Below are 227,831 nucleotides of genomic sequence, written 5' to 3' on the forward strand. Positions count from 1 at the left end.
CCAGCGCAACCATGGCGACGTCACGCTGGTGGCGACGGTGACCATTCTGATCATCGTTTTCATTATCCAGTTCTGCGGCGACGTCCTGACCTCACTGTTAGATAAACGATAATCTCTAATAACACACAGGAACCATCATCATGAAAAAAACACTGACACTGATCGCCGCAGCAACCCTGAGCGCCCTGAGCTTTGCCACCTGGGCTGATACCCTGACCGTGGGGGCATCCAACACGCCGCACGCCGAAATTCTGGAGCAGGCGAAGCCTATCCTGGCGAAGCAGGGTATCGATCTGGAGATCAAACCTTTCCAGGACTACATTCTGCCCAACACCGCGCTGGCGGGTCATGATATTGACGCTAACTATTTCCAGCATATTCCTTACCTGAACAGCGTGCTGAAAGATCACGCCGGTGATAAGGATTATGATTTTGTCAGCGCGGGCGCGATCCACATCGAGCCAATCGGGATCTACTCCAAAAAATACAAATCCCTGAAAGATTTGCCGCAGGGCGGCAAAATCATCATGCGTGATGCTGTATCTGAAGAGGGCCGCATTCTCTCTATCTTCGAAAAAGAGGGGGTGATCAAACTGAAGCCGGGCATCGACAAAGTGACCGCGCGTATCAGCGATATCGTGGAAAACCCGAAAAAACTGCAGTTCACGCCTAACGTGGAAGCCTCTCTGCTGCCACAGATGTACAACAACGACGAAGGTGACGCGGTCGTGATTAACGCCAACTACGCGATTGATGCGGGCCTTGATCCTGTACATGACCCGATTGCGGTAGAGAGTGGTGAAAATAACCCGTATGCCAATATCATTACCGTGCATCGTGGTGACGAGAAGAAGAAAGATATCGTCGCGCTGGTGAACGTTCTGCACTCCAAAGCGATCCAGGACTGGATCCGCACCAAATACAAAGGCGCAGTGATCCCGGTAAACAACTAATTTATTGATTTTACGAATGAAGCCCGGCGGGACTCTCGCCGGGCTTGTTTTTTGTATCCGGGCGATGAATCATTTAAGCTGAGAGTTTAGGGCAATGGAGTGATGACGATGGGTAATGTGACCAAAGACGAAGCGCTGTATCAGGAGATGTGTCGTGTGGTCGGGAAGGTCGTTCTGGAGATGCGTGATTTGGGGCAGGAGCCGAAGCATATTGTCATTGCGGGGGTGCTGCGTACGGCGCTGGCGAACCAGCGCGTAAAACGTAGCGAGTTAACCACCCAGGCGATGGAAACCGTGGTCAAAGCGCTGGCCGGTTGAAGCGCCAGCGTTTCGCAAGCTGCTCAAGGGAGCAGCAGAGCAGGTAGTAGACCACACCCGTAAAGATAAAAATGGCTGCCGGGTAAATTTGCACCCGGTTGTTCACCTGGCCGGCCACCGTGGTGAGCTCAGGGACATTCACAATAAACGCCAGCGACGTATCCTTCAGCAGGCTGATAAAAATCCCCACCAGTGACGGCAGAATATTGCGCAGCGCCTGCGGCAGCAGCACGCCCGACAGCGTTTGCCGGGTACTGAAACCCTGAGACAGGGCGGCCTCGTACTGCCCTGACGGTAAGGCGCTGAGTCCGGCCAGTACTGAATGCATAACCGAGGCCGCGGTAAACCAGGCCAGGGCCAGCGTGACGGTGAGCGCCCCCGGGAGATCGCCGCCGGTGATGAGCGGCAGCAGATACCACATCCAGAAAATCACAAAGATTAGCGGGATCCCGCGAATTAATTCCGCCCATACAAAGAGCGCCTTGCGCACAAGCCCCGTAAAACGCCAGGCCAGGCACGCGAGAGCAATTCCACCGGGCAGGGCGAGAGCCGCCGCGCCCAGCGCCATCAGCAATGAGAGCAAGACCCCGCCAGGCTCACCAACCGCCGCACGTCCCCAGAGCAGGTAATCCAGGTTATCGGTAATGACATTAAGTCCGGCAAGCATGGTTTCTCCTCCCTGAGATTGGGCCGAGGCGCACCAGTACCGCCCCCATCAGCATACCGGTAAGCAGGTACAGGACGGTGCCGACGGTAAACGCCTCCAGCGCATGGGCGTTGTAGCTTTCAATCTGTCTCACCTGATAGGTCAATTCGGCAAAGCCAATGCCGCTGGCGAGCGATGAGAGTTTCATCAGATTGAGATACTGCCCGACAACGGGTTGCCAGGCGTTGGCCAGCCCTTGCGGCAGAAGGATGTAACGAAACAAGCGCCACGCGGAAAATCCTTGTGCGAGCGCCGCTTCCCGTTGCCCGGCAGGGACTGAACGTAGTCCCGATGCCACTTCCTCAATCAAGAAAGCCGAGGTGAATACGCCTAACCCCCATGCAGAACATAAAAACTCGGGGGTAAACCACCAGACGTCACCGGGCAAAACGGACCAGCGGTGATCCGCATTCACGGCATCCCGGAACGCCTGTGGTAACCCGTTCCAGGCGGCAAAATACCAGAACAGCAGTTGCACCAGCAGCGGCGTATTGCGAAACAGCGACACCCAGCTACTGACGACTACGTTCCCGACACGTCCACCCGTCAGGCGAAGAAGCAGAAAAAGCAGCGCGAGCAGGGTTGCCAGCAGCATCCCCGCGAGCGTCACCCACAGGGTGGTGAGAAATCCGGATACGATCCACTGCAGGGGCTGTCCGGTCAGCACGCCCTGCCAGTCAAGTGCGGGCATTAGAGATGCTCCTGATGCAGCGGATTCAGGACTTTTTGCAGGAATCGCTGAGCGCGTGGGTGCGACGGTTGCCTGAAAAATTGCTCCGGTGGCGCGGTTTCAAGAACGTGCCCGGCGTCGATAAACACAATCCGGTCGGCAATTTCCCGGGCAAATTGCATCTCATGCGTCACCACAATCATGGTGATCCCGCTGTGCGCAAGCGCCTTCATCACGAACAGCACTTCGCCAATCATCTCCGGGTCAAGCGCGGAGGTCGGCTCATCGAACAGAATGATTTGCGGTGAAGAGGCCAGCGCGCGGGCAATCGCCACGCGCTGTTGCTGACCGCCGGAAAGTTCGGCAGGGAAATGGTGTGCTTTTTCCAGCATCCCCACTTTTTCCAGCAGTGCCAGCGCCCGCGCCTGAGCTGGCTGGGCCTTCCAGCCGTGAACATGCTCCAGCGCCAGAGTGATGTTTTGACTGGCGGTGAGGTGGGCGTAAAGATTGAACTGCTGAAACACAAACCCGACGCGGCTGCGTAACTGACGCAGCGCGGTACCGGAGAGCCGTCCGGTGGGTTTGTTATCGATCAGGATCTCGCCACCGCTCAGGGTTTCAAGCTGATTGATAAGCCGGATCAGGGTGGATTTACCGGAACCCGAAGGCCCGAGAATGGCCACCACTTCACCTGGCGTGATGGTGAGGTTAATGCCCTTTAAGACCTGATGGTTACCGTAATGTTTCTGTACATCTCGAAACTCGACGCTGGCGTGTTCCAGATGTGAAAAATCCGCGGCACCGGCCGCGGAGTGTGAAAAAAGCGCTGAGAGCATATTACTGAGCTTCTATTTTAAAGGCACGAGGCTGTGGGGAGGGGGTATCCGGACCGAACCAGACGTCATAGATTTTTGCCGCCTGACCGTTCTTCTCAAGGTTAACAAGCTCGTCGTTGACGGCTTTCAGCAGTGCGGTTTCGCCTTTTTTTACCCCCACGCCAATCTCTTCTTTGCTGAGCAGATCGGGCAGGATTTTGAAGTTCGCCTTGTCCGGCGCCTGCGCCAGCAGACCGGCCAGAATCGTACTGTCCTGAGTGATAGCCTGCACGTTACCGTTGCGCAGGGCCGTCAGCGCCAGCGGAATATCGTCATAAGAGAGCACGCGGGCGTGCGGGAAACGCTGGTGCAGCGCCTGCTCACCCGTTGTGCCTTTTACCGCGCCAATGCGCGCCCGGCTATAGGCCTCAAGCGTATCGGCAGCTTTTACCGGTACCAGGAACTGCTGGCCGGTCACGAAATAGGGAAGGGAGAAATCAACCACCTGCGCCCGTTCCGGGGTAATGGTGATATCTGCCACAATCAAATCCGCCTTACCGGACTGCAGGAGGGGAATGCGGTTAGCGGGGTTGGTGGCGACCAGTTCAAGCTTCACGCCAAGTGCACTGGCGAGCGCTCTGGCGAAATCGACGTCGTAGCCGACAATCTCATGGGTCTTTGCATCGATGGAGCCAAACGGCGGATTGGCATCAAAGGTGGCAACTTTGACCACGCCTGCGGCTTTAATATCCGCCAGTTGATCGGCCTGCACCTGCATCGAGAACAGACCGCCTACCGCCAGTAAGCCCAGCACCAGTGTCCTTTTTTTAAACCCTTTCGTGTTTGCTGCCATAGTGATTGTTCATCCCGTTGTTTTTGTTTTACCCCGTTACGCTCCCATAAGCGAAAGCTCTCGCCAAATAAGAAATCGTTCTTTGCTATTAGCAAAAAAGCATTAGTGAACAAGGTGTTAATGGTGAGTAAAAGAATGGAGGGCTATTTGCAAATCCTGCACATCGACAGTGGATTTTGGTATTTCCCCTGTGCGGGTGTTGGGTGTTTAACTTAGGACAAGTGAAGCGAGAGGGGGAAAGACGATGAAAAAGTGGATAAACACGTTACGGCGGTTTTTTGCGACCCGACCAGCGAATGCGGAGAACAGCGCGCAACGTGTTCTTGAGTCCGTACTGCCTGTCGCCAGCCTGTATGGCGTGGACGTTGCCAACATTGATCCGGAGTGGTTCCATGATAAAACGTCACGCTGAACTGCGCCGCACGCGCGAAATGTACTGGAATGAGCTGTGCGAAATTTTGTTCTGACAACGGTTAACTGCTAATGTCGGCAGGATGAATCTCCTGACCCGTTAATGGAATGAATAACACTCTTTTCAGGCGCACGATTATTGTCTGGCTGCTGGCGTGCCTCATCAGCGGCGTTTTGCTCTATGCCGAACAGATCCGCCGCCAGTTCTGGGAACGCGATCGTGAGTTTTCGACACGCTATTCCACCCTTAGCGCCGTGCTGACGCAAAATGAATCTGTTTTGCCGTTACTCAACGGTGAGGAAGACCTCGCGGCTCTGCGCAAAAAATTCCCGCACATCCTCGCCCTTGAGAAAACCTCAGGCCGTGCGCTGAACGCTGCCCGTGTGGAATCGACCCGCGATTGTCAGTACTGGCTGTATAATCCCTGGCGTCAGATCCGCGTACTTATCGATCTTGCGCCGCTGCTCAGCACCCAACATACCTTTGATGCACTTGCCATTCGCTTCAATGACGCAGATAACGCGCCCCCTGCCGGGGCTTTCTGGCACTGGCAGCGGACCTTCACGCAACCCACACAACCTTTTACCCTTATGGCCACGGCAAAGCCGCACTGGCTGGCCGTCTCCTGGTGGGTATATCCGTTCCTGTTCTTCGGCTGGGCAGTGCTTATCGCCGCGGCCAGCCTGCTGCTCTGGCAACGGCGGCAGCGCCAGCACGCCGAACAGCGCGCACACTATTACCAGCATGCAAGGCTCAACACCCTGGGAGAGATCACCGCTGGGATCGTGCATGAGATTAACCAGCCGCTGACTGCCGTTCAGACCTGGATCCAGGGTGCTCAGCGCCAGCAACAGCAGGCGAATCCGCAGGCCGTATCGCAAGCGCTGGCTGCCGCGCTGGTACAAACCCAGCGTATCAGCGCGCTCTTAACCCGCTTTCGCGAACATGTGGTTCAGGAAAAAGTCACCTTGCGCGACATCGATCTGAAACCGTGCTGGCAGCAGGTGGTCGATCTCCTGGAACATGAACGCCGCTCTGAGCATATCGCGGTGAGCCATGCGTTCGCGGCAGGTGCCACGCGGGTTCTGGCAGACCGACTCTGGCTTGAACAGGTGCTGCATAATCTGCTCAGTAATGCCATTCAGGCCCAGCAAGAGTGCGCGCAAGGGTGGGTGAAAATAACCAGCGAGAAACGGGAAAACTGGATTTATATCACCCTCACCGATGGCGGACCTGGCTTTAGCCCGGAGGCCTTGCAGAACGCCTTTATGCCGTTTTACAGCGGGCGGACGGAAGGAATAGGGCTGGGAATGACGTTAACGGAGTCGTTGATGACGCGCATGAACGGATCAATTACGCTGGGCAATGCGGCCCAGGGCGGGGCGCAGGTCCGGTTACAACTGGCGAGTGGAGAGGTAAATACGCGTGGATAACACAGTCTGGCTGGTTGATGACGATGAATCCATCCGTGAGTCGCTGGCCTTCTTACTCTCGGGAATGGGCTGGCAGGTCAATGGGTTTGAAAGCGTTGACGCGTTTACGTCAGCGCACGGTGGGCGCGCGGCGCTCGTCGGCTGTCTGCTGCTGGATATGCGCATGCCGGGAAAAGGCGGGCTGACCTGGCTGGAGGAGGGCAAATGGCCCTGGCCGCTGTTGCCGGTTATCGTCATGACCGGACACGGCACCGTTGATGCCTGCCGCCGCGCCTTTCGCAATGGCGTCTTTGAGTTTTTCACCAAGCCGCTGGATGCCGATAAGCTCATTGAAACGGTGGGGCTCGCCTTCGAAGAGAGCCAGAGACGACTGACCCGCTGGCAGGAAACGTCGCGGATTAAAGCGCGTTTCGAACAACTGACGGCGCGTGAGCACGAGGTGCTGGCGGTGCTGATGGAAGGATGCAGCAATAAAGAGGTGGCCCTGCAGCTGAACCTCTCGCCCAGAACGGTTGAAGCGCACCGGGCCGCGGCGTTCGCCAAGCTTGGCGTGACCAGCCTGGTGCAGGCAATCCGCGATTACGACAAATTACAATCCGTATAACTACCAGGATAATTGCGTAATCAACCGAATTACGCTTCATCGCGCGTCTGAGTACGATCGAACGGTATTCAATCATTCGAGGACGTGCGATGAAAAAAGTAATGATGGCAGCCGCGCTTGTCGCCGGTAGCGTAAGCCTGACGGCACAGGCCGACGCATTGAACCAGAAAAATCTCTCCCTGGCGCAGGCCAACGCGCTGGCGACCTCCGCCATTCAGGCCTGCGTAGCGAAAAACTACCAGGTGACGGTAACCGTGGTGGACCGCGCCGGTGTGGTCAAAGCGGTGCAGCGTACCGACAATGCCGGGCCACACACGGTAAAAGCCAGCGAAATGAAAGCCTATACCGCGCTGAGTGCAAAAAATGCGTCAGGCAAGGTTATGGAAGCCGCGCAGAGCAATGCCGGCGCACAAAACATGCGTGATATTCCGGGCTTCCTGCTGCTGGCCGGTGGTCTGCCGGTGAAAGAGGGGGATGAGGTGATCGGCGCAATAGGGATCGGCGGTGCGCCGGGTGGTCATCTGGATGAAGCGTGCGCGCAGGCGGCGATTGACGGGCTGAAGAAATAATATAAAAAAGCACCGGGTTTTCCGGTGCTTTATCATCAGATCTTGCAGGCATCACCGCAGTCGTCATCGGCGATAATCGACTGCGCTTTTTTATCAGCGTCGTCGAGACGTTCCGCGTTACGCTCTTCAGCTTCATCCAGCCCGTTAAAGACCAAGTTTTCGAGATCAATTTCCATATGGCACCTGCTTTGTTCGGTTTTTGATACTGGCACAGTATAGGGCAAAAAGAGCCGGCAATGTACCGCGCAGCACATAACGATAATCCCTGCCATACTCAGTGCTTTATCGCTGAGGAGAGCTCATGATTACACTGTGTAAAACCTGCGGTACCTCTTATGACGCAACGCCGGCGCGATGCCCTGTGTGCGAGGATGAACGCCAGTATGTTCCGGCCAGCGGCCAGGCGTGGAGTGATTTTGCGACGGTGACGGCCACACACAGCAATAAATGGCAGCAGCTGGAGCCGCAGCTGCTCAGTATCAAAACGGTGCCCGCTTTTGCCATCAACCAGCGCGCGCTGCTTCTGCGTACCCCCCACGGCAATATCCTTTGGGATTGCATTGCGAATCTCGACCCGGCAACCAGAACCGTCATCACGGCGCTCGGTGGCATCAGCGCGATCGCGATTTCACATCCTCACTACTACACCACAATGCAGGAGTGGGCCGGGGCTTTCGATGCGCCGGTTTACCTGCACGCGAACGATCGCGAGTGGGTTATGCGCGACAGCCCGATGCTCCACTTCTGGCAGGGCGATACGCTGGATATTTTCCCCGCGGTAACGTTATTACGTCTCGGAGGACATTTCGCTGGCGGAACGGTGCTGCACTGGCAGGAGGGTGGTGGTGTCTTGCTGGCAGGCGATATTCTACAGGTCACGCCGGGCAAAGATGCCGTCTCGTTTATGTGGAGCTATCCGAATATGCTGCCGTTGCCCGCCCGCAGCGTCGAAGACGTGACCGGGCGGCTGGTGGGGAAAAAATTCGCTCGCCTGTACGGCGCTTTTGAAGGGCAAAATATCCTGGCGAATGCGGATGAGATTGTGCAGCGGTCGGGCCAGAAATATATTGCTTGTCTGAAGTAAAGTCCGGTGGGTAAACTTTACTTGTGTGATCCCGATCATACCTAAACTAAAACAGATAAAAGAGAAATTGCTATGCAACATATTATTGAAGGTTTTCTCAGCTTTCAAAAAGAGATTTTCCCGCAACGTAAAGAGCTCTTCCGCAGTTTAGCGTCCAGCCAGAATCCCAAAGCGCTGTTCATCTCATGCTCTGACAGCCGTCTGGTCCCAGAACTGGTCACTCAGCAAGAGCCAGGACAACTCTTTGTCATTCGTAATGCTGGCAATATCGTGCCACCGTTCGGCCCTGAGCCAGGCGGTGTCTCCGCAACGATTGAATACGCGGTTGTCGCGCTGGGCGTGACCGATATTGTTATCTGCGGCCACTCCAACTGTGGGGCGATGAAAGCCATTGCCGACAATGCGGACCTCGAACCTATGCCGGCGGTTTCTCACTGGTTACGCTATTCCGATGCGGCAAAAGCGGTGGTTGAGAAGAAAACCTGGGATAAGCCAATAGATAAAGTGAATGCGATGGTGCAGGAAAACGTGTTTGCGCAGCTGAGCAACATTAAGACTCACCCGTCAGTGGCGGTGGGCCTGCGCAACAACGCCATCCGTCTTCACGGCTGGGTGTATGACATTGAAAGCGGCAAAATTCTTGCACTGGATAAAGAGACGAAAACCTTCGTCTCTTTATCCGATAACCCGCAGGTTTACTTCGAGTAATCCCGCGTTGCAGGGCACGGATGCCCTGTCAGTCATCACTGTACGGTAATTTCCTTCTTGAACCCGATGCGGTTTTCTCTGCGGCTTTTGCCATCGCCTCTGCTATCTCTGCACATTCCGCCAGTCCCTGAACAAAAGGGTGATCGTGCATCAGCCACGGGATTGCGCCAAATGCAATGCGTCCGCGAAGCGTTTCCGGCGCTTTTAACGTGTAATCCTCGCCAATATCCGGGATCTCATCGCCCGTCGCCTGTAGCTGTTTGCGCAGCGTCGGGAAGGGCAGATCTTTTGTTTTAAGCGGCTTTTGCCCGCGGGCATCAATAAAGACGTCGAAACGGTAGGTTGTTTCTTTTGTGGTGATGACCGTCTGCGCGCTGCCAATATCCAGCGTGTAATCATCACCCAGCGCCACAACGCTAATGATGCCGGCCTCACGAAGCGCGAGAAGCCTGCGAATCGACTGCGGGGGAATGGCGGCATAGTTGTCGATAAAGACGCGCGCCAGCCCGTTTTTAAAGCGTTCAGCGTCCTCCTCGGTAAGATGAGGAACCATCTCCTGAACCACTTCATGCAGCCGAAGCACGGTGTAGCGCCAGGCCACCGTGCGCCGGTCACGTTTGTTCCGCTCGACTTCAATCAGGTTCTCTTCAGCCCAGGTAAACGGACCGTGCTGTTTTCGATCCTCAAACCACGCTTCGCGAAGGCTGTCCGCCGTCTGCATGCGCAGCGATATTTTCTCACACCAGGCCGGGTCGGCGAGTTCAAGCTCTTTCACCATCAGGGCGAAAATGCGGTCAAGCAGACCGTCTGATCCTTTGGCGATTTCGGCTTCGAGTACCGATTCGGTTAATACCGACAGCGGTTCGTACGGAATAGGGCAGTAAAAATCGGCCTCTGGCAGAATCCCGGTCCTGGACATGAGTACAATTTTTAACGCTTCACTTCCTTTATCGAGGAGGAACGTGCCGTCGCGAAACTCACCGTGCTGCATCACCACGGCCATCGCCGCGTCCAGCCCGCTTAAGGATGTTCCCATAATACCGACGCGGCAGGGGCGGATGCGGGCATCCATCAACCCTGACCACGGGCTTGGGAAATACGCGCGCGTGGCTTCCTCTTCTTCTGGCCAGACATGCCCGGTGGCGATCACGGCGAGATCAAATCGTTCTGGAAACGGTGTGTCATTGACCGAAAGCGTCACGCCGGAGGAGGACGGGGCAACATCGGTGACGGTGGCAGACGTGTGGATCTCAACCTGAAATCCCCGCCTCTTAGCTTCCTGGACTATCGTCTGGAAACTGTCGCGAAAATACTCGCCCAGCAGAATACGGGGCAAAAACTGTCTGTCATGCAAGGTGGCTTTATCAACCTTAAAGCGCGCCAGATGGGCTTCACTCTGGCGCTTAAGCCAGTCGAGGTAGGTCATAAAAAGGGGCGGGATTTCAATGCTGGCAATGTTCGCCAGCATCAGGCGAGAGTTATCGTCGTCGTTGTAGGGCATTCCCACGCCAGCTTCGTCTGCCTGTTCAAAAACGGAGACAGAGAGCGGCAACGCGTTCTTAAGAAGAGAATAAAAGGTGTAAATCCCTGTAGGGCCGGAGCCGATAATGGCGATTTTCTTCATCGACAGTCTTCCTGTTTTTTTTCCATAAGAAAAGCGTAGCAGGAGAATAATGATGAAATTGGGGTATTAAGAAAAATCAGGGGTTAAGAAGAGGATTTGCACCATTTCAGGACTGAAATGGTGCGTCCGAGTGGACTCGAACCACCGACCCCCACCATGTCAAGGTGGTGCTCTAACCAACTGAGCTACGGACGCAGAATGGTGCGTTCAATTGGACTCGAACCAACGACCCCCACCATGTCAAGGTGGTGCTCTAACCAACTGAGCTATGAACGCAACGTGTTGTCGGTGACAACGGGGACGAATATTAGCGGCACAGCATCGTTGAGGCAAGAGGGAAAATGCATTTTTCTCTCTGATTTCACGCGATTGCTTTATTACCGCGCAAAGTGAAGAGAAAGTAGCCGCCAGCTGGCGGCTACTGCGTATTTAACGTGCAGCGCGTTGCAATATTACCGAGGATGACTGGCGTTGCAGGAAGCGCATGCGCAGCATCATCATAATTGCCGCAGAGGTTAAGCCGATGATAAAGCCCATCCAGAATCCTGCCGGCCCCATGCGGTCAACCACCAGGTCGGTAAGCGCCAGGATATAACCACACGGCAGACCCAGCACCCAGTAAGCGATGAAGGTGATAAAGAAGATCGAACGCGTATCTTTATACCCACGCAGTACGCCGCTGCCAATCACCTGTATGGAATCGGAGATCTGGTACACCGCGGCAAGCAGCATCAGATGGGATGCCAGCGCCACCACTTCCGGGTTGTCGTTGTAAAGCAGGGCAATTTGCTCACGCAGCGTGATGGTAAACAGTGCCGTACAGATGGCCATACAGACACCGACGCCAAGCCCCGTGCGGGCCGCCGTTTGCGCATCCAGCGTCGAACCTTGCCCCAGACGAAAGCCCACGCGAATGGTCACCGCTGCGGCAAGCGACATCGGCAATACGAACATCAGGGAACTGAAGTTCAGCGCAATCTGGTGACCGGCTACGTTCACAATGCCGAGCGGAGAAACCAGCAGGGCGACCACGGCAAACAGCGTCACTTCAAAGAACAGCGCCAGTGCAATCGGCAGGCCTAACTGCACCAGACGCGTCATGATGTTCCAGTCCGGCGTGCTGAACGAACGTTCATTGCGGATATCGCGCATTGAACGAGCACGTTTCACATAGGAGATCATACTGAAGAACATCACCCAATAGACGGCAGCCGTCGCCACGCCGCAGCCGACGCCGCCGAGCTCCGGCATACCGAAGTGACCATAGATGAAGATGTAGTTCACCGGAATATTCACCAGCAAGCCGATAAAGCCCATCACCATTCCGGGCTTGGTTTTCGCCAGGCCTTCACACTGGTTACGCGCGACCTGGAAGAACAGATAGCCTGGCGCACCCCACAGCAGGGCCCGCAGATAGCCGACGGCTTTGTCAGCCAGTGCCGGGTCAATATTATGCATGGCGCGGATGATATGACCGGCATTCCACAGCACAACCATTATCAGCACGGAGACAAATCCTGCCAGCCAGAACCCCTGTCGAACCTGATGGGCAATACGTTCACGTCGCCCTGAGCCATTTAGCTGAGCGATAACCGGGGTGAGGGCGAGCAGCAGGCCGTGGCCAAACAGGATGGCCGGAAGCCAGATCGAGGTGCCTATTGCCACGGCGGCCATATCGGTGGCGCTGTAGCCACCCGCCATTACCGTATCCACAAATCCCATTGCGGTCTGGGCTACTTGCGCGATGATCACTGGTATAGCCAGTGCCAATAACTGGCGCGCTTCATTCATGTACTTCTGCACGTGAACACCTTTATATTCTAGTTATTTGAGAGACTAAAAAGGCCGCCGTAACTGGCAGCAAGAAGAAAATGCAGGGGGGTGCCAGCTATTGTAGCGGGGTTTAGCTATTTATCTAGTGAAAAAATCGCCACAAAATGCGCTCCGCTGGCAACCTGTTTTTCCAACTGTTATTGTGGTGGGATTAAACGGTGTCACCACCGTCCGGAAAAAACAGGAGTTGTAAGCATGTTTACTGGTATTGTGCAGGGCACCGCCAAAGTGGTGTCCATTGATGAAAAACCTAATTTCCGAACTCATGTGGTTGAGCTTCCGGAATATATGCTTGATGGCATTGAAACTGGCGCCTCGATTGCACATAACGGCTGTTGCCTGACGGTAACCGAAATTAACGGGAACCAGATTAGCTTTGATTTAATGAAAGAGACGCTGCGCATCACCAACCTGGGTGAGCTGGTGGTGGGGGATACCGTAAACGTAGAGCGTGCGGCCAGGTTCAGCGATGAGATTGGCGGCCATCTGATGTCAGGCCATATTATGACCACCGCGGAAGTGGCGAAGATTGTCACCTCGGAAAATAACCGTCAAATCTGGTTTAAAGTGCAGGATCCTTCATTAATGAAATACATCCTGTATAAAGGATTTATTGGTATTGATGGGATTAGCCTGACGGTTGGGGAAGTGACGCCGACCCGTTTCTGCGTGCATTTAATTCCTGAAACTCTCCAGCGTACAACCCTGGGGGCGAAAAAACTGGGGCATCGGGTTAATATCGAAATCGATCCGCAGACTCAGGCGGTTGTGGATACCGTTGAGCGGCTGTTGGCGGCAAAAGAAGCCGCAATAATAAAGACCGCAGAAGAAGAATAAAATGAACCCCGGAAATCCGGGGTTTTTTTAGCGTGCGACCCGCAAACCGTGTTCTATCCCTCGGCTGAAAACAACCTGCCAAAGTTGAATATCACGCGCGCGAAAGGCGCCTGCGCAGGCATTGAGATAATAGCTGAACATCCGTTTAAACCGTTCAGAATAGTTGTCCGCAATTTCTGGCCAGGCTTCCTGGAAACGTGAATGCCATGCCATCAACGTGGTGTCATAATCCGCGCCAAAGTTATGCCAGTCTTCCATAATGAAATGAGGTTCACTGGCGTTAGCAATCTGGCGAACGGACGGCAAACAGCCATTCGGAAAGATGTATTTGTTGATCCACGGATCGACGTTATTGTCGGTGCGCTTAGAACCAATGGTGTGCAGCAGGAAGATGCCGTCAGGTTTCAAGTTACGGTCCACCACGCTGAAGTAGGTGTCATAGTTTTTCGGCCCCACGTGTTCGAACATGCCGACGGAGACTATGCGATCAAACTGCTCGTTCAGGTCGCGATAATCCTGAAGGCGAATATCCACATCAAGGCCCTGGCAGCGCTCCCGTGCCATTTTTTGCTGTTCAGCTGAAATGGTCACACCGACCACGCTGGCACCATAATGCTTCGCCATAAAATAGGCCAGACCACCCCATCCACAGCCGATATCCAGCACACGCATGCCCGGCTGTAGCTGCAGTTTTTCACAAATCAGACGCAGCTTAGCCTGCTGTGCTTCTTCAAGGGTTGAGGCCTCTTTCCAGTAGGCGCAGGAATATTGCATGAAAGGATCGAGCATGCGGCTGAACAGGTCATTACCGAGGTCGTAATGCTCCTTGCCGACGATCCACGCCCGTTTTTTGCTTTGCAGATTAAACAGCCGGGCGGAGGCGACACGTAATGTATCTTTCAGATTGCGGGGGAGCTGGTTTTCCAGACCGGCGCGTAAAACGCTGGAGAAAAACATATCCAGCCGTTCACACTCCCACCAGCCGTCCATATAACTTTCCCCCAGGCCTAACGATCCCTCTCGCAATACGCGTTTAAAAAAGTCGGGATGCTTAACCTGTGGATCGGATGGCGAAGATCCATTAATAGTGATGCCTGCACGACCTAACAGTTCACTGACGATCCGGGACCAGTTATCGTCCGGAACGCTGACTTCTTCTATACACGATGAACTCATAGCTTCTCCATCACCTTACTGTGATCAGAACCTTCAAACAGCGTAGACGCTTTTTATGGTTTGTGAGAAATCTCACGGTATTTCCCCGTGAGGCTAGTATCCGACGTAGAACAGAGGAAGGGAGATAACCCTTGCCGAAATGCCTTCCATGGTAAAACGGGAGCGCTCCGGCTCCCGTTAACACTTAATATTTATCGTATTTAATCGAACCAAATTTAGTATAGGCCTCAAAATTTGGTGATTCAATAGAAAATTCTTAGCAACCTAATCACTGATATTTAACATAATTTCTGGCGCGATTATGCATGCGAGGTTTTCACCTCTGTGCGGTCATCCTGCTCACGTTGTGCCGCTGACTGCATGCGGTATCCCAGAAGGGCCAGCGCAACCGTAACCAGCATGACGCTGGTGGTGGTCAGGAGCGGCGTGGCAATCAGCGCAGAGACCACCAGGCTTGCCAGGAAGCACAGACCCAGCTGCAGGGTATTCTGAAGCGCGGCCGCACGACCTGTTGCCTGTGGGAACGGACGTAATGCCTGGGCTACCACGATAGGGTAAATCGCACCGTTCGCCACGGCCATCACGCAGAAGGGAATCAGAATTTCTGCCAGACCTGCGCCCGGGATAAAGCCCACAGCCCAGGTGGCGATCACGCTCAGCGCGTAGAGTACCAGCAGCCAGGGCAGCATCTGCTGACCTTCCCATTTTTGCAGCGCCGCGCGACAGCCATAGCCCCCGACCAGAAACGCGATGGTCTGCGGGACATAGCTCAGACCGATGGCGGCCGGGCTGTAACCCATATCGTGAAGAATGAACGGCGAACCGGTCAGCCACGCGAAGAAACTCGCCGAGCAGGCGGCATAAATCAGGACATTACCGCGGTACGCTTTGGTGCTCAGCAGAGAGGTGAAGGTCACCGGTGTCGTGTCAGCAGGCGTCTCTTTCTTATGTGCCGCTTTGAGTGTGAATGCCGGGATCATCAGGACCAGCGTGATGGCAAACAGCGTAGCGAAAATGGCCTGCCAGTCGAAATGCGCCAGGATCCAGCTCCCGAGCAGCGGGGCGAGGGCAGGCGAAAGCCCTACCAGCGGCATAATGGTGGCGAAAATGCGGTTTGTACGGTTGGCCGGATAGTAGTCGGTGACCAGCGCCTGCCAGGTCACCGCGGCAGCACAGACGCCAACGGCCTGCACGAAGCGCAGTACCAGCAACCAGGTTGCATCGCGTACCCATAACATTCCCAGACAGCCGACGGCAAAGATAGCCAGCCCTAGCAACAGCACCGGTTTACGACCAAAGCGGTCAGAGAGCGGCCCCCAGAGCAGCTGCGCGAAGGCAAAGCCCGCGAGGAATAAGCTCAGGCTGGCGCTGATGGCTGCCGCCGGGGTCTGTAAATCTTCCTGCATTGCGGCGAAGGCGGGCAGGTACATATCGGTAGCTAAAAAGCCCAGCACGCTTAAACCACCGAGCCAGACTAAAAATCCTTTCCTGGGTTGCATTGTTTTTTTCTCCTGAGGGAGGCAGGTCTATGTTTGCGCAGAGTGTAGGGAGTGCAAAGCAGCTTGTGAAACGCTAATATTTGGCGAGTGCATTCAAAATTTTTGCAGGCAGAAAATGTGGTCAGATTATTCTCTTGAAGTGGTCGATGCTGTTGCACGCAACGGCAGCTTTAGCGGTGCAGCGCAGGAGTTGCACCGCGTCCCCTCGGCAATCAGCTATACGGTGCGTCAGCTTGAGGAATGGCTGGCCGTTCCGCTGTTTGAACGGCGTCACCGTGATGTGGAATTAACGCCCGCCGGGGCATGGTTTTTGAAAGAAGGGCGTTCTGTTATCAAAAAAATGCAGATCACCCGCGAACAGTGTCAGCAGATCGCTAACGGCTGGCGAGGACATCTTTCGATTGCCGTGGATAACATCGTAAAACCGGAACGTACCCGACAAATGATTGTCGATTTCTATCGCCATTTCTCGGATGTCGAATTGCGGGTATCCCAGGAAGTGTTTAACGGCGTCTGGGATGCGCTGGCGGATGGCAGGGCAGAGATGGCGATCGGTGCCACGCAGGCGATCCCGGTTGGGGGACGCTTTGCCTTTCGCGACATGGGCATGCTCAGCTGGAAATGTGTGGTGGCAAGCGATCATCCGCTGGCTGACCTGGACGGGCCGCTCAGCGACGAAACGCTCCGTAACTGGCCATCGTTGGTTCTTGAAGATACCTCGCGTTCGTTGCCCAAACGCATTACCTGGCTGCTGGATAACCAGCGACGGGTGGTTGCGCCGGACTGGGAATCCTCAGCAACATGCCTCAGCGCCGGGCTGTGCGTTGCCATGGTCCCTGGCCATTTTGCGCGGCCCCGAATCGACACCGGTGAATGGGTTGAACTGACGCTGGAAAATCCTTTTCCGGATGCGGCCTGTTGCCTCACCTGGCAACAAAGTGATGTGTCGCCCGCAATGGCCTGGCTTCTGGATTACCTGGGAGACAGTGAGACGCTTAACCGGGAATGGCTACGGGAGCCAGTATAACTGGCCCCGTAAAAGATTAACGACGATAGTCGCGGAACGGACCATCCGCAACGGAACGGCGTTCGATAAGACGCGGGTGAACTTCAATGGACTGAGACTCTTCACGCTTGTTGACGATCCTGTCCATCAGCATATTGAAGGCCGTTTCACCCAGCGAGTCTTTTGGCTGGTGGATGGTGGTCAGCGCCGGGGTAAAGAAGCGCGCGTTGCGCACGTTGTCATACCCGATCACGGAAATGTCCTGCGGCACGCGCAAACCCAGTTCATCGGCGGCACAGAGAGCACCCATTGCCATAATGTCACCGCCACAGAAAACGGCTGTCGGGCGATGCGACTGGGAGACAATCTGCTGCATCGCGCGGTAACCGGATTCCGGTTCAAAGTCACCCTGCACGATCCAGTTTTCCGGCACGGTAATCAGCGCCTCTTCCATTGCTTTCATAAACCCGGCCAGACGTCCGGCACCGGTGTTGCGCTCCAGTGGACCCGGGATCACACCAATCTCGCGGTGACCACGTTCAATCAGATAACGGCCTGCCATATAGCCGCCTTCAAACGCGTTATCGATGACGGAGTCGGTGAAGTCTGCACGTGCTTCGCCCCAGTCCATGACCACCATAGGAATATGGCGGTACTCTTCCAGCATGGAAAGCACGGACTCCGGATACTCTGAACACATCACCAGCAGGCCATCCACACGCTTTTGCGCCATCATGGAGAGATAAGCGCGCTGTTTTTCAATGCTGTTCCACGCGTTGCCCAGAATAAGGGTATAGCCTTTCTGGAAGCAGTTTTTCTCGACCGCTTCAATGATCTCGGCAAAATAGGCCGCTTCACTGCTGGTTGCCAGCAAACCAATGGATTTGGTGTGATTAACTTTGAGGCTGCGCGCCACCGCACTCGGTGAATAGTGTAATTCTTTGATTGCCGCCCAGACGGCGTTGCGCGTCTCTTCCGCCACAAAGCGGGTTTTGTTAATTACATGTGATACGGTTGTAGTGGAAACGTTTGCGCGTTTTGCTACGTCTTTAATTGTTGCCATTAAATGTCACTCCAGACCATATCCTAAACTCCTGAAAAACTTGAAGGTAAACGTTTGCCTTCTCTCACCCTTATCACGCAATCTTGAATTGCGGCACGCCGGGAAAACGACACAGGACGTCAGGAGGGGGTCAATGGCCGGTACGCTAATAAATTTAGCGTGGAATTTTGTCCTATCTTGATGAAAAGGGGAAGAGCTAAAGTGGTTATCAGTTTAAATCCAGGAAGATTTTTGAACTAAACTGTGTAAAAATGAGCAGGCTCACTTTTCGTGGGGAGATTAAAAGGAGAAAAATTGATGAGCTACGATCTGAAGTTTTCGCTGGTGACCACCGTTATTGTACTGGCTCTGATTGTTGCGGCGGGTCTGACGGCTGCATTGCACTGATTTACACGGAGGGAGAGCTCTCTCCCTCTCAGTTTTCCTGATTGTTACGCCTGCGGCAAAAATCTTTTGCCAATTTGTTAACTTCTCATTTTTTGTGATTGATGTCATGCTTTCGGCTTCTTTGTTCTGTGTCACGACATGACACGGCATCCGGAGTTGACGCATGAAAATCAATTTTCCCCTGCTTGCCCTGGCGATTGGCGCTTTTGGGATTGGCACCACTGAATTCTCCCCGATGGGGTTACTGCCTGTTATCGCCCGGGGCGTGGATGTTTCTATCCCGGCGGCCGGGATGCTCATCAGCGCCTACGCCATTGGCGTGATGGTGGGGGCACCGCTCATGACGCTTCTGCTTTCACACCGCGCGCGCCGCAATGCGCTGATTTTCCTGATGGCGATATTTACGCTGGGCAACGTGCTCTCCGCCATTGCTCCGGATTACACCACCCTGATGTTGTCCCGCATTCTGACCAGTCTTAACCACGGCGCGTTCTTTGGGCTGGGATCGGTTGTGGCCGCAAGCGTGGTGCCAAAACACAAGCAGGCGAGTGCCGTGGCAACCATGTTTATGGGTCTGACGATTGCCAACATTGGCGGTGTACCTGCCGCAACCTGGCTGGGTGAGGCGATCGGCTGGCGCATGTCGTTCCTGGCGACGGCCGTGCTGGGTGTTATCGCCATGGTGGCGTTGTACTTCTCCTTGCCGAAAGGCAGCGCTGGTGAACGTCCTGACGTCCGCAAAGAGCTGTCGGTACTGATGCGTCCGCAGGTGCTCTCCGCACTGTTGACCACCGTACTGGGGGCGGGTGCCATGTTTACCCTGTACACCTATATTTCACCGGTGTTGCACGATATCACCCACGCGACGCCTCTCTTTGTGACCGCGATGCTGGTGCTGATTGGTGTCGGGTTCTCTATTGGCAACTATCTCGGCGGGAAATTCGCCGATCGTTCCGTGAGCGGGACGCTGAAAGGCTTTTTAACGCTGCTGATTGTCATCATGATCGCCATTCCGTGGCTGGCGCGTAATGAAGTCGGGGCGGCGATGGCGATGGTTGTCTGGGGGGCTGCGACCTTTGCCGTGGTTCCGCCGCTGCAGATGCGCGTGATGCGCGTTGCCCATGAGGCACCGGGTCTCTCGTCGTCGGTCAATATTGGCGCGTTTAACCTTGGCAATGCGCTCGGTGCCGCTGCCGGTGGTGCCGTCATTTCTGGTGGCCTGGGATACAGCTTTGTGCCGGTGATGGGGGCGATAATTGCCGCGCTCGGCCTGCTGTTAGTAATGATGTCTGGCCGTAAACAGCCGGAAGCAGCGTGCGTTGCTGAATAATGAAAAAACGCAGAAGGGCAAACCCTTCTGCGTGTCTCTTACGCGGCGAAGTTCTTCGCCACAAACGCCCAGTTAACCAGTGCCCAGAAGTGCTCCAGGTAGTTCGGGCGCGCGTTACGGTAATCAATGTAGTAAGCGTGTTCCCAGACGTCCACGGTCATCAGCGGCGTTGCGCTGGTGGTCAGTGGCGTACCCGCGTTCGAGGTGGAAACGATAGCCAGTTTGCCATCCGCGTCTTTCACCAGCCACGTCCAGCCAGAACCGAAGTTCTTGACTGCAGCATCCGTAAACTTCGCTTTAAAATCAGCAAAGCTGCCAAATGCCGCGTTAATCGCGCCAGCCAGTTCACCCGTAGGTTCGCCGCCTGCATTCGGTGCCAGGCAGTGCCAGTAGAAGGTGTGGTTCCACACCTGAGCGGCATTGTTAAAGACACCGCCCTCTGAACTGCGGACGATCTCTTCCAGCGTTTTGCCTTCAAAATCGGTGCCCTTGATCAGGTTGTTCAGATTGGTGACGTACGTCTGGTGATGTTTGCCGTAGTGATACTCCAGGGTTTCCGCAGAAATGTGCGGGGCCAGGGCGTCTTTTGCATATGGTAGTGCAGGTAATTCGAACGACATTGCTTCTCTCCTTATTGTTTTTTATGTTGCCAATAACCACACAGACAACAGGGACAGAATAGCAAATTGAAAGGGTATGCAAAAGAGGAACTTACCCTGCCACGGCTGTGGCAGGGCAGGGGTTAGCGAATGGTTTTTGGCGTCATCACGCGGCGTGCGCCGACATAGTGACGTACCCAGTAGTCTTCACTGAGAGAGGTTATCTGGATGTCCTGGCCGCTACGTGGGGACTGGATAAATTTCCCGTTGCCTACATATACGCCAACGTGGTCAGCCGTGCCGCGCCCCTGAGTGCGGAAGAAGACGAGATCGCCATTCTCCAGTTCACCGCGGTTGACCGGTGACGCGTCGCGCAGGTGATACATCTCATTGGCGGTACGTGGAATTCGGAACTTCACCAGATCTTTATAGGCGTAATAGACGAGGCCACTGCAGTCGAAACCGGTACGCGGTGAGCTGCCGCCCCAGCGATAGGGTTTGCCAATCTGCCCCATCAGTTTGTTCAACGCCGTTTTTTGCGCTTTCTGTACGCGAACCTTATGCACTTCCGCTATTTTCGTGACCTTCGTGCATTTCGCTTTATGACCTTTGCGGGGGATGCATTTTTCCGTCACGAGATTAGCTGCAGTTTGCGAGGCTTTGCTTTTGGTTGCGTGGGCAGTGCGGGAAGGTTTTGTTTTCGTCTTGCTGGAGGCGGTCTTTTTAGTCTGGGTGGTGGTCTTTTTCTTGTCGTTCTTGCTGGTGGTTTTTTTCTTACGGTCTGTGGTTTTGGCCAGATGCGTTTTTTGTACAGCAGAGTGCCGCGCCTGTTGAGAGGCGTTCGCCACTGGCGTGAAAGTGAGTGTTGTAAACAGTAAAGCACAGAGCGTGATCGAGATTTTATTTATCCGCGCCACTGGGCAGTCCCCTGATAAATGCAGGTCATCAATAATACCCGCGAATGATTTACAAAGCCCGTCGATTCTAATCTATAAAAACCCGATAAGTTAATAGCATTTTTCAATCTACAATCCTGTTTCGTTAGCAAGTGCAAAAAAATTCATCAATCTGTCGCACTATTGTTCACTCCCTAAACAAAACCCTGAGTGCCGCAGGGTTAAACACCATTTGCAATGCAACTTTTCATCACTCGCGGTAAAATAAGAAAGACGTGACAAAAATGTTATTTTCCGATGGCAGTCTGAACCGCTACAATGACAGACGAATGCCGTAACAGAAGTTAAAGGAAGCAAGACATGAGCACCACTATTGAAAAAATCCAGCGCCAGATCGCTGAAAACCCGATTCTGCTGTATATGAAAGGTTCTCCGAAGCTGCCAAGCTGTGGCTTCTCCGCGCAAGCGGTTCAGGCGCTGTCTGCCTGTGGTGAGCGTTTTGCTTACGTTGATATCCTGCAGAACCCGGACATCCGCGCTGAGCTGCCTAAATACGCTAACTGGCCGACGTTCCCACAGCTGTGGGTAGACGGTGAGCTGGTCGGCGGTTGCGATATCCTGATCGAAATGTATCAGCGCGGTGAACTGCAGCAGCTGATCAAAGAAACGGCTGCGAAGTACAAAACGGAAGAGCCAGACGCGGAGTAAGTTATCTGCGAAGACAAAAAAGCGACCTCATGAGGTCGCTTTTTTTTATTCTTCACTGTCACCCATCGGCAGTGGCCAGCCGCCCAGACGCTTCCAGCGGTTCACAATTTCGCAAAACAGCTCCGCCGTCCGCTCGGTGTCATAAAGCGCGGAATGCGCCTGCGTACCGTCAAACTCAATGCCTGCCGTAATACAGGCCTTTGATAATACCGTTTGTCCCAACGCCAGACCGCTCAGTGCCGCGGTATCGAAGGTCACAAACGGGTGGAAAGGGTTACGCTTGAGCGACGCGCGCTCAGCGGCGGCCATGGTAAAGGTGTGATCGAACGTGGCGTTATGCGCCACCATAATGGCGCGGCTGCAGTTGCTCTCTTTCATGCCTTTACGCACCATTTTAAAAATGGCGTGCAGCGCGTCATATTCACTTACCGCACCACGCAGCGGGTTATGCGGATCGATGCCGTTAAAGGCCAGCGCCTCGGGCTGTAAGTTGGCCCCTTCAAACGGTTCAACGTGGAAATGCAGCGTGGTGTCCGGTGTAAGCCATCCCTGTTCATCCATCTTCAGCGTGATGGCGGCAATTTCAAGCAGCGCATCGGTTTTAGCGTTAAATCCGGCTGTTTCAACATCGATCACAACAGGATAAAAACCACGAAAACGGTCGCACAGACCGCTAAATTGAGCGTTATCGGACATCAGGGTCTCTTACATGGGGAAAAAAGCAGTGCGCATTATGGCAAATTTTGGATGGGGATGCAGTAAAAGTACGGGCGCATGTTGCGCCCTGCGGGATCAGTTGCCCAGACCGCGACCAGCGTCTTTGGCTTCAATCAGTTCGATTTTGTAGCCGTCCGGATCTTCAACAAACGCGATCACGGTGGTGCCGCCTTTGACTGGGCCAGCTTCGCGCGTCACGTTACCGCCGTTGCTGCGAATACGTTCACAGGCTTCGGCTGCGTTGTCCACTTCCAGCGCGATATGACCATAAGCGGTGCCCAGCTCATAGCTGTCCACGCCCCAGTTGTAGGTCAGTTCGATGACCGCTTCGTCCGTTTCCGGGCCGTAACCCACAAACGCCAGCGAGTATTTATATTCCGGGTTTTCGCTGGTGCGCAGCAGTTTCATACCCAGTACGTTAGTGTAGAAATCGACAGAACGTTGCAGATCGCCAACGCGCAGCATGGTGTGAAGTAGGCGCATAATTTCCTCATTAACCAATGGAATAGAATATCTATTTGAACAGAAACGATGTTTTAGTATAGCGGCGAAAGGTCGCCGCTATCAATGAGCAATGAAGAGATTACAGGGTAGGGTAGTCGGTATAACCTTCAGCGCCGCCGCCGTAGAAGCTTTCCGGACGCTGAGGGTTCAGCGCAGCTTTCTGCTGCAGACGGGCGACCAGATCTGGGTTAGCGATAAAATCGCGACCAAATGCAACGGCGTCGATCAAACCTTTGCTAATCAAATCTTCAGCTTTCTCAGGGGTATATGCACCTGCACCGATGATCACACCGTGGAAGCGTTCGCGTACTTTCTGACGGAAGGCTTCAGTGTAAGGCTGACCACCGGCCCAGTCTGGCTCGGACATATGCAGATACGCGATACCCCGTTTTGCCAGCTCTTCAATCAGATAAAGGGCATCCGCTTCTTCGTCCGGGCCGTTATCAACGTTCTGGAAAGAACCAATCGGGGAAACGCGGATACCAATGCGGTCCGGGCTCCACTCCTGACATACGGCATCCACCACTTCCAGCACCAGGCGCGCACGGTTTTCAACGCTGCCGCCGTACTGGTCGGTACGATGGTTAGAGGACGGTGACAAGAACTGGTGCAGCAGATAGCCATGCGCGGAGTGCAGTTCAACCAGGTCGAAGCCGGCTTCACGCGCATTCGCCACGGCCTGGCGGAAATCGTTAACAATCCCCGGGATCTCGTCCAGTTCAAGAGCGCGCGGCATAGACGTATCAACGCGGATCGCATTGCCGTTTTCATCACGCAGCGAGGTGCGGGTGTTCGCGCTCAGGGCAGAGGCGGAAACCGGTGCCTGACCGCCAGGCTGGATGCTGCTGTGAGAGATACGACCGGTATGCCACAGCTGGACGGCAATACGACCCTCTTCAGCGTGAACGCCAGCCGTGATTTTTTTCCACGCGGCAATCTGTTCCGGGCTGTGCAGACCTGGTGCGCCAGCGTAACCCTTAGCCTGAGCAGAAATCTGAGTGGCCTCGGTGATGATCAGGCCAGAGCTTGCGCGCTGACGGTAATATTCACCCATCAACGGGGTAGGGATATCACCCGGCTCAATGCTGCGCAGACGGGTAAGCGGGGCCATAAACACACGGTTTGGCGCGGTAACGGCACCCACTTTCAAGGGGGTAAATAATTTTTCAGCGGACATAAAGGCTCCTGAGTAGACCAGTCGTCTAGTAATTACGTAAATAAAAACGCCTGCTATACGCGAGGCGTAGTAATGCTGCTTTTTACATGTGCCAGTGCGCTTTCAAGCGGCACCGCACTGCGAGAAATCTTGGCCTGCAGGTTCGCGCCTAACCAGAGGGCGTATAAAACCTGCGCCTGGGTTAAAGGTTCGCCGGGAAAAGTCAGCGTTTTTTCATCGCGGCCTTTCTCCAGCGCCTGTGCCATGAGGGCGATAACCCCGCGTGCCCCTTTATCCATTGCTGTGCGCATATCTTCTGAAAGATCGCACACTTCGGCAGAAAGTTTTACCGTCAGGCAACCGCTGATGATGCCCTGCTGACAGAACTGGTTCAGCGTTTCCTGATAGAAGTGCAGAACACGATCGCGATAATTACCTTCGCCCGTGGCAAAGTGCGCTGCCAGGCGCTGATGGTAGCTGGCATAGTGCCGCTCCAGCATTGCCACGCCAAACGCCTCTTTGGACCGGAAGTAGTGATAAAACGACCCCTTCGGTACCTCAGCGGTTTTTAATAACTCGCTCAACCCCATACCGGTGAACCCGCGATGCATGCAAAGTCGCTCGCCGGTCGCCAGTAAATGTTCTCGGGTATCGTGTTCTGTATTTCTGCTCATGGCCGCACTCTAATAGACCGTTCGGTCTATTGCAAGCGTGTTCAGTGGCGACATGCGTTCAGAATATCCAGCTGTTGTTGATAAACCTTTGATTTAATGTCCATCATACCCAATACGGTAGAGAACAAATTGTCCTGCGAAACCGCATTTTTTGCTGCATGGTCACGTAAACACTGCGCGTTGACGCCGAAATTTTTCGCATAGTCTGGTGATAACCAGAACATAAACGGAATGTGCGTTTGTTGCTCTGGTGCCAGCAGATACGGCGTGCCGTGCAGATAAATCCCGCTTTCGCCCAGCGACTCCCCGTGATCCGAAAGGTAAATCAGGGCGGTATTCATGCTCGCCTGACGCGCTTTCAGGGCATCGATGGTTTTACTGACCATGCTGTCGGTATACAGGATGGTGTTGTCATAGGTATTCATTAGCGCATGGTGATCGCAATCCTGAATTTCATTGGTATCGCAGGTTGGCGTAAATTTGCGGAAATTATCCGGATAACGGCGATAGTATGCCGGGCCGTGGCTGCCCATCAGGTGGATGACCAGTACGGAGTCCTGCTTCAGGCCATCCAGAACATTGTCCAGACGGGTGAAGTTCACATCGTCAATGCAGGAGTTGTCTTTGCAGAACTGATCGAGTTTCCACTGGGTCATGTCGGTATGGGGAACGCGATCGCAGGCGCCTTTACAACCGCCATCATTGTCACGCCACAGCATATTGATCCCCGCATGGGCGAGCACGTCCAGCAACCCTTCCTGGTGATGGGCCAGGTCGGCATCGTATTTACTGCGCGTCATACCGGAGAACATGCAGGGCACGGAAACGGCCGTTTCGGTGCCGCAGGAGGAGGCCTGCGGGAAGTTAATCACATCCTGCTTTTTCAGCTCGGGGTTTGTTTCACGCCCGTAGCCATTCAAGGAGTAGTTCGCGGCGCGTGACGCTTCGCCGATGACCAGCACCAGAACGGTTTTCTTTTGTTGGCCTGCAATCAGCGGCCCTTTATGGGCATCTTCACCGATTCGGACCAGCGTTTGATCGCCTGCAAACCAGCGCATTTTGCTGTATTTGACCATCGCGCTGACATAGTTAGCGGGGGTCACCATTTTGACGATGCTTTTGTTATTGCGAAACAGCGACGCGTAGTCTTTATAAAACAGGGCGGCGATGAGGATGATAACCAGCAGGGCGCCGAGCATTGCGGCAAAACGGGTCAGCAGGGCGTACCACCATTTCCCGGTGCGAATGCGGATCATGGCCAGCACCACGGACGGAACAAGACCGGCAACGACAATCCACAGGATCATCTGCGGCGTCACCAGGGCGGTGGCTTCCTGAGAGTTGGTTTCGAACACGTTAACAATCATGTTCTGATCGATAACCGCGCCGTAGGTATACATAAAGTAAGTCGCGGCGGCGCATCCGACGGTCAAGACAATCAGCAGCGGCTTACGGATAAACGGGATATTAAGCAGACTAAAAACAATGACCCAGCCGCAAAACAGCACCAGTGGAACGGACGCGGCAAAGAGGACGTCATGGATATGCGCGGGCGCGATAATTGCCCAGCTACGCTGAATAAACAGCGCGTTTAATACGGTAAAGAAAAGTGCACAGCCCAGAGTAAATTTTATATCGTTACATTGTAACTTTTTGATTAGCCACATCGATCAGAAAACCTGCAATTTTAATGATGGGGCGAGTATAGAGAACGAAGATTAGTGAAACCTTAATGCCACAAAACTGTGGTAAAGCCCTTGCACGCGGGACGTTTAGCGTCTTCACTGTAGGTGATAGTCGTTATCGGGAGGTGAGTGTGGCAGAGCAACTGGAGTTTTTCCCCATCCAGAGCCCGTGCCGGGGTATTTGTCAGGTGGATGAACGCGGATATTGCCGTGGCTGCATGCGCACGCGCGATGAGCGTTTTAACTGGCAACACTTCAGCGACACGCAGAAACAGGAGGTGCTCCGTCTCTGTCGACAGCGACTTCTGCGCAAAATACGCGCAAACAAAGCCGGTGACACCGAAGAACCCCAGCAACCTTCACTGTTTTAACACGGTAATTGCGTATACTCATGACATCACGTCCTTGAGGAAAATGTTATGGTTCAGCGAATTACCCTTGCCCCCCAGGGGCCAGAATTCTCCCGTTTTGTGATGGGCTACTGGCGCCTGATGGACTGGAATATGTCCCCCCTCCAGCTGGCAAGCTTTATTGAAGAGCATCTCGACTTAGGGATCACCACGGTCGATCACGCTGATATTTACGGTGGCTATCAGTGTGAAGCCGCGTTCGGCGAGGCACTCAAACTGGTTCCTGCGTTACGCGAACGCATGGAGATCGTCACCAAATGCGGGATTGCCACGACGGCAAAACCGGAACATGCTCTCGGCCATTACATTACCGACAGCGCGCACATCATTAAGAGCGCCGAACAGTCGCTGGTTAATCTGGCGACCGATCATATCGATCTGCTACTGATCCATCGCCCCGATCCGTTGATGGATGCCGATGAGGTGGCCGAAGCGTTTCTGAATCTGCATCAAAGCGGCAAAGTGCGTCATTTCGGCGTATCAAACTTTACCCCTGCACAGTTTGCGCTGCTGCAGTCTCGTCTGCCGTTTACCCTGGCCACCAACCAGGTTGAAATTTCTCCGGTTCATCAGCCGCTGCTGCTGGATGGCACGCTCGATCAGCTTCAGCAATTGCGTATCCGTCCGATGGCGTGGTCGTGCCTGGGCGGCGGACGTCTGTTTAATGATGATGAATTCCAGCCGCTGCGCACTGAGCTTGAGACCATTGCCCGCGAACTGAATGCCGGAAGCATCGAACAGGTGGTGTACGCGTGGATCCTGCGTTTGCCGTCAAAACCACTGCCAATCATTGGCTCGGGCAAAATTGAACGCGTACGCGCCGCCATTGCCGCGGAAGAGTTGCAGATGACCCGTCAGCAGTGGTTCCGCATCCGCAAAGCGGCGCTGGGTTACGACGTCCCGTAACCGGTAAAACGTGACTTTCCGGTGAAATCTTTGCCCCTGGTATAAACTTAAGGGGCAAAAAACAACCCGTGGAGGTCATATGAAGCGTTTTACTCTGGCTCTCGTCACGCTGGTGGTCTGTGCAGGTGCGCAGGCGGCCAGTGATGAAGTGGAAATGAATCTCGTCACCTCTCAGGGTGTAGGTCAGTCCATCGGCACGGTGAAAATCACTGAAACCGACAAGGGGCTGGAATTCGCGCCCAATCTCAAAGCCCTTCCTCCTGGCGAACATGGTTTCCATGTCCATGCTAACGGTAGCTGTCAGCCCGCATTAAAAGAGGGTAAAGCCTCGGCTGCGGAGGCGGCAGGCGGCCACCTCGACCCACAACATACCGGTAAGCATGAAGGTCCTGACGGTAAGGGACATCTGGGCGATTTGCCGGTGCTGGTGGTGAATAACGACGGCAAAGCCACGGATCCCGTCGTCGCGCCGCGGCTGAAAAAGCTGGATGAAGTGAAAGGCAAGGCGCTGATGATCCATGTCGGCGGCGACAATATGTCCGATCAGCCAAAACCGCTTGGCGGTGGCGGGGCTCGCTATGCCTGCGGGGTGATGTGATCCCCAATTGTACCCGGAGCCGGTGCCTGTTCCAGCTGCGACAGCGAGCAGTGCAGGCGCCAGATTATCGAGGCTAAATCTCGTGCTGCAGGCGAGTGATGGTGCGCAAGGGTATCGCAAATTCGCTGAAGTTCAGCAAGCGTGGTTTCCAGTGGACGCTGCTGGACACCGCGTTCGCTCATGACATCGCGTAGCAGGGTGATACAGACATCACGAACCTGCGACAGCGGGTCGGACCGTGTTTCCCATGCCCTAAGTTGCCAGACCACGTGAGAGCAGTTCAACAGCACCACGCCCCAGCGCAACAGCCAGCGGCGCGAAAGGGAGTCCTGGCTGTTATTGAGCTGGCTGACATAGTGATAGACCAGCGATTCATACTCACTTTCACGTAAATGCGGTTTTCGACTCAACTGGTCGACAAAACCTCTGCGTAACTCGCGGATATGACGGCGACTCTTGCGCGCATCTGAACCCGGACGTAACACCGCAAATGCCAGCCACGCCAGCCCAACGCCAAGGATCTTCGCCAGATTGTCATTGAGAAAATCGGCGTAGTCATAAACCGGCGGGTTAGTGACGGAGATAAACGAGCCCATAAACACAATCAGCTGTCCCCACAGCCCCGCGAGTTTGGGCATTTGCAGCTTCAGCAGCTGCATGGTAGTTAACAGCGGGAACAGGAACAGAAGGAACTGCCACAGGTCGCTTATCTGCACCATCAACCCAAACTTCACGGCAAAACTAAACAGCGAGAGCAGCACCAGGGTGCGCAGCAGCAGCGTGAGGGAGTTGAACGGTGACGCGGCGACGGAGTACAGCACGCAGCTGATAGCAGCAAGCGTCAGGGCCGCAGGGCCTGACTCCCACTGGGTGGTGATACTCCACGCGCCAACCAGCGTGAGCGCGCAAAAGGTACGAAAACCACTCCACAGTGCCTCCATCGAGTCTGTGTGTCGTGCCAGCGCCGGGCTACCGGGGACAGCGAACTCGGTGACCGGGGTGGCATTTTCCACGGCGTTAATCCAGCGGCTGCTGCGCAGATACAACCGGCAAAAATAGTTGAGACGCTGCCAGAAGGCGCGGTGACGGTAATCATACTCATCTACTGGCGCGAGCGGGGCGATAATCTTCGCGACGGTGTAGATGTCGGCATCCGGGCGTGCAAGCGCCGCGAGCAGCGTTTCAATCACGGCGCGCGTATGTGCAGGGGGTGTAGGCCAGTTGAGCAGCATCCGGCGCAGGCTGGAGATTGAACTGGTCATACGCAGCTGCTGATGCAACAGATAGTTCAGCAGGGTGTTCTGACGACGAAAGCGATAGTGGCTCCAGAAGGCCTGAATGCGTAACAGATTCATGGTCAGGATCTGGCCGATCACCTTTTCGTGCGCAAGACGGATGTCGTCGTTGGTATCCGGTTGCCAGAGCAGGCTTGCGTGCTCCAGTAAACGGGTATGCATGGTCTTCAGGGCGGTAATAAGCGCGGTGCCATCGGAAGTGCTCGGCAGTATCATCATCATGAAACCGCCGCTCAGAATACCGACAATCACTTCACAGACGCGCGCCTGTGCGATGTCCCACAGCTCGGTGGTATCGAGCACATTCACCACCGGAAAGGCGATAATGGCGGCGGTATAGCCGGCCAGCTGGAAGGCATAGGCAACGTTATTCGTAAAGTGCGCGCAGGCCCAGGTACAAAAGCCCAGCCATATCGCCATGCTCAACAAAAAAAGCCACGGATCGTTCAGCGTATGACCTGCAATGATTAACGCTGCGGTGGCACCCAACAGGCTGCCGGCAATACGTCCAAGACTTTTGCTGATCACCCCGCCGACGGTGGGGAAACTCACCACCGCGGCAGAGGTCATTGCCCAGTAGGGCTGATCAAGGTTGAGGTAATAGGCAACAGTCAGCGCAAGACACATCGCAATGCCATTACGCAGCGCATAGCGCCACTGCGGATGTGTCGCTTTCATCCACGGCGTATTTCGCCAGGAGAGGGCCTGCAGGTTCATCAACGGGTCCCGATGGCGACGGTGCAGGTTGTGCCGGAGACCAGCGTTATGCCCTGCGGTAAATGGTCAAACTCCACACGAACCGGTACGCGCTGGGCCAGACGCACCCACGGCACGTTCGGTTTAATGTCCGGTACCAGGCCTGAATCCAATTCAACACTCTGATCGTAGATGGCGCGGCCAATGCTGGAGACGTGACCCTGTAACCTCTGCGAGCCGCTGTAAAGCGTAATGGTAGCGGGAGACCCTTCGCGAATATGGCGAAGCTTGGTCTCTTCAAAATAACCCACCACATAGAACGAGTGGCTGTCGACAAGGGCGAAAACGGGTTGCCCGGCGGTGGCATAATTCCCCGCGCGGGCTGACAGGTTGGTGATCCATCCATCGACTGGCGCGGTAATAACGGTTTGTGTCAGCTCCCACTGCGCCTGTTTGAGCGTAGCCTCCGCGACGTTCACGCTCGCCTGCATGGCCTTAACGTTGATATTGGCAGTATCTAAATCTTCTGCGGAAATATAGTTGCGCGACAAATGCCGGCGGCGATTGGCTTCGTTATTGGCTTTTGCTAAATCAGACTGGGCCTTCGCCAGCTGTGCCTGGGCGTTAAGGATCGCAATATGATAGGGGGTGTCGTCGATACGGAATAACACGTCACCCTTTTTAACGTACTGGTTATCTTTCACGACAAGCGTCGTGATGCTGCCCGATACCTGAGGGGTAATGCTGACCTGCTCAGCCCGCACTTTGCCGTCACGTGTCCAGGGTGACTGCATATAAAAATTCCAGAGCCACCACCCGGCAACCAGGGCCAGAGCAAGAACAATCAGCGTGGAAAAGTACTTCAGCGTTTTCAGGGGCATATTCACCACACAATCAAGACAGCAAGGCCCAGACATACGGAAAGGGCAAACAGGGAGAGGTCCATTAACATGGGGTGCCAAATCTCGCCGGAGTACATCCAGTCGCGAAGCAGGCGATGGGCTATGAGCCAAATCATAAAGCCGACCAGGACGGCCTTAAACAAGGGCGGAAAGTAGACTGACGCACCGAAAATCAGGTCCTGAAGGGGGAGTCCCACGGAGCTTTGAAAAAACGTCACGGGCAGAGATCCTTTGCAGTGAACAAAATGCCGCGAGGGCGAGTCTTAATCTGATGGAACATCACAATTCAGTGTAAGTCATCCTTTTAAGTTCGATGAATGCAGTATTGCATTTGTTTTGCCAATACAAATGCTGCACACTATTCTAAAATCAGTATAATAACTTAGCAAGCTAATTATAAGGAGATGAAATTGGAATCGCCATTAGGTTCTGATCTGGCAAGGTTGGTACGCGTCTGGCGTGCTCTGATTGACCATCGCCTGAAACCTCTGGAATTGACACAGACACACTGGGTCACGCTGCATAACATTCATCAGCTGCCACCCGACCAGTCACAAATTCAACTGGCAAAAGCGATCGGCATTGAGCAACCGTCACTGGTACGTACGCTTGACCAACTGGAAGAGAAAGGACTCATCTCCCGGCAAACCTGCGCCAGCGATCGTCGCGCTAAGCGGATTAAGCTCACTGAGAAAGCGGCCCCTATCATTACTGAAATGGAAGCCGTTATCACCAAAACGCGCGGCGAAATCCTTTCCGGGGTTTCACCCGCAGAGCTTGAACTGCTCATCAGCCTCATTGGGCGCCTTGAGCAGAACATCCATGAGCTGCAGTCACGCGACTGACACCATCACAAGGCCTTGCAGCAGCAAGGCCTTTTTTACCTCGACACAACGACACGGTTACGCCCGGTCTCTTTCGCTTCATACATCGCCTTGTCAGCATTCTCCACGCACGCTTCAGCGGTCGTCGTCGGAGAGGTGGCGGTAAACACCCCCATGCTAATCGTGATGGATTCAGGTAACTGACCTCCGCTGCTGACCTTATCAAAACTGCTCAGCTTTAGCCGTATGCGTTCAGCCACCTGGTACGCTGCTTCCGACGAAGTATTGGTCAGCATCAGGACAAATTCTTCCCCACCAATACGTGCCGCGATGTCCTGCGGGCGGACGGAATCCATCAGCAGGTTGGCGACAAACTGCAATACTTTGTCTCCCTGCAGATGGCCGTAGCAGTCATTGATGCGCTTAAAACGGTCGAGATCGCTGACGATAACCGACACAGGGTGGTTGGTTTTGCTGATGCTGAGTGCCTGATTTAAGGTGTCGTAAAAATAACTGCGGTTGTAGAGGCGCGTCAGCGGGTCGCGGATCGAGTTCTGATAAGACTGCTGATACTTTATGTGCGAGTCGCGATACAGGTTAAAGACGTCGTACAGCAGGACAAAAATAATCATCAGCGTCGCCACGGTTTCGAATAAGCGAGCGTGATACCAGGACGTGTCCTCAGCATGCCCGCCGGCTAACAGTAATGAGAGCGTCAGGACATAACAAACACATAAGAAATTACCGCCAACCCAAAAAAGATTCCGCACCCGGGTAATCGTCATTAACGTTGCTAACGCCACAACCCAGAGAAGAATCAAAAAGATATTTATGACCTGGCTCCAGAGAACCATAAATTGCCGGGTTTCATTATCCACCAGATCCAGCGTTATCAGTGCCGAGTGGCTGGAGCAGAACCAGGCCAGGGCGACCATAGAAACCGTAAACAGCATTGTACCGATAACCACGGCAATATGCGCGGGGCGTGAAAGGGGATAATCCCGAATGGAATAGAGTAACGCTGAGACTATTATCAGCACCGCCATAAGAATATGACGGAACATAAAGAAGATCATGGCGTCGTTATAGTCGACAACATTGAACTGATAGAGATCCAGCCATGACGGGAAGCTGGACAGGGTGCCGGCCATCAGCATCGTCGACCCGACGAAGGCCGAGGCGAGGGCGATAAGGTACAACCGCCGTCTGTCACACCAGTATTTCATGACCATGAAGCAGGCAATAAACAGGTGGAATACCAGCAAAAATATGGTAAGTGTCGGGAATAGCAGCGGTGAGAATGAAGGGACTAATTCGACCAGTTTTACAAAGAGACCTTGTAATATTCCAACGACGACGATGCATCCAAAACAGAATGTAATATAAGGGTTCTTAAAATATCGTTGTAGTGCAAGCATAGGGATTTGACGGAATAATAAAATTAAAAAATGTAAAGTAAGAAAGAGAGTAACAGGCGTGGAGAGTAAATACTTTGCGCAGGAACAAGATATACCGCGCTTAATGATTCATGGCGGGAATGTTTTTTGTAAATATATTGCTGATAATTATATTTTATGTAAATAGATTTGTTTACGGGCTTTGTTAAATGGCTTTGCTAAATGGATTTGTTAAATGGATGTGGTCTGATGACCACATCCAGTTTGAATTAGCGTGGAGAAACGGTGACCTGGCTTCCGTTGCTCGCCAGAACAACGCGCTGGCCGGCAGAGAAACGGGTATTACCTTGTTTCTGTACTACCATGATGGTGCTGCCGTCATCTTTACGGATTTCCAGTTCTACGCCCTGGCTTTTGTTCATTGCACCCTGAACGCCCTGGCCTGCAACACCACCCGCAACGGCACCTGCTGCCGTGGCCAGCGAACGACCCGTGCCACCGCCTACGGTATTACCGAGGAAGCCACCCAGCACAGCACCGCCGATGGCACCCATCACGTTGCTGTCATCGCCACCCTGAATTTGTACAGGGCGTGCGTTAACAACGGTACCGTAAGTGACGCTCTGAACCTGTTTGGCTTCAGAAGCGCTGTACACGTCGCCAGAAAGTGAACTGTCATTCACACAGCCTGCAAGGGTTAAACCGATCAGCGAAACGCCCAGTACACGTAAAATCATTTGAATCTCCTGTTCACCAAAAACGCCCGATGGCGGGCATCCGTTATGGCTAAATTATATGGCATAAGGGGCCATAGTTCATATCTTTGCACTAACAATAAGAAAATTGTACTTGAATTTAACTTAACGAGACATAAACGGGCACCCGGCAGGTTACCTGTCTGAGATTGTTAAAAAATATTATCGCCGGATAGCAAAGCGGCGCTGTTTATGGTTGAGTGGAGAGCATTAGCCCACGCAACGTAAGGAAAGCGCATGAAATCGGGTCGCTACATTGGTGTGATGTCGGGTACCAGTCTGGATGGCGTAGACGTCGTTCTGGCCGCTATTGATGAAAACATGGTGGCACAGCAGGCGAGCCTGACCTGGCCTATCCCCCTGGCGCTGAAAGAGGACATTCTCAGTGTCTGTCAGGGGCAGCAACTGACGCTTTCTCAGCTTGGTCAGCTTGATGTGCGGCTGGGGGCGCTGTTTGCCGATGCGGTACTGGCCCTGATGCATAAAGAAAAGCTTCGCCCGCAGGATGTCGTCGCTATCGGCTGTCACGGACAAACGGTCTGGCATGAGCCGGTCGGCGATGCACCGCATACCCTGCAAATCGGCGACAACAACCAGATTGTGGCGAAGACGGGCGTGACCGTAGTCGGTGATTTTCGGCGTCGCGATATTGCGCTTGGCGGGCAAGGCGCGCCGCTGGTGCCCGCTTTTCATCAGGCATTGTTGACCCATCCGACAGAGCGCCGAATGGTGCTGAACATTGGCGGTATCGCCAACCTGTCTCTGCTTATCCCGGATCAACCCGTACGCGGCTATGACACCGGCCCGGGTAACATGCTGATGGATGCCTGGATCTGGCGTCAGCGTGGTCAGGCTTATGATAAAGACGCGCAGTGGGCCAGCGAAGGCAAAGTGATCATCCCGCTGTTGCAGTCCATGCTAAGCGATCCGTACTTCGCTTTACCGGCGCCCAAAAGCACGGGGCGCGAATATTTCAACTATGGCTGGCTCGAACGTCAGCTGGCGCAGTTCCCGGCGCTTGCACCGCAGGATGTCCAGGCGACGCTCGCCGAGTTAACGGCGGTTTCGATATCGGAACAGGTTCTTCTCAGCGGTGGATGCGAACGCCTGCTGGTGTGCGGCGGTGGCAGCCGTAACCCGTTGGTGATGGCACGTCTTGCTGGGTTATTGCCAGGTACCGAGGTGACGACCACCGATGAAGCCGGCATCAGCGGCGATGATATGGAAGCGCTGGCCTTTGCCTGGCTTGCCTGGCGCACCATTGCCGGGCTTCCGGGCAATTTGCCGTCGGTGACTGGCGCACGTGAGGCCAGCGTCCTCGGGGCCATTTTCCCGGCGAATCCACGTCATAATCAGAGTTAACTGAAATTCAGCGCGGCGTGTGGTCGTTAGAATGGAATGAAACAGGAGGGCAGCCATGCCCTCCAGGACCAGGAAAGTCTTCGGAATACGCCCATGAAAAAACTTCTTCTTATTGCCGCGCCTTTATTGCTGTCAGGATGCAGCGTCTACAACCAGTTCCTTGATCGCATGCAGACCGATACCCTGGAGTATCGCTGTGATGAAAAACCGCTGACCGTTAAGCTGAACAATCCGCGTCAGGAAGCCAGTTTTGTCTACGACAACAAATTGCTCACCCTCAAGCAGGGCATTTCTGCCTCCGGCGCACGCTACACGGACGGAATTTATGTCTTCTGGTCGAAAGGCGACAGTGCCACCGTCTACAAACGAGACCGTATTGTGCTGAACAATTGCCAGCTCGAAAATCCGAAGCGTTGAGATTTTTACAGGGGCGGCGCACAATAGCGCCACCCAATGTCAATGTCAGCTAACGCCATGTCAGATAACGACGAACTGCAGCAAATTGCGCATCTGCGCCGTGAATACACCAAAGGCGGCCTGCGTCGCCAGGATCTTCCCGCCGAACCCCTCGTGCTTTTTGAACGCTGGCTGAAACAGGCCTGCGAAGCGAAACTCGCCGACCCAACGGCAATGGTTGTCGCAACGGTAGATGAAAACGGTCAACCGTATCAGCGTATCGTCCTGCTCAAACATTATGACGAGAAAGGCCTGGTGTTTTACACCAACCTGGGCAGTCGTAAGGCACACCATTTAGAAAACAATCCTCGTATCAGCCTGCTGTTCCCGTGGCATATGCTGGAGCGTCAGGTGATGGTCACCGGCAAAGCAGAGCGTCTCTCCACGCTGGAAGTGGTGAAGTATTTCCACAGCCGCCCGCGTGACAGCCAGATTGGCGCCTGGGTCTCAAAACAGTCCAGCCGTATTTCGGCGCGTGGCGTGCTTGAAAGCAAATTCCTCGAACTGAAGCAGAAATTCCAGCAGGGCGAAGTTCCGTTGCCCAGTTTCTGGGGGGGCTTCCGCATTCCGATCGAGCAGATGGAATTCTGGCAGGGCGGCGAACACCGTCTGCATGACCGCTTTTTATACCAGCGTGAAAATGGCGGCTGGAAAATCGACAGGCTGGCACCGTAATCGCCGAAATTTGTTGATTTAAGCGCTAGCGCAGGCCGCGCTTGCGCTTTATTCTATGTACCTTTCGCATCAGGCGAAAAGTCGTGTACCGGCAAAGGTGCAGTCGTTTATACATGGAGAATTTGATGGCAAGCAGTAACTTGATTAAACAATTGCAAGAGCGGGGCCTTGTGGCTCAGGTGACGGACGAGGAAGCGTTAGCAGAGCGACTGGCGCAAGGCCCGATCGCGCTCTATTGCGGCTTCGATCCTACCGCTGACAGCTTGCATTTGGGGCATCTTGTTCCATTGTTATGCCTGAAACGCTTCCAGATGGCGGGCCACAAGCCTGTCGCACTGGTTGGCGGCGCGACCGGTCTGATTGGCGACCCAAGCTTTAAAGCTGCCGAGCGTAAACTGAACACCGAAGACACCGTGCAGGAGTGGGTGGATAAGATCCGCAAACAGGTTGCGCCTTTCCTCGACTTTAACTGCGGTGACAACTCTGCGATTGCGGCCAACAACTATGACTGGTTTGGCGGCATGAACGTGCTGACCTTCCTGCGCGACATTGGCAAACACTTCTCTGTTAACCAGATGATTAACAAAGAAGCGGTGAAGCAGCGTCTGAACCGTGACGACCAGGGCATCTCCTTTACCGAGTTCTCCTACAACCTGCTGCAGGGTTATGACTTTGCCTGCCTGAATAAACTGCACGGCGTCTGCCTGCAGATTGGCGGCTCTGACCAGTGGGGCAACATCACGTCGGGTATCGATCTGACGCGTCGTCTGCACCAGAACCAGGTCTTCGGTCTGACCGTTCCACTGATCACCAAAGCCGACGGCACCAAATTTGGTAAAACCGAAGGCGGCGCGGTATGGCTTGATCCGAAGAAAACCAGCCCGTACAAATTCTACCAGTTCTGGATTAACACGGCGGATGCCGATGTTTATCGCTTCCTGAAGTTCTTCACCTTTATGGACATTGAGACGATCAATGCTCTGGAAGAAGAAGACAAAACCAGCGGTAAAGCGCCACGCGCTCAGTACGTACTGGCTGATGAAGTGACCAAACTGGTTCACGGTGAAGAAGGTCTGGCCGCGGCAAAACGCATTACTGCAAGCCTGTTCAACGGGACGCTGAGCGATCTGAGCGAAGCGGACTTCGAACAGCTGGCGCAGGATGGCGTGCCGATGGTTGAGATGGAAAAAGGTGCCGACCTGATGCAGGCGCTGGTGGACTCCGAGCTGCAGCCATCCCGCGGTCAGGCGCGTAAAACCATCGCCTCGAACGCTATCACCATTAACGGTGAAAAACAGGCCGACCCGGAATACACCTTCGCTGACAGCGATCGTCTGTATGGCCGCTACACGCTTCTGCGTCGCGGTAAGAAAAACTACTGTCTGGTCTGCTGGAAATAATTAAAAGTATCCAGGGGCGTGGGAAACCACGCCCCTTTTGTTTTTTCAGGGTTTGGTAAGTAAAAATGAAGAACATCCTCGCCATTCAGTCCCACGTTGTCTTTGGGCATGCTGGCAACAGCGCCGCGGAATTTCCGATGCGCCGCCTCGGTGCCAACGTCTGGCCCCTCAATACCGTGCAGTTCTCAAACCATACACAATACGGTCAATGGACCGGCTGCGTGATGCCGCCCTCGCACCTCACCGACATTGTGCAGGGCATTGCCAATATCGATCAGCTAAAACGCTGTGATGCGATACTGAGCGGATATCTCGGTTCGGCAGAGCAGGGAGAGCATATCCTGGGCATTGTCCGCCAGGTGAAAGCGGCAAACCCGGCGGCGAAATACTTTTGTGATCCTGTTATGGGGCATCCGGAGAAAGGCTGTATCGTGGCCCCCGGCGTGGCTGAATTCCATGTGCGTCACGCGCTGCCGGCCAGCGATATTATTGCGCCGAACCTCATTGAGCTGGAAATTCTCTGCGAGCATCCGGTGAATAGCGTAGAAGAGGCGGTAAGCGCCTCTCGCGAGCTAATAGCCCAGGGGCCGGAGATTGTCCTGGTGAAACATCTCGCGCGCGCAGGGCTGAGCAGGGACCGTTTTGAGATGCTGCTGGTGACGAAAGACGAAGCCTGGCATATCAGCCGTCCGCTGGTGGACTTCGGCATGCGTCAGCCGGTGGGTGTCGGTGATGTGACAAGCGGCTTGCTGCTGGTGAAATTACTTCAGGGGGCCACGCTGCGGGATGCACTTGAGCATGTGACTGCTGCGGTGTACGAAATCATGAAGGCGACAAAAGAGATGCAGGAGTATGAACTGCAGGTGGTCGCGGCACAGGATCGTATCGCGAAACCGGAGCATTACTTCAGCGCGACCCGGTTATAACGGTTCACGTTCCTGTCAGCCGGGTAGCGACAGCGCCACCCGGCAATACAGTGCGCCGGTCAGTTCAACCCTTCTGCTTTAAGCGCTGCAGCCACCGCAGGACGCGCGGCTACGCGATCCATGTACGATGCAATGTGGTCCAGCCCGTCCATGTTGAGCTTAATGGCCCGCGCCCAGCGCAGCACGGTGAACAGATAGGCATCGGCAATCGTAAAACGCGCGCCCCCAATCCACTGATCGTCTTTCAGCGATGCGTTAACGTACTGCAGTTTTTTCTCCAGTTGAGCACGTACGGTCGGTTTGTACTCTTCCGGCGTCTCCGGACGGAACAGCGGCGTAAAGCCTTTGTGCAGCTCGGTCGCAATGTAGTTCATCCACTCCAGCGTTTTGTAGCGAGAAACCGTGCTTACCGGTGCCAGCAATTGCCTGTCGGGCACACTATCGGCGAGGAACTGCATAATCGCCACGCCTTCGGTCAGCAGGGTACCGTCATCCAGCAGCAGAGCCGGAACTTGTCCCTTCGGGTTAATAGCAAAAAAATCATCGCCGTTTTCCAGGCGTTTTTTCATCAGGTCAACGCCATCCAGCGTGAAATCTTTGCCGCTCTCGCGCAGGGTAATGTGGGAAGCAAGAGAGCACGCGCCCGGTTTGTAGAACAGTTTCATCGGTAACTCCTTTTTGCTGAGGTTTCAGCTATGTTAGTGCGCGAACGGGTAAAAAAAAAGCCGCTAATACATTAGCGGCTTCTGTTCAGTCGTTTCTCAGTGACATTATGCGGTAGCGGTTTCGGTCGCTTTCGCCGTCTTGTCGTCGTCCTGAGTCATGCGATTCAGCTTCGGCGCAGTCAGCATCATCAGAACCGCGATAACCGCAGTAGCAATACCAATCTGCATGAACACGGTACCGTAGACGTTCAGAGAGACCAGTGGGTCAGTCACGTTATCCGGCACGGCCATCAGGTTTGCAATTTTACCTGCGATGATGGCGGCACCCGCAGTGGTCAGGAACCAGCTACCCATGATGAAGCCCATCAGACGCTGAGGAACCAGTTGTGCAACCATCGCCAGGCCCAGACCGGAGATCATCAGTTCACCGATAGACTGCAGCGCATAGCTCAGGATCAGCCAGTTAACGGAGACGATACCGGCGTCAGTCGCAAATTTCGTACCCAGCGGCAGTACCAGGAATGCGCCAGAACACAGCAGCATACCGATAGCAAATTTGTGCGGCATCGGCAGACGGTCGCCCATTTTGTTATAGATAGCAGCCAGAATCGGGCTACCAATCATGATCCAGAACGGGTTCAGGGCCTGATACTGCTCCGGCTCGAACGCGATACCCAGGATTGAGTGTTCAACGTTACGGATAGCGAAGAAGTTCAGAGACGTTGGCATCTGGCTGTACAGAACGAAGAAGATAATCGCTTCCAGCATCAGGATGAAGGCCACAATCATCTTACGACGAGCGGCACCCTGCATGGCGAAGGCTTCTTTCGCGAAGATGATCACGATACCCAGCGCAACCACACCCAGAACCGCACGCGCGATGCCCTGGTTATGCAGCAGCCAGGTTGCGATTGCCGCGAGGATCACCACGCCGACAATGGTCGCCAGCAGTTTGCCAATGTGAACCGGTTCGAAGTCTGGTTTGGAGCCGTAGTCTTTTACCCAGCGTTTGCAGAAGGCAAAGTTAACCACGGTGATCAGCATACCGACAACGGACAGGGAGAACGCAACGCTCCAGCCGAATTTAGCGGCCAGCCACGGGGTTGCCAGCATGGAGAAGAAGGAACCGATGTTCACGGACATGTAGTACATGGTGAATGCACCGTCCAGACGCGGGTCATCTTTGTTGTAACAGGTAGAGAGCAGGGAAGACGGGTTCGCTTTGAACAGACCGTTACCGACGGCGATAGTCGCCATACCCATATACACCACAGCGGCATCGTGACCAGACCATGCAACCAGCGCATAGCCAACGGCCAGGACAATCGCACCCAGCATAATGACACGTTTAGTCCCGAGGACTTTATCACCCAGCCAGCCGCCGATAGCGACCAGACCGTACACCAGGGCACTGAAAGAGGAGAACAGCGTAATGGAATCTGCTTCGGACATACCCAGCTGTTTTACCAGGTAAACCGCCATGATCCCTTGCAGGCCGTAATAACCAAAACGCTCCCATAACTCGATAGAGAAGATGAGATAGAACGCTTTAGGTTGTTTAAAAGCGTTAAGACTTACGCTTTCATCTGTTGGTTTATTGTTTGCAGTCGACACATATACCTCTTTTTTTACATCCCATATTAACGGGGGTGTTCATCGCGTGATGGCCGTAGTCCATCCGCCTTATAGTTATATTGGGAGGAGAAACGGCGGGTAATGTTCACTATCCTGCACCGTCTGGCAATACGTTTGTAATAATCTGTTACATATAACTGGGCCGCTATAATCGGCGGTTCATACAAATGTTATTCAGCGTTAAATTTCATACGATCTGTAAAGGGAGTTTTTTTGACTGGCATTCACCCATAATTTGCCCTCAATGGCGATATGTTCTGCTATTTGAGGTTTATTGCAGTGATATAGCCCATATTCTGAAAAATAGCTGGTCTTATGTGTTGCTCGTGATGAGTTTGATCTTGTCTGGCAAAGGGTTTACGCCGCTTTTAACAACAAAAATTCAACACGAAGTTATCAGGGTGATCTTGATCACATATGTATAGAAATTTTTGGCTATGAAAAAAGTATTAACCTGTTTGAGCGTTAAAGGCTCGAACAAGTGATAAGGGAAGCGGTAATGAAGGCGGATAAATTATGGTCAAAAGAAGGTCTACTGGTAGACCCTCTCTTGGTAAGGAATTGGCGTTGCGTCAGAAAACGAAAAGCGGAAGATATCAGGGATACACTTTCTCTTTGTACTCGCAGAGATCTTCGATAATACAGGAGCCACAGCGAGGCTTACGGGCAATACAGGTATAACGGCCATGGAGAATGAGCCAGTGATGGCAATCCACCTTAAATTCGGCGGGAACCACTTTTAGCAGTTTCTCTTCAACCTGCTCGACATTCTTGCCCGGTGCGAAGTTCGTGCGGTTAGAGACGCGGAAAATATGGGTATCAACGGCGATAGTCGGCCAGCCAAACGCGGTGTTAAGTACCACATTCGCAGTCTTGCGTCCCACGCCGGGTAATGCTTCCAGCGCGGCGCGATCTTCCGGCACTTCACCCCCGTGCTGTTCCAGCAGGATCCGGCAGGTTTTGATCACGTTCTCAGCCTTGCTGTTAAACAGACCGATGGTTTTGATATAGGACTTCACCCCGTCCACGCCCAGTTCCAGCATCGCCTTTGGCGTGTTGGCGACCGGATAAAGCAGGGCGGTCGCCTTATTAACGCTCACGTCGGTAGCCTGCGCAGAGAGCAGCACGGCGATCAACAGCTCGAACGGGGAGTTAAAATTCAGCTCCGTCGTCGGATGTGGGTTCTCATCCCGCAGACGGGTCAGGATCGCAATGCGCTTTTCTTTATTCATGAGGCCTTCTCGGGTATTCCTTCCTGTACGCTGCGCTCAGCCACGCGGCGCTTACGTTTTTCATCAATCAGGTATTTTATCGCCAGCATCATGCCGAGGCCAATAAACGCGCCTGGCGGCAGCATGGCCAGCAGGAACGGCGTATCGGTGTGGAAGACTTCGATGCGCAGCGCTTTAGCCCAGCCGCCGAGCAGCGCATCTGCGCCATCAAACAGCGTTCCGTTACCCAGGATCTCACGCATTGAGCCGAGCACGAACATGGCACCGGTTGCCCCCATACCAATAGAGAAACCATCCAGAGCCGACATCGCCGGGCTGTTTTTTACGGCAAAAGCTTCCGCGCGCCCGACCACAATACAGTTGGTTACGATGAGGGGAATAAAGATCCCGAGCGACTGATACAGACCGAACGCATAAGCGTTAATCAGCATCTGGACGATACTCACCACCGACGCGATGATCATGACGTAAATCGGAATACGGATTTCCGATGGCGTCCAGCGGCGCAGGGCAGAGATGGACAGATTGGTCAGGGTGAGAACCAGCGTGGTTGCCAGCCCCAGACCCAGCGCGTTGGTGGCGGTGGATGTCACTGCCAGCAGCGGACACATCCCCAGCAGCTGTACCAGCGCGGAGTTGTTCTTCCACAATCCCTGGACGATAACCTCTTTAACCTGGCTCATGATTACTCCTCACAGGCCGGAAGATTGTTCATCTGCGCGGGCAGCGTTTCCGCATACAGCCCGGCTCGTTTTACGGCATTGACCACGGCCCGTGGGGTAATGGTTGCCCCCGTGAACTGGTCAAACTCGCCGCCATCCTTTTTCACAGCAAATGCAGGATCCGCTTCGCCGTGGATCACTTTTCCGGCAAAATGCAAAATCCAGTCGCTCAGACGGGTTTCAATTTTATCCCCCAGGCCTGGCGTCTCATGATGTTCCGTCACGCGCGTACCCAACACGGTACCGGAGAAATCGCTGCCGACCAGCAGTTGAATCGCCCCGGAGTAGCCATCGGGCGCCGTCGCTTCCATTACCGCGCCTACCGCGTTATCCCCCTTACGGGCAATAAAGACGCGGTGCGGGCCTTTGCCTAACTGAGGTGCCTGGACCACGAAGCAACTTTTCTGCAGGTCATTATCGTAGAAATCAGGGGGGATCACCTGATCGAACAGGGCTTTTTGCTGCTTCACCGCCTGTTCGTCGATGGTCGATTTGGTCAGGTTGTTCACCAGGGCCGTCAGTCCGGTGAGGACCGCGGCGAAAATGGCCAGCGTGACGCCATGTTTTTGCATTGTTTTCAGCATCGCGAAACCCTTAACGGTGGCCGTACACGCGCGGACGCGTGTAGTAGTCGATGAGCGGAACGGTGATGTTCGCAAGCAGAACCGCGAATGCCACACCGTCCGGGTAACCGCCAAAGCTGCGGATGAGCCACACCAGCAAGCCGGCCAGTGCACCGAAGATCAGGCGGCCACGGTTCGTGGTAGATGCCGTTACCGGATCGGTCAGGATAAAGAACGCACCCAGCATGGTTGCCCCCGAGAGCAGATGCATCTGTGGGCTGGCGAGCGATTCTGGCGAGAACACCCATCCCAGTGTGGCGCAGACCGCCAGCGTCACGAGGAAGCTGACCGGAATATGCCAGCGGATCGCTTTCTGCTGCAGCAGGAAGAGCCCGCCCAGCAAATAAGCAAGGTTCACCCACTGCCAGCCCGCGCCCGCCAGCATGCCGCTGAAGATGGCAGATTTCATAATCTGATCGACGGAGTGCCCGGCATGCAGGGAGGTTTTAAACGTATCGAGTGGTGTGGCCTGGCTGATGCCATCCACGCCCATACGCAGCGCGTTCATATCCGCACCGAGCGCGGTATGGCCGGTAAAGATAACGTGCAGGGCATCCATAAAGCCGGGTACCGTCGCGGCAATGTCATGCGGCGGCAACCAGCTGGTCATCTGAACCGGGAAGGAGATGAGCAGTACGACGTAGCCAATCATCGCCGGGTTGAACGGGTTATGGCCCAGCCCACCATAAAGTTGTTTGGCAATAATGACTGCAAACACCGTACCGAGCACCACCATCCACCACGGAGCAAACGGTGGAATACTGATTGCCAGCAACAGGCCAGTCAGCAGTGCTGAGTTATCGGCAAGGATGCGGGAAACCGCCAGCTTACGCAGTTTAAGCACCAGGGCTTCTGCCCCTAAGGCGCTGGCACAACCCAGCACTATCTGGAACAGCGTTCCCCAGCCGAAAAACCAGCACTGAACGGCAATGCCCGGCAGCGCCGCCAGGCACACCAGCATCATGATGCGTGATGTCTGGCGCTGATTATGGGTGTAAGGGGAACTTGCGATTCTGAAAACCATTTAATCCTCGTTAACTGCTTGCTGTGCGGCTTTCTTCGCCTGAACGCGCGCAATGGCGGCGGCGACTGCGGCTTTACGTGGGTCGTCGTTTGCGGCCGGCTGCTGTTCTTCCTGCTGTGCTGCTTTGCGGGCCTTGGCGCGGGCAATGGCGGCTTCAACAGCCGCCTTACGCGGGTCGACAGGTGCTTCAGGTTCAGCGGCTTCAGGCTGCGCCGCCGCTTTACGCGCTTTGGCACGGGCAATGGCGGCTTCGACAGCCGCTTTACGCGGGTCGACGGGGGCTTCAGGCGTAGCGGTTTCAGTCTGCGCCGCTGCTTTGCGCGCTTTAGCGCGCGCGATCGCCGCTTCAACAGCCGCTTTACGGGGATCTACGGCCTCCACTTCTTGCTCAACCACCACGTTTTGCTCGCCGGCCTTACGCGCTTTGGCGCGAGCGATCGCCGCTTCAACAGCCGCTTTACGGGGATCTACGGCCTCCGCTTCTTGTTCAACTACCACGTTTTGCTCGCCGGCCTTACGGGCTTTGGCGCGGGCAATGGCGGCTTCAACGGCGGCTTTACGCGGATCGATCTCAGCGTCAGAGGAGGCTGACTGTGCTTTTTCTGCCTGACGGGCGCGCGCAGCCGCTTTACGCGCTTCGCGGGCGGCAATCGCTTCGCTGTTATCCGGTTTTTCACCGGCCGGGATCACCACGGTCTGGGCTGCCGTCGCTTTTTTCTCCCGCACGCGTGCCAGTGCGGCATTAATCGCATCCTGGTCTTTTTCGCCGGGCTGAACTGCTGCCTGTTTGTGACGCGCCTGACGGGCCAGTTTTTCACGCTCCAGGCGCGCCTGACGCGCTTCAAAACGCGCTTTCGCTTCGGCTGCGCGTTTCTCTTCCATGGAGATGGCATAAATCTCGGCCTTCTCCTGGCGGAAGTACTGCACCAGAGGAATGTTACTTGGGCAGACCCAGGCGCAGGCACCGCATTCGATGCAGTCGGCCAGGTTATGGGCCTGCGCTTTATCGTGCAGCTGACCTTTGCTGTACCAGTACAATTGTTGCGGAAGTAAATCCGCCGGACAGGCATCGGCACAGGCGCTGCAGCGGATACAGCCTTTCTCCTCCTGCTCTTCACCCATTTCGGTCGGGGAGGGGGCAAGCAGGCAGTTTGTGATTTTTACTACCGGGACATCGAGCCACGGCAGGGTAAAGCCCATCAGCGGGCCACCCATGATCACCATCTGGTCGCTGCCCGGGCAAAAATCAGCCTGTTCCAGCAGATGACGAACCGGCGTACCCAGACGCGCCCAGACGTTGCCCGGACGTGCGACAGATTCACCGGTCAGCGTAACCACGCGCTCGGTCAGCGGTTCACCGTCCACCACCGCACGTTTCACGGCGTAGGCTGTCCCGACGTTTTGCATCAGCACCCCGATGTCCGAAGAGCGTCCGCCATGCGGAACCTGCTTGCCGGTCAGAATTTGCGTCAGCTGTTTGGCACCGCCAGAGGGGTACTTGGTTGGGATAACGCGCAGGCCGATATCGTGGCTGCCGTTGAGGACGGCACGCAGCATCGAAATAGCCTGTGGCTTGTTATCTTCAATGCCAATCAGCACTTCGCGCGGCTGCAGAATATGGGCAAGAATGCGGATCCCTTCCACGACCTGCGCGGCGCAGTCCTGCATCAGACGATCGTCGGCGGTGATGTAGGGTTCACATTCTGCTGCATTGATGATCAGAGTCTGAATTTTATCGCCGCCGCCGTGCAGTTTGACGCCGGTAGGGAACCCTGCGCCGCCCAGGCCGGCAACGCCGAATTGATGAATACGCTCGATAAGCGCTTCGCGGCTCCGGTTGCGGTAGTCGCTCCAGCCGTCACGTTCTATCCAGCGGTCTTCTCCGTCGGCTTCAATAATGACGCTCAGCTCGGAGAGCGCAGAGGGGTGTGCAACGGTATGGGGGGCGATCGCCACCACTGTACCGGACGTCGGAGCGTGGACCGGCAGCATACGTCCGCGACCGAATGTTAACGGCTGGCCGCGAAGGACGGTATCGCCTTCTTTCACGCACAGTTCACCCTCAGCACCGATATGCTGTTTCAGCGGCATGACGTAACGGGACGCCAGCGGAATTTGGCGCAGCGGCGTGCCGTTGGACTGGGTTTTCATTTCAGGTGGATGGATACCACCGTCAAAGTCCCAAATCTTCTCTTTTCTGAAAGCAGAAAATAACTTAAGCATGTTGTTCCACAGGAATGATGCGAACCGGAATGGTTTGAAGATCCCACTTCCAGCTTTCGGTAGTCGGTTCAACCGGGCGCAACGCGATACATTGCGTCGGGCAGGGTGCCACGCAGAGGTTACAGCCGGTGCACAGATCCGCCACGACGGTGTGCATGGCGCGCGTTGCGCCAACGATGGCGTCGACAGGGCATGCCTGAATGCATTTTGTGCAGCCGATGCAGTTCGCTTCGTCAATCACGGCGAGGGCGCGAACCGGCTCCTGCACATCTTCATCGCCGTCAACAGGTTGCGGGTCAACGTTAAGCAGGGCGGCTATTTTCAGCATTACCGCTTCACCGCCGGGTGCGCAGCGGTTAATTTTTTCACCCTGCACGCCTACCGCTTCGGCATAGGGGCGGCAGCCAGGATAGCCACACTGCCCGCACTGGCTTTGCGGCAGAAGCTCATCGATTTTTTCTACAACAGGATCGTCCTCTACCGCGAAACGGCGGGAGGCGTAACCCAGAATAAGGCCAAACACCAACCCCAGCACGCTGATAGAGGCGATGGCTATCCAGACAGTACTCATTACAACTTCACCAGACCACTAAAGCCCATAAAGGCCAGAGACATTAAACCTGCTGTCACCAGGGCGATCGCGTTACCGCGGAATGGCGCAGGGATATCCGCTGCTGCCAGACGCTCGCGAATCGAGGCGAACAGCACCATCACCAGAGAGAAACCGACGGCGGCAGAAAAACCGTACAGCGCCGATTGCATGAAATTATGCCCAAGGTTGATGTTCAGCAGCGCCACGCCAAGTACTGCACAGTTGGTGGTAATCAGCGGCAGGAAGATACCCAGCAGGCGATAGAGAGCCGGGCTGGTTTTACGCACCACCATTTCTGTGAATTGCACTACCACCGCGATGACCAGAATAAAGGACAGCGTACGCAGATAGATTAAATCCAGCGGGATGAGGATCCAGTTATCAATCAACCACGCGCAGATAGACGCCATCGTCATCACGAAGGTGGTGGCCAGCCCCATGCCCATTGCAGTTTCCAGCTTTTTGGAAACCCCCATAAATGGACACAGGCCAAGGAACTTCACCAGGACGAAGTTGTTAACCAGCACAGTGCCGACAAAGAGCAGTAAGTAATCGGTCATTATTTAGCCTGAAATAAAAAAGCCGCCTATTATCGGACAAACCACCGCAGGCGACAACAGGTTATCTGTAAGGTTATTACGGGTTCACAAAGGTGTTCTTCACCCGCGTCGAACGCTTGAAATAGGGCACCAGCAGCGCCGCAGCCAGTAACGGAAAAAGCAGCTGGCGAACGGCCAAGGCATCAGAAACTGGCGAAAAAGCAAAGGCTTTCACCGCCAGCAGGACCGAAATCAGCAGCCAGATAATGTAGTGTTTAGGGACACCCTTACGGCGCTTAAAGAAGGCAATGGTCAGCCATAGCGTGTAGTACCACATCCCGATTGCAAAAACGAACGACACAAACCACATCGTAATATTAAGCACACTTTGCGACATCAGGGTCTGGATTGCATGAGGTGTAATCAGTGCGGTGGTATAAAGCAGCAGCGCAAGTGATGCGCTTAATAAGGCAACCAGCAGCCATGCCAGTGGGGCGATTAACCAGCCTCCAATTCGTTCTCCAGGCGTTGCGGTCATGAACTCTCCCATAATCTGCGCGAAATGTTGTACAGCCAGTTTGCAGGGCGGAGAGTATATAACATTTCGCGCGGATGGCTACTTTCTTATAAAACGTAGCGCCATACAGACTTAGGCACTTCACCGACGTTGAACAAACGGCCACCGGAGACCAGCTCCGCACGGCGGTGGTCAGCGGCGCGATACATATTGATGATTTCCTGATTATCCGACAACGTGTAGTTCAGATGGTCAAACAGTTTTTCCAGGCTCTCAAGCGAATTGATCTTGCGAAATTTTAATAAATAGTCCTGAACTGTCATATTAATAAGTTTCCATATAAAAGTGAGTAATACCAGTTAAGGTAATTCGTCCGAATAATAAACGGATTAATAAAGACGTAAACAGCCCACTCAGATAACGCGACTAAATTAGGAGTTTTCTTTGCTGAAAGTACAGGCATCAGACGATGCCTGGAAGAGAAGGTTAACCGTGTTCACCAGGGCTGGCAATAAGTAACTGACATATTATGTCACTCTTTATTGCGGTAACCGGTTACTTAGGTTGGGCGACGGTGACAGGCTCCGGCGGCTGGTAGTTATCGATATGGCTGGCAACGCCAAGCAAAATGACCGATACCCCAAGGACAATCCATCCCGCTAATTCAATGATTCGATTAATAATTGACGTCATGACTGGTACGTGTAATTTATCCATAAATACAGGTTGCAAATGTTACAGCGCCGTTTCCCCCGCGGCAAGTGCTTTGGGAACGGTTCCCCTAAACAAAATCAGAACGTTAAATCTATGTAACAAAAACAACCGGCATAGCCTGCTATTTTACGTCATATGGCACATGATTAATCTGTAAGAACGTCAGAGTAGCCAGTGTGAAATAAGATAGTCATAAAAGAGGGCAACATTATGAGTGATAGCATCCGCGTCGGGCTTATTGGTTACGGGTACGCGAGCAAGACTTTTCATGCGCCTCTGATTGCCGGGACGCCGGGCATGGCGCTGGCGGCAGTTTCCAGTAGCGATGCCACGAAAGTGCATGCCGACTGGCCCTCCGTGCCGGTTGTTTCTGAACCTAAGCATCTTTTTAACGACCCTAATATTGATCTGATCGTCATTCCCACCCCCAATGACACGCATTTTCCGCTGGCAAAGGCCGCACTGGAAGCCGGTAAGCACGTTATTGTCGATAAACCCTTCACAGTGACGTTGTCACAGGCGCGCGAACTGGATGCGCTGGCAAAAAGTTTTGGCAGAGTGCTTTCGGTATTTCATAACCGTCGCTGGGACAGTGATTTCCTGACGGTAAAAGCGCTCCTTAATGAAGGTACGCTGGGCGAAATCCTCTTTTTTGAATCGCACTTTGACCGGTTCCGCCCTCAGGTCCGAAACCGCTGGCGTGAGCAAGCCGGGCCGGGCAGCGGCATCTGGTACGATTTAGCGCCGCATCTTCTCGATCAGGCCGTAAATTTGTTTGGCCTGCCGGTCAGTATGACGGTCGATCTGGCCCAGCTCAGACCCGGAGCGCAAACCACTGACTACTTTCATGCCGTCTTGAGTTACCCGCAGCGGCGTATTGTACTGCACGGGACAATGGTGGCAGCCGCCGAATCAGCGCGTTATATCCTCCACGGTACCCGCGGGAGCTTTGTGAAGTTTGGTCTCGATCCTCAGGAAGAACGCCTGAAAAACGGCGAGCGTTTGCCGCAGGAAGACTGGGGCTATGACATGCGGGACGGGATTGTGACGCGGGTGGAAGGCGAGGAGAGGGTTGAAGAAACGTTACTGACGATCCCGGGTAACTATCCGGCGTATTATGCCGCTATCCGTGATGCGCTAAACGGGACTGGGGATAACCCGGTTCCGGCCAGCCAGGCGATTCAGATTATGGAATTGATTGAACTGGGGATTGAATCAGCCAAACACCGCGCAACGCTCTGTCTGGCGTGATTCTGGCAAAGCCGGGTAAGGCGAAGCGCCCACCCGGCAACGGGCTTAGCCGCGGGCGACCTTATCCCTCAGCGCCTGTTTCTCTGCTGGCGTCAGGAAAGCGATGTCCAGGCCGTTAATCTGCGCCTGGCGGATCTGATCCTGACTCAGGCCAGCCTGCGGTGCGGCGACGGTGTACTCATGAATAATATCCACGCCCTGTACTGCCGGATCGTCCGTGTTCAGTGAGGCCAGAACACCGTGCTCCAGGAAGGTTTTCAGCGGGTGATGCGCCAGTGATGCCACTGTGCTGGTCTGAATATTGGACGTCAGACAGGATTCAATACCAATACGCTGCTCGGCAAGGAAATCCATCAGGGCGCGATCTTCAACGGCTTTGACACCATGACCGATACGCTCTGCACCCAGCTCACGGATGGCCTGCCAGATGCTTTCAGGGCCTGCCGCTTCACCGGCATGCACGGTAATGTGCCAGCCGGCGTCACGCGCGCGGTTGAAATGAGAAAGGAACAGACTGCCCGGGAAGCCGAGTTCATCACCCGCCAGGTCAACGGCAGCGATCGCATCACGATGCGCCAGTAACCCTTCAAGCTCCTGCAGACAGGCCGCTTCACCGAAGGTGCGGCTCATAATGCCAATCAGGCGAGCCTGAACGTCGAAGGTTTTACACCCTTCGCGCACGCCGTCAATTACCGCTTCAACCACGCCTGCAACGGGCAGGTTGTGGGTCATCGCCATATAGCCTGGCGAAAAGCGCAGTTCAACGTAGTGCAGGCCATTACGGGCGGCATCTTCAATATTTTCGAAAGCAACACGGCGGCAGGCATCCAGCGAGGCCAGCATCTTCACGCCCCAGTCGAGTTTGCTCAGGAAACTGACCAGATCCGGTTCATTTGAGGTGACCTGAACGTGGGGGATTAGGGTCTCAATCGTTTGAGCAGGGAGCGTGAGATTGTACTGGCGGCCAAGATCGAGGATGGTTTGGGCACGAATGTTACCGTCAAGATGGCGGTGAATATCAGTTAGTGGCAGGCGTGTATCAATCATGGTCGCACTCTTTTCTGGTTAAAGTGCGTCATATTATAAAAACAAAACGAGGTAAAAAGCTATTTGCGCAAGGGAATATTCCGTTGCGCAATCTGATTACAGGAGCGTCGTTATGCCGGCGATCAGCCGCTGAACCCCTTGCTCAAGCTTGCTACGCGGGCATCCCGCGTTCAGACGGACAAAACCGTTACCCTCTTCGCCGTAGGTGTATCCCGGCATGATGGCGACCTTTTGCTGCTCAATCAGGACTTTTTGTAGCATTTTATCGTCAAGGTTGAGTGGGCGTAAATCGATCCAGGCCAGATACGTGGCTTCGGGTGGCTGCCAGTTGAGCGTCGGAAACGCGTGGTGTAATTCGCGTGCAATGTACGCCAGATTTTCCTCCAGATACGCCCGCAATGCATCCAGCCATGGCTCTCCCTGCTGATAGGCAGCAATGTGGGCCGTCAGCGCCAGTACGGAAGGGGAAGAGAGCCCGTCACGACCTTTTAATGCGCTGAGGTAACCGTTATGGCTCTCTTCATCGCCAATCAGCCCCCAGGCACCGGTGAGCGCCGGTATGTTAAAACTTTTTGAACCAGAGCTCAGAAGTGCCCATTTACCGCGTGCCACTTCATTCCACGGCGTATGGCGACGGCCTCCCCACACCATGTCCATATGAATTTCATCGCTGATCACCGCCACGTCATAACGGGCGCACAGTTCTGCCATGTGACTCAGCTCTTCACGCGTCCAGACTTTACCCGTGGGGTTTTGCGGGCTGCACAGCAGCAAAATTTTGTTTTCCGGTTTTGCCAGCGCCGCCTCAAGTGCGGCCCTATTTCCCTGCCAGCCCGTGGCATGTTTTTCCATCGCCACGCCGACCACCTGGCGGGCATTCCCCTCGATGGCCTTATAGAACGCATCGTAAGCGGGGGTATGGACCACCACGCCGTCGCCGGGAGTTGACCAGAGGCGAATCAGTTCGGACACCATATAAATAACGGAAGGCCCGTACACGAGCGATTCGGTATCAATGTGGCTGTTAAAGCGCTGCCGGAACCAGTGCGCCACAGCGGCGAGAAACTCTTCATTTTTCCAGCGGCTGTAGCCAAACACCCCGTGATGAATACGCTGGTGCAGCGCTTCGGTGATGCAGGGCGCGGTCGCGAAATCCATATCGGAGATGGTGAAGGGCAGCAGATCGGCCGCGCCAAAGCGGTCGGCGACATAGTCCCACTGCGTGCACCAGGTGCCGTGTCGATCCACGACGGTTGAAAAATCGAACATGACTCAAGTCCTTAAAGAAAAACCCCCTCAGCGCGAGGGGGTGAGGCATCAGGCTTCCACTGTACGCATCAGGGTTGCCAGCTCATCTTTCACTGACTGAACCTGCGGGCCGATAACCACCTGCAAATTATGTTGATTTAACTGTACCACGCCGATCGCCCGGTTGGCTTTCAGGGCGTTGGTGTCCACTTTCGACATATCCGCCACCGACAGGCGCAGTCGGGTGATGCAGTTATCCAGAGAGGTAATGTTATCCGCACCACCCAGCGCCGCCAGAATAGCAGGGGTGTTATAGCCGGACTTACCCACGGTACCTGCAACAGCCTGCTCAACGCTGCTGGCGGTATCGGTATCCCGTCCAGGCGTTTTGAGGTTAAAGCGGGTGATGGCGAAGCGGAAAATGCCGTAGTACACCGCGAACCAGATAGCGGCGACCACCGGTACCAGGTACCACTTGGTCGACAACCCGTGCAGGATCCCGAACACTACAAAGTCGATGACGTTGCCGTCGGTATTCCCGATGGTGACGCCCAGCACCGCCATCACAGTGAAGCCCAGACCGGTCAGTACCGCGTGGATGAGATACAGCACTGGCGCGACAAACAGGAACAGGAATTCGATTGGCTCCGTTGTACCGCCCACGACACAGGCGATGACCCCGGAAATCAGCAGCCCTTTAATTTTATGGCGGTTTTCCGGACGAGCACAGTGATACATGGCCAGCGCCGCACCCGGCAAGCCGCCGAGGAAGGCCGGCATTTTACCCTGTGACAGGAAGCGGGTCGCACTTTCAGAGAAGCCGTGCGTGGTCGGGCAGCTCAGCTGTGCCTGGAAGATGGTCAGCGCACCGCTCACATCGTGTCCGCACACCTCCATTGTGCCGCCCGCTTCGGTAAAGCGGATCAGCGCCACCAGAATATGTTGCAGACCAAACGGCAGCAGCAGACGTTCGCCGGTTCCGAAGATCATCGGACCAAAATCGCCCGCACCGTTGATGATGCGGCCAATCCCGTTAATCCCCAGCGCAAAGACTGGCCAGATCAGCGGAATAATAAGGCCAAACAGACCCATGACCACAAGGGTTACAATGGGTACAAAGCGGGTGCCCCCGAAGAACGCCAGCGCATCAGGCAGGCGGATATTGTGGAAGCGCTCATGCAGCATCCAGATAATCACCCCGGCGATCACCGCACCGAGGATCCCGGTATCAATGGACTGAATCCCGATAACGCTCTGAATGTTGTTCGCTTTAAGCACGGCGGCATCGGTGGTGGGCAGAATGCCTTTTGCCGTCAGCCAGAAGTTCACCGCAAGGTTCATTACCGCATAACCGACAAACCCGGCAAAGGCGGCCACGCCTTTGTTCTCGCGTGCCAGACCCAGCGGGATAGCAATACAGAACATCACCGGCAGGAAGCTAAAGGCGAAGGAGCCAACTTTACTCATCCAGATAAAGATCGCCTGCAGCACAGGTGTCCCGAGGAACGGGATCAGCGTGATGACGTCCTTACTGCTCAACGAACTGCCGATCCCGAGCATGATCCCGCAGAACGAGAGGAGTGCCACGGGCAGCATAAAGGTTTTACCCAGTTGCTGGAAAAATTCCCACAGCGATATTTTTTGTGCTGCTTTCGCCGTCATAAAACGACTCCTTTATTGTTAAAATCAGTTTATCTGCTTCAATGCTGCGAGAAGATAAAACGTTTTATCAAAGTTTAGTGCGCTCTGAATCACATTCTCAGGCTTTGACTGGTAGTATAAAGATTACATATTGATAAAACGTTTTACCGATCTCATTTCAGGGAGTCACGCCGACACATGGCTGTAGCGAAAAAAATCACCATCAACGATGTCGCGCTGGCGGCGGGGGTTTCCGTCAGCACCGTTTCACTGGTGCTCAGCGGGAAAGGACGCATTTCTCCCGCGACCGGGCAACGGGTTAACGAGGCGGTTGAGCAACTGGGCTTTGTACGTAACCGCCAGGCATCAGCGCTGCGCGGCGGCCAAAGCGGTGTGATCGGTTTGATTGTGCGTGACCTGACCTCTCCCTTTTATGCCGAACTGACCGCGGGCCTGACCGAAGCGCTTGAAGCGCAGGGACGGATGGTCTTTTTGCTTCACGGCGGTCGCGAGGCCGATCAGCTCCTTTCCCGTCTGGATATGCTGCTTACGCAGGGCGTCGACGGGGTGATCGTCGCCGGCGCATCGGGTGTGAGTAATGACTTGTGCGAGCGCGCCGCCGAAAAAGGCGTGCCGCTGGTGTTTGCCTCGCGCGCCAGTTATCTGGACGAAGCCGATACCCTGCGACCGGACAACATGCAGGCCGCACAAATGTTGACGGAGCATCTTATTCATCGGGGGCATCAGCGCATTGCCTGGCTTGGCGGAAAAAGCTCGTCCCTGACGCGAGCCGAGCGGGTAGGCGGTTACTGCGCGACGCTGATTAAATACGGCCTCCCGTTCCACAGCGAATGGGTGGTGGAATGCGAATCCAGCCAGAAGAAAGCCGCGGAAGCGATAAACGCGTTATTACGGAGTAGCCCGACGATAAGCGCCGTGATTTGCTATAACGAGGTGATTGCGATGGGGGCCTGGTTTGGCCTGATCCGCGCCGGGCGTCAGAGCGGCGAGGGTGGGGTTGAAACCTTCTTCGGCCACCAGGTGGCGTTAGGGGCATTTGCCGACGTTGGTGAAAACGCGCTGGACGATCTGCCCATTGTCTGGGCCACCACACCTGCCCGGGAGATGGGTTACACGCTGGCGGACAGGATCATGCAGCGCATCGAAAAAGCAGACGTGCAGGCCGGGCACCAGATTGTGTCGGCACGGTTAGTGACGGTGAAATAGTATTTCGTGGCACCAGGCTGAGTACCTGCAACCGGTAATAAAAAACCCCTCAGAGAGGGGTTTTGATGATTACTGCTGTGGTGCAGCGGGTGCAGCGGGTGCAGCGGGTGCAGCAGGTGCTTCAGGCACGGCCGGCGCTGCAGGTTCAGCCGGTTCCGGCATCCCCAGGGCAGGCATACCAAACATCCCGACAAAATCTTCCAGCGGCATTTTATCGCCGTTCAGCGTGACCTGACCGTTGGCATACTGCAGGCTGGTGGAAATGGTGTTGTCTTCCATCTTCGTGATGCGGAACATCTGGCCCATTGCCGCCAGGCCTTTCACCTGCTGGCTCGCCAGCTTGCCGGCATCTTCATCACCATACCCTTCAAGCTTCGCAATCTGGGTCATAAACTCGGTCGCCATATCCACAGGGATGGTCAGCTTGCTGTCGAGTGACTTCACGCTGCGATCCACTTCCTGCGCCAGGGTCTGAGGTTCACCCGTTGCGGTTGCCGGGTCTTTCAGGAACAGGGACAGATTAAAGTTGGTTTCGCCTTTGCTGTTTTTCCAGCTCAGCGGGGCCACGGTGATAACCGGCTCGCCTTTCAGCAGGATGGGCAGGTTGTTCATCAGCACCGCCATGGCCTGCTGCTGGTAAACTTCCGGATTCTGCTGCAGCGCGGCATTGCTCAGCAGTGCCTGGCTCTCTTTGCTGTATTTCTGGCTAAATTCATGCCATGCCTGACCGTCGATATTGCCAATCTTCAGCGACAGTTTGCCGGTCCCGAGATCCTGGTTCTGCACTTTCAGGCTCTTCAGGGCGTAATCCAGTTGGGTATTGATGCTCTTACCGTCTTTAGACACGTCGGATTTGCCGTCCACCTCCATGCCTTCCAGCACGGCCATCTCTTTCCCTTCAACCGCGATAGCAATCTTGTCGAAAGAGAGTTTCTGATTACCGATACGCTCTTTAAAATCGGTCATCTTGCTGTCGCCATCGGCTTTCAGGTTATTGAACGTCAGCTGAACCTTTTGACCGTATTCATTGACGGCATTGATCAGGCCGCTCTCTGCTTCACCGGTCAGGGAGAAGACATTTCCATCGCGGTCAGCATCAACCTTGAAATTCCCCCCGCTAAAGGTCACTTTCTCGTTATCTTTCTCGTAGTTCAGTGCTTTCAGATCGATACTGGAACGTGTGTCACCGGCGTAGCTGATGCGGGTGTTAACCTCGAAAGGTGACTCATTCTTTGCCAGATCAAACAGCGGTTTGGTTAAGTCGTTATTCACCAGTACAGTATGAACGGACGCCATCGACGGGATCAGGTTAAAAGACGTTAACTGTGCCAGCGGGAACGGACCATGGCTGACCACTTCATCCAGCACCACGCTTTGGCCCGGTTTCAGCCAGCCATTTTCATTACCGGCAACAGGCTTGACAACCACCTGCATATGGCTGGTAAAGATACCACGCTGATAATTCTGGTAGGCAAGCTCCACGCCTGCTTCCGGCGCGCCACGCTTAAGCTCTCCGTTAGCCTGTGCCACCATCTCAGCCAGACGGCTTTCCAGCTGTTTCCCGGTAAACCAGGAGGCACCTGTCCAGACCACGCCTAACGCTACAATCACTCCTACCGCTACGACCGATTTTTTCATTGCGACTATCCCTAAAATGAAACCAGGCGGTAGAAACCGCCCGGCGATGTAAAGTCTTCAACTAGCTTAGCAAGAGTTGTTAAAAAATTCAGTAAGTGCTTATAGCTTATTAAAAACACGCGCCAGACGACCGGTACCGCTCACGCTCACCGGCGACTCGTTTGCCGCTACAAATGCCGATTCGCCTGGCTTGAGCACCAGACGCTCGCCACCTTTATGCAGCGTTGCTTCACCCTCAACGCAGAACAGGATTGCTGCGCTCTCCTGCGCGATGGCGGTTTCTGCCGGGCTCAGGTCATGCAGTGAGAAGGCAAAATCATCCACCGGGATCGGGAAGTCCAGCTCCGCACCCTGTTTAACAGGCTGAGTCAGCAGGTGATCCGCAGGCTTCGCCTCAAACTTCACGTTGGCAACCAGCTCAGGGATATCAATGTATTTCGGCGTCAGGCCTGCACGCAGTACGTTGTCTGAGTTGGCCATCACCTCCAGCGCCACGCCCTGCAGGTAGGCGTGCGGGGTTTCAGCAAACAGGAACATCGCCTCGCCCGGGTTCAGCTTCACCACGTTCAGCAGCAGAGGGGAGAACAGGCCGCTGTCGTCCGGGTAGAATTCAGAAATCAGGCGGATAGTATCCCACGGCTCACCGTGCTGGCTGTCCAGCGCCGCTTTCAGCACCGCCAGGGCGTGAGATTTCTCTTCTCCCTGCATGTTCAGCAGGCTGGCGAAAAGCTGGCTCAGGCCTTCTGCATTCGGGTTTTCCAGGAAGTGGGCAATAGCGTTGTTAGCACCCGCCACCGGCTGCAGCAGGGAGATAATTTCTGAGAACTCGCGAAACGCGTTCATCGCCAGGAAGGGGGTCAGCGCAAAGACCAGCTCCGGCTTGTGGTTAGGATCTTTGTAGTTACGCTCGGCGGCATCTAACGGAATACCGGCCGCGTTCTCTTTCGCAAAGCCCATCTCAGAGGCTTTTTTATTCGGGTGCACCTGGATCGAGAGCGGCTGGTCGGCGCACAGCACTTTAAACAGGAACGGCAGCTCACCAAAACGGCTGGCAACCTTGTCACCCAGCAGGGTGGCTTTGTCGGCATCAATCACGTCGCGCAGAGAGCGAACCTGGCCGCTTGCGTCTTCAATTTTTGAGCTGCTCTTCGGGTGCGCACCCATCCACAGTTCTGCCATTGGCAGGTTGTTTGGGTTCGCGATACCGTAGAGATCCGTTAACGCAGTTTTACTTCCCCAGGCGTAGTTTTGCACTGAGTTAATGAGTTTTTGCATTATCAAGCCCTGATTCAATGGTGGAATTAACTCCGGGTATTAAAGCAATAAACCACATGGAAGTAACCTGTGGATGTAAAAAGTCGTACTAGTCTCAGTTTTTGTTAAAAAATTGTGTAGGATAAGCTGACTCGCTTTTAAGCGGGCAGCGGAACATCTGCCCAAATAATCAGACTGAAGCAGTAAGTGAGAGAACAATGTCGAACAAACCCTTTCATTATCAGGATCCTTTCCCCCTCAGTAAGGATCAAACCGAATATTACCTGTTAACCCGCGATCACGTCTCCGTCTCTGAATTCGAAGGGCAGGAGATCCTCAAGGTCGATCCGCAGGCGCTGACGTTACTGGCGCAGCAGGCTTTCCACGACGCCTCGTTTATGCTCCGCCCTGCGCACCAGCAGCAGGTTGCCGATATCCTGAGCGATCCGCAGGCCAGCGAAAACGACAAATACGTCGCCCTGCAGTTCCTGCGTAACTCGGATATCGCGGCGAAAGGTATTTTACCTACCTGCCAGGACACCGGCACGGCCATCATTGTGGGTAAAAAAGGCCAGCGTGTCTGGACCGGCGGCGGCGACGAAGCGGCGCTGGCGCATGGCGTGTACAACACCTACACCGAAGACAACCTGCGCTACTCGCAAAACGCGGCGCTGGATATGTACAAAGAGGTCAACACGGGCACAAACCTGCCTGCGCAGATTGACCTGTATAGCGTGGACGGTGATGAATACAAATTCCTCTGCATCGCCAAAGGTGGCGGTTCAGCGAACAAAACCTATCTCTACCAGGAAACCAAAGCGCTGCTCACACCGGGCAAGCTGAAGAATTACCTGGTTGAGAAAATGCGCACGCTCGGCACCGCTGCCTGCCCACCGTACCATATTGCCTTTGTGATTGGCGGTACGTCAGCAGAGAGCACCCTGAAAACGGTGAAGCTGGCGTCGACCAAATATTATGACGGCCTGCCTACCGAAGGGAACGAGCACGGCCAGGCGTTCCGCGATGTTCAGCTCGAACAGGAACTGCTGGAAGAAGCGCGTAACCTCGGCCTGGGCGCGCAGTTCGGCGGCAAATATTTTGCCCATGATGTGCGAGTGATCCGTCTGCCGCGCCACGGTGCCTCCTGCCCGGTCGGGATGGGGGTCTCCTGTTCTGCGGATCGTAACATCAAGGCGAAGATCAACCGCGAAGGCGTCTGGATCGAAAAACTGGAGAACAACCCAGGGAAGTACATTCCTGAAGCGTTGCGCAAAGCGGGCGAGGGTGAAGCCGTTCACGTTGACCTGAACCGTCCGATGAAAGAGATTCTGGCGCAGCTGTCTCAGTATCCGGTGTCGACCCGTCTCTCTCTTAACGGAACCATCATCGTTGGTCGTGACATCGCTCACGCGAAACTGAAAGAGCGTCTGGACAATGGTGAAGGGCTGCCGCAGTACATCAAAGATCACCCGATTTACTACGCAGGCCCGGCCAAAACGCCAGAAGGCTACGCCTCTGGCTCGTTAGGCCCGACCACCGCAGGCCGTATGGACTCGTATGTTGACCAGCTGCAGGCCAACGGCGGCAGCATGATCATGCTGGCAAAAGGAAACCGTAGCCAGCAGGTGACGGATGCCTGCCATAAACATGGTGGCTTCTACCTGGGCAGCATCGGCGGTCCGGCTGCCGTACTCGCGCAGGGCAGCATCAAGAGCCTGGAGTGCATTGAATACCCGGAACTGGGTATGGAAGCTATCTGGAAAATTGAAGTGGAAGATTTCCCGGCGTTTATCCTTGTGGATGACAAAGGTAACGACTTCTTCAGGCAGATCCAGTCCTCTCAATGTTCGGCGTGTGTGAAGTAATCTACTATAGCCGGGTGGCGTTCACGTCACCCGGCACATCAAAGAGCGCACAAAGCGCCATATCTTTTCTGTAAAGCAATCAATACTTATCTCTGAAGCATGTGAGCAATCCCGACAGTGTTATCAAGGAGAAAGTAATGACTACGGTACGCCGTGAGAAAGACTCTATGGGCGCGATCGACGTCCCGGCTGACAAGCTATGGGGCGCGCAAACCCAGCGTTCGCTGGAACATTTCCGTATTTCGACCGAGAAAATGCCCGTCTCGCTGATTCAGGCGCTGGCGCTCACTAAACGTGCGGCAGCCAAAGTGAATCAGGATTTAGGCCTGCTGGCGGCAGAAAAGGCCACCGCGATTATCACTGCTGCCGATGAAGTGCTGGCCGGCAAGCATCCTGATGAATTCCCCCTCGCCATCTGGCAGACCGGTTCTGGCACCCAGAGCAACATGAATATGAACGAAGTGCTGGCGAACCGGGCAAGCGAACTGCTGGGCGGCGTGCGCGGTATGGAGCGTAAGGTTCACCCGAACGATGACGTAAACAAAAGCCAAAGTTCGAACGACGTCTTCCCGACGGCGATGCACGTGGCGGCGGTGATTGCGCTTCGTGAACAGCTGATCCCGCAGCTCAACGTGCTTAAAACCACCCTTGGCGAGAAGGCGCAGGCTTTCAGCGATATCGTCAAAATAGGACGTACTCACCTGCAGGATGCCACGCCGCTGACGCTCGGCCAGGAGATTTCCGGCTGGGTGGCAATGTTAGAACATAACCTCAAGCACATCGAGTACAGCCTGCCGCATCTTGCAGAGCTGGCGCTGGGCGGAACGGCGGTCGGTACGGGGTTAAATACCCATCCGGAATATGCGGTGCGCGTTGCCGACGAGCTGGCGGCCATCACCGGGCAGCCGTTTATCACGGCGCCGAATAAGTTTGAAGCGCTGGCCACCTGTGATGCGCTGGTTCATACCCACGGTGCCCTCAAGGGGCTGGCAGCGTCGTTGATGAAAATCGCCAATGATGTGCGCTGGCTGGCCTCGGGTCCCCGTTGCGGTATCGGTGAAATTAGCATTCCGGAGAACGAGCCGGGTAGCTCAATCATGCCGGGCAAAGTAAACCCGACCCAATGTGAAGCCATGACCATGCTCTGCTGTCAGGTAATGGGTAACGACGTTGCCGTTAACATGGGCGGCGCATCCGGTAACTTTGAGCTGAACGTCTATCGCCCGATGGTGATTCACAACGTGCTTCAGTCCATACGCCTGCTGGCGGACGGTATGGAGAGTTTCAACGAGCACTGTGCGTCAGGCATTGAGCCAAACCGCGAGCGCATCAGCCAGTTGCTCAATGAGTCGTTGATGCTGGTGACCGCGCTGAATACCCATATCGGCTACGACAAAGCCGCCGAGATTGCGAAAAAAGCGCATAAAGAGGGGCTGACGCTGAAAGCCTCCGCTCTGGCATTGGGTTACCTGACGGAGGCTGAGTTTGATGCATGGGTACGCCCGGAATCGATGGTCGGCAGCCTGAAATAATCACTGCGCCACATACAGGTGCAGCCGCGGAATAATCAGCTGCAGCGGTTGCGCCTGAGGTCTGTAACGATGCTGGACATTTTCAGCATCGTAATTCAGCAGTTCGCCAATATCCGGCACAATGGCCCCCTGATCGGCATCATAAAGAGCGATCAGCGGCGTCGGGCAGGCATACTGTACCTGCTTTTGCTGGCCGGAATACCAGACGCGTGCGATAGGCTGCACCTTCACCGGGCGCTTAATCTTAAGCCGTGTATCCGCCGGCAGTGAGGCGATGCTGTGGTACTCCTGCTCAAGCCGTTCAATCCACTGCTCGCGTGACCACGGTGCGACAGTCCGCGGTGCCTTCAGACTCTTTTCCAGCTGTGCCAGAATGTCATCCCGGGTGAAGTTTTTAATGATGTGCTTGTTGGCCCAGCCGAAGCGAAGCGTAGCGGGATGACGCAGTAGCGTCAGCGTACGGTAGGCATTCAGGGTGATTAATCCCGGTAGCTGTCGGTGTACCCATTCAAAACGGGCGGCAGGGGCCAGACCTGACTCTTCAGTGATGATCTTTTCAAACGTCGCCTTAAGCGTGTTGATATGCGCAATTTGGTTTTCCAGCGCTTCTCGCGTTGTCGCATCAGTTTGCAGGCAGATTACGCCCGGCAGACGAACGGCCGCCTTACTGCTGCGGTTTTCTGACTGCTGCTGGATAAACAGGCGACGGTAGTGTCGCAGCGTCAATTCCAGCGCCGCTTTGCCGATATGCTGCTGTACCTCTATGGTTTCCAGCGGGTCGTGTTCAGCGCCTTTAACCACATCCGGCAAGGTGAAGACGCGCGCGGCTAACAGACGGCAGGTCTGCAAACGTTCGGTCAGAGTCAGTAACTCGTGTTCAATGTCGCGGAACGTGCTGTTCAGCCTTTCGATGAGATCGTACGTCGCCATGATAACTCTTCATTAGTTACAACATACTTATCATATAGCACAGCACGCCGGGTCAGGCCAGCGTGCGATAAAGGTCAGGCAGGGACGGGAAGGGTGATGTTGTGATATACCGGCCAGCTAAAGCAGAAGCGCGCGCCGCCGAGTGCGCTCTCTTCACAATGCACCGTGCCGCCCATCGCCTGCGCAATGGAGTAAACAATTGCCAGCCCGAGGCCACATCCCCCCGTGGCACGATCGCGGCTGGGGTCGAGGCGTACAAACGGCTCAAACACCGTTTCACGCGCTTCCGGGGCGATGCCCGGTCCGTCATCCTCAACCGTCAGACAGGCCTGACTACCCTGTAAATCTAAGCCAATCTGCAGCGTGCTCTCGCTATAGCGCATGGCGTTGTTCATCAGATTATCCAGCACGCGTTCCATCAGACGCATATCCAGTGCGCCATAATCGCCGGGCGTGACGTGTGTCAGCAGGGTACGTTGCGGGTTTACGCTCTGGACATCATCAATATGGGTTTGTAACCAGCCGGGCAGGTCCGGCGTACTGAGGTTCAGTTCGTTTTGCGGGCGATCGAGGCGCGCGTAGGTCAGGAGCTCCTCAATGAGGCCCTCAAGCTGACCAATGTCGCGGTTCAGCGCCTGAGACTCGGCCTCCGTCAGGTTTTCGCTCATCTCCAGCCGATAGCGCAGGCGTACCAGCGGCGTACGCAGCTCGTGAGCAATTCCGTCAATGAGCTGTTTTTTACTGATAATCAGCGCATTGATGTTATCAGCCATCTGGTTAAACGCCACGCCAAGACGTTCGAAGCTGGAACCGCTGTCGAAGTGAATGCGCTCGGTAAAATGCCCGTCACCAAAACGCTGCGCAGCAGATTCCAGTTTCAGCATGTCCTGCCAGTGTGGCCTCATCCAGATAAAGACCGGGAAAGCGAGCGAAATGGCAATGAAAGCCAGCAGGGCAAGGTCCAGCAGACGCATCTGGTGCAGATAATAGAGATAAGGTACCGGCCCCACGGCCAGAACGTAATGGCTCCGTGGAATGCGCTGGATAAAGGTATATTTCTCATCCAGCGCTACAATGTCCCCGTCACGCAGTCGCTGCATGGCGGGTGGCTCTAAATCGAAATCCTTCATCGGCTCGATGCGCAGATCAAACGACAGGTTCAGATCCAGCTCTTTTAAGGTCTTGGCCCAGTCGTGTGGCGGGATCTCTCGCAGCTCGCTGCGCATCAGGTAGAGCGAGCTTTTCATTAAATCATCCAGTGACTGCCTGCCCGCACGTTCGGCGGTGAATTTATAGACCAGCCCAACCAGCATGGTCATCACCAGGAAGCAGACAAACAGCAGGAGATAAAACTGTACGAACAGCTTTTTCATTCAATCTCACCGAAAATCAATACGTTAACAACCTGCGTCGAAGACAAACACGCAAACCCAAACTAGTTACACATACCGCTCGGTTTTTTACGGGGCCCGCATTGTGAGTAATTCCACAGAACGTACCCTTTTGATTTCATACAGTCTTCTATTTTTTTGATCCTGGAATCTTGCTGTTCTATCGTTTCGCCCGGCAGCAGGCGGTTACGACTGAAGTTTTCGTCCCATGAATTGAGCGAATACTTTCGATCAACGCCGCAGGCGTACAAATCCTCACGGCGTTGTTGCACATTGGTATGGCCCGGGGTCCTGGGATTCTGGATAGTCTGAATATACGGAACATAGTCATAATGACTTGAGTCCATATCTGCGACAACGCACCCGGTTAACCCAAAACAGCAGATCAGGCTGAGTGTTCTTATTTTATGCAACTGTCAGACCTCGTCTGCGTAATGTTTTAAACAGTGTCGTTCGGGGAACCGGCATCAGGTTTCCCAGGCGTGAGGCGCGAACAGATAGCCCTTGTTACGCACGGTTTTAATGCGGTACGGCTCAGTGGCATTATCCTGCAGTTTTTTACGCAGGCGCGAAATAGCCACGTCAACGCTGCGATCCATTCCGTCGTAGCTGACGCCGCGCAGGTTTTTCAGTAATGCATCGCGGTCCATGATCTGCCCGGCGTGGGTTGCCAGTTCCCAGAGCAGGTCAAAATCTGCGGTGGAAAGGGCGATAAGCTCGCCAGAAAGCAGAACCTGACGGTTAATCGGATCAATAGACAAGGTACCAAAACGCATCGCTTTGTGCGGGGTCAGCGACTGAGCAGGCGCTTCACGTTCAACGCTGGCACGCTGGCGTAAATGAAGGCGCAGACGAGCAAGGAGGACGGCAGGGGGCGTGGTTTTCAGAATGTAGTCATTGGCACCCATTTCGAGTGACAAAATATGGTTCATGTCGCTGTCCAGCGAGGTCAGCAGCACGATAGGGCCCTCCCACCGGGCGCGCAGATCGCGGCAGACCGTCATGCCATCTTTGCCGGGCAGCATAATGTCCAGCAGCACCAGGTCCGGGTTTTCACGTAAGACCACCTCTTCGGCACGATCGCCACGAGGCTCAACAATGACGTCCATATCATGTTTACCCAGATAGGCGGCGATCAATTGCCCCACTTCGGGCTCGTCTTCAACATAAACAATCTTATTCATACAACGTCTGTTATCGCGAAAAAAGCCAACATACACCGCACAACCTTAACGTTCCATTAATCTTTCATAATTAACGCCAGTTCCGTTATTCTGGCTCATAGTGTTATTTGATTGTTATAGGGAAAAAGATGGGGCTGGTGATAAAAGCCGCGTTGGGTGCGCTGGTGGTGTTACTGATTGGTGTTCTGGCTAAAACCAGGAATTATTATATTGCCGGGCTGATCCCACTCTTCCCGACCTTTGCGTTAATAGCGCACTATATTGTCGCCTCAGAACGAGGCACGGAAGCATTGCGTACGACTATCGTGTTCGGGATGTGGTCGATCATCCCTTATTTTCTCTATCTTCTTTCGCTCTGGTACTTCACCGGTTTTATGCGACTTCCCCTGGCGCTGAGCGGGGCCGTTGTCTGCTGGGGGCTCAGCGCCTGGGTGCTTATCTTCTTCTGGAGCCGCTTTCACTAGCGCAGCGGTCGACCGCCGTCCACGGCAAAGGTTCTGCCAGTGACATAGCAACTGGTGAGCAGATAATCGATAAGATCGATAACCTCTTTTTCACCTGGCGCAATTTTCATCAGCGATTTATTTAGCGCCTGCTGGCGATACTCCGCATCATCGTCTTCGTTGAATAAAATCATCGCCGGGGCGATGGCGTTCACCTTAACTTCAGGGGCAAGTTTACGGGCGAACGAGCGCGTCATGTTATCGAGTGCGGCTTTACTGGCCGCATAGGCGATGTGCTTGTCGCTGCCGCGCTCCACGACGTAATCGGTGAAATGAATAATATCACCCGCCGCATGTCCGTGACCGCGCAGCAGGTCGAGCAGGGCATGGTTCAGCAGATAGGGCGCATTGACGTGGATCTGCAGCATGCAGGAGAGCGTTTCGCTGAGTGGCGTACCGGATTTTTCGGGAAGCCAGGCGCTGGCATTATGGATAATGGCGCGCAGCCCGGGGGTGGTAGATTTCACTTTATCAGCGAAGGCCAGAATACCGTCATCGGTTGAGAAATCGGCCTGAATGCAGATCGCACCGGCTTTGCGTAGCCCCTCAACCGAGGGATATTCGCTGCGGTAACTGATGATGACCGGATGGCGAAGATTGAGAAAGTGATGGGCAAGGGCGAGGCCGATACGACGGCCTCCACCAGTAATCAGTATTGGGCGTTGCTGCGCGTTTCCCATCGTGTTCTCCTTTTCAGTTCAACAATGGGAAAGGCGATTCTATCCCATTAACATCCAGGTTGCCGGTACGGCAGCAACCAGTAACAGCCCGATTAAGGCCATCTCACGGCGTCTAAGCGCGTTCTCTAACTGATGCGTGCGGCGGGCGTAGATAAACACCAGCAGGCCCGGTGCATACAACACCACCGACAGCAGCAGATGCATAGGCCCGGAAGCATACAACAACCACAGGCCGTAAATACAGGCTCCGACGCCCACCACATAGTGCGCCGGACGTGTGGCGATTTTTAACAGATATGCACCCACTAAGAAATAGGGTACCAGAATCATCTCCGAGGCGATGGTCAGCAGAGTGTTATAGTCTGAACCTGTGAGCCAGATCAGCACCAGACAGACCTGAACGCTGATGTTGGTCAGCCAGAGTGAGGCCGACGGCGCGCTGTTTTTGTTTTGACGAGCAAACAGGCGTGGAAATGCTTTGTGCGTTGCGGCCAGAAACGGCACTTCTGCCGCCATAATGGTCCAGCTCAGGTACGCGCCGCACACGGAGATAATCAGCCCCGCGGCAATCACCACGTCACCCCACGGTCCGAACATTTTCACCATCAGGCCCGCCATCGACGGGTTACGCATTTCGGCCAGTTCAGGACGCGCGACCACCCCCAGCGACAGCAGCGTCACCATCAGATACACGCCCAGCGCCGCCAGTACCGCCAGCAGCGTGGCGCGACCCACATCGCGCTTATTCCGCGCCCGGGCAGAGACCACGACGGCACCTTCAACACCGATGAAGACCCACAGGGTGATCAGCATGGTGTTTTTGACCTGCTCCCAGACCGGTACGCCCAGCGCGACACCGCTGAAATCGAGACTGAACACATCGAGACGGAACGCCATAAAGGCCAGCACGATAAACAGGCCGAGCGGAACCAGTTTGGCCAGGGTTGCCACCAGGTTAATGCTGGCCGCCGTCTGTACGCCACGTAGAATCAGCCAGTGAACAACCCACAGCAGTACCGAAGCGCCCACAATGGACTGCCAGGTATTGCCGTCGCCAAAGAACCGCAGTTCAGGGGTATCGGTAAAGAAACTGAGCGCCGAAAAGACGATCACCAGGTAGGAGACGTTTGCGATGACCGCACACAGCCAGTAGCCCCATGCGGAACAGAAGCCAATCAGTTCGCCGAAACCTTCACGGGCGTAAGTGAAAATCCCCCCATCCAGATCCGGGCGGATGCGGGTCAGCAGCAGCATTGCGAACGCCAGCAGCAAAATCCCGGCCCCCGTGATGCCCCACCCTATAAGCAGTGCGGCAGGGCTGGCGACCGCCGCCATATTCTGCGGTAAGCTGAACACGCCCGCACCCAGCATTGAGCTCAAAACGAGTGCAGTCAAAGCACTCAGGCCTAGTTTCTTTTCCATTGGCTTCCTGTTATGAAAGGTCCAAATCCAGAATAATTATTTCGCACAGGCGCATAAAAATGGTGGATCACACTAAGGCGCGGGATTTTACGGAGTGTCACGAAAGCATGCAATGACGTGGGGCCGAATTTCAAAAAAAAGTAACAAAAAAGGCGGCATTGCGCCGCCTCGGGTCAACCGTTCTGTTACTTGTACAGGTCGGCGCTGATGGTCACGTTGTTACCACGTTCCTGCCACTGGCGGGTGATGTGGTAATACTTCGCCCCTTTCTTCGCCGCACGTTTCGCGACCTGATAAGAGACTTCCGTCATGTTGCCGTAGTTGCCGGTAAATTTAATGCTGTCGAACGGCACCATCTGCGCTGCAGTGGCTTTGTTCAGCTCTTCAATTTTGGTTCCGTCTGGCAGGGTAACGGAGTAACGGCCACCTTTGGTGGATTGCGTTTCGAAGAAACGGCCCACTTCAGCGCTTGGTGCGGCAGAGGTGGCTACGCCTGGAATTTCCACTTTCTTCGCTTCTTCGCCGCCTTTCGCTATCGCCGCACGACCCGCTTCGGAATCAGCAGGGATGGCGTCCGGGCTTTGCAGAACGCGTTTTTTCGCATCTTCTTTATAGATGAACGCGGTAATGCGCTGGTTGCCACCCTGGTTAGCATCGACCTGACGCACGATAAAGAAAGAGTACGCGCCTTTTTCTTTTGCGGCTTTGGTGATGGCATCGTTCACTTCAGGTTGGCTGCGATAGAAGCCCTGCACGGTGACGGTGTCATAAGGTTCCAGCTCAATCGCCTGATCTTTTGGTAATTCAACGACGCCGTTAATCACGCGGTTTTTCGGTGCGTCAGCTTTCGGCGCATTGTCTTTATACAGCGCAATGGTCACGCGCTGGTTACCGCTGTTGCCGGAGTCAGACTGATCAACAACGTAAAACGAGGCCGCACCGTTTTTATCGGCGGCTTTTGATGCGGCGGCGACGGCATCGCCAATAGAATTATAACGACCCACAATGACCGTATGGTCAAAAGGTTTTAACGCTGCCGCTTGCTCCGGCGTTAACTCTGTCGCGGCATTCGCAGACAGGGCGGTCGCGGAGAGAAGTGCGGACGCCAGGAGTGTGTTCTTAAGCTTCATAAAAATAATCCTTCGCCTTGCGCAAACCATGTACTGGTATTGTTGTTAATTTGAGACGGTCCCGATTATGGCATTTAAAACCCGTCGCTGTCTGCGCCATTTTTCACAGCCTGTGCTCACTGAATCATCTGATTTGATAACATTTAGTGATATGTTGAAAAAACAGGCGTCTGACAAGCAAAACTGATAAAGCTTATGACTTTTACAAGTTAATTTAATGTTAATAAGTTGTTCTCTAATGGCGCTATATCATGTTTTTACCGCTTCGCTTGCGCTATTTATCGGTCTCAGCGATGAATTTAAGGTAAATATCACTGTCAGCGACGCAGATCACTTATTTTTCACAGATAAAGTAAGAAATAGTGTTTTCTGGCGGTAGATCACGGGCGTTATTTTCAGTAGGTTATAGAAAGTTTGTTACTGTTTTATTTTCTGGGGTTAATCATATGTCGTCGCTGTCCTGCTGGCGAAAGTTGATACAAACCGCGGGCATTTATCGACAAACCATCATCAAAAACCGATGGAAGGGAAAACTATGCGTATTGGGGTACCAAAAGAACGGTTAGCCAATGAAACCCGCGTAGCGGCAACACCGAAAACGGTGGAGCAACTGCTTAAACTGGGTTTTACCGTCGCAGTTGAACGCGGCGCGGGCAAACTGGCGAGTTTCGATGACGAGGCCTTTATTCAGGCTGGCGCGGAAGTGGTGGACGGTGCTGAAGTCTGGCAGTCGCCCGTTATTCTCAAGGTTAATGCGCCGGAAGAGAGCGAGATTGAACTGTTGAATCCTGGCACGACGCTGGTGAGCTTCATCTGGCCTGCACAGAATCCTGAGTTGATGGAGAAGCTGGCAGCACGTGGCGTGACCGTGATGGCCATGGACTCCGTGCCGCGTATTTCGCGCGCGCAGTCGCTGGATGCCTTAAGTTCCATGGCGAATATCGCCGGTTACCGCGCGATTGTTGAGGCGGCGCATGAGTTTGGTCGCTTCTTTACCGGTCAGATCACTGCGGCAGGGAAAGTGCCTCCGGCGAAAGTGATGGTGATTGGCGCGGGCGTGGCGGGTCTTGCGGCTATCGGCGCAGCAAACAGCCTGGGCGCTATCGTACGCGCTTTTGACACCCGTCCTGAAGTAAAAGAACAAGTACAAAGTATGGGTGCCGAATTCCTTGAGCTGGACTTCAAGGAAGAAGCGGGTAGCGGTGACGGTTACGCGAAGGTCATGTCCGAAGCTTTTATCAAAGCGGAAATGGAACTCTTCGCCGCGCAGGCCAAAGATGTCGACATCATTGTCACTACCGCGCTTATCCCCGGTAAACCCGCGCCGAAGCTGATTACCCGTGAGATGGTTGACTCAATGAAGTCGGGCAGCGTGATCGTCGACCTGGCGTCGCAAAACGGTGGCAACTGTGAATACACCGTGCCAAATCAGGTGACCACCACTGCTAACGGCGTGAAGGTGATCGGGTATACCGATTTGCCGGGCCGTCTGCCAACGCAGTCTTCTCAGCTGTACGGTACCAACCTTGTTAACCTGCTGAAACTGCTCTGCAAAGAGAAAGACGGCAACATCACCGTTGATTTTGACGATGTTGTTGTGCGTGGCGTAACGGTGGTGCGTGAAGGCGAAATCACCTGGCCTGCGCCACCGATTCAGGTGTCCGCGCAGCCTCAGGCGGCACCGAAAGCGGCGCCTGAGCCTAAAGAGCCAGCTAAACCGGCTTCTCCGTGGCGCAAGTACGCGATCATGGCGCTGGTCATTATTCTGTTTGGCTGGCTGGCAGACGTCGCGCCGAAAGAATTCCTCGGCCACTTTACCGTCTTCGCGCTCTCGTGTGTGGTGGGGTACTACGTCGTGTGGAATGTCTCCCATGCGCTGCATACGCCACTGATGTCGGTCACTAACGCCATCTCCGGGATTATCGTGGTCGGGGCGCTGCTGCAGATTGGCCACGGCGGCTGGGTAAGCTTCCTGAGCTTTATCGCGGTGCTGATCGCCAGTATCAATATTTTCGGTGGGTTCACCGTGACTCAGCGCATGCTGAAAATGTTTCGTAAAGGCTAAGGGGTAGCATATGTCTGGAGGATTAGTCACAGCCGCATACATTGTTGCTGCAATCCTGTTTATTTTCAGTCTGGCGGGACTTTCCAAACACGAAACGTCTCAGCAGGGAAATAACTTTGGTATCGCCGGTATGGCGATTGCGCTGATTGCCACCATCTTCGGGCCGGACACCGGCAACGTTGCATGGATCCTGGTGGCGATGATCATCGGTGGCGCGATTGGTATTCGCCTGGCGAAACGCGTTGAAATGACCGAGATGCCGGAGCTGGTGGCCATTCTGCACAGCTTCGTGGGGCTGGCGGCGGTGCTGGTGGGCTTCAACAGCTATCTGTACCACACACCCGGTCTGGAACCGATTCTGGTCAACATCCATCTGACGGAAGTGTTCCTCGGCATTTTCATTGGTGCGGTGACCTTCACCGGCTCAATTGTCGCGTTCGGCAAACTGCGCGGTAAGATCTCTTCTAAACCGCTGATGCTGCCAAACCGTCACAAGCTGAACCTGGCGGCGCTGGTCGTGTCCTTTGTGCTGCTGGTGGTCTTCGTGCGCACTGAAAGCGTGGGCCTGCAGGTGCTGGCGTTACTGGTGATGACCCTGATTGCTCTGGCCTTTGGCTGGCACCTGGTGGCCTCCATTGGGGGTGCCGATATGCCAGTGGTTGTCTCCATGCTGAACTCCTACTCCGGTTGGGCCGCGGCGGCAGCAGGCTTCATGCTGAGCAACGATCTGTTGATCGTCACCGGTGCGCTGGTCGGTTCTTCTGGTGCGATCCTGTCTTACATCATGTGTAAGGCGATGAACCGTTCGTTTATCAGCGTTATCGCGGGTGGCTTTGGTTCTGATGGCTCCTCAACCGGTTCTGACGAAGAAGTGGGTGAGCACCGTGAGATCACCGCGGAAGATACCGCAGAGATGCTGAAAAACTCACACTCGGTCATCATTACCCCAGGCTACGGCATGGCGGTGGCACAGGCTCAGTATCCGGTTGCGGAGATCACCGAGAAGCTGCGTGCGCGCGGTATCAAGGTTCGCTTTGGCATTCACCCGGTAGCGGGGCGTCTGCCAGGCCACATGAACGTGCTGCTGGCGGAAGCGAAAGTGCCTTACGACATCGTGCTGGAGATGGATGAGATCAACGATGATTTCACCGATACCGACACCGTCCTGGTTATTGGTGCCAACGACACCGTTAACCCGGCGGCGCAGGACGATCCGCGTAGCCCAATCGCCGGTATGCCGGTTCTGGAAGTGTGGAAGGCGCAGAACGTGATTGTCTTCAAACGTTCCATGAACACCGGTTATGCAGGGGTTCAGAACCCGCTGTTCTTTAAAGAGAACACGCACATGCTGTTTGGCGATGCAAAAGCCAGTGTCGATGCTATTCTGAAATCGCTGTAAATCAGCGACAAAAAAACCGCCGTTTCCGGCGGTTTTTTTATGTCTGAACTTAGTCGTCTTCCGGGTCGTCCAGTTCAACCGGTGTCTGATACTCATCCGGCTTGATGACCAGCAGGTCACAGCGCAGATGGTCGATCACCTGTTCGGCGGTATTGCCCAGGAACGCGGCAGAAATACCGGTCCGGCCAATGGTACCCAGTACCACAATCCCCGCCTGCAGATGTTCTGCTAAATCCGGGATCACCTCTTCAGGTAACCCTTTTTCCACATGTGTCATTTTCTCATCAATGCTGAATTTCTGGCGTAACGCCTTCATGGCCAGCAGGTGCTGCCCCCGGATCGCATCGTTATACACGCTCGGGTCAAATTCAGGCAGCTCGATAGCAATATTAATCGGTGTTACCGGGTAAGCGCCCACCAGATGGACTTCAGTGTGGTTAACCTGTTCGGCAAGCTGGATCGTCTCCTTGACCAGCTTTTCATTGAGCGAATTGTGGTAATCCTCCTCGCTCGCCAGGTTGACCGCCACGACGGCCTTGCCGCCTTCTGGCCACGGCTGGTCTTTTACCATCCACACCGGGCAAGGGCATTTACGCAGCAGGTGCCAGTCGGTAGGGGTAAAGATCACGGATTCCAGCTTGTCGTGCTGGTGCGCCATTTTCAGCAACAGGTCGTGCCCACCGGCGACCACTTCCTGGATAATGGCTTCGAAAGGTCGGTTATGCCAGACCACTTTAATATCGATAGGAACACCCGCTTCCAGGTAATATTTGGCCTGTTCACGGATCCACGCGGTACGCTGGCTGATCACTCCCTGACGCATTGCGGTGCGTTCGTCAGGCGACAGAAGGGTGGTCATCTCATATGAGAAGTCATAGATCGGCAAAAACGCTTTGATTTTGCCACCAATCCGTTGATGTAGATACACAGCACGTCGTAATGCCGGCTGATCGTCCTGGTTAGGATCGATAGCCACCAGCATGTTTTGATACTTTGCCATACAGGTCTCCTTACTACTGTCACCACAGTCTGTAATTAAAAGAGTAACCTATATATCTTGAATGAAACAGGGGGGAAGTTTTTGTCAGATCAATAAATCATGAAAATCTGTCACAGAAACAGAACCGTTGTCGTTACCGCGATAAAGGCAATCAGCAGCAGTACCATCACCGCAATCGCAAACGTCGTTGAATCCTGTACGTAGGTTTTTTCTTCACCCTTCATTGGCCCGACAAGCATGATCCAGATGAATATGAAGGTCACTGAGGCGATAACGACTGAAACGAAAAATAAACTTTCTCTCAATTCATAACCTCAACAAGAACCTTTCAGGGACTGAGTGGGGCGGTGCCAGGGAAACGTGGTGAAACGGAAGTGGTGACGTACCAGACCAATAAATCATAAAAATTTATCGGTCTGGCATCAATCATGCGGGGGCGTTATGCCACGTTGCGGGAGTGACCGGCAAGAACGGCCAGAGCTTCACCGTTTTCGATGGTAATGTATTTACCCTTAACGGCCAGCATTCCGCTTTTCTGGAAACGACCCAGCAGGCGGCTGATGGTTTCCACGGTCAGGCCCAGGTAGTTACCGATATCGCCACGTGTCATGGTCAGACGGAATTCACGGGGGGAGAAACCGCGCTCCGCGAAGCGGCGTGAGAGGTTATAGATAAACGCGGCCAGGCGTTCTTCTGCATTCTTTTTGGAAAGCAGCAGAATCATGTCCTGATCGCCTTTGATCTCACCGCTCATCAGACGCATCATCTGCTGACGCAGATTGGGCATTTTGCCTGAGAGATCGTCCAGCGTTTCAAACGGGATTTCGCAAACCATTGAGGTTTCCAGCGCCTGAGCAAAGCTCGGGTGATGGCCAGTACCGATGGCATCAAAGCCAACCAGGTCACCCGCCAGATGGAAGCCGGTGATCTGCTCATCACCCTGTTCAGTGATGGTGTAGCTTTTGATGGTGCCAGAACGGATAGCATAGAGCGATTTCAGTTCGTCTCCCGCTTTAAACAGCGTCTGCCCTTTCTGAATAGGCTTTTTGCGCTCGATGATATTATCAAGCTGATCGAGTTCATGCTCATTCAGGGTAAACGGGATACAGAGCTGGCTGATGCTGCAATCCTGGCAATGGATAGCACAACCGCCAGACTGAATGCGTCGTATAATTCGCTTTTCCGGGATCATAGGTTTGCTCAAGCCTTAATTGATATTGGTCAATTTTAACATCTTTTTGGTAAGTACGTAAGCCTGCCAAACCATCAATAAGGACAAGAGACGGCAACCTGTTGCCATCTTCTTGAAATTCCACAGCTTGATTATGGATTTTTAGCCTAACCGGAAGAAAATTAAGCACTAAAAGCCTGGAAACTAGAGCAGGAGATACCCCTCGTGACGCAGTAACCACTCCTTGCGCTGCACGCCACCGGCATAGCCGGTCAGGGTGCCGTTGCGGCCAATCACGCGGTGGCAGGGGACCACAATACTGACGGGGTTAGCGCCATTTGCCGCGCCGACCGCGCGGGCCGCGCCGGCACGGCCGAGCTGCCCGGCGAGCTGGCCGTAATGCATGACCTGTCCGCACGGAATACTGCGCAGCGCCTGCCACACTTCGCGCTGGAAAGGTGTGCCTGCCGTGGCGGTCGGCAGGGTGTCAATGATGCTGAGATCGCCCTCGAAGTACGCCGTCAGTTTGTCGCTCAGGCCGCCGGGGTTGGTGGCGCTGATACGTTCATAACCCTGCGCGCGATAGTGCACGTTGAGCAACGTGTCCATCCTGTCGCTGTGTTCTTCCCACTCAACGGCGCGCAGACAGAACTGCTCGTCTGCAATCACCCACAGTGGACCAAGCGGCGTGGCAATTTTATCTTCGAGTAATCTCAGCATCGTTAATCCTTTAGTGCAGCCTTGGGTAAATCCCCGGCCCAATCGGCAGACCGACAAGATACCATGCCACCAGCATCACCAGCCATACCCCTAAAAAGATAAGCGGATAGGGTAAAACCAGCGAATAGTAGGTACCCAGTTTTGCCTCTGGTTTATAGCGCTGCAGGAAGCCTAAAAACAGCGGAACAAACGGTGAGACCGGTGCCAGCGGGATGACGGAGGAGTCTGCGATACGGAACAGGATCTGGGCAAACGCCGGGTGGAACCCCAGCATCATAAACATCGGCACAAAGATGGGGGCCAGAATCGACCAGATTGCCGAGCCGCTGGCGATAAACATGCACAGCAGTGACGACAGCAGCGCAAGGCCGACAAATGCCGGGACGCCGCTTAACCCCGCCGCTTCCAGCGCATCGGTCAGCCCCACGGCCATAAATTTGCCCATGTTGCTCCAGTTAAACATCGCCACGAACTGCGCCAGCGGGAACACCATCACAATAAAGCCCGCCATCTCTTTCATGGGTTCGATCATCAGCTGCGGCAGATCGCCCTGACGGCGAATTTTGCCGGTGGCGATCCCATAGGCGAGCGAAACGACAAAGAAAAACAGAATAATCAGCGGCACAATGCCCTGAATAAACGGCGAGGGGAGAACGGTATGTTTAACCGGATCGCGCAGGATGCCGTTTTCCGGTACCACCATCAGCGCGACCGCGGCAATAAACGCCAGCGAGACCACGCCTGCCACGCGCAGGCCAACGCGTTGCTCTTTACTCAGCGTCTCCAGCTTCTCATCACTTCGGCCTTCCCATTTCCCTAAACGCGGCTCAATGAGCTTATCGGTAATCAGTCCGCCCACCAGGGTCAGCAGGACCACCGAGCTGGCCATAAAGTACCAGTTGTCGATGACGCTGACGTGCATCGCGGTGTCGATGGTTTTGGCCGCCTCCGTGCTGATGCCTGAGAGCAGGACATCGGTGGTCACGATCAGCAGGTTGGCGGTAAAGCCGCAGCCTACGCCCGCAATCGCCGACAGCAGACCCGCCACGGGATGGCGTCCGACGGCGAGGAAAATCAGAGCGCCCATGGGCGGCATGATCACCAGCGCGGCATCAGAGGAGATGTGGCTAAAGAAGGCGATAAACAGCACCATGTAGCTGGCGTAACGTGCGCTGACGTGGGAGGCCATTTTCACCATCAGCGCCGGTAACAGACCGACACGCTCGGCAAGCCCGGCGCCCAGTACCAGCGCCAGAATGGCCCCCAGCGGGGCGAAGCCGCTGAAGTTTTTAACCACATTCGGTAAGAACCAGTGCAACCCTTCGACACTTAACAGGTTCTTGACCGCCACCATACTGCCATCGGCCGGACTGCGCACGCTGACATCAAAGGCGGACAGCACCGCTGTCGCCACCATCAAAACCACGATCAACCAGATAAAAAGCAGGAAAGGGTGCGGCACTTTATTGCCGATCCTTTCAACCCAGCCATAGAGCTTACCGGATGGGGAATGCGAAGGTATGGAAGACATACTCATGGGCGTTCCTCGGGACTGTTGTTGTGTTGTTGTGTTGTGTTTTATTATTTTAAAGGTGACGGTGTCACGCCTGACGGAATCGGACACACGTACGGTTTTTCGGTGATTTGTTGTTCGAACTCTTCCCGGCATTGTTGCAGCAGCGTTGCATCCTGGAGCAGATTTAGCGCGGTTGCGCCCACCACTTTTCCGGCCAGCAGCATGCCCTTATGAGCAATCGAGGTTCGCCCCTGAGCCACGAGTTGCCAGGTATGCAAAGGCGTTCCGATGGTAAAGCAGGGGCTGAAACACTGTGCCACCGGCATTTTCCAGCTGACATCGCCCACATCGGTTGACCCGGCCAGTACGTTATCGGTAATGGCGTAAGGTGCGACCTCATCTGTCAGTAACATCTCCTGCTGACGGCGCGCAAAAGCGTTACCGGCTTCTCCCCCCGTCGCGGCAATGTTCTTCAGGCTGTTTTGCAGGTCATTTGGCGTTAGCGTGGCACGAATATCCTGCGCAAACTGGCGCTCCTCTTCCGTCCACTCTGGCGTGCCGTAATGCTGCAGGGCGCGATACATCGCCGCTTCGAGCGTGCGATTGGGCAGGTAGCTGGAGCAGGCTTTATCAAAGCGACACGCAACGGTGGTTTCGGTCATCATTGCCGCGCCCTGAGCGATTTTCTCGATACGTTCGTAGATCTGCTGCGCATCGGCCATTTCCGGCGCGCGGATCAGATACAGCACTTCAGCCTGCGCCTGCACCACGTTGGGTGAGATTCCACCGGTATCGGTGATAGCGTAATGAACGCGCGCTTTCTCAATGATGTGTTCGTTGAGAAAATTGGTGCCGGTGGTCATCAGCGTTACGGCATCCAGCGCGCTACGCCCCAGATGTGGCGAGTTAGCAGCATGTGCCGCCACGCCGTGAAACCGCCAGGCGGCCTGAATATTGGCCAGCGTGCTGACGTTAAACATGCCGGCAAATGCTTCAGGGTGCCAGGTGACGGCGGCATCAACGTCATCAAACAAACCTTCGCGCACCATAAAGGTTTTCCCTGAACCACCTTCTTCACCAGGACAGCCGTAGAAACGCACGGTGCCGCTCCCCCCGTGCTGCTCCAGCCAGCTTTTCACCGCAATGGCACCCGCCAGCGCTGCCGTTCCCAGCAAATTGTGGCCACAGCCGTGGCCGTTGGCACCCGGCGTGGCGGACTGTGCCGTCGCGCAATGTGCCTGCTGGCTCAATCCGGCCAGAGCATCATATTCCCCCAGCAGGGCGATAACGGGTTTACCGCTGCCGAAGCTGGCGATAAAGGCATTCGGAATCCCGCCGGCTTCACGGGTCAGGGTGAAACCTTCCGCTTCCAGCGCGCCGGCAATCCGTTCCGCGGACCAGAACTCTTCAAAACGCGTTTCAGGGTGATCCCAGATGTCGTCGGCAATGCCGGTTAACAGCTGACATCGCGTGTCGATGGCATCGGCAATAAAAGCGTAGTTCTCCTGCATTACACACCTCGCGTCCACGGGAAATTAAGCGCAGTGCGCGCCAGCGTTTCGATAGCGAGGTTCATGACCTGCTCATCGAAATCAAATTTTTCATTGTGATGACCTGCGCTTAACTCGGTACCGAACACCATATACGACGCCATTCCGCCGTTCTGCTGCACGCGGGCCATCATCAGCGTCGCGTCTTCGGAACCTGCGGGGGCGTTGACTCTGTCAATGGCCTGCACCACACCGGTAACCTGACTTGCCTGCTGGCGCAGATAATCTACCCAGGCCGGTGTAGGGGCACTGGCGGTGGCGGCGCCCATCAGACGCATCTCGACGCTCACGCCGTAGAGTGCCGCCGCACCGGTAATCACGGCCTGCGCGCGTTCAAAGACGTACTGGTTAATGGATTCGCTTACGCCGCGGGTTTCAACCCTGAGCAGGGCGTTAGCTGGCACGACGTTGCGTCCGCTGCCGGCCTGCATCACGCCGACATTCACCCGCGATGCACCTTCGCTGTGTGGGGCAATGCTGTGAAGCGCGATAGCGGCCTGAGCTGCGGCGAGCAGGGCATTACGGCCGTCCTCCGGTTTACCGCCGGCGTGTGCGGCAACCCCGGTAAAATGCGCATCGAACTTGGTGGTGGCCATAAAGTTATCGCTGCCGCAAATCACCACACCGGCGGGCACACCGGTGCCAATGTGAATCGCGGTGAAGTAGTCCACGTCGTCGAGCGCCCCGGCGGCCACCATGGCGCGAGCGCCTCGGGTGCCTTCCTCGGCAGGCTGGAAGATCAGTTTGATGGTGCCATTGAGTTGCGATTCATTCTGCTTAAGCATGTGCGCCAGCCCCAGACCAATGGTGGTGTGGCCATCGTGGCCGCAGGCGTGCATCATCCCCGGGTTGCAGGAGGCAAACCCGTCGCGGAACGGGCGATGGCTGTCATCGAGTGCTTCGCTTAAATCCAGCGCGTCCATATCCACGCGAAACGCCAGCGTCGGGCCTGGCCGGCCGGTATTCAGGGTCGCCACAATGCCGGTAAATCCCCCTTCAAACGGGGCCAGCCATTTCTCTGGTGCGCCTTGCGCCCGGGCGCGGGCAAACTCTCGCGCCAGCGTGGCGTCATCGGGTAATCCCATACGGCTTTCGGCGTCCACCACGTCGCGGCCCATCGCCAGCGAATAACCCAGCTGGTCTAAGATTTCCGCGACTTTCGCCGCCGTGCGAAATTCGAGCCATCCGGACTCCGCGAAATGGTGAAAATCGCGACGCCATGCGCTCAGTTGTGGGGCTAATGTCTGGATGTACTGCGCCAGTGATTCCATATCTCTTCCTGTCATCATTAAAATATGTGAACTGCTTCACGCTGTGATAGTTTTTACTTATCACTAACCGTTTTTTCACAGTTTTAACCGTTCAGGAATTACCCTCGCACATCCATTTCCATTAAAGTAGATGACAGTTTCTTTACTCTGATAAACAACGGTTATCGGTCGGGCTATGTCATTTCAGATTAAATTTCATCAAATCCGGGCGTTTGTTGAAGTCGCGCGTCAGGGCAGTATCCGCGGTGCCAGCAGGACGCTTAATCTTTCGCAACCGGCGCTGACCAAATCGATCAAAGAGCTGGAAGAGGGGATGGCGGCGCAGCTGTTTGTGCGCAGGAGTAAAGGCGTCGCATTGACCGAATGTGGGGAAGGGTTTTACTCGCGCGCCAGGCTGATTCTGGAAGAGTTACGCGCGGCGCAGGATGATATCCGCCAGCGCCAGGGGGAACTGGCCGGGCAGATTAACATTGGAATGGGAGCCAGTATTTCGCGAAGCCTTATGCCCGCGGTGATCACCCGCTTTCATGCACAACATCCGCAGGTAAAAGTCCGGATTATGGAAGGGCAACTGGTGTCGATGATCAATGAATTACGCCAGGGCGAGCTGGATTTCACCATCAACACCTATTATCAGGGGCCGTACGATCATGAGTTTACGTTTGAAAAATTGTTTGAAAAGCCTTTCGCCGTATTTTGTCGGGAAGGGCATCCGGCGACGGGCGCGACATCCATTACCGAATTGCTGAATTATAACTGGACAATGCCGACGCCACGCGGGAGTTATTATAAGCAATTAGAAGATGTGTTTACTCATCGCTCGCAAATACCGCGCATTGACGTTGTTTGCGAAACGTTTTCTTCCTGCATTAGTCTTGTTGCACAAAGTGATTTTTTAAGTATCCTGCCAAAGGAACTGGGCTGTGACCCGCTGCTGGCGCACCGTCTGGTTATGCTGCCCGTTGTCGAATCGCTACCTAAAGCGGCCTATTATTTAATTCAGCGTCGTGATTCTCGTCAGACACCCCTGACCGAATCGTTAATTACGCAATTCAGAAGAGAGGCGCGGAAAATAGTATCGGAGTGAAGTGGGGAGTAAAATAAAAAAACAGAGCCTGTCCGACATCAGACAGACCCTACAACACACAGCAGTGCTTCCCTTCGCAGATCCTGAATGTTATATCCGTGAAGCAGGTTTATTTAATTATAACAGCCCACCCTCAAAAAGATATGTTTTAGCATCATTGATTCCACATTTTTTTAACCTAAACTTTCTGTTTTATGTGTGCTGAAATTTAAGTTAAGTCGCGTTTAACTTTTGCGAAGAAATAATTTTTATATTCATCAGGTTAATATTTATGCCCTCATCCTGGGGTAGCGGTTATTGAGGCCCATGCCTGGCGCAGGTATAGTACAGGCTCAGATGTAGCGGGAGGATGTCCATGAACCCTGACGACAAATCACTTTTTCTTGACGCCATGGAGGGTATCCAGCCCCTGAAGCGCTGCACGGATATTCACTGGCAGCCGAGCCGCAACACGCGAACGCGTCAGGAGATTGATACCGAGCAACTGGATAACTTCCTGACCCTGGGCTTCCTGGAACTTCTGCCCCTGGAGGAGCCGCTGGCGTTCAGACGGGAAGGGGTGCAACAGGGCGTTATTGGTAAGCTCCGCTCGGGTAAATATTCCCGCCAGGCCAGCTTAAATCTGTTACGCCAGCCCGCCGAGCGTTGCCGGCAGATGCTGTTTTCCTTTATCCGCCAGGCTGGGCGCGATGGATTACGTAACCTGGTGATCATTCATGGAAAAGGGCGGGAGCAGAACGCCCACCCCAACGTGGTACGCAGCTATCTGGCGCGCTGGTTAACCGAGTTCGAGGAAGTGCAGGCCTTTTGCGTGGCGCTGCCGCATCACGGCGGCAGCGGAGCATGCTATGTTTCGCTACGAAAGTCTGACGAAGCGAAACAGGAGAACTGGGAACGGCACGCTAAGCGCAGCCGTTAAGCGCTTCTGGCGGGCGAGACGTTCGCCCGCCTGTCACTCAGAAGGTTTCCCAGTTGCTGTCGGTGGCGGTGTTGGCCGTTGCCGGGCGTAACAGCTGTGGGGTTTTCACCGTGGCTGGGCGGGGCGCGGTGGCTTTTTCCTTTCCGTTCAGGCGAAACGCTGCCACAGCCTGGCGCAGTTGTTCCGACTGATCTTCCAGGGCCGCCGCCGCCGTGGCGGATTGCTGTACCAGCGCGGCGTTTTGCTGTGTGACGCTGTCCATCTGCGAAACCGCCAGGCTCACCTGTTCAATGCCGCGGCTCTGTTCATCGGACGCCGACGAAATCTCGCCCATGATATCGGTCACGCGGGTCACGGCAGCGACAATCTCCTTCATGGTTGCGCCCGCTTCGCTGACCTGCTCTGAACCGGTATTCACCCGGCTGACGGAGTTCTCAATCAGCCCTTTGATCTCTTTCGCCGCCTGCGCACTGCGGCTGGCCAGCGTGCGGACTTCACCTGCGACGACCGCAAAGCCACGACCTTGCTCCCCGGCACGCGCAGCTTCCACCGCCGCGTTAAGCGCCAGAATGTTTGTCTGGAAGGCAATGCTGTCAATCACGCCGGTAATGTGCGCAATTTGCTGCGAGCTGTCGGCGATTTCGGTCATGGTACGGACAACGTTATCCACCACGTGACCGCCACGGGCCGCCGTTTCTGAAGCGTTCTTCGCCAGTAGCGTAGCCTGACGGGCGTTGTCGGAGTTCTGTTTAACCGTTGCGGTAAGCTCTTCCATGCTGGCAGCCGTCTCCTCCAGCGAAGCCGCCTGTTGCTCGGTGCGGGCAGACAGATCGTTGCTTCCGGCGGCAATTTCACCTGCGCCTGTGTAAATGGAGTCGGTGCTACCACGCACGGCGCTGACGGTGGTCACCAGCGACTGCTGCATCTCATGCAGACCCGCCGCCAGTTGGCCCATCTCATTGCGGCCAGACAGGGCGATATCCTGCGTCAGATCGCCGCCCGCAATGGCGCGAATATGGTTCATAATCATGTGGAGCGGTTTTAACAGCAGGTGTTGTAAACCCTGCCAGATCACCACCAGTACCGCGATAACGGCCAGGAAGATCGCTGCCAGCGTCCATTGCATCTGGGTAAAGCTGCTCTGGTTCTCTTCGGTTGCGGCTTTCAGCAGGGTGTTGTTTTCGGCGCGCCAGCGGTTATAAACCCCTTCCATATCGTCCTGGGCCTGTTGGGCATCCAGATCGCCATAGGCCTGGTAGTTGTCGGCACGCAGATACGCAATGGAGAGACGCATCACTTCATGCATCTGGCTCCATGATTTCTGCATTTCGTCGGTTAATGCCGCGTTCTGGCCGTTAACCTGCGGCATTTTCTGCCACTCTTTGTTATAGGCTTCAGCTTTAGCCAGAGAATCAGCCGCGGTGCCAAGCAGTTTGTTGATCGCCGCAAGGGACGCCGGGTCGCGCTGGTTTTTCAGGTAGCGGATCGCCACGCGGGTGACGGTGACGCGCGTTTTGATCAGCGTGTTCACGCTGTCGCTCAGGCTCTCCTGCTGGGCATTGAGCACCCCGGAGTTCTGGAAGTTATGGCGGTCGTTGCTGACGGCAGAGTAGAACAACCCTCCCGTGACAACTTGCAACAGACAGAATATGGTGAGAGCAAAGATAATACCGGTAATCACGTGCAGATTTTTCAGCATAGCGGTCGTCCGTTAGAGAAGATGCAGGGTTACACAAATACTATCGTCGTAGAGAAATTAAACTTTAATTTAACTCGCGCTTAACTACGGGGTCTGTTAAGGAACTCGTTGTAAATCCGGATCATTTTTATGAGGAAGGTCGACATGAGCAGCATTGATAAAAGCGGGACGTACGCACTTGGGTCGCGGACGGTTAAACGGCTTGGCTATGGCGCGATGCAGCTTGCCGGGCCGGGCGTGTTTGGTCCTCCAAAGGACAAAAATGCTGCGCTGAATGTGCTCCGCGAAGCGGTGGCTGCTGGGGTGAATCACATTGATACCAGCGATTTTTACGGGCCGCATATCACCAACCAACTGATCCGCGAGGCGCTTCATCCGTACCGCGACGATCTGACGCTCGTCACCAAGATCGGTGCCCGTCGCGGCAGTGATGCCTCCTGGCTGCCGGCCTTCTCCGCGCAGGAACTGACGCAGGCGGTACATGACAACCTGCGTAATCTGCAGCTGGATGTGCTGGACGTGGTTAATCTGCGCATCATGTTCAGCGCACACGGGCCAGCAGAAGGCTCAATTGCTGAACCTCTCGCCACGCTGGCCGAGTTACAACAGCAAGGTTTGGTGCGCCATATTGGCCTGAGCAACGTCACGGCCACCCAGGTTGCGGAAGCGCAGAAGATGGTGCAGGTGGTGTGTGTGCAGAACATGTACAACATCGTGAACCGTGGCGATGATGCGCTGGTGGATTCGCTGGCGCAGCAGGGGATTGCGTATGTGCCGTTCTTCCCGCTGGGCGGTTTTACACCCCTGCAATCATCCGGGCTGCAGGCGGTCGCTGATTCGCTGGGCGTAACGGCAATGCAGGTCGCGCTGGCGTGGTTGCTGCAACGTTCGCCGAACATCCTGCTGATCCCCGGCACCTCCTCCGTGGCGCATCTGCGACAAAATCTTGCGGCGGCGGAGCTGGTGCTCCCGGCTGACGCGCTGGAAACGCTCAATTCGCTGGCGGATTAAGCCAGACAGGCATAAGCCCAAAGCAGTGCTTTGGGCTTTTTTGTCCCTCTTGAAACCTGAATGTCGCTGCCGCAGGCGTTATCTGGCTATTCTTTCGCCGATGCGCAGGATACGGCTGAATTAAATCCGCTCACACTTCAATGCGTTTGGGGTGACCTCCGTAAAGGACCTTGATCCTTGTCCATAATCCGTAATACTGTATTTATACACAGTATCTGGCGAGAAAGGCATTTATGGACACTCTCTTTTCTTATTATCCAAAGCAACCTCTTGAATTACCGTTATTTGTAGAACGCGTAGCGTGTGGTTTTCCAAGCCCGGCGCAGGATTATGTGGAAGATCGTCTCGATCTTAACCGCCTGGCCGTCAGGCATCCCAGCGCGACCTACTTTGTGAAGGTGAGCGGAGACTCGATGATCGGCGTTGGGATCGGCGATGGCGATCTGCTGGTCGTCGATCGTTCGTTAAACGCCGTGCACGGGGATATTGTGGTGGCATCCGTCGCGGGTGAGTTTACGGTCAAAGAGCTGCAGACCCGCCCGATCCTGAGGTTAGTGCCGCATAACGTTCGCTATCAGCCGATCACGTTTCAGTCCGAAGAGGAACTGCAGATCTTCGGTGTTGTCACCCACACACTCAAAACGCATAAACATGTTCGCGCTGGTTGATGTGAACAGCTTTTATGCCTCCTGCGAGACGGTGTTTCGGCCCGATCTGCGGGGCAAACCCGTGGTGGTGGTCTCCAATAACGACGGCTGCATTATTTCGCTGTCGCGGGAGGCAAAGCAGTTCGATATAAAAATGGGCGAGCCGTATTTCAAATTCAAAGAGAAGCGCTTTCCCGCGCGGGTTTACGTCTTTAGCTCGAACTATGCGCTTTACGCCGATCTCAGCAGCCGGGTGATGCAGACGCTGACCGACTTCGCCCCGGCCATAGAGATTTACTCCATTGATGAGGCGTTTGTGAACGTTGCTGGCGTCAGCAACTGCATGGCGCTGGAGGCGTTTGGTCATCATATGCGCACGCAGGTGTTTAAAAATACGGGATTAACCGTTGGCGTAGGCATTGCCCCCACGAAAACGCTGGCGAAGCTGGCCAACTATGCGGCAAAGCGGTGGAACAGCACGGGAGGCGTAGTGGATTTATCGGATCGCGAGCGGCAGCGTAAACTGCTGGCGCGCGTACCGGTAGAGGAGGTGTGGGGCGTCGGGCGCCGCATTACCAAAAAACTTAATGCGATGGGCGTCACCACGGCGCTGGATCTGGCACAAGCTTCCTCGTGGGTCATCCGCAAACATTTTAACGTTGTCCTGGAGCGCACGGCACGCGAGCTGCGCGGCGAGCCCTGTCTTGATCTGGAAGAGTTCACGCCCACGAAGCAGCAGATTATCTGTAGCCGCTCGTTTGGACACCGTATTACGCAATACGAGGAGATGCACCAGGCCATTTGCGCCTACGCTGAACGGGCTGCGGAAAAGCTGCGCAGCGAGCATCAATATTGTCGCTTTATCAGCGTGTTTTTGCGTACCAGCCCGCATGCGGACAACGAGGTTTATTACGGCAATCAGGCGTCTGTCACCCTGATGACGCCCACCAATGACTCGCGCGATATCATCCGTGCCGCCACCGATGCGCTGGGGCGCATATGGCTTGACGGTTATCGCTACATGAAAGCGGGGGTGATGCTGGCGGACTTTTTCAGTAGCGGCGTCGCCCAGCTGAATTTATTTGACGATAACCGTTTGCGCGCCAACAGCGCGGCGCTGATGGCGCTGATCGACAGCGTGAATCATTCCGGGAAAGGGAAGATATGGTTCGCCGGGCAGGGGATTGAGAAATCCTGGGCGATGAAGCGCGAGATGTTATCACCGGCTTATACGACGCGGTACGCGGATTTGCCGGTAGCGAAGTAGACGCCGGTTATTTGGCAAGCGTCGGCAGGATTTGTTCGATCACCTGTATCACGCTTCTGACGCGTTGTGGGATAAAGCGGGCGTCGGGGTAGACGGCATAGAGATACCGGTCAGGTAACCGCCAGGCCGGTAATACCGGCACCAGCGTGCCGGCTTGCAACGCCTTTGCCGCAAGCGGCAGCTGCATGCCGCCAATCCCGATGCCTGACTCCAGCGCCTGTAACAGGGCGTCACTGGTGTTGGCACGAAAAACGGTATGCACTTTCACGTCAATTGTTTCCTCACCGGCGATCAACCGTAGAGGCGCATCCCGCGGGATGCCGCTAAATCGCACATGGGGATGTGCAGCCAGTTCGCTGACGGAGTGTACCGCCTGAAAGCCGGGAGCAGCGAACAGCGCGGTTTCAATCCGCATCAGCAGACGTGCCGCATGCGATTGTGGAGGTTCAGCGCTAAGGCGTAGCGCGACATCCACCCCTTCGCTCACCAGGTCGGCAATGCGGTCATCCAGGGACAGCGTCAGGTGCAACGCCGGATGCAGGCGCTGAAGCGCCAGCAGAGGGGGCAAAACGATCTGCCCCAGACCGCTTGGCAACTGAACATGGACGCTGCCCTGAAACTGATGATCGGCAGGGTTCAACCGTCTCTCCGCTTCCTGCATGGCATCCAGCAAAAGCTGCATATCACGGCGATAACGTTCACCCTGCTCGGTGAGCTTCATCATTCGCGTTGTCCGATGCAGTAATACCACCCCGAGCTCCTGTTCCAGGGCGGCAATCTGCTGGCTGACGGCAGACTGCTTCATTCCGCTCTGGCGAGCGGCTGCCGAAAAGGAACCCGCTTCTGCGACGCGCAGAAAGGTGGAAATGGCGTTGAGCTTATTGTTCATTTAATGTTTTTTCTTATAAGTGCCATCGAATTCAGGGGATATGTAGGGAAAAAATAATATATCACACTGTGTCTGTCACCCTAACTGGAGAAACACCGTGAATAAGATGCAGCCACAAAACGTCGCGCTGGTCGCTGGCGCCAGCGGGATCGTAGGCAGACAGCTCGTCAAAACGCTCCTGGACAACAAATGGCAGGTGATTGGCCTGAGCCGCCATGCCTTATCCCATCCTGATGCTATTTCGCTGATCAACGTTGATTTACTGGATGCGGAGGATAGCGCCAGGGCTTTGCAAGCCGCTGGCGAGATCACCCATATTTTTTACAGCGCCTGGATGAATGCCGGGAGCTGGACGGAAATGGTTGAACCGAACGTCACGATGTTGCGCAACCTGGTCAGCAATATTGAAAAAACGGCACCTTTGCAGACGGTAAGCCTGATGCAGGGATACAAAGTGTATGGCGCGCACCTGGGACCGTTCAAAACCCCGGCACGCGAAAGCGATCCGGGCGTACCCGGGGCAGAATTTAACGCCGCTCAGCTCGCGTGGCTCCGTGATTTTCAGCGGGGAAAACGCTGGCACTGGAATGCCATCAGGCCAGGCGTGGTGGGCAGTTCGGTGCCAGGCAATACCATGAACCTTGCGCTGAGCATCGCACTGTATGCGTCCCTGTGTAAGGCTCTGGGTTTACCTCTGCGTTTTCCCGGTTCGGAACAGACCTGGCACAGCATTGTTGATCATACTGACGCCGGATTGCTGGCGGAGGCAACGCTGTGGGCAGCCACATCACGTAGGGCTAACAACCAGGCTTTCAACGTGAATAATGGGGACATCTGGCGCTGGAGCGAGCTGTGGCCGCGCATCGCACGCTGGTTTGAACTGGACTCTGCGCCGCCGGTCAGATTGTCATTCCATCAGTTGTTTAAGGATTATCGTGCGTTATGGCGCGACATTGCCGGGGAGCGGTTGGTGGAGGCGGATATTTTGCAGCTGAACGACGGGCATTTTGCCGATTTTGTCTTTAGCTGGAATTACGACATGTTTGGCGACGGCAGTAAGCTCCGCCGGACAGGGTTCACGCGAATGCAGGCAACCGATGAGATGTTTTTCAGCCTGTTCTCGCAGCTAAGAGCGGCACGTATTATTCCGTAAAAAAAGGGGAGTGCGTTTCTGACGGCAGTAAAAAACGCGAACCCGGATGCAGGGAGTAAAGAGCGCTCAATGCTCACTTTCTGGAATAAGGCCAGAGGAGCTGGCCAGTTCATGACAAAGCGCGCCAATCCGATCCACCGCATTCAGCAGGAGGGGCGTGGGTTCGTTGGCACAATTTAATCGCAGGAAATTCGTTAAGTGTGCGCGGGGGGAAAACAGCGGCCCGGGGCTAACGCCAATGTTCAGTGTCAGCGCGCGGCGGTGCACCTCCAGTGCATTCACCTGGTGTGGAAGTTCAACCCACAACAGGAAACCGGCAGCCGGCACGTTAACGCGCGTGCCGGGAGGGAAGCTTGCCTTGACGCGCGCAATGACGGCACCAATCCCCTCCGCGATGCGCCGCTTTAGCCGCCGCAGATGACGATCGTAGTCGCCACTGGCCAGGATTTCGCTCGTTGCGGCTTCAAACAGCGGCGCGCCTGCCCAGTCTCCGGCCATACGCGCCTGCAGGACCTGGGCGTGGTAACGTCCGGGCGCAATCCAGCCGATGCGCCATCCGGGCGCAAGCGTTTTAGACAATGAACTGCAGTAAATGACATTCCCGCTCTGGTCGAACGCTTTACAGGCCGGAGGACGTTGCCCTTCGCCGACCAGGTCGCCATAAACATCGTCCTCAATTAACGGGATGCCTGCATCTTCCAGCAGGGCAACCAGTTCCTGCTTGCGGGGGACGGACATACTGGCACCCAGCGGATTTTGCACGGTGGGTGAGGCCAGAACGGCCGCTGGATGATGGCACCGAATAGCATCGGCGAGCGGCGCCAGCAACAACCCTTCTTGAGGATCGGTTGGGATCTCCAGCGCCTTCAGGCCCAAATCTTCCAGCAGCAACAGCGTACCGAAATAGGCGGGTTGTTCTATCGCCACCACGTCGCCAGGCTGGCACACAGCCCGCAACGCCAGACGCAGCGCCTGCGTCGCGCCAGCGGTGATGATGAGATCCTCTGCACCAAAACGGCCACCCCATTGCGCTGCCCGGGCGGCAATCTTACTGCGCAAATCAACCCGTCCCGGAGGCAGGCTATAGCTTTGCCCACGCGCTTCCAGACGTCGACCTGCAGACTGCAGCGCACGTTGCAGGGTATCGCCTGGTAGCCACGCGGGGTCGGGCAAGGCAGCCCCCAGCGGTACCAGTCGGGCTTCTGCACTACTGAATAACGATCGGGCGACGGCTGACATTGTCACAGGCACGGGGCCGGGCAGGGAACGCGTGGGCTGCACGCATCGGGACTGGCGGGTCTGACGGACGTAGTAGCCCGAACGCGGACGCGCAACGATCAGGCCTTCGGCCTCAAGGCAGCGTAGTGCTTCCAGTGCCGTCGGGAGACTGACCTGTTCGCGCTCGGCCAGTTTACGTGCAGAGATCATCCGGTCGCCGATTTGCAACGCGCCTGAAGCCAGCGTAAGACGCAGCATCTCAGCAATCCGACGGTAATGGGGGGACGGGGCGGCCATGGGGATCTGTGCAGTCAAATTTTCGATAAAACTGACTATACAGCCAATGAAGTGCCCCATCTATAGTGTCCGGCATGTTCCAGACAAGGAGGCACTATGCACAGCGACAATTTCGATATTTCTGCCTATTTCAGGCGCATAAACTATACCGGTCCGGCGGCTGCCGATACTGCAACCCTGCATGCGCTTATGCGCCATCAGCTCTTTTCGATACCCTTTGAAAATGGGGATGTACAGGCGGGTAAAGTCGTTTCGCTGGTACCCGAAGACATTGCCGATAAGCTGTTGAGGCAGAAGCGCGGCGGCTATTGCTATGAGGTGAATGGGCTATTTGCGATGGCGCTGGAGGCATTGGGTATTCGCTGGCATTTTGTCGCGGCGCGCCCGATGTTCTACCCGGTGCGTCGGCCTAAAACCCATATGGCACTCATTGCTGAGATTGACGGTCGTCAGTGGCTTTGTGACCTTGGATTCGGTAGCTACGGCATCCGTGCGCCGATGGCGTTAGACATGCTTGATACGGATATCCGGCAGGATTTCGACACGTTCCGGCTGACCCGTAACGCGGAGGGTGAGTATCTGCTTCAGGCACGGGTGGAGGGAAAATGGGCCAGTCAGTACGGCTTTGACCTTTCTCCTCAGGAGTGGATTGATTTTGTGCCTGCCAACTACCTTAACTCCACGCACCCGGACGCCATTTTTGTGCAGAAGCTGCTGGTCGTACAGCATCACCCGGAAGGGCGTCAGATTTTGCTGGGTAACGTGCTGAAAACGATCACCGCGCAGGGCGTGGAAACGCAACAGCTGGCAGAAGATGACATTGCCTTTGTACTGAAAAATTGTTTTGCGCTGACGGTTGAGTGATCCGCAGGGGGACGCTGGACTGTAACGAGTCTGCACATGCGCCCCCGGCTTATCATCGACAATGCGGACTGTTAAATACAGAGGCTACCTGAGACGTCTTCAGGGCAGAAACCGTATCCGCTACGTAAAAAGCGTCGTAATAATCGACCCTATAATATACAGGGAAAGGATGCCCTGGATGCTACTTAAAGCCCACCGCAAATAGCGCCAGTGGTAGCGTTCTCTGGCATTGGCCTCGGCAATGGGGCCGGTAGCGTCAGGGGCTTCTTTTCTGAAGCGCTGCAGGGTTTGATGACACCACCACACCAGCAGTAATACCAGCACGGTTTTCGTGAGCAGTGAGCCATAAGCATTGAAAAAAACGTCCCAGTAGCAACGGAGTGTATCCATATCCTTTTACCTGTAACTGTGAGGCCCATATGACGAAGAGGGGCAATATTAGGGAATTATTTTTTCTTATTCATCATCGCTTTTAGATCGGCAAACGGGTTGAAAGTGGCCACGCCCATGTCTTTTTGCGCGTCTTCACCCGCGACAACGGTAGTACCGTACTGATCTGCTTCGGTGTATTTCGAGTGTTCATGGTCGTGGCAAAACAGGCACAACAGCTCCCAGTTGCTGCCATCTTCCGGGTTATTAGTATGATCGTGATCGATATGGTGAACCGTTAGCTCGCGCAGGTTTGAATAGACGAACTCGCGTGAGCAGCGTCCACAGACCCAGGGATAGATTTTTAATGCCTTTTCACGGTAGCCACTTTCCAGTCGCGCGTAGTTTTTAGGGATCAGAGCCATTGCCGGTTTTACCTGCCAGGGAAAAAGAAAGACGCACTATATCTCATTATGGGGCGTGATTGCGATCCGCTCAATTCAGTCAATTTATTTGAATTATTCCGTTAAATAAAGGGCATTTATTCTCCCCGGGTAATGCGTAAAGTAGAGATAACGCAAAGCATCATCAGGATATCTCGTTATGAAAAAGATCGGCTTTTTGTCATTTGGTCACTGGACACCGTCACCTCAGTCCGGCACGCGTTCCGCGGCGGACACCCTGTTGCAATCCATCGACCTGGCCGTCGCCGCTGAAGAGCTGGGCGCAGATGGTGCCTATTTCCGTGTGCATCATTTTGCCCGTCAACTCAGCTCTCCGTTCCCCTTACTGGCGGCGATCGGTGCGAAAACGAAAAGCATCGAAATCGGTACTGGCGTGATCGATATGCGCTATGAAAATCCGATGTACATGGCGGAAGATGCGGGCGCGGCGGATTTAATCTCCGGCGGACGTTTGCAACTGGGGATCAGCCGGGGCTCTCCGGAGCAGGTCATTGATGGCTGGCGTCATTTTGGTTATGTCCCGCAGGAAGGGGAAAACGAATCAGATATGGCGCGCCGACACACCGAGGTACTGCTTGAGGTGCTGCGCGGAGAAGGGTTTGCAAAACCAAACCCACAACCCATGTTCCCAAATCCACCGGGACTGCTGCGCCTGGAGCCACATTCCGAAGGTTTACGTGAGCGCATCTGGTGGGGCGCAGGGTCGAACGCGACAGCGGTATGGGCTGCAAAACTGGGGATGAACCTGCAAAGCTCAACCCTGAAAGATGATGAAACCGGTGAGCCATTCCATATTCAGCAGGCAAAACAGATCCGCGCCTACCGACAGGCCTGGGCGGAAGCCGGGCATACTCGTCAGCCGCGCGTCTCGGTCAGCCGCAGTATTTTCGCGCTGATGGACGATCGTGACCGCATGTACTTCGGCGCAAGCCGGAACGACAGCGATAGTGTGGGTTACCTTGATGAGAAAACGCGCGCCATTTTCGGACGCAGCTATGCCGCTGAGCCTGAAAAGCTGATTGAGCAGTTGAAACAGGACGAAGCGATTGCCGAAGCGGACACCTTATTGCTCACCGTGCCGAACCAGCTCGGAGTGGATTACAACGCGCATGTTATCGAATCCATTCTGAAGCATGTTGCACCGGCAATGGGATGGCGCGAATAGCCATTTTGTTGTGCGCCGGGCGCCGCGCACGAAGGCCGTAACGCCTGCCTGTCTCGTCACCCCCGGTAAGGGGGACGAGGCAGGCATCTGCGGAGGTTATTCGACTGGCTTATGGCTCATATCGCTCAGCAGCACGGCAATACTTTGCCCGCCCGCCGTCTGTTCGAGGCCAATCTTCACAATGATGGTCAGCGGAACGGAGAGCAACATGCCGACCGGGCCGAGCAGCCATCCCCAAAAGATAAGGGACAGAAATACCACCAGCGTGGACAATCCCAGACCACGCCCCATCATGCGTGGCTCAAGAATGTTCCCGAACACCAGGTTAATCACCAGATACCCGGCCAGCAGAATCAGCGCATCATAGAACCCACTGAACACCAGCACCTGCAGAATAGGGGGGATAGCGGCCAGCACCGAACCGATGTTGGGGATATAGTTGAGCGCAAAGGCCAGTAATCCCCAGACGAACGCAAACCGGACATCCAGCGCCATCAGCATTCCCCAGACCACGGCCCCGGTGACCAGGCTAATGGCGGTTTTCAGGACCAGATAGCGGGAGACGCTATCCAGCGCGCGTTGAATCGCCCCCATGCCTTCAACCGGACGGACCATTATTTGCTGCAGTTTTGCGGGCAGTTGCGGCACTTCCAGCAGCATGAACACCACCGTTAAAAAGAGCAGGAAAATCGAGGTCATGGCGTTAGAGAGCTGCGCCAGCAGGCCGGTGACGAGGGTCATGGCGGCATTCGGATCAATGTACTTCAGCAACTCCTCAACGGACACTTCGATTCCCGCACGCTGCAGCCAGGGTTCAAGCTGCAACAGCGGTATCGCCAGCGACGAGCGGTATTTCGGTAACGTTCGCGTCAGTTCATTCAGGGAGGTGCCGAGATAAGCGACCAGCAGCACCATGGCAATAATAATGATGCTGATAAGCATCGTGATTGCCAGCACGCGCGGGATGCGGAACCGCGTCATGCGCTGTATGAGCGGGTTAAGGATCACCGCAATAAACAGGGCCAGAATAAAAGGCACGATGATGTCGGCGGCAAAACGGACGCCCGTCAGTATGATCACCAGCATGCCCAGCATGATGACAATTTTTAGCCCGTTCAGGGTAATGATGGGTTTAGCCATGGGGGTTCCTGAATAATATTTTTATTTATAATAAAGGCGAAACCCGTTTCAATAAACTAACCAAAATCAAACGGGATGGGTAAAGAATTGAAAAGACTTTGAGTAAAAGCCTTACTTATGGTACAAATTTGGCGTGTTCAACTACCGAGGACAATTTTCATCCGCAAAGACGAGAAGCAACAACGCGGATAATTGTAATTTTATGGACAATTTGTTCAGGACGTATTCTTCAAACAACACCGCTGTATTTTTCACTTCCTTCTGCCTTCTTTCTGGTGAGCAACACTGGCGCAACGCGCTATAGTCACATCTTCTGCCTGAGCTGGCGCTACGCGCTTAGCTGTCTGATTTAATTTCATATTTTTGGGTTTGCTGCACGCAGCAGGCCACGATGGATTATATTCTCAAGCAGGAGAAAAACATGTTTTACTGGATTTTATTAGCCCTTGCTATTATCGCTGAAATTACCGGCACGTTGTCGATGAAATGGGCAAGCGTCAGCGATGGCAATACCGGCTTTATTTTAATGCTGGTGATGATTTCACTTTCCTATATTTTCCTGTCGTTTGCAGTGAAGAAAATTGCGCTGGGTGTGGCCTATGCACTGTGGGAAGGGATCGGTATTTTGTTGATCACCCTGTTCAGCGTCTTATTATTTGACGAAACATTATCAACAATGAAGATTGCCGGGTTAACGACGCTGGTAGCAGGTATCGTGCTGATTAAATCGGGTACACGCAAACCGACTAAGCAGCCGAAGGAGCAGACCCATGCAGCAGTTTGAATGGATCCACGCGGCCTGGTTGGGGTTTGCCATCGTGCTGGAGATTTTAGCGAACGTCCTGCTAAAATTCTCTGACGGTTTTCGTCGTAAAATTTACGGACTGTTGTCGATTGCCGCCGTACTGGGGGCGTTCAGCGCCCTGTCACAGGCGGTGAAGGGTATCGATCTGTCCGTGGCCTATGCGCTGTGGGGCGGGTTTGGTATTGCCGCCACCCTGGCAGCCGGCTGGGTGCTGTTCGGTCAGCGTTTAAATAACAAAGGTTGGATTGGACTGATATTGCTGCTTGCTGGCATGATCATGATAAAACTCGCCTGATACACGTTAAGCCATTATTTACAGGCAGCGAAATTCGCTGCCTGTATTACTCTTAAAAAAAGCAAAACATTGAAGAGGATGGCTAATGTATCGCACATTAAGCTGGCGCAATATTCCCACCGCGAGAACATTGTTTGCCATGATCTTCATGGCGGGGATCGGCTTAATCATCTCCATTGTCGCGCTGCTCTATTTATCTCTGCACCTGATCAGCACCAAAACCAATGAAATTGACGAGCACCGCACCACGCTTTCCGTGCAGGGTGCGATACAAACGTCGGTTAACCGTGTCTCGACCCTGGTGATTGATAATGCCGTCTGGGACGATGCGGTACGCGAGGTCTACCGCCCAAAGCTCGATACCGAATGGTTATACAACACCTGGGGAGCGGGCTTTAAAGTCAATAACCTCTATGACGGCACTTTCGTGCTGGATGAGCATTTCAACGTTATCTGGGGATCGTTTCAAAGCCAGCCTTTTGCGGAGACGAATCTCGATTTTTTTGGCAAAGGCCTGCAAGCGCTTATTCAGCAGCACGGACGTGAATTACCCAGCCAGAAGAATATTTATGCCGGGATCACCCGAACGCGTCACGGCGTCGCGTTTGTCGGAATAGGGCTGATCCGACCGATGATCGGGCGATTGCAGGTTAACGACAATACACGCCGCTATCTGGTGATTACCCGCCATTTGAATAGCGGCATATTATCCGATCTGGGGCAGACCTTTCAGATTGATAACCTCAACTTTACCCCGGATAAAATCAACAGTCTGAGTATGCCGCTGCGCAGCTCTGCAGGGGAGTTACTGGGGTACCTCAACTGGCAGGCACGCCTTCCTGGCGCGCAGGCGGCCCGGGCCGCATCATCCGATATTACGCAGATAGTGGTGCTGGCATCGGTGCTGATCCTGCTGTTTATTATGGTGAGCTGTGTGGGCCTGTACAAACTGGCCCGCGGAGAAAGCCAGGCGCGTCTGGTCGCCAGAACGGACTGGCTAAGCCATCTGCCGAACCGCCGCGCACTCATTGAAGCGCTGGACCGCGTGAGTTTGCGTGGCGATATTGACGTCAAAAGCGTGGTGTTTATCGATCTGGATGGCTTCAAGGACGTCAACGATATTTACGGCCACAGCGTCGGTGACGATCTCATTGTGACCATTGCCAAAACGCTGAATGAATGCGTTCCACCGGGCGGGATGCTGGCGCGCATGGGAGGCGATGAGTTTGCCATGACCATCGGCGGTGAAGGGGCAGAAGCGCTGGCGACCACCTTTGCCGAATCCGTACTGGATTTTCTCAATACCCCTATTCGTCTGGGGGAGCGCACCATTCATATCGGCGCCAGCATCGGGATTGCCAGCGGAACCCTGATTGAATGCACCAGTTCCGAGCTGTTTCGCCGCGCCGATATCGCCATGTACCATTCCAAAATTAGCGGGAAAGGGCGTGTCACCCACTATGACGCGGCGCTGAATAACGCCCGGGAACGCAAGCTTGCGATTGAAAACCAGATCCGTAACGGACTGGAGCGAGACGAGTTTGAGGTCTGGTACCAGCCGATTATTGACGCCCGCAGTCAGAAAATGAGCAGTGTGGAAGCGCTGGTTCGCTGGCCGCGTCGTCCGGAAGGTGAACTCGGTCCGGATACCTTCATTTCCATTGCGGAAACGAGCGGGCTGATTTACAAACTGGGCCAGTTTGTTTTGCAGCGTGCCTGCCAGGATCTGGAGCCGTACAGCGAATTAAAGCTCTCCGTTAATATCTCCCCGGCGCAGTTTCGCGACCCTGAATTCGAAGAAAAAGTGGCCTGGGTTCTGGAAAGCACCCGTTTCCCGGCCAGGCGACTCCAGCTCGAAGTCACGGAGACCTATGTGCTGGAAAACCCCGAGCGTGCCCGCACGGCGATTGCCAACCTTAAAGCGCTGGGCACCGCGGTGGCGCTGGATGATTTTGGCACGGGCTATTCGAGTATTGGCTATTTGCGGCGTTTTAATTTCGACACCATTAAGATTGATAAATCACTGGCCGGGCTGGTGGACAACGATGAGCAAGCGGCGGCGCTGGTGAGCGGCACGGTGAGGATCGCCAATGCCCTGGGCATGGCGGTGGTCGCTGAAGGGGTGGAAAACGAAAAGCAGATGAAATTGTTACGGCTGGCTGGCTGCGATCAGCTGCAGGGATTCTGGTTCAGCCAGCCGATGCCGATTGAATCAATCAGGGCGTTACGTCAGGTCAGACAGTGCTGAGTTACTGCTGCGCCAGTGCTTCCAGCTTGTCACGAAAACCGGTCACGGCTAAGGCCCGGTTATCTGCTCGCCATCTGTCTTTTGCCGCTGGCGCAGAGCTTTGAACACCAATCAGCTGCCAGCCGTTATCCGTTTTTAACATCAGCGGCGAGCCGCTGTCACCGGGTAACGTATCGCACTGATGTGAGAGCACGCTGTTTTGCGCCCATCCTGTGACAATACAGTCCGTGTGGGTGTAAAGCGCGTCCAGATGATCGACAGGGTAGCCTGATTGCGTCACCTTACGGTCGGCGGCTTTCAGTGCGGCAGTGAGCGCGGCTTTGTCTCCGTCAAATAACGGAAGCGGGGTAATGCCAGAGGGCGGGTAGCGCAAAATGATCAGGCCAAAATCCCAGGATGCCGCTGACGGAGGCACTATCCAGCCGTCACCGTCAGGCTTCAGACGTTTGCCGAGAGAAGCATCAACCCGTCCCTCAATACCGTGAATTTCATAACGCCACATCCCTTTTTGCGACACAAATCGCAGGGCAACGGCTTTGTCTGGCTTGCCGTCTGGCGGTGTCAGCAGGCAGTGGCCTGCCGTCAGGGCAAGTTGCGGGGTAATCAGCGTAGCGGTACATAAATTACCGCTGGCGGTTTCCAGTTGCCCGATAGCGTCCCAGGGTGCCTGGGTAGGATCGGCGACGCGCGTACGATCGTCATGACCGAAAAACAGCGTTTTAAGCTCTTTCGCGCTAATGGTTTCATCACCGCCATCATCCGCATGTGAGAATCCAGAAAAAAGACCAAACGTTCCCAGTAACAACACAACAGATTTACGCATATCACACTCTGGTGGGGGCAATTATGATTATTAAAAGTGAACCCTATGAAAATACTATAGACGGGACAGCGCTAAAGTGGGAGTAAAATCAGCGTGCTACGATCAGGAAAGATAAAAATGGCTTGCGATGAGCGCGCATAAAATAAGCAGGATAAGAATCAGCTCAAACCGATAGCGCCGCAGCATACGCCCTCCGGATAAAAAAAACGGCGCTGGACCTTTCCGGTTCAGCGCCGGTTTACCAACGTGCCCCGAAAGGCACGGTTAAGCTTGTACTCTTACGCAGCTGGCTGTGCAGCTGGTTTAGCAGCTTCGTGTTTTACTGCTTTTTTATGATGCTTTTTAGCCGCCTGGGCTTTCTGTTCTACAGCAGGTTTGGTCGCTTTTTTGTGGTGCTTTTTAGCAGCCTGCGCTTTCTGCTCTACAGCCGGTTTAGCGGCATCTTGTTTAACGGCTTTTTTGTGGTGTTTTTTAGCAGCCTGCGCTTTTTGCTCTGCAGCAGGTTTAGCGGCTTTATGGTGTTTCTTGTGGTGTACGGTTTTTGCCGGAGCAGCAGTCGTCGTTGCAGCTGGCGCAGCAGCAGCCGGTGCAGCAGTGGTTTCAGCAGCAAACGCAGCAGAAGACAGACCCATAGCAGCGGCAACAACCAGAGCTAATACTTTTTTCATGTTCATACCCTCGAATTTGGTTTTTCATTTAACCCCACTGCGGGGCCGTTGAAAGAACTATATCCCTGTAAATTCGGGGTTTCCGTGAGTGATTGGTATCGGCGTGTAACGGAATGTACAAAGGGCGGTAAAGGGTGCGCAAAGGGAAAACGGCCGGAGCGTACTCCGGCCGCTGGATTACAGATAACGGGACGTCAAATGCTCGCGGAAGTAACGGATATTCAGTTCTTCACCCGTCGCCAGGGTAATCAGTTGCGAAGTGGTGAAGCGGCTACCGTGCTGCCAGATGTTCTGACGCAGCCAGTCAAACAGGGCGGAGAAATCGCCCTCAGCGATGGAGGACTGCAGACCCGGCAGCGCCGTTTTGGCCGCATGAAACAATTGCGCGGCGTACATCGCGCCGAGCGTGTAGGACGGGAAGTAGCCAAAACCGCCGTCGGTCCAGTGAATGTCCTGCATACAGCCGTTGCGGTAGTTATCTTTGGTTGATAACCCGAGCCAGGCCTGCATTTTCTCATCCCACAGCGCCGGAATGTCATCCACCTCGATATCGCCATTGATCAGCGCACGTTCAATTTCATAGCGCAGCACCACATGTGCCGGGTAGCTGACTTCGTCGGCATCGACGCGGATATAGCCCGGCTTCACGCGCTGGTTCCAGGCAATAAAGTTCTCTTCACTGAACGCCGCCTGACTGCCAAAACGGGCGTGAACCGCAGGGAGGAGATGTTTAAGGAAAGCGTCGCTGCGCCCCAGCTGCATCTCAAAGAACAGGCTCTGGGATTCGTGGATCGCCGTTGAACGGGCCAGCGCGACAGGTTGACCGGCCCACGTTCGCGGCAGGTTTTGCTCGTAGCGCGCGTGTCCGGTTTCGTGGATCACGCCAAACAGCGCGCTGAGCAGCTCGTCCTCATCATAACGCGTGGTGATGCGCACATCTTCCGGCACGCCACCGCAGAACGGGTGTGCACTGACGTCCAGGCGACCGCCGTTAAAGTCAAAGCCGAGCATCTTCATGGCTTCAAGCCCGAGTTCACGCTGCGTTGCCGTCGGGAAGGGGCCCTGCGGCGGAACGAACGACTGCTGAGCCTGTTTTTCCACAACGTTTGCCAGCAGGTCCGGCAGCCAGGATTTCATATCCGCGAACAGTACGTCCAGACGCGCGCTGGTCATGTCCGGCTCGAAAATATCCAGCAGCGCGTCGTAAGGGCTGCAGCCTTTGGCTTCAGCACGCAGGCGAGCCTCCTCACGGCTCAGTTTGACGACCTCTTTCAGGTTGGCGGCAAACCCCTGCCAGTCATTGGCCGGGCGCTGAGTACGCCAGGCGTGCTCACATTTGCTGCCTGCCAGCGATTTGGCTTCCACCAGCGCTTCCGGCAACAGCGACGCCTGCTGGTAATGACGCGTCATTTCACGCAGGTTGGCTTGTTCAATATCATTCAGGTCCTCACTGGCCGCGGCGGTGAGCCATTCCCCCACCTTTTTATCGGTCAGGATTTGGTGTTGCAGAACGCTCATTTCGGCCAGCGCTTCACCGCGCGCGGCACTGCCGCCCGGCGGCATCATGGTAAACATATCCCAGCTGGCGATGGCGGAGAGGTGGGAGAAACGGGAGAGGCGCTGGAAGGTGCGGGTGAGTTGTTGGTAGTGGCTGTTTTCGCTCATTTCGTTTTCTCTTTGCAAGGCGATGTTTCAGGCATGAAGAGTGAGTAGTATCAAAATTCCCGCCTGAATCCAAGCCATTACCCCTTAGAGTTTGGTGCTATTTCGTTCAGTAACGCTGTGTTATAACCCTAAAAAAAAACGACTGCCGGATGGAAAATGAACAAGGTTGTGAGTGTAGGGATTGCAGTGTTGCTGACGGGGTGCCAGACACATCATCATGACGTGATCCCGTTCAACACCGAAGAAGACTCTGCGCACGCATGGGCGTTTGCGTATGTGGAAACAGTGAAACAAAGGATGACGACCACAGAGCAGTATGAAGGGAAGCTCTGCTCGTTAAAGATTCACCAGCCCAAAGGCGCGGCCTATGTGACCCACATTCAGGTGGTAAAAGGCAGCGATCCGGAACTGTGTAAGGCCGCCATTGCGGCCTTACAGTCTGCCAGTGACGATCATGTGCTCCCAGTGGTACCTGATGAGCGTATCGGGGAAAACTACACGCTCGATTTCAAACCCTGAATCAGTGTAGCCGCTGGTGTAAACGGGTCCCTACCAACAGCGCCCCGCAGAGCATCAGCGCAATAAAACCGCCCACGCCGTTCCAGCCATAGTTATGCCAGAACACCCCACCCAGCGTCCCCGCAAAGCTGGAACCGAGGTAATAGCTGAACAGATACAAAGACGACGCCTGGCCTTTGGCCCGGCGAGCGCGTGGCCCAATCCAGCTGCTGGCCACCGAGTGAGCGGCGAAGAAACCGGCAGAGAAAAGCAGCATCCCGGCGAAGATAAGCCACAGGGAGGCGAAAAGGGTCATCAACAGGCCGAGCAGCATGACGGCCGTAGAGACCAGCATAACCGGACCGCGTCCAAAGCGGGCCGTCATCGCTCCGGCTTTAGGTGAACTCCACGTACCGGTGAGATACGCTACAGAGAGCAGACCCACCACCGCCTGGCTCAGGTGCCACGGAGAGAGCATCAGGCGATAGCCGATATAGTTAAACAACGTAACGAATGAGCCCATCAGCAGAAAGCCGGTCAGGAACAGCAGCGGCAACCCTTTGTCACGCCAGTGCAGACGGAAGTTGATGAACAGCGTTTTCGGGCGCAGGGAGGTGGAACGAAAATGACGTGATTCCGGAAGGATTCTCCAGAACATCAGCGCAGACGCAAGGGCAAAGCAGCCGATCACCGCCAGCGCAATACGCCAGTTAAAGAAGTCCGTAAACACCCCGCTCAGCAGACGTCCACTCATTCCGCCAATCGAGTTCCCGCTGATGTACAGCCCCATAGAGAAGGCGACAAAGCTCGGGTGGATCTCTTCGCTGAGATAGGTCATCCCGACCGCCGCCACACCGCTCAGGGATAACCCAATCAGCGCGCGCATCACCAGGATACCGTGCCAGCTGGTCATCATCGTGGAGAGTAACGTACAAATCGAAGCCAGCATCAGGGCGGTAACCATCACCTGTTTACGGCCAATGGCGTCGGAAAGTGGCCCGGTGAAAAGCAGACCAATCGCCAGCATGCCGGTAGAGATGGAGAGCGAAATACTGCTGCTGGCAGGCGATACGCCAAATTCATGGGAAAGAACGGGCAGGATCGGCTGAACGCAATAGAGCAGGGCGAAGGTTGCCAGACCCGCTGAGAAAAGCGCCAGCGTGACGCGCATGAACTGGGGGGTACCACGTTTAATGAACTGAACCGGCTGCGATGCTGCGGGTAAATCATCAATATCTCTGGCCGGATCGATATCAATGGTAGATGTACGACTCACACAATGTCCTTGCTTAAACATCCCCGTGGTTTCGGGTGACGGGTATGACCACACGATCAGAGTAGGAAAATGTAAATATTCTGTCTAATATATTAATAATCTCAAATGATACTTTAAAAATATGAATATCGAACTGCGTCATCTGCGCTACTTTGTCGCCGTCGCTGAAGAGCTTCATTTTGGCCGCGCGGCGGCAAGACTGAATATCTCACAACCCCCGCTAAGCCAGCAGATCCAGATCCTTGAGCAACAGGTCGGGGCGCGCCTTCTGGCACGGACCAACCGCAGCGTGAGCCTGACGGCGGCCGGGAAGCAATTTCTGGCCGACAGCCGACAAATTCTCAGTATGGTGGATGAGGCGGCAGCCCGGGCAGAGCGGCTTTATCTCGGGGAAACCGGAGAGTTGCGGATTGGGTTTACCTCGTCTGCACCGTTTATCAGCGCTGTTTCGCAGACCCTGTCGTCGTTTCGCCGGCATTTTCCGGATGTGCATATTCAGACGCGCGAAATTAATACCCGCGAGCAAATCGCTCCGCTGAATGAAGGTTCTCTTGATTTAGGTCTGATGCGTAACACCCAACTCCCGGATACGCTGGCGTGGCAGGTTATTCTGCGCGAACCGTTGATGGCAATGATTCCGCACGATCATCCGCTCGCCTCGCGTTCGGCGGTCACGCTGGCAGAGCTGGCAAAAGAGCCGTTTGTTTTTTTCGACCCGCAGGTAGGTACCGGTCTGTACGACGATATTCTGGGCCTGTTACGACGCTACGATCTTGCCCCGATCATTACGCAGGAAGTTGGGGAAGCGATGACCATTATTGGGCTGGTCGCGGCGGGGCTGGGCGTCTCTATTCTTCCGGCCTCGTTTAAACGGGTACAATTGCGTGAAATGCGCTGGGTTGCTATCGCCGAAGACGATGCTGTTTCGGAAATGTGGCTGGTATGGTCGAAACATCATGAGCAGAGCCACGCAGCGCAGCGGTTTAAAGCACAACTGTTAAGCGCCTCTGCAGGACGATATTTAGAGGGAAAAGTGGGTAAAAATGTGCAGTAAATCACATGGCTAAGTAAATATTTGACGACGGCCATTGAAGTGCTTCACCATAGCCCACAGTTTATTTCGATGCTCGAAAATAAGGGAGTACGAGGTGGTTGCTGATAGTCAGCCAGGGCACATTGATCAGATTAAGCAGACCAACGCTGGCGCGGTTTATCGCCTGATTGATCAGCTTGGCCCGGTTTCGCGTATCGATCTTTCGCGCCTGGCACAACTGGCACCTGCCAGTATTACCAAGATTGTTCGTGAAATGCTGGAAGCCCACCTGGTCCAGGAGACGGAAATTCAGGAGCCGGGCAGCCGCGGCCGTCCGGCGGTCGGCCTGGTGGTGGAGACTGAGGCGTGGCACTACCTGTCACTGCGCATTAGCCGGGGAGAGATCTTCCTTGCCCTGCGCGATCTAAGCAGCAAGCTGGTGGTAGAAGACCGGCTGGAGCTGCCGCTCAAGGCTGAACAATCGCTCCTCGATGCCATTGTCACCCATATCGATCACTTCTTTATTCGCCATCAGCAACGCCTTGAACGCTTAACGGCCATTGCGATCACCATGCCGGGTATTATTGATACCGAAAATGGAATCGTGCACCGCATGCCGTTCTACGACGATGTTAAAGAGATGCCGCTGGGCGAGGTGCTGAAAAATCACACCGGCGTGCCGGTCTATATTCAGCATGACATCAGCGCCTGGACGATGGCGGAGGCGCTGTTTGGCGCATCCCGCGGCGCAAGGGACGTGATTCAGGTGGTGATTGACCATAACGTCGGGGCGGGCGTCATCACCGACGGACGCCTTCTGCATGCCGGAAGCAGTAGCCTGGTCGAAATCGGTCACACGCAGGTCGATCCCTACGGCAAGCGCTGTTACTGCGGCAACCATGGCTGTCTGGAAACCATCGCCAGCGTGGAAAGCGTGCTGGAGCTGGCGCAGGTCAGGCTCAGCCAGTCCATGAGCTCTTCGCTGCACGGACAACCTTTGACCGTCGATTCACTCTGCGCCGCAGCGCGTCAGGGGGATCTGCTGGCAAAGGATATTATTACCGGAGTGGGGAATAACGTTGGCCGCATTCTGGCCATTATGGTGAATCTCTTCAACCCGCAAAAAATCCTGATTGGCTCACCGCTGAGTCAGGCGGCGGAAATCCTCTTCCCGGCTATCTCGGCCTGTATTCATCAACAGGCGCTCCCGGCCTACAGCAAAAATATTGCCGTGGAAAGCACCCAGTTTTCCAATCAGGGCACCATGGCTGGTGCAGCCCTGGTCAAGGACGCCATGTATAACGGCTCGCTGCTGATCCGCCTGTTACAGGGTTAACTCTTTTCCGCAGATGTACGAAAAATTGCGCTATCTCAAGCTGGGTAGCGCACGCATCCCGTAGACTTCCCCCACTGAATTATTTCTCTGGTTTATATTTTCGAAGCATACCCAAGAGGTGGAATGAGTCATGCTTAAGCGTTTCTTTGTTACGGGTACAGATACCTCTGTCGGCAAGACCGTTGTATCCCGCGCGTTGCTACAGGCTCTGGCAGCAAGCGGTAAACGCGTTGCAGGGTACAAACCGGTCGCAAAAGGCAGTAAAGAGACGCCCGAAGGATTGCGGAATAAAGACGCCCTGGTGTTACAAAGCGTCTCGTCACTGGAACTGCCATATCACGCGATCAATCCCATTGCCTTAAGCGAAGATGAAAGCAGCGTGGCGCACAGCGGTCTGATTAATTACACCCTGTTGTCCGACGGTCTGGCGAACCTGAGCGAGATGGCCGACCATGTCGTGGTGGAAGGTACCGGCGGATGGCGCAGCCTGATGAACGATCTGCGCCCGCTTTCTGAGTGGGTGGTGCAGGAGCAACTGCCGGTGATCATGGTGGTCGGTATTCAGGAAGGGTGCATCAACCATGCGCTTCTGACGGCGCAGGCGATTGCCAATGACGGATTGCCGTTGATTGGCTGGGTCGCAAACCGTATCAACCCGGGCCTGGCGCACTACGCGGAAATCATCGACGTGCTGAGCAAAAAACTGCCGGGACCGTTGGTGGGCGAGCTGCCTTATTTGCCGCGTGCCGAACAGCGTGAATTAGCGCAGTACATCGATCTCTCTTCCCTCGGTCGCATGTTGTCCGTAGATCGAGTCGTGGCGTAACGTCCGCGACAAGACGGACGCGATCACGCAGGCAATCAGCAAACCGGGCAGCAAAAAAAACTGCCCGGTCATTTCACAGACCATCAACGCAGACATAATGGGCGCATGGGTCGTCGCGGCGAGTAACGTCGCCATGCCTGCCAGCCCCAGCAAAATCACCGTTTCAGATCCCGGAAACCACAGCCCGAAGAGTTGTGCAAACAGCATTCCTGTGGCCATGCCGACAAACAACGTCGGTGTGAAAACCCCGCCCGGCGCGCCAGAACCACTGCTTGCCAGTACCGCCAGTAATTTACAGATAAATACACCTGCTATCACGGACAGCAGCGGTGGGGCGAGCAGAAAAGCCTGAACCACGCTGTAGCCATTCCCCCATACGTCAGGCGTCAGGAGCGACAGCAGCCCGACGATCGCTCCGCCGAGCGCCAGTTGCCAGGGCGGCGAGAGCCTGAGACGCAGAAATAACGAATGGCTGAACGCCATAAGCCACATCAGCAGCGGTCCGCACAGTCCCGCCAGCAGGCCTGTCACGACAAGCAGGCCATAATCTGTCGCACTGAGTAGGCCACTCAGATGGACGTCATAGAGCGTACCGGCACCGGGCGCTAAGAGTCGCGTGGTAAGCAGGGCTACCACCGCCGCAATCACCACCGGCCCGAGCGAGGCCAGCATCAGCGTGCCAAACAGAATTTCGGCAATAAACAGGCTGCCGGCCAGGGGCGCGTGATAGGCGCTGGCCATCCCGGCCGCGGCTCCGCAGGCAATCCATAATTTCCATTCGGATTTCGGCGTAAAGCGTTGGGCGAAAAAGGAGGCGGCCAGCGCCGCAAGCAGGATCATGGCACCTTCGCGGCCGATGGCGCTCCCGCTGGAGACAACCAGCAGTGACGCAAGGGATTTTACGAGGCTCGAGCCATAATCAAACTGGCCGTCGCCCGTCTCCAGTGCTTCCATATAATCTGTCGGCGCATGAGGACGTTGCGCCGTAAGCCGCTGCCATCCCCACAACAGTAACCCCGCCGCCAGCCCTCCCAGCGCGGGCGTCAACGCGCGACGCCACGGAGATAACGCCGCCGCGGCATTCACCAGACTGCCGCTGTTGTTACTGAGAAACAGCCACTCCAGCAGATACATGCTGTGGCGGAACACCGCGACGGCCAGCGCGGCCAGTATGCCGGTAAGGGTGGCAATCAGAAGTCTGCGAAACATCGCGCGGATGTCGGGATAAGCGTGAAGACGTTGCATGGGCCGCAATTAAACGTGGGAGATACAATATTGTGAGGGGAAATCGCGGGGTTAGCAAAAGGTATGCGTGCGATGAACCGTGTCGGCCTGAGCAAATGCGCTGTGGGGGAGCGTGTCGCCGGGCAGGTCAGCGCCATACGTCTGGCCCGCCCGGCGGAGTGTTTTCGCTTAACTCTCGCTGTGAATATTCAGCGCCCGGCGCGTACGGCCGGAGCTGAGATACTCGGCAATATAATCCTGCGAGATCTCACCGTTATAGCGGCCCTCTTCGTCGACAATCGGCATCCAGCTGGTGTTGCTCTCATACAACCGTGAAAGCACCACGCGCAGGTTATCCTCCGCTTTGCCGGTCATACGGAACGGATGCAGGATATCGGCACAGGTGCCGCTGGCATTACGCGCTTCCCGACGCTTCACAAAGCCCAGCGGTTTACCCCGATCGTCCACGACGGTAATGGCGCGAATATCGTTGTCATCCATGATCGCAAAGGCGTCAGAAAGCAGGGTAGAGCCCCGCACGGTGAGGGTCGGTTGCTGGTCGGTGACATCGCCTGCCGATACCAGCAGCAAACGCTTGAGCGTACGATCCTGGCCAACAAACGAGCCGACGAACTCATTCGCCGGTTTTGCCAGCAGTTCGTCCGGGCTGGCGCACTGGACAATACGCCCCTGGCGGAAGACGGCGATACGATCCCCAAGCTTCAGGGCCTCGTCGATGTCATGGCTGACCAGCATCACGGTCTTTTTCAGTTTGCGCTGCATCTCCAGGAACTGGTTCTGGATCACCTCGCGGTTTATCGGGTCCACCGCACCGAACGGTTCATCCATCAGCAGTACCGGAGGATCCGCCGCCAGGGCGCGGATCACGCCGATACGCTGCTGCTGACCGCCGGACATTTCACGCGGATAGCGGTTGAGAAATTTATGCGGGTCCATGGCCACCATATCCATCAGCTCTTCAGCGCGGGTTTTACATCGGGCTTTATCCCAGCCCAGCATGCGCGGCACCACGGTGATGTTCTCCTCAATGGTCATGTTCGGGAACAGACCAATCTGCTGAATAACGTAGCCAATATTGCGGCGCAGGGTCACGGTATCCATCCCGCTGGTGTCTTCACCGTTAATCAGGATCGTGCCGCTGCTTGGCGCGATCAGACGGTTAATCATCTTCAGGGTGGTGGTTTTCCCACAGCCTGACGGGCCGAGGAGGACGCACATTTCCCCTTCAGGCACGTTGAGGTTGACGTTGTCGACGGCCTTAACGCTCTGGCCGTGTTTCTGTGAAAATTGTTTGGTGAGGTTTTCCAGTTTTATCATTATCGTATCCCCTTTGGAGTCAGGACGACCTGCAGACGATGCAGCAGCCAGTCGAGCACAATCGCTAAAAGACAGATCATCAGCGCACCCGCAATTAACATTCGAATATCGCTACCGCCGATGCCGTTAAGCAGCAGCAGGCCAAGGCCGCCAGCGCCAATCACTGCGGCAATGGCCATCACGCCGATGTTCATCACGACGGCGGTGCGGATACCGCCAAAAATCACCGGCAGTGCCATCGGGATTTCAACCCAGCGCAAACGCTGCCAGAAGGTCATCCCGATACCACGTCCGGCTTCACGCAGGCCCGGCGGCAGGCTGTCCAGCGCGGTATGGGTGTTACGCACAATTGGTAGCAACGAGTAGAGAAACACCGCCGTGATAGCGGGCAGGGCACCAATGCCCTGACCGATCAGCGAAAAGAGCGGGATCATCAGGCCAAACAGCGCAATGGACGGTATCGTCAGCACGATGGTGGCAATCCCCAGCACCGGCGTCGCCAGCCATTTGTGGCGGACAATCAAAATCCCCAGAGGGACGCCGATGAGTATGGCTAGCCCAACCGCCAGCGCCACCAGCCACAGGTGTTGCAGCGTCAGGGTTAACAGATAGTCCCAGTTATCCAGAATGTAGTGAATCGTCTCCATAGCGCCTCCTACAGCAACTGTTTGCTACGCAGGAAATCACGGGCGACCTGCTGCGGTGACTGATGGTCGATATCCACCTTCTTATTCAGTTCGGTGATAACGTCGTTATTGAGCTGGGCGGAGAGAGTATTCAGCGCCTCTTTCAGACCCGGATTGGCGTCAAGGGTGTCTTTACGCACCACGGGAGTGACCGCATAGCTCGGGAAGAAGCCTTTATCATCTTCCAGCACCTTCAGGTCGAAGCCTTTTACCCGCCCGTCGGTGGTATAGATAAGCCCGGCATCGACGAAACCGTCCCGCACTGCGTTATAGACCAGGCCGGGGTCCATCTGGCGGATCTGCGGGCGATCCAGTTCCATGTTGTATGCCGCCTGCAGCGGTTTCATCCCGTCGCTGCGTCCGGCAAATTCGAGGTCCAGACCGAGCAGCCAGTTTTTATCCGGATCGGTTTTACGGATCTGCTCAATCTTTGCGACCATTTCAGACATGGTATTGATGTGTTCCGCTTCGGCGCGTTTACGCTGCATGGCGAAGGCGTAGGTATTGTTCATATCGGCGGGGTTGAGCCATACCAGACCGTGCTTCGCGTCCAGGCGTTTCACCGTCTCGTAAGACTCCTGTGGTGACATGCGCTTGTTGATGTGGTTAAAAATGATTAACGACGTGCCGGTGTACTCCCAGGTCATATCAATTTGTTTGTTGATCATCGCGTTGCGGGAAATGACCGTGGCAATATTGGTCTGTGGCTGGACCTGAAACCCCTTTTTTTGCAGATACTGGACGGTCATGGCCGAGAGAATGTGCTGCTCGGTAAAGCTCTTGGTCGCCAGGATCAGCGGGGCCGCTATCGCCTGGCTGGTGAACAGTGCCGCGGCACACAGCGCCGTCAGGCTGGATATCAGTCTCATAAAAGCTCCTTGTTATTGTTATCGAGCGAGATGTGGACTCATCACGCGACCCAGCGCAGCCAGCAGGGTGTCGAGGATCAGAGCAAACAGGGCGGTGGCCGCCGCGCCGAGGATCAGCGTCGGGAAGTCGTTGAGGTAGATACCGGGAAAAATCAGTTCGCCGTAGCTGCTGGCACCAATCAGGAAGGCCAGCGGGGCGGTACCCACGTTGATGGCGGTGGCAATGCGGATCCCGGAGAGCATTACCGGCCAGGCGTTGGGAAGTTCGACCTGGCGCAGACGCTGCCATTTCGTCATCCCAATGCCATTAGCCGCTTCCAGTAACGACGCCGGAACCGAGCACAGTCCGGCATAGGTGTTTCGCACTATCGGCAGCAGCGAGGCGAGGAACAGGGCGATAATCGCAGGCGTATCACCGATACCAATCACCACCATTGCCAGCGCCAGAACGGCCAGCGGCGGCAGGGTATTACCAACGTTAAAGATCTGCATCACGTATTCAGCGATACCGCGTGCTGACGGGCGGCTCAACAAAATGCCGCTGGGAATGCCCATCAGCAGGGCAAAGAACATGGAGGAGAATACCAGGATTAAATGCTGTTGCCCGAGGTAAATCAGGTCAACCTGACGCGCCTTAATTGTATCCAGCCCAATTCCCCAGGTGAGGAGGGCAACGACCACAATAATGGCGCCGACAAAAAGCAGCGAACGTGTGAGTAATGGGTGCATTGCGATGTGTCTCCCTGTGCGCATGCGTTATAGCAACCACGGGTTGCCTGTTGTTATGCCATGTTTCGGCAGGGGTAGATGACCTATAGCAAGCGTTTGGGATGGGTTCCAGCGAAGGGGGAAAATCAGTAACCCTATGAAATTAGTGACAACCTTAGGTTAAGCCTTATGGAGCAAGGGCTGGCTGTGGGGCAGACAGAATTGTCCTAAAGCGTAATTTAAAATGTGACAGTGTCACATGGCGTGAGCGTCTCCTCACGCCTGCGACCCTCATTATCGGCTGAAGGCGGCGCGCACCCGGCGAACGCGCACTGAGGTGCTGATGATGGAAAAGGCGGCGACAACGACGAGCATCACCCCAAGCGCCAGCATGGCGTTAAACCCAATCCACCTGAACAGGATCAGCCCGGCGATACCGCCGGTAATAAACGAGAAAATGGTGGTTAAGTGGGTTTTGAGCTGACTTTTTTGCGCTGCCGTATCTTTGGAATAATCCCGGCGGAGCATCGCCACCAGGACCGAGGCCAGGGATATTCCCGCGTCCGTCAGCGTGCCGGTAATATGGGTTGATCTTACCCGGCCGCCGGAAAGCTGGGTCGACGTTGAATTATGAATCCCCATCAGACCACAAAGAAAGATAATAATTTCACGGTTAGTCGTGAGGGCATGGAAATACATCTCGTAACAGGAAACGCCGGTCAGTAATAATCCCTCGACCAACAGTATCTGGCAAAAAACCAGCCTGATATTATGGATAACCCCCCATAACACGATGATACGGGCCATGATTGCGCCGGCAACAAAAGACAGAATAATGGCGCCAAAGAACAAAATATCATTCAGATCGGTAGAGGAAACTTCGCTGGATAATTGGGAGGTATTGCCGGTCATATGGGAGGGAAAAAAGCCAAATGCCCCGAGGGCGATGGCGTTGAGCAAGCCTGCTGAGGTCGCCAGCCAGAGTGCGAGCAGGCGATCCTCCTGATGCGTTCGTTCTTTTTTGAGTTTAATCAGCAAGAATACCTCCGGGTTGAGCTTTGCCTGACTATTCAGGCTAGCAAAGCGGTGCAAGGGGCTGTCCAGGATATTGCTTAATTATTATTCCTGATAACGGCATTCAGGGTTTTGTAATTAAATAAAATATCCTTGCTGAATGTGTGTGGGCTGAAAAACTTACACCATACCGTTATTCCCGTGACGTAAAAATGCCGGTCGCAGATTAAGCCGTTCGAACCAGGCGTTAATTGCCGGCACATCAGGCTTATCAAATGGCGTCATTTTCCAGCGGTTCACCGAAAGACCAAGTACCACGTCTGCAAGGGTAAACACCTCGCCCGCCGTATAGGCTGCAGTGCGTTGCAACTGCTCCTCCAGAATAGCGATGCAGTGGTTCCACGCTTTAATTCCGGCGGCAATACGCTCCGGGTCGTTATAGTCCGGGTTATTGCGTCCCAGTGCCGGAAAGACATACCGCCAGGCATTGTTGAATTCGCTTGCCTGCCAGTCCATCCAGCGTTCGACGTTGGCGCAGGCCTGCGGTTCCGTTGGCAGGAGATCCTCACGGCCGGCTTTACGGGCCAGATAACGGCAGATTGCGTTAGATTCCCAGAGGACGAACTCGTCATCGAGCAGCACGGGAACCATGGCGTTGGGATTCAGGGCGCGGAAGGCAGCGGTTTGCGTGGAGGCAAAACCGCTGCCGTAGTCTTCCTGGTGATACTCGATACCCGCTTCTTCGCAGGTCCAGAGCACTTTACGTACGTTGATCGAGGTTGTCTTGCCCAGGATGCTTAACATGATGCCGGTGTCCTTTTAGAGATGCAGTGTTTAAAAACTCTACACCGGTTCTGGCGAACGGGTGGAGAAATCTGGAAACGATACCGCAGGCAAGGAAACGAAACGCTTAGTCAGTGGTGACAACGAACATTTTTGCCTGCTGTGCCAGCTGGCGTTCAGCTTTGATCGGGGCATATTTTTCCGAATGGTAAAACGCCAGCGCCTGCTGCAGTGAAGGGAACTCAAAAATGCCAGCAAAGGGTAGCGGTTCTTCATCGCCTTCAAGGAGTTCGACAACAGGACCAAAATGCAGAATTTTGCCGCCGGCCTCTTCAAGTGCCAGTCTGAAGCGAGGGGCAAGATTGGCCTGCCGTGCAGGGTCGATAACACGTAAATTGATATGGATAAATGCGGGCATCATGATACCTTGAATAGCGTTAATAGTGTATATACACTATTTTATCTCACCGTATCTGTCGAGCGTAAAGTATGAACACTGTTGATCTGGCGTTACTAAAAACCATCCCCGAGACCTGTCCGGCGTATCAGGCACGTGCAACAGCACGGGCTATTACGCGTTATTACAACGCCTGCTTCAGACCTTATGAATTGACGGCAGAACAGTTCAGCCTGCTGGTGGGGATCGGCGGTGGCGTAAATGAAACGGTGGCAGGGCTTGCATCAAAGGCCGGGGTGGATGCAACCACACTGAGCCGAAACATACGGATTATGGAGTCCCGTGGGGTTATTGAATCAACGGGGGGGCGCGGACGCCGTGGAAAACAACTTAGCCTGACCGCGCAGGGGTGGGCGCTTCTGACATCCGTGATCCCCGTATGGCAGTCCGCAAGAGAGAAATTGTCACGTAAAATGGGAAGCGAGCAGCTCAGCCTGACGACGACGATGATGAAAGACCTGGCAAAAACCAGCACATCATGTTGAGCCTTTCCTGCTGTCGCAGACACGTTCTGTGGGCAACGCCGTCAGCACCACGCGTCATCCCAAAGAGCACCAGCACGGTGCACTCAACTCGCCGTGTCTCACCAAAACGGTGAAACAGCCTGCACAGGCAGACTTAACAGTTTAATAATTAACATAAAAAATTCTGGCATATCCCTTGCAACGCTTAACACTGAAGGGCAGCACACCACAATTTGAAAAATAGCTGGCTAGGGTTCCGGTTCACTGCGGTGAATGACTGGTCCAAGAGCTGGCGACCTCTGAGAGGTTACACGGCGGGACAAAAGCCCGGGAGACAGCAGCACCTGAAGGTGTCGCGCTGCCCCCTAATTTTGTGCCACTCAGAGGTCAAGCATGAAGAAAACGCCATTATTCCGCACCCTGGTACTCTCCCTGGCGATGCTGGTCAGTCTCCCCACCTTTGCTGCGGTGAAGAAAGAGTTCAACGTCTGCTGGACCATCTACGCCGGCTGGATGCCCTGGGGCACCCTCAGCACTAGCAAAATCATCGATAAATGGGCCGATAAATACGGCATCAAAATCAACGTTGTTCAGCTCAACGACTATATCGAATCCATCAACCAGTACACTGCGGGCCAGTTTGACGGCTGCACCATGACCAATATGGATGCGCTGACCATACCGGCCGCGGGCGGCGTTGATACCACGGCGCTGATCCTTGGCAGCTATTCAGAAGGCAACGACGGCGTGGTGATGAAGGGCGAGGGCAAAACGCTCAACGACCTGAAAGGGATGAAAGTCTACCTGCCTGAGCTCTCTGTTTCCCACTATCTGCTGGTGCGCGGCCTGGAAAAAGCCGGCCTGGCCGAAAAAGACGTCACCGTGGTAAACACGTCTGACGCGGATATCGTCTCCGCCTTTGGCACGGCAAATGTGCAGGCGGCGGTAGCCTGGAACCCGCAGCTGTCGGTCATCAAAGGCACGCCAAAAACAACAGAAGTGTTCAGCTCCTCTCAGGTACCGGGTGAGCTTATCGACATGATGGTGGTCAACAGCGAAACCCTGAAAGACAACCCGGCGCTTGGCAAAGCATTAACCGGCGCATGGTACGAGATGATGGGGCTGATGAAAGCGCAGGATGCCACCGTGCTCAACGCAATGGCCGCCGCCTCCGGTACCGATCTGGCCGGTTATCAGGCGCAGCTGAAAACAACCCACCTGTTCTATACCCCGCAGGACAATATTGCCTTTTTAACGTCGCCGGAGCTGGCGAAAACCATGCAGCGCGTAGCCACGTTTTCGTTCGATAAAGGGCTGCTGGGCGATGGGGCGCAAAGCGCGGATTTCATCGGCATGCGCTTCCCGGGCAATGTCACCCAGGGCGATGCCAGCAACGTGAAGCTGCGCTTTGACGACAGCTTCGTGAAAATGGCCGCTGCCGGCACGCTGTGATAACGGACGGAACATCCATGCGACAAATTAATCGCCATCCCACGCCCGGCATGCGGCTGATGCTCGTGATGCTGCCTTTCGTCCTGCTGCTGGCCGCATACTTTTTCGGTTCCGCGGTCAGGCTGGAGGCTAACCCGCAGGACAAGCTGCTGCCTGGCCTGCAGCAGATGCTGGACGCGCTATCACGCATGGCGTTTACCCCGGATAAACGCAGCGGTGACTATCTGTTCTGGGTGGATACGCTGGTGAGCCTTGCCCGTCTTCTGACGGGGCTGGTCATCGCCTCGATCATCGGCCTCTGTGTTGGCGTCACCGCCGGTGTTTTCCCGCTGTGGCGCGCGTCGCTCTCGCCGCTGATGACGGTGCTGTCGATGATCCCGCCGCTGGCGATCCTGCCGGTGCTATTTATCGTTTTCGGGCTGGATGAATTGTCGAAAGTGATGCTGATTGTCATCGGCATCACGCCGATGCTGGCGCGCGATCTGGAGCATCGCGCGTGCGAAATCCCACCGGAGATTCTGATCAAAGCCCAGACGCTGGGTGCCAACAGCTGGACGCTGGTGTTGCGCGTGGTACTTCCGCAGCTGTTATCGCGGCTGCTGACCTCGCTGCGTCTGCTGCTGGGGTCGGCATGGTTGTTTCTCATTTCGGCAGAGGCCATCTCCTCAACCGCCGGGCTGGGCTATCGCATTTTCCTCGTGCGCCGCTATATGGCGATGGATGTGATCATTCCGTACGTCCTGTGGATCACGCTGCTGGCCTGGCTGATGGATCTGGCCCTGCGCCAGTTACATAAAACCTGGTTTCCCTGGGCGGAAGGAGGGAAGGCATGAGCTTTATCACCATCAACAATATCTGGCAGGAGTACGGCGACCACGTGGTGCTGGAGCGCCTCAATCTGCTGGTGAAAGAGGGCGAGTTCTGCTCAATGGTGGGGGCCTCTGGCTGCGGAAAATCCACGTTTTTGCGCCTGCTGCTCGGTCAGGAAGCGCCAAGCCGAGGGTCCATTACGCTCGACGGTAAACCGCTGCGCGCCGAGCCGGACAGCAGCCGAGGCGTGGTGTTTCAGCGCTACTCCGTTTTCCCGCATCTCAGCGTGCTGGATAACGTCACCATAGGGCTCGAACTGCCGCAAGCGCCGCTGTTCGGGCGCCTGTTTGGCGCAAAGAAACGGGCGGCGCGTGAGCGGGCTACCGGGATGCTGGAAAAAGTTGGTCTCGGGCATGCGATGCACAAATACCCGGCCCAGCTTTCCGGCGGTATGCAGCAACGTTTAGCCATTGCGCAGGCCTTCATCATGCAGCCGCGCGTGTTGCTGCTGGATGAGCCGTTTGGCGCCCTGGATCCGGGTATCCGTAAAGATATGCACGCCTTGTTGCTTCAGCTGTGGGGGGAGACCCGCATGACTGTCTTTATGGTCACCCACGATCTTTCGGAAGGCTTTAACCTCGGCACCCGCTTACTGGTGTTCGACAAAGTGCGCCTCGACCCGCAGGCGCCCAACGCCTTTGGCGCCCGTATTACCTACGACATTCCGCTCAACGAGACGCGGCTCTCCGCGCTGAGTGGAACGGCTCCCGATAACGTTTATGCATTAAGGGGTTAACACCGTGAATACCATGACCATGTTACGCGAAGAGATCCTGCCCGGCGGCGGTCACCTCTCGTTTGTGCTTAAGCGCGGGCAGATCCTGCGTATGACCGACATTGAAGGTGGAGCAAACGTCAGCCTGCTGATGCTGAATCCGCACGAGAAAAGTGAACGTCTGAACCTGCCCGACACCCTGAAAGGCCAGCACACCGCGCGTCTTACCGCCGGACACTGCTTTTACTCCGACATGGGACGCGTGCTGGCAGGCATCACCGCAGATACCTGCGGCTGGCATGACCCGTTTGGCGGCGTACTGAACGCCGCCGAGGTGACTGAAAAGTATGGCCAGGGACGCTATCAGGAACTGCGCAACGGGTTTTACCGAAACGGAACGGACAACCTGCTGGTGGAGATGGGGAAGTGGGATCTCAATCTCGAAGATCTGCTGATGGTGGTCAACTTCTTCAGCAAAGTCACCGTCGATGACCGCGGTCAGTTCACCTTCCACGGCGGCTATTCGCAGTCGGGCAGTTACGTGGAGCTGTACGCGCCCATGGACACGCTTGTGGTGATGACCGCGCTGCAGCATCCGATGGATCCGTCCCGGGAATATGCCCCACGACCGGTCGCGCTGAGCTGGCGACAGGCTGAGGATGAAGAGGGGGCCGTTAACGCGCTTCTGACGCGCCCGGAAAACGAACGCGCCATGACCAATACCCGGCTTTTCGCCCTGTAAGGAGCAGTAAAATGACCATGATCTCTGAAAAGCATGTGCAAGACGCGGTATTTCGCCACGTGATCCCGGCAGGTGAACCGTACCTGTTCGAGGTGAAACAAGGGCAGACGTTGCGCCTGCTCGACCTGGAAGGTAACCAGGCGGTCGACACGCTGTTCTACAATGCCGATAACCCGCGTGAACGTTACGATGCGCAGCGCACATTGCGCCGTCAGAACAACGCCTATCTCACGCGTGGCAGCGTCCTGTACTCCAGCCTCGGTAACCCCCTGCTGACCATTATCGACGATACCTGCGGGCGTCACGATACCCTCGGCGGGGCCTGCGCCCAGGAGAGCAACACCGTGCGATACGCCCTCGATAAACGCCATATGCACAGCTGTCGCGATAACTTCCTCTGCGCCTGTCTGCACGATGGCCGTATGCAAAAACGCGACATCACGGCCAACATCAATTTCTTTATGAACGTGCCGGTGACGCCAGAGGGCGGGCTGACGTTTGAAGATGGTATCTCCGCGCCGGGGAAATACGTCGACCTGCGCGCCGAGTGTAACGTCATTGTCTTGATCTCCAACTGTCCACAGCTGAATAACCCCTGCAACGGCTGGAACCCAACGCCTGCTGAGGTGCTGGTATGGAACTGACGCCCACCCGCTGGCAGCGACTGCGCCAGGCGCTGTACCGCCTGTTTGAAGTCCGTGCCGGACGCATTCTGCCGTAACCGCTTTTTCCCCCATGGACGACCATGGGTGAGCCGATTTTCGGCGGGACGACCCGCCACGATTGAGTCTGACCTATGTTGACGACACTCCTGATTGCGAACCGCGGGGCGATAGCCTGCCGCATTTTACGCACCCTGCGCACCATGAAAATCCGTGGTGTGGCAGTCTATTCCGAGGCGGATATCAGCAGCCTGCATATTCGCGAGGCCGATGAAGCGCTGAGTCTGGGCGATGGCCCGGCGGCGAATACCTATCTGGATAGCACGAAGATCATCGCCGCCGCGAAAGCCAGCGGGGCACAGGCCATTCATCCGGGGTACGGCTTTCTCTCGGAAAACGCCGCGTTCGCCGAAGCGTGTGACGCCGCGGGGATTGCCTTTGTGGGCCCCACGCCGGAACAGCTGCGTCTGTTTGGGCTAAAACATACCGCTCGCGCGCTGGCGAAAACGCACGGTGTTCCGATGCTGGAGGGCACCGACCTGCTGGCCGATGTTAACCAGGCCGTCAACGCTGCCGCCGGGGTGGGATATCCGGTGATGCTGAAAAGCACGGCGGGAGGCGGCGGTATCGGTATGCGCGTCTGCTATGACGCAGAAGCGCTGCGTGACGCGTTCGATGCGGTAGTGCGTCTGGGGAAAAATAACTTCAGCGACGCGGGTGTATTTATCGAAAAGTACATCGAGCGGGCGCGTCATCTGGAAGTACAGCTGTTTGGCGACGGCAAGGGCGAGGTGATTGCCCTCGGCGTGCGCGACTGCTCTGTGCAGCGGCGTAACCAGAAAGTGCTGGAGGAGACGCCTGCGCCAAACCTGCCGGCGGGCATGGTGCAGGCAGTGTGCGAGGCGGCGATAACGCTGGGTAAAGCGGTCAACTACCGCAGCGCGGGCACCGTTGAATTCGTTTATGACAGCGACGCCGCCCGCTTTTACTTCCTTGAGGTGAATACCCGTTTGCAGGTGGAGCACGGCGTGACCGAACAGGTGTGGGGCGTGGATCTGGTGCGCTGGATGATCGAACTTGCCGCCGGAACGTTGCCGCCACTGGCGACACTGCGTGACACCCTGAAACCGAAGGGGCATGCCATTCAGGCCAGGATCTATGCCGAGAACCCGGGCCGCCAGTTCCAGCCTTCACCGGGACTGCTCACCGACGTGGCTTTCCCGCCCGATGACCGCGTTACGCTGCGCATCGACAGCTGGGTTGAGGCCGGATGCGAAGTCCCGCCGTTTTTTGACCCCATGTTAGCCAAAATGATCGCCTGGCAGCCGACACGCGAAGCCGCCATCCGCGTGCTGCATACCGCGCTGGGGGAGACCCGTATTTATGGCGTTGAAACCAACCGCAATTATCTGCAGCAGATCCTGACCTTCGCGCCGTTTGCCGCAGGTGAGCCCTGGACCCGCTGTCTTGAGCACCTGATGTACCAGGCGTCCACGCTGGAGGTGCTCAGCGCCGGTACGCAGACCACGGTGCAGGATTACCCGGGACGCACAGGCTACTGGGCGGTTGGCGTTCCGCCATCCGGGCCAATGGACAGCCTGGCGCTGCGTCTGGGTAACCGTCTGCTGGGCAATAAAGACGATGCCGCCGCGCTTGAGATCACCCTCAGCGGCCCGACGCTGAAATTCAACTGCGATGCGCAGCTGGTGGTGACGGGCGCTGAAATTGCGCTCACGCTGGACGGTGAACCGCTGGCCAATAATCACGTTTTTCGCGTCCGTGCGGGCATGACGCTGCGTATGGGAGAGATCCGCGGTGCGGGCGTGCGCAGCTATCTTTGCCTGCGCGGCGGGTTTAACGTGCCGGAATATCTGGGCAGTAAAAGCACCTTCACGCTGGGGCAGTTCGGGGGGCACGCCGGACGGGCGCTCCGTACCGGTGACATTTTGCACCTGGCGCCGTTAATCGAGCCGGTTGCGGACGCGCCGCTGCCGCAGGCGCTGCACACGAGGCTGGACGCGGTGCGCGAACTGCGGGTGATTTACGGCCCGCACGGTGCGCCGGAGTATTTCACGCCGGATTACATCGCGACGTTTTTCGCCACCGAATGGGAGGTGCATTTCAACTCCAGCCGGACGGGGGTACGCCTGATTGGCCCGAAACCGGAATGGGTTCGCGACAGCGGCGGCGAGGCGGGCCTGCATCCGTCGAACATTCATGACAATCCGTATGCCATCGGCGCGGTGGATTTTACCGGCGATATGCCGGTGATCCTCGGCCCGGATGGCCCAAGCCTGGGCGGGTTTGTCTGTCCGGTTACCATCATCGAGGCCGATCTGCACGCGGTAGGGCAACTGAAGGCGGGAGATTACGTTCGCTTTGTGCCGGTGGATATTGCCACCGCGCGACGGCTGGCGCAGGCGCAGGAGCGCCAAATCGCCAGCCTGACCCCGCAACCTGTCATGTGGCAACCTGCCGGTCTGGACTCACCGATTGTGCTGACGCAGGGGACTGACGATAAACGTCTGGTGGCGAGAGTGTCGGGTGATACCCATCTGCTGCTGGAGATTGGCGAGCCAGAGCTGGATCTGGTGCTGCGTTTTCGCGGCCACGCGCTGATGCAGGCGCTGGAGGACCGGGCGCTGAAAGGCGTTATCGATCTCACGCCGGGGATCCGCTCCCTGCAAATTCATTATCAGCCGGAAACGCTGCGCCTGGATAGCCTGCTGGAGGTGATCGCCGGGCTGTGGCAGGGCGTTTGTGACCAGGACTCGCTGGACGTGCCGTCGCGCATCGTCTGGCTGCCGCTCTCCTGGGACGATCCGGCATGTCAGAAAGCCATCGACAAATACATGACCACCGTGCGCCGCGATGCACCGTGGTGCCCGAGTAACCTGGAGTTTATCCGTCGCATAAACGATCTGGCTAACATTGATGAAGTGTATAAAACGGTGTTCGACGCCCGGTATCTGGTGATGGGGCTGGGGGATGTCTACCTCGGCGCGCCGGTGGCCACGCCGCTCGACCCGCGACACCGTCTGGTGACCACCAAATACAATCCGGCGCGTACCTGGACGGCGGAGAACTCGGTGGGCATTGGCGGGGCATACCTCTGCATCTACGGTATGGAAGGGCCGGGCGGGTATCAGTTTGTGGGGCGAACCCTGCAGATGTGGAATCGCTATCGCACGGTAGAGGATTTCGGCGGCAAGCCCTGGCTGCTGCGTTTCTTCGATCAAATTCGCTTTTATCCGGTTTCTGCCGGGGAGTTACAAAATATCCGCCGGGATTTCCCGCTGGGGCGTTATCCGCTGCGTATTGAACACACCACGCTGAAACTGGCGGAGTATCAGCAGTTTCTGGCTGACGAAGCACCTGAGATTGAGGCATTCCGTACGCATCAGCAGGCGGCGTTTAACGCCGAGCGTGAGCGCTGGATAGCGGGCGGGCAGGCGCATTTTGACAGTAGCGATGAACTGACGGATGACGGTGACGACGCGCCGTTACGGTCGGGAGAATCCGGTGTTGAAAGCCCGGTTGCCGGCAACCTGTGGCAGGTGAACGTTGAGGTCGGCAACACCGTGCGCGAAGGCGATGTGCTGGTGGTGCTGGAGTCGATGAAAATGGAGATCCCGTTAGTTGCCACTCAGGACGGTGTGGTCAGTCAGGTCCGTGTCCAGCCGGGGTCGTCGGTGCGGGCGGGCCAGTGCGTGGTCGTTCTGGAGAAAACAGCATGAAGCCTCTTTATGATTTACGTCTCTCTGTGCTGGCAGAGGCATACCGTGAAGGCCAGATCGTCCCGCGTGAGGTGATAACGGCATTACGCGAGCGCGCGCTGGCGCTGAACCCGTCATTTAACGCTTTTATTTATCTGCTCACCCCTGAAGAGCTGGAGCCGTACCTCGCCGCGCTGGAGGGCGTAGCGCCGCACGCGCTGCCGCTGTTCGGCGTGCCCTTTGCCATCAAAGACAATATCGATCTGGCGGGTATCGACACCACCGCCGCCTGTCCGGCATTTGCGTATCGGGCAGAGCAGGATGCAACGATAGTTTCGCAGCTGATTGCGCTGGGGGCGATTCCTCTGGGGAAAACTAACCTCGATCAGTTCGCAACCGGCTTAAACGGTACGCGCTCGCCGTATGGCCCATGTCGTAACAGCGTTCATCCGGATTACCCGTCCGGTGGCTCCAGCGCGGGGTCGTCGCTGGCGGTCGCCCTGGGTCTGGCGAGCTTCGCGCTGGGAACGGACACGGCCGGCAGCGGGCGCGTACCGGCCTCGCTGAATAATCTGGTCGGCCTCAAAGCAACCAAAGGACTCATCTCCACGGCAGGGGTTGTGCCTGCCTGCCGCACGCTGGACTGCGTCACGTTTTTCACCGCGACAGCGGCAGAGGCCAGCCAGCTGCTGGCACTCACGGCGCGACAGGATCCGCGTGACGAATACAGCCGGTCCAACCCGACGTGGAACGGCCCGCAGGCTTTTGGTGTCCCTGCTGCGGGCTTTCGCTTTGGCGTGCCGGAGACGCTGGAGTTTCTCGGCTGTGCAGAAAGCGAGGCACTGTATCACCGCGCGAAGACGGGGCTTATCGCGCTGGGTGGCGTGCCCGTGACTCTCGACTTTGCACCGTTTCTGGCGGCCGCGAAACTGCTCTATGACGGCCCGTGGGTCGCCGAGCGTTATCACCTCGCGGGTGCGCTGATTGAACGCCAGCCCGACGCGGTGTTGCCGGTTATTCGTGATGTCCTGCAAAACGCGCCTGCAGCCACTGCGGTGGCGGCGTTTGACGCGCAGTACAAACTCCAGCGGTATAAAGCCGAGTGCGATGCCATGATGGCCGACCTGGATTGCGTATTAATTCCGACGTATCCCCGCCCGGTGAGTCTGGCTGAGCTGGCCGATGAACCGGTTAAAAGCAACTCGGCGCTGGGCATCTATACCAACTTTATGAACCTGCTCGACTATGCCGCCGTAGCGGTCCCGGTCGGTGAAATGAACAATGGGCTGCCATCCGGCGTCACGCTGTTTGGCCGCGCGTTTACCGATCAGTATCTGCTCAGTCTGGCCGATGCGTTACAACGTCACACAAAATTAACGTTACCGGGCAACCGCGCCATGCTGGACGACGCGCCGACCTGCACCGCAACCCATGACCGCCTGCGGATAGTGGTCTGCGGTGCGCATATGGACGGTCTGGCGCTCAATGTTCAGTTACGTGAGCGCGGAGCACGCCTTGTCGACGCGACCACCAGCGCACCTTATTACCGTCTGTATGCGCTGGCGGACGGTAAACGTCCCGGAATGGTTCGGGTGGCAGACCAGGGGGCCGGGATTGCGGTCGAAGTCTGGGAGCTACCGCACAGCGAAGTGGGGTCGTTTCTCGCCGGGATCCCCGCACCCCTGGGGCTGGGAAAAATCGAGCTGCAGGACGGACGGTGGTTGACCGGGTTTATCTGCGAGGCGTATGGCCTGGAGGGGGCACGGGATATCACGGAATTTGGTGGCTGGAGAGCCTGGCTTGCCCGGAAACGGTGAGCAAGCCAGGGTGCTGGCGTTAGCGGTAGAGCGTTTTTTCCGCGACCGGAATAATTAACGTGTCCTGCCAGTCCGCGAGCGTCAGCTGTGCGAGTTTGCCCAGTGCGGTGTAGAACGGATGCCCGGCGTTTTCAACAAACACGGACAGGAAGCGGGTACTCCACGGCAGCAGGTGCCACGCCAGAAGCTGGTCGCGTTCAGCGTCGCGGCCATTTTCTGCCAGCCACGCGGCCAGTAACAGCAGGGTACCGATGTGATCTTCCGGTTCGTTCTGCTTCATCTCGAAGGCAATGTTGTTTTCACGCATCCACTGGCGCAGCGCGAGGGTGGAGTCGCCGAAGAGCACGGATTCCCGATCCAGCCAGACGGAACCCCACGGCGGTGACGGCAGGGCGTAAGGACCAATAAACAGACGTTGCCAGGCATCTTTCAATGCTTCATCTGCTGGCGTTTTGAACGCATCTGCAACGGGTTGCAGCGTTTCCGGCGCCAGCGGCCAGTCCTGAATCCAGTCGCCTGCGGTGAGCGCCTGCACCAGCGGCGCAGTCTCCTCACTATCCGGAGCAAAATAAAACAGCGCGCCCAGTACCCGGGCGCTGAACGCGAACGAATCACGCTGTGAGACTTCTTTCATGACTACCTTCCTTGCTCGCGCGGAGTAGCCCGCGCGACTGTGTTAACCCGCAATCGCCATACCTGCGGTCATGTGCAGACCATAGAAAAGACCACGGCCAATCAGTTCACCCACGACGACCAGTATCACGCCTGCAAAAAGAGCGAAGGCTTTAGGCTCCTGCCGACGCATCAGCGGGCACAACCAGCAGCCGAGTCCGGCGGCAAGCAGTACGATACGCCAGATTTGCAGTGCGCCATAGTCAGGCAGCAGGGTACTCGCCTGTTGAACGGAACTGTGGATTGTCGCCAGGTCATTACTCTGCAGCACGATGACCGCCACGCAGGCCAGGAGTGCCAGCATGCTGACAGAGGCCGCGAATGTGCTTTTATATGTCGTGTTTGCCACGCGCAGCAACAGGGCTGCAAACAGCGGCCCCCCCAATACCAGCGTCAGGAAAAAGGCCAGCGTGGTGTAACCCGTGTACCAGGTCGGTACGGTATCAATTTGATAAACCCGGGTCATCGCCCAGACAAAGACAACGCCCAGGATCTGGCTAACGACCAGCCAGATTTTACCCAGTGCCGGGGGCATTTTACCGATAACGGATACCAGCCACCAGAAACCGCCCACGGCAAAGAAAATGGATCCCGCGGCAATTTCGTTACTGAGCGCCGAAGCACCCACGCGGTTGAGCGAGTTAAAGGCCCGGAGCGGGGAGCCAAGGTGCAGCACGGACGCCAAAAATCCGATGCCCATCACCAGCCACAGATAGAACATACTGCGGACAAGGCGTGTTTTCACCGCGTCGTCTTTTTCAGTAAGCCAGACGAGCCCCATAACGATCAATGCCCCGGCGACGCACTGTCCGAAGACGGTGAAGATCACCAGCGGCCATTCATGCCATCCACTTCCCATCTCACACCTCTTTCGGGTTTGCCAGGTAGCCGGTGGTATCCCCTGTCGGGCGGCTGTTGGCGTTAGGTTTAATCACGATGCTTGGCTTCGTGAAGTGCGCGGACGGCAGCGGCGCGACGGCCGCCAGCTGACCATGTTTTTTACGCAGTTCGTCGATAGGACCGAAGTCCAGCGCACGCAGCGGGCAGGACTCCACGCAGATCGGCTTTTTGCCGTCTGCCACGCGGGTGTGGCAGCCGTCACACTTGGTCATATGGCCTTTGGCGGCATTGTACTGCGGGGCACCGTACGGACAGGCCATGTGGCAGTAGCGACAGCCGATGCAGACATCTTCATCCACCACCACGAACCCGTCGTCACGCTTGTGCATCGCCCCGCTCGGGCAGACCTTGGTGCAGGCCGGGTCTTCGCAGTGGTTGCAGGCAATCGACAGGTAGTAGGCAAACACGTTCTGGTGCCAGACACCGTTGTCTTCCTGCCAGTCACCGCCCGCGTATTCGTAAATACGACGGAAGCTGACGTCCGGGGTTAAATCTTTGTAATCCTTGCAGGCGAGCTCGCAGGTTTTGCACCCGGTGCAGCGGCTGGAATCAATAAAAAATCCATACTGAGTGGTCATCACTTACTCCTTACGCCTTCTCGATCTGCACCAGATTGGTGTGCTGCGGGTTACCTTTGGCCAGCGGTGACGGGCGGTGCGTGGTCAGGGTGTTGATGCATGAACCGTGGTCGACACGATCGCCGTTCATATTGGCGTCATGCCAGGCTCCCTGGCCCATCGCGCTCACGCCGGGCATGATGCGCGGTGTGACTTTCGCTTCGATGCGCACCTCGCCGCGATCGTTAAACACGCGCACCGTATCGCCATTTTTGATGCCGCGTTGCGCCGCGTCCACGGGGTTAAGCCAGACCTCCTGACGGCAGGCGGCTTTCAGCACGTCGACATTGCCGTAGCTGGAGTGGGTGCGAGCTTTGAAGTGGAAGCCGAAGAGCTGCAGCGGGAATTTATGGCGTTCCGGGGCGTCCCAGCCGTCGAAGGTCGAGGCGTAGACCGGCAGCGGGCTGATGGTTTCGTCGTCGGCGAGCTCCCAGGTAGCCGCAATCTCTGCCAGCTTGCTGGAGTAAATTTCAATCTTGCCCGAGGGGGTGTTGAGCGGATGAGCCTGCGGATCATCGCGGAATTTTTTATAGGCCACGAAGTGCCCGGCCGGATCTTTACGCTTATAAATACCCCTCTCTTTCAGTTCGTCATAGGACGGCAACTGCGGATCTTTGTCGAGCATTTTGGCATACAGATACTGCAGCCACTGCGCCTGGGTACGTCCTTCGGTAAATCGCTGATGAATATCCGGGCCGAGGCGTTTCGCCACTTCACTCATGATCCAGTAGATCGGTTTGCGCTCAAATTTCGGCGCGGTCACGGGCTGAAGGAAAATCAGGTAGCCCATGTTGCCTGCATAATCGTTAGGAATAATGTCTTCCTGCTCAACGGTCATTAAATCGGGCAGCAGGATGTCAGCATATTTCGCCGACGAGGTCATAAAGTTGTCGATCACCACGATGGTTTCGCATTTACTCTCGTCCTGCAGAATATCGTGGGTTTTGTTGATGTCGGAATGCTGGTTGATGATGGTGTTGCCAGCGTAGTTCCAGATGAATTTGATCGGCACATCCAGCTTCTCTTTTCCCCGCACGCCGTCGCGCAGGGCGGTCATTTCGGGTCCGCGCGCGATGGCGTCGGTCCAGCTAAAGCATGAGATTTGCGTTTTCACCGGGTTATCCGGCAGTGGCATACGCTCAATGGTGATCGTGTAGGTCGATTCACGCGCGCCGCTGTTACCGCCGTTGATACCGACGTTTCCGGTCAAAATCGGCAACATGGCAATGGCGCGGGAGGTCAGCTCGCCGTTGGCCTGGCGCTGTGGGCCCCAGCCCTGACAGATGTAGGCCGGTTTGGTACTGCCAATTTCCCGTGCAAGCTTGATGATGCGATCGGCCGGTATGCCTGTGATGCGCGAGGCCCATTCCGGCGTTTTGGCGATGCCATCATCACCCTGACCGAGAATATACGCTTTGTAATGCCCGTTAGCAGGCGCACCTTCCGGCAGCGTTTTTTCGTCATAGCCGACGCAGTACGTGTCGAGGAACGGCTGATCGACAAGGTTTTCGTCGATCAGTACCCAGGCGATACCCGCGACCAGCGCGGCGTCCGTCCCCGGACGAATCGGGATCCACTCGTCTTCGCGCCCGGCGGCGGTGTCGGTATACCGCGGATCGATGACGATCATGCGCGCGTGAGAGCGCTCGCGGGCCTGCTCGAGATAATAGGTTATCCCGCCGCCACTCATGCGCGTCTCTGCCGGGTTATTACCGAACATCACCACCAGCTTCGTGTTTTCAATATCTGAGGTGCTGTTGCCATCGTTGCTGCCGTAGGTGTAGGGCATTGCACAGGCTATTTGCGCGGTGCTGTATGTGCCATAGTGGCTTAAAAAGCCGCCGTAGCAGTTCATCAGACGCGCGACCAGCGAAGCATAAGGGGAGGAGCGGGTGATATTGCCGCCCACAATGCCGGAGGAGTAGTTAATGTAGACCGCTTCGTTGCCGTATTTTTCGACGACATCTTTCAGGCTGCGGGTAAGGGTGTCCAGGGCTTCATCCCATGAGATACGCTCAAATTTTCCTTCACCGCGTTTCCCTACGCGCTTCATGGGGTAGTTCAGACGATCGGGGTGATTGATCCGACGGCGAATAGAACGCCCGCGCAGGCAGGCGCGAACCTGATGATTGCCATAAATATCCTCACCGGTGTTATCCGTTTCGACCCAGTAAACTTCTTCATCACGGACGTGAAGGCGCAGCGCACAACGGCTCCCGCAGTTGACCGAGCAGGCACCCCAGACCACTTTGTCTTCAGCGGGCTTTACGGCGTTTTGTACCGCGGCAGCGGCGCTTTTGAGGCCAAAAGGCAGTGAAATCCCCCCGGCGGCAAGTGCCAGAGAGCCTATTGCAGTGGATTTAACCAACGTTCGACGGCTGATCCCGCCGTGATTTTCGACATCGGACATAACTCACCCCATCATTTTAATTGCGTATTATTTTCGCCCGTGATTACAACCGGGCTAATGATGGGGTGAATGTTACTTATTTGGAGGTATTAAATATTAATCCTCATCAAGTCAAAGGGAATTGGCCGCGAGAAAGTGATTAAAATCACTGAGGTTCGCCCTGACCATTATCCTGCATCCCTGATGCGGCACCGCTACCGGTGCGGGTATAGAGAATTTTAAAGGTATCGTTCGCACAATGACCGACAACCTGTGCATCCGGCTGGTCAGCCTGATCGTTTGGCACAATATTCAACGTAAAGCCGGACTCGGGCACGCCGTTATTGATGATTTTCTGTTGAATGTCGCTTTTTACGCGCTCGCAGGAATCCGGGGCAGCTAGAGCCGCTGTAGAAGCGCTCATTAACAGCAGGGCGGTAATCCAGGGTAACCGTTTCATCTGTAGCTCCTTTTCTCTGTGTGTCGGTTAAGCTTAGCAGGGTTCGTGTAAGCTTTTGTTATTGGGGATAACTTTCTGAACAATCTTATACAGGCTTCCTGCGCTCATTTTCCCCAATTTCCATCAACACGTCCTGCGGGCGGTTATACCCGCCCGGCATCGCGACGCTAAGCGCGGTGCGTTTTGCTCTGCACCTGTCGTTCGCCGGAGTGATGCCGTAAGTCATCACACATCGCCTGTAACTCATTGAACAATCTTGCCACATGGAAACCATCGCACACGGAATGATGGACCTGCACGGCGAGGGGCAACAATACTTTTCCACCCTGGTTGACGTATTTCCCCATAGTGAACATGGGGGCAAAAAAGTTCTGCATATTGGCTACGTTGATATTAAAACTGGTAAAACTTGACCAGGGGATCGCCGACACGAAAAATACATTTTCCCGCGACTCTTCCTTCGGCCAATAAGAAAGGGTATTACCATAGCGAGCAACATCTTCCGAATAAACGTTCTGGAAATGGTCAATATTGCCATCGAAGTGACTCCATAAAGAAGAAAAGGTCTCCGTTTCATTATGGAAAATGGTATAGCTTGGATGAATTTCATTCCATATGACAAGTTCATTGTTCTTCATGGCCATACGGAATTCCGAATGGTTGTTGACGATTTTAGAAAGGAGGGAAATCATCGTCGGATAAAATTTCCAGCCCAGTTCTTTTATATCCTTGAGCAATGCGGTGATGTCTATTTGAACAGTTTGATTAAATGTAGATTGAGCAAAGGACTGAAATACCTCGAAATGTTCTTTTCTGGCCCAACGTGATAAGTCAACAGGCGTATATTCAGGGATTGTTTTTTTCATTTTTTAACCTTTGATGAGCAATCAAAAATCAGCGTTTTGCCTACGTTTTTTCATGAATAAAGAAAGCATAGAGATTCCAGGCGGTTTTGGACGCGAACGCATTTGTGAGGGTAGCGCATCCTTATAGAGGAAGAAAGGGGATGTTAAACATTTAATATATCAAAGAAAAAAGTTAGATGGCGCAATCTGCCGGCGTTTTCATGTTGTTAATATGTCACAGAATATCCGTCATGCGCTCAAAGCAGGTGTGTTTCCTGTTCAACAGAGGGCACAGCGCCTTCTCGTTCTGGCGAGGTTTTGCAGAGGGCAAGAGAGATTAATGCATTGATTGTACGTCTCTTTTCGCCTGACATTTTGCTATCGTGTGAACAACGGTATTTGCTAATATGATCGGGAATACTCTCCCTGATTCGGTAAATGATGTGAAGAACTACGCAGCGATAACGCTACTGGCAGCAACACTGGTGGGGTGCGACAACCCTTCCGCGCCGCTGTCGTTTACGCCCGAGATGGCGAGCTTCTCCAATGAATTTGATTTTGACCCTCTGCGCGGCCCGGTAAAAGACTTCACCCAGACACTGTTCAATGACAAAGGTGAAGTCTCCAAACGGGTAACCGGTACGATGTCGACGGAAGGGTGTTTCGATACCCTCGAACTGCACGACCTCGAGGCCAATACCGGCGTGGCGCTGGTACTGGATGCTAATTACTACCTTGATGCGGAAACCCAGCAGCGAAAAGTGAAACTGCAGGGGAAATGCCAGCTGGCCGAATTGCCGTCGGCGGGCGTAACGTGGGATACCGACGATAACGGGTTTGTGGTGGCGGCGCACGGCAAAGAGATGGAAGTGAAGTACCGCTATGATGCGGATGGCTATCCGCTGGGGAAAACCACCGTCTCCGGGGACCAGCATTTATCCGTCCAGTCGACGCCGTCTAAAGACCTTCGCAAAAGAATGGATTACTCCGCCGTGAGCATGCTGAATGACAAACCGCTGGGCAACGTCAATCAGAGCTGCGATTACGATCGACACAATAATCCGGTGAGTTGCGATCTGACGATCACCGACAACAGCGTGAAGCCCGCCGTTGAGCGCAAGTACACCATTAAGAACAGTATTGAATACTACTGAGAAAAAGCCGCGCAGGTTACTGCGCGGTGGGTTTCAGCAGGCTGGCGCCTGACGGTTTGTGTCCGGCCAGGTGCTGATGCTGGAAGATGCACATGCGAATGGTGTTGCGGTATTCACCGTTGATAAAGAACTCGTGAACCAGTTCGCCTTCCACCATAAAGCCCAGCTTGCGGTAGATATGGATCGCTTTCTCGTTCTCTTTATCCACGATGAGATAAAGCTTGTAGAGATTGAGGACGTTGAATCCGTAATCCATCGCCAGCTTCGCCGCCCGCGTGGCAAGACCTTTCCCCTGATGCTCAGGTGAAATGATAATCTGGAATTCTGCCCGACGATGAACGTGGTTGATCTCAACCAGTTCCACCAGACCGGCTTTTTCACCTTCACACTCCACGACAAAACGGCGTTCGCTTTGATCGTGAATGTGCTTGTCGTAGAGATCCGACAGCTCAACAAACGCCTCGTAAGGCTCTTCGAACCAGTAGCGCATCACGCTGGCGTTATTGTCGAGCTGGTGGACGAAGCGCAGGTCTTCACGCTCCAGCGGGCGGAGCTTAACGTCACACTGCACTGACATTATGGCGCGACCGTGCGGCCAGTACGACGATCCAGGCAGCGCAGGGTATTTGGCTCCCAGTAGGCGTTAACGTTGGCACTTTGCTGACACTTATCGCGCGCGTCGAAAGCGACATCTTCTTTGTCCCACTCTTTTTCAACACGTTTGTTCACCTTCTGGCGAAGGCTACGGGTGTCATTCCATTGTTCTTTGTCCATGGCGGCGTTCTGACGGCTTTGCGCGCTGTCGCCAGACTCAATAATGAGTTTGCTGGTTTCAGCGGTGGCAGAGGCGGCAAAGGCGAACGATGACAGCGCCAGCAGGGCTGTCAGACAAAGGCGTTTGCTTAATGTAGTCATAGCGTTTCCTTTTAAATGGGCGCAGATAATTAAGTTATCCCGTTCAGATTCTACACCAAAGAGAAATAACGGCATACCCGCGGCACGGGTATGGAAAAGTAAACGATATCATCAGGTATGATGTCTAAATAAATCATCACATGACCGTAAATATGCTCAAAACCACTCTGCTTTTTTTTGCCACTGCGCTGTGTGAAATCATCGGCTGCTTCCTTCCGTGGCTCTGGCTGAAGAAGGGGGCAACCGTCTTCCTGCTGATCCCGGCGGGCATTGCGCTGGCCCTGTTTGTCTGGCTGTTGACGCTGCACCCGGCGGCCAGCGGGCGCGTCTACGCCGCTTATGGCGGGGTTTATGTCTGTACCGCGCTGCTGTGGTTACGCGTGGTGGATGGTGTGAAGCTCAGCGCCTATGACTGGGCCGGGGCGCTGGTTGCGCTGTGCGGCATGTTGATTATTGTTGCCGGATGGGGGCGCGCCTGAGCGCCCGATTTTTTTGTGACCGTTCGCTGATTTTATGATCATTATACTTGTATGGTAGTAGTGCAGAAGAGTAAGTTTCCAGCATCACAATGAGCGATGTAAGGAAATGGATTATGAAGATTGTCGGGGCTGAAGTCTTTGTTACCTGCCCGGGGCGTAACTTTGTCACCCTTAAAATTACCACCGACGAGGGCATCGTCGGCCTGGGTGATGCCACCCTCAACGGACGTGAACTTTCGGTGGCCTCTTATCTGAAAGATCACCTCTGCCCGCAGTTGATCGGCCGTGATGCGCACCGCATTGAGGATATCTGGCAGTTCTTCTATAAAGGCGCCTACTGGCGTCGTGGTCCGGTCACCATGTCGGCCATTTCCGCCGTGGATATGGCACTGTGGGATATCAAAGCCAAAGCGGCCAATATGCCGCTCTACCAGCTGCTGGGCGGCGCATCCCGGGAAGGGGTGATGGTCTATTGTCATACCACCGGACACTCCATTGATGACGTGCTGGAAGATTACGCCCGGCATAAAGAGATGGGCTTTAAGGCAATCCGCGTCCAGTGCGGCGTGCCGGGTATGAAAACCACCTATGGCATGTCGAAAGGAAAAGGGCTGGCCTACGAGCCCGCCACTAAAGGTGACTGGCCGGAAGAGCAGCTCTGGTCCACTGAAAAATACCTCGATTTCACACCGAAGCTGTTCGATGCGGTGCGCAGTAAGTTTGGCTTTAATGAGCATCTTTTGCACGACATGCACCACCGTTTGACCCCGATTGAGGCAGCGCGATTCGGTAAGAGCATTGAAGCATTCCGTATGTTCTGGATGGAAGATCCTACGCCAGCGGAAAACCAGGCCTGCTTCCGTCTGATCCGTCAGCACACGGTCACGCCGATTGCGGTTGGAGAAGTGTTTAACAGCATCTGGGACTGCAAACTGCTTATTGAAGAGCAGCTTATCGACTATATCCGCACCACCATTACCCACGCGGGCGGCATCACCGGCATGCGGCGCATCGCGGACTTCGCCTCGCTTTATCAGGTGCGTACCGGCTCACATGGACCGTCGGATCTGTCGCCTGTTTGCCACGCCGCCGCGCTGCATTTTGACCTGTGGGTGCCAAACTTTGGTGTACAGGAATATATGGGTTACTCCGAACAAATGCTGGAGGTCTTCCCGCACAGCTGGCGCTTTGATAATGGCTATATGCATCCGGGCGACAAACCCGGGCTGGGTATTGAATTTGACGAAAAACTGGCGGCGAAATACCCGTACGATCCTGCCTATCTTCCGGTTGCCCGTCTCGAAGATGGCACGTTGTGGAACTGGTAAACGAGGAGCGAACGATGAAAAGCGTAGTGATTCAACAACCCAATGCACTGGTGATTGAAGATCGTCCACTCCCGGAACCCGCGGCAGGTGAAGTGCGCGTCAACGTCAAACTGGCCGGTATTTGCGGTTCAGACAGCCATATTTACCGCGGGCATAATCCGTTTGCGCGATACCCGCGCGTGATTGGCCATGAATTTTTTGGTGAGATTGATGCCGTTGGTGAGGGAGTTGACCCGGCCCGCGTGGGCGAACGCGTATCGGTTGACCCGGTGATCAGCTGCGGACACTGCTATCCGTGCTCCGTGGGCAAACCCAATGTCTGTACCTCTCTGGTGGTGCTGGGCGTTCATCGCGACGGAGGCTTTAGTGAGTATGCCGTCGTACCGGCAAAAAATGCCTGGGTTGTTCCGGACGCTATTCCTGATAAACACGCGGTAATGATCGAGCCGTTCACGATTGCCGCTAACGTGACGGGCCACGCACAACCCACCGGGCAGGATATCGCCCTGATCTACGGCGCAGGTCCCATGGGGCTTGTCACCGTCCAGGCGCTGAAAGGTGTCTATAAGGTGAAGCAGGTTATCGTAGTCGATCGGATCAATGAACGGCTGGCGATGGCGCAACGCAGCGGCGCGGACTGGGTGTTCAACAACGCAGAGCTGTCGTTACAGGCGGCGCTGGAAGAAAAAGGGATCAAACCGACGCTTATTATTGACGCAGCCTGTCATCCGACAATTTTACAGGAAGCCATCACCATTGCCTCTCCGGCGGCACGCATCGTGCTGATGGGGTTTTCCAGCGACCCAAGCCAGATTGTTCAGCAGGGGATCACCGGAAAAGAGCTGGCGATATTCTCATCACGGCTGAATGCCAACAAATTCCCCGTCGTCATCGACTGGCTGGAAAAGGGGCTGATCGACCCGGACAAACTGATCACCCACACCTTTGACTATCACCACGTAACAGACGCCATCGAACGGTTTGAAAAAGATCAGCGGCAGTGCTGCAAAGTCTTACTCACGTTCGGGCAATAATAATTCACGCGGTTAAGAGCCTGCGCAGACAGGCTCTGAGTGGTACGCATCTTACCTTGCAGAGATAGCCATTATGACGCAAACACAACCACAAAGAACGACTTCAGATCTGGTGAAAGCCGCCGTTTCCGGCTGGCTGGGTACCGCACTGGAGTTTATGGATTTCCAGCTCTATTCGCTGGGGGCCGCACTGGTATTCCATGAGATCTTCTTCCCGGAACAATCGGCCGCAATGGCGCTGATTCTGGCGATGGGGACGTACGGCGCAGGCTATATCGCGCGCATTGTCGGCGCCTTTATCTTCGGGCGAATGGGCGACAGTATTGGCCGTAAAAAGGTGCTGTTTATCACCATTACTATGATGGGGATCTGCACGACCCTGATCGGGGTCTTGCCGACCTACGCGCAGATTGGGATTTTCGCGCCCGTCCTGTTAGTGACGCTGCGTATTATCCAGGGGCTGGGGGCAGGGGCTGAAATCTCCGGCGCCGGGACCATGCTGGCGGAGTACGCCCCTAAAGGGAAACGCGGCATTATCTCCTCGCTGGTGGCGATGGGCACCAACTGCGGGACGCTAAGTGCAACGGCTATCTGGGCAGTTATGTTCTTTGCCCTCGACCGCGAACAGTTGGTTGCCTGGGGCTGGCGTGTACCGTTTCTTGCAAGCGTGGTGGTAATGATCTTCGCCATCTGGCTGCGAATGAACCTCAAGGAGAGCCCGGTATTTGAAAAAGTGAACGAGGCTGAGACAACCGCACCGGTGACAAAACACGATTTATCATTTGCAGCGATGGTGAAGAGTAAGTCCTTCTGGCTGGCAACCGGGCTGCGTTTTGGTCAGGCGGGGAATTCGGGACTGATCCAGACGTTTCTTGCCGGGTATCTGGTTCAGACGCTGCTGTTCGATAAAGCGATCCCCACCGATGCACTGATGATAAGCTCAATTCTCGGGTTTATCTCTATCCCGCTGTTGGGCTGGCTCTCCGATAAAGTGGGGCGTCGTCTGCCGTACATTCTGCTCAATATCTCCGCCATTATTCTGGCGTACCCGATGCTGTCGATTATCGTTGATAAGAGCTATGCGCCGGGTGTGATCATGCTTTCCATCATCGTTATCCATAATTTCGCCGTACTGGGACTGTTCGCCCTGGAAAACATCACGATGGCGGAGATGTTTGGCTCGCGTAACCGCTTTACCCGGATGGCTATCTCAAAAGAGGCGGGCGGGCTGGTGGCGGTAGGCTTCGGGCCAGTGCTCGCCGGGATCTTCTGCAATATGACCGGTTCCTGGTGGCCAATTGTCGCCATGATGATCGCCTACTCCGTGATTGGGCTCATCGCCGCCATCTGCATGCCAGAGGTCTGCGATCGTGATTTGAGCGTGGCGGAAGATGCGGCGGAGGGGCCGGCACGTGATTCCGTTGGCTATGGGGCGGTTTCATCGCGGCGGTAATGGTTTATATCTTTAGTGACCTGTCACACAACTTTATGTTCATGTCACACCACATGCGTAAAAGTTAATATAAATCAAAATCTCAAACTGCAGGATCAGTATGGTTAATGGCAGTTCTTTTTTACCCCGACTGCCATTCTAGTTGGTGTAGTCAGCAGGCGCTGCTGCTCGTTTAGAGCGGCAGCGAATCCCAGCGTACATAACTTAACGAGTCTTAATCATGGAAAACCGGTTATTACAGGCGAAAGCGACGCTTCCTCAGTACGATCGCGATCGCCTCAAGGCACGCATTGTTCATTTAGGGTTTGGCGCATTTCACCGTGCGCACCAGGCGGTGTACGCCGACATTCTCGCCGCGGAACACAACAGCGACTGGGGTTACTGTGAGGTAAACCTGATTGGCGGTGAACAGCAGATTGCCGATCTGAACGCACAGGATCATCTCTACACCGTGGCGGAAATGTCTGCCGATGCGTGGACATCGCGGGTGGTGGGCGTGGTCAGGAACGCACTGCATGCACAGGTTGACGGGCTGGAACGCGTGCTGGCCGCACTGTGTGAGCCGCAGGTGGCGATTGTCTCGCTCACCATTACTGAAAAGGGATATTGCCACTCGCCGGCGACCGGGAAACTGATGCTCGATCACCCGTTAATCGCCGCCGACCTGAAAAACCCGCATCAGCCGAAATCTGCGCCGGGTGTGGTGGTGGAAGCACTCGCGCGACGCAAAGCTGCCGGGCTGCCCGCGTTTAGCGTCATGTCCTGTGACAATATGCCGGAGAACGGTCACGTCATGCGTAATGTGACCTGCGCTTATGCCCGTGCGGTTGACGGCGAGCTGGCAGACTGGATTGAATCCAGCGTCACTTTCCCGTCCACCATGGTGGATCGCATTGTTCCCGCGGTTACACCGGAGACGCTGGATAAAATTGAACAGCTGACCGGCGTTCGTGACCCGGCAGGCGTGGCGTGCGAACCGTTCCGTCAGTGGGTGATTGAGGACAACTTTGTTGCAGGCCGTCCGCAGTGGGAAAAGGCCGGGGCGGAGCTGGTTTCAGACGTCATTCCGTTTGAAGAGATGAAGCTGCGCATGCTTAACGGCAGTCACTCTTTCCTCGCGTATCTTGGCTATCTGGCGGGGTACCCGCACATCAACGACTGCATGGAAGACGAACACTACCGTACTGCCGCCCATGCGCTGATGCTGAACGAGCAGGCGCCGACCTTAAAAGTGAAAGGCGTTGATTTAGGCCACTATGCAGACCTGTTGATTGCCCGCTACAGCAACCCGGCGTTACGTCACCGTACCTGGCAAATCGCAATGGACGGCAGCCAGAAGCTCCCGCAGCGTATGCTCGATTCCGTGCGCTGGCATCTGGTGCATCAAAAAAGCTTCCCGCTGCTGGCATTAGGCATTGCAGGCTGGATGCGGTATGTCGGTGGTGTCGATGAGCAGGGCAACGCTATCGACGTGAGCGACCCGCAGCTGGCGGTCATTCAGGCGGCGGTGAAGGGAAGTGCTGAGGGCGAAGACCGGGTGAAGGCGCTGCTGGGCATTGAGGCCATTTTTGGCAAAGAACTCCCGCATGAAACCGTCTTTGTGGATGCGGTACTGCGTGCTTACCAGACGTTAGTGCAAAAAGGTGCAAAAGCCACGGTCGCAGAGTACGCGGCGAACGGCTAAGTCATCACATGCCGCCGCGTGCGGCGGCATGATGTCGCATGAATCAGTGCATACCCAGGCGAATCAGTTCAATCGGTTCGAACTTACCTTCACAACCTTCCACTTCTACCGTTTTGCTGCGACGCACCTGCGCGGCATCCAGCCCTTCGCTGTGGATCGCTTTAATCACGCCGGTGTGTCCTGTGGCATTGATCATTACACGGCTGCCGGTGGTAATTGCGTTACGGTTACGGTCGTATGTTATCATGGTATTTTCTCCTCTCTCACTTATCCGTTACGGCGCTATTTCAGGTTTCACCGTTCACGGGGCACTATAAATACGCCTGTCTGCATCTCATTTTTTTGTTTTTGATCAAATTCACACTTTTTTCTCAATATTGTTGGGTGCTGACGGTTCACGACAGCAATTTACAAAGCCCACATTTATTTTCCTTTATTGATAGTTTCTGCTGGCAAGCGTTTAGGGTTTGTTTATATTCCGGCTGTCATTCTTGAAGCAGGGAATACCCCTTTCACAGGAATAAGGAGTCAGGCTTATGTATAAGAAGATTTTAATGCCTGTTGATGTATTTGAAATGGAATTGAGCGACAAAGCGGTTCGCCACGCGGCCAACCTTGCAAAGGCGGAAGGTGCGTCGATTACGCTGGTGAACATTCTCCCCAACAGCAGCCGCTCGTTGCTGCGTGGATTCAACGCCGATATCAAAAAGTTTGAAGCGTTTATGACCGCGGAATCCGGGAAGAAAATGAACGAGCTAAAAAGGCTGTTTGATCTCCCCGGGGAAAATATCCACAGCCTGGTCTGCTTTGGCAACGTGCGTGACGAAATTATCAAACTGAGCAAAGAAGGGGAATATGACGTGATCGTCATCGGGTCGAAAAACCCGAGCATCAGCACCCATCTGCTCGGTTCAAATGCGGAATCTATCCTGCGCTATGCGAGTATTCCGGTGCTGGTGGTTCGCTAATCTCTTCGCCGCAACCGAAACGGGGGCGGCGTATTTTACTCTTCGCTAAACCAGTCGCTGTTTTCCTGACGAATTAACTGTACGGATTCGCTGATTTCCTGCAGGTGCAGCGTCATCGCTTTTTCTACACCGTCCTGATCGCGTTTTTCCAGCGCACTGAAAATATCATGATGCTGTCGTAGCAACATTTCCGGTGGTGAGACGTGGTCGAGGCTCATATAGCGCACGCGGTCGATGGTGGCTTTGATGTTTTCAATCGTGTCCCAGGCCAGTTGACAGTCCGCAATTTGCGCCAGCTTCTGGTGAAACTCGTCATCAAGTTGGAAGAAGTCGTTGAGCTGTTTGCGGTCAATCGCAATACGCTGCTGATGCAGGTTTTGCTCCAGCAGGTAGCACTGGTTGTCATCAATCAAGGATGCGGCACGGCGCGCCACCGCGCACTCAATGGCCTGACGGACAAAACACCCGTTACGCACCTGGGAGAGCGAGATTTTGTTCACATAGCTGCCGCGCTGCGGGCGGATCTGAATCAGACCGTTTTCTGCAAGCTTGATAAACGCCTCACGCACGGGCTGGCGGGACACGTCAAACCGCACGGACACCTCTTTTTCAGAGAGCGGCGTTCCGGGTGGGATCAGGCAATGGACAATATCACGTCGCAAAATGCGATAGATTTGCTGGTTTACGGGCTGGGTAGGATTGAGTTGCGATTCAGCGGCCATGAGTTGTCATTTCTCAGAGAGTTAGCCTGAACATACTACCATTCTTTTATGGCCTGAAACAGACCCGGCCCGCAGGCCGGGAAGGGCAATGTTAGCCACGATGGACGCTAAGTCCGCCAAAACTCTGGCTGACTGGCATCATTTCTACGGTGTTAATGTTGACGTGTTTTGGCAGTGTTGCCACCCACCAGACCGCTTCGGTGACATCTTCCGGCGTCAGGGCGTTCGCATTCTCGTAGGTTTTGTCTGCTTTCGCGTCATCACCTTTAAACCGAACGTTGGAAAATTCGGTTCCGCCTACCAGGCCCGGCTCAATATCGGTCACGCGAATGGCGGTGCCGTGCAGATCGGTACGCAGGTTAAGGCTGAACTGACGCACGAAGGCTTTGGTCGCGCCATAAACATTACCGCCCGCATAAGGCCAGCTTCCGGCGGTCGAACCGATGTTAATAATGTGGCCGCGATTGCGCTCAACCATGCCTGGCAGCACGGCGCGGGTCATGTACACCAGCCCCTTGTTATTTGTGTCGATCATGTTTTCCCAGTCTTCGACGCTGGCTTTGTGGGCAGGCTCCATACCGAGCGCCAGACCGGCATTGTTGACCAGCAGGTCAATGGCACGCCATTCGGCCGGCAGGTTAGCAATCATCTCTTCGATGGCGGCACGGTTACGGACATCAAGCTGCGCGGTCAGGATGCTGTCACCCAGTTCATCTTTCAGCTCCTGCAGACGCTCCTGACGACGACCCGTCGCAATCACCTTATGCCCGTTGGCGACGAAGCGACGCGTGATGCTTTCACCAAAACCTGCCGTTGCCCCGGTAACTAAAATAATCATCTCACTGTTCCTCAACGCTTTTTGTGTTGTACTAACATAGCACGGCCGAGAAGGATGCGTTAAGGCAACATTTGTATGACGGCATTGCAGGCAGTGGCGGCCTGGCCTACTCTGGGAAGATAACCGTACTCAGGAGTGAAAGATGTCGGCCACTAATCCCTTTTTTGAAAGCAGCCTGTTGCCTTATCAGGCACCCCGATTCGACGAAATCAACGACGGCCACTACCGCCCGGCATTCGATGAAGCGATACGCCAGAAGCGAGCCGAAATTGACGCGATTGTCGCGCAAACGGCCGCCCCGGATTTCAACAATACCGTGCTGGCGCTCGAAAAAAGCGGTGCCATGCTCTCGCGTGTCAGCAGCGTTTTCTTCGCCATGACCTCTGCGCACACCAATGATGACTTACAGGCGCTTGAGGAGCAGATCTCTACCGAGCTTGCTGCCCTGGCGAACGATATCTGGCTTAACGACACGCTGTTCTCTCGCGTGGAGAGCGTCTGGCAGGATTGTGCTGCGCTGGACGCCGAATCCCGTCGGCTGGCAGAAAAGACGTACCAGCACTTTGTGCTGGCCGGTGCGCGGCTGAATGATGCAGAAAAAGCGGAGCTGAAAGCGCTGAATACCGAGGCGGCGACCCTCACCAGCCAGTTTAATCAGCGTCTGCTGGCCGCCACCAAAGCCGGTGGGCTGGTCGTGGATTATGCTCATCAGCTTGATGGACTCAGTCCTGACGAGATTGCGACGGCTGCCCATGCCGCCGCGGAGAAAGGGCTGAACGATCGCTGGTTGATTCCGCTGCTGAATACCACTCAACAACCCGCACTTTCCGCGCTGCGTGACCGTCAGACGCGGGAAAATTTGTTTAACGCGGGCTGGACGCGTACCCAGAAAGGGGATGAAAACGATACCCGGGCACTGATCCTGCGTCTCACCGCGTTGCGCGCGCGTCAGGCAAAATTGTTGGGGTTTGAGGACTACGCAAGCTGGAGTATCGCCGATCAAATGGCGAAAACACCTGCCGCCGCGTTGGCTTTTATGCGCGGGATTGTGCCCGCTGCACGTACCCGAGCGACGCTTGAGCAAGCCGATATCCAAAAAGTGATTGATGACGAGCAGGGCGGGTTCACCGTGCAGGCGTGGGACTGGGCCTTTTATGCTGAGCGTGTGCGCCAGGCGAAATATGCTCTCGACGAGTCGCAAATCAAGCCGTACTTTGCGCTCAACACCGTGTTGCAGGATGGCGTATTCTGGGCTGCAAGCCAGCTGTTTGGCCTCCGCTTTGTCGAGCGTTTCGATATTCCGGTTTACCATCCTGATGTCCGCGTGTGGGAAATTTTCGACCACACCGGTGAAGGGATGGCGCTGTTCTACGGTGATTTCTTTGCCCGCGAATCGAAAGCCGGTGGGGCGTGGATGGGGAATTTCGTCGAGCAATCGTATGAGTTTGCCTCGCGCCCGGTTATCTACAATGTCTGCAACTATCAAAAACCGGCTAACGGTCAGACGGCGCTGATCTCCTGGGACGATGTGGTTACCCTGTTCCACGAGTTTGGTCATACGCTGCACGGTCTGTTTGCCAGCCAGCGCTACGCCTCCCTCTCCGGCACCAATACGCCGCGTGATTTTGTCGAGTTCCCATCGCAAATCAACGAGCACTGGGCGAGCCATCCGCAGGTGTTTGCCCACTATGCCCGCCACTATCAGACCGGAGAGCCGATGCCGGAGGCGCTGCGCGATAAAATGCTTAACGCGACGCAGTTTAATAAAGGTTATGACATGACCGAGCTGCTTAGCGCTGCGCTGCTGGATATGAACTGGCACGGCATCAGCGAACCCGTGGACGATGTTGACACCTTTGAAGCGGCAGCACTGCACAAAGAGGGGCTGGATCTGCCCGCCGTTCCACCGCGCTATCGCAGCAGCTACTTCGCCCATATCTTCGGCGGCGGCTACGCGGCGGGATACTATGCCTACCTGTGGACGCAAATGCTGGCAGACGATGGCTACCAGTGGTTTGTTGAGCAGGGCGGGTTGACGCGTGAAAACGGACAGAAATTCCGTGAAGCGATTTTGTCGCGCGGGAACAGCACTGATTTAGCTGAACTTTACCGGAACTGGCGTGGCCACGATCCGAAGATTGAACCGATGCTGGAGAATCGTGGATTGAGTGCTTAAGGGCTTTTTTAGTATGGGAACAGAACCGGGCGCGATGCCCGGTTTTTTGTCCGATTTTTCTTCCCCAAAATCATTAACGCCGCATAAAGTGCCTGGATAAAATCTGGAAGGATGGCCATCGCTACCAGAAAGCCGGAATAATGTCGGGTGACTTCTTCAGCCAGGGGGGAGCCAGCTCAACCTTTTCGATGAGAACGCACCGTATGCTGGCAGCGAAAAGTTGATTGAGGTGCTCGAACACCTGAATGCGAAAGACGGGAAAGGCACGCTTTACTTTGCAGGGCAGGGCATACAGCAGTATTGGCAGATGAAACGTGAAATGCTGTCGCCGAGATATACGACCAGATATTCAGATCTGCTAAGGGTCCGGTGATTTTCCCAATTTCCAGGGCCGTTATGTGCCAGAAGCGGACTTTTAGTGGTTCTAAAAAGTCTCATGCCGCGGTCAAATTTTGTCGACCACTGCACTGGCAGGTTCAACTAAACCGTATTAAGGAATAATCATGGCAACTAAACAAGACGACACCCAACCAAAAAGCGATATGGCGACCATGCCTGTAGTTCTGGCGGCAGCAGATGATTTCGCCGTTTTTAACTTTGATTCCTTGCTACCAGAATCGGCCTCTTGTGATTATCACGAGCTAAATAGTCAGTTGGAAGCATCAGCTCGTTCCTCTAATGAGACTCCAAAAAGCGTGTATGAATTGTTCAAGGCCGTTTGCTCATTTCATTTTAGGGCTGATGACCCTGTCCAACCGTGGGGGCCAGTATGGAGTGGTCCAAATGGTCGTTCTTACATACCTAGCGACTTCCGAGGTGAACAAAATGACATTCTTTCAAACGTAGTTATTAAAATTGAAAACAGACTACTTCGAGCACGGGTGGCAGATATAATATGGACTAATGATAAAAGAAAAAAAGACGCAGCTACAATAGCAATAAATACTTATTACGAACTAATAGACACATACAGTAACCGTAGTGTGAAGGAGGGGAATTATAGCACCTTTAATCATATGGGGAAGCTCGAGCAATTCTTAAGACGTGTGTTCGATATAGCCTCGTTAACACAGAAGAAAAACTCATTCCCGCAAAATATACAATCTGCATTTGATGTTGTATATGCAAAAGCATTAGAGCTAAAGTTGTATGTAGTATTTGAACGAGTAGCGCGGTTTGGGGCAAATAAGAAGATAATCGATTGGAGTGTTGTTGCGAAGGATGCCAAGAGACTAGCAAGTAAGACTGATGCTAATACAAATCCGGATGTTGTCAAAAAGGTACTTTATTTAGCGGCAAGTGCATTTGAAAAAAATGGGGACAATGATTCTAAGCGAGAGTGCCAAGAGAAGGCAGTAGAGCAGACACTTAAGATGAGAGAGCATGTCAGTCAGGCTTCAGCAAAAGCATACTGGACAAGCATTGCAATAGGGGAACTGCGTTCTGTAGGTGGGCACAAAGAGCGAATAGCAGCGTTGATTGCCGAGTTGCGTGACTTCCAGATGTCATCACGCGATGAATTTGCAACATTCACACTCCCCATAGATGCCGATAATGAGAGAGAAGAAACATCTAAAATCTACTCAGAACTCTCCCTCTCAGCCTGTTTGCATGAATTTGCCCTGGCTCCATACATTATATCTAAGAGCGACTTACGTCACCACGCTGACACTGTTCGAAAGGAAAGTTTTTTTAGTAATTTCATGGGAGGGGTTCATACTGATGTAGAGGGTAAGGTCTACGCCAAAACGCCTGCAGTTTCTGTCGATGGGAATCCATCGGATGAGTGGTACAAATCTCGGCATATAAGAACTCTTGATTTATTTTATCATCACTTCGTTTCAGGTTATGTAGACCCTGTTCGTTATTGTTTATCAACCCGGTTTTCTATAGAAGAACGTCATTTCGAATCAATTTCCGCATTAAGCCCATTCGTTCCACGTGGTCATGAACATATATTTTCGTTAGGCTTTTCTCGCTTTTTTCAGGGTGATTATGCTTCTGCTACTTACCTTCTCGTTCCTCAACTTGAAAACTCAATACGGTTTTATATGCACACATTGAACCGTGAGACTTCTAAATTAGATAATGAGCTTCTTCAGGAAGATCGTTCTCTATCTGGAATGCTAGAAAGCCTTCGCCCTGAGTTGGAGCAGGTCTTTGGTGGGGATTTAATAAACATTATTGATTTACTTTTTAATTACAAGCCAGGTCCGTCACTGCGCCATGAAATAGCGCACGGGAAGTTGTCTGCAGGAGGGTGTTTTAGCGCTTCAGCTATTTATGCTTGCTGGTTGATTTATCGTCTTGTCTGTTGGCCTCTTTTAGATTGCTGGGTTGAACATATAGCACCGTCTATAGAGGAAAACTAAAATTTGTGAGCCTTATGACATATAACTACTGATTACCTGCAGCAGGGCCTGCGTGAAGGAGAACTTCCGCTCCTCGCTCATAGCACTCATAGCGGCCCTTCAGTAAGCAAATAGATGTCTGCTTAGACAAAAGCTGACGTTAAGAGCGCTTGACCCGCTCCCCGTTCGTTAACACATAGCAACGTTAGTAATGCATTCTACGCGGTAATAACAATTGCGAGCTTCCGCTACTCGCTCGTAGCGGACCTTTTCTAGTCAGTCCTCGGTCAGATAGAACCCAGATGCTGGCGGAGCCAGCATCTGGCCACAGGGGCATTAGGGGGCTTTGCCTGTTGTCTGTAATACGCAATAATGGGGCGCATAACAGCAGCGAAAAAGGGGCACCATGCTTCATCACAGCCAGGCAATGTCACTGGACGACATCTACCTTGAGGACATCCCTCACATTATCCACCCGGACACTGCGGCAGGAGATCTTGCAGAAACTGCATTGCCCAATCGCATCATCCAGGAGTGGAATTTACCGCAGGGCTACACCCGGTTTGTCAGCCGCTATCAACCGTTTCACTGGCAGCAACCGTGGATGGCATACCGTGACACGCTTGCCGACATCAAATCCGGGAAGCTCGTTCTGCTGAGAAAAGACATAACCGGGCATACTATTTCGGGTGTGCTGACGACATCCGGTGACCTTCGCAATGATCTGCCTCTGTTCCTTTATACCCGGCTCAGCTTCCTCCTGTCCCGGCAGCTGAAACGCCCGGGATATCACGTCCGCCCGGCGGCACCTGCGCAACATGCTCAGGCTGTAAAAACCATCAATAGCAAAGCAGCAGGCCGGTTGTTGGCCGCAGGTGGGATCTATAATGGCAATATTGATGGATTCCATCAGACCGCGCAGCAACTCGGTGGCGATGCGCCAGAGGGTTACAAGCAAGTTATGGACAATAAAGGGCTGATCATTGCTGGTGCTTCTGTTGCTGCGGGTCTTGGGCTCGGCAGAATAGGGGCGGTGAGTGAGCTTAACAATCTTCATGTTCTGGGAAAAATCGAGGGGGAATACTCGATGATAAAGCCCGGACCATTACCTAAAGAGCTAGCAGAAACTTTTTCCAGTGGTACATACAAAGAGATCACTCTATCAACAGATACGAGTTTCTATAGAGGGGGGGTTGAGGGGCGACCATTAGGTCAGTTTTTCGGGTATGAACGACCTCAAGGAGTGCTCCAAACCAGGATAGATAAGGCACTGCTACCCAAATGGCCTAATGGAAGTGAATCTCCTCTTGATAGCTATCACGAGATCCAAATACCCGCGGGAACGAAAGTATATGTTGGAGAAGTAGGCTATCAAACAGACCTTTTTTCCGGTGGCTCTGAGCAAGTTGTAGTACCTGCACCGTGGAAAATACCTGGCGTTAAGATACTTGGAAGTGGTGGTTTGAAATGAAAAATGAAATAAAGAAAACAGTAACTGACATCATTAAAATACTATCCTCAAATGAGGAGGATTCATGGGCAAAAACATTTGAAAAACTGGCCATCGAACTCGATGTTGATTGTGAGTCATCCATTTACTCATTGAAAAAACTCTACGGCGGGATGGGGTCATTTAACGATATTGTTCTCCATAAAAATGGAATACCTCTAATTCGAGAAAATGACGAGTTAGATGATTTGAGACACAAACTCTATAAGCAACTTGACCATGCAATCGGCTTGTTAAAAGCAGGAGATTTATCCTAACGTCGTTACCGGTAGCGCCTTTGAGTTACTGGCAACGCTTACGATGAGAAAAGATAAAACTGCTATGTATTGACCCGGAAAACGACTGGAAACACGCCCGGTAAAATTTATCCGGATGCATGACTATGCAGCCAGCTGAATTACCACTCGGCTCGCCGAAACATGACCAATCGGCGGACAGCACTAAGGTCCGCTCCTCGCTGACAAGGGACAACCATACTCAAATCTCCCACATTGCAGGAGATTTGAGTATGAACACGTCACCGTGGAACAAAGACCGTATCATCGGCCAAAAAAGACCACTTCAAATATCTCATATCTGGGGGATCCTAAACCGGCTTGAACTGGAGGGTAAAACGCGCGATTTAGCTCTGTTCAATATGGCCCTGGACAGTAAGCTTCGAGGCTGTGATCTGGTTAAACTCAAAGTATCTGATGTGGCATATGGTAGCTTGTTTTCAAGCAGAGCAACGGTGTTGCAACAGAAAACCGGTAGTCCTGTGCAATTTGAGATAACCAAAGGAACAAGAGAAGCTGTTGCTGCATTGATAAAACTTGGCAATTTGCACAGTAAAGACTTCTTGTTCCGGTCTCGGGTCGGAACTAATCAGCACATATCAACCCGACAATACAACCGAATCTTTCATGGGTGGGTAGAAAAGCGTGGTCTCGCAGATTCGCTTTACAGCACACATTCCATGAGAAGAACAAAACCTTACCTGATCTACAAGAAAACCAAGAATCTTAGGGTGATCCAACTTCTGTTGGGCCATAAGAAACTGGAAAGCACAGTCCGCTATCTGGGCATTGAAGTAGATGATGCGTTAGAGATCTCTGAATCGATTTAAGTCTAAGGTTGTCAGGGCTGCAACAGCAGGCCTGTGCCAGAAGCGGACATTTCTCGCTGTTAGGTGCAGGAAAAATCGTGTTTTTAGGCTTAGGAAAAGGCATAGGGGTATGCCGAATCTGAAAGCCTAAATCCTGATAGTTTTTCTCCAGTTGCCGCCACTAAACTAATTACAATTCCTGAGCCGTTGGTCTGAAAATAATTTCACTCACACCAACATCTTCTGGTTCATTAATTGCGAAGGCTACCATGCGTGCAAAGGTTTCTGCTGGCACGCCAACATTTTCAACGTAATCCTGGTTTGCAGCCTTAACATCTTTATCCGTTATATGCTCCAGCAGTTCTGTTTTAACAGCACCGGGGGAGACTAACGTGACGCGAATGTTATGTGCCGCCATTTCCTGGCGCAAACCGTCGGTTAATGCTCGAACAGCAAATTTTGTCGCCGAATAGACAGCAGAACTCTGGAAGACAAGGTGTGCAGCAACAGATGCGGTGTTAATGATATGACCTGTTTTTTGTGATTTCATATAAGGCAACACCGCAGCAATCCCGTGTAGAACCCCGCGCAGATTGACATCAATCATCTGATTCCATTCATCGACATTTCCCTGTTCAAGGCGGGAAAGAGGCATCAGGCCGGCATTATTGATAAGAACATCTACACGACCGAATTTGTTGACCGCAGTCTCAATGAGGTTGTTTACGTCATCAAGTTTCGTCACATCGGTTGCGACGGCGATGGCTTCTTTATTCTGCTTTTGGAGCTCATTCGCAATGGCCTCAATGCGGTCTATTCTCCGCGCTGCCATCACAACCTTTGCTCCTTTTTCAGCAAGATAACGTGCAGCCGCTTCACCCATACCGCTTGATGCGCCCGTGATTACAATTACTTTGCCTATGATGTTATCTGTCATTTTTACTCTTCCTGAATAGGAGATGGGCTGTTGTCACCACTATCAGACTGAGATCAGGTTCAATCTCTTCAGACTTCAGTGACACATTCCTGAACAGGGATAATCTTAGCAGTAGAGCATTAATTCGATAATGCGTATAAATTTATATTGATTATGAGTACAGCTCATTAATTGGAGATACGTTACGGGTAGTTCGTATGAGCAGGAGGAGCTGCAGCCGTTATTCCCGCGCCGATATTGCCTGGCTGAGAGCAGGTTGCGCCCCCTGGTTTAGCCTCCGCACGGGTTAAACTCCCTTCGCGGGCGACGGTAATGGAATAAAGGAGGCCATTCAGATTACGTTTCATCGGTGAAATACTCACAAAACATAACTATAGCTTATAAGCCCATTAAGCAATCATTAGCTAGTCAGCATACATCTATCGTGTAGAATTTCCAGTAAGAGAAGAGTCCGGAGATAAGCATACGGATCTGAACCCATTTGATAAATTGACCTCTTTGTAAAAGCTTATCTAAAATAATCATTGATGCTGCACCTGAAATGTGCAGCACATTTTCGGGAGAGAATCTGGATGAAAAAAATATTATTCCTGTTATTTATTATCATCACGAGCTTTTTATTCCCGGTTCGTGCCAGTAATTCTTTACAGACAGACAAGGAAGAAGCCGTGACCATTAAAATGACTATCAATCAGCAAACTTTTTACATTGAACTTAAGAATAATCCAGCCGCACAGGCATTTATTGAACAGCTTCCCCTGACTCTAACGATGGAGGAACTTAACGGGAACGAGAAATTTGCTGATCTGCCCCGTCCCTTACCGACCCGCCAGGTCAAACCTGGAACCATTAATCAGGGCGATCTCATGTTATATGGCCATCGTACCCTGGTACTTTTTTATGAGACCTTTCAGACAAACTACGGATACACACCCGTTGGCAGAATAATAGCGCCAGAAAATCTTGGTAAAATTGCAGATGAAAAAAAAGTAATAGTAACGTTTACCACAGATAAAAAAGGTTGACCTGTATTATCAAACACTGAATCTGGATTACCTATAGACGCAAATGCTGGCAGACGATGGCTATCAGTGGTTTGTTGAGCAGGGCGACTTAACCCGCGATAACGGGCAGAAATTCCGCGAGGCGATTCTGTCGCGCGGCAATAGTAGTGATTGAGCTGAACTTTACCGGAACTGGCGCGGCCGCGATCCGAGGATTGAACCGACGCTGGAGAATCGCGGGTTGAGTGCGTAGCGCTGATTCAGATCAGCCACAAAACCGGGCGTGAGGCCCGGTTTTTGTTTGATTATGTCTTCCCCACAATTTTTATTAATTATGCCGTGTAAAAGGTATAAAAATTGCTGATGCCGTATGAAACATTTTAATAATGGCCGAATGTGATGCAATTCGTAATGACCATTAATGTGGGATGAGATATAACATGTTTTGAAAAATTAACATTCTCATAACGTCATTAAGGTTAAGCAAATGAAGCAGGTTGGTATTGTTGGTTGGCGAGGAATGGTGGGTTCTGTTTTGTTACAAAGAATGGTCGAAGAGAACGACTTCGACAATATTTCCGCGCATTTTTACAGTACTTCCAGTGCAGGGGCCGCTGGTCCCGTCATTGGTGGCGTCAACCACACACTCAAAGATGCTAATTCTATTAGCGCCCTGGCCGAAATGGATATCATCATAACCTGTCAGGGCGGGAATTATACCAAAGCAATTTATCCTGCGTTGATTAGCCATGGCTGGCAAGGCTACTGGATTGACGCGGCCTCAGCGCTCCGGATGGATGAAAAAGCCTGCATTATTCTCGACCCGGTTAACCGCACAAATATCGATCGTGCCATCAAAGAGGGAATTAAACTTTTTGTTGGGGGCAACTGTTCCATTACGCTGAGTCTTATGGGACTGTCAGGCTTAATTAAAGCTGATCTGATAGAATGGATGAGTGTGATGACCTATCAGTCTGCATCCGGAGCGGGTGCTAAATATGTCCGGGAATTAATTTCTCAAAGCGCTTATATCAGTAAACATTTATCTTCTGATGAGCTGGAATCCTCAGGTTCAGTGCTTCCTTTAGTCAATAAAGTGAGTGAATTAATTAACAGTGCTAACATGCCCATCCAGAATTTCGGCGCGCCTTTAATGGGCAGTATTATTCCATGGATTGACAGCGATTTAGGGGATGGTAATAGCAGAGAAGAATGGAAGGGTGAGGCAGAAACGAACAAAATTCTTGGTCTCTCTCCGGGTACGATTGCAGTAAATGGCTTGTGTATTCGGGTCGGTGTGATCCGTTGCCATAGTGCTGCAATAACCCTGAAGCTCAAGCGTGAAGTCAGCGAAGAAGAATTTGCAGAGCTTGTGACGCATTCCCATCCATGGGTTAACTATGTGCCCAATAATAAGGATGACAGTGTCAGTAAATTGACTCCCGCTAACATTAGCGGTTCGCTGCAGGTGGGTATTGGCCGTTACAAGAAAATGTCGCTTAACAATGACCCTATATACTCGGTTTTGACGGTCGGCGATCAGCTGTTGTGGGGCGCTGCGGAACCCTTGCGACGGATGTTGAATATTCTGCCTGGCAAAGTCTAATCACGCTCACACGGTCATGGCGCGCTGCGCGTAAGGCGTGGGTTTAACGAGAAGCTGGAGACTGAACTCCAGCCTCTAGGAATGGGTTTCAATCTGAGGCCGTTTCGCCTGGGGCTTCCTTTAACGACTCGATACTTATCTCTGAGTCATTAGTTTCGAGTAGCTGGGTTAATAAAATCAGGTTATTGAATTCGTTCAGTAACATTTCAGCGTCGGATTTGAGCGGCGTATCTGCTGCTTCAAGCGCCGCGTTGATCGCTTTTCTGACATTCTCGAGCATTTCGTTCATACCGCCATTTTTACCAATGGTCAGTAACAACGCGCCTATCAACAAAGACTGTGCTTCTACTTTGGCCGCCAGCTCTTTAGCTTCAGCGTCCATTTTAGAAATTTTTGCGATAACACTGAGTATCAAGTTTTTCATAATGCCCCCTTATTTTCTTTGCGAGATTAACTCCTTAATAAATTTTGAGCGAGGTTTATTTTATGGCGACAGCAATTGTCTTTGTTGATGAAGCAGGGCACGGTGCCAGCAGTGATCAACACCGTGCACTTCCTGTTAACGGAAGAAGTCTGTCAGGGCCTCACTCAGTGCCTGAGGTTGTTCATCCGGAATGAAATGACCGCAATGAGCAAGCGTAATGCCACTCACCATCTCTGCAAACTGGCGAAGCGGGGCAGCCATATCGGCAATCGAACCCTGATCGGCACTGACGGCCAGCAGCGGCACCCGAAGTTTTTGCGTTTCAGCCAGCGTCCGGTTCTGAACAGCGGAGACCGCCGCTTCTCTGTAAGGGGCCAGCCCGGCACGCAGCGCGCCGTTTTGCTGCATCAGGCGGACATACCGGGCGATATCCGCATCGCTAAAGGCCATCGGACTGGCGGTTTTTCGCCGCAGGAACCATTCGAGGTAAATCTCTTCACGCCCGATAATTAAGGCTTCCGGCAGGTCGGGGAGAAGATGAAACGCGAAGTGCCAGGTTTTCCAGGCTTTTTCTGGCGTCGCGGGCAGGGCGTCCGGCAAAGTAATACCCGGGATACCGGCATCAAGCAGAGCCAGCTTGATTACCTGCTGTTCATAACGCAGGGCATACGGCCAGGCAACCCATGCACCTACATCGTGGGCGGCCAGGTAATGTCTTGTGATCCCAAGTGTCTGCACCAGCCCAAAAACCGAACTGGCCAGCGTGAGGGTATCGTAGCCAGACTGTGGCTTATCGGAGTCGCCCTGGCCCGGGAGGTCGAGTGCGATGATATCGTAACGATCGGCTAAAAGAGCCATCACCTTATGCCAGGCAAACCCGCTTTGCGGGAAGCCTGCAAGCAGCACGATTGTTTCACCTTGCGTCTGTCCGCCTCTGACATAGTGCAGACGAACCCCATCGACCGTTGAGTAATAGTGCGCAAAACCGGGCAAGCCCGCGACAGGCTGCGACCACGGAAGGGGGATTGAATTCTCAGACATGACTACCTCCAGCTATTTGGGGAATGATCATTTCCTTTATGGGTAAATTTTTTAGGCGAGTAGCGCCATCACCGTCTCTACCAGCCGTTCGCGTGCCGGTAATTCTCCGGCTTTGCCCGCCACACGCATGCCCAGGACCAGGCACAGCAAAACGCCGCTCAACGCCTGCGCGTCGTGTCTCGAATTAACTGAACCGTCCTGCATACCCTGTTCAATCAGCTGGAGGATCGCGTGTTGATTTCGTGCAAGCGCGCTCTGCACCAGCCCGGCAATTTCGCCGTCAAACTGGCTGAGTTCAAGGGTGCTGCCGACCACCAGGCAGCCGCGGCGTCCTTCGACAGCGCTGGCCGATTCAAGATAAAAGTTCAGCAGCTCGGCTATTTTGGCCCGGCCATCAGGTTGTCGCGCCAGACGCTCGCGCAACGATTGATTACGCAGGGAGGTATAACGTGCGAATACCTGCAGGAACAGGCCACGTTTATCGTGAAAGGCTTTATAAATACTGCCCGCAGTGAGCTGCATCGCGTCGCTCAGGTCACTTATCGACGCGCTGTGGTAACCCTTTTCTCTGAATACCGGCATCGCCAGATCCAGGGCCGCATCGAGATCAAACTGCCGCGGACGTCCGCGCTCGCGTGCGTTCTGTAGCTTCTCAGACATTGTGCTCATCATTTAGGAAACAATCGATTCCTAAATACTCCCATAAATGGGCGTATCTGGAAAGCGTGAAGTTCTATAAAAAGAGTTTGCCGCGGCAGAAGAGTTGAGAGGTCATTTTAGCTTCAACACGCTCCGGTATACTGCATCGTGATTTTAACAGGGCGTCGAACGTACAGGCCGTCGCTAACAGAGCCAGCCAATATGCAAAAGGCAGGAAGTATGTCTCTTCGTTCACTGCGGGCGTTGTGCCTGACAAGTTTTTTCATTGCTGATGTTCGCGATGGCCTCGGGCCCTTTCTCGGCATCTTCCTGACGGAACGTCACTGGACCCCGGATGATATCGGCATCCTGATGACCGCCGGGGGGCTGGCGGGATTACTGGCAACGCTGCCGGCGGGATTTATTACGGATACCTCCCGCAATAAGCGTTCGGTTCTGGCACTGCTTTGTATCGTCATTACGCTGAGTACGCTGCTGCTCTGGTTTAGTCAGCAGAGCGGCGTCGTCGCCGTCTCGCAAATTATCACCGGTATCTGCGCGGCGTTTGTGGGGCCACTGATTGCGGGTATTACGCTGGGTCTGACGGGCCCGAGCGGGTTTAGCGCGCAGATGGGGAAGAACGAGGCGTTCAACCACGCCGGCAATTTCCTGACGGCGGTGATTGCGGGCGGCATTGCCTGGTTCTGGGGCGTCGGGGGCATTTTCCTGCTGATGACCTGTACGACGCTTCTGACGTTGTGCGCGCTGCTTGCCATTCGTCATACAGATATCGACAACGATGCGGCGCGGGGGCTGACCTCTTCAGACCGTCAACCGGTCCCCGGCGTCGCGGTGCTGATTAAAAACCGGGCGCTGTTGATAACCGGGCTGACGCTGCTGCTGTTCCATCTGGCCAATGCCGCACTGCTGCCGATGCTGAGCATGAGGGTTGCTGCGGCACCGGCAACAATCAATCCCGGATTATTTGCGGCGGCCACCGTCATCATTTCTCAGGCGGTGATGATCCCCGTCGCCATTGGGGTGGCAGGCCGAATTGAGCGCTACGGTTACTGGCGTTTCATCATGCTGGCCCTGCTGATCATGCCCGTTCGGGCGGCACTGGCAGCCTCCACAGACGCCCCGTTGATGATGATCCCGGTACAAATTCTTGATGGTCTGGCCGCGGGGATCCTGGGCGTTGTCGTGCCGTCGTTTATCGTGGTGCTGTTGCGCGGGAGTGGGCACGTGAATGCCGGGCAGAGCGTGGTAATGCTGATGCAGGGTGTCGGGGCAGCAATGAGCCCGGCGTTAACCGGCACAATTGCCGGTCATTACTCTTTTGCGACGGCCTTTAGTGTGCTCAGCGCCATTGCGCTGCTGGCTGTCGTGCTCTGGTGGTGCTTTGCTCACCGGAGCTGGACACCAGACCGGGCGTAGCTGGCCGGGCAGGGCAGAGCCGCACCCGGCACATAGGTTTACACGATAGCGTTAGGGCACTCTTCACCCTTTTCAAGCTGCTGCAAGTTCCCCAGCGTGGTTTCTGAAATGCTGATCAGCGCTTCGGCAGTCAGAAACGCCTGGTGTCCGGTGAACAGGACGTTATGGCAGGCAGACAGACGGCGGAATACGTCGTCCTGGATCACGTCATTAGATTTGTCTTCGAAGAACAGATCGCGCTCATTCTCATACACGTCCATCCCCAGCGCGCCAATCTTCTGGGTCTTCAGCGCTTCAATAGCGGCCTGGGAATCAATCAACCCGCCGCGGCTGGTGTTGATGATCATCACGCCATCTTTCATCTGGTCAAACGCCGCCTGGTTGAGCAGGTGGTAGTTTTCCGGCGTCAGCGGGCAGTGCAGGGAGATAACGTCAGACTGTGAAAACAGCGTCGGCAGGTCGACATATTCCACGCCCAGATCCAGCGCGGCAGCGCTTGGGTACGGATCAAACGCCAGCAGACGCATACCAAACCCTTTCAGAATGCGCAGGGCGGCGACGCCAATCTTACCGGTACCGATAACGCCCGCGGTTTTACCATACATGGTAAAGCCGGTCAGTCCTTCCAGAGAGAAGTTGGCGTCACGGGTACGCTGATAAGCACGGTGAATACGACGGTTCAGCGACATCATCATACCGATGGCATGTTCCGCGACCGCTTCCGGAGAATATGCCGGGACGCGGACCACCTTCAGCCCCAGCTCTTTTGCGGCATCAAGATCCACGTTGTTGAAGCCAGCGCAGCGCAGGGCGATATATTTCACGCCCTGTTTTTTCAACTCTTCCAGCACCGGACGGCTGCCATCATCATTCACAAAAATGCAAACGCCTTCATAGCCGTGCGCCGTTTTGGCGGTTTTTTCGGACAGCAGAAAGTCGAAAAATTCAAGCTCAAACCCGTAAGCCTCGTTAACATGTTGCAGATACTTTTTGTCGTACTGCTTTGTGCTATATACCGCGAGTTTCATAAGACTTTCTCCAGTGATTTTGCATTCACGTTAGCATGATTAAAATTATCTTACAATTTCTGAAATATTATTGAATTCAATAAGTTCTATCAATTATTTTAGAGCATCTTTACCCGTTAACTCTATGATATTCAATCTACACCCCTGCTTAAGTATAGATTTGATGCACCCTGGGGCGGAGGTGTCAGAAGGTGGGCGAAGTGGAAGCGTTACAGGATGGCAGATGTACCAGATTGCTAAAGAGAATTGATTATGTCACCACAACTTGAGTTATCCCTAAACCCACCTATGTGGCCCGCTTTTTGCTATTTTATTGTATCTATTGCAATTTTTGTCCTCCTGTATCTGGGGAAGATAAAAATCAACCGACTCCGCAAATACCCTCTCTTCATTGCTTATACATTGCTCGTGATTGCAGTCGCTGCCGTACAGATAAACATTTTTGCGAATGGTCATGAGTTTGTGAATGGATTTTTGCACATAGATTTTGATCCTCATCGGTATGACTCCGTGTACTGGGGTTCCCTGGTTTTTGCGATGGTTTACCTGCTGGCAATGCCGCGCAACAAATTCTAACTTTTGACGCTACAACGCTGAAGGTCGTCTTGAAATACAGCCTAACCCATTGAATTTAAGATGACTTATTGACGTTAAGTATAATAAAATTTTTAGCGCATACGGTCAGAGCATCTATCCTTAAATTTGGCATTCTCTTCAACTGACTGGCTAAACATGCGACAATGATCGGCACTGTCGGCTTAATTCTTTCGCTAAATCAGGATATTAACTGCCCATGAGGGGTACATACAAAGCCGCAATCGCGCTCTTACTGCTGTTCATTCTGGTGCCGCTGACGCTGCTGATGACCCTTGCCCAGTGGGTACCAACCCTTGCCGGGATCTGGCTTCCTGTCGGGACGCGCATCGCCTTTGAACAAAGTCCCAGACTCACGCGTCATGCCCTGATTATCCCCGATCTTCGCTATCTTGTGGATGACTGCGAAATTGCCCGAGTCGATAACGCGACCCTGTCGCACCCCAGCCGCTGGAAACTGGATGTCGGCGCGCTCGAACTGAACTCCGTTTGCCTCAATAAAATTCCCCAGTCCGCACCGTCCACGGTCGCGCCCAAAACGCTGGCGCAGTGGCAGGCGGTGTTACCGAATACCTGGCTTACTGTCCATCGTCTGACGCTCTCGCCCTGGCAGCAGTGGCAGGGAGAACTTCAGGCGTCGCTGACGCCCGCGCGTCAGGAGATTGCCTACAAAGGTGAGCAGGTCAGCATTAAAGGGATGCTCCGCGGTCAGACCCTCTCTGTCACACAGTTCGATGTACAACTTCCCGACCAGCCACAGCCGATAAAACTGGTGGGACAATTCACCCTGCCGCTGGTGCCGGACGGCGTGCCGGTTAAAGGCCATGCGGTTGCGACCTTTAACGTGCCACAGTTAACCTCGCTGGTCGATGCCGATCTCGACTGGGAAGCCAATCAGGGGCAACTGGTGGTCATGGCGCGGGATAACCCCGATCCGCTGCTCGATCTGCCGTGGCAAATAACCGCGGAACAGCTGAATATCAGTGACGGACGCTGGAACTGGAACCTTTCCGGCATGCCGCTGAGCGGGCGGGTTGGCCTTCGTGTCGATAACTGGCAGGCGGGGCTTGAGAAAGCGACCCTGACCGGGCGTCTGAATGTGCTCACTCAAGGGGATGCGGGGAAGGGTAACGCGGTGCTGAATATCGGACCGGGCAGGCTCAGTATGGAACAAAGCGACATGCCGCTTCATCTGAGCGGCGAGGCGAAACATAACGACCTGGTGCTCTATGCCAGACTGCCGGCAAAACTGACCGGAAGCCTGTATGAACCGCAGCTCTCCTTTGAGCCGGGCGCGCTGCTGCGCTCACGTGGTCGCATTATCGATTCACTGGATATTGATGAAATTCGCTGGCCGCTGGCGGGCGTCAGGCTGACCCAAAAGGGTGTCGATGGACGCCTGCAGGCCATTTTGCGGGCGCACGAGAACGAGATGGGTGATTTTGAACTGCATCTGGATGGCCAGGCCAGTGACTTTTTACCCGACAACGGCTTGTGGCAGTGGCGCTACTGGGGCAAAGGGGGCTTCACCCCAATGAATGCGCGCTGGGATGTTGCCGGAAAAGGCGAATGGCGCGACAAACTTATTGAGCTGACCGCGCTTTCAACCGGTTTTGACCAGCTCAAGTACGGTGCCATGGAGGTCAGTAAACCCCGTCTGGTGCTGGATAACCCGGTGCGCTGGTATCGCGATCCTGACAAGCCGACGTTCAGCGGAGCGCTGTCGCTGAATGCCGGGCAAACCCGTTTCAGCGGTGGCAGCGTATTGCCGCCGTCGGTGCTGACCTTCAGCGTAGACGGAACAGACCCGACACTGTTCCAGTTCAAGGGCGATCTGCATGCTGATGCTATCGGACCGGTACAGGTGAACGGACGCTGGGACGGGGAACGCCTTCGCGGGCAAGCCTGGTGGCCGAAACAATCGCTCACCGTGTTCCAGCCGTTGATCCCGCCAGACTGGAAAATGACGCTGCGTGACGGCGAACTGTATGCGCAGGTGGCCTTCTCGGCGGCCGCGGGTCAGGGCTTTGAGGCGGGCGGTCACGGCGTACTGAAAGCCGGTAGCGCCTGGATGCCAGACAACCAGATCAACGGCGTCGACTTTGTCCTGCCGTTCCGGTTTAGTGAGGGCACCTGGTCGCTGGGAACGCGCGGCCCGGTAACCTTGCGGATTGGCGAGGTGGTAAACCTGGTGACCGCGCGGAATATCACGGCGGACCTGCAGGGTGACTACCCCTGGAGTGAGGCGAACCCGCTTCTGCTCACCAATGTGAAGGTGGAAACCCTCGGCGGAAAAATCACCATGCAGCAGTTGAGGATGCCGCAACACGATCCGGCGCTGTTGCGGGTAGACAATATCTCCTCCAGCGAGCTGATCAGTGCCGTTAATCCGAAGCAGTTTGCGATGTCTGGCCCGGTGAGCGGGGCGCTGCCGTTCTGGCTGGACAATGAAAAATGGATCATCAAAGATGGCTGGCTGACCAACCCCGGCCCGATGACGCTGCGTATCGATAAAGACACGGCGGACGCCATCGTAAAAGATAATATGGTGGCGGGCGCCGCAATTAACTGGCTGCGCTATATGGAAATTTCTCGCTCGTGGACAAGAATCAATTTAGATAATCTGGGTGAATTAACCATGCAGGCGACCCTTAAGGGAACCAGCCGGGTAGAGGGTAAAAGCAGCTACGTTAATCTGAACTATACCCATGAAGAGAATGTCTTTACCCTCTGGCGTAGCCTGCGTTTTGGAGACAACCTGCAAACCTGGTTTGAGCAACACGCGGCAATACCTGGTATCCGCAGTTCGACTGGCAAGGAAAGTGAGGAACAACAATGAAAAAGATGGCTGGTGTGCTCACCGTTGCCGTTGCCGCGCTACTGACCGGCTGTACGCCGCGCATTGAAGTCGCCGCGCCGAAGGAGCCGATTACCATCAATATGAATGTCAAAATCGAACATGAGATCCACATTAAGGTCGATAAAGACGTTGAAACCCTGTTGAAATCACGCAGCGATCTGTTCTGAGGATGCCATGAAACGATTAGCTCTGATGTTACTGGCGCTCGGCATGAACGTGCAGGCGGCAACGCTGACCTTAAATGACGCCCGGACGCAGGGGCGCGTGGGGGAAACCCTGAGCGGTTATCTTGCGCCAATCAAACAGGATGCGGAAACCCTGGCGCTGGTCAATCGCATTAACGCCGCGCGCACGGAAAGCTATCAGAAGCTGGCTGACAGCAACAATCTGCCGGTGGATGAAGTGGCGAAAATGGCAGGGCAAAAGCTGGTTGCCCGCGCCCAGCCGGGCGAGTACGTGAAAGGCATCAACGGGAAATGGCTGAAGAAGTAGTTAGCGAAAGCGCTTACGATATTCGCCAGGCGAGACGCCAAAACGTTGCTTAAAAGCGGTTGAAAAATGGCTGTGGTCGGAAAAGCCCCAGCTGTAGCCAATGCCCGCCAGCTTTTCATCATCGCTGGCGGAGCGCAACACTTGTGCGCACAGGTCGAGACGGCGGTTTTTAATGTACTGGGCGACCACCAGCCCCTTATCAGCAAACATGCGGTAGAGGCTTCGCACCGACATCCCGCTCTGTGCGGCAATCCATTCCGGTCGCAGTGACTCAGACTGAATATGATCGTCAATCAATGACAGCACATTGCGGAACAGGCGTTCTTTACGTGGCTGAGCCACGTCGCGCTGCTGGAACGCGGGGCGAAGCAGACAGATCATCGCCTCCAGCGCCGCTTCACTCTCCCGGTCACTCAGATCGGCATTCCCCATACTTTCCATCAGCAGGTGGTGGCTTAACTGAACGGTGGGCAGCGTGCGCGAAAGGGTGAGCGCGCAGCTTACCTCCTGAAAACGACACTGTTGCTCAATAATCTGGCGCGGAACCAGCAGCGAAATCTGGCGGGATTTTTCATGCCAGGCAATGGAGCACGGGCGGGAAGCATCAAGCAGCGTGATATCGCCGGTCTTCAGCACCGCGCGGCGGTCGTCCTGTTCAATCTCCGCGCTGCCCTCCAGCTGAAATACGGTGTAGAACCAGGCATCGTTACTGTCGTTAATCTCATGGCGGGAGCGGAACAGGTTAACGCCACCTGCGGTTACGGTGCTTAACTTCAGGCTACGGGCATAGCTGGTTTCCAGTTCGCCGACGAATTCCCCCTCCAGCGGACGCGCATTAAAACGCCCGCAGACCTGGTTAATTTGTGCCAGCCACTGTTGATACTGTTCCTCTTCGCTTGCACACGCCATCGCTTATCTCGCTGCACCGTCAATGTTTTTGCATTGTTGCATTTGTGTTGCATTTTGTCAGAGCTATGAGGCTGACTATAGGAAAGAACACTCACCGGTAACAGCGTTATAAGACGGAATTATCACGATTTGCGGAGCCTGTCACAGGTGGCAAAGCGAATGTCACAGAGACAAAAGCGAGAATCCAAAACCCCTCTTAGACTGCATTAACACCCTGCGAATAAAAACGAAGGAGTACCCTATGTCTGAATCTCAGGTAGCCGTTCAGCCTGCCGTACAGCAGTTTTTAGACCGACATCATGGCCTGTGGATTGAAGGGCGTCAGGCTGCGTCGGACAGTGAAAAGCGGCTCAATGTCTATAATCCGGCAACGGGCGACGTCATCGCCTCCACCGCCGATGCCAGCGTTGATGATGTCGACCGTGCCGTGATGTCCGGCTGGCGTGCGTTTGTTGCCCGTAGCTGGGCCGGAAAATTACCGGCGGAGCGTGAGCGTATCCTGCTGCATTTCGCCGATCTGGTTGAACAGCACAGCGAAGAGCTGGCCCAGCTTGAGACGCTGGAGCAGGGGAAATCCATTCATATCTCCCGCGCTTTTGAAGTGGGCTGCACCCTGAACTGGATGCGCTATACCGCAGGGCTTACCACGAAAATTGCCGGTAAAACCCTCGACCTCTCCATCCCCTTACCGCAGGGGGCCCGCTATCAGGCGTGGACGCGCAAAGAGCCGGTTGGCGTGGTGGCCGGGATTGTGCCGTGGAACTTCCCGCTGATGATCGGGATGTGGAAAGTCATGCCTGCGCTGGCGGCGGGGTGTTCCATTGTCATTAAGCCTTCAGAAACCACGCCGCTCACCATGCTGCGCGTGGCGGAACTGGCAAGTGAAGCGGGCATCCCTGACGGGGTGTTTAATGTGGTCACGGGAAGCGGTGCGGTGTGCGGTGCCGCGCTGACCTCACATCCGCATATTGCCAAAGTGAGCTTTACTGGCTCAACGGCGACAGGCAAGCAAATTGCCCGCGCGGCGGCGGATACGCTCACGGGGGTGACGCTGGAGCTGGGGGGTAAAAACCCGGCTATCGTGCTGAAAGATGCTGACCCGGCCTGGGTAATTGAAGGTCTGATGACCGGCAGCTTCCTGAATCAGGGGCAGGTTTGTGCGGCGAGCTCCCGTATCTATATTGAAGCGCCGCTGTTTGACTCGCTGGTCAGCGGGTTTGAGCAGGCAGTGAAATCCCTCAGCGTCGGGCCGGGCATGTCGCCGGAGGCGTTCATCAACCCGCTGGTCTCGCGCGCGCACTGCGATAAAGTGCAGACCTTCCTCGACGAGGCAAAATCGCGCAATGCGGAGTTGATCACCGGTAACCGGGGGCCGGATGGCAAAGGTTATTACGTGTCGCCGACGCTGGTGGTGAACCCGGATGCCGCGCTGCGACTCACCCGCGAAGAAGTGTTCGGCCCGGTGGTCAACCTGGTGCGCGTCGCGGATGGCGAAGAAGCGCTGGCGCTGGCCAACGACACCGAATATGGGCTGACGGCCAGCGTCTGGACGCAAAATATCAGCAAGGCGCTGGAATACACCGACCGGCTGCAGGCGGGAACCGTCTGGGTGAACAGCCATACGCTGATCGACGCCAACCTGCCGTTTGGTGGCATGAAGCAGTCCGGCACCGGGCGCGATTTCGGCCCGGACTGGCTGGATGGCTGGTGTGAAACCAAATCGGTATGTGTACGGTATTAAAACAAAGCGTGTCGGGCTGGCGCAACGGCCACCCGACACGGCTATCGTGACCAGCGGTCCCGTCCGGCCGCTTTCGCCCGGTACAGCGCCTCATCGGCGCGGGCGATAATCTCCGTCCCCGCCAGACCCTCTGCCATTCCTGCAATGCCCATGCTTACGGTGACGCGATCGCTGATTTTTGAGGCATCGTGCGCTATTGCCTCCGCGCGCAGGCCGTCCTGAATACGCATGGCAACTTTTTCGACTGTGTTTTCCGGGCAATCAAAGAGGATCACCACAAACTCTTCACCGCCGTAGCGAGAAACGACATCGTCAGGTGTTCGCACCGACTGCCGGAGCACCTGCGCCACGCGGGTCAAGCATTCGTCACCGGCCTGGTGACCATAGGTGTCGTTGTAAAGTTTGAAATAATCTATATCCAGCATAATCAGCGAGAAGGCTTTTTTCTGCTCAACGGCATTCTCCAGCACCACTTCCATCTTGCGACGGTTGGCGGTCTGGGTTAACGGATCCTGATGCGCCAGCGCTTCCAGCCGCGAAATCAACAGCTGGTTTTGCTGGTTACGTCGCCAGGCCTCATCAAACCAGCTTATCAGGATGAAACGCCCGCAGAGCAAAATCAGCGTAAAGACGGTCCAGACGGCGGCAAAGTGAAGGTTGACACCATCATTGAGTACCCAGCTTGCGACCGGTAGCGTGACCCAGAGCGGGATCACGAAGGCGAGTAACCCACGGGGGTAAAAGTAGAGCGCCGTCAACCCGGCGAGTAACAGAATCGCGCACAGGGGCCAGACGTGAGGCAGCAACAGATCGGTGATAAACCAGAAACAGGATATCGACCAGATGACGCTACAGAAAAAGAGCACCACGCTGATGCCGGCAATACGTCGCCAGGCCATGATGATTAACGCAGCTGACAGAATAATAATGCCGAACATCGAGGCATCGATAAACTTCAGCAGAGGCAGCGACCGGAGGTAGAGGGGGTCGTCGGGCTTAAGCGAGACGTGGCGCAGCAGGATCATCACGGCGAAGCTGATGTTGACGAATGCCAGCCACGGCAGGTTCATCGCCAGCCCGTGCATGACCATCGCCTGACGCGTCGGCCAGGCAGCCCGCTCTGGCGTCGTTTTTTTTCTTTTTTCCATAAATGCTCTTTACCCTTTCCTGGGAGCAAGTGAAGCAGGAACGGGCGGAAGGACCGCCCGTCTGTTTTGCACCGTTACGGTGTCACAATATTAAACCAGAAATCGAACTTATCCATATAGCCAAGCATAGCGTCCAGTTTGGCACTGTCGCCGCTGATCTTGATATCGCCACTGTCCTGCGCCTGTTTCAGCGTGACTTCTTTCAGGATAATTTTATTCAGGGTATCACGGTTCAGGGTAAGCGTAGCGTCAGCGTCTTTCGCTTCGGCATTTGCCGTGTGGTTCAGCACGCCGTTTTCCAGTTCAAGTTTGTATTTGCCGCCATCGCTGCCCAGATCGATGTTAAACACCGATTTGGCATCGCCGGCTTTTTGGCCATTGATATGAACGGCAAGGTAGTCGAAGAACATCTCTGGCGTCATCGCCCGCACGGTATCCGGGCTGGCGGTGTTCGGGGTCGGGCCTTTCACTACGCCGTTACGCAGCTCTTGCGCGCCGGTCAGGTAGAAGTTACGCCACGGGCCGGATTCCGCCTGATAACCCAGCTGTTCCAGCGCATCTGCTTCGAGATTACGCGCGGCCTGATTGTTTGGGTCGGCAAACACCACTTTACTCACGACCTGCGCCACCCAGCGATAGTTGCCCTGATCAAAGTCAGTTTTCGCTTTGTTCAGAATGGCCTCCGCGCCGCCCATATACTCAACAAATTTCTTCGCAGCCTCTTCAGGAGGCAGTTCATCCAGCGTGGCGGGATTACCGTCGAACCAGCCCAGATAGAGCACATAGGTGGCTTTAACGTCATGGCTGACAGAACCGTAGTAACCGCGATTAGCCCAGGTATGGGCGAGGGAATCCGGGAGTTTGAAATTAGCGGCGATCTCATCACGCGTCAGGCCTTCATTCGCCATGCGTAACGTCTGGTCGTTGATGTAACGGTAGAGGTCGCGCTGGCTCTTCAGCAGTGCGACGACATTATCATTGCCCCAGGTTGGCCAGTGATGCTGTGCCATGATGATGTCGGCTTTATCGCCCCAGCGCACAATCGCCTGGTTAATATATTTTGACCAGGGCAGCGGTTCACGAATTTTTGCGCCGCGCAGCGAGTAGGTGTTATGCAGCGTATGGGTCACATCCTCTGCGGATTCAATGATTTTTTTCTCTTCGATAAACCAGAGCATCTCTGAAGGTGCTTCAGAGCCGGGGGCCAGCATAAAATCGTAGGTCAGCCCGTCAATGACCTCTTTTTGTCCGTCTTTTTCAATGATGTTAGTCGGTGCGATAAGGGTGACGGTACCGGCGGACGTGGTCGTCCCCAGACCCGCACCCACTTGTCCTTTTGCATCAGGCTTCAGCAGGTTGCCATACATATAACTAGCGCGACGACTCATAACGTTGCCCGCCATGATATTTTCCGCAACCGCCGCCTCCATAAATCCGGAAGGGGCATAAACTTTTACCTTGCCAGCCTTCACGTCGGCTTCATCAACCACACCCCGCACACCGCCATAGTGGTCAACATGACTGTGGGTATAAATCACCGCCACGACCGGTTTTTGGCCGCGATTTTTGTAATAAAGATCCATGCCGACTTTGGCGGTTTCTGCTGAGACCAGCGGATCGACGACGGTAATCCCTTCTTTGCCTTCGATGATGGTCATATTTGACAGATCGAGATTGCGGATCTGATATACCCCTTCGGTAACTTCAAACAGACCGCTGATATTAATCAGCTGGGATTGACGCCATAAACTGGGGTTTACCGAATCCGGCGATTTATCACCTTCTTTAATAAATGAATACTGTTGGGGATCCCAGATGACATTGCCTTGTTCGCCTTTGATAACGTCCTGAGGAAGTGGAGCGATAAATCCTTTATGGGCATTGGTAAAATCAGTGTTATCGGAGAAAGGAAGCTGGTTAAAAAGGGCATTGTTGGCTTGTTGTGTTGCGGCAGACGCGTCCTTTGGTGCTTCCGCCGCATAAGAGGGACTGTTGGACATGATCATTCCAGCCAGCACGAAACTTCTGACAATCAGATTCAATTTCATTTAAAACCTCTCAGAGAAAGTACTACGTCGTTTGTGAAAACTTCGCGTCCTGGCTGAAAATGTTTCAAAAGATGCTATCGGAATGTGTGGAGTAAAATAACTATAATCAGGATGAGATATTCAGCAAATAAACGAATAAAAAACCGGGCATTACGCCCGGTCTGTTTTTATTTCTGCGCGTCTTTTTTCCTGCCGAGTGTCGGCGTTTCGTCGAAGAAGTTCCACGGTTTGAGCAGGGTATGCACCCATTCCGTTGGCATGATTGGCCACTCTTCGGCGCGCGCGACGTGGGTTGTGCCGGTGGTCATCCAGACGACGTCATCCTGATCGTTTAGCGACTCGTTATCTTTGCTGTATTTGCCAAGCCCCGTATCGTGGGTTGAGCGGTTTGGGAATTTGCCCTCCGGGTACATCTCATCCGGATGGTAACGCGTGACCCACAGCTGTTTATCCATAAAGCTCAGGCGGTGATAGATCCACTCGTCCGGGGCGAACTTCGCGCCGGTCGCCACCGGGTGCGTCCCCCCGGCGTAAGGGATTATCTGATACGAAATTGGGTTCCCCATGCGGTTCTCTTTACTGGTGTTGCTCAGCAGACGAATGGTGCCCGGGTCAAATTTCTGCGCCGCCTGCTGCTCGGTATCAATAGCGTACTGATTGATCTGCATGGTGCTGGTTCGCGGGCCGCCAGCGGTGTTCGGTTTCACTTGTGGATCCATTGCCACCAGCGTGTTGTTGATGCCATCCACATCCATATCGAGACGGAAGTTATAGATGTGCTGGTGGGTGGTCCCGACGATGTTGTGATCAATTAATGTGCCGTATCGGGTATCGTCTTTGGCAGTAGGGTCATGCATCGTTTTCGCCTGTACGCCTTTCACCGCCTCAATCCCCGTTGCACCGGCATCAATCCCGATGGTGCCATTTTCGTGGAATACCCAGTCGAAAATGTAGTCGTAGTTGCCAACGGTGCTCACCCAGCGAACCACCAGCTCGCGCCGCTCGGTACTGACGTTAGGCTGACCCATCTCCTGGTGTTTATATTCCGGTCCTGCGTAGCGTTCAAAAATGGCGATGGCGCGGGGGATCTCCATCGGCGCACCGGTATAATCGGCAATGGTTTCATTGAGCATCACGGCGTTGGACGGCACGTCTTTGCCGCGCACCAGCGGAGAGGTCAGGGTGCCCATGCCGTAATCGCCGGAATCCAGATAGGCTTTAAAGTACCAGCCCACGTCAGGGTCACCGTAAGGGACGATCATCCCGCCCAGGGAGCCCTGATACATAATCTGGCGTTTTTTGCCGTTGTCATTGTAGGTGACGGTAGAAATCATTGGGCCCACGCGGGAATCCAGACTCAGATGGAAATCCCAGTTCTGCCAGTGAATCATATCGCCGGTGATGGTGTAGTTTTTGCCTTCCGGCTCAATGATGTTAAGCGGTTTTTTCGGCGTGTTAATGCGATCACGTCCATCATACGGACGCGGCGTCATCGGCACCGGCACAACGGCACCTTCTTCAATCTTCTGGATCTTCTTCTGCTCAAGGTCGACCACTGCCACCAGGTTCTCAATCGGGTGCGCCCAGTAGTTGCCGTCGCCCACGTCCAGATAGCTCACCACTTTCAGCAGCCGGTCTTCCTGTTTCAGGCCATCTTTGCCGTCGAAATAGCCGACGGTCAGTGGCGTGGTGATCACTTTCTTCGTATCGGTAATGCCGCGCTTTTTCAGAACCTCGGCAAACTCTGCACTCTCGTTGATGATCTGCTGAACGGTCGCAAAATCATCCAGCAGCACCATGCCGTGGGCATCTTTAATGGCGTCCCAGCGTAGGATCTTGTTATCCTTCAGGTCCACCAGACTTTCAATAACGTGTTTCCCGTCCAGCATGGTGATGTTCGCCTGGCGGGGAGAGTCCACCGCCGTGCCGTTGAGCACAAAGTCCCACACTTTGGCTTTCTCGGGTTCGGCCAGGGCTATCTGGGTGAAGCGGGTGTTCGGTTTAAAATCCGCAGAGCCTTTCACAATCTCCACGGCTTGCTTAATTTCGTCAGCCGTTAGCGCGTTTAGCGGGTGAGGGCGTTTTTCAACCTGGAAGGTCTGGTCGAGACCCGACTGGAAAACGTCGTTGATGAAGGTCTCGGAGATGAACGCTTTTTTGCCTTTCATGACCACCGGCACCTGCAGCGTGAGGGTTTTGCCGTTCACAATAGCGGTTTTCGCGCCGGGCTTGACCTTCACATATGCCCCGTCCTTCGCAAGGGTGAACATCTGTGCGTAATCATCCCACTGCACATCGGCGCCAAACGCCTGCAGCGTTTTGTCCATCGGGACCATATGCGCCTCACTGCCGTGTGCGAAAACAGGTGATTGCCAGGCGCAACACAGCGCAACGGCCATAGCCAGTGCCGTTCTACGGGCAGAAAAAGAAGAATTGCTTCCCATCGTAGACCTCATCTTGTTGTGTTTATTGTGTTGTGACAGCCTTATCCTGACAGGCGCCCGAGAAAAGCGTTTGCCTGCATCTGCCAGGTTATTTGTTGGTCTTGCCAGGTTAAAAAAAGACCGGGGCAATATCACACCCCGGTCAACGTGCGAGAGAGGAAGGTGTCAGAAGTCGCCGTGCTGGCGCGCCACCAGCGTCAGGATGGAGTAGAGCGCGACCGCCTGCTGGTGCTGGTTAAAGATCTCAACGGCCCATTCGACCACGCCGGTCGGCTTCTCATCGGCGGTCCGTTGTTTCTTGAGCGTTTTACGTTTACAGGTGAGGCGCACCTGAATGGTATCGCCCGGCTTAACCGGTTCGATAAAGCGCAGGTTTTCCATGCCGTAGTTGGCAATCACCGGCCCAACGCCGGCATCAACAAACAGACCCGCCGCGGCAGAGATCAGGAAGTAACCGTGCACCACCCGTTCGCCAAAGATGGATTCTGCCGCGCCGATTTTGTCCATATGGGCGTAGAAGTGATCGCCGCTCAGGCAGGCAAAGTTAACGATATCGGCTTCCGTCAGGGTGCGGCGCGGGGTCAGCAGGCTGTCGCCCGGCTGCAGTTCTTCAAAGTATTTCCGGAACGGATGAACGCGATCTTCCTGAACCGCAGCACCCCGTACCCACTGTTTGCCGATGGTGGCAAGCATGGTCGGGCTGCCCTGAATGGCGGTGCGCTGCAGATAGTGCTTCACCGCACGCAGTCCTCCCAGCTCTTCACCGCCACCTGCGCGGCCAGGACCGCCGTGCACCAGCTGCGGCAGCGGAGAGCCGTGTCCGGTGGACTCCCTGGCGGATTCGGCGTTAAGGATCTGAATTCGTCCGTGCGCCCGCGCCGCGCCGGCAATAAACTGGCGGGCGATAGCCGGGTCGGCGGTGACCAGCGTACCGGCCAGACTCCCGCCACCCGCCCGTGCCAGCTGCATCGCGTGGTCTGAATTGCGGGAGGGCATCAGCGTGGCGACCGGCCCGAAGGCTTCGGTGCAATGCACGGCGGGGGTTTCATCTGGCTGTGGGCAGAAAAGCAGCGTCGGCGGGAAGAATGCCCCCGCAGCCTGCAGATCGGCTTTTCCGCCGAGTCTGACCTGGCAACCCGCCGCAATCAACAGATCGACTTTCTCCTGCACGTCCGCGCGTTGCTCGCCGTTCACCAGCGCGCCCATCTTCACCCCGTCCTCTGCCGGGTCGCCGACGACCACGTTTTGCAGCCGCGCGATCAGCGCCTGGCTGACGGCATCCATCCGATCCTGAGGCACAATTATACGGCGGATGGCGGTACATTTTTGCCCTGCCTTGGCGGTCATTTCGCGTACCACTTCGCGAATAAACAGCGCGAATTCTGGCTGTTCCGGCGTCACATCCTCCCCCAGAACGCAGCAGTTGAGGGAGTCGGCTTCCATGGTAAATGGAATGGAATTCGCCACGATATTCGGGTGAATGCGCAGGCTCTGGCCGGTGCTGGCGGAGCCGGTAAAGGTCACCACATCCTGGCTGTCGAGATGATTCAGCAGATCGCCCGCGCCGCCGCAGACAAGGCTGATAGCGCCTTCCGGCACCAGACCGCTCTCCACAATCGCTTTCACCATCGCCTGCGCGACCTGCGCGGTGGCGGTGGCGGGTTTGATAATGGCAGGCATCCCCGCAAGCCAGGTGGGCGCCAGTTTTTCCAGCATTCCCCAGCACGGGAAATTAAAGGCGTTGATATGGACCGCCACGCCCGATTTTGACGTCAGTACGTGACGCGCAGCAAAGCCGCCTTCCTTCGACAACGGGATCAGCTCATCTTCCGGCCAGAGTGTGTCATCAGGCAGCTCGCGGCTCCCCAGGCTGGCATAGGTGAACAGCGTCCCGATCCCACCCTCAATATCCACCCAGCTGTCCGCTCGGGTCGCCCCGGTTTGGGCAGACAGGGCATAGAACGTCTCTTTCTCACTAAGCAGATGTTTCGCCACCGCCTTCAGCATGGCGGCACGGTCGATAAAGGTCATGGCGCGCAGGGCTTCGCCGCCACGCGCGATCGCATAGCGACGTGCATCCGCCATGTCCAGCCCTTCGCTGGTCACGGACCACAGCGCTTCGCCACTGATGGCGTGATGGATAGTACGTTCGCGGCCCCGGCCAGACTGCCAGGCACCGGACAAGAAGCTGGCTAACTGCTGCATCGCTTATCTCCAAGTGTTACGTAATTTCACTATCAATAGTTTAATCATGAATCATAAAAAGCAAGCTGAGTTTTAATGAATTGTTAACATTGTGATCCAGCGTAATGAAGTGGAAGGCCGGAAGCCCTGTTGTGCAGGCCTTATGCAAAAAGCCTTGCGAGCACCATCACAAAATGGGGAAACATTTCTTGGGGTTATATTTAACCTTTGTGTAACTTTTAAGAAATGAAGTGATTCAGTATTTCACTTTAGGTGGTAAATAATCGAATCATAAAGGTGATGACGTGACGCAAGAACAACGCTTTGAGCAGCGCATAGCGCAGGAGACGGCGATTGAGCCTCAGGACTGGATGCCTGATGCCTATCGTAAGACGTTGATCCGCCAGATTGGTCAGCACGCGCACTCCGAAATTGTCGGCATGTTGCCGGAAGGAAACTGGATCACCCGCGCGCCGACGCTGCGCCGCAAAGCGATCCTGCTGGCGAAAGTGCAGGACGAAGCCGGGCACGGTTTGTACCTCTACAGCGCGGCCGAGACGCTGGGCTGCGCGCGGGAAGACATCTACCAGAAGATGCTCGACGGCAAGATGAAATACTCCTCCATCTTCAACTACCCGACCCTGAGCTGGGCGGATATCGGGGTGATCGGCTGGCTGGTGGACGGTGCGGCGATCGTCAACCAGGTGGCGCTGTGCCGTACCTCATATGGCCCCTATGCCCGCGCGATGGTGAAAATCTGTAAAGAAGAGAGTTTCCACCAGCGTCAGGGCTTTGAAGCCTGTATGGCGCTTGCGCAGGGGAGTGACGCCCAGCGCCAGATGCTGCAGGACGCCATTAACCGCTTCTGGTGGCCCGCTCTGATGATGTTCGGCCCAAACGATGACAACTCGCCGAACAGCGCTCGCAGCCTCGCCTGGAAAATCAAACGCTTCGGCAATGACGAACTTCGCCAGCGCTTTGTCGACAACACGGTTCCGCAGGTAGAAATGCTGGGCATGACGGTTCCGGATCCTGACCTGTGTTTTGACGAAGAGAGCGGTCACTACCGCTTTGGCGAGATCGACTGGCACGAGTTTGATGAGGTCATTAACGGGCGCGGTATCTGTAACCACGAACGTCTGGTTGCCAAACGTAAAGCCTGGGAAGACGGGGCGTGGGTGCGTGAAGCCGCACTGGCGCACGCGGAAAAACAACACGCCTGCAAAGTGGCTTAAGAGGAAACACGATGAGCAATGTCTACTGGCCGCTGTACGAAGTGTTCGTACGCAGCAAACAAGGGTTGTCCCACCGTCATGTGGGAAGTCTTCATGCCGCCGACGATCGCATGGCGCTGGAAAATGCGCGTGATGCCTATACCCGTCGCAGTGAAGGCTGCTCTATCTGGGTGGTGAAGGCGAGCGAGATTGTCGCCTCTCAGCCGGAAGAGAGCGGCGAGTTCTTCGACCCGGCGGAAAGTAAGGTTTACCGCCATCCTACGTTTTACACCATCCCTGATGGCATCGAGCACATGTGAGGTCAGGGATGAAAACATTATCCGCATATGCCCTGCGTCTGGGCGACAACGGTCTGGTGCTCTCCCAGCGTCTGGGCGCCTGGTGTGGTCACGCGCCGGAGCTGGAAATCGATCTCGCGATCGCCAACATCGGTCTCGACTTGCTGGGGCAGGCGCGCAATTTCCTGACCTATGCCGCAGAGCTGGAAGGTCAGGGCGATGAAGACACCCTGGCGTTTGGGCGTGATGAACGCCAGTTTCACAACGTGTTGCTGGTGGAACAGCCTAACGGCAGTTTCGCCGACACGCTTGCGCGCCAGTACTTTATGGATGCCTGGAACGTAGCGCTGTATGAACGCCTGACCCACAGCAGCGACAGCCAGCTTGCCGCCATCGCCGCGAAAGCCATTAAAGAGGCGCGCTACCACCTGCGCTTCAGTCGTGGCTGGCTGGTGCGTCTGGGTGACGGCACGGAAACATCTTCACAGCGTATGCAGCAGGCGGTCGACACCCTGTGGCGGTTTACGGCCGAGCTGTTTGAAGCCGATGACGTCGAGCTGGCGTTGATTGCCTCCGGCGTCGCGGTTGATCCGCGCGAGCTTCGTCAGCCGTGGGAGCAGGAAGTGTTTTCCGGTTTGCAGGAGGCCACCCTGAGCGTGCCGTCGGAAGTGGCGTATCGCACGGGGGGCAAGCGCGGGCTGCATACCGAACATCTCGGCCCAATGCTGGCAGAAATGCAGTATCTCCAGCGCGCCCATCCGGGTCAGCAGTGGTAAGTACGGAGGTGAAGATGCAGCGTTTTGCCGGGATTGCACCCGCGGAGATCCCTCAAATCTGGTCGCTGTTAAGCCAGATCCCGGACCCGGAAGTGCCGGTGTTAACCATCACCGATTTAGGCATGGTGCGTAGCGTATCGGCGCAGGGCGGAGGCTGGGTTATTGGCTTTACGCCAACCTATTCAGGCTGCCCGGCGACGGAACATTTGCTTGGCGCGATTCGCGAGGCGATGACCGCGCACGGCTTTACGCCAGTGCATATTGTGCTGCAGCTCGAACCGGCCTGGACCACCGACTGGATGACAGCGGATGCGCGCGAACGCCTGCGCGCATATGGCATCAGCCCACCGGTGGGCCACAGCTGCCACGCGCATGCTCCGGCCGAGGTGAGTTGCCCACGCTGTGCCAGCACACATACCTCGCTTATCAGTGAATTTGGTTCGACGGCCTGCAAAGCGCTTTATCGCTGCAACGACTGCCGTGAGCCTTTCGACTATTTCAAATGTATTTGAGGTTGCCATGACAACGTTTCATTCATTAACAGTGGCAAAAGTGGAACCCGAAACCCGCGACGCGGTGACCATCACTTTCGCGGTACCCCAGGCGTTGCAGGACGCCTATCGCTTCCGTCCCGGACAACACCTGACCCTGAAAGCGAAGCTGGGTGAGGATGAGCTGCGTCGCTGCTACTCCATCTGCCGCAGTACCGCGCCGGGTGAGATCAGCGTAGCGGTGAAAGCCATCGAGGGCGGACGTTTTTCCCGCTATGCCCGGGATGAGATCAAACAGGGCATGGCGCTGGAGGTCATGGTGCCGCAGGGCCAGTTTGGTTACCAGCCGCGCGCTGACCGGGAAGGGCATTATCTGGCCATTGCCGCGGGTTCAGGCATTACCCCAATGCTGGCCATCTTGTCCGCCACGCTCGCCACCGAGCCGAACAGTCATTTCACCTTGATCTACGGCAACCGCAGCAGCCAGAGCATGATGTTTCGCGAGGCGCTTGCCGATCTGAAAGACAAATACCCGCAGCGTCTGCAGCTGGTCGCCATCTTCAGCCAGGAGGTGCTCGACAGCGATCTGCTGCATGGACGTATCGACGGTGAGAAGCTGCAGGCGCTGGCGAAAACCCTGATCAACTTCCGCCAGTACGACGAAGCCTTTATTTGTGGCCCGTCCGCCATGATGGACGACGCGGAAGCGGCGCTGAAAGCGCTGGGGATGCCAGAGAAATCGATTCACCTTGAGCGTTTTAATACGCCAGGCTCGACCGGCAAACGCACGGTCAGCGTGCAGGCTGAAGGGCAGAAAGTCACCGTGCGTCAGGACGGTCACGACCGGGAAATTACCCTCACGGCAAACGATGAAAGCATTCTTGATGCCGCCCTGCGTCAGGGCGCCGACCTGCCGTATGCCTGCAAGGGCGGCGTATGCGCGACCTGCAAATGCAAAGTGCTGCGTGGCAAAGTTGATATGGCGACGAACTACAGCCTTGAGCCGGACGAACTGGCGGCCGGGTATGTGCTGAGCTGTCAGTCGCTGCCGTTAACCGCTGACGTGATCGTCGATTTTGACTCCAGGGGGATGGCATGAGCGAACTGATGGTCACCCGTCATGGTCGTGTCCTGCAGCTGACGCTTAACCGTCCGGCGGCACGCAACGCGCTGAATAACGCCCTGTTAGAGCAGATTGCTGACGCGCTCGACGCCGCTGCGGCCGATCGCGATCTCTCCGTTTGCGTGATTTACGGCAACGCACGCTGCTTTGCTGCCGGCGCAGATCTCAACGAAATGGCGGAGAAAGACCTGCCTGCCACCCTGAACGATATCCGTCCCCAGCTGTGGGCCCGGATCACCGCCTTCAACAAACCCCTGATTGCCGCCGTCAACGGCTTCGCGCTGGGCGCGGGCTGCGAGCTTGCGCTGCTGTGCGACGTGGTGATTGCCGGGGATAACGCCCGTTTTGGTCTGCCGGAAATTACGCTCGGCATCATGCCCGGGGCGGGCGGTACGCAGCGCCTGATTCGTAGCGTGGGCAAATCGCTGGCCAGCAAAATGGTGCTGACCGGGGAGAGCATTACCGCGCAGCAGGCGCAGCGCGCCGGGCTGGTCAGCGATGTGTTCCCGGCTTCATTGACGCTGGAATATGCCCTGAAACAGGCGGCGCTGATGGCACGACACTCACCGCTGGCGCTCCAGGCGGCGAAGCAGGCGCTGCGCCAGTCTCAGGAGGTTTCCCTGCAGGCCGGACTGGTCCAGGAGCGACAGCTGTTTACGCTGCTTTCAGCGACCGAAGACCGGCGAGAAGGCATCGACGCATTCTTACAGAAACGTACCCCCGACTTTAAAGGACGCTAATCGTGGAATTTATTCTCAGTCATGTAGAACAAGGCGTGATGACCCTGACGCTGAACCGTCCGGAGCGTCTGAACAGCTTTAACGACGTGATGCATCAGCAACTCGCTGAGTGCCTGAAGCAGGCCGAGCGCGATGACACCATCCGCTGTCTGCTTATTACCGGGGCGGGGCGCGGCTTCTGCGCGGGTCAGGATCTTAATGACCGCAACGTCGACCCTAACGGCCCGGCACCGGATCTGGGAATGTCCGTGGAGACGTTCTACAACCCGCTGGTTCGCCGTCTTGCGACGTTGCCGAAACCGGTGATTTGCGCGGTCAACGGCGTGGCCGCCGGGGCCGGGGCCACCCTGGCACTGGGGTGTGACATGGTCATTGCCGCCCGTTCTGCCACCTTTGTGATGGCCTTCAGCAAGCTCGGATTAGTGCCGGACTGCGGGGGAACATGGTTCCTGCCGCGCGTCGCCGGGCGCGCCCGCGCAATGGGGCTGGCGTTACTCGGAGACAAACTCAGCGCCGAACAGGCACACGCCTGGGGGATGATCTGGAAGGTGGTGGATGACGAACACCTCTCCGCCACGGCCCAGCAGATGGCGCTGCACTTTGCTTCTCAGCCCACCTTTGGTCTGGGGCTGATTAAGCAGGCGATTAACGCGGCAGAGACCAACACCCTCGACGCCCAGCTTGACCTGGAGCGCGATTATCAACGTCTGGCCGGTCGCAGCGACGACTACCGGGAAGGGGTCAGCGCCTTCCTTGCCAAACGCGCACCGACATTCACGGGGAAATAAGATGGCGATCACGGTTCGTACTGTCGCCGTCATTGGAAGCGGCACGATGGGCGCGGGAATTGCGGAAGTCGCGGCGAGTCATGGGCATCAGGTTCTGATGTATGACATTGCTTCGGACGCGATTTCACGCGCGATTGACGGGATCCGCCAGCGTCTCGCCTCCCGGGTGACTCGCGGAAAACTTTCCGCCGATGCTGGCAGCCAGATTCTTGCCAGGCTGCTGCCGGTAACGGATATCGAAGCGCTCGCCGCGGCAGATCTGGTGATTGAAGCCGCGTCTGAGCGTATCGACGTCAAAAAAGCGCTGTTTGCGCAACTGGCTCAGATTTGCCCGCCGCAGACCTTGCTGACCAGCAATACCTCCTCCATTTCTGTTACGGCGATTGCGGCGGATGTTCACCATCCGGAGCGCGTCGCGGGGCTGCATTTCTTTAATCCTGCACCGGTCATGAAGCTGGTCGAGGTGGTGAGCGGGCTGGCGACATCGCCCGAAGTGGCCGATGCGCTGTGCGAGCTGGCGCTGAACTGGGGGAAACAGCCCGTTCGCTGTCAGTCAACGCCAGGGTTTATCGTCAACCGCGTTGCGCGTCCGTTCTATTCTGAAGCCTGGCGCGCCCTGGAAGAGCAGGTCGCCTCGCCAGAAGTGATTGATACCGCCCTGCGCGACGGCGGCGGTTTCCCGATGGGACCGCTGGAGCTGACCGACATGATTGGTCAGGACGTCAACTTTGCGGTGACCTGTTCCGTATTCAATGCCTTCTGGCAGGAACGTCGTTTCCTGCCGTCGCTGGTGCAGCAGGAACTGGTGCTGGCGGGGCGGCTGGGCAAAAAAAGCGGGAAGGGCGTTTACGACTGGCACGGTGAGAAACCGTCTGTGCCGTGGCTTGACGCAGTAAACGACAGCTTTACCCCCATGCGTGTGCAGCGAAGAGGTGACGGTGTCACGGAAATTGATGAGCTCCTGTTGATTGAAACCCAGGGGGAGACCGCTCAGGCGCTGGCCCGGCGTTTTCACTGTCCGGTCGTGGTGATTGACCGCATTGAACGCGACGTGGCGGTGATCGCAGCCGCATCGGATAACCCGCATACCGCCACGCAAAAAGCCGTCTGGTACCTGCAGCAGCAGGGACACCGGGTACTGCACATTGCCGATTACCCCGGCCTGCTGGTCTGGCGGACGGTGGCGATGATCGCCAACGAAGCGCTGGATGCGCTGCAAAAAGGGGTGGCCAGCGAGAAGGATATCGACACCGCCATGCGCCTCGGCGTGAATTACCCGAACGGGCCCATTGCCTGGGGTGAGCGTCTGGGCTGGCAACGGCTGTTAACGCTGCTGGAAAATTTGCAACGCCATTACGGCGAAGAACGCTATCGCCCTTGTTCACTGCTGCGCCAGCGTGCGCTTCTGGAGAGTAGCTATGAGTCATAACGCCTGGCATAACGCCCGTACCATGTATGAACAGGACGCCTGCGCCCAGGCGCTGGGGATCGACATCATCGACATGGACGATGGCTACGCGGTAGTAACGATGACCATCACCCCGCAGATGCTCAACGGCCACAAAACCTGCCACGGAGGGCAGCTGTTTTCACTGGCCGATACCGCCTTTGCCTACGCCTGCAACAGCCAGGGGCTGGCGGCAGTGGCGTCAGGCTGTTCAATCGATTTTCTGCGCCCGGGGTTTGCCGGCGACACGCTGACCGCCACCGCGCGGGTTAAGCATCAGGGCAAACTGACCGGCGTGTATGACATTGAAATTCAGAACCAACAACAGAAAACCGTTGCCCTGTTTCGCGGAAAATCTCACCGCATCGGCGGCAGTGTGACAGGAGAAGCCTGATGCGTGACGCTTTTATTTGTGATGGCGTTCGAACCCCGGTGGGGCGCTATGGCGGGGCGCTGGCCAGCGTTCGCGCCGACGATCTCGGCGCGGTGCCGCTGCGTGCGCTGCTGGCCCGTTATCCGCAGCTCGACCTCGAGCGGATTGATGATGTGATCTTCGGCTGCGCCAACCAGGCGGGGGAAGATAACCGCAACGTGGCGCGTATGTCGCTGCTGCTGGCCGGACTGCCTCAGACGGTCTCGGGCACCACGCTGAACCGCCTGTGCGGTTCGGGTCTGGACGCGATTGGCTTTGCCGCGCGGGCGATCAGGGCGGGTGATGGCGACATGCTGCTTGCAGGCGGCGTCGAGTCAATGTCCCGAGCGCCGTTTGTAATGGGTAAAGCCACGGCGGCGTTCCAGCGTCAGGCGGAGATTTTCGACACCACCCTCGGCTGGCGATTTGTGAATCCGCTCATGCATCAGCAATTCGGAACTGACAGCATGCCGGAAACGGCAGAGAATGTAGCTGAATTGTTAAATATCAGCCGGGCCGATCAGGATGCGTTCGCGCTGCGCAGCCAGCAGCGTACTGCTCAGGCGCAGCAGAACGGCATTCTGGCGCAGGAGATTGTGCCGGTGCAGGTGACCGGCAAAAAAGGAACGGTTACGGAAGTTTCGGTAGATGAGCATCCCCGTGCTGATACCACGCTTGAACAACTTGCCGCGCTGAAAACACCGTTTCGCAAGAACGGTGTCGTGACGGCGGGTAACGCCTCCGGTGTAAACGATGGCGCTGCGGCGTTGATTATCGCCAGCGAGTCGATGGCGCACGCGCAAGGGCTTGTCCCGCGCACGCGGATCGTGGCGATGGCTACCGCTGGCGTGGAGCCACGTCTGATGGGCTTAGGACCGGTGCCAGCCACCCGCAAAGTGCTGGAACGTGCCGGGCTCAGCATCAACGATATGGACGTGATTGAGCTTAACGAAGCTTTCGCTTCTCAGGCGCTGGGCGTGTTACGTCAGCTGGGATTGCCGGATGACGCTGAACACGTCAACCCGAACGGAGGGGCCATTGCGTTGGGCCACCCGCTGGGCATGAGCGGTGCCAGACTGGCGCTGGCCGCGAGCAATGAATTGCATCGACGCAACGGGCGCTATGCGCTGTGTACGATGTGCATCGGTGTGGGTCAGGGCATTGCCATGATCCTTGAGCGTGTTTGAGCGAATAACAGTGTGAGTACCCTACAATGACAAATACAACAAAGCTTGATCCGATCGAAACGGCCTCCATTGACGAATTACAGGCGCTGCAAACCGAGCGTCTGAAATGGACGCTGCATCACGCCTATAACAACGTTCCGATGTACAAACGCAAGTTTGACGCCGCGGGCGTTCACCCTGACGATTTTAAAACGCTGGAAGACATCCGTAAGTTCCCGTGCACCACCAAGCAGGACCTGCGTGATAACTATCCGTTCGATACCTTTGCCGTACCGATGGAGCAGGTGGTGCGTATTCACGCCTCTTCCGGCACCACCGGAAAGCCAACCGTCGTCGGTTATACCCAACATGACATCGACAACTGGGCCAACCTGGTGGCCCGTTCTCTGCGCGCCGCGGGCGGCAGTGCGAAAGACAAAATTCATGTGGCCTATGGGTATGGCCTGTTTACCGGTGGGCTGGGCGCGCACTATGGCGCAGAGCGTTTAGGGGCGACCGTTATCCCGATGTCCGGCGGCCAGACGGAGAAACAGGCGCAGCTGATCCGCGATTTCCAGCCGGATATGATCATGGTGACGCCATCCTACTGCCTTAATCTGATCGAAGAGCTGGAGCGCCAGATGGGAGGCGATGCCAGCGCCTGCTCCCTGCGTGTGGGGGTGTTTGGCGCAGAGCCGTGGACGCAGGCCATGCGCCGCGAAATCGAGAAACGTCTGGGGATCACCGCGCTGGATATCTATGGGCTTTCCGAGGTCATGGGGCCAGGCGTGGCGATGGAGTGTATCGAAACCGCCGACGGTCCGACCATCTGGGAAGATCATTTCTATCCGGAGATCGTCAACCCGAATGACGGCACGCCGCTTAATGATGGCGAGCAGGGCGAACTGCTGTTCACCACGCTGACCAAGGAGGCGCTGCCGGTGATTCGTTATCGCACCCGCGACCTGACGCGCCTGCTTCCTGGGACCGCCCGCACCATGCGCCGTATGGACAGGATCAGCGGTCGCAGTGACGATATGCTCATCATCCGCGGCGTCAACGTCTTCCCGTCCCAGCTGGAAGAGGAGATCGTGAAGTTCGAACACCTCTCCCCGCACTACCAGCTGGAGGTCAACCGCCGCGGCCATCTTGATTCACTTTCCGTGAAGGTGGAGCTGAAAGAGAGCAGCTTAACGCTGACCCACGAGCAGCGCTGCCAGGTGTGCCACCAGCTGCGCCATCGGATTAAATCGATGGTCGGGATCTCCACCGACGTGATGATTGTCAACTGCGGCAGTATCCCGCGCTCAGAGGGCAAAGCCTGTCGGGTGTTTGATTTGCGTAAAGTTGCGGCTAACGGTTGAGTTTCCCTCACCCCCTCATCCTAACCTTCTCCCCGGAGGGGGGAAGGGACGTTATCCCCCTCTCACTTTGGGAGAGGGCCGGGGTGAGGGGAATATGCTATGATTCATCCAGACCAAAAATAACAACAGAATGAATCATATGAATAAACTCGATGCCTTTATCCAGCACGCGGTTAGCTCGGTTCCCGTTAGCGGAACGTCGCTTATCTCCTCATTATACGGTGACGCGCTTTCACATCGCGGTGGCGAGATTTGGCTTGGCAGCCTCGCCGCCTTACTGGAAGGCATGGGGTTTGGCGAGCGCTTTGTGCGCACTGCGCTGTTTCGTCTTAACAAAGAGGGCTGGCTGGATGTGTCGCGCATCGGACGACGCAGCTTTTACCGGCTGAGCGACAAAGGGCTGCGTTTGACCCGCCGCGCGGAGAGTAAAATCTACCGTGCTGAACTCCCGGCATGGGACGGCAAGTGGCTGTTGCTGCTCTCGGAAGGTCTGGATAAAACCACCCTTGCTGACGTCAAGAAGCAGCTGATCTGGCAGGGTTTTGGCACCCTGGCTCCCAGCCTGATGGCCTCCCCGTCGCAGCATCTGGCGGATGTGCAGTCGCTTTTACACGACGCAGGCGTGGCGGAAAACGTCATCTTCTTCGAGGCCCATTCGCCGCTGGCGCTGTCCCGCGCGGCGCTGCGTGCCCGGGTCGAGGAGTGCTGGCAGTTGACCGAACAGAACGCGATGTACGAGACGTTTATCCACTCGTTCCGTCCTCTTCTGCCGCTGCTGAAAGAGGCCGCGCCGGACGAATTAACGCCGGAACGCTGCTTCCAGATCCAGCTGTTGCTGATCCATTTTTACCGTCGCGTGGTGCTGAAAGACCCGTTGTTGCCGGAGGAGTTATTGCCCGCACACTGGGCCGGACAAAGTGCGCGACAGCTGTGCATTAATATTTATCAGCGTGTGGCACCGGGGGCGCTGGCGTTTGTCAGTGAGAAAGGTGAAACCTCCGTCGGCGAACTGCCTGTGCCCGGCACGCTCTACTATCAACGCTTTGGTGGTCTTACTATCGTATAAGGAGTGGAGATGCCCGTTTATCAAATTGACGGTCTGACGCCGGTGGTGCCTGATGAGAGCTACGTTCACCCGACGGCGGTGCTCATCGGCGACGTGATCCTGGGCAAAGGCGTGTATGTTGGCCCGAATGCCAGCCTGCGCGGCGATTTTGGCCGGATTGTGGTGAAAGACGGTGCGAACATTCAGGATAACTGCGTCATGCACGGTTTCCCGGAGCAGGACACGGTGGTGGAAGAGGACGGACATATCGGCCACAGCGCGATTCTGCACGGCTGTATTATCCGCCGTAACGCTCTGGTAGGGATGAACGCGGTGATCATGGACGGCGCGGTAATTGGCGAAAACAGCATTGTCGGCGCGGCGGCCTTTGTGAAAGCGAAAGCGGAGATGCCCGCCAACCATTTGATCATTGGAAGTCCGGCAAAAGCGATACGTGTGCTGAGCGAGCAGGAAATTGCCTGGAAGAAGCAGGGCACGCGTGAGTATCAGGTGCTGGTGGATCGCTGCAAGCTGACCCTGCATCAGGTCGAACCCCTGCGCGAAGTGGAGCCCGGTCGAAAACGTCTGGAGTTTGACGAGGATCTGCGACCAAAATCGGCGTCATGAAGGGGCGCGCACCTGCTGATGTCAAAGCAGCGCATCGAAAAAGGCCCCGTCAGGGGCCTGTGCATGTTTACGCTGGCCTGATGCGTTGCGCGAAATCAGAACCGGTATTGCAGACCGGCGGTAACGGTATAGTTTTTGTTGGAAATGCCCGCCGCATCACCGCCAATTGACCCGGATTCGCCCGTGTTAGTATCAATAATCTGCGTGCCGCCTTTGCCCTCTTTGTAACGGCTATACGCGAACTCGGCAAAGACTTTGGCGTGTGGCGTGACGTAATATCCTGCATCCACTGACGCACCATAATAGCGAGAGTCTGAGGTTTTCTCGCGGAAGGTCAGGTCGCGCATATAGTGCTCGTCGTTATCATGAGCGCGCACCCAGTCACTGAATTTAAACAGGCCATTAAATTCGAAATTATTAATACGATACTGCCCCACAAGCCCAATATAAGGCATTGAGAAGCGCTGGCTATAACCAATGCCGCGTTCGCCCGCCGGGAAATTCCCCGTGTTGGTACCGTTATCATAATTATAAGAGCCACCGGTGGCCGTCCAGCTAAAACGGGTTTCCTGATAACCGGCAGTCACGCCCGCTTTATAGCTTTCGCCCTGCAATATCCAGCCTTTTACATTGAGATCGTATTCATTGGCATAATTGACGTTAGTTGCCGGATGCGTCGAATGATCTGTCCAGCTGGATTGTCTTTCGTTCATCCAGTCATAGTCATCCATATGACCCGAGCCGGATGCCAGCGAGGTCCAGCCGCGTGCGTTCAGGGTCAGGAAAGGGTACGCATCCCAGGAAATATCGCCTTTCAGGATGGCGACGTTTTTAATTTTCCAGTCCAGTTGGCTGATTTTTCTGCCTGTGACGTCGTCATACACCATTTCATGGGATTTCCCGCTGAGCATCCCGCCCGAGGCTGAAACGGTGACGCTGTCAGGTGAGAAATTCGGCGTAAATTGCGTTTCCCCTGCGTATACTATGCCTGAAAAGGCGGCCATCATCGTCAGTAAAAGCGTATTTCTTGTCATTTTTATGTCCCTAATTAAAATTTAATAAATACCTTGCAATTAAATTTTAAAAGCCACACAAATAACAATCAACTGCCAGTTTTAGTCATTATTCGCCTTTGCGTTGTATATTCCTTTCACAAGAAACGTCCCTGGGCGAGATAATATTGCCGTCCGGCCGCCGACAATTAGCGTGAATATCTTTAGCAGGATATTAATCAAAGTACGGTTTTAAAATGACTTCTGTCCAGTGCATAAAAGCTCTGACACGCTGCGATAAATTACGCCGATGGGCGACCACGAAAGCGGCATTAAGCGGTTCAGGAGGCAAATGGGGAAGCACTTCAACCAGCGCGCCGCGCTGGATATGGGGCGCCAGCGCGGAATACCCGCCCTGAATTAAGCCCAGACCCGCCAGCCCGGCTTCATGATAGGCCGGTACGCTGTTGACCCGCGCGGCGCCGGGTAACATCACGGACCGGTAGCCATCACCGTCCGGGTACTGCCAGCCATCAGGTCGGGCACCAAAATTTCGCATGTAATGCACCATTCGGTGTCCCTGACGAAGCAGGTCGTCGATCGTCTCGGGCACCCCGACGCGCTCCAGGTAGCGTGGGCTGGCGGCGTTAATCATCCGTAGCTGACCCAGCGGTCGGGCAATGAGGGTCTCATCAACAATGGGCCCAAAACGAATCACGCAGTCAAAGCCTTCCTGAACCAGATCGACTCGCCGGTCTGTGCTTGAAAGTTCTATTTCAAGTTCAGGATGCGCGTCCAGCAGTTGTGGCAGGGCGGGAATCACTACGCTTTGGGCCAACACTGCTGGCATATCGACGCGTAAACGTCCCCGCAGTGACATGCCGCCAGGCGCAAACATGGACTGCAGATCTTCTGCATCTGCTAACAAATCCTGGGCGCGCGAATAAAAAGCCCGACCGTCTTCGGTCAGCTGTACCGCGCGGGTAGTCCGGTGCAACAGCGTCGTCCCGAGGTCATGCTCAAGCTCACGTACGACCGTTGAAACGCGGCCTTTCTTAATGCCCAGGCTCTCTGCCGCCTGAGTAAAGCTCTGCATTTCTGCGACGCGCGCAAAAATAGTCAGTGCATGCAGGTTTTTCATTGTTCACCTTCCGGGTAACAGTGCGTTATTTTTTGGGTGATTTATTCCCTTATTGATGACTAATAGAGTGTCTTCGTACCGCGTAACGCTGTCAAACAGGTTGATGCGTTTTACACCACCGGCAACAGTCCTCAGGAAGGATAAAGAAGATGAATAAAGGTTATTTAATCGCCCACGTGACCGTCACAGATCCTGCTGCCTATGCAGAATATGCGAACGCTGCCGGGGAAGCGCTGCAGGGGTTCAACCCCCGGGTCATCGTCTGGTCAGGGGAATATGAAAATCTCGAAGGGGAGGCGCATGAACGCCACGTCGTTCTAGAGTTTGATTCGTATGCTGAGGCCAAACGTTTTTATAACAGTCCCGGGTACGTGGCCGCCAGAAAGCTGCGCGCGGGGGCGGCAACCGGGACATTTGTTGTGGTTGAAGGGGCTTAATCCTGCGCCAGCGGCAGGAAGGCGTCAGCAAATATGTCCGGCTCATACCCGGCTGAGGTAAAGAGATGATGACGTGATTCATCAATGGCCTCGCGAAGGCGGGTGATGTCGACCCCCAGCACGTTGCCGTCTTGCTTCACGATTCGTCCGGAAATCATGACGGTATGGATGTTGCTGCGCTCTGCCGCATGGACCACCGTGCCAAATGCATTGCCGGACGGATAGAGGTTGAGATCGCCGGCGTTAATAAGCACCAGGTCGGCCTGTTTACCCGGCGTCAGGCTGCCGATGCTCTCCTGTAACCCTGCACAGGCCGCACCATCAACGGTGGCTGCTTTCAGGAGCTGTTGGGTATGAAGCGTATTTACGGTGTGCGCTGAACCACAGCAGTGCTGCTGATGCATGCCCATGACGCGCTGGAGGTAAAAAGCCACGCGCATTTCCATAAACATGTCGCCGCTGTACGACGTTTCATTGTCAACGCTGAGGCCGGGGCTGATGCCGTGGCGCAGCGCGGACTGAAGGGCAAACATGCCGTCTTCAATCCCATAGTGCGCATCGGAACGGGGGCAGACGTTCACGCGTACGCCCGCGTCCCGCAGGATTTTCCATCCGTCGTCCGGCAGTGCGGTGCAGTGATTAAAAATATTGTCCGGCCCCAGAAGCCCCTGCTGATGCAGTGCCTCAAGCTGCGACGCCATTTCACCCCCAAAGAATTCGGTCACGATTGGCAACCCCAGCCTGCGGGCCTCCAGCCATTTCTCCGGCTCCAGCTGGGCCATGACCGCCAGCGAAACAAGACTTTCAGGGTTATTCTGGAAATACTTTTCTTGCAGGCGCTGCCAGTTACCGGGCCAGTGCGCGCGATCCCATTCTCCGGACACCGGTGCACCGGAAGCGTGTACGGCGCGGATCCCCGCATCCAGCAGGGCCTCAACGGCCGCGTCCGAATGCGCAGCGGTGCGGCTGTTATGGGAATTATCAATCACCGTGGTGATACCGGCATCAATACACCCCAGGGCGGTGAGCAGGTTGCCGATATAAATATCGGCAGGGCGATAATACCTGGCGAACGAGAAGTGCGTGGCGTTGCAGTAATCTTCAAGCGTTTTGGCGTCGGGGTTAATGCGGCGCAGTTGTCCCTCCCAGGCATGACGATGGGTATCCACCAGGCCCGGCATGGCAATCATATGTGTGGCATTTATTATGCGGGCGCCTTCTGCTGCCAGATTTTCACCAATGGCGACGATCTTTGCGCCTTCGATAAGGATATCGCCGCGTTCAAAATTACCCACCCTGTCATCCATGCTGAGCAGGGTTGCGCCCTTAATCAACGTGGCGGGTGGGGTTATGCTCTGATTGTTAATCATATTTCTCAGGTAATCGCTCATCTTCTTGTCCTTTGTCTCTTCATGGGTGAGAAATTACGCCACCCGATTACGGCGAAAAAGATGCTTAACGTGTTTTCATTATTCATAATCTACGAAGAATAATGTGAGCGACGGTCGGGGGAGAAAAGATGGATCGTATTCAGGCAATGCAGATCTTCATGCGGGTAGCGCAGGCCGGAAGCTTTGTCCGCGCAGCCGAAACGCTTTCTCTGCCTTCGTCAACGGTCACCAGCAGCATAAAAAATCTGGAGAATTACCTCCAGGTGCGCCTGCTTAACAGAACGACAAGGCGGGTGAGCCTCACCGCTGAAGGTGTGCAGTATCTGGCGCAATGCCAGGAAATACTGGCGTTAATCGAGCATGCGGAAACGAGCCTGACGGCGTCAGTCCGGTGCCCGCAGGGACGCTTGCGGGTGGATATGCCGGGCGGGATCGCGGATTTCATCGTGATGCCTCACCTGAAAGATTTTTACCGGCTTTATCCGGATATCTACCTGATGCTGGGCGTCAACGATCGGCAGGTTGATCTGGTGCAGGAGGGGGTGGACTGTGTGATCCGAACGGGGGATCTGAATAACTCGACTCTTGTTGCCCGTCCTCTGGGCCGGTTTCGCTGGGTGACCTGTGCCTCACCGGACTATCTCAGGAAGTTCGGTACTCCCCGCTCGCCAGACGACTTATCACAGCATCGGGCGATACACTATTTTTCCGATCAGACCCGACGGGCGGATGCGTTACGCTTTGTCCGCGGGACAGAGACGGTCTCCATCCCTGTCCGCGGCGAAGCGGCCGTAAATGCCACCGGGCTTTATATCAACATGTGCCTTGAAGGTTTCGGGCTGGCGCAGCTGGCTGAGAGTATTGTCTCAGCGCATCTGCGGGAGGGAAGGCTGGTTGAGGTTCTGGCTGACTGGCAACCGCCTTCGGTGCCCGTCACGTTGCTTTATCCCCATCAGCGTTTTCTCTCTCCCGCAGTGCGTGCCTTTGCAGACTGGATTGCCGGGCTTATCCCGGACGCCAGCCCGGCACCGTCAGGCGGCGGGCTTGATCCGAAACCAGATCGCATACATCGCAGGCAGGAAGACGAGGGTAATAATGGTTCCCCCTAGCGTTCCGCCAATCAGCGTGTAGGCCAGCGTTCCCCAGAACACGGAGTGCGTCAGGGGAATGAACGCCAGCACGGCGGCCATGGCCGTCAGTAAGACCGGCCTCGCGCGCTGTACGGTCGCCTCAACCACGGCATGGAACGGATCGAGACCGTCCTTCTGGTTGTGATCGATTTGACCAATGAGAATCAGCGTGTTTCGCATCAGGATCCCCGAAAGCGCGATCAGGCCGACGAGGGCATTGATGCCAAATGGCTGATTGAAAAGCAGCAGCGTAGGAACCACACCAATAAGCCCCAGCGGTGCGGTCAGGAATACCATGACCATGGCCGAGAGTGAACGCACCTGCAGAATGATTATCAGCAGCGTCAGGGCAATCATGATGGGGAACAGCGGGGCCATGGCCTGGGTGGCTTTGCCGGATTCCTCAATCGATCCCGCCATTTCGATGCGATAGCCAGGTGGAAGCGAATCAACAATGGGTTGCAGCTGTTTCATGATGGCGGTTGACACATCCGGGGGCTGAAGGTTTTCGGCAATGTCTCCCCTCACGGTAATCGTGGGCGTACGATCGCGACGGCGCAACAGCGGATCTTCCATTCGGATCTCAATCTCCCCGATTTGTGACAGCGGAACGCGTTGCCCGGCGTTACCCACCAGGGTAAAACCCTCTATCTTCGCCGGGTCAAGGCGGATATCACCTGCGGCGCGGCCCGTAACCTGTACCGAGCGAATATCTTCCCGCACGGAGGTGATGGGAACGCCCGACAGCAGGAACTGAAGCTGCTGGGCAACGGCGTTCGACGTTAAACCGGTAGCCTGCAGGCGGTTCTGATCGAGGGTGAAATGCAGGGTCGGTACGCGTGAACCCCAGTCGGTATTGACGGTTCTCATCATCGGACTGGCCTGCAGCACACCTTTGACGTTATCTGCAATGTCACGCAGTTTATCGACATCCGGTCCCATTACACGCCAGGCGACCGGGAAGGGAGAATAAGGCCCGAACACCAGCTGCGTGACCCGCACGCGAGCCTCCGGAGCCAGCCCGCGGGCTACCGCTTCGCGAAGGCGGAACTTCAGCGCCTCGCGTGACTTCTCGCTGTCCGTCATGACGACAACCTTCGCGAAAGAGGGATCGGGCAACTCAGGGGCCATCGCCAGATAAAAGCGCGGCGAACCTTGGCCAATGTAGGCGGTGACGATGCTGGCTTCAGGCTGTTTGCGCAGCCACGCTTCGATTTTCGCGGTGGCGGCGCTGGTTTGCTCAATCGATGTGCCATACGGCATCTGCACTTCCACCAGCACCTCGGGGCGGTCGGACGTCGGGAAAAACTGTTTTTTAACCAGCCCCATCCCCAGTACTGCGAGGGTGAAGATGGCCACGACGGACGCGGCGACGATCCATTTTCGGGCGATCACGCGGCTCAGGGTATGACGAAAACGGTTATAGCGCGGGGTGTCATAGATGGCGGCATGACCGCCTTCGACTTTTGCGATGTCCGGCAGAATTTTGACGCCCAGATAAGGGGTGAATACCACCGCCACAAACCACGAAGCTATCAGGGCGAGGCCGACTACCCAGAACATATTGCTGGTGTACTCCCCGGCGGTTGACTGCGCAAAACCATTCGGCATAAACCCGATGGCTGTCACCAGGGTTCCGGCCAGCATTGGCGCGGCGGTATGGCTCCAGGCGTAGGCGGAGGCTTTGATTCTGTCGTAGCCTTCCTCCATTTTTACCACCATCATTTCGATGGCGATAATGGCATCATCAACCAGTAAGCCGAGGGCGAGAATAAGGGAGCCCAGGGTAACGCGGTCGAAGTTTATACCGGAGGCTTCCATCACGACAAAAACGACCGCCAGCGTCAGCGGCACTGCCGCCGCGACAACGATGCCCACGCGCCACCCCATACTGACAAAACACACCACCATCACCACCAGCAAGGCGACGAAGAACTTGATCATAAACTCATCGACCGACGAGCGGATATTCACCGACTGATCGGTGACTTTCGTCAGGGTCATCCCCAGAGGCATATTCGCATTGATATTTGCCGTTTCAGCATCCAGCGCTTTACCCAGCGCCAGGCCGTTCCAGCCTTCACGCATGACAATACCGAGCAGGAGGGTGGGTTCTTGCTGGTTACGGATCTGCAGGGTCGGTGGATCTTCATACCCCCGTTCAACCGTTGCTACGTCGGACAGCCGGAGCGTTTTGCCCTGCGCGATAAGGGGCGTATCGCGGATCTTCTGCAATTTATCGAAAGCGCCGTCGAGGCGGATAAAGATTTGCGCCCCGCGCGTTTCAATCGAGCCCGCCGCGGTTAATGCGTTCTGGCTGTTGAGCGTGGTGAAAATATCCTGCGGCGAGAGTCCCAGTGTTGCCAGACGGTCATGCGAGAAGGAGATGTAAATCCGCTCGGCCTGTTCCCCGATGATGTTCACTTTCTTTACGCCCGGAACGTGCAAAAGCTGCTGGCGCAGGGCTTCGGCGTCACGCACTAACAGACGCTGTGGTTCGCCTTTCGCTTTCAGTGCAAAAAGGGCAAAGGTGACATCGGAAAACTCATCATTGATCATCGGCCCCATGACGCCTGCCGGAAGGTTTTTGGTTTCATCCCCCAGTTTCTTTCGCGCCTGGTAAAACTCTTCCTGAACCTGAGAAGGCGGGGTTTTGTCCTGCAATGACAACGTGATAAACGCCATACCGGGGCGGGTATACGTTTCCGTGCGGTCATACCATTTGAGTTCCTGCAGACGTTTTTCCAGCGGCTCGGCGACCTGATCCTGAATTTCCTGTGCGGTTGCCCCGGGCCAGACGGTGATAACCGTCATTTGCTTAACCGTGAAGGGTGGATCTTCCGCGCGGCCAAGGCCAAAAAACGAGAAAATACCGGCAAGGGTAACCAGAATAATCAAGAACAGCGTGACCGAGCGCTCGCGTACCGCAAGCGCTGACAGGTTGAAACGACCTCCACTCATGGTGTCATCCCCGCCTGAGTGGCATCGCGCTGTTCCACCAGCCGGACCGCTTCGCCTTCGTGCAGAAGATGGACGCCTAACGCAACAATCTTCTCTCCGGGCTGCACGCCGCCGGTCACTCTGGCGATATCATCCCCTACGCTAAGCACCCTGACAGGCTGCCAGACGACTTTTGTCGGCTGAGCGGAAATACGCCAGACGCCAGGCCCTTTCCCCGCATCGTAGAGAGACGCCAGAGGAACCTGCATCACCCGGCTGTCGCCTTTGCCGTGTTCGATGCTCAGCGTCACGGTCGCCCCCAGCGGCGCGTTCGCCAGCGCGCCATCCAGCACGTATCGGGCCTCAAAGGTACGGGTGGTCGCATCGGCTGAATCAGACAGCAGGCGCAGCTTCGCGCTAACGGGCTGCTTTTCGTTACCGTAGAGCGTTGCCAGGGCTGTACTTCCTACGGCAGGGCGCAGGGTTTCCGGCAACTGGACCAGCGCCTCGCGCTGCCCCGCGCGGGCCAGACGGATCACCGCCTGCCCGGCGCTGACCACCTGTCCAGGCTCGGCAAGCGTCTCCATCACCACGCCGTCTGAATCGGCAAGTAGCACGGCATAACCGGTAGCGTTTTGCGCCACGCCTGCCTGTGCCCGGGCAGCGCTGAGCTCCGCTCTGGCGCTGTCGGCTGCGGCTTTAATCTGGTCGTACTCTGACGCCGACACTGCACCGGATGCCACAAGGCCGCGATAACGCGCCTCATCGCTGGACGCTTTACGTGCGCGCGCCTGGGCAGCATCCACCGCTCGCTGCTGGGCCTGCGCCTGTAATTTCAGATCAACAGGATCCAGACGCATTAAAGGCTGGCCCTGCTTAACGGTTTGACCCGTATCGACAAGACGTTCGAGAATTTTGCCCTGCACCCTGAAGCCTAAATCACTTTGCGTTCTTGCCACCACCACGCCGGTAAAGGCGCGTGACGTCTCGTTCGCAGGGATCACGGACGCAAACCTGACAAGCGGTGGCTGCGTGCGCGGATCGTCACTGGCGTGGTTATCGCCGCATGCCACCAGGGCAAACGGCAGGAGGCATACGGCAAGGCGGGCTGAATGAAGCCTGAGCATGGGAACCCTTATTACATTAACAGGACGGTATCCGCATTCTCATTCGAGTGACCAATAAAGTCAATGGTCACTAATCAGGGGGCCAGGCTTCGCAAAATCAGAGAGGAGAGGACAACCGCCGCGGTCGGGGCGGCTTCGAGGTTGTACTGCAGCTGAACAGGGTTAATGAAAGGGCACATCACCATATAGATCGCCAGTGTAGCTTCGTCCAGAGGGGTTTTTCTCTCGAACTCACCGGCTTTTCTGCCCTCGACAACAATGCTCTCAATCAGCTTCAGCAGACGTTCGGAATACCTTTCGGTTGAAGGCCACTTGTCCCGCGCGGCAACGGCGGCGATGTCGTAGAGTTTACGCTCATGGAAAAACAGTTCACTTCCCGCCTCGGTGAGCGCCCTGAACAGACGACGCAGCTTTTCGCTTGCGGATGGCGCATCAGCGATGGCTGCATTGACCGCCGCCATGATCATATCAAGACGGTTCGCGCAGATGACCTCGCCGATTGCCTGCTTGGAATCAAAAAACTTATAGATATAGGCTTTTGAAAAACCGATGGCTTTCGCAAGTTCGGCGACGGTGGTTTTTTCATAGCCGTAATGGCCGAAGTGCTCATACGCCGCTTCGACGATTTGCTCTCGGACCGTGTGATCGAGTGGACCACGTGTGGATGGGGTGTTCATGTCTTTAGTCATTATTTCAGCTTAGCGTGACAGGCTCCGATTGACAACGTGTGACCATTTGGTAATTGGGTCACATGGTTGAGTGGGCAGATGGCACATGCACAGTCGTCTGTGGAACCCGAGGGATAATACTCGTTAGCCCTGAGCCGTTAAGACTGCATCATCAACCAGGTCGGCTAAGTGTATCACTGTTTTTCGCGGGATATTGTCAGTCTTTGCGAGAGGTTGCGCGCGTTTCAGTGCAATTGCGCGGCACTGAAACGTCACGCTTTGACCTGAACGGGATTATGCGTCTGAGCGCGTCCCCTGACCGGCAGGCTTAGGTCGTAATACTTTTTCAGCAATGATCGCCAGACGTCGGCGGGTGACAAACCGGTGTAACTGGCCCAGCAGCCAGTTGCCGCAGCCGGGGATCAGCGTATTGCGTTGCGTATCCACGGCCCGTAACGCCAGCGCGACCACGTTCTGCGCTGGCATTCTTTTGCCCACTGACGCTTCCTCGGCGTTCACCACCTCAAAAAAGGCGGTATCCGTTGCGCCGGGGCAAAGCGCCAGCACGCGGATGCCGTGAGCGCGGTATTCTCCCCACAGCGCGTTCGAAAAGGAGAGTAAAAATGCCTTTGTTGCCCCATAAATTGCCATATACGGATCCGGTTGCATGGCAGCGGTTGAGGCCACATTAATCATCACGCCTGAACCTTTACGCAGCATGGCGGGCAGCAGGGCGTGCGCGAGTGCCACGGGGGCGACGCAGTTGACGTTGATCTCTTCAAGCTGGCGCGCCAGAGATAGCTTTTCAAATCGCCCGTAGGTGGCAAACCCCGCGCTATTAATCAAAATATCGGGATAAAGCCGTAACGCTTCCAGTCGTTCCACAATGTGGGTAATGGCCTCAGGCAGCGTTAAGTCCTGCACGATAACGGTGAGTGATACGCCGTGCGTTTTGTGTAGCTCAGCCGCAAGCGCCTGCAGCGTTGCCTCGGAGCGGGCAACCAGGATCAACCCCACGCCACGGGCCGCGAGCTGGCGGGCGAACTCCCGTCCTATGCCCGAGGATGCACCGGTAACCAGTGCTGTTTTTCCTGTATAATCAAAAGAATTCATAACATAAATCCCGTTTTCCCTGTCTGTGCGGCACAGGATAAACCGTGTACTCAGGTACACGGTCAAGCGTGATTTTTACAAAGTGAGAACGACGCGATGAGGATCGGCGAGCTGTGTGCCAGAACTGGGTTATCGAAAGAGACGGTGCGTTATTATGAAAGGGCGGGCTTGCTGGAAAAAATTCCGCAGCCAAACGGCAGTAATAACTACAAAGTCTACTCGGCTGTGGATTTACAACGGCTGAAGCTGATCGGGCATGCAAAAATGCTGGGGTTTACCCTGGCTGAAATCGCCGATGTTCTGGCGGTCTGGGTTGATGACCGCTTTACCGCGGAGGAAAAACAGGCCGCTTTGCGGCGCAAACTGGCGCAACTGGCGGAGAAAGAAGCGGCGCTGAATGAACTTCGGACCCGCTTGACCGATGCCCTTCATAAAGTCGGTCAGCCGTGTGTTGATGTATTTTAACCGGCCGACGGGGGCCGTTTAACGCAACCGGCGGCTTCACGACGTCATCAGCTCACCGCGTTCAGTCTTTTTAAGCCAGTCGATAAAAAACTGGCTAAATGCGGTGACCTGAAGCGGCTGGAGTTTCCGTTGCGGGTAGACAAACTGTAGCCCGACATCTTTGCGATCAAACCGGCTAAAGCCGGTGAAGCTCCCGGCAAGCAACACTTTCAGCCTTCCTTTCTCGACATCGTCCTTCACGTCCCACCACGATTTGCCCACAATGCCAGCCCCGTCGAGGGCCCACTGACGAAGCAGCGCCCCGTCATCACAGACCATGGCAGGCTCTACGCGAACGACGCGCTCTTTCCCCTCAACCTCAAACCGCCATTCATTCATCACCACCCCTTGCGATTCCAGCGCCAGACAGCGGTGGTCCGTCAGCGCGTCACAGGAGGCAGGGATACCCTGGTCGTTAAGATACGCTGCTGACGCGACCAGCACCCGGTGATTGGGACGGATATTTCTGACCACCAGGCTGCTGTCCGGCAGGTTGCCGAAGCGAATGCTCATATCCAGCCGGTTAGCGACCAGATCCTCTACGTGTTCTCTTAAGTAAATGAAAAATTTGATTTCCGGATGCAGGCGGGAAAATGCCATGACGGCGGGGCTGAGATACTGCCTGCCAAAGTCAGAGGGGGCGGAAAGACGAATGTTGCCGCTGAGCACGCCCTCTTTTTGTGCCAGTAACGACTCGGCATGATGCATCTCTTCCAGCACGCGCAGTGCTGCATGGTAAAACTCTTCGCCCGCCCGGGTGAGGGAGATAGCCCGCGTGGAACGGTGAAACAGGCGCGTCTGGTAGCGTTCTTCAATCGCCTTGAGGCGGGCGGTCATGGTGGCCGGGGAAAGTGACAGGCGGCGGCCAGCGGCGGAAAGCCCGCCAGCCTCGGCCACTTCAACCAGCAGCGCCATATCTTCGAGTTTACCCATTATTCATATTTACCGAAAAGTGCATCTGATTTTAGTGTAATTATCAAAATCAGATGCCGCCTGTAAAGTGATTTCATCGTAACCACAAGGGACGTCCAGATGAACCAGACCTCACTTTTTGAACGCTACAGGTTAGGGGAACTCAACCTGAAAAATCGCATCGTCATGGCACCAATGACCCGTGCCCGCGCTCTTCAGCCGGGAAATATTCCCTCGACGCTGATGGCTGAATATTACCGACAGCGGGCCAGCGCGGGCTTAATCATCACCGAAGCCACGCAGATTTCGCCTCAGGGCCAGGGCTATTCATGGACTCCGGGGATCCATACGCCAGAGCAGGTTGCGGGATGGCAACTCACTACCGGCGCGGTCCATCAGGCGGGAGGGGTGATTTTTTCCCAGCTCTGGCACGTGGGGCGGATGTCTCATGCCCGTTTTCACGAAGACGGACTGCCCGTCGCGCCCTCCGCGCTGGCACCCGATGCGAAAGTATGGGTGGTGAATGAACATGGCGAAGGTCAAATGGTTGACTGCCCGACGCCACGCGTGCTGTCGCGAAAAGAGATCGTGCGCGTCGTCGAACAGTACCGACAGGCGGCGCTCAATGCCGTTCAGGCCGGGTTTGATGGCGTGGAGGTGCACGGCGGAAACGGCTATCTGATTGATCAGTTCCTGAGATCCACGTCAAACATCCGCACGGATGAGTATGGCGGCAGTCTCGTGAACCGGATCCGCTTCGCGCAGGAGGTGCTCGATGCCATTGCGCAGGCCATTGGCGCTGAGCGTACCGGTATCCGGCTTTCGCCGTTTATTACACAGCGGGGAATGAACGATCCGCAGGTCATCGAAGCCATTCTCGCCCTCGCGGCCTGGTGCCAGCAACGAGGTATTGCGTTTATTCACCTGGCGGAAGCCGACTGGGATGATGCGCCACAGGTTCCGGAGAGTTTCCGCAAAAAACTGCGCGAAACATTCCGTGGCACCCTGATCGTGGCAGGAAATTATACTCCCGAAAAGGCGGAAAAAATCCTCGCAGCAGGGTATGCCGATTTGATTGCGTTTGGACGCCCGTTTATTGCCAATCCCGATTTACCACAGCGGCTGGCGCATCACTGGCCGCTGAATGACGTCAGCGATCCCGCCACGCTCTTTGGTGGTACAGCGGTGGGGTATACCGATTACCCTACTTACAACCTGTGTGAGGAAAAATGATGACCCGTAAAACGTTAATTATTGGCGGCGCGTCCGGTATTGGTTTTGCTGTAGCCCGTGCCCTGGCAGAGCGCGGTGACGCCATTATTCTCGCGGGACGCAATAAAGAGAAACTGAACGCTGCCCGCGCGCGGCTCAGTCCATCTCCCGCCTCTGTTGAGACCCTCGTCCTCGATATTAGCAATGAAGCAGAGGTGATCGCGTTAAGCGAAACGCTGGGTGAGGTCGACAATATTATTGTCACGGCCGGCTCTCAGGCACCGGGAGGGCCGCTTTCGACCCTCGACCCTGGCGCGGCGAAACTGGCTTTTGATACCAAATTTTGGGGCAGCATGCATGTCGCCAGGTATCTGAGCGGGAATATTTCGCCCCGCGGTACGCTGACGCTGACCAGCGGATTTGTTGCACGCCGCGTGGTAGCCGGTGCCATAGTCAAAACCACCATGAACGCCGCCATCGAGGCGGCAACAAAAGTGCTGGCAAAAGAACTTTCACCGCGTCGCGTAAACGTCATCAGCCCGGGTCTGACCGATACCGAAGCCCACGCCGGGATGGATGCGGCTGCGCGGGAAAAAATGCTGACTGTTGCAGCACAAACGTTGCCCGCTAAAGTGTGGGGACGAGCGGAAGACGTTGCTCAGGGCTATCTCTTTGCCATCGATAATGCCTTTGTTACGGGCTCGGTGATTGATATTGAGGGCGGGGCATTAATTAACTGACCCCGCGTTGATCCGAATTGATTCCGGCAGTGAACATGCTGGCGGAAAACGTAATCACAGGTTGTAAGCGTTTATGCAATATTCAACATATGCACGTCCAGCTGTGCTGGCGTTAATTCTGGCTGGCGTATCCGGCGTGGCTTATTCGGCCCAGAGCGACCGGGTGAAACCGAATCTTCTTATCGTGGATAACACGCTGTCGCAAACGCAATTAACGGCGAGCGAACATGCGGCCGTTACGTATGCCACGTTCTGGGATACCGGCAAAGAGTCTCTGGCGCGGGAAGCGCTGGCGGTTAATTTTGTGGATAAAACCCCACCGGAAGGCCGTAAACAGGGGCCAGAGGGCGCCATTATGGCCTCGAGGGCATTTCGCACCGCGGTGCCGGATTTACGCTGCGAGGTGGAACAAATGATCGTTACGGGTAATCGTGTCGTGTCCCATTTGCATTTCCACGGTCATTTCAGCGGGACATTCGGCAAAATAAAAGGGCAGGGTCAGAACGTTGATTTTATCGCGACGGATATCTATGAGATCGGCGACGGTAAAATAGTTTCCAACTGGCATATTGAAGATAACCTGACGCTGATGAAACAGTTGGGTGTGATTTAAATAATAGTCTGCCTCTTTTTCGTGGTGTAAAAGATAAGCCCGCCCGGGTAACCGCAAGGTTACCCGGAGCGTATAACCCCCCGTAATGGCGAAGCATGATCCTGACGAAACCTACAGCCCCAGGTCGCTCAGTGAAGGGTGGTCATCAGGACGTCTGCCCAGCGGCCAGTGAAACAGGCGCTCAGACGCTTTTATCGGCATATCGTTGATGCAGGCGAAGCGGCGCTTCATCAGACCATCCGGCTCGAATTCCCAGTTTTCATTACCGTAAGAGCGATACCAGTTGCCCGAATCATCATGCCATTCATAGGCATAGCGCACGGCGATACGGTTTTCCGTAAATGCCCACAGCTCTTTGATCAGACGATAATCCAGCTCTTTTTTCCATTTGCGCTCCAGGAATGCCTGTGCTTCCTGACGGTTAGTGGCAAACTCCGCGCGGTTTCGCCACTGGGTATCCAGCGAATAGGCAAGTGCGATTTTGGCCGGGTCGCGACTGTTCCAGCCATCTTCTGCCAGTCTGACTTTTTCGATGGCACTTTCACGCGTAAAAGGCGGTAAAGGGGGGCGTGTGTTCATTTCGGCTACCTCTGGTTGGCATTAGGTAGACAGGTCTGTCTACTGGTGTTAATCTAGGCCTGAAAAATAACGCTGTCAACCTGTCAATTGAGGCCGTCGATCTGTGAACAGAGTCAACTTGAATAACGATAAAACAATCAGTGTGAGGGAAAAAATCTTGCTTACCGCGCACGATCTGTTTTATTCCAGCGGATTTAAAGCAACGGGCGTGGATACCATTATCAAGCAGGCTAAAGTCACTAAAGTGACGTTTTATCGCCATTTTCCTGGGAAAATTTTACTGATTGTTGCCTATCTCCACTATCGACACGAAATATGGATTGACTGGTTTGAAAGCACGCTGCGTCGACATCTTGCTGCGGGTAAAACCCCGGCCAGTGCATTATCTGACACGCTGTATGAATGGTTTATTTCGCCGTTATTCCATGGGTGCGCCTTTATTAATGCCAGCGCAGAAGCAAAATCTGAAGAAAATGAAGGCGAAATAAAAGATATTTGCCGCAATCATAAAACCGAAACAAAGGCAAAAATAGCGTCCCTGACCGGCATAACCGATGAGAAAACCGTTAATGAAATCATGATGCTGATCGACGGCGCGATTATTCATGCGCAAATGGGGATCGCAGCGGATGAGGTCATAAGCTCATTGAAAAAGGGAGTAGAACGGCTGACAGAAAACGCCGCCTGACCCGGGGCACGATCGGCCGTCGACGAAATACGCTTAGCATGGAAGAGCTGGCGCTGAGCCTGGCAGTGAATGCCAGGCTCCTGCCTTTAGTCATCATCTTCTGCCCGTTCCGCCAGCGCCAGCGAGCTGGCACTGGCCGGGTCAAACAGGGAAATACTCTCAATCTGATTCAGCATGATCACCTTTCTGAAGTCCATCGCACTTCCGGGTTCTGAATCCAGAGTAATGTCGTGGCGGGCATACCATTTGCTGTAATTATTTTCGATGCAAATTCGCATTGTCTTTTCATCGCGATAGCCGCTTAGCATAGGGATCAGCACGATATTGGCGGTTTTTTCATACTCGAGCGTTGCGGTGTGGATCATGCCGACATAAATCCGTCTCGAGCGCAGCGTCACCTGCGCCAGCTCCCCTTGCTCCATACACTGATACAGCAGTTGTTCGATACCGCTCGACTGCGCGAGACGTTTGTAGAGCTTCTTCCTGCCTTCTCCGTCCAGCCTGGCGCTGCCTGCCCAGTTAGAACGATAAAGACAAAACAGGATGGCGAAGGCCAGCATGACGACAACCGGTGCCTGAATACCTAAAAAGCTCCAGTTCATAAAATCTATTTGCCAGTCGGCATAGGTTTGCGCCGTGAAGTGGAAGGTGTTGTCGGCGGCAGAAAGTGCATAGAGCAACAGCCAGAGCAGCCCCGTGGCGATCACCCCTTGCAGAACGAAGATACAGCCATACAGGGCAACGAGAAAATAGACATCCCAGCCGAAAGATCGCTTGATTTTAAAACGGGTCGACAGGTCACGGCTGGTGTACCAGTACCCACAGACCATCAGCACCATAAAGATAGCCGTTCCCATATCAGGCCCTCTTCAGCGCGTTAACATGACGCAGGAAATCCTGTCGCACCTCGTTGCTCTTGTAGTTTACCGAGGCGTTCCCGTCCTGGTCGATGATGATGCGATCGCCATCCTCCACGGCTTCGATAATTTCCTGCTGGCTCATCACCTGGAGCAATGATTCCGGACTGGAGAAAAGTGACAGAAAGAAACGTTTCATCGCGGGGTTTCCTCATCCTTATGATTAAAAAGGATAAGTCTGGAAGAAGAAGGGGAAATGCGCCTTAAGGTAAAACTGAAAAGCAAAACGGGAAACAGGTGTGTCAGAAAAGGTGCTGAAAAAAGTATCGACGAGCAAGGTATAACTATTTGAAAAACAATATAAATAAAAAATAGTTTTACACAAACTTGGACAAATAACGTTAATTGTGTAAGTTTTAATTATGCGATTACGCCACGTTGTTTACCGCCAGGATGTGACCCATGAGCACTTTGCCCTCTGTCGTGAGTCGGTTTGTTGAGTACTACACCGCACTGGATAGCCAGCCGCCCTCAGCGCTGGTCGGGCTTTATCATTCGGATGCCACGCTTATCGATCCGTTCGGCGAGCATGACGGGATTTTCGCGCTCCAGCGCTATTTCACCCATCTGCTTGCCAATGTTGAAAATTGCCGTTTTACCATTGATCCTCCGCTGTTCGGTGACCGCCGTTTCGTTGTCACGTGGATTATGCACTGGTCGCATCCGCGCATTGCCGGAGGCGAGCCGCTCGACCTGCCGGGATGTTCGGTGGTGGAGACCGAGCATGGGTTGATTACTCGCCAGCGTGACTATTACGACGCCGGAGAGATGATCTACGAACACCTTCCGCTCCTCGGTTGGGCAGTGCGCGGCGTGAAGCGGAGGGTGAACGCATGAGCACGGTTCTGATTACCGGAGCAAGTTCGGGCATCGGCGCCGGGCTGGCGAAATCCTTCGCTGCTGACGGCCACACGGTTATCGCCTGCGGGCGCGATCCGGCGCGTCTGGACGCCCTGCATCAGCACAGCCCCACTATCACGGTTCGCCTGTTCGATATGACAGACAGGGACGCCTGTCGCCAGGCGCTGACGGGCTGCTATGCCGACCTGGTTATTCTCTGCGCCGGTACCTGCGAATACCTTGAGCAGGGCGTGGTGGATGCCGCGCTGGTAGAGCGGGTGATGACCACCAATTTCCTCGGGCCGGTGAACTGTCTGGCCGCGTTACAGCCGCAGCTGGTTTCAGGCAACCGCGTGGTGCTGGTCAGCTCCATGGCGCACTGGCTGACGTTCCCGCGCGCAGAGGCTTACGGCGCGTCCAAAGCGGCGCTGAGCTGGTTTGCCGACAGTCTGCGGCTCGACTGGGAGCCGAAAGGGGTCGCCGTGACGGTGGTATTCCCTGGCTTCGTTGATACGCCGCTGACGCGAAAAAATGACTTTGCCATGCCGGGCAGGGTGAGCGTTGAGGAGGCCGTGCAGGCCATTCGGGCCGGGCTGGCAAAAGGGAAAATGCAAATTGCGTTTCCGGTGGGGTTTGGCCTTATCTTGCGGTTGCTCTCAGGGCTTCCCGCATTTCTTCAGCGCGCACTGCTGCGCAGGATGGTGCGTTCATGAAGATTGCCATTATCGGCAGCGGCATCGCCGGGTTGACCTGTGCCTGGCGTCTTGCCGGTCATCATGAGGTGACGCTGTTCGAAGCGGGGGCCACTCCCGGCGGGCATACCGCCACGGTTGACGTGCCGACGCCACAGGGCACTTTCGCCATCGATACCGGTTTTATCGTCTACAACGACCGTACCTACCCACGATTTATGGGCCTGCTGAGCGAGCTGGGTATCAGCGGGCAAAAGACGCAGATGAGCTTTTCGGTGCATAACCCGCAAACCGGGCTGGAGTACAACGGACACACCCTGACCTCGTTATTTGCCCAGCGTCGAAACCTGGTGAACCCGTCGTTCTGGCGGCTGCTCGGGGAGATTGTCCGCTTTAATCGCCTGGCGAAACAGGCACTGGAGAGCGAGCCAGACCCGCACGCGACGCTGCAGACGTTTCTGGACAGGTACCGCTTTACGCCGTTTTTCGCACGTCACTACATTCTGCCGATGGGGGCGGCCATCTGGTCATCGTCGTTGCAGGAGATGAAACGTTTTCCGTTGCCGCTCTTTTTGCGTTTCTTTGACAATCACGGCCTGCTGGATGTGACGCATCGTCCGCAGTGGTACGTCGTGCCCGGAGGTTCGCGGGAATACATCCGCGCCATGCTGGATAAACTCGGTGACCGCCTGACGCTGCACCTCAACGCCCCGGTGCAGCGGGTGATTCGTCAGCAGAATGGGGTAACGATCCAGCTCGACAACGCGAGCCACAGCGTTGATCAGGTGATTTTTGCCTGTCACTCCGGGCAGGCGCTGGCGATGCTTGACGCGCCGAGCGCGGCTGAGCAGGACGTGCTGGGCGATATCGGCTGGCAGCGTAATGAGGTGGTGCTTCACAGCGATCCGCGCTGGCTACCGGTACGTCAGCGTGCCTGGGCGAGCTGGAACTACCGTCTGAGCCAGCAGGATCAGGCCAGCGCCTGCGTCACCTACAACATGAATATTTTGCAGGGGTTGCCTGCGGGTAGCCCGCTGTTCTGCGTCACCCTTAATCCGGACATCCCCGTGGATGAACGCTTTGTTATGAAACGCTTTGTCTATGAACACCCGCTGTTTAACCCCAAAAGCTGGCGTGCACAGGCGCGTCGCGGTGAGATTAACGGCCACCAGCGTAGCTGGTTCTGCGGCGCTTACTGGTACAACGGCTTTCATGAAGATGGCGTGCGCAGTGCGCTGGACGTGGTGAATGCGATAGCCGCCGGGGAGGGGAACTGAAATGAACAGCTGCCTCTATCACGGTGTATTACGCCATCGTCGCTTCCGGCCGAAAGCGCACCAGTTCCGCTACAGCGTCTTTATGGCCTGGCTCGATCTCGATGAGCTGGAGACGTTGCCCGCGGTCGGGGTACGTCGCAATCGCGTTGCCGCCGCCTCGTTCCATGATGCAGATTATCCGCTGGGCACGCCGCTTAAAGAGAATGTCCTCACCAGGCTTGAAAGCCTGACCGGAGAACGGCCGCAGGGGCGGGTTATGCTCCTGACGCAGCTGCGCTACTTCGGATTCCATTTTAATCCGGTCAACTTTTACTACTGCTATGACCGGGCGGAGACGCTGCGCTGGGTGCTGGCGGAAGTTCGCAATACCCCGTGGAATGAGCGTCATTACTACGCGGTGAATGGGCAGGATGCGCGTCCCACAGAAAAAGCGTTTCATGTTTCCCCTTTTAACCCGATGGACATGGTTTACCACTGGCGCTTTAACCCGCCTGACGACTCGTTGCATATGCACATTGAAAACCATCAGGAAGCGAAGGTGTTTGACGCCACGCTGGCGCTACGCCGGGAGCCGCTTACCCGGGCGGCACTGCGGTCGCTGCTGCTGCGCATTCCACTGATGACCCTCAAAACCGTTTTCGCTATTTACTGGCAGGCGCTGCGGCTGTGGCTCAAGCGCGTGCCGCTGTATAACCATCCCGTCAGCAGGAGTGAACGCTCATGACCGATCCCGTCTTTGCGCTTGAACCCGATATCCCGCGCAACGTCCGCATCGCGCGCTGGCTGCTGTTTCGTCTCTTAAGCGGTATCCGCGGCGGTTCGCTGACCCTGCGTGAGGGTGCGCAGACGTTCCATTTCGGCGAGACATCCGCAGCGCTGCATGCTGACGTTCAGATCCTGAGCCCGGGCGTGTACTGGCGTGTCTTAACGGGGGGCAGCCTTGCCGCCGCTGAGGCCTGGATGGATGGCGAATGGGAAACCACACAGCTCACGCCATTGCTTGAGATCCTGGCGCTTAACGGGCCGGTGCTTGGCCGGCTGGAAAAGGGATTTCGCCTGTTCAGCAGGCCGCTTGAACGGCTTCGCCACTGGACGCGGCGAAACTCACGCGCCCAGGCCCGCGAAAATATTGCCGCGCATTACGATCTGGGTAACACCTTCTATGCCCATTTTCTGGACAACGAGTTGCTTTACTCCAGTGCGCTGTTCACCGCAGATGAGCAGGATCTCACGGCGGCTCAACAGGCCAAAATGGCTCGCCTGTGCGATCAGCTGGCGCTGAACGCCAATGATCACCTGCTGGAAATTGGCACCGGCTGGGGTGCGATGGCGGAATATGCCGCCCGTCATTATGGCTGTCGGGTGACCACCACGACGCTGTCGCAGGAGCAGTATCTCTGGGCGAAAGAACGGATTGTCCGCGCCGGGTTGCAGGATCGCGTTGAGGTACTGCTGTGCGATTACCGCGACCTCACCGGAGAGTACGACAAGCTGGTCTCGATAGAGATGATTGAGGCCGTGGGGCAGCGCTATCTGCCAACCTTCTTCCGCACCTGTCAGGCCAGGCTGCGACCGGGAGGTCGTATGGCAATACAGGCCATCACCATTCAGGACCAGCGCTATCGCGACTACAGCAAAAGCGTCGACTTTATCCAGCGCTACATTTTTCCCGGCGGTTTTTTACCAAGCATCACCGCCATGAATGAGCTTATGACGCGCCACACCGATTTCGTGATGCGCAATCTCTTTGATATGGGGCCCGACTATGCCCGCACGCTGGCTCTCTGGCGCCAGCGCTTCGTGCATGCATGGCAGGAGATTGAAAAGCTTGGGTTCGATGAGCGGTTTCGTCGGATGTGGCTGTACTACCTCGGCTACTGCGAAGCCGGGTTTAACGCCCGCACCATCAGCGTGGTGCAGCTGACCGCCGAGCGCGTATGAAACATTATTTGCAGGTCTTTCTGCTGGCTATCGCGTTCGATTTTTACTGGGCGCTGGTGGTGCTCTTTCGCGAGCAGGGCCTGATTATCTGGATCGTGCTGGCGGTCGTGGCCTGCCTGCTGTTGCCGTCCGCGTACCGACTTTACGCCATTGCGCTGGCCGCGGCAGGGAGCCTGCTGGATGCGCTCTGGGCGTTGACGGGCCTGATTGCATTTACGGGTGAGTCACTGCTGCCGCTGTGGATGGTGGCACTGTGGCTGATGTTCGCCACCGTCTGGACTCAGCTGACGCGCACAACAACATTACCCGGCTGGCTGCTGACCCTGCTGGCAACCGTGGGCGGGCCTGTCGCCTATCTGATTGGCGAACGGCTTGGCGCCATTACTTTTCTGGAGCCGACCTTTATTGTCATCAGCTGGATGGCACCGGGCTGGCTGGTATTGATGCTGTTTTTCCATCTGCTGGTGGGGAGACAAAAATGAGAGCTGCGGCACTGCTTCTCTTACTGATAATCCTGTCCCCCGTGGCTCAGGCTGCCGACTGGCTGACCTGGCGCAAGGTCGGTGACGCCACGCTGACCTGGGGGCCGTTCACCGTCTATACCTCACAGCTTCGCACGCCGGAGGGGCGTTACAGCGGGGAGAACGGGGATCGGGCGCTGATCATCACTTACGCGCGTGAAATCGACCGTGACGACCTGGTTGAGGCAACGCGCGATCAGTGGCAGGCACAGGGGATCCTCGAGCAGGAACCCCAAAGCGAAGCCTGGCTGCGTATGCTCCAGTCGCTCTGGCCCGATGTTGGGCCGGGCAGCCAGCTGGCGTTTGTGGTCACCGACAGGCAGGGGCAGTTCTGGTACCGCGCTTCGGCGGCGCAGAAAGACTTTATTCCACTGGGACCACGTCAGTCCGCCGCGTTCAGCACGCGCTTTCTGGCAATCTGGCTCAGTCCCCGCACGCAATATCCCGCGCTGCGTCAGCAGCTGACAGGAGGGCAACAATGAAACGTATTCTGGTCATCGCGCTGGCGGTAACGATGCTGCTGGCCGGCTGCAGTACAGAGGTGACGGAATACCGTCAGCAGCAGCCGAAGCTGGATATCTTCCACTATTTTCAGGGGAAAACCGAAGCGTGGGGCATGGTGCAGGATCGCAGCGGTAAACAGTTGCGCCGGTTTCACGTTGAGATTGCCGGGGACGTTATCGGCGATACGCTGACGCTCAATGAACATTTCGTCTATGACGACGGCGAAAAGCAGCAGCGGGTATGGCATATCCGACGGATGGGGGGCGATCGCTACGAAGGCACGGCAGGGGATATCGAAGGGGTGGCCACCGGGCAGGCGGCGGGAAACGCCTTCAACTGGCATTACAGCATGCAGGTGAAAGCCAATGGCAGCACCTGGCTGCTGCACTTTGACGACTGGATGTACCTGCAGGATGAAACCCATCTGTTCAATAAAACAGAGCTGAAGAAACTGGGCGTCACCGTCGCCACGGTGACGCTGTTCTTTACCCGCAAGGCGTGACGTTACTCGCGCCCGGGCGCCGGTTCGGCGGGGGTTTTGCTGCTGAGGTAGATGAAGATCAGCGCAATGGCCAGGCAGACGATGGCCCCGAGACGGCTCAGCGAAAACGGAATGACGGCGTTACCCAGCCAGCCAAAGCTGTCAATCAACATGCTCATGGTGAGCTGGCCGAAGATCACCGCGACCGTGGCAACGGCGGTACCGATACGTTGTACCGCCAGTACCATTATCACAATGTAGGGCACGCCGAACAGGGCACCGAGCAACTGCCATTTGGGCACGTCCATCAGGGTAACGGCCTGTTTGGGTTCAAAGAAGAAGATCAGCAGGGCGGTGACCAGCGCACCAACGGAAAACGTCAGAAACGCGCTTTTAAAGACGCCCACGCTGCTTCCCAGCTGTCCGTTGATGGCGGCCTGGATGCTCAGCGTCGCACCGCCACACACTGCCAACATAATCATAATCAGTGTCATTTTGTTACCCCTGTGCAACCAGAACCAGCGCGGCAATGATGAAAAGCAGCGCGATGATGCGTTTACCGTTAATCTTTCTGGGCGTGGTGCCCAGCAACCCATAGTGGTCAATGATAAGACTCTTAAAGACCTGACCTGCCAGAATGCCAATCATCGTCAGGGCAATGCCGATGGCCGGCGTGGCGAGGGTCAAAATGACGACGTAAACGGGCCCGAGTACGCCACCGAGCAGTTGCCATGCGGGCTGTGCGAAAAACGACGGACTGTTACGCGGGCTGAAAAACAGCATCAGCAGAAACGTCAGCGCGGCACCTGTACCGAAAATACTGAACGTGGCCCATAAATCGCCGACTTCCCCACCCAGTGGCCCCAGCAAGCCAGCCTCTACGGAGAGGCCCATGCCGCCGAGAATAACCAGTAAAATTAACATCCATTGCATATTCATTATCTCTACGTTCTGAAGGCGAAACAGACTAGCCCTGAACATCGATGAGAAAAATGCCATAATGCAGGAAACACCTTTGCAGGAAATGCACTAATGGTTGATGCCGGAAATATGAATATCCGCTCGCTGCGGGTTTTTATTGCGGTTTACGAAGCGCAAAACTTTTCTGTGGTCGCCCGGCGGGAGGGGATGTCTGCCTCGCAGGTTTCACGCGTTATCCATCAGCTTGAGGACGCGCTCGGCCAGCAACTTTTCTATCGTAATACCCGGGCGGTGATCCCAACGGAAAGCGGCCACCTTTTTATCCGCTACGCCAGAGCGATGGTGGAAAGCCTGGAGGAGGCGCGTCGTGAGCTGGATGAGCGTTCGACGGAGCCTTCCGGCACGCTGCGCATAAATGGCCCGGTGTACTTTGGGCAGCGACACGTTGCCCCTGGTCTGCCTGCACTGGCGGCGCGGTATCCCCGGCTGAATATAGAGCTGACGCTGACCGATGACTTTATCGACCCGCACAAAGATGCCGCCGACGTTATCTTTCGCATCGGCATGCTGACGGATTCAACCTTTCACGCGCGGGTTTTTGGCCAGCAGCGTTACCATCTGGCCGCGTCGCCGGACTATTTGCGAAAACACGGTGTGCCAGACGGGCCGGATGACCTCAGTCGTCACCGGTGCCTGGTCTACCGCGGGTCGTCAGGTCCCAATCGCTGGCTGGTGCGAGGTCAGGGGGAAGCCTGGGTGCATTACCCCGTGGTGCCGCTGATGACCTCCAATAATGCGGAGTCGCTGCTCATTGCCGCGCTGGGCGGGATGGGGATCGTGCTGTTTCCGGACTGGCTGATTGGCGACAGACTGCAGAAGGGGGAACTGGTCGCACTCCTCGCGGAACGGGAGTGCGCTATAAACACCGAGCCGCTGAACATTGCGGCGATCTATCCTCACGCCCGTCACCCGCCCCTGAACGTCAGGGCGGTGATTGATCATTACGTGGCGCTTTTCGGCACCCCGCCTTACTGGCAGACGTAGCGATTACGCGCCGAGTTCTTTACGGATAATGTCGGCGCCGGCGCTCAGGGCGTTGAGCTTTCCGTTGGCAACCTGACGTGAGAGCGGGGCCATCCCGCAGTTTGTTGATGGCCACAGCTTGTCGGCATCGACAAACTGCAGCGCTTTACGCAGCGTATCGGCCACTTCCTCTGGCGTCTCAATGGTATTGGTCGCCACGTCAATGGCACCCACCATCACCTTTTTGCCGCGGATCAGTTCCAGCAGGTCCATCGGTACGCGGGAGTTGTGGCACTCCAGAGAGATGATGTCGATATTGGACGTCTGCAGTTTAGGGAAGGCTTCTTCATACTGCCGCCATTCTGAACCGAGCGTTTTTTTCCAGTCAGTATTGGCTTTGATGCCATACCCGTAGCAGATATGGACCGCGGTCTGGCAGCGCAAACCTTCGATGGCACGTTCCAGCGCGGCAATACCCCAGTCGTTCACCTCATCAAAAAACACGTTAAAGGCCGGTTCATCAAACTGGATGATATCAACGCCCGCCGCTTCTAACTCTCTCGCTTCCTGGTTGAGAATTTTGGCAAATTCCCAGGCCAGCTTTTCACGGCTTTTATAGTGAGCGTCATAGAGGGTGTCGATCATGGTCATCGGGCCGGGCAGAGCCCACTTGATCGGTTTATCCGTGAGCTGGCGTAAATACTTTGCATCATCAACGAACACCGGTTTTTGACGCGCGACGGCATCCACCACGGTCGGCACGCTTGCGTCATAGCGGTTACGAATTCGCACGGTCTGGCGGTTCTCAAAATCAACGCCGCTGAGGTGTTCAATAAAGGTGGTGACGAAGTGCTGACGAGTCTGTTCCCCGTCGCTGACAATATCAATGCCCGCACGGATCTGCTCATCCAGAGATAAACGCAGCGCATCCTGTTTACCGGCAAGTAATTCCTGATCCTGCAATTTCCATGGGGACCAGAGCGTTTCGGGTTGCGCAAGCCAGGTTGGCTTAGGCAAACTGCCAGCCGTTGAAGTCGGGAGCAATGTTTTCATAGTAGAAGACCTTTATTATCGATTAATTAAAGCGTGTTGTGACCTGACCACTGCTCAAGAAGAGGTTTATAGGGCTTGATGAAATACGCTTCCGTAAATTTGCCCTGTTCAATTGCCAGCCGACTGCGTTCTTCGCGGTCATAAACAATTTTTGTTAATGAATGATCCTCATGATTCAGATCGGGCTGGTAGCATTCTCCGGCGGTTGAGTTCGCATTGTAAATTTCAGGACGATAAATTTTCTGGAAAGTCTCCATGGTGCTGATGGTGCTAATCAACTCCAGGTTGGTGTAATCCCGTAATAAATCGCCGGTGAAATAAAACGCAAACGGCGCTGCGCTATTCTCAGGCATAAAGTAACGAACCTGCAGACCCATTTTCCCGAAGTACTGCTCGGTTAAGGATGTACCGTCCGGACGATACTCGATGCCCAGCACCGGGTGCTGGTTGCCCGTGCGGCGGTAGGTGTCTTTGCTGGAGACGCTCAGGCAGATCACCGGTGCCTTTTTGAAGTTCTCTTTGTATTCAGGTGAGTTAACGAAATGCCGGAAAATAGTGCCGTGCAGCTCACCAAAATTATCCGGGAGCGCGAAGCGGGACTGATTTTTATTGTGCTCCGGCAGCAAGACGCTGAAATCATAATCGCGGACATAGGACGAGAAATTATTTCCAACGATACCGTCGATGCGCTCATGGGTCTTTTTATCAACGATCGTTGTCTGCAATATTTCGATAGCCGGGAAGGGCTTCTCAGCGCCGATATGCAAATCCACAGAAATAATGTCCAGTTCGAGCGCATAGCGATCGGCTTTTGGGTTGTCCCAGCGCGCTAACGCGTTAAAACGGTTATTCATCATCACCAGCGTATTACGCAGGTTTTGCTGGCGTTTTTCGCCACGGGCCAGGTTGGCGAAGTTGGTGGTGGTACGCGTATTTTCTGAAGGGTTATAATTTTCATCAAAGCAACTACGCTTAAGGCTAAATGTAAAAGCATTACTCATCGTCGTTATACATCCTAAGTTCTTGTTGCTAAGAAGTTACCAATGCATAATTTATGCCTGAGCCCGTGACGGAGGGGAAGTGACTTAATTTCACTGCAACATGAGCTATCTTCATGAACAGCGCCTTTCCAGGTATAATCCCCAAAATTTCAACACGGTTTAGAAACGATCATGACAAAACTCACCCTACAAGAGCAGATGCTGAAAGCAGGCTTAGTCAGCAGCAAGAAGATGGCTAAAGTTCAGCGCACGGCCAAGAAATCGCGCGTTCAGGCCCGTGAAGCAAGGGAAGCAGTAGAAGAGAATAAAAAAGCGCAGCTCGAGCGTGACAAGCAGCTGAGCGAGCAACAGAAGCAAGCGACGCTGGCGAAAGAGTTTAAAGCGCAGGTCAAGCAGCTGATCGAAATGAACCGCATCACCGTGACCAGAGGCACCATCGACTTTAACTTTACCGACGGCAATCTCATCAAAAAAATCGAGGTCGACAAGCAGACGCAGGCCCAGCTGATCAATGGCCGCCTGGCGATTGCGCGTCTGGTGATTAATGCCAATGGCGACTGCGACTATGCGATTATCCCGGCAGTGGTGGCCGATAAAATCGCCCAGCGCGATGCCGAGAGTATCGTGTTAAACAGCGCCCTGAGTCAGGAAGAGCAGGATGAAGACGATCCGTACGCAGATTTCAAAATTCCTGACGATTTGATGTGGTAAGCAGCGCTTAAAACGGTGCGGCGTGACGGGCGTTAATTGCCTCTGCGCTCACCGGATGCACAAAATCCAGCTCGCTGGCGTGCAGCATCAGCCGTGGTATCTGTTCGGTGCCCGGCAGTGCAAGACCACCATACAGATCGCAGCCTAAAATAGGGTAGCCCAACTGCTGGCAGTGAATACGCAGCTGGTGGGTTCGCCCGGTCTCCGGGGTCAGTCTGACCCGCGTTAACGGCAGTGCCGCATCATAAAACCGGTCCATCACCTGATAGCGTGAGCGTGCGGGCTTGCCGGTAATCGCACAAATCGACATCAGCGGGAACAGCGCCGGATCTTTAGCAATCGGGGCATCAATCACGCCCTCGTCGTGTTCCACATGCCCGCAAAGCAGGGCGCTGTATACCTTTCGCACGGCGCGCTGGCTAAACTGGTGACAGAGGGCGGCGTTAATCGCTTTATTGCGCGCAATCACCATCAGCCCGGATGTACCGAAATCCAGACGATGCACCAGCGTGCAGCCGGGAAACGTCTGTACCAGTCGATAATGCACGGAATCGCGGTTTTGCGGATTTTTGCCTGAAAGGCTGAGCAGACCGGAAGGCTTATTAATCAGGACCAGATGTTCGTCCTGCCAGAGGATCTCGATCTCGTCGTGACACGGTGGGGCAATAAAAGAATCTATAATCGCAGACATCAGACGGCCCGACAGAAGAGTGGGTGCGGATGATAGCGAATTTTTAGCGGCGGGGACAGAAAGAAACCCTCCCACCAGGCGGTGAGAGGGGGATGATTAAGCGGCTACGAGGCTGTCGATAGCGGCTTTCGCGTCGGTCTGCGCTTTGGTCGCAACTTCCGGGCCGTAGGCAATACCTTCAGCAAACACGAAATTCACGTCGGTGATACCGATGAAGCCCAGGAACAGAGTCAGGTACGGTGCAACCAGGTCAGTTGGGGTGTCTTTGTGAATACCACCACGGCTGGTCAGTACAATCGCACGCTTACCTTTCACCAGACCTTCAGGACCGTTTTCAGTGTAACGGAAGGTTACGCCGGCACGGGCAACCAGGTCGAAGTAGTTCTTCAGCTGAGTAGGGATGTTGAAGTTGTACATTGGCGCGTTGATCACGATAACGTCGTGCGCCTGCAGTTCAGCAATCAGCTCGTCAGAGAGGGCCAGGGCTTCCTGCTGACGTGGCGTCAGGGGAGCGTCGCTTGGACGCAGCGCGCCAACCAGTTCGCCATCCAGCACAGGAATCGGGTTTGCAGCCAGGTCACGCACGGTGATTTCATCAGCAGAATGCTGTTCACGCCACTGTTCAACGAAGTAGTCAGAGAGCTGACCAGACTGTGAGTACCCTGCCAGAATACTGGATTTCAATACTAATACTTTGCTCATGGGTGATTCCTGTTTTTGCATTTGATTGAAGGGGGTTGCCCCGTTGCTTGTTGACACTCTATTCACAATCCTGTCGCAGGGATAGCGCAATATATCGAAGTCTATGTTCGAATTTTTTGAATAAGGCACTCAAAGCGCCAATGTGATACTCTATAGCAATCATTAAAAAGAGATTTTACCCGGCAGTGCACTGCCCGTTAACGCTATGACAGAACAACAAAAATTAACCTTCCCGATGCTCCTGCAACAGCTTGATTCACTGATGCTGCGTGATAAACAGCGGTTTGCCCGCCGTCTGCACGGGGTGAAGAAGGTTAAAAATCCTGATGCACAACAGGCCATTTATCAGGAGATGGCGAAAGAGATTGAACAGGCGGCAGGGAAAGTCGTGCTGCGCGAAGCCGCACGTCCGGAGATTACCTACCCGGAAAACCTGCCGGTCAGTCAGAAAAAACAGGACATTCTTGACGCCGTGCGCGACCACCAGGTGGTGATTGTTGCAGGGGAAACCGGTTCAGGGAAAACCACTCAGCTGCCGAAAATTTGTATGGAGCTGGGGCGTGGAGTGAAAGGGCTGATTGGTCACACCCAGCCGCGTCGTCTGGCGGCGCGTACCGTGGCGAACCGTATTGCCGAAGAGCTGCAAACGCAGCCCGGTGGCTGCATTGGGTATAAGGTGCGATTCAGCGACCACGTTAGCGATAACACCATGGTCAAACTGATGACTGACGGTATTCTGCTGGCGGAAATCCAGCAGGATCGTCTGCTGATGCAGTACGACACGATCATTATCGATGAAGCGCACGAACGCAGCCTGAATATCGACTTCCTGCTCGGGTATCTGAAAGAACTGTTACCGCGTCGCCCGGACCTGAAAATTATCATCACTTCCGCCACCATCGATCCGGAGCGTTTCTCAAAGCATTTCAACAATGCGCCGATTATCGAGGTCTCTGGCCGAACGTATCCGGTGGAGGTGCGCTATCGCCCGATAGTGGAAGACGCGGACGATACCGAGCGCGACCAGCTGCAGGCCATCTTTGATGCCGTCGACGAGCTGGGAAATGAAAGCGCGGGCGACATTCTGATTTTCCTGAGCGGCGAACGGGAAATTCGCGATACCGCTGACGCCCTCAGCAAGCGCGATCTTCGCCATACCGAAATTCTGCCGCTGTATGCGCGCCTGTCAAACAGCGAACAAAACCGCGTGTTCCAGCCGCACAGCGGACGTCGTATTGTGCTGGCCACCAACGTGGCGGAAACCTCGCTTACCGTGCCGGGCATCAAATATGTGATTGACCCGGGTACGGCGCGTATCAGCCGCTACAGCTACCGCACCAAAGTGCAGCGCCTGCCAATTGAGCCGGTTTCTCAGGCTTCCGCTAATCAGCGTAAAGGCCGCTGCGGCCGTGTGTCGGAAGGGATCTGTATTCGCCTCTATTCCGAGGACGATTTCCTGTCGCGACCGGAGTTTACTGACCCGGAAATTCTGCGCACCAACCTGGCGTCGGTCATCCTGCAGATGACTGCGCTAGGGCTTGGCGACATCGCCGCGTTCCCGTTTGTCGAAGCGCCGGACAAGCGCAACATTCAGGACGGCGTGCGCCTGCTGGAAGAGCTGGGTGCCATCACCACCGACGAGCAGGCTAGCGCCTACAAACTGACGCCGCTGGGTCGTCAGCTCAGCCAGCTGCCGGTTGACCCGCGTCTGGCGCGCATGGTGCTGGAAGCACAGAAACACGGCTGTGTGCGTGAAGCGATGATCATTACCTCCGCGCTCTCGATTCAGGATCCGCGCGAGCGTCCGATGGACAAGCAGCAGGCGTCTGATGAAAAACACCGTCGGTTCCACGATAAAGAGTCCGACTTCCTCGCCTTTGTGAACCTGTGGAACTACCTCGGCGAGCAGCAGAAAGCGCTGTCGTCGAACCAGTTCCGCCGCCAGTGCCGCGTCGATTTCCTCAATTATCTGCGCGTGCGCGAGTGGCAGGATATCTACACGCAGCTGCGTCAGGTGGTGAAAGAGCTGGGCATTCCGGTTAACAGTGAACCGGCGGAGTACCGCGAAATTCACATTGCGTTGCTGACCGGTCTGCTCTCCCATATCGGGATGAAGGATGCCGACAAGCAGGAGTATACCGGGGCGCGTAACGCCCGTTTCTCCATCTTCCCGGGGTCCGGTTTATTCAAGAAACCGCCTAAATGGACCATGGTGGCCGAACTGGTGGAAACCAGCCGCCTGTGGGGCCGCATTGCGGCGCGCATTGATCCCGAATGGGTTGAACCTGTTGCCCAGCACCTGCTGAAGCGCTCATACAGTGAACCGCACTGGGAGCGCGCGCAGGGCGCGGTGATGGCGACCGAAAAAGTGACCGTTTACGGTTTGCCGGTGGTTGGCGCGCGCAAGGTTAACTACAGCCAGATAGACCCCGCGTTGTGCCGCGAGTTGTTTATTCGTCACGCGCTGGTGGAGGGCGACTGGCAGACGCGTCATGCGTTCTTCCGTGAAAACCTCAAACTGCGTGCCGAAGTGGAAGAGCTTGAGCATAAATCCCGTCGCCGCGACATTCTGGTCGACGACGAGGCGCTGTTTGAGTTTTACGACCAGCGTATCAGCCACGATGTGATTTCTGCCCGCCACTTCGACAGCTGGTGGAAGAAGGCCAGCAAAGAGACCCCGGACCTGCTCAACTTTGAAAAGAGCATGTTGATCAAAGAGGGGGCGGAGTCCGTCAGCAAACTCGATTACCCGAACTTCTGGCATCAGGGCTCTCTCAAGCTGCGTCTGACCTATCAGTTTGAGCCGGGCGCGGATGCGGATGGCGTCACCGTACACATTCCGCTGCCGTTGTTAAACCAGGTCGAAGAGAGCGGATTCGAGTGGCAAATTCCGGGGCTGCGTCGCGAGCTGGTGATTGCGCTGATCAAATCGCTGCCAAAACCGGTGCGTCGTAACTTTGTGCCTGCGCCAAACTATGCCGAAGCGTTTTTAGGCCGCGTAACGCCGCTGGAGTTGCCGCTGCTGGATTCGCTGGAGCGTGAGCTCAGGCGCATGACGGGCGTAACCGTCGACCGCGACGACTGGCACTGGGATCAGGTGCCCGATCACCTGAAAATCAGCTTCCGCGTGGTGGACGACAAAAACAAAAAGCTGCAGGAAGGCCGATCGCTGACCGAACTGAAAGAGGCGCTGAAAGGCAAAGTCCAGGAGACGCTTTCTGCGGTGGCTGATGACGGTATCGAGCAGAGCGGATTGCACATCTGGAGCTTTGGCGCGCTTCCGGAAAGCTATGAGCAAAAACGCGGCAACTACAGGGTGAAGGCCTGGCCTGCACTGGTGGATGAGCGTGACAGCGTGGCCATCAAACTCTTTGATAATCCACAGGAACAACAGCAGATGATGTGGCGTGGTCTGCGTCGTTTGCTGCTGCTTAATATTCCGTCACCGATTAAATATCTGCACGAGAAGTTACCGAACAAAGCCAAGCTTGGCCTCTACTTTAACCCGTACGGTAAAGTGCTGGATCTGATTGACGACTGCATCTCCTGTGGTGTGGACAAGCTTATCCACGAGGCGGGCGGTCCGGTCTGGTCAGAAGCGGAGTTTGCGGTACTGCATGAGAAAGTCAGGGCAGAACTGAACGACACCGTGGTGGACATTGCGAAACAGGTCGAGCAGATCCTCACCACCGTGTTCAATATCAACAAACGCCTGAAAGGGCGCGTGGATATGACCATGGCGCTGGGGCTGTCGGACGTGAAAGCGCAAATGGCCGGGTTAGTGTACCGTGGATTCGTTACCGGCAACGGCTTCAAACGCCTTGGCGATACGTTGCGTTATCTGCAGGCGATCGAAAAACGTCTGGAGAAAATGGCTATCGATCCGCATCGTGACCGCGCGCAGATGCTGAAAGTGGAAAGCGTGCAGAAGGCATGGCAGCAGTGGCTCAACAAATTGCCGCCAGCGCGCCGTGACGATGAAGACGTGCAGGCGATCCGCTGGATGATCGAAGAGCTGCGCGTCAGCTTCTTTGCCCAGCAGCTCGGTACGCCGTATCCCATTTCGGATAAGCGTATTTTGCAGGCAATGGAGCAGATTTCGGCGTAACGTCGGGTGTTCGCCCTCTCTCTGTGAGAGAGGGCATCTGCGTTTAGCGATTCACCACGGCCAGGGTAAAGCCATCCCATCCTTTACTGCCCACCGTTTGTAGCGCGGTCGCCGTCAGGCGCGGGTTATCCCCGATCATCTCAATAAATCGTCTGACGCCCTGTACGCGGGCATCGTCGCTTTGCGCGTTAATCACTTCGCCGTCCCGAACCACATTATCCCCGACGATCAGCGTTCCCGGACGCGAGTAGTACAGTGCCCACTCCAGATACCCCGGATTGTTTGGCTTATCGGCATCGATAAAGATCAGGTCGAACGGCGGAATATCACCGATGTGTTCAAGAGAGTACAGCGCCGGGCCTTCAATGAGCTCAATCCGATCGCTGAGCCCCGCCAGCTGGATATTCTGCCGTGCAACGCGGGCATGGATGGGGTCCGCTTCGAGGGTGATCAACTTCCCGTCAGGTGGCAGCGCACGCGCCATCCAGATAGTGCTGTAGGCGCCCAGCGTGCCGATTTCAAGGATCCGCCGTGCCTGCGTCATGCGGACAAAAAGCGCCAGCAGCTGCCCCTGATTGGCCGCGACATCGTGTTCGGGTAAACCAGCTCGCTGGTTGTTTTCCAGCACCCGCTGGAGGATATCATCCTCGGGAATGAGTGAAGAGATCATGTAATTATCGACTGCAGACCACTGTTGTTGCATAGATTGACTCCTGAGTGGCAAACACCGGGTTGCGCTGCGATCCGGTTTTCGCCCCCTCCATGCCGGAGAGGGCCTGTGGGGTATCAGGTCACGCGTTGCTCCAGCCTCCGCCCAGTGCTCTGTACAAATCAACCTGCGCCAGCAGCAGGTTATTTTTGACCTGCACGACGCTGGTTTGTACCGAGAACAGCGTGCGCTGGGCATCCAGCACATCCAGGTACGACGAATAGCCGTTGCGATAGCGGTTTTGCGCTATGCGCAGCGTCTCTTGCGCCACATCTTGTTGGGCAAGCAGCTCCGTCAGTTGTTCCTGATAGCGCGTGATGGCATCAAGACTGTTATTGACCTCGGCAAAGGCGTTACGGACGGTTTTTTCATAACTGTAAAGCGCCTGGTTGCGCTGGGACTGCGAAATATCCACCTGTGCGTTCAGCGCCTGGCGGTTGAGCAGCGGAGCAAGAATGCTGCCGCCGACGCTCCAGAGCTGCAGCGGGTTGTCGAGTAAGCCGGAGAGCGTGCGATCCTGTATTGATCCGGTTGCGGTCAGGTTGATCGACGGCAGCAGGCTGGCGCGTGAGGCAGCCAGCGAGGCATCAGCCGCAACCAGTTGCTTTTCAGCCTGCACAATATCCGGACGGCGATTAAGCAGCGAGGAGGGCAGTTGCGAGGGCAATGCCAGGGGCGTCAGGGCCGCGAAGCTTTCACTGCGCGCGACCTCGCCCGGGTTGCTCCCCAGCAGCAGGCTCAGGGCGTTCTCCTGCTGTGCAATCTGATGCTGCAGCAGGGGAACCTGCGCCCGCGTGGAGCGCAGTTCGGAGTCGGACTGCATCAGCTCCAGGCGTGAACTGTAGCCCGTTTCAAACTGGCGTTTAGCGAGAGTGAATGCCTCTTCCCGGGACTTCAGCGTGGAGCGGGTGACGCGAAGCTGTTCATCGAGGGACAGCAGGGTGATATAGCCGGAGGCGACCGAGGATGCCACGGTAAGATCTGCCGCCGCCGCCGCGGCTTTCTGCGCGTCCAGCGAGGCTTCAGCCGCATTCGCGGTGCTGCGGTTTACGCCCCAGATATCGACATCATAGCTGGCGGTGAGGCTGCCTTTATACAGGCTGCTGTAGATCGGCAGACCGGTGGCAGCAGATTGAGTCCGCGCGCGGGTGCCCGTGACGCCAGCATCCAGCGACGGAAACAGGCTGCCGTCGGCCGCGTAGACCCGCGCCTGATACTCGTTAATCCGTTCGCGGGCAATCAGCACGTCGCTGTTGTTCTTAAGCGCCAGGTCCACATAGCGGTTCAGATTATTGTCGTGGAAATTACGCCACCAGAGCTGTTCTGCAGGGCTTGCCGGGCCTGCTGTTGCTCGCCATTGTGTGGGGATGTGCAGCGACGGCTGCGCCGGTTTCACGTCGACCGACTGGCAACCGGCCAGCACGGTCATGATCATCAGAACGGCTATCGGGCGAAGGGTCATTGCTTCGCCTCCCGCGTATCAATGGTCACCTGCACCGACATGCCCGGACGCAGAAGCTGATAGGCTTCCTGGTCACCCAATACTTCAATTCGCACCGGAATACGCTGGGCAATTTTGACAAAGTTACCCGTGGCGTTATCCGGCGTGATGGCGCTGAACTCAACGCCGGTTGCCGGAGAGATGCTCTCCACGCGGCCCTGATAGGCCTTATCATTTAATGCATCGACGGTGAATTTCACCGGCTGACCCACCCGAAGCTCCGCCAGCTGCGTCTCTTTAATATTGGCGATCACCCAGTGCTGAGGCGGCACGAGGGTGGTGAGGTGGGTTCCGGCGGTAACGTAAGCGCCCAGACGAACGGCGATCTGACCAAGCTGGCCGTCGCGAGGCGCCACAATGCGCGTGTTTTGCAGGTCAATTTGCGCCAGCTCCAGCGCCGCTTTGGCGTTTTCCACATCCGCCTCCAGCGCGCCGCGATTGACGATCACCGTTTGCAGATCCTGGCGCGACATTTCCAGCGTGGCTTTCGCCTGGTCAATGTCGGCGCTGCCCTGGGCTGCGCTTGCCAGCGCGGCGTCGCGCTCACGGATAGACAGTGAACCATCCGCCGTCAGGTCCTTTACGCGCTTCAAATCTGCCTGGGATTTCAGACTCTGGGCGCGGGCATTTTTCAGAGCCGCTTCGTTTTTGGCGATCACCGCTTCGGCGCTTTTGCGCTGTTGCAGGTTGTTGTTCAGGGCGGCAATCTTCATCGCCAGCTGCGCTTCGGCCTGATGCACCCGCTGGCGGTAGATACGGTCATCAATCTGCAGCAGCAGCTCGCCCTTTTTAACCCGGTCGAAATCCTGCACCTTCACCTCAGTGATATAGCCGTTAACCTGCGGGCTGATAAAGGTCGTCTGTCCGCGCACGTAGGCATTATCAGTAAACTGCGAGTGGCGGGTGAACGGGGGTAGCTGCCAGGCGTAGAGGATCACCAGTACGCCGACAATACCGATTGCCGCCGCGGTGAAAACCGAAACGATACGGACATTTTTACGGGTGTTGGCCTGCTCTTTAGCGGCATCCTGCTGACTCATAACATCTCCAGAGAAATCATCTTCATATTCATTACTTGTTGCCTGTTGCCTTCTTCAGGGCCATACGGGCAGTCAGTCGCAGGCGCAGCAAGCGCCATAAAATCCAGACCAGGGTGGCGGCGGCAATGCTCGCCGTCAGTAAATAAGTATCGTTATAAGCCAGAATATTTGCCTCAAGCGTTGAAACCGTTTGCAGCTGGGTGATGGCCTGGGTGCCCAGCAGCGAGCTGTCGCCAATCAGGCTCCGGTACAGCCCGGTGTAAGCCTGAATACGGTCATTCACCAGCGGGTTCAGGGTTGTGAGCTGATCGGCCAGCATGCTGGAGTGGTATTTCTCGCGCCAGGTCTGGAAGGTCCCCAGGATGGCAGAGCCGAGCAGGCCGCCGAGGTTCTGGCTCATGCCAAACATCACCGAGAAGCTCACCAGGTTGCGCGGATCGGCGATAACCCCGCCAATCGCGGCCAGCATGGCGGGCGCGAGGAAGAAGGCGCTGCCGAAGCCCAGCAGGAACTGGCTTAGCATCAGCTGGTCCGGGCGGGTCAGGTTGTTCGACTGGCTGTCCAGCAGGGAGGCAACAATCATAAGCGCCAGCGAGGTAATGATCGGCCACGCCAGTTTTGTGGGCTTGATGGTCAAACAACTGGTCACAATCCCGCAGACAATACCGGCAAAAATAGACCACGCCAGGTGGGTCATCTGCTCATTCTGCAAGCCGACATACTGCAGCCAGCCGATAACGCCGGTGTTTTGCTCCGCCAGCACGATGCGGATCAGCAGCATAATGAGCCCGAGACGCACGATGCTGCCGCTCGACAACCAGCGGGTATTCAGCAACGGGTTAGAACGGTTATGTTCAAACACGATCGCAGACACGATTAATACCAGCGCTAATGCCAGCGACCAGCCGATCCACGGCGCTTCAAACCACCAGTAAAGACGGCCTAAGGAGAGCACCGCGCAGAGCAGCGCCATCCCCGGGGCCAGTAAAAAGAAGGTGATGAAGTCTTTTTTCTCGAAGACCTTGCGCCGGTCGCCAGGAGGCAATTTCAACGCTATCACGCAGGCCAGTGAAATGAGCGCCAGCCCGAGCTCAAAGAAGTAAAGCCCGCGCCACTCGTCAAGCTGCAGCAGCTCGGTCGAAAAGAGGCGGGCGAGGGGGATGGCGAGCGATGACCCGGTAATCCCGATGGTCAGTGCCTTCAGACGGTGTTTCGCGGGCCAGGCCTGTATCTGGTAGTAAATACCGAGGGAGCTGAGCGCGGCGGCCACCATCCCGTGTGCGGCACGCACCATCAGCGCGGAGCTGAGATCGTTTACAAACAGGTGGAAAAAGGTGACCAGCACATACAGCACCAGAAAACCTTCCGTGAAGGCGCGCAAACCATACTGCTGGCGGAATTTCACCAGCAGCAGGTTGATGGAGATGTTGGTCATCACATACACCGCCGGGAGCCAGGCGATTTCTGTCGACCAGGCCCCGAAGGTCCCCTGCAGATTTTGCAGATTGGCGGTGACCACCGCATTACCCAGCGCCCCCGTCAGGCACACCAGCAGACCGACAACCCCGTAGGCAATCCGTTTTGGCGTGCTGTGTTCTGGCGTGGAGGGCGAACCCAACAGGGCGGGTTTCTCATGAGGCTGCCACTCGCGAGGAGCATAAGGGTCGCGTTCGGGCAGGCGCATAACGTCTTTTACCTTAGAAAAAATTGAATAATGAGTGGGCTAACGATTCTACGTTTGCCGCAAATGATAATTCAAGTGAATATGATTTTCGCAGGTTAATCAAATGTTGAAGAACAGGTTAAGGAAAAAGAGCGGCCCGGGAGGCCGTTGTTTTGTCGATCTGAAGTCGTTAATCTGAACCAGAGCAACTGAGGACATCACCATGGTTCAGACGCATTTTCCCCTTCTGCCGGAGTCAACCCTGGCGGCAATCAACACGGTCGGCCAGTGGCTGGCACAGGATGATTTGGGCGATACCAGCGACGTGGCGGCGGTTGACAGGGTTATTCTGGCCGGAAACGCGGTGATGCCGACCATCGACGCTGCCTGCCGTATTGCCGCTGAACACGACGTTCCGTTACTGATTAGCGGAGGGATTGGCCATTCGACCGCGTTTTTGTATGCAGCCATCGCTCAGCATCCGCGTTATCACACTGTCCCGGTAACGGGGCGAGCGGAAGCACGTATTCTGGCCGATATTGCCCGCCAGTTCTGGCAGATCCCTGATGCGCGCGTGTGGGTTGACGAACAATCAACCAACTGCGGAGAAAACGCGCGTTTTAGCTGGAACATGCTCAAACAGCATCAACAGACGTCCGGGCGCGTGCTGGTCGTGCAGGATCCGACCATGCAGCGCCGCACGATGGCAACCTTTGCCCGCGTGTGCCGTGACGAGTCTGCTTCGCCGCAGTGGGTCAGCCACCCGGGCTATACACCGGTGCTGAAAAATGGCGAAAACGGGCTGGTGTTCAGCGGGGAGAGCGCTGACCTCTGGCCGGTAGAGCGCTATCTCTCGCTCATTTTAGGCGAGCTTCCGCGACTCTGTGATGACATGAACGGCTATGGCCCGGCCGGGCGTGATTTTATTGCACACGTTGAATTCCCCGACGAGGTGACTGCAGCGTGGGCACGGTTAAAGCAGGATCCTGTGCTTACGGATGCCCTGAACCACCGGTCGCTTCTCTGAGCAGAGGCCGTTTGCGGTATTCCCCTCTCCGCGGAGAGGGGACAGGCATTACAGCGAGGCGAATTTGTCCAGCGTGCGCACCAGCTGGGTGACGAAACCGTATTCGTTGTCATACCAGGCGACGGTTTTCACCAGTTGCAGATCGCCAGCCTCTGATACTTCGGTCTGTGTGGCGTCAAAGACAGAACCAAAGTGAGAGCCAATCACATCAGACGAAACAATCTCTTCATCGGTATAACCAAAAGATTTATTCCCCTGCGTCGCTTTTTTCAGCGCGGCGTTGATCTCCTCAACGGTGACCTTTTTACCCAGAATCGAGACCAGCTCGGTCACTGAACCGGTTTTCACCGGTACGCGCTGGGCGTGGCCTTTCAGCTTGCCGCTGAGGGCCGGAATCACCAGACCGATGGCTTTGGCCGCCCCGGTGGTGTGCGGAATGATATTCTCCGCCGCGGCGCGAGAGGCGCGAAGGTCTTTCCCGCGCGGGCCATCCACCAGCGCCTGCGTGCCGGTATAGGCGTGAATGGTTGTCATGGTGCCCACTTTTATTTCAAACGCATCGTGCAGGGCTTTTGCCAGTGGGGCGAGGCAGTTGGTGGTACAGGAAGCAACGGAAATAATCGTATCACTGGCGTCAATGGTATCGTCATTCACGTTATACACGATGGTTTTCATCTCACCGGCAGGGGCAGAGATCAGCACTTTTTTGGCACCGGCCTCGAGGTGTGCCTGTGATTTTTCTGCCGACGTGTAGAAGCCGGTGCATTCCACGACGATATCCACGCCCGCGGCTTTCCACGGGATATGTTTTGCCTCTTTTTCGGCGTACACGGCGATAGTTTTTCCGTCAACAATCAGGGCGTCTTCGGTGAAATCTACGCTCCACGGGAAGCCACCGTAGTTGGAATCATGCCTGAGCAGGTAGGCCAGCACTTTGGGAGAGGTGAGATCGTTGATGGCGACGACGGTGTTGCTGTCCTGGGTTTCAAGAAGGCGACGCAGGACAAGGCGTCCTATGCGTCCAAATCCGTTAATGCCAATTTTACTCATGGTGTACTCCTGTGAACGCGTCTTTGCGACAGTTTGAACTCATCCAGGCTTAGACCATCACGGACAGGGCGGCAATTGAAGAAGCTTCATGCGAGGGGAAGTATTTGAAAAACCATACAGAAAAATTAATGAATTTTTAAGGAAAGGGGATTATGTTGGCGCGATATCGGTTATTTATCAGGAAATCTCATGCGTACTAAATATACAAGCCTGCAAATTGCTATCCACTGGCTGGTGTTTTTGTTAATCATCGTCGCCTACTGCGCGATGGAGTTCAAAGGCTTCTTCCCACGCACCGCACGGCCGGTAATCAACATGATCCACGTTTCGTGCGGCATCTCTGTACTGGTGTTAATGGTGACGCGTTTAGTGGTTCGCCTTAAATTCCGCGCACCGCCGATTGAACCGAAACCAAAACCGATGGTGACCGGACTGTCCCATCTTGGCCATCTGGTGGTGTATCTACTGTTCATCGCGTTGCCGCTGATTGGTATTGTCATGATGTATAACCGCGGTACTGACTGGTTAGCCTTTGGTCTGGTGATGCCGCACGCGGCAGAATCGAATTTTGATCTGGTCGACGTTCTGAAAGAGTGGCACGAGACGCTGGCCAACGTGGGGTACGTTGTGATTGGTCTGCACGCGATGGCGGCGCTGATGCATCACTATTTCTGGAAAGACAACACCCTCCTGCGCATGATGCCAAAAAAACGCAAGTAACTCATAACAACGAGCCCTGCAGCAGTCTGCAGGGCTTTTTTTTAGCGTTTTATTGCAGTTGAGCGCGCTCTTCCGGGGTTAACTCCAGCGCCTGAGTGGTGCCCGTCTCTGAGGATTTCACGGCCGCTTCCAGTACCGCCATCACCGCCAGCGCCTCGACCGGATGAACCGGATTGGTGATTTTTCCGAGTAGCGCATCACGCACGTTGATGTAGTACTGACGCTGATCGCCTTTCGGCGTGGTAACGGTCTGCGGCTCACCGTTTGCACCAAAGAACACCATGCTGTCACTGTCCTCGCCCCAGGCCTCACTGCCGGGGATCACGCCCGCCAGCAGCTGCGCTTCCTGTTGGTCGATTCGGGCTTTCACCACGCTGCCTTTATCGCCGTGAACGGTAAAACGTGCCGTTCCGCCAGCCACCAGCATGCTGCAGTGCAAAATCACTTTATGTTGCGGATAATCTAAGACCACGTGTGCCCAGTCGTTAATTTCCGCGCCGTCACGCAGCGTGGCGATATTGCCCTGTACCGACTGTGGCAGTCCAAAGAGCTGCAGCGTCTGGTCAATCAGGTGCGGCCCCAGATCAAACCACAGACCGCTACCGGGCACGTTTTGCTCTCTCCAGCGCACGCGCACTTCCGGGCGGAAACGGTCAATGTGCGACTCAAGGTGTTTGACCTTGCCAAGGGTTCCTTGCTCAATAATCTGCTTAATGCCGAGGAAGTCGCTGTCCCAGCGGCGGTTATGGAAGACGGAGAGCAGCCGTTGCTTCTCTTGCGCCAGGGCAATCAGGTCGCGGGCTTCCTGCATGTCGAGCGTGAACGGTTTATCCACGACCACATGTTTGCCTGAATTCAGGGCAAGCGTTGCCAGCGGCGCGTGGGTGGCGTTAGGGGAGGCAATCACCACCAGATCGACATCGGGATGCTGAATTGCCTCTTCCGGGGTTGCCACCACCTGAACATCAGGAAGATCGCGTTTAACCTTCTCTTCATCACGAGACGAAACCACCGCCAGCTTAAGGCCGTCCACGGACTGGATCAGCGGGGCATGGAAGGTCTTGCCTACAAATCCATACCCGATCAGCGCAATGTTGATTGTCTTCTCTTTACTCATGACCTTCTCCACGTTATTTCGCGCAAACCGTAATGTGCATTGCGCCAGGGTCCCCAAGCTCAGGCCAGGGACGATCTAAAAAGAGGTGCTGGATGTTGGATAATCCGCTGACCAGATACGGTTCACAGCGGTTTAGTTTCAGATGGTCGGCGACAATCCAGCGCTCATGGCTGGCCGCGAGCATCGCCCGTTTGACCTCGGCATCGGCCTCTTTTCCGGCGCTCAGACCGAGTTCAGCATGGATAGCACAGGCTCCCAGAATGGCGATATCCGCGCGGTAGCGTGACAGCAGGGAGAGGGTGGCGCTGCCGGCAAACAGTCGCTGCTTGTGATCCCATTTTCCGCCGAGCAGGATCAGTTCGATATCGTCACGGTCGCTGAAGTGCCACGCGATATCCAGCGAGGTGGTGATGATTGTCAGCGGTCCCTTCAGGAACGAGGCGACAGCCATTACCGTGCTCCCCGCATCCAGAAACAGCGTCGAACCTGGCGGAACAGCCTGCGCCACCTGTTTACCAAGACGTTGTTTGGTTTCTGGCAGCAGTGTATTGCGCCCCTGACGATTCATGGCCGACAGATTCAGGGCAATTGCCCCGCCGTGGTTCTTTTGCGCCAGCCCCTGTTTCTCGAGATCGGTCAGATCCCGGCGGATGGTGTCCGCTGAGACCTGCAGTTTGTCCGCCAGTTCCGTAATGCTGGCCTGCCCGTGCTCACTAATGATATCAAGCACATATTTTTGTCTGGCCGTTTTGTGCATGGATCAATCCCGCAAAATGTCGCAATAAGTTGCATATTACAGCATTTTACCGCAGAGGGAAGGGTGTTGATCGACAGTGAGTATCAATGTCCGGTATTGTTCACATTGGTTATTATTAAAATGTTATTAATACGGTGTGAGTGATTCATTCCAAATGTTAACAGCAATGTTATTGTTGTGTTTTATTAAACGCACTGGCGGATATAACCATTGTGATACCAATATGCAACCATTAATGCTTTAATAAAATTAATAAATAGCAATAAATTCTGTGTTTATTTATATACATAGATATTAATGTTGTATGTGGCGTTATGGTTACTTAAACTGACATTTCTTTGAAAATCTTTGTGTCTGACGCATGCTGAAATTAACGCAAAAATGTGCATCCGGCGATTCTAAAATTTTACTTAAATAACAAAGACTTTATTTGTTTCATTTGAAAGCCCCTTTTTAAGGTTTTGTCCAGAAACCCCATCTTTTTTCTTATCTGTAACACCACATTAACATTGTGGGTGTAGTTGCCTATAGCGCATTTTGTTATGCTGCAAACCAGTTATAGAAATAAGTAAATTCTTATTGTCATAAGTATATGGTCGGCTCTCATCTCCAATGGAAATGGGGTTGGGGAGCGTTTGTCCAATATTTATTCGGACCCAGGTAAGATATTTGTCGAATTATTTATACCCCTTTAGGGGTAAATATTTAAGTGTCATTCAGAGTCAGGGAGATAAAAATGACTATCATGCGAAATAATATGTTGCTGAGATTTCCAGTCGCCCTGGCATTAATTTCGCTAGCCTTTAATACGGCCTCTGCGAATAGCCGCCAGGTGGGGATTGCTCCGATTGCTGCGACAACATTAAAAGAGAGTATTCTTTTTGCCATCGATCGCGATCCGTCGATTAGCCAGCAGGCCGCGCAACTGGGAATAGGTCAGGCACAAATAGATGAAGCACGCAGCGGCTGGATGCCACAAATATCGTTAAACGGTAGCACCGGCCATAGCCAGACCACCGATTCCAGCGGCTCGCTGCGCAATTCTGCGGCCTGGGGATTGAGTCTGACGCAGCTGGTATACGATTTTGGCAAGACCAACAACAGCATCGACCAGTCCACGGCGCAGCGCGATAGCTATCGTTACCAGTTGATGAGCACCTTGTCTGCGGTGGCGGAAAAAACGGCGCTCAGCTACGTAGAAGTTAAACGCTATTCCGACCTGTTACAGGCCGCCAAAGAGAACGTTCAGGCGCTCAAAAACGTTGAACAACTGGCCAAGCTCCGCGCCGACGCAGGCGTCAGCTCAACCTCTGACGAGCTTCAGACGCGCACGCGCATTGCCGGTATGCAGGCCACGGTCGAGCAGTATAACGCGGCGTTAAACAGCGCCCGCGCACGGCTTGCGGTGTTGACTGGCATGGAGGCCGAGCGCTATTCACCTGTACCGGCGAAGCTTGCCGTTGAGCAAGACTCGCTTAATCGCATTGATTACTCGTCCATTCCCGCGGTCATGGCCGCGCAGAATATGGAGCGTTCAGCTCAGTATGGCGTGGCAACGGCAAAGTCTCAGCACTGGCCGACGTTAAGCCTGAAAGGAGGCCGCACCCGCTACGAGTCCGACAACCGTTCTTACTGGGATGACCAGATTCAGCTCAATATTGACGCACCGCTATACCAGGGGGGGGCCGTTTCAGCCCGCGTTCGCCAGGCCGAAGGGGCAAGGGCCATGGCATCGTCTCAGGTTGACCAGGCGCGGTTCGATGTCCTGCAAAAAGCCTCTGTCGCGCAGGCTGACTGGACCGGCGCGCAGGGGAGAATGCAGGCGGGGAAGCTGCAGCTGGAAAGCGCGTTACGCGCCCGGGATGTTTACAGAAATGAATATACCCTGAGCAAGCGGAGCATTAACGATTTGCTCAGCGTTGAACAGGATGTCTGGCAAGCCACCTCAGCCAAAATAATGGCTGAATATGATGGCTGGAGTTCGGCGATTAATTACGCATCTGCCGTTGATAATTTGATGCCGCTGATCGGCATAGAGAAAAACGCTGCCGCAAAATTACCTGATTTGAGTTAAAAAACACGCGTCTTTTTGTGCGAAATAAGTAAGAAAATAATGGGTGCTTTTTCCCAGGGATAGCTACATCCATTTGGTGGACATATCCACAGGAATCCGGACACCTGCAAGGAGAGGAAAATGAGTAACGTAAAAATTGTTGATGTCATCATTCGCAAAACGGCCGAGAAAACGAAATTAACCGGTGAGGGTAATTTGTCGGTTTCTATTTCTTCGCCAAGTGTGATTGAAATTCAGGGTTCTGCTCAGGATGTTGTGCGTTATGTTCGCCAGGGTAAAGACCTGCTTATTTATATGAAAGACGGCAGCGTTATTCGCTGCAATAACTATTTTGTTGAAGATCCACAGACCCATAATCAATCAGAACTGGTCTTCAACGATCAGCAGGAACTGACGCATATTTCTTTTGCCGATGCCGGGGAAGCGTCTGGCGTTGCTGTTACCGAGTTAACCGCGCAGGCTACGCCGGTTGCCAGCATTGAGCCTTTCCTTGAGCAGGGAAGCGTTCTCAATGACGCGCCATGGGGATGGATTGCAGGCGCTGCGTTGGGCGGCGGTGCCATTGGCGCACTGCTGGCGCACGGGGGTGACGGCGAAACCAAAACCAAAGTCATCGACAACACCAAAGATGTTGAAAGCGCGACGCCGACCTTTTTGCTGACGGACAACGCGGGTGATAAGCAGGGTGTGCTGAGTGGAAAAGCGATCACGGACGACAACACCCCAACCTTTAGCGGTACCGGGCAGCCGGGCGCGACCATTCAGGTTAAAGACAGCAGCGGAAGCACCATTGCCAGCACCATGGTCGGGAAAGAGGGTACCTGGACCGTAAAACTCCCGACTCAGGCTGACGGCGAACATACCTGGTCTGTCGTGCAAATCGACGGGAGCAAAACGACGCAGGCGGGCAGCATTACCGTCACAATCTCTACCGCTGACGCCAGCATCACGCTGGGGACAACGGCCGGTGACAACGTGATCAATGCCAGCGAACACTCCGCTGGCTTTACGCTGTCCGGCACCAGCAAAAATCTGGCGCAGGGAACCGGGCTTACCGTCACGCTGAACGGCAAAACCTACACGGCGGAAGTGGGGGCCGGCGGCGCATGGAGCGTGAACGTGCCTGCCGCGGATGCGCAGGCGCTGGGTGACGGCACCTGGACGGTGAACGTCAGCGGTAAAGACGCCGCGGGCAATACCGTGAGCGGCAGCCAGACGATAGGTGTGGATACCAACGCGCCAGCGCTTTCTGTTGATACGATTGCGCAGGACAAC

Annotated in this window: 223 protein-coding genes, 2 tRNA genes, 3 pseudogenes and 1 riboswitch (2 of these 229 running past the window's edge); of the genes and pseudogenes, 110 read left to right on the forward strand and 118 right to left on the reverse strand. The window is 55.2% G+C overall.

Going from position 1 to position 227,831, the window contains the following annotated elements:
- From L462_RS17905 to fumD, 3 genes are all read left to right on the forward strand, one after another.
- On the forward strand, window positions 1-112 hold the end of the coding sequence (locus L462_RS17905; RefSeq protein ID WP_025204366.1) for a methionine ABC transporter permease. 557 nt of this gene lie to the left of the window's left edge; the window shows 112 of its 669 coding nt (coding positions 558-669); its start codon lies off the left edge, out of view; it ends in the stop codon at window positions 110-112.
- A 28-nt stretch (window positions 113-140) separates the two neighbouring features.
- On the forward strand, window positions 141-953 hold the full coding sequence (locus L462_RS17900) for a MetQ/NlpA family ABC transporter substrate-binding protein (RefSeq protein WP_014169750.1): 813 nt from the start codon (window positions 141-143) through the stop codon (window positions 951-953).
- Window positions 954-1,061: 108 nt separating this feature from the next.
- Complete coding sequence (fumD, locus tag L462_RS17895; RefSeq protein ID WP_014831602.1) at window positions 1,062-1,271, forward strand: fumarate hydratase FumD; 210 nt, start codon at window positions 1,062-1,064, stop codon at window positions 1,269-1,271.
- Here the strand turns inward: fumD and L462_RS17890 are convergent.
- From L462_RS17890 to L462_RS17875, 4 genes are read right to left on the reverse strand one after another with little or no spacing between them, the layout of a single operon-like run.
- Window positions 1,252-1,938 (reverse strand): amino acid ABC transporter permease, encoded by a 687-nt coding sequence (locus tag L462_RS17890; RefSeq protein WP_032678006.1) that lies wholly within the window; start codon window positions 1,936-1,938, stop codon window positions 1,252-1,254. The genes fumD and L462_RS17890 overlap by 20 nt on opposite strands.
- Complete coding sequence (locus L462_RS17885; RefSeq protein ID WP_032678007.1) at window positions 1,922-2,668, reverse strand: amino acid ABC transporter permease; 747 nt, start codon at window positions 2,666-2,668, stop codon at window positions 1,922-1,924. The genes L462_RS17890 and L462_RS17885 overlap by 17 nt, the downstream gene beginning before the upstream one ends.
- Window positions 2,668-3,483, reverse strand: coding sequence for an amino acid ABC transporter ATP-binding protein (locus tag L462_RS17880; RefSeq protein ID WP_014169754.1), 816 nt, complete (start codon window positions 3,481-3,483; stop codon window positions 2,668-2,670). Before L462_RS17880 ends, L462_RS17885 begins: the two co-directional genes overlap by 1 nt.
- Before the next feature lies 1 nt (window position 3,484).
- The gene (locus L462_RS17875; RefSeq protein WP_032678008.1) at window positions 3,485-4,315 is read right to left on the reverse strand and encodes an ABC transporter substrate-binding protein; all 831 of its coding nucleotides are present in this window, start codon (window positions 4,313-4,315) and stop codon (window positions 3,485-3,487) included.
- A gap of 244 nt (window positions 4,316-4,559) precedes the next feature.
- On the opposite strand from L462_RS17875, the gene L462_RS25310 reads away from it, so the two are divergent.
- The 4 genes from L462_RS25310 (at window position 4,560) to L462_RS17855 (ending at window position 7,333) form a co-directional block, all read left to right on the forward strand.
- Window positions 4,560-4,727, forward strand: a complete 168-nt coding sequence (locus tag L462_RS25310) for a hypothetical protein (RefSeq protein WP_014169756.1) — start codon at window positions 4,560-4,562, stop codon at window positions 4,725-4,727.
- Between the two features lie 107 nt (window positions 4,728-4,834).
- On the forward strand, window positions 4,835-6,160 hold the full coding sequence (locus tag L462_RS17865; protein WP_032678009.1) for a sensor histidine kinase: 1,326 nt from the start codon (window positions 4,835-4,837) through the stop codon (window positions 6,158-6,160).
- Entirely contained in the window at window positions 6,153-6,764 is a 612-nt protein-coding gene (locus L462_RS17860; RefSeq protein WP_032678010.1) for a response regulator transcription factor, read from the forward strand. The genes L462_RS17865 and L462_RS17860 overlap by 8 nt, the downstream gene beginning before the upstream one ends.
- 89 nt (window positions 6,765-6,853) lie before the next feature.
- Window positions 6,854-7,333: a GlcG/HbpS family heme-binding protein gene (locus tag L462_RS17855; RefSeq protein ID WP_020884350.1), complete on the forward strand. Its 480-nt coding sequence runs from the start codon at window positions 6,854-6,856 to the stop codon at window positions 7,331-7,333.
- A 35-nt stretch (window positions 7,334-7,368) separates the two neighbouring features.
- On the opposite strand, the gene L462_RS25040 is transcribed toward L462_RS17855, so the two are convergent.
- Entirely contained in the window at window positions 7,369-7,509 is a 141-nt protein-coding gene (locus tag L462_RS25040) for a hypothetical protein (protein ID WP_020884349.1), read from the reverse strand.
- Window positions 7,510-7,634: 125 nt separating this feature from the next.
- Here L462_RS25040 and L462_RS17845 point away from each other — a divergent pair, with 125 nt between their 5' ends.
- On the forward strand, window positions 7,635-8,417 hold the full coding sequence (locus L462_RS17845) for an MBL fold metallo-hydrolase (protein ID WP_032678012.1): 783 nt from the start codon (window positions 7,635-7,637) through the stop codon (window positions 8,415-8,417).
- 72 nt (window positions 8,418-8,489) lie between these two features.
- Window positions 8,490-9,125 carry a carbonic anhydrase gene (locus L462_RS17840; protein ID WP_014169762.1) on the forward strand — a complete coding sequence of 212 codons (636 nt, stop codon included), beginning with the start codon at window positions 8,490-8,492 and terminating at the stop codon, window positions 9,123-9,125.
- 28 nt (window positions 9,126-9,153) lie between these two features.
- Here the strand turns inward: L462_RS17840 and L462_RS17835 are convergent, their stop codons facing one another.
- From L462_RS17835 to mdtK, 4 genes are all read right to left on the reverse strand, one after another.
- A complete protein-coding gene (locus tag L462_RS17835; RefSeq protein WP_032678014.1) occupies window positions 9,154-10,749 on the reverse strand; it encodes an FAD-NAD(P)-binding protein in 1,596 nt (531 codons plus the stop codon).
- Window positions 10,750-10,867: 118 nt separating this feature from the next.
- A tRNA-Val gene (locus L462_RS17830) sits at window positions 10,868-10,944 on the reverse strand.
- A 4-nt stretch (window positions 10,945-10,948) separates the two neighbouring features.
- Window positions 10,949-11,025, reverse strand: a tRNA-Val gene (locus L462_RS17825).
- Between the two features lie 153 nt (window positions 11,026-11,178).
- Window positions 11,179-12,552, reverse strand: a complete 1,374-nt coding sequence (mdtK, locus tag L462_RS17820; RefSeq protein WP_014169764.1) for an MdtK family multidrug efflux MATE transporter — start codon at window positions 12,550-12,552, stop codon at window positions 11,179-11,181.
- 225 nt (window positions 12,553-12,777) lie between these two features.
- On the opposite strand from mdtK, the gene L462_RS17815 reads away from it, so the two are divergent.
- On the forward strand, window positions 12,778-13,419 hold the full coding sequence (locus L462_RS17815; protein WP_020884345.1) for a riboflavin synthase: 642 nt from the start codon (window positions 12,778-12,780) through the stop codon (window positions 13,417-13,419).
- 27 nt (window positions 13,420-13,446) lie between these two features.
- On the opposite strand, the gene cfa is transcribed toward L462_RS17815, so the two are convergent.
- Both cfa and punC read right to left on the reverse strand, forming a co-directional pair.
- Window positions 13,447-14,595 (reverse strand): cyclopropane fatty acyl phospholipid synthase, encoded by a 1,149-nt coding sequence (gene cfa, locus L462_RS17810; protein WP_014169766.1) that lies wholly within the window; start codon window positions 14,593-14,595, stop codon window positions 13,447-13,449.
- A gap of 299 nt (window positions 14,596-14,894) precedes the next feature.
- Window positions 14,895-16,094, reverse strand: a complete 1,200-nt coding sequence (punC, locus tag L462_RS17805; RefSeq protein WP_032678015.1) for a purine nucleoside transporter PunC — start codon at window positions 16,092-16,094, stop codon at window positions 14,895-14,897.
- A gap of 115 nt (window positions 16,095-16,209) precedes the next feature.
- Between punC and punR the strand changes: the two genes are divergently transcribed.
- On the forward strand, window positions 16,210-17,121 hold the full coding sequence (gene punR, locus L462_RS17800; RefSeq protein WP_032678016.1) for a DNA-binding transcriptional activator PunR: 912 nt from the start codon (window positions 16,210-16,212) through the stop codon (window positions 17,119-17,121).
- A gap of 16 nt (window positions 17,122-17,137) precedes the next feature.
- Here the strand turns inward: punR and purR are convergent, their stop codons facing one another.
- Entirely contained in the window at window positions 17,138-18,163 is a 1,026-nt protein-coding gene (purR, locus tag L462_RS17795) for an HTH-type transcriptional repressor PurR (protein WP_014169769.1), read from the reverse strand.
- Between the two features lie 297 nt (window positions 18,164-18,460).
- Between purR and L462_RS25045 the strand changes: the two genes are divergently transcribed.
- Window positions 18,461-18,550 carry a cytochrome bd-I oxidase subunit CydH gene (locus L462_RS25045; RefSeq protein WP_032670423.1) on the forward strand — a complete coding sequence of 30 codons (90 nt, stop codon included), beginning with the start codon at window positions 18,461-18,463 and terminating at the stop codon, window positions 18,548-18,550.
- 163 nt (window positions 18,551-18,713) lie between these two features.
- A complete protein-coding gene (locus L462_RS17785) occupies window positions 18,714-19,880 on the forward strand; it encodes an MFS transporter (RefSeq protein WP_032678017.1) in 1,167 nt (388 codons plus the stop codon).
- Window positions 19,881-19,918: 38 nt separating this feature from the next.
- Here L462_RS17785 and sodB read toward each other — a convergent pair whose 3' ends face one another.
- Together sodB and L462_RS17775 are read right to left on the reverse strand one after the other, a co-directional pair.
- The gene (gene sodB / locus L462_RS17780) at window positions 19,919-20,500 is read right to left on the reverse strand and encodes a superoxide dismutase [Fe] (RefSeq protein ID WP_020884341.1); all 582 of its coding nucleotides are present in this window, start codon (window positions 20,498-20,500) and stop codon (window positions 19,919-19,921) included.
- A gap of 122 nt (window positions 20,501-20,622) precedes the next feature.
- Window positions 20,623-21,396, reverse strand: a complete 774-nt coding sequence (locus L462_RS17775; protein ID WP_014169773.1) for a C40 family peptidase — start codon at window positions 21,394-21,396, stop codon at window positions 20,623-20,625.
- 339 nt (window positions 21,397-21,735) lie between these two features.
- On the opposite strand from L462_RS17775, the gene grxD reads away from it, so the two are divergent.
- Window positions 21,736-22,083 carry a monothiol glutaredoxin 4 gene (gene grxD, locus L462_RS17770; RefSeq protein ID WP_003832760.1) on the forward strand — a complete coding sequence of 116 codons (348 nt, stop codon included), beginning with the start codon at window positions 21,736-21,738 and terminating at the stop codon, window positions 22,081-22,083.
- Between the two features lie 45 nt (window positions 22,084-22,128).
- Here grxD and rnt read toward each other — a convergent pair whose 3' ends face one another.
- The 5 genes from rnt to eptA all read right to left on the reverse strand — a co-directional run bounded on the left by rnt (window position 22,129) and on the right by eptA (window position 26,801).
- Window positions 22,129-22,779 carry a ribonuclease T gene (gene rnt, locus L462_RS17765; RefSeq protein WP_014169774.1) on the reverse strand — a complete coding sequence of 217 codons (651 nt, stop codon included), beginning with the start codon at window positions 22,777-22,779 and terminating at the stop codon, window positions 22,129-22,131.
- A 96-nt stretch (window positions 22,780-22,875) separates the two neighbouring features.
- Window positions 22,876-23,283 carry a lactoylglutathione lyase gene (gene gloA / locus L462_RS17760; protein ID WP_020884340.1) on the reverse strand — a complete coding sequence of 136 codons (408 nt, stop codon included), beginning with the start codon at window positions 23,281-23,283 and terminating at the stop codon, window positions 22,876-22,878.
- Window positions 23,284-23,383: 100 nt separating this feature from the next.
- On the reverse strand, window positions 23,384-24,481 hold the full coding sequence (locus L462_RS17755; protein WP_020884339.1) for an alkene reductase: 1,098 nt from the start codon (window positions 24,479-24,481) through the stop codon (window positions 23,384-23,386).
- 53 nt (window positions 24,482-24,534) lie between these two features.
- On the reverse strand, window positions 24,535-25,134 hold the full coding sequence (locus L462_RS17750; RefSeq protein ID WP_014169778.1) for a TetR/AcrR family transcriptional regulator: 600 nt from the start codon (window positions 25,132-25,134) through the stop codon (window positions 24,535-24,537).
- Between the two features lie 41 nt (window positions 25,135-25,175).
- On the reverse strand, window positions 25,176-26,801 hold the full coding sequence (gene eptA, locus L462_RS17745; RefSeq protein WP_032678018.1) for a phosphoethanolamine transferase EptA: 1,626 nt from the start codon (window positions 26,799-26,801) through the stop codon (window positions 25,176-25,178).
- A 149-nt stretch (window positions 26,802-26,950) separates the two neighbouring features.
- On the opposite strand from eptA, the gene L462_RS17740 reads away from it, so the two are divergent.
- The 3 genes from L462_RS17740 (at window position 26,951) to sodC (ending at window position 28,733) form a co-directional block, all read left to right on the forward strand.
- On the forward strand, window positions 26,951-27,190 hold the full coding sequence (locus L462_RS17740; protein WP_020884337.1) for a DUF1289 domain-containing protein: 240 nt from the start codon (window positions 26,951-26,953) through the stop codon (window positions 27,188-27,190).
- A 48-nt stretch (window positions 27,191-27,238) separates the two neighbouring features.
- On the forward strand, window positions 27,239-28,135 hold the full coding sequence (locus L462_RS17735) for an aldo/keto reductase (protein WP_014169781.1): 897 nt from the start codon (window positions 27,239-27,241) through the stop codon (window positions 28,133-28,135).
- 79 nt (window positions 28,136-28,214) lie between these two features.
- Window positions 28,215-28,733: a superoxide dismutase [Cu-Zn] SodC gene (gene sodC / locus L462_RS17730; protein WP_032678019.1), complete on the forward strand. Its 519-nt coding sequence runs from the start codon at window positions 28,215-28,217 to the stop codon at window positions 28,731-28,733.
- Here the strand turns inward: sodC and L462_RS17725 are convergent.
- Genes L462_RS17725 through L462_RS17715 form a run of 3 tightly spaced genes read right to left on the reverse strand, consistent with a single transcriptional unit; the run spans window position 28,712 to window position 31,844 of the window.
- On the reverse strand, window positions 28,712-30,745 hold the full coding sequence (locus L462_RS17725; RefSeq protein ID WP_032678020.1) for an FUSC family protein: 2,034 nt from the start codon (window positions 30,743-30,745) through the stop codon (window positions 28,712-28,714). The two genes, sodC and L462_RS17725, sit on opposite strands and share 22 nt — an antisense overlap.
- Entirely contained in the window at window positions 30,745-31,605 is an 861-nt protein-coding gene (locus tag L462_RS17720) for an efflux RND transporter periplasmic adaptor subunit (protein WP_032678022.1), read from the reverse strand. The genes L462_RS17725 and L462_RS17720 overlap by 1 nt, the downstream gene beginning before the upstream one ends.
- A 2-nt stretch (window positions 31,606-31,607) precedes the next feature.
- Window positions 31,608-31,844 carry a DUF1656 domain-containing protein gene (locus tag L462_RS17715; RefSeq protein WP_020884333.1) on the reverse strand — a complete coding sequence of 79 codons (237 nt, stop codon included), beginning with the start codon at window positions 31,842-31,844 and terminating at the stop codon, window positions 31,608-31,610.
- A 186-nt stretch (window positions 31,845-32,030) separates the two neighbouring features.
- Here L462_RS17715 and slyA point away from each other — a divergent pair, with 186 nt between their 5' ends.
- Window positions 32,031-32,471, forward strand: coding sequence for a transcriptional regulator SlyA (gene slyA / locus L462_RS17710; protein WP_014169785.1), 441 nt, complete (start codon window positions 32,031-32,033; stop codon window positions 32,469-32,471).
- 35 nt (window positions 32,472-32,506) lie between these two features.
- On the opposite strand, the gene L462_RS17705 is transcribed toward slyA, so the two are convergent.
- Together L462_RS17705 and slyB are read right to left on the reverse strand one after the other, a co-directional pair.
- On the reverse strand, window positions 32,507-33,868 hold the full coding sequence (locus tag L462_RS17705) for a sensor domain-containing diguanylate cyclase (protein WP_032678024.1): 1,362 nt from the start codon (window positions 33,866-33,868) through the stop codon (window positions 32,507-32,509).
- A gap of 248 nt (window positions 33,869-34,116) precedes the next feature.
- Window positions 34,117-34,584: an outer membrane lipoprotein SlyB gene (gene slyB, locus L462_RS17700; RefSeq protein WP_014169789.1), complete on the reverse strand. Its 468-nt coding sequence runs from the start codon at window positions 34,582-34,584 to the stop codon at window positions 34,117-34,119.
- Between the two features lie 255 nt (window positions 34,585-34,839).
- Here slyB and anmK point away from each other — a divergent pair, with 255 nt between their 5' ends.
- The 5 genes from anmK (at window position 34,840) to pdxY (ending at window position 39,421) form a co-directional block, all read left to right on the forward strand.
- Window positions 34,840-35,964 (forward strand): anhydro-N-acetylmuramic acid kinase, encoded by a 1,125-nt coding sequence (anmK, locus tag L462_RS17695; protein WP_020884330.1) that lies wholly within the window; start codon window positions 34,840-34,842, stop codon window positions 35,962-35,964.
- A gap of 93 nt (window positions 35,965-36,057) precedes the next feature.
- Window positions 36,058-36,381: a C-type lysozyme inhibitor gene (gene mliC, locus L462_RS17690; RefSeq protein ID WP_020884329.1), complete on the forward strand. Its 324-nt coding sequence runs from the start codon at window positions 36,058-36,060 to the stop codon at window positions 36,379-36,381.
- A gap of 57 nt (window positions 36,382-36,438) precedes the next feature.
- The gene (pdxH, locus tag L462_RS17685; RefSeq protein WP_025204349.1) at window positions 36,439-37,095 is read left to right on the forward strand and encodes a pyridoxamine 5'-phosphate oxidase; all 657 of its coding nucleotides are present in this window, start codon (window positions 36,439-36,441) and stop codon (window positions 37,093-37,095) included.
- A gap of 125 nt (window positions 37,096-37,220) precedes the next feature.
- Window positions 37,221-38,495, forward strand: coding sequence for a tyrosine--tRNA ligase (gene tyrS / locus L462_RS17680; protein ID WP_032678025.1), 1,275 nt, complete (start codon window positions 37,221-37,223; stop codon window positions 38,493-38,495).
- Between the two features lie 65 nt (window positions 38,496-38,560).
- Window positions 38,561-39,421: a pyridoxal kinase PdxY gene (pdxY, locus tag L462_RS17675; protein ID WP_014169794.1), complete on the forward strand. Its 861-nt coding sequence runs from the start codon at window positions 38,561-38,563 to the stop codon at window positions 39,419-39,421.
- 59 nt (window positions 39,422-39,480) lie between these two features.
- Here the strand turns inward: pdxY and gstA are convergent, their stop codons facing one another.
- From gstA to blr, 12 genes are all read right to left on the reverse strand, one after another.
- Window positions 39,481-40,086 carry a glutathione transferase GstA gene (gene gstA / locus L462_RS17670; RefSeq protein ID WP_014169795.1) on the reverse strand — a complete coding sequence of 202 codons (606 nt, stop codon included), beginning with the start codon at window positions 40,084-40,086 and terminating at the stop codon, window positions 39,481-39,483.
- A gap of 105 nt (window positions 40,087-40,191) precedes the next feature.
- Window positions 40,192-41,700, reverse strand: coding sequence for a dipeptide/tripeptide permease DtpA (gene dtpA, locus L462_RS17665; protein ID WP_014169796.1), 1,509 nt, complete (start codon window positions 41,698-41,700; stop codon window positions 40,192-40,194).
- A gap of 617 nt (window positions 41,701-42,317) precedes the next feature.
- Window positions 42,318-42,953: an endonuclease III gene (gene nth / locus L462_RS17660; RefSeq protein ID WP_014169797.1), complete on the reverse strand. Its 636-nt coding sequence runs from the start codon at window positions 42,951-42,953 to the stop codon at window positions 42,318-42,320.
- Entirely contained in the window at window positions 42,950-43,636 is a 687-nt protein-coding gene (locus L462_RS17655; protein WP_014169798.1) for an electron transport complex subunit E, read from the reverse strand. The genes nth and L462_RS17655 overlap by 4 nt, the downstream gene beginning before the upstream one ends.
- Window positions 43,637-43,638: 2 nt before the next feature.
- The gene (gene rsxG / locus L462_RS17650; protein ID WP_020884325.1) at window positions 43,639-44,259 is read right to left on the reverse strand and encodes an electron transport complex subunit RsxG; all 621 of its coding nucleotides are present in this window, start codon (window positions 44,257-44,259) and stop codon (window positions 43,639-43,641) included.
- 10 nt (window positions 44,260-44,269) lie between these two features.
- The gene (gene rsxD / locus L462_RS17645) at window positions 44,270-45,322 is read right to left on the reverse strand and encodes an electron transport complex subunit RsxD (protein ID WP_014169800.1); all 1,053 of its coding nucleotides are present in this window, start codon (window positions 45,320-45,322) and stop codon (window positions 44,270-44,272) included.
- Entirely contained in the window at window positions 45,323-47,545 is a 2,223-nt protein-coding gene (gene rsxC / locus L462_RS17640; RefSeq protein WP_032678026.1) for an electron transport complex subunit RsxC, read from the reverse strand. It lies immediately after the preceding gene.
- Window positions 47,538-48,116 (reverse strand): electron transport complex subunit RsxB, encoded by a 579-nt coding sequence (gene rsxB, locus L462_RS17635; protein ID WP_032678028.1) that lies wholly within the window; start codon window positions 48,114-48,116, stop codon window positions 47,538-47,540. Before rsxB ends, rsxC begins: the two co-directional genes overlap by 8 nt.
- Complete coding sequence (rsxA, locus tag L462_RS17630; protein WP_014169803.1) at window positions 48,116-48,697, reverse strand: electron transport complex subunit RsxA; 582 nt, start codon at window positions 48,695-48,697, stop codon at window positions 48,116-48,118. Before rsxA ends, rsxB begins: the two co-directional genes overlap by 1 nt.
- Before the next feature lie 76 nt (window positions 48,698-48,773).
- Window positions 48,774-49,214 (reverse strand): DUF2569 domain-containing protein, encoded by a 441-nt coding sequence (locus tag L462_RS17625; protein WP_025204344.1) that lies wholly within the window; start codon window positions 49,212-49,214, stop codon window positions 48,774-48,776.
- A gap of 86 nt (window positions 49,215-49,300) precedes the next feature.
- On the reverse strand, window positions 49,301-49,516 hold the full coding sequence (ydgT, locus tag L462_RS17620; protein ID WP_006174966.1) for a transcription modulator YdgT: 216 nt from the start codon (window positions 49,514-49,516) through the stop codon (window positions 49,301-49,303).
- A 232-nt stretch (window positions 49,517-49,748) separates the two neighbouring features.
- Window positions 49,749-49,874 carry a division septum protein Blr gene (blr, locus tag L462_RS0123390; RefSeq protein WP_168112406.1) on the reverse strand — a complete coding sequence of 42 codons (126 nt, stop codon included), beginning with the start codon at window positions 49,872-49,874 and terminating at the stop codon, window positions 49,749-49,751.
- 243 nt (window positions 49,875-50,117) lie between these two features.
- Here blr and L462_RS17615 point away from each other — a divergent pair, with 243 nt between their 5' ends.
- The gene (locus L462_RS17615; RefSeq protein WP_032678029.1) at window positions 50,118-51,158 is read left to right on the forward strand and encodes an oxidoreductase; all 1,041 of its coding nucleotides are present in this window, start codon (window positions 50,118-50,120) and stop codon (window positions 51,156-51,158) included.
- Window positions 51,159-51,203: 45 nt separating this feature from the next.
- Here L462_RS17615 and add read toward each other — a convergent pair whose 3' ends face one another.
- The 3 genes from add to malX all read right to left on the reverse strand — a co-directional run bounded on the left by add (window position 51,204) and on the right by malX (window position 55,115).
- Window positions 51,204-52,205: an adenosine deaminase gene (gene add / locus L462_RS17610; protein ID WP_014169807.1), complete on the reverse strand. Its 1,002-nt coding sequence runs from the start codon at window positions 52,203-52,205 to the stop codon at window positions 51,204-51,206.
- 96 nt (window positions 52,206-52,301) lie between these two features.
- A complete protein-coding gene (locus L462_RS17605; RefSeq protein ID WP_032678030.1) occupies window positions 52,302-53,474 on the reverse strand; it encodes a MalY/PatB family protein in 1,173 nt (390 codons plus the stop codon).
- Window positions 53,475-53,522: 48 nt separating this feature from the next.
- Window positions 53,523-55,115 (reverse strand): maltose/glucose-specific PTS transporter subunit IIBC, encoded by a 1,593-nt coding sequence (malX, locus tag L462_RS17600; RefSeq protein ID WP_014169809.1) that lies wholly within the window; start codon window positions 55,113-55,115, stop codon window positions 53,523-53,525.
- 177 nt (window positions 55,116-55,292) lie between these two features.
- Between malX and L462_RS17595 the strand changes: the two genes are divergently transcribed.
- Window positions 55,293-56,321: a Mal regulon transcriptional regulator MalI gene (locus tag L462_RS17595; protein WP_014169810.1), complete on the forward strand. Its 1,029-nt coding sequence runs from the start codon at window positions 55,293-55,295 to the stop codon at window positions 56,319-56,321.
- Between the two features lie 69 nt (window positions 56,322-56,390).
- On the opposite strand, the gene L462_RS17590 is transcribed toward L462_RS17595, so the two are convergent.
- Both L462_RS17590 and manA read right to left on the reverse strand, forming a co-directional pair.
- Window positions 56,391-57,959: a YdgA family protein gene (locus tag L462_RS17590; RefSeq protein ID WP_032678031.1), complete on the reverse strand. Its 1,569-nt coding sequence runs from the start codon at window positions 57,957-57,959 to the stop codon at window positions 56,391-56,393.
- 99 nt (window positions 57,960-58,058) lie between these two features.
- Window positions 58,059-59,234, reverse strand: coding sequence for a mannose-6-phosphate isomerase (gene manA / locus L462_RS17585; RefSeq protein ID WP_020884317.1), 1,176 nt, complete (start codon window positions 59,232-59,234; stop codon window positions 58,059-58,061).
- Between the two features lie 197 nt (window positions 59,235-59,431).
- Here manA and fumA point away from each other — a divergent pair, with 197 nt between their 5' ends.
- Both fumA and fumC read left to right on the forward strand, forming a co-directional pair.
- On the forward strand, window positions 59,432-61,078 hold the full coding sequence (fumA, locus tag L462_RS17580; RefSeq protein WP_025204339.1) for a class I fumarate hydratase FumA: 1,647 nt from the start codon (window positions 59,432-59,434) through the stop codon (window positions 61,076-61,078).
- A gap of 137 nt (window positions 61,079-61,215) precedes the next feature.
- Entirely contained in the window at window positions 61,216-62,610 is a 1,395-nt protein-coding gene (gene fumC, locus L462_RS17575; RefSeq protein WP_032678032.1) for a class II fumarate hydratase, read from the forward strand.
- Here fumC and tus read toward each other — a convergent pair whose 3' ends face one another.
- The 3 genes from tus to rstA form a co-directional block, all read right to left on the reverse strand.
- The gene (gene tus, locus L462_RS17570; RefSeq protein ID WP_032678034.1) at window positions 62,611-63,540 is read right to left on the reverse strand and encodes a DNA replication terminus site-binding protein; all 930 of its coding nucleotides are present in this window, start codon (window positions 63,538-63,540) and stop codon (window positions 62,611-62,613) included. It abuts the gene before it with no gap.
- A 74-nt stretch (window positions 63,541-63,614) separates the two neighbouring features.
- Window positions 63,615-64,913: a two-component system sensor histidine kinase RstB gene (gene rstB / locus L462_RS17565; protein WP_014169816.1), complete on the reverse strand. Its 1,299-nt coding sequence runs from the start codon at window positions 64,911-64,913 to the stop codon at window positions 63,615-63,617.
- A 485-nt stretch (window positions 64,914-65,398) separates the two neighbouring features.
- Window positions 65,399-66,115, reverse strand: a complete 717-nt coding sequence (gene rstA, locus L462_RS17560) for a two-component system response regulator RstA (RefSeq protein WP_025204337.1) — start codon at window positions 66,113-66,115, stop codon at window positions 65,399-65,401.
- Window positions 66,116-66,243: 128 nt separating this feature from the next.
- On the opposite strand from rstA, the gene L462_RS17555 reads away from it, so the two are divergent.
- Entirely contained in the window at window positions 66,244-66,579 is a 336-nt protein-coding gene (locus tag L462_RS17555) for a GlpM family protein (RefSeq protein WP_025204336.1), read from the forward strand.
- Here L462_RS17555 and folM read toward each other — a convergent pair.
- The 3 genes from folM to ydgH all read right to left on the reverse strand — a co-directional run bounded on the left by folM (window position 66,576) and on the right by ydgH (window position 69,850).
- The gene (folM, locus tag L462_RS17550; protein WP_032678035.1) at window positions 66,576-67,298 is read right to left on the reverse strand and encodes a dihydromonapterin reductase; all 723 of its coding nucleotides are present in this window, start codon (window positions 67,296-67,298) and stop codon (window positions 66,576-66,578) included. The two genes, L462_RS17555 and folM, sit on opposite strands and share 4 nt — an antisense overlap.
- 39 nt (window positions 67,299-67,337) lie before the next feature.
- A complete protein-coding gene (locus tag L462_RS17545; RefSeq protein ID WP_020884310.1) occupies window positions 67,338-68,720 on the reverse strand; it encodes an amino acid permease in 1,383 nt (460 codons plus the stop codon).
- Window positions 68,721-68,905: 185 nt separating this feature from the next.
- Complete coding sequence (gene ydgH / locus L462_RS17540) at window positions 68,906-69,850, reverse strand: DUF1471 family protein YdgH (protein WP_020884309.1); 945 nt, start codon at window positions 69,848-69,850, stop codon at window positions 68,906-68,908.
- A gap of 535 nt (window positions 69,851-70,385) precedes the next feature.
- Here ydgH and pntA point away from each other — a divergent pair.
- Window positions 70,386-71,915: a Re/Si-specific NAD(P)(+) transhydrogenase subunit alpha gene (gene pntA, locus L462_RS17535; protein WP_020884308.1), complete on the forward strand. Its 1,530-nt coding sequence runs from the start codon at window positions 70,386-70,388 to the stop codon at window positions 71,913-71,915.
- A gap of 10 nt (window positions 71,916-71,925) precedes the next feature.
- Complete coding sequence (gene pntB / locus L462_RS17530; RefSeq protein ID WP_025204333.1) at window positions 71,926-73,314, forward strand: Re/Si-specific NAD(P)(+) transhydrogenase subunit beta; 1,389 nt, start codon at window positions 71,926-71,928, stop codon at window positions 73,312-73,314.
- A 49-nt stretch (window positions 73,315-73,363) separates the two neighbouring features.
- Here the strand turns inward: pntB and uspE are convergent, their stop codons facing one another.
- From uspE to L462_RS17495, 7 genes are all read right to left on the reverse strand, one after another.
- Complete coding sequence (gene uspE / locus L462_RS17525; protein WP_014169827.1) at window positions 73,364-74,314, reverse strand: universal stress protein UspE; 951 nt, start codon at window positions 74,312-74,314, stop codon at window positions 73,364-73,366.
- A 110-nt stretch (window positions 74,315-74,424) separates the two neighbouring features.
- Window positions 74,425-74,619: a hypothetical protein gene (locus L462_RS17520; RefSeq protein ID WP_014169828.1), complete on the reverse strand. Its 195-nt coding sequence runs from the start codon at window positions 74,617-74,619 to the stop codon at window positions 74,425-74,427.
- 134 nt (window positions 74,620-74,753) lie between these two features.
- Window positions 74,754-75,506: a fumarate/nitrate reduction transcriptional regulator Fnr gene (gene fnr, locus L462_RS17515; protein ID WP_014070017.1), complete on the reverse strand. Its 753-nt coding sequence runs from the start codon at window positions 75,504-75,506 to the stop codon at window positions 74,754-74,756.
- Between the two features lie 183 nt (window positions 75,507-75,689).
- Window positions 75,690-76,205 carry a methylated-DNA--[protein]-cysteine S-methyltransferase gene (gene ogt / locus L462_RS17510; protein ID WP_020884306.1) on the reverse strand — a complete coding sequence of 172 codons (516 nt, stop codon included), beginning with the start codon at window positions 76,203-76,205 and terminating at the stop codon, window positions 75,690-75,692.
- Between the two features lie 10 nt (window positions 76,206-76,215).
- Window positions 76,216-77,742: a p-aminobenzoyl-glutamate transporter gene (abgT, locus tag L462_RS17505; protein WP_020884305.1), complete on the reverse strand. Its 1,527-nt coding sequence runs from the start codon at window positions 77,740-77,742 to the stop codon at window positions 76,216-76,218.
- Between the two features lie 44 nt (window positions 77,743-77,786).
- Window positions 77,787-79,232 (reverse strand): M20 family metallopeptidase, encoded by a 1,446-nt coding sequence (locus L462_RS17500; RefSeq protein WP_032678036.1) that lies wholly within the window; start codon window positions 79,230-79,232, stop codon window positions 77,787-77,789.
- Complete coding sequence (locus L462_RS17495) at window positions 79,232-80,542, reverse strand: M20 family metallo-hydrolase (protein WP_032678038.1); 1,311 nt, start codon at window positions 80,540-80,542, stop codon at window positions 79,232-79,234. Before L462_RS17495 ends, L462_RS17500 begins: the two co-directional genes overlap by 1 nt.
- A 175-nt stretch (window positions 80,543-80,717) precedes the next feature.
- On the opposite strand from L462_RS17495, the gene L462_RS17490 reads away from it, so the two are divergent.
- Both L462_RS17490 and smrA read left to right on the forward strand, forming a co-directional pair.
- On the forward strand, window positions 80,718-81,629 hold the full coding sequence (locus L462_RS17490) for a LysR family transcriptional regulator (protein ID WP_014169834.1): 912 nt from the start codon (window positions 80,718-80,720) through the stop codon (window positions 81,627-81,629).
- A gap of 355 nt (window positions 81,630-81,984) precedes the next feature.
- Window positions 81,985-82,548: a DNA endonuclease SmrA gene (smrA, locus tag L462_RS17485; protein WP_032678039.1), complete on the forward strand. Its 564-nt coding sequence runs from the start codon at window positions 81,985-81,987 to the stop codon at window positions 82,546-82,548.
- A 37-nt stretch (window positions 82,549-82,585) separates the two neighbouring features.
- Here smrA and L462_RS17480 read toward each other — a convergent pair whose 3' ends face one another.
- Window positions 82,586-84,247, reverse strand: a complete 1,662-nt coding sequence (locus tag L462_RS17480) for a methyl-accepting chemotaxis citrate transducer (protein WP_014169836.1) — start codon at window positions 84,245-84,247, stop codon at window positions 82,586-82,588.
- Between the two features lie 144 nt (window positions 84,248-84,391).
- On the opposite strand from L462_RS17480, the gene L462_RS17475 reads away from it, so the two are divergent.
- The 3 genes from L462_RS17475 to umuC all read left to right on the forward strand — a co-directional run bounded on the left by L462_RS17475 (window position 84,392) and on the right by umuC (window position 87,172).
- Complete coding sequence (locus L462_RS17475) at window positions 84,392-85,258, forward strand: aldo/keto reductase family oxidoreductase (RefSeq protein WP_032678040.1); 867 nt, start codon at window positions 84,392-84,394, stop codon at window positions 85,256-85,258.
- A 233-nt stretch (window positions 85,259-85,491) separates the two neighbouring features.
- Window positions 85,492-85,926, forward strand: a complete 435-nt coding sequence (gene umuD / locus L462_RS17470) for a translesion error-prone DNA polymerase V autoproteolytic subunit (protein WP_014169838.1) — start codon at window positions 85,492-85,494, stop codon at window positions 85,924-85,926.
- Window positions 85,910-87,172: a translesion error-prone DNA polymerase V subunit UmuC gene (gene umuC / locus L462_RS17465; RefSeq protein ID WP_032678041.1), complete on the forward strand. Its 1,263-nt coding sequence runs from the start codon at window positions 85,910-85,912 to the stop codon at window positions 87,170-87,172. The genes umuD and umuC overlap by 17 nt, the downstream gene beginning before the upstream one ends.
- A 7-nt stretch (window positions 87,173-87,179) precedes the next feature.
- Here umuC and L462_RS17460 read toward each other — a convergent pair whose 3' ends face one another.
- Window positions 87,180-88,061: a LysR family transcriptional regulator gene (locus L462_RS17460; protein WP_032678042.1), complete on the reverse strand. Its 882-nt coding sequence runs from the start codon at window positions 88,059-88,061 to the stop codon at window positions 87,180-87,182.
- 97 nt (window positions 88,062-88,158) lie between these two features.
- Between L462_RS17460 and L462_RS17455 the strand changes: the two genes are divergently transcribed.
- Entirely contained in the window at window positions 88,159-89,214 is a 1,056-nt protein-coding gene (locus L462_RS17455) for an SDR family oxidoreductase (RefSeq protein ID WP_032678043.1), read from the forward strand.
- A gap of 66 nt (window positions 89,215-89,280) precedes the next feature.
- Here L462_RS17455 and L462_RS17450 read toward each other — a convergent pair whose 3' ends face one another.
- The gene (locus tag L462_RS17450) at window positions 89,281-90,789 is read right to left on the reverse strand and encodes an aminotransferase-like domain-containing protein (RefSeq protein WP_032678044.1); all 1,509 of its coding nucleotides are present in this window, start codon (window positions 90,787-90,789) and stop codon (window positions 89,281-89,283) included.
- 36 nt (window positions 90,790-90,825) lie between these two features.
- Between L462_RS17450 and L462_RS17445 the strand changes: the two genes are divergently transcribed.
- Complete coding sequence (locus tag L462_RS17445) at window positions 90,826-91,593, forward strand: arylamine N-acetyltransferase family protein (protein WP_032678045.1); 768 nt, start codon at window positions 90,826-90,828, stop codon at window positions 91,591-91,593.
- 120 nt (window positions 91,594-91,713) lie between these two features.
- On the opposite strand, the gene L462_RS17440 is transcribed toward L462_RS17445, so the two are convergent.
- Both L462_RS17440 and yajD read right to left on the reverse strand, forming a co-directional pair.
- On the reverse strand, window positions 91,714-91,983 hold the full coding sequence (locus L462_RS17440) for a hypothetical protein (protein ID WP_032678046.1): 270 nt from the start codon (window positions 91,981-91,983) through the stop codon (window positions 91,714-91,716).
- 56 nt (window positions 91,984-92,039) lie between these two features.
- Window positions 92,040-92,387: an HNH nuclease YajD gene (yajD, locus tag L462_RS17435; protein ID WP_014169845.1), complete on the reverse strand. Its 348-nt coding sequence runs from the start codon at window positions 92,385-92,387 to the stop codon at window positions 92,040-92,042.
- 178 nt (window positions 92,388-92,565) lie between these two features.
- Between yajD and L462_RS17430 the strand changes: the two genes are divergently transcribed.
- A complete protein-coding gene (locus tag L462_RS17430) occupies window positions 92,566-93,591 on the forward strand; it encodes an LLM class flavin-dependent oxidoreductase (RefSeq protein WP_014169846.1) in 1,026 nt (341 codons plus the stop codon).
- Between the two features lie 96 nt (window positions 93,592-93,687).
- On the opposite strand, the gene L462_RS17425 is transcribed toward L462_RS17430, so the two are convergent.
- Window positions 93,688-94,731: an AI-2E family transporter gene (locus L462_RS17425; RefSeq protein WP_014169847.1), complete on the reverse strand. Its 1,044-nt coding sequence runs from the start codon at window positions 94,729-94,731 to the stop codon at window positions 93,688-93,690.
- A gap of 421 nt (window positions 94,732-95,152) precedes the next feature.
- Between L462_RS17425 and mdtJ the strand changes: the two genes are divergently transcribed.
- The 3 genes from mdtJ to L462_RS17410 all read left to right on the forward strand — a co-directional run bounded on the left by mdtJ (window position 95,153) and on the right by L462_RS17410 (window position 98,079).
- Window positions 95,153-95,515 (forward strand): multidrug/spermidine efflux SMR transporter subunit MdtJ, encoded by a 363-nt coding sequence (gene mdtJ / locus L462_RS17420; RefSeq protein WP_025204323.1) that lies wholly within the window; start codon window positions 95,153-95,155, stop codon window positions 95,513-95,515.
- The gene (gene mdtI, locus L462_RS17415) at window positions 95,502-95,831 is read left to right on the forward strand and encodes a multidrug/spermidine efflux SMR transporter subunit MdtI (RefSeq protein ID WP_014169849.1); all 330 of its coding nucleotides are present in this window, start codon (window positions 95,502-95,504) and stop codon (window positions 95,829-95,831) included. The genes mdtJ and mdtI overlap by 14 nt, the downstream gene beginning before the upstream one ends.
- An 85-nt stretch (window positions 95,832-95,916) precedes the next feature.
- Window positions 95,917-98,079, forward strand: coding sequence for a bifunctional diguanylate cyclase/phosphodiesterase (locus L462_RS17410; RefSeq protein ID WP_032678047.1), 2,163 nt, complete (start codon window positions 95,917-95,919; stop codon window positions 98,077-98,079).
- A 1-nt stretch (window position 98,080) separates the two neighbouring features.
- On the opposite strand, the gene L462_RS17405 is transcribed toward L462_RS17410, so the two are convergent.
- The 3 genes from L462_RS17405 to L462_RS17400 form a co-directional block, all read right to left on the reverse strand.
- Window positions 98,081-98,902, reverse strand: coding sequence for a trypsin-like serine peptidase (locus L462_RS17405; RefSeq protein WP_020884292.1), 822 nt, complete (start codon window positions 98,900-98,902; stop codon window positions 98,081-98,083).
- A gap of 278 nt (window positions 98,903-99,180) precedes the next feature.
- Complete coding sequence (gene asr, locus L462_RS0123395; protein ID WP_032670412.1) at window positions 99,181-99,570, reverse strand: acid resistance repetitive basic protein Asr; 390 nt, start codon at window positions 99,568-99,570, stop codon at window positions 99,181-99,183.
- 177 nt (window positions 99,571-99,747) lie between these two features.
- Window positions 99,748-101,235 carry a carboxypeptidase M32 gene (locus L462_RS17400; protein ID WP_032678048.1) on the reverse strand — a complete coding sequence of 496 codons (1,488 nt, stop codon included), beginning with the start codon at window positions 101,233-101,235 and terminating at the stop codon, window positions 99,748-99,750.
- Window positions 101,236-101,391: 156 nt separating this feature from the next.
- Between L462_RS17400 and L462_RS17395 the strand changes: the two genes are divergently transcribed.
- Complete coding sequence (locus L462_RS17395) at window positions 101,392-101,754, forward strand: cell envelope integrity TolA family protein (protein ID WP_025204320.1); 363 nt, start codon at window positions 101,392-101,394, stop codon at window positions 101,752-101,754.
- Window position 101,755: 1 nt separating this feature from the next.
- Here L462_RS17395 and L462_RS17390 read toward each other — a convergent pair whose 3' ends face one another.
- Window positions 101,756-103,009, reverse strand: coding sequence for an MFS transporter (locus L462_RS17390; protein WP_020884288.1), 1,254 nt, complete (start codon window positions 103,007-103,009; stop codon window positions 101,756-101,758).
- 121 nt (window positions 103,010-103,130) lie between these two features.
- On the opposite strand from L462_RS17390, the gene L462_RS17385 reads away from it, so the two are divergent.
- From L462_RS17385 to bioD, 3 genes are all read left to right on the forward strand, one after another.
- The gene (locus tag L462_RS17385) at window positions 103,131-104,063 is read left to right on the forward strand and encodes a LysR family transcriptional regulator (protein WP_032678049.1); all 933 of its coding nucleotides are present in this window, start codon (window positions 103,131-103,133) and stop codon (window positions 104,061-104,063) included.
- Window positions 104,064-104,157: 94 nt separating this feature from the next.
- The gene (gene mlc / locus L462_RS17380; RefSeq protein ID WP_020884286.1) at window positions 104,158-105,378 is read left to right on the forward strand and encodes a sugar metabolism global transcriptional regulator Mlc; all 1,221 of its coding nucleotides are present in this window, start codon (window positions 104,158-104,160) and stop codon (window positions 105,376-105,378) included.
- Window positions 105,379-105,508: 130 nt separating this feature from the next.
- On the forward strand, window positions 105,509-106,204 hold the full coding sequence (gene bioD / locus L462_RS17375; RefSeq protein WP_014169857.1) for a dethiobiotin synthase: 696 nt from the start codon (window positions 105,509-105,511) through the stop codon (window positions 106,202-106,204).
- Here the strand turns inward: bioD and clcB are convergent.
- The 8 genes from clcB to L462_RS17335 form a co-directional block, all read right to left on the reverse strand.
- Window positions 106,139-107,449, reverse strand: coding sequence for a voltage-gated ClC-type chloride channel ClcB (gene clcB / locus L462_RS17370; protein WP_032678050.1), 1,311 nt, complete (start codon window positions 107,447-107,449; stop codon window positions 106,139-106,141). The genes bioD and clcB overlap by 66 nt on opposite strands.
- Before the next feature lie 168 nt (window positions 107,450-107,617).
- Complete coding sequence (gene osmV / locus L462_RS17365; protein ID WP_014169859.1) at window positions 107,618-108,766, reverse strand: osmoprotectant ABC transporter ATP-binding protein OsmV; 1,149 nt, start codon at window positions 108,764-108,766, stop codon at window positions 107,618-107,620.
- A complete protein-coding gene (osmW, locus tag L462_RS17360; RefSeq protein WP_014169860.1) occupies window positions 108,766-109,413 on the reverse strand; it encodes an osmoprotectant ABC transporter permease OsmW in 648 nt (215 codons plus the stop codon). The genes osmV and osmW overlap by 1 nt, the downstream gene beginning before the upstream one ends.
- Window positions 109,414-109,421: 8 nt before the next feature.
- Complete coding sequence (gene osmX / locus L462_RS17355; RefSeq protein WP_014169861.1) at window positions 109,422-110,321, reverse strand: osmoprotectant ABC transporter substrate-binding protein OsmX; 900 nt, start codon at window positions 110,319-110,321, stop codon at window positions 109,422-109,424.
- Between the two features lie 18 nt (window positions 110,322-110,339).
- On the reverse strand, window positions 110,340-111,050 hold the full coding sequence (osmY, locus tag L462_RS17350; protein ID WP_032678051.1) for an osmoprotectant ABC transporter permease OsmY: 711 nt from the start codon (window positions 111,048-111,050) through the stop codon (window positions 110,340-110,342).
- A gap of 273 nt (window positions 111,051-111,323) precedes the next feature.
- Complete coding sequence (locus L462_RS17345) at window positions 111,324-112,067, reverse strand: YoaK family protein (protein ID WP_032678052.1); 744 nt, start codon at window positions 112,065-112,067, stop codon at window positions 111,324-111,326.
- A gap of 156 nt (window positions 112,068-112,223) precedes the next feature.
- Window positions 112,224-112,847 (reverse strand): glutathione S-transferase family protein, encoded by a 624-nt coding sequence (locus tag L462_RS17340; protein WP_032678053.1) that lies wholly within the window; start codon window positions 112,845-112,847, stop codon window positions 112,224-112,226.
- 106 nt (window positions 112,848-112,953) lie between these two features.
- Entirely contained in the window at window positions 112,954-113,244 is a 291-nt protein-coding gene (locus L462_RS17335; protein ID WP_032678054.1) for a DUF1330 domain-containing protein, read from the reverse strand.
- Window positions 113,245-113,315: 71 nt separating this feature from the next.
- Here L462_RS17335 and L462_RS17330 point away from each other — a divergent pair, with 71 nt between their 5' ends.
- From L462_RS17330 to atzF, 8 genes are all read left to right on the forward strand, one after another.
- Window positions 113,316-113,768 (forward strand): MarR family winged helix-turn-helix transcriptional regulator, encoded by a 453-nt coding sequence (locus L462_RS17330; RefSeq protein ID WP_032678055.1) that lies wholly within the window; start codon window positions 113,316-113,318, stop codon window positions 113,766-113,768.
- A 216-nt stretch (window positions 113,769-113,984) separates the two neighbouring features.
- Window positions 113,985-114,083: riboswitch (guanidine-I (ykkC/yxkD leader) on the forward strand.
- Window positions 114,084-114,140: 57 nt separating this feature from the next.
- A complete protein-coding gene (locus L462_RS17325; RefSeq protein WP_014169868.1) occupies window positions 114,141-115,199 on the forward strand; it encodes a putative urea ABC transporter substrate-binding protein in 1,059 nt (352 codons plus the stop codon).
- Between the two features lie 17 nt (window positions 115,200-115,216).
- Window positions 115,217-116,032, forward strand: coding sequence for an ABC transporter permease (locus tag L462_RS17320; protein ID WP_014169869.1), 816 nt, complete (start codon window positions 115,217-115,219; stop codon window positions 116,030-116,032).
- Window positions 116,029-116,805 carry an ABC transporter ATP-binding protein gene (locus tag L462_RS17315; RefSeq protein ID WP_032678056.1) on the forward strand — a complete coding sequence of 259 codons (777 nt, stop codon included), beginning with the start codon at window positions 116,029-116,031 and terminating at the stop codon, window positions 116,803-116,805. Before L462_RS17320 ends, L462_RS17315 begins: the two co-directional genes overlap by 4 nt.
- A 13-nt stretch (window positions 116,806-116,818) precedes the next feature.
- On the forward strand, window positions 116,819-117,526 hold the full coding sequence (locus L462_RS17310; RefSeq protein WP_032679675.1) for an urea amidolyase associated protein UAAP1: 708 nt from the start codon (window positions 116,819-116,821) through the stop codon (window positions 117,524-117,526).
- Between the two features lie 11 nt (window positions 117,527-117,537).
- Window positions 117,538-118,170: an urea amidolyase associated protein UAAP2 gene (locus tag L462_RS17305; RefSeq protein ID WP_032678057.1), complete on the forward strand. Its 633-nt coding sequence runs from the start codon at window positions 117,538-117,540 to the stop codon at window positions 118,168-118,170.
- A gap of 152 nt (window positions 118,171-118,322) precedes the next feature.
- Window positions 118,323-121,925 carry an urea carboxylase gene (gene uca / locus L462_RS17300; protein WP_032678058.1) on the forward strand — a complete coding sequence of 1,201 codons (3,603 nt, stop codon included), beginning with the start codon at window positions 118,323-118,325 and terminating at the stop codon, window positions 121,923-121,925.
- Window positions 121,922-123,721 (forward strand): allophanate hydrolase, encoded by a 1,800-nt coding sequence (atzF, locus tag L462_RS17295; protein WP_032678059.1) that lies wholly within the window; start codon window positions 121,922-121,924, stop codon window positions 123,719-123,721. Before uca ends, atzF begins: the two co-directional genes overlap by 4 nt.
- A 19-nt stretch (window positions 123,722-123,740) precedes the next feature.
- Here the strand turns inward: atzF and dmsD are convergent, their stop codons facing one another.
- The 6 genes from dmsD to catA all read right to left on the reverse strand — a co-directional run bounded on the left by dmsD (window position 123,741) and on the right by catA (window position 129,625).
- On the reverse strand, window positions 123,741-124,355 hold the full coding sequence (gene dmsD, locus L462_RS17290) for a Tat proofreading chaperone DmsD (protein ID WP_014169877.1): 615 nt from the start codon (window positions 124,353-124,355) through the stop codon (window positions 123,741-123,743).
- A 42-nt stretch (window positions 124,356-124,397) separates the two neighbouring features.
- On the reverse strand, window positions 124,398-125,252 hold the full coding sequence (locus L462_RS17285; RefSeq protein ID WP_032678060.1) for a dimethyl sulfoxide reductase anchor subunit family protein: 855 nt from the start codon (window positions 125,250-125,252) through the stop codon (window positions 124,398-124,400).
- A 1-nt stretch (window position 125,253) separates the two neighbouring features.
- Complete coding sequence (locus L462_RS17280; protein WP_014169373.1) at window positions 125,254-125,871, reverse strand: DMSO/selenate family reductase complex B subunit; 618 nt, start codon at window positions 125,869-125,871, stop codon at window positions 125,254-125,256.
- A gap of 10 nt (window positions 125,872-125,881) precedes the next feature.
- Complete coding sequence (gene ynfE, locus L462_RS17275; RefSeq protein ID WP_032678061.1) at window positions 125,882-128,320, reverse strand: selenate/tellurate reductase subunit YnfE; 2,439 nt, start codon at window positions 128,318-128,320, stop codon at window positions 125,882-125,884.
- A 145-nt stretch (window positions 128,321-128,465) separates the two neighbouring features.
- On the reverse strand, window positions 128,466-128,759 hold the full coding sequence (locus L462_RS17270) for a DUF1161 domain-containing protein (RefSeq protein ID WP_014169881.1): 294 nt from the start codon (window positions 128,757-128,759) through the stop codon (window positions 128,466-128,468).
- Between the two features lie 167 nt (window positions 128,760-128,926).
- Window positions 128,927-129,625, reverse strand: coding sequence for a type A chloramphenicol O-acetyltransferase (gene catA, locus L462_RS17265; protein ID WP_014169882.1), 699 nt, complete (start codon window positions 129,623-129,625; stop codon window positions 128,927-128,929).
- A gap of 386 nt (window positions 129,626-130,011) precedes the next feature.
- Between catA and L462_RS17260 the strand changes: the two genes are divergently transcribed.
- Window positions 130,012-130,758 carry a YnfC family lipoprotein gene (locus L462_RS17260; RefSeq protein WP_032670404.1) on the forward strand — a complete coding sequence of 249 codons (747 nt, stop codon included), beginning with the start codon at window positions 130,012-130,014 and terminating at the stop codon, window positions 130,756-130,758.
- A 16-nt stretch (window positions 130,759-130,774) separates the two neighbouring features.
- On the opposite strand, the gene speG is transcribed toward L462_RS17260, so the two are convergent.
- Together speG and L462_RS17250 are read right to left on the reverse strand one after the other, a co-directional pair.
- On the reverse strand, window positions 130,775-131,335 hold the full coding sequence (speG, locus tag L462_RS17255) for a spermidine N1-acetyltransferase (protein WP_020884265.1): 561 nt from the start codon (window positions 131,333-131,335) through the stop codon (window positions 130,775-130,777).
- Window positions 131,335-131,673, reverse strand: a complete 339-nt coding sequence (locus L462_RS17250) for a DUF1283 family protein (protein WP_020884264.1) — start codon at window positions 131,671-131,673, stop codon at window positions 131,335-131,337. The genes speG and L462_RS17250 overlap by 1 nt, the downstream gene beginning before the upstream one ends.
- Window positions 131,674-131,825: 152 nt before the next feature.
- On the opposite strand from L462_RS17250, the gene L462_RS17245 reads away from it, so the two are divergent.
- The 5 genes from L462_RS17245 (at window position 131,826) to L462_RS17225 (ending at window position 137,651) form a co-directional block, all read left to right on the forward strand.
- The gene (locus L462_RS17245; protein ID WP_025204305.1) at window positions 131,826-132,152 is read left to right on the forward strand and encodes a YnfA family protein; all 327 of its coding nucleotides are present in this window, start codon (window positions 131,826-131,828) and stop codon (window positions 132,150-132,152) included.
- 113 nt (window positions 132,153-132,265) lie between these two features.
- Window positions 132,266-133,480 carry a starvation-sensing protein RspA gene (gene rspA / locus L462_RS17240; RefSeq protein ID WP_032678062.1) on the forward strand — a complete coding sequence of 405 codons (1,215 nt, stop codon included), beginning with the start codon at window positions 132,266-132,268 and terminating at the stop codon, window positions 133,478-133,480.
- Between the two features lie 14 nt (window positions 133,481-133,494).
- A complete protein-coding gene (locus L462_RS17235; protein ID WP_025204304.1) occupies window positions 133,495-134,514 on the forward strand; it encodes a Zn-dependent oxidoreductase in 1,020 nt (339 codons plus the stop codon).
- 73 nt (window positions 134,515-134,587) lie between these two features.
- Window positions 134,588-135,967: an MFS transporter gene (locus L462_RS17230; RefSeq protein ID WP_025204303.1), complete on the forward strand. Its 1,380-nt coding sequence runs from the start codon at window positions 134,588-134,590 to the stop codon at window positions 135,965-135,967.
- Between the two features lie 220 nt (window positions 135,968-136,187).
- Entirely contained in the window at window positions 136,188-137,651 is a 1,464-nt protein-coding gene (locus L462_RS17225) for a mannitol dehydrogenase family protein (RefSeq protein WP_032678063.1), read from the forward strand.
- Between the two features lie 43 nt (window positions 137,652-137,694).
- Here the strand turns inward: L462_RS17225 and ydfZ are convergent, their stop codons facing one another.
- The gene (gene ydfZ, locus L462_RS17220) at window positions 137,695-137,898 is read right to left on the reverse strand and encodes a putative selenium delivery protein YdfZ (protein ID WP_032678064.1); all 204 of its coding nucleotides are present in this window, start codon (window positions 137,896-137,898) and stop codon (window positions 137,695-137,697) included.
- 289 nt (window positions 137,899-138,187) lie between these two features.
- On the opposite strand from ydfZ, the gene L462_RS17215 reads away from it, so the two are divergent.
- Window positions 138,188-138,619, forward strand: a complete 432-nt coding sequence (locus tag L462_RS17215; protein WP_014169892.1) for a universal stress protein — start codon at window positions 138,188-138,190, stop codon at window positions 138,617-138,619.
- A 35-nt stretch (window positions 138,620-138,654) separates the two neighbouring features.
- Here the strand turns inward: L462_RS17215 and L462_RS17210 are convergent, their stop codons facing one another.
- Complete coding sequence (locus L462_RS17210; RefSeq protein ID WP_014169893.1) at window positions 138,655-139,341, reverse strand: GntR family transcriptional regulator; 687 nt, start codon at window positions 139,339-139,341, stop codon at window positions 138,655-138,657.
- A 91-nt stretch (window positions 139,342-139,432) separates the two neighbouring features.
- The gene (gene ydfG, locus L462_RS17205; protein WP_020884259.1) at window positions 139,433-140,179 is read right to left on the reverse strand and encodes a bifunctional NADP-dependent 3-hydroxy acid dehydrogenase/3-hydroxypropionate dehydrogenase YdfG; all 747 of its coding nucleotides are present in this window, start codon (window positions 140,177-140,179) and stop codon (window positions 139,433-139,435) included.
- A gap of 142 nt (window positions 140,180-140,321) precedes the next feature.
- Between ydfG and dcp the strand changes: the two genes are divergently transcribed.
- The 6 genes and pseudogenes from dcp (at window position 140,322) to L462_RS17185 (ending at window position 147,321) form a co-directional block, all read left to right on the forward strand.
- Complete coding sequence (gene dcp, locus L462_RS17200) at window positions 140,322-142,355, forward strand: peptidyl-dipeptidase Dcp (protein WP_032678065.1); 2,034 nt, start codon at window positions 140,322-140,324, stop codon at window positions 142,353-142,355.
- An 83-nt stretch (window positions 142,356-142,438) separates the two neighbouring features.
- Window positions 142,439-142,728 (forward strand): annotated as a pseudogene (locus L462_RS24240) (DUF4113 domain-containing protein); the annotation flags it as partial.
- A 130-nt stretch (window positions 142,729-142,858) separates the two neighbouring features.
- Window positions 142,859-144,727 carry a DUF4209 domain-containing protein gene (locus tag L462_RS17195; RefSeq protein WP_032678066.1) on the forward strand — a complete coding sequence of 623 codons (1,869 nt, stop codon included), beginning with the start codon at window positions 142,859-142,861 and terminating at the stop codon, window positions 144,725-144,727.
- Between the two features lie 385 nt (window positions 144,728-145,112).
- Window positions 145,113-146,177: a hypothetical protein gene (locus L462_RS23990; protein WP_050595735.1), complete on the forward strand. Its 1,065-nt coding sequence runs from the start codon at window positions 145,113-145,115 to the stop codon at window positions 146,175-146,177.
- Window positions 146,174-146,473 carry a DUF6966 domain-containing protein gene (locus L462_RS17190; RefSeq protein WP_032678067.1) on the forward strand — a complete coding sequence of 100 codons (300 nt, stop codon included), beginning with the start codon at window positions 146,174-146,176 and terminating at the stop codon, window positions 146,471-146,473. Before L462_RS23990 ends, L462_RS17190 begins: the two co-directional genes overlap by 4 nt.
- Before the next feature lie 251 nt (window positions 146,474-146,724).
- The gene (locus L462_RS17185; protein ID WP_032678068.1) at window positions 146,725-147,321 is read left to right on the forward strand and encodes a site-specific integrase; all 597 of its coding nucleotides are present in this window, start codon (window positions 146,725-146,727) and stop codon (window positions 147,319-147,321) included.
- A gap of 169 nt (window positions 147,322-147,490) precedes the next feature.
- Here L462_RS17185 and L462_RS17180 read toward each other — a convergent pair whose 3' ends face one another.
- A complete protein-coding gene (locus tag L462_RS17180) occupies window positions 147,491-148,237 on the reverse strand; it encodes an SDR family oxidoreductase (protein ID WP_032678069.1) in 747 nt (248 codons plus the stop codon).
- 223 nt (window positions 148,238-148,460) lie between these two features.
- Window positions 148,461-148,584: pseudogene (locus L462_RS25465) on the reverse strand (LysR family transcriptional regulator); the annotation flags it as partial.
- A gap of 225 nt (window positions 148,585-148,809) precedes the next feature.
- Here L462_RS25465 and L462_RS17175 point away from each other — a divergent pair.
- From L462_RS17175 to asd, 3 genes and pseudogenes are all read left to right on the forward strand, one after another.
- The gene (locus L462_RS17175) at window positions 148,810-149,262 is read left to right on the forward strand and encodes a cyclophilin-like fold protein (RefSeq protein WP_032678070.1); all 453 of its coding nucleotides are present in this window, start codon (window positions 148,810-148,812) and stop codon (window positions 149,260-149,262) included.
- Window positions 149,263-149,299: 37 nt separating this feature from the next.
- Window positions 149,300-149,494: pseudogene (locus L462_RS24245) on the forward strand (M3 family metallopeptidase); the annotation flags it as partial.
- 234 nt (window positions 149,495-149,728) lie between these two features.
- Entirely contained in the window at window positions 149,729-150,847 is a 1,119-nt protein-coding gene (asd, locus tag L462_RS17170) for an aspartate-semialdehyde dehydrogenase (RefSeq protein WP_032678071.1), read from the forward strand.
- 88 nt (window positions 150,848-150,935) lie between these two features.
- Here the strand turns inward: asd and iraP are convergent, their stop codons facing one another.
- The 3 genes from iraP to L462_RS17155 form a co-directional block, all read right to left on the reverse strand.
- On the reverse strand, window positions 150,936-151,271 hold the full coding sequence (gene iraP / locus L462_RS17165; protein ID WP_014169912.1) for an anti-adapter protein IraP: 336 nt from the start codon (window positions 151,269-151,271) through the stop codon (window positions 150,936-150,938).
- A 135-nt stretch (window positions 151,272-151,406) separates the two neighbouring features.
- On the reverse strand, window positions 151,407-152,312 hold the full coding sequence (locus tag L462_RS17160; protein ID WP_032678073.1) for an alpha/beta fold hydrolase: 906 nt from the start codon (window positions 152,310-152,312) through the stop codon (window positions 151,407-151,409).
- 51 nt (window positions 152,313-152,363) lie between these two features.
- The gene (locus L462_RS17155; protein WP_074146999.1) at window positions 152,364-152,972 is read right to left on the reverse strand and encodes a TetR/AcrR family transcriptional regulator; all 609 of its coding nucleotides are present in this window, start codon (window positions 152,970-152,972) and stop codon (window positions 152,364-152,366) included.
- Window positions 152,973-153,191: 219 nt separating this feature from the next.
- Here L462_RS17155 and L462_RS17150 point away from each other — a divergent pair, with 219 nt between their 5' ends.
- Window positions 153,192-154,388 (forward strand): MFS transporter, encoded by a 1,197-nt coding sequence (locus L462_RS17150; RefSeq protein WP_032678074.1) that lies wholly within the window; start codon window positions 153,192-153,194, stop codon window positions 154,386-154,388.
- A 38-nt stretch (window positions 154,389-154,426) separates the two neighbouring features.
- Here L462_RS17150 and L462_RS17145 read toward each other — a convergent pair whose 3' ends face one another.
- Window positions 154,427-155,416 carry a 2-hydroxyacid dehydrogenase gene (locus L462_RS17145; protein WP_032678075.1) on the reverse strand — a complete coding sequence of 330 codons (990 nt, stop codon included), beginning with the start codon at window positions 155,414-155,416 and terminating at the stop codon, window positions 154,427-154,429.
- A 252-nt stretch (window positions 155,417-155,668) separates the two neighbouring features.
- Between L462_RS17145 and L462_RS0123405 the strand changes: the two genes are divergently transcribed.
- From L462_RS0123405 to L462_RS17130, 4 genes are all read left to right on the forward strand, one after another.
- Window positions 155,669-155,992 carry a hypothetical protein gene (locus L462_RS0123405; protein WP_032678076.1) on the forward strand — a complete coding sequence of 108 codons (324 nt, stop codon included), beginning with the start codon at window positions 155,669-155,671 and terminating at the stop codon, window positions 155,990-155,992.
- A 217-nt stretch (window positions 155,993-156,209) separates the two neighbouring features.
- Window positions 156,210-158,849, forward strand: a complete 2,640-nt coding sequence (locus L462_RS17140) for a YdbH family protein (RefSeq protein ID WP_032678077.1) — start codon at window positions 156,210-156,212, stop codon at window positions 158,847-158,849.
- The gene (locus L462_RS17135) at window positions 158,846-159,037 is read left to right on the forward strand and encodes a YnbE family lipoprotein (RefSeq protein ID WP_014169918.1); all 192 of its coding nucleotides are present in this window, start codon (window positions 158,846-158,848) and stop codon (window positions 159,035-159,037) included. The genes L462_RS17140 and L462_RS17135 overlap by 4 nt, the downstream gene beginning before the upstream one ends.
- Window positions 159,038-159,044: 7 nt before the next feature.
- Window positions 159,045-159,362 carry a YdbL family probable chaperone protein gene (locus L462_RS17130; protein WP_014169919.1) on the forward strand — a complete coding sequence of 106 codons (318 nt, stop codon included), beginning with the start codon at window positions 159,045-159,047 and terminating at the stop codon, window positions 159,360-159,362.
- Here L462_RS17130 and feaR read toward each other — a convergent pair whose 3' ends face one another.
- Window positions 159,363-160,271, reverse strand: coding sequence for a transcriptional regulator FeaR (feaR, locus tag L462_RS17125; RefSeq protein ID WP_014169920.1), 909 nt, complete (start codon window positions 160,269-160,271; stop codon window positions 159,363-159,365).
- 241 nt (window positions 160,272-160,512) lie between these two features.
- On the opposite strand from feaR, the gene L462_RS17120 reads away from it, so the two are divergent.
- On the forward strand, window positions 160,513-162,012 hold the full coding sequence (locus L462_RS17120; protein ID WP_032678078.1) for an aldehyde dehydrogenase family protein: 1,500 nt from the start codon (window positions 160,513-160,515) through the stop codon (window positions 162,010-162,012).
- Between the two features lie 41 nt (window positions 162,013-162,053).
- On the opposite strand, the gene L462_RS17115 is transcribed toward L462_RS17120, so the two are convergent.
- The 4 genes from L462_RS17115 to paaZ all read right to left on the reverse strand — a co-directional run bounded on the left by L462_RS17115 (window position 162,054) and on the right by paaZ (window position 169,857).
- Window positions 162,054-163,160 (reverse strand): GGDEF domain-containing protein, encoded by a 1,107-nt coding sequence (locus L462_RS17115; RefSeq protein WP_032678079.1) that lies wholly within the window; start codon window positions 163,158-163,160, stop codon window positions 162,054-162,056.
- 74 nt (window positions 163,161-163,234) lie between these two features.
- Window positions 163,235-165,208, reverse strand: a complete 1,974-nt coding sequence (locus L462_RS17110) for an alkyl/aryl-sulfatase (protein ID WP_032678080.1) — start codon at window positions 165,206-165,208, stop codon at window positions 163,235-163,237.
- 167 nt (window positions 165,209-165,375) lie between these two features.
- Complete coding sequence (gene tynA, locus L462_RS17105; protein WP_032678081.1) at window positions 165,376-167,652, reverse strand: primary-amine oxidase; 2,277 nt, start codon at window positions 167,650-167,652, stop codon at window positions 165,376-165,378.
- 165 nt (window positions 167,653-167,817) lie between these two features.
- Entirely contained in the window at window positions 167,818-169,857 is a 2,040-nt protein-coding gene (paaZ, locus tag L462_RS17100; protein WP_032678082.1) for a phenylacetic acid degradation bifunctional protein PaaZ, read from the reverse strand.
- 284 nt (window positions 169,858-170,141) lie between these two features.
- Between paaZ and paaA the strand changes: the two genes are divergently transcribed.
- From paaA to paaY, 13 genes are all read left to right on the forward strand, one after another.
- Window positions 170,142-171,071 carry a 1,2-phenylacetyl-CoA epoxidase subunit PaaA gene (gene paaA, locus L462_RS17095; protein WP_032678083.1) on the forward strand — a complete coding sequence of 310 codons (930 nt, stop codon included), beginning with the start codon at window positions 170,142-170,144 and terminating at the stop codon, window positions 171,069-171,071.
- Between the two features lie 11 nt (window positions 171,072-171,082).
- On the forward strand, window positions 171,083-171,370 hold the full coding sequence (gene paaB / locus L462_RS17090; protein WP_003857353.1) for a 1,2-phenylacetyl-CoA epoxidase subunit PaaB: 288 nt from the start codon (window positions 171,083-171,085) through the stop codon (window positions 171,368-171,370).
- A gap of 8 nt (window positions 171,371-171,378) precedes the next feature.
- Window positions 171,379-172,125: a 1,2-phenylacetyl-CoA epoxidase subunit PaaC gene (gene paaC / locus L462_RS17085; protein WP_032678084.1), complete on the forward strand. Its 747-nt coding sequence runs from the start codon at window positions 171,379-171,381 to the stop codon at window positions 172,123-172,125.
- Between the two features lie 14 nt (window positions 172,126-172,139).
- Complete coding sequence (gene paaD / locus L462_RS17080) at window positions 172,140-172,637, forward strand: 1,2-phenylacetyl-CoA epoxidase subunit PaaD (RefSeq protein WP_032678085.1); 498 nt, start codon at window positions 172,140-172,142, stop codon at window positions 172,635-172,637.
- Between the two features lie 7 nt (window positions 172,638-172,644).
- Window positions 172,645-173,715, forward strand: a complete 1,071-nt coding sequence (gene paaE, locus L462_RS17075; RefSeq protein WP_032678086.1) for a 1,2-phenylacetyl-CoA epoxidase subunit PaaE — start codon at window positions 172,645-172,647, stop codon at window positions 173,713-173,715.
- Window positions 173,712-174,479 carry a 2,3-dehydroadipyl-CoA hydratase PaaF gene (gene paaF / locus L462_RS17070; RefSeq protein WP_032678087.1) on the forward strand — a complete coding sequence of 256 codons (768 nt, stop codon included), beginning with the start codon at window positions 173,712-173,714 and terminating at the stop codon, window positions 174,477-174,479. Before paaE ends, paaF begins: the two co-directional genes overlap by 4 nt.
- Window positions 174,479-175,267, forward strand: a complete 789-nt coding sequence (gene paaG, locus L462_RS17065) for a 2-(1,2-epoxy-1,2-dihydrophenyl)acetyl-CoA isomerase PaaG (protein WP_155964420.1) — start codon at window positions 174,479-174,481, stop codon at window positions 175,265-175,267. Before paaF ends, paaG begins: the two co-directional genes overlap by 1 nt.
- Window position 175,268: 1 nt before the next feature.
- A complete protein-coding gene (gene paaH, locus L462_RS17060) occupies window positions 175,269-176,696 on the forward strand; it encodes a 3-hydroxyacyl-CoA dehydrogenase PaaH (RefSeq protein WP_032678089.1) in 1,428 nt (475 codons plus the stop codon).
- Window positions 176,686-177,108, forward strand: coding sequence for a hydroxyphenylacetyl-CoA thioesterase PaaI (gene paaI / locus L462_RS17055; RefSeq protein WP_020884240.1), 423 nt, complete (start codon window positions 176,686-176,688; stop codon window positions 177,106-177,108). The genes paaH and paaI overlap by 11 nt, the downstream gene beginning before the upstream one ends.
- The gene (pcaF, locus tag L462_RS17050) at window positions 177,108-178,313 is read left to right on the forward strand and encodes a 3-oxoadipyl-CoA thiolase (protein ID WP_032678090.1); all 1,206 of its coding nucleotides are present in this window, start codon (window positions 177,108-177,110) and stop codon (window positions 178,311-178,313) included. The genes paaI and pcaF overlap by 1 nt, the downstream gene beginning before the upstream one ends.
- 26 nt (window positions 178,314-178,339) lie before the next feature.
- Complete coding sequence (gene paaK, locus L462_RS17045) at window positions 178,340-179,656, forward strand: phenylacetate--CoA ligase PaaK (protein ID WP_014169934.1); 1,317 nt, start codon at window positions 178,340-178,342, stop codon at window positions 179,654-179,656.
- 130 nt (window positions 179,657-179,786) lie between these two features.
- Window positions 179,787-180,722, forward strand: coding sequence for a phenylacetic acid degradation operon negative regulatory protein PaaX (gene paaX / locus L462_RS17040; protein WP_014169935.1), 936 nt, complete (start codon window positions 179,787-179,789; stop codon window positions 180,720-180,722).
- 9 nt (window positions 180,723-180,731) lie between these two features.
- Complete coding sequence (gene paaY, locus L462_RS17035) at window positions 180,732-181,328, forward strand: phenylacetic acid degradation protein PaaY (RefSeq protein ID WP_032678091.1); 597 nt, start codon at window positions 180,732-180,734, stop codon at window positions 181,326-181,328.
- Window positions 181,329-181,423: 95 nt separating this feature from the next.
- On the opposite strand, the gene L462_RS17030 is transcribed toward paaY, so the two are convergent.
- Window positions 181,424-182,362 (reverse strand): omptin family outer membrane protease, encoded by a 939-nt coding sequence (locus tag L462_RS17030; protein WP_032678092.1) that lies wholly within the window; start codon window positions 182,360-182,362, stop codon window positions 181,424-181,426.
- A gap of 193 nt (window positions 182,363-182,555) precedes the next feature.
- Window positions 182,556-183,461, reverse strand: coding sequence for a LysR family transcriptional regulator (locus L462_RS17025; RefSeq protein WP_032678093.1), 906 nt, complete (start codon window positions 183,459-183,461; stop codon window positions 182,556-182,558).
- 149 nt (window positions 183,462-183,610) lie between these two features.
- On the opposite strand from L462_RS17025, the gene L462_RS17020 reads away from it, so the two are divergent.
- Window positions 183,611-183,898, forward strand: a complete 288-nt coding sequence (locus tag L462_RS17020; protein WP_014169939.1) for a DUF1330 domain-containing protein — start codon at window positions 183,611-183,613, stop codon at window positions 183,896-183,898.
- Here the strand turns inward: L462_RS17020 and L462_RS17015 are convergent.
- The gene (locus L462_RS17015; RefSeq protein ID WP_032678094.1) at window positions 183,895-185,289 is read right to left on the reverse strand and encodes an amidohydrolase family protein; all 1,395 of its coding nucleotides are present in this window, start codon (window positions 185,287-185,289) and stop codon (window positions 183,895-183,897) included. The two genes, L462_RS17020 and L462_RS17015, sit on opposite strands and share 4 nt — an antisense overlap.
- Window positions 185,290-185,417: 128 nt before the next feature.
- Between L462_RS17015 and L462_RS17010 the strand changes: the two genes are divergently transcribed.
- Window positions 185,418-186,398, forward strand: coding sequence for a LysR family transcriptional regulator (locus L462_RS17010; protein WP_032678095.1), 981 nt, complete (start codon window positions 185,418-185,420; stop codon window positions 186,396-186,398).
- Here the strand turns inward: L462_RS17010 and L462_RS17005 are convergent.
- The 4 genes from L462_RS17005 to L462_RS16990 form a co-directional block, all read right to left on the reverse strand.
- On the reverse strand, window positions 186,321-189,380 hold the full coding sequence (locus L462_RS17005; RefSeq protein WP_025204275.1) for an efflux RND transporter permease subunit: 3,060 nt from the start codon (window positions 189,378-189,380) through the stop codon (window positions 186,321-186,323). The two genes, L462_RS17010 and L462_RS17005, sit on opposite strands and share 78 nt — an antisense overlap.
- On the reverse strand, window positions 189,377-190,486 hold the full coding sequence (locus L462_RS17000; RefSeq protein ID WP_032678096.1) for an efflux RND transporter periplasmic adaptor subunit: 1,110 nt from the start codon (window positions 190,484-190,486) through the stop codon (window positions 189,377-189,379). Before L462_RS17000 ends, L462_RS17005 begins: the two co-directional genes overlap by 4 nt.
- A gap of 74 nt (window positions 190,487-190,560) precedes the next feature.
- Window positions 190,561-191,175: a TetR/AcrR family transcriptional regulator gene (locus L462_RS16995; protein WP_014169944.1), complete on the reverse strand. Its 615-nt coding sequence runs from the start codon at window positions 191,173-191,175 to the stop codon at window positions 190,561-190,563.
- A 273-nt stretch (window positions 191,176-191,448) separates the two neighbouring features.
- Window positions 191,449-192,267, reverse strand: a complete 819-nt coding sequence (locus L462_RS16990) for an SDR family NAD(P)-dependent oxidoreductase (RefSeq protein WP_032678097.1) — start codon at window positions 192,265-192,267, stop codon at window positions 191,449-191,451.
- A 96-nt stretch (window positions 192,268-192,363) separates the two neighbouring features.
- Between L462_RS16990 and L462_RS16985 the strand changes: the two genes are divergently transcribed.
- The gene (locus L462_RS16985) at window positions 192,364-192,732 is read left to right on the forward strand and encodes a MerR family transcriptional regulator (RefSeq protein ID WP_020884230.1); all 369 of its coding nucleotides are present in this window, start codon (window positions 192,364-192,366) and stop codon (window positions 192,730-192,732) included.
- Window positions 192,733-192,768: 36 nt separating this feature from the next.
- On the opposite strand, the gene L462_RS16980 is transcribed toward L462_RS16985, so the two are convergent.
- The gene (locus L462_RS16980) at window positions 192,769-193,704 is read right to left on the reverse strand and encodes a LysR family transcriptional regulator (RefSeq protein WP_032678098.1); all 936 of its coding nucleotides are present in this window, start codon (window positions 193,702-193,704) and stop codon (window positions 192,769-192,771) included.
- 99 nt (window positions 193,705-193,803) lie between these two features.
- Between L462_RS16980 and L462_RS16975 the strand changes: the two genes are divergently transcribed.
- The 3 genes from L462_RS16975 (at window position 193,804) to L462_RS16965 (ending at window position 196,248) form a co-directional block, all read left to right on the forward strand.
- Window positions 193,804-194,916 carry an alkene reductase gene (locus L462_RS16975; protein ID WP_032678099.1) on the forward strand — a complete coding sequence of 371 codons (1,113 nt, stop codon included), beginning with the start codon at window positions 193,804-193,806 and terminating at the stop codon, window positions 194,914-194,916.
- Window positions 194,913-195,635 carry an SDR family oxidoreductase gene (locus tag L462_RS16970; protein WP_181006730.1) on the forward strand — a complete coding sequence of 241 codons (723 nt, stop codon included), beginning with the start codon at window positions 194,913-194,915 and terminating at the stop codon, window positions 195,633-195,635. The genes L462_RS16975 and L462_RS16970 overlap by 4 nt, the downstream gene beginning before the upstream one ends.
- A gap of 73 nt (window positions 195,636-195,708) precedes the next feature.
- On the forward strand, window positions 195,709-196,248 hold the full coding sequence (locus tag L462_RS16965) for an ester cyclase (protein WP_032678101.1): 540 nt from the start codon (window positions 195,709-195,711) through the stop codon (window positions 196,246-196,248).
- A 111-nt stretch (window positions 196,249-196,359) separates the two neighbouring features.
- Here L462_RS16965 and L462_RS16960 read toward each other — a convergent pair whose 3' ends face one another.
- The gene (locus L462_RS16960) at window positions 196,360-196,827 is read right to left on the reverse strand and encodes a nuclear transport factor 2 family protein (protein WP_014169951.1); all 468 of its coding nucleotides are present in this window, start codon (window positions 196,825-196,827) and stop codon (window positions 196,360-196,362) included.
- 103 nt (window positions 196,828-196,930) lie between these two features.
- On the opposite strand from L462_RS16960, the gene L462_RS16955 reads away from it, so the two are divergent.
- The gene (locus L462_RS16955; RefSeq protein ID WP_032678102.1) at window positions 196,931-197,515 is read left to right on the forward strand and encodes a TetR/AcrR family transcriptional regulator; all 585 of its coding nucleotides are present in this window, start codon (window positions 196,931-196,933) and stop codon (window positions 197,513-197,515) included.
- 86 nt (window positions 197,516-197,601) lie between these two features.
- On the opposite strand, the gene L462_RS16950 is transcribed toward L462_RS16955, so the two are convergent.
- Together L462_RS16950 and L462_RS16945 are read right to left on the reverse strand one after the other, a co-directional pair.
- Window positions 197,602-198,372 (reverse strand): hypothetical protein, encoded by a 771-nt coding sequence (locus L462_RS16950; RefSeq protein ID WP_014169953.1) that lies wholly within the window; start codon window positions 198,370-198,372, stop codon window positions 197,602-197,604.
- 1 nt (window position 198,373) lies between these two features.
- On the reverse strand, window positions 198,374-198,571 hold the full coding sequence (locus L462_RS16945; protein ID WP_008502331.1) for a hypothetical protein: 198 nt from the start codon (window positions 198,569-198,571) through the stop codon (window positions 198,374-198,376).
- A gap of 263 nt (window positions 198,572-198,834) precedes the next feature.
- On the opposite strand from L462_RS16945, the gene L462_RS16940 reads away from it, so the two are divergent.
- From L462_RS16940 to L462_RS16905, 8 genes are read left to right on the forward strand one after another with little or no spacing between them, the layout of a single operon-like run.
- Window positions 198,835-199,269 carry a nuclear transport factor 2 family protein gene (locus L462_RS16940; RefSeq protein WP_014169955.1) on the forward strand — a complete coding sequence of 145 codons (435 nt, stop codon included), beginning with the start codon at window positions 198,835-198,837 and terminating at the stop codon, window positions 199,267-199,269.
- Window positions 199,266-199,985 (forward strand): SDR family NAD(P)-dependent oxidoreductase, encoded by a 720-nt coding sequence (locus tag L462_RS16935; RefSeq protein WP_032678103.1) that lies wholly within the window; start codon window positions 199,266-199,268, stop codon window positions 199,983-199,985. Before L462_RS16940 ends, L462_RS16935 begins: the two co-directional genes overlap by 4 nt.
- Window positions 199,982-201,241: an NAD(P)/FAD-dependent oxidoreductase gene (locus L462_RS16930; protein ID WP_032678104.1), complete on the forward strand. Its 1,260-nt coding sequence runs from the start codon at window positions 199,982-199,984 to the stop codon at window positions 201,239-201,241. The genes L462_RS16935 and L462_RS16930 overlap by 4 nt, the downstream gene beginning before the upstream one ends.
- Before the next feature lies 1 nt (window position 201,242).
- Window positions 201,243-201,965 carry a DUF1365 domain-containing protein gene (locus L462_RS16925; protein WP_014169958.1) on the forward strand — a complete coding sequence of 241 codons (723 nt, stop codon included), beginning with the start codon at window positions 201,243-201,245 and terminating at the stop codon, window positions 201,963-201,965.
- The gene (locus L462_RS16920; protein ID WP_032678105.1) at window positions 201,962-203,182 is read left to right on the forward strand and encodes an SAM-dependent methyltransferase; all 1,221 of its coding nucleotides are present in this window, start codon (window positions 201,962-201,964) and stop codon (window positions 203,180-203,182) included. The genes L462_RS16925 and L462_RS16920 overlap by 4 nt, the downstream gene beginning before the upstream one ends.
- The gene (locus L462_RS16915; RefSeq protein WP_032678106.1) at window positions 203,179-203,664 is read left to right on the forward strand and encodes a DUF2878 domain-containing protein; all 486 of its coding nucleotides are present in this window, start codon (window positions 203,179-203,181) and stop codon (window positions 203,662-203,664) included. Before L462_RS16920 ends, L462_RS16915 begins: the two co-directional genes overlap by 4 nt.
- Window positions 203,661-204,185 (forward strand): hypothetical protein, encoded by a 525-nt coding sequence (locus L462_RS16910; RefSeq protein ID WP_032678107.1) that lies wholly within the window; start codon window positions 203,661-203,663, stop codon window positions 204,183-204,185. Before L462_RS16915 ends, L462_RS16910 begins: the two co-directional genes overlap by 4 nt.
- A complete protein-coding gene (locus L462_RS16905; RefSeq protein ID WP_032678108.1) occupies window positions 204,182-204,709 on the forward strand; it encodes a DUF3833 domain-containing protein in 528 nt (175 codons plus the stop codon). Before L462_RS16910 ends, L462_RS16905 begins: the two co-directional genes overlap by 4 nt.
- Before the next feature lie 2 nt (window positions 204,710-204,711).
- Here the strand turns inward: L462_RS16905 and L462_RS16900 are convergent, their stop codons facing one another.
- Together L462_RS16900 and L462_RS16895 are read right to left on the reverse strand one after the other, a co-directional pair.
- Entirely contained in the window at window positions 204,712-205,182 is a 471-nt protein-coding gene (locus L462_RS16900) for a DMT family transporter (RefSeq protein ID WP_032678109.1), read from the reverse strand.
- Window positions 205,183-205,186: 4 nt separating this feature from the next.
- Entirely contained in the window at window positions 205,187-205,621 is a 435-nt protein-coding gene (locus L462_RS16895; RefSeq protein WP_025204258.1) for a DMT family transporter, read from the reverse strand.
- 99 nt (window positions 205,622-205,720) lie between these two features.
- On the opposite strand from L462_RS16895, the gene L462_RS16890 reads away from it, so the two are divergent.
- Window positions 205,721-206,653: a LysR family transcriptional regulator gene (locus L462_RS16890; protein ID WP_014169965.1), complete on the forward strand. Its 933-nt coding sequence runs from the start codon at window positions 205,721-205,723 to the stop codon at window positions 206,651-206,653.
- A gap of 3 nt (window positions 206,654-206,656) precedes the next feature.
- On the opposite strand, the gene L462_RS16885 is transcribed toward L462_RS16890, so the two are convergent.
- Together L462_RS16885 and L462_RS16880 are read right to left on the reverse strand one after the other, a co-directional pair.
- Complete coding sequence (locus L462_RS16885; protein WP_025204256.1) at window positions 206,657-207,685, reverse strand: methionine synthase; 1,029 nt, start codon at window positions 207,683-207,685, stop codon at window positions 206,657-206,659.
- Between the two features lie 26 nt (window positions 207,686-207,711).
- Entirely contained in the window at window positions 207,712-208,686 is a 975-nt protein-coding gene (locus L462_RS16880; protein WP_032678110.1) for a DUF1852 domain-containing protein, read from the reverse strand.
- A gap of 171 nt (window positions 208,687-208,857) precedes the next feature.
- Between L462_RS16880 and L462_RS16875 the strand changes: the two genes are divergently transcribed.
- Entirely contained in the window at window positions 208,858-209,397 is a 540-nt protein-coding gene (locus tag L462_RS16875; RefSeq protein ID WP_032678111.1) for a DUF2058 domain-containing protein, read from the forward strand.
- Between the two features lie 7 nt (window positions 209,398-209,404).
- On the opposite strand, the gene L462_RS16870 is transcribed toward L462_RS16875, so the two are convergent.
- Together L462_RS16870 and azoR are read right to left on the reverse strand one after the other, a co-directional pair.
- Window positions 209,405-210,088: an RluA family pseudouridine synthase gene (locus L462_RS16870; RefSeq protein WP_032678112.1), complete on the reverse strand. Its 684-nt coding sequence runs from the start codon at window positions 210,086-210,088 to the stop codon at window positions 209,405-209,407.
- Window positions 210,089-210,184: 96 nt separating this feature from the next.
- Window positions 210,185-210,790 (reverse strand): FMN-dependent NADH-azoreductase, encoded by a 606-nt coding sequence (azoR, locus tag L462_RS16865; RefSeq protein WP_017693462.1) that lies wholly within the window; start codon window positions 210,788-210,790, stop codon window positions 210,185-210,187.
- Between the two features lie 205 nt (window positions 210,791-210,995).
- Between azoR and hrpA the strand changes: the two genes are divergently transcribed.
- Window positions 210,996-214,898: an ATP-dependent RNA helicase HrpA gene (gene hrpA, locus L462_RS16860; RefSeq protein ID WP_032678113.1), complete on the forward strand. Its 3,903-nt coding sequence runs from the start codon at window positions 210,996-210,998 to the stop codon at window positions 214,896-214,898.
- Between the two features lie 43 nt (window positions 214,899-214,941).
- Here the strand turns inward: hrpA and L462_RS16855 are convergent, their stop codons facing one another.
- The 4 genes from L462_RS16855 to L462_RS16840 form a co-directional block, all read right to left on the reverse strand.
- Entirely contained in the window at window positions 214,942-215,601 is a 660-nt protein-coding gene (locus L462_RS16855) for an O-methyltransferase (RefSeq protein ID WP_020884214.1), read from the reverse strand.
- Window positions 215,602-215,689: 88 nt separating this feature from the next.
- Entirely contained in the window at window positions 215,690-217,069 is a 1,380-nt protein-coding gene (locus tag L462_RS16850) for an efflux transporter outer membrane subunit (RefSeq protein WP_032678114.1), read from the reverse strand.
- Window positions 217,066-218,148: an HlyD family secretion protein gene (locus tag L462_RS16845; RefSeq protein WP_014169974.1), complete on the reverse strand. Its 1,083-nt coding sequence runs from the start codon at window positions 218,146-218,148 to the stop codon at window positions 217,066-217,068. Before L462_RS16845 ends, L462_RS16850 begins: the two co-directional genes overlap by 4 nt.
- Before the next feature lie 31 nt (window positions 218,149-218,179).
- Complete coding sequence (locus L462_RS16840) at window positions 218,180-219,832, reverse strand: MFS transporter (protein WP_014169975.1); 1,653 nt, start codon at window positions 219,830-219,832, stop codon at window positions 218,180-218,182.
- A gap of 202 nt (window positions 219,833-220,034) precedes the next feature.
- Between L462_RS16840 and L462_RS16835 the strand changes: the two genes are divergently transcribed.
- Window positions 220,035-220,838 (forward strand): YdcF family protein, encoded by an 804-nt coding sequence (locus L462_RS16835; RefSeq protein ID WP_032678115.1) that lies wholly within the window; start codon window positions 220,035-220,037, stop codon window positions 220,836-220,838.
- Between the two features lie 48 nt (window positions 220,839-220,886).
- Here the strand turns inward: L462_RS16835 and gap are convergent, their stop codons facing one another.
- The gene (gene gap / locus L462_RS16830; protein ID WP_020884211.1) at window positions 220,887-221,888 is read right to left on the reverse strand and encodes a type I glyceraldehyde-3-phosphate dehydrogenase; all 1,002 of its coding nucleotides are present in this window, start codon (window positions 221,886-221,888) and stop codon (window positions 220,887-220,889) included.
- Between the two features lie 189 nt (window positions 221,889-222,077).
- Here gap and cybB point away from each other — a divergent pair, with 189 nt between their 5' ends.
- Window positions 222,078-222,608, forward strand: a complete 531-nt coding sequence (gene cybB, locus L462_RS16825; protein WP_032678116.1) for a cytochrome b561 — start codon at window positions 222,078-222,080, stop codon at window positions 222,606-222,608.
- A 49-nt stretch (window positions 222,609-222,657) separates the two neighbouring features.
- Here cybB and L462_RS16820 read toward each other — a convergent pair whose 3' ends face one another.
- Both L462_RS16820 and L462_RS16815 read right to left on the reverse strand, forming a co-directional pair.
- A complete protein-coding gene (locus tag L462_RS16820; RefSeq protein WP_020884209.1) occupies window positions 222,658-223,725 on the reverse strand; it encodes an oxidoreductase in 1,068 nt (355 codons plus the stop codon).
- A 13-nt stretch (window positions 223,726-223,738) separates the two neighbouring features.
- Window positions 223,739-224,482 carry a DeoR/GlpR family DNA-binding transcription regulator gene (locus tag L462_RS16815; RefSeq protein ID WP_020884208.1) on the reverse strand — a complete coding sequence of 248 codons (744 nt, stop codon included), beginning with the start codon at window positions 224,480-224,482 and terminating at the stop codon, window positions 223,739-223,741.
- A gap of 736 nt (window positions 224,483-225,218) precedes the next feature.
- Between L462_RS16815 and L462_RS16810 the strand changes: the two genes are divergently transcribed.
- Both L462_RS16810 and L462_RS16805 read left to right on the forward strand, forming a co-directional pair.
- The gene (locus tag L462_RS16810) at window positions 225,219-226,556 is read left to right on the forward strand and encodes a TolC family outer membrane protein (protein WP_020884207.1); all 1,338 of its coding nucleotides are present in this window, start codon (window positions 225,219-225,221) and stop codon (window positions 226,554-226,556) included.
- Window positions 226,557-226,676: 120 nt separating this feature from the next.
- The coding region annotated (locus tag L462_RS16805) for an Ig-like domain-containing protein (protein WP_032679678.1) crosses the window boundary (this coding region is incomplete at its 3' end): on the forward strand, window positions 226,677-227,831 show 1,155 of its 8,399 nt. Its footprint extends 7,244 nt past the window's final position.

It is taken from the genome of Enterobacter sp. BIDMC 26 (assembly GCF_000534435.1).
GTDB classification, from domain to species: domain Bacteria; phylum Pseudomonadota; class Gammaproteobacteria; order Enterobacterales; family Enterobacteriaceae; genus Enterobacter; species Enterobacter ludwigii.

Coding starts and splice junctions, on each gene's coding strand:
- L462_RS17025 (WP_032678093.1), bottom strand. CDS start 183,461: ATGAAAAACCTGCATGCACTGACTATTTTTGCGCGCGTCGCAGAAATG.
- L462_RS17590 (WP_032678031.1), bottom strand. CDS start 57,959: ATGAAAAAATCGGTCGTAGCGGTAGGAGTGATTGTAGCGTTAGGCGTG.
- uca (WP_032678058.1), top strand. CDS start 118,323: ATGTTGACGACACTCCTGATTGCGAACCGCGGGGCGATAGCCTGCCGC.
- pdxH (WP_025204349.1), top strand. CDS start 36,439: ATGTCAGATAACGACGAACTGCAGCAAATTGCGCATCTGCGCCGTGAA.
- L462_RS16810 (WP_020884207.1), top strand. CDS start 225,219: ATGACTATCATGCGAAATAATATGTTGCTGAGATTTCCAGTCGCCCTG.
- speG (WP_020884265.1), bottom strand. CDS start 131,335: ATGTCAGTGCAGTGTGACGTTAAGCTCCGCCCGCTGGAGCGTGAAGAC.
- rsxG (WP_020884325.1), bottom strand. CDS start 44,259: ATGCTGAAAACAATGCAAAAACATGGCGTCACGCTGGCCATTTTCGCC.
- L462_RS17325 (WP_014169868.1), top strand. CDS start 114,141: ATGAAGAAAACGCCATTATTCCGCACCCTGGTACTCTCCCTGGCGATG.
- fumD (WP_014831602.1), top strand. CDS start 1,062: ATGGGTAATGTGACCAAAGACGAAGCGCTGTATCAGGAGATGTGTCGT.
- L462_RS17015 (WP_032678094.1), bottom strand. CDS start 185,289: ATGAGCGATTACCTGAGAAATATGATTAACAATCAGAGCATAACCCCA.
- gap (WP_020884211.1), bottom strand. CDS start 221,888: ATGAGTAAAATTGGCATTAACGGATTTGGACGCATAGGACGCCTTGTC.
- ogt (WP_020884306.1), bottom strand. CDS start 76,205: ATGCTGAGATTACTCGAAGATAAAATTGCCACGCCGCTTGGTCCACTG.
- L462_RS17315 (WP_032678056.1), top strand. CDS start 116,029: ATGAGCTTTATCACCATCAACAATATCTGGCAGGAGTACGGCGACCAC.
- rstA (WP_025204337.1), bottom strand. CDS start 66,115: ATGAATAAGATTGTTTATGTTGAAGACGAGCCCGAAGTGGGGCAATTG.
- rsxB (WP_032678028.1), bottom strand. CDS start 48,116: ATGAGTACTGTCTGGATAGCCATCGCCTCTATCAGCGTGCTGGGGTTG.
- L462_RS25310 (WP_014169756.1), top strand. CDS start 4,560: ATGAAAAAGTGGATAAACACGTTACGGCGGTTTTTTGCGACCCGACCA.
- manA (WP_020884317.1), bottom strand. CDS start 59,234: ATGCAAAAACTCATTAACTCAGTGCAAAACTACGCCTGGGGAAGTAAA.
- L462_RS17030 (WP_032678092.1), bottom strand. CDS start 182,362: ATGACAAGAAATACGCTTTTACTGACGATGATGGCCGCCTTTTCAGGC.
- L462_RS16815 (WP_020884208.1), bottom strand. CDS start 224,482: ATGCACAAAACGGCCAGACAAAAATATGTGCTTGATATCATTAGTGAG.
- paaC (WP_032678084.1), top strand. CDS start 171,379: ATGAAAACATTATCCGCATATGCCCTGCGTCTGGGCGACAACGGTCTG.
- ydgH (WP_020884309.1), bottom strand. CDS start 69,850: ATGAAGCTTAAGAACACACTCCTGGCGTCCGCACTTCTCTCCGCGACC.
- tus (WP_032678034.1), bottom strand. CDS start 63,540: ATGGCGACGTACGATCTCATCGAAAGGCTGAACAGCACGTTCCGCGAC.
- L462_RS16910 (WP_032678107.1), top strand. CDS start 203,661: ATGAGAGCTGCGGCACTGCTTCTCTTACTGATAATCCTGTCCCCCGTG.
- L462_RS17155 (WP_074146999.1), bottom strand. CDS start 152,972: ATGTCTGAGAAGCTACAGAACGCACGCGAGCGCGGACGTCCGCGGCAG.
- L462_RS17110 (WP_032678080.1), bottom strand. CDS start 165,208: ATGAAATTGAATCTGATTGTCAGAAGTTTCGTGCTGGCTGGAATGATC.
- L462_RS17460 (WP_032678042.1), bottom strand. CDS start 88,061: ATGAACAATAAGCTCAACGCCATTTCCACCTTTCTGCGCGTCGCAGAA.
- L462_RS16960 (WP_014169951.1), bottom strand. CDS start 196,827: ATGAACACACGCCCCCCTTTACCGCCTTTTACGCGTGAAAGTGCCATC.
- L462_RS16965 (WP_032678101.1), top strand. CDS start 195,709: ATGCAATATTCAACATATGCACGTCCAGCTGTGCTGGCGTTAATTCTG.
- asd (WP_032678071.1), top strand. CDS start 149,729: ATGAAGCAGGTTGGTATTGTTGGTTGGCGAGGAATGGTGGGTTCTGTT.
- feaR (WP_014169920.1), bottom strand. CDS start 160,271: ATGGCGTGTGCAAGCGAAGAGGAACAGTATCAACAGTGGCTGGCACAA.
- ydgT (WP_006174966.1), bottom strand. CDS start 49,516: ATGACAGTTCAGGACTATTTATTAAAATTTCGCAAGATCAATTCGCTT.
- L462_RS17885 (WP_032678007.1), bottom strand. CDS start 2,668: ATGCCCGCACTTGACTGGCAGGGCGTGCTGACCGGACAGCCCCTGCAG.
- L462_RS16990 (WP_032678097.1), bottom strand. CDS start 192,267: ATGAATTCTTTTGATTATACAGGAAAAACAGCACTGGTTACCGGTGCA.
- L462_RS17330 (WP_032678055.1), top strand. CDS start 113,316: ATGAACACTGTTGATCTGGCGTTACTAAAAACCATCCCCGAGACCTGT.
- L462_RS16855 (WP_020884214.1), bottom strand. CDS start 215,601: ATGCAACAACAGTGGTCTGCAGTCGATAATTACATGATCTCTTCACTC.
- L462_RS17405 (WP_020884292.1), bottom strand. CDS start 98,902: ATGCGTAAATCTGTTGTGTTGTTACTGGGAACGTTTGGTCTTTTTTCT.
- L462_RS16915 (WP_032678106.1), top strand. CDS start 203,179: ATGAAACATTATTTGCAGGTCTTTCTGCTGGCTATCGCGTTCGATTTT.
- osmV (WP_014169859.1), bottom strand. CDS start 108,766: ATGATAAAACTGGAAAACCTCACCAAACAATTTTCACAGAAACACGGC.
- umuD (WP_014169838.1), top strand. CDS start 85,492: ATGGACACTCTCTTTTCTTATTATCCAAAGCAACCTCTTGAATTACCG.
- anmK (WP_020884330.1), top strand. CDS start 34,840: ATGAAATCGGGTCGCTACATTGGTGTGATGTCGGGTACCAGTCTGGAT.
- gstA (WP_014169795.1), bottom strand. CDS start 40,086: ATGAAACTGTTCTACAAACCGGGCGCGTGCTCTCTTGCTTCCCACATT.
- L462_RS17900 (WP_014169750.1), top strand. CDS start 141: ATGAAAAAAACACTGACACTGATCGCCGCAGCAACCCTGAGCGCCCTG.
- pntA (WP_020884308.1), top strand. CDS start 70,386: ATGCGTATTGGGGTACCAAAAGAACGGTTAGCCAATGAAACCCGCGTA.
- malX (WP_014169809.1), bottom strand. CDS start 55,115: ATGACGGCGAAAGCAGCACAAAAAATATCGCTGTGGGAATTTTTCCAG.
- L462_RS17705 (WP_032678024.1), bottom strand. CDS start 33,868: ATGCTTGCACTACAACGATATTTTAAGAACCCTTATATTACATTCTGT.
- L462_RS17725 (WP_032678020.1), bottom strand. CDS start 30,745: ATGAACCTGCAGGCCCTCTCCTGGCGAAATACGCCGTGGATGAAAGCG.
- paaH (WP_032678089.1), top strand. CDS start 175,269: ATGGCGATCACGGTTCGTACTGTCGCCGTCATTGGAAGCGGCACGATG.
- L462_RS16980 (WP_032678098.1), bottom strand. CDS start 193,704: ATGGGTAAACTCGAAGATATGGCGCTGCTGGTTGAAGTGGCCGAGGCT.
- slyA (WP_014169785.1), top strand. CDS start 32,031: ATGAAATTGGAATCGCCATTAGGTTCTGATCTGGCAAGGTTGGTACGC.
- L462_RS25040 (WP_020884349.1), bottom strand. CDS start 7,509: ATGGAAATTGATCTCGAAAACTTGGTCTTTAACGGGCTGGATGAAGCT.
- L462_RS17285 (WP_032678060.1), bottom strand. CDS start 125,252: ATGGGAAGTGGATGGCATGAATGGCCGCTGGTGATCTTCACCGTCTTC.
- paaF (WP_032678087.1), top strand. CDS start 173,712: ATGAGCGAACTGATGGTCACCCGTCATGGTCGTGTCCTGCAGCTGACG.
- cfa (WP_014169766.1), bottom strand. CDS start 14,595: ATGAGTTCATCGTGTATAGAAGAAGTCAGCGTTCCGGACGATAACTGG.
- paaZ (WP_032678082.1), bottom strand. CDS start 169,857: ATGCAGCAGTTAGCCAGCTTCTTGTCCGGTGCCTGGCAGTCTGGCCGG.
- L462_RS17180 (WP_032678069.1), bottom strand. CDS start 148,237: ATGACAGATAACATCATAGGCAAAGTAATTGTAATCACGGGCGCATCA.
- L462_RS17840 (WP_014169762.1), top strand. CDS start 8,490: ATGCAACATATTATTGAAGGTTTTCTCAGCTTTCAAAAAGAGATTTTC.
- L462_RS16975 (WP_032678099.1), top strand. CDS start 193,804: ATGAACCAGACCTCACTTTTTGAACGCTACAGGTTAGGGGAACTCAAC.
- L462_RS17185 (WP_032678068.1), top strand. CDS start 146,725: ATGAACACGTCACCGTGGAACAAAGACCGTATCATCGGCCAAAAAAGA.
- L462_RS17225 (WP_032678063.1), top strand. CDS start 136,188: ATGGAAAACCGGTTATTACAGGCGAAAGCGACGCTTCCTCAGTACGAT.
- L462_RS16845 (WP_014169974.1), bottom strand. CDS start 218,148: ATGAGTCAGCAGGATGCCGCTAAAGAGCAGGCCAACACCCGTAAAAAT.
- yajD (WP_014169845.1), bottom strand. CDS start 92,387: ATGGCTCTGATCCCTAAAAACTACGCGCGACTGGAAAGTGGCTACCGT.
- L462_RS17115 (WP_032678079.1), bottom strand. CDS start 163,160: ATGGAAAAAAGAAAAAAAACGACGCCAGAGCGGGCTGCCTGGCCGACG.
- L462_RS17235 (WP_025204304.1), top strand. CDS start 133,495: ATGAAAAGCGTAGTGATTCAACAACCCAATGCACTGGTGATTGAAGAT.
- grxD (WP_003832760.1), top strand. CDS start 21,736: ATGAGCACCACTATTGAAAAAATCCAGCGCCAGATCGCTGAAAACCCG.
- punC (WP_032678015.1), bottom strand. CDS start 16,094: ATGCAACCCAGGAAAGGATTTTTAGTCTGGCTCGGTGGTTTAAGCGTG.
- L462_RS17545 (WP_020884310.1), bottom strand. CDS start 68,720: ATGGAAAAGAAACTAGGCCTGAGTGCTTTGACTGCACTCGTTTTGAGC.
- L462_RS17430 (WP_014169846.1), top strand. CDS start 92,566: ATGAAAAAGATCGGCTTTTTGTCATTTGGTCACTGGACACCGTCACCT.
- gloA (WP_020884340.1), bottom strand. CDS start 23,283: ATGCGCCTACTTCACACCATGCTGCGCGTTGGCGATCTGCAACGTTCT.
- L462_RS16950 (WP_014169953.1), bottom strand. CDS start 198,372: ATGGGAACGGCTATCTTTATGGTGCTGATGGTCTGTGGGTACTGGTAC.
- osmY (WP_032678051.1), bottom strand. CDS start 111,050: ATGCACCCATTACTCACACGTTCGCTGCTTTTTGTCGGCGCCATTATT.
- tynA (WP_032678081.1), bottom strand. CDS start 167,652: ATGGGAAGCAATTCTTCTTTTTCTGCCCGTAGAACGGCACTGGCTATG.
- L462_RS17605 (WP_032678030.1), bottom strand. CDS start 53,474: ATGTTCGATTTTTCAACCGTCGTGGATCGACACGGCACCTGGTGCACG.
- L462_RS17785 (WP_032678017.1), top strand. CDS start 18,714: ATGAAAATCAATTTTCCCCTGCTTGCCCTGGCGATTGGCGCTTTTGGG.
- L462_RS16870 (WP_032678112.1), bottom strand. CDS start 210,088: ATGTCTGCGATTATAGATTCTTTTATTGCCCCACCGTGTCACGACGAG.
- L462_RS17500 (WP_032678036.1), bottom strand. CDS start 79,232: ATGCAGGAGAACTACGCTTTTATTGCCGATGCCATCGACACGCGATGT.
- rsxA (WP_014169803.1), bottom strand. CDS start 48,697: ATGACCGATTACTTACTGCTCTTTGTCGGCACTGTGCTGGTTAACAAC.
- L462_RS16840 (WP_014169975.1), bottom strand. CDS start 219,832: ATGCGCCTGCCCGAACGCGACCCTTATGCTCCTCGCGAGTGGCAGCCT.
- L462_RS17160 (WP_032678073.1), bottom strand. CDS start 152,312: ATGTCTGAGAATTCAATCCCCCTTCCGTGGTCGCAGCCTGTCGCGGGC.
- L462_RS23990 (WP_050595735.1), top strand. CDS start 145,113: ATGCTTCATCACAGCCAGGCAATGTCACTGGACGACATCTACCTTGAG.
- L462_RS17245 (WP_025204305.1), top strand. CDS start 131,826: ATGCTCAAAACCACTCTGCTTTTTTTTGCCACTGCGCTGTGTGAAATC.
- pcaF (WP_032678090.1), top strand. CDS start 177,108: ATGCGTGACGCTTTTATTTGTGATGGCGTTCGAACCCCGGTGGGGCGC.
- L462_RS16880 (WP_032678110.1), bottom strand. CDS start 208,686: ATGAGTAATGCTTTTACATTTAGCCTTAAGCGTAGTTGCTTTGATGAA.
- L462_RS17855 (WP_020884350.1), top strand. CDS start 6,854: ATGAAAAAAGTAATGATGGCAGCCGCGCTTGTCGCCGGTAGCGTAAGC.
- L462_RS17340 (WP_032678053.1), bottom strand. CDS start 112,847: ATGTTAAGCATCCTGGGCAAGACAACCTCGATCAACGTACGTAAAGTG.
- dcp (WP_032678065.1), top strand. CDS start 140,322: ATGTCGGCCACTAATCCCTTTTTTGAAAGCAGCCTGTTGCCTTATCAG.
- L462_RS17135 (WP_014169918.1), top strand. CDS start 158,846: ATGAAAAAGATGGCTGGTGTGCTCACCGTTGCCGTTGCCGCGCTACTG.
- L462_RS17280 (WP_014169373.1), bottom strand. CDS start 125,871: ATGACCACTCAGTATGGATTTTTTATTGATTCCAGCCGCTGCACCGGG.
- L462_RS25045 (WP_032670423.1), top strand. CDS start 18,461: ATGAGCTACGATCTGAAGTTTTCGCTGGTGACCACCGTTATTGTACTG.
- L462_RS17395 (WP_025204320.1), top strand. CDS start 101,392: ATGAACAAGGTTGTGAGTGTAGGGATTGCAGTGTTGCTGACGGGGTGC.
- sodB (WP_020884341.1), bottom strand. CDS start 20,500: ATGTCGTTCGAATTACCTGCACTACCATATGCAAAAGACGCCCTGGCC.
- L462_RS17655 (WP_014169798.1), bottom strand. CDS start 43,636: ATGAGCCAGGTTAAAGAGGTTATCGTCCAGGGATTGTGGAAGAACAAC.
- L462_RS16905 (WP_032678108.1), top strand. CDS start 204,182: ATGAAACGTATTCTGGTCATCGCGCTGGCGGTAACGATGCTGCTGGCC.
- L462_RS17750 (WP_014169778.1), bottom strand. CDS start 25,134: ATGAGCAGAAATACAGAACACGATACCCGAGAACATTTACTGGCGACC.
- L462_RS17735 (WP_014169781.1), top strand. CDS start 27,239: ATGGTTCAGCGAATTACCCTTGCCCCCCAGGGGCCAGAATTCTCCCGT.
- L462_RS16850 (WP_032678114.1), bottom strand. CDS start 217,069: ATGACCCTTCGCCCGATAGCCGTTCTGATGATCATGACCGTGCTGGCC.
- L462_RS16820 (WP_020884209.1), bottom strand. CDS start 223,725: ATGAGTAAAGAGAAGACAATCAACATTGCGCTGATCGGGTATGGATTT.
- L462_RS17020 (WP_014169939.1), top strand. CDS start 183,611: ATGAATAAAGGTTATTTAATCGCCCACGTGACCGTCACAGATCCTGCT.
- abgT (WP_020884305.1), bottom strand. CDS start 77,742: ATGAGTATGTCTTCCATACCTTCGCATTCCCCATCCGGTAAGCTCTAT.
- L462_RS17305 (WP_032678057.1), top strand. CDS start 117,538: ATGACCATGATCTCTGAAAAGCATGTGCAAGACGCGGTATTTCGCCAC.
- L462_RS16920 (WP_032678105.1), top strand. CDS start 201,962: ATGACCGATCCCGTCTTTGCGCTTGAACCCGATATCCCGCGCAACGTC.
- nth (WP_014169797.1), bottom strand. CDS start 42,953: ATGAATAAAGAAAAGCGCATTGCGATCCTGACCCGTCTGCGGGATGAG.
- folM (WP_032678035.1), bottom strand. CDS start 67,298: ATGGGAAACGCGCAGCAACGCCCAATACTGATTACTGGTGGAGGCCGT.
- L462_RS17130 (WP_014169919.1), top strand. CDS start 159,045: ATGAAACGATTAGCTCTGATGTTACTGGCGCTCGGCATGAACGTGCAG.
- L462_RS17615 (WP_032678029.1), top strand. CDS start 50,118: ATGAGTGATAGCATCCGCGTCGGGCTTATTGGTTACGGGTACGCGAGC.
- L462_RS17450 (WP_032678044.1), bottom strand. CDS start 90,789: ATGGGGCACTTCATTGGCTGTATAGTCAGTTTTATCGAAAATTTGACT.
- L462_RS17320 (WP_014169869.1), top strand. CDS start 115,217: ATGCGACAAATTAATCGCCATCCCACGCCCGGCATGCGGCTGATGCTC.
- L462_RS16885 (WP_025204256.1), bottom strand. CDS start 207,685: ATGAAAACATTGCTCCCGACTTCAACGGCTGGCAGTTTGCCTAAGCCA.
- catA (WP_014169882.1), bottom strand. CDS start 129,625: ATGAAAAAAACAATCCCTGAATATACGCCTGTTGACTTATCACGTTGG.
- L462_RS17270 (WP_014169881.1), bottom strand. CDS start 128,759: ATGAAACGGTTACCCTGGATTACCGCCCTGCTGTTAATGAGCGCTTCT.
- mliC (WP_020884329.1), top strand. CDS start 36,058: ATGAAAAAACTTCTTCTTATTGCCGCGCCTTTATTGCTGTCAGGATGC.
- L462_RS16930 (WP_032678104.1), top strand. CDS start 199,982: ATGAAGATTGCCATTATCGGCAGCGGCATCGCCGGGTTGACCTGTGCC.
- purR (WP_014169769.1), bottom strand. CDS start 18,163: ATGGCAACAATTAAAGACGTAGCAAAACGCGCAAACGTTTCCACTACA.
- L462_RS17555 (WP_025204336.1), top strand. CDS start 66,244: ATGGGGCTGGTGATAAAAGCCGCGTTGGGTGCGCTGGTGGTGTTACTG.
- paaB (WP_003857353.1), top strand. CDS start 171,083: ATGAGCAATGTCTACTGGCCGCTGTACGAAGTGTTCGTACGCAGCAAA.
- L462_RS17260 (WP_032670404.1), top strand. CDS start 130,012: ATGATCGGGAATACTCTCCCTGATTCGGTAAATGATGTGAAGAACTAC.
- mdtJ (WP_025204323.1), top strand. CDS start 95,153: ATGTTTTACTGGATTTTATTAGCCCTTGCTATTATCGCTGAAATTACC.
- uspE (WP_014169827.1), bottom strand. CDS start 74,314: ATGGCAAAGTATCAAAACATGCTGGTGGCTATCGATCCTAACCAGGAC.
- fnr (WP_014070017.1), bottom strand. CDS start 75,506: ATGATCCCGGAAAAGCGAATTATACGACGCATTCAGTCTGGCGGTTGT.
- L462_RS17625 (WP_025204344.1), bottom strand. CDS start 49,214: ATGACCGCAACGCCTGGAGAACGAATTGGAGGCTGGTTAATCGCCCCA.
- rnt (WP_014169774.1), bottom strand. CDS start 22,779: ATGTCCGATAACGCTCAATTTAGCGGTCTGTGCGACCGTTTTCGTGGT.
- paaX (WP_014169935.1), top strand. CDS start 179,787: ATGAATCATATGAATAAACTCGATGCCTTTATCCAGCACGCGGTTAGC.
- L462_RS17005 (WP_025204275.1), bottom strand. CDS start 189,380: ATGAGTGGAGGTCGTTTCAACCTGTCAGCGCTTGCGGTACGCGAGCGC.
- slyB (WP_014169789.1), bottom strand. CDS start 34,584: ATGATTTTACGTGTACTGGGCGTTTCGCTGATCGGTTTAACCCTTGCA.
- L462_RS17845 (WP_032678012.1), top strand. CDS start 7,635: ATGATTACACTGTGTAAAACCTGCGGTACCTCTTATGACGCAACGCCG.
- pntB (WP_025204333.1), top strand. CDS start 71,926: ATGTCTGGAGGATTAGTCACAGCCGCATACATTGTTGCTGCAATCCTG.
- L462_RS16935 (WP_032678103.1), top strand. CDS start 199,266: ATGAGCACGGTTCTGATTACCGGAGCAAGTTCGGGCATCGGCGCCGGG.
- L462_RS16970 (WP_181006730.1), top strand. CDS start 194,913: ATGATGACCCGTAAAACGTTAATTATTGGCGGCGCGTCCGGTATTGGT.
- fumC (WP_032678032.1), top strand. CDS start 61,216: ATGACTACGGTACGCCGTGAGAAAGACTCTATGGGCGCGATCGACGTC.
- L462_RS17385 (WP_032678049.1), top strand. CDS start 103,131: ATGAATATCGAACTGCGTCATCTGCGCTACTTTGTCGCCGTCGCTGAA.
- bioD (WP_014169857.1), top strand. CDS start 105,509: ATGCTTAAGCGTTTCTTTGTTACGGGTACAGATACCTCTGTCGGCAAG.
- L462_RS17400 (WP_032678048.1), bottom strand. CDS start 101,235: ATGAGCGAAAACAGCCACTACCAACAACTCACCCGCACCTTCCAGCGC.
- hrpA (WP_032678113.1), top strand. CDS start 210,996: ATGACAGAACAACAAAAATTAACCTTCCCGATGCTCCTGCAACAGCTT.
- L462_RS16925 (WP_014169958.1), top strand. CDS start 201,243: ATGAACAGCTGCCTCTATCACGGTGTATTACGCCATCGTCGCTTCCGG.
- add (WP_014169807.1), bottom strand. CDS start 52,205: ATGATTGATACACGCCTGCCACTAACTGATATTCACCGCCATCTTGAC.
- osmX (WP_014169861.1), bottom strand. CDS start 110,321: ATGAGACTGATATCCAGCCTGACGGCGCTGTGTGCCGCGGCACTGTTC.
- L462_RS17335 (WP_032678054.1), bottom strand. CDS start 113,244: ATGCCCGCATTTATCCATATCAATTTACGTGTTATCGACCCTGCACGG.
- L462_RS17425 (WP_014169847.1), bottom strand. CDS start 94,731: ATGGCTAAACCCATCATTACCCTGAACGGGCTAAAAATTGTCATCATG.
- punR (WP_032678016.1), top strand. CDS start 16,210: ATGTGGTCAGATTATTCTCTTGAAGTGGTCGATGCTGTTGCACGCAAC.
- L462_RS17310 (WP_032679675.1), top strand. CDS start 116,819: ATGACCATGTTACGCGAAGAGATCCTGCCCGGCGGCGGTCACCTCTCG.
- sodC (WP_032678019.1), top strand. CDS start 28,215: ATGAAGCGTTTTACTCTGGCTCTCGTCACGCTGGTGGTCTGTGCAGGT.
- ydfG (WP_020884259.1), bottom strand. CDS start 140,179: ATGATTATTTTAGTTACCGGGGCAACGGCAGGTTTTGGTGAAAGCATC.
- L462_RS17815 (WP_020884345.1), top strand. CDS start 12,778: ATGTTTACTGGTATTGTGCAGGGCACCGCCAAAGTGGTGTCCATTGAT.
- dmsD (WP_014169877.1), bottom strand. CDS start 124,355: ATGAAAGAAGTCTCACAGCGTGATTCGTTCGCGTTCAGCGCCCGGGTA.
- L462_RS17475 (WP_032678040.1), top strand. CDS start 84,392: ATGAGCAGCATTGATAAAAGCGGGACGTACGCACTTGGGTCGCGGACG.
- umuC (WP_032678041.1), top strand. CDS start 85,910: ATGTTCGCGCTGGTTGATGTGAACAGCTTTTATGCCTCCTGCGAGACG.
- L462_RS17175 (WP_032678070.1), top strand. CDS start 148,810: ATGAAAAAAATATTATTCCTGTTATTTATTATCATCACGAGCTTTTTA.
- L462_RS17120 (WP_032678078.1), top strand. CDS start 160,513: ATGTCTGAATCTCAGGTAGCCGTTCAGCCTGCCGTACAGCAGTTTTTA.
- rsxD (WP_014169800.1), bottom strand. CDS start 45,322: ATGGTTTTCAGAATCGCAAGTTCCCCTTACACCCATAATCAGCGCCAG.
- L462_RS17445 (WP_032678045.1), top strand. CDS start 90,826: ATGCACAGCGACAATTTCGATATTTCTGCCTATTTCAGGCGCATAAAC.
- cybB (WP_032678116.1), top strand. CDS start 222,078: ATGCGTACTAAATATACAAGCCTGCAAATTGCTATCCACTGGCTGGTG.
- iraP (WP_014169912.1), bottom strand. CDS start 151,271: ATGAAAAACTTGATACTCAGTGTTATCGCAAAAATTTCTAAAATGGAC.
- mdtI (WP_014169849.1), top strand. CDS start 95,502: ATGCAGCAGTTTGAATGGATCCACGCGGCCTGGTTGGGGTTTGCCATC.
- L462_RS17880 (WP_014169754.1), bottom strand. CDS start 3,483: ATGCTCTCAGCGCTTTTTTCACACTCCGCGGCCGGTGCCGCGGATTTT.
- pdxY (WP_014169794.1), top strand. CDS start 38,561: ATGAAGAACATCCTCGCCATTCAGTCCCACGTTGTCTTTGGGCATGCT.
- L462_RS17875 (WP_032678008.1), bottom strand. CDS start 4,315: ATGGCAGCAAACACGAAAGGGTTTAAAAAAAGGACACTGGTGCTGGGC.
- L462_RS17480 (WP_014169836.1), bottom strand. CDS start 84,247: ATGCTGAAAAATCTGCACGTGATTACCGGTATTATCTTTGCTCTCACC.
- L462_RS17140 (WP_032678077.1), top strand. CDS start 156,210: ATGAGGGGTACATACAAAGCCGCAATCGCGCTCTTACTGCTGTTCATT.
- paaY (WP_032678091.1), top strand. CDS start 180,732: ATGCCCGTTTATCAAATTGACGGTCTGACGCCGGTGGTGCCTGATGAG.
- L462_RS17215 (WP_014169892.1), top strand. CDS start 138,188: ATGTATAAGAAGATTTTAATGCCTGTTGATGTATTTGAAATGGAATTG.
- clcB (WP_032678050.1), bottom strand. CDS start 107,449: ATGCAACGTCTTCACGCTTATCCCGACATCCGCGCGATGTTTCGCAGA.
- L462_RS17720 (WP_032678022.1), bottom strand. CDS start 31,605: ATGCCCCTGAAAACGCTGAAGTACTTTTCCACGCTGATTGTTCTTGCT.
- atzF (WP_032678059.1), top strand. CDS start 121,922: ATGAAGCCTCTTTATGATTTACGTCTCTCTGTGCTGGCAGAGGCATAC.
- L462_RS17210 (WP_014169893.1), bottom strand. CDS start 139,341: ATGGCCGCTGAATCGCAACTCAATCCTACCCAGCCCGTAAACCAGCAA.
- L462_RS16835 (WP_032678115.1), top strand. CDS start 220,035: ATGGTTCAGACGCATTTTCCCCTTCTGCCGGAGTCAACCCTGGCGGCA.
- rsxC (WP_032678026.1), bottom strand. CDS start 47,545: ATGCTTAAGTTATTTTCTGCTTTCAGAAAAGAGAAGATTTGGGACTTT.
- L462_RS17150 (WP_032678074.1), top strand. CDS start 153,192: ATGTCTCTTCGTTCACTGCGGGCGTTGTGCCTGACAAGTTTTTTCATT.
- asr (WP_032670412.1), bottom strand. CDS start 99,570: ATGAAAAAAGTATTAGCTCTGGTTGTTGCCGCTGCTATGGGTCTGTCT.
- rstB (WP_014169816.1), bottom strand. CDS start 64,913: ATGAAAAAGCTGTTCGTACAGTTTTATCTCCTGCTGTTTGTCTGCTTC.
- paaI (WP_020884240.1), top strand. CDS start 176,686: ATGAGTCATAACGCCTGGCATAACGCCCGTACCATGTATGAACAGGAC.
- L462_RS16900 (WP_032678109.1), bottom strand. CDS start 205,182: ATGACACTGATTATGATTATGTTGGCAGTGTGTGGCGGTGCGACGCTG.
- L462_RS17000 (WP_032678096.1), bottom strand. CDS start 190,486: ATGCTCAGGCTTCATTCAGCCCGCCTTGCCGTATGCCTCCTGCCGTTT.
- L462_RS17250 (WP_020884264.1), bottom strand. CDS start 131,673: ATGACTACATTAAGCAAACGCCTTTGTCTGACAGCCCTGCTGGCGCTG.
- L462_RS17490 (WP_014169834.1), top strand. CDS start 80,718: ATGTCATTTCAGATTAAATTTCATCAAATCCGGGCGTTTGTTGAAGTC.
- L462_RS17890 (WP_032678006.1), bottom strand. CDS start 1,938: ATGCTTGCCGGACTTAATGTCATTACCGATAACCTGGATTACCTGCTC.
- azoR (WP_017693462.1), bottom strand. CDS start 210,790: ATGAGCAAAGTATTAGTATTGAAATCCAGTATTCTGGCAGGGTACTCA.
- L462_RS17865 (WP_032678009.1), top strand. CDS start 4,835: ATGAATAACACTCTTTTCAGGCGCACGATTATTGTCTGGCTGCTGGCG.
- L462_RS16875 (WP_032678111.1), top strand. CDS start 208,858: ATGACAAAACTCACCCTACAAGAGCAGATGCTGAAAGCAGGCTTAGTC.
- L462_RS17230 (WP_025204303.1), top strand. CDS start 134,588: ATGACGCAAACACAACCACAAAGAACGACTTCAGATCTGGTGAAAGCC.
- paaK (WP_014169934.1), top strand. CDS start 178,340: ATGACAAATACAACAAAGCTTGATCCGATCGAAACGGCCTCCATTGAC.
- tyrS (WP_032678025.1), top strand. CDS start 37,221: ATGGCAAGCAGTAACTTGATTAAACAATTGCAAGAGCGGGGCCTTGTG.
- L462_RS17145 (WP_032678075.1), bottom strand. CDS start 155,416: ATGAAACTCGCGGTATATAGCACAAAGCAGTACGACAAAAAGTATCTG.
- L462_RS17195 (WP_032678066.1), top strand. CDS start 142,859: ATGGCAACTAAACAAGACGACACCCAACCAAAAAGCGATATGGCGACC.
- L462_RS17755 (WP_020884339.1), bottom strand. CDS start 24,481: ATGTCCGCTGAAAAATTATTTACCCCCTTGAAAGTGGGTGCCGTTACC.
- L462_RS17835 (WP_032678014.1), bottom strand. CDS start 10,749: ATGAAGAAAATCGCCATTATCGGCTCCGGCCCTACAGGGATTTACACC.
- L462_RS17495 (WP_032678038.1), bottom strand. CDS start 80,542: ATGGAATCACTGGCGCAGTACATCCAGACATTAGCCCCACAACTGAGC.
- L462_RS16940 (WP_014169955.1), top strand. CDS start 198,835: ATGAGCACTTTGCCCTCTGTCGTGAGTCGGTTTGTTGAGTACTACACC.
- paaD (WP_032678085.1), top strand. CDS start 172,140: ATGCAGCGTTTTGCCGGGATTGCACCCGCGGAGATCCCTCAAATCTGG.
- ydfZ (WP_032678064.1), bottom strand. CDS start 137,898: ATGATAACATACGACCGTAACCGTAACGCAATTACCACCGGCAGCCGT.
- L462_RS17010 (WP_032678095.1), top strand. CDS start 185,418: ATGGATCGTATTCAGGCAATGCAGATCTTCATGCGGGTAGCGCAGGCC.
- L462_RS16895 (WP_025204258.1), bottom strand. CDS start 205,621: ATGCAATGGATGTTAATTTTACTGGTTATTCTCGGCGGCATGGGCCTC.
- L462_RS0123405 (WP_032678076.1), top strand. CDS start 155,669: ATGTCACCACAACTTGAGTTATCCCTAAACCCACCTATGTGGCCCGCT.
- rspA (WP_032678062.1), top strand. CDS start 132,266: ATGAAGATTGTCGGGGCTGAAGTCTTTGTTACCTGCCCGGGGCGTAAC.
- paaE (WP_032678086.1), top strand. CDS start 172,645: ATGACAACGTTTCATTCATTAACAGTGGCAAAAGTGGAACCCGAAACC.
- ynfE (WP_032678061.1), bottom strand. CDS start 128,320: ATGTCCGATGTCGAAAATCACGGCGGGATCAGCCGTCGAACGTTGGTT.
- L462_RS16985 (WP_020884230.1), top strand. CDS start 192,364: ATGAGGATCGGCGAGCTGTGTGCCAGAACTGGGTTATCGAAAGAGACG.
- fumA (WP_025204339.1), top strand. CDS start 59,432: ATGTCGAACAAACCCTTTCATTATCAGGATCCTTTCCCCCTCAGTAAG.
- L462_RS17440 (WP_032678046.1), bottom strand. CDS start 91,983: ATGGATACACTCCGTTGCTACTGGGACGTTTTTTTCAATGCTTATGGC.
- L462_RS16945 (WP_008502331.1), bottom strand. CDS start 198,571: ATGAAACGTTTCTTTCTGTCACTTTTCTCCAGTCCGGAATCATTGCTC.
- L462_RS16995 (WP_014169944.1), bottom strand. CDS start 191,175: ATGACTAAAGACATGAACACCCCATCCACACGTGGTCCACTCGATCAC.
- osmW (WP_014169860.1), bottom strand. CDS start 109,413: ATGGAGACGATTCACTACATTCTGGATAACTGGGACTATCTGTTAACC.
- L462_RS17595 (WP_014169810.1), top strand. CDS start 55,293: ATGGCTGTAGCGAAAAAAATCACCATCAACGATGTCGCGCTGGCGGCG.
- eptA (WP_032678018.1), bottom strand. CDS start 26,801: ATGTGGCTAATCAAAAAGTTACAATGTAACGATATAAAATTTACTCTG.
- smrA (WP_032678039.1), top strand. CDS start 81,985: ATGAACCCTGACGACAAATCACTTTTTCTTGACGCCATGGAGGGTATC.
- L462_RS17410 (WP_032678047.1), top strand. CDS start 95,917: ATGTATCGCACATTAAGCTGGCGCAATATTCCCACCGCGAGAACATTG.
- L462_RS17190 (WP_032678067.1), top strand. CDS start 146,174: ATGAAAAATGAAATAAAGAAAACAGTAACTGACATCATTAAAATACTA.
- L462_RS16890 (WP_014169965.1), top strand. CDS start 205,721: ATGGTTGATGCCGGAAATATGAATATCCGCTCGCTGCGGGTTTTTATT.